Source organism: Bacillus sp. ES1-5 (assembly GCF_022487605.1).
Classification (GTDB): domain Bacteria; phylum Bacillota; class Bacilli; order Bacillales; family Bacillaceae_G; genus Bacillus_A; species Bacillus_A wiedmannii.
On the sequence record NZ_JAKVPU010000001.1, the window covers coordinates 887,107 to 1,117,792 of the forward strand.

Sequence of the window (230,686 nt, forward strand, 5' to 3'; positions counted from 1 at the left end):
AACGACCGTCCAACATAAATTACTACTACTAAGTATCTTATATGCAGCTAAATGATCTTCTGCTGCTGTTGTCATTTTCCTTTTTGATTCAGCTGATTGAAAACGATATAAATTTAGATTTGTTCTTGCTTGTAAAATACCAGCTGTTCCTATTGTAATGATTTTATGAACTCCTTCTTCTTCCATTTGCTTAATAATTTGTGGCATACTCTTCGCCAACGTCCCATTTTGATCCGTTCCAAGTGCACTAATTACTATATCGCTTCCTTCTATCGCTTTCTTTATATCATTTTCATTCCATACATTACCTTCTATAACTCGTAACCTTTCATGATTTATCTCTATTCTATTTAAATCACGCGCTAATGCAGTCACTTCAGCTGTATCCTTTAATGCTAATTTTATTATGTTTGAACCTACTCGCCCAGTTGCTCCCAATATACATACTTTCATTTGTTTTCCCCCTCTTTCGTTCTTTCTCTATTTTTCAATAATCTTAATCAATTTTCAACAAAAAAGCTTCCTCATATATAAGAGGAAGCTCTATTATTATTTTATTTCTTTTCTTTAGAATCTGTAGACTTCTCAGTTCCACTTGTTTCTTTATCCTTTTTGTCTTCTTGTTGTGTTGTCGTATCGTCTTCTTTCTTCTTGTCCTCACCTTTACTACAACCTACCATTAATAAAGAACTTGCAAGTGCCATAGCAGTTAATGATTTAACCCATTTGTTCATTTGCGTTTCCTCCTTTAGATAGAATATGTACAACCCCCATATTACTCTCTATTTTTAAAGGAAAGATTGAAAAATAGTAAATAAACGGTAAATATTTGTAAATTTTCTAATAATAGATATGTACACCTAGTCTTTTTTTCTCCATGAAAAATAAAAAACTAAGGCGCTTATCTTTCCGCCTTAGTTTCTTATGCAAACTTCTCATTTTCATATACATGTTTAATCTTATACTCTTTCTTCACAACATATTGCCATACACTATAGGCATAACGATTCATTTTCAGGAAGCAATTTTCTAAAAACGAGCGGAATTCTGGATTCGCAACTTCAACTGCCACTTGAGCGAACTTTAGTGCTAACCGTTTTAAATGCGAAATATAACAAGTTGCAATATGGATATCCCCTGTATATTTACTATCAGTTTCCTTTTCCATTTCATGAGAATGAGATGAAATTGGTTCACAAGTTATATGCTGTACATTCTCTCCTTCTTGAAAATTCACTTGTTCATTATACGCTTGCAACATATATGGTAAATGATGCTGTAATAGCTCTTTTAATTCTTCGTCTCTTACCTCTCCTGTATACTCCCCAACCTTATAAATAAGCATATAACTATACCTCATTAATTCTTTCATACAATCCATGAAAATGCCTCCCTTCTCTTTTGTCTATATGTTATAAATATGATGCTATAACATTTGCTATTCTTGCTAAAAACCAATCCCACTTACTAATTTTCTCAAAGTCTTCTTCTGAAAATCTTTTTGATTTATGAAAGTCTTCTTTTAATCGGTTCCATACGTCAGCAACAACTGTTGTATCATATATGATACAGTTAGATTCACAATTTAAATAAAAACTTCTATTATCAAAATTCGCTGTACCTATATCAACAATTTCTCCATCAATGATTGTTACTTTCCCGTGAAAAAAACCATTCCGATATTGATAAATCTCCGCTCCAGCATGGTTCATCTCTCTCAAATACGGATAGGCAGCTTGTTTTAACAATACTGCGTCGCTTTTAAATGGTACGAGAATTTTCACATTGACACCTCGGTTTAATGCACCTTTCAACTCTTTCATCATTTCTTTACTTGGTACAAAATATGGCGTAGCAATAATTAAAGACTTTTTAGCCTGCTTTAAAAGCGCTCCATATTTTTCCCATAACCCTTTTCCATTTGAAAATAAATATTGATATTTTACATGCCCAATTGCAGGTAGACTTTTATGTACAGGCATTTTTTCTCCCGTATCTTCTTTCCAGTCAGCAGCAAATTTTCTTTCCATATCCGTAGCACCATTCCCATTGACTCGCACATGATAATCACGCCACGGACCAAATTTCGGATCTTGTCCAAGGTACTCCTTTCCAATGTTAAAGCCGCCGATATATGATATTTTTCCATCTATCGTAACAATGCGTCTATGGTTCCGTTGATGCAACGAATAGAATATACGTTGTAATTTAAGCTTTTTACTAAACGTAAACTGGACACCATTGCTTTTTAGTTGGCGAATTATCTTTTTCTTCAGCTTATATCCACCTATTCGATCGACTGACAATTTCACTTCTACTCCACTCGATGCCTTGTTCTCGAGTAACTGCAAAAACTCTTGGCTTATTTCATCTTTACCTACAATGTAAAAATGGACATATATGTACTTTTCTGCATTATGTATATCCTCAAATAATTTCTTATATAACTCTTCACCGTTCGTATAAAGTTGAAATTCACCTAATCGAACTTGGCCTAATTCATATTCACTAGCCATTTTTTTCCCCATTTCCACATCGATATTCATCCATATGAATACACCTATAAAAAAAAGGATTACAACGAAAAAGTGTTTCATGGATATTTTCCTTTCTCCACTTACTGTTATTTCTATATCTTCCCTTTTTTAATACATTATCATTCAAGAAAATATGTCATTACATGATATATGTCCATATCAAACGATAGCTCATTTGCATATTGTATGTTGTATCTTAAAATAAAAGGAGGAAATAACAATGGGCTTCGCACATGGTAATGGATTCGCGCTATTAGTCGTATTATTTATCCTCTTAATCATCGTCGGTGCTGCTTGCTTCTGCTAAGTAGCTATCGTCATATGATTTGTGGATGAAAAAACTATAAAAGCGGACACCTATTTTTAGGTGTCCGCTTTTCATATGAAAAACATTTCCGTTTGTTATTGTACCTTTAAAGACTACATATTCAACTCAAAAAGTTAGTAATGTAGCTACTTTCTTACTCTCTTCCTTACGTATATGGCGTTGTTCTGCACGTAACACAGCAATGCGATGTAATTCTTTCTCTTCTTCTGTTTCAGGGATTACTCGCGGCACTGGAACTGGATTATTTTCCTTACTAAGCGCAACAAAAGTAACAAATGACGTTGCTGCTATACGCTTCTCACCTGAAATTAAATCTTCTGCTACTACCTTCACAAATACTTCCATCGAAGTTCTACCCGTCCAAATTACAAATGATTCATAACTAACACAATCTGAAGAGCGAACAGGATGTAAGAAATCTACCCAATCCATAGATGCTGTGACACATTCTTTTCTTGCATGCCTCGTTGCTGAGATAGAAGCAACCATATCCATCTCGGCTAATATTTTTCCACCAAATAGCGTATTATGATCATTTAAATCTGTTGGAAATACTCGGCTCGTTTTAAACACTCTGGATTCATTAGCTGTTTTTCCCTTTACTTCAGTCATTGTTATCACCTCTTTGATTATTTAATCCGCTATTTGCAGACATTAAAACTCCCACCACAAAATTCGGCTGGAGCAAAGAAGTTCGGTAAGAGTTCCATTTCCCATTAACATTAGAACAGTATGAACTTACTATCACTACTCGTTTAATATTAACAACATTCAGAACTCTTAGTCCACAAAAAAGAACCGATGTGATCAATCGGCTCCTCTAAATACATATTGTTCTTTCGGCTGTTCAACTTTATTCCATTTCGTTACTTCTAAAACCGGAATGTTCGCATGGAACGGTTGATAAAATTCCGTTGATATTTCTCCTTCAACTTGAATCCAATCATCATTGTTCCATTCTACTCCTTCTGGTTTTTTCACTAACATACCATATACACCAGAATCCGCTACACAATGTATAATACCGAAACGGAATAAGAAATATTGTTCTTTTTTAGAAGAATCATCTTTAAAAACAAACCCTTTAAAAGATAATTTTTTCCCAGTAAACTCGCCAGGATAATTATAAATTGTTTCCATCCCTTTTAGGAAATCTTCATCTTTTAAAGTAATACTATCTTTCGTAACGAACTCTTTTTTCCCTTTTTCCATTACACCACGGTATCCTTCTTTCCCGTAATAAATGCTCGTATCAGGTCTTAGAAATTGCCTTGTCATAAATGGATCTTTACTTTCTGCTTGTGCTACTGGAAAATGAAACCCTTTCGCCTTAACAATATCTGAATCTAACGTTGCAATCGGGAAAAACAATCCTGAGACTATCGGAAAACAAAACAATGTGTACGAAAATGTTTTTTTCCACCATGTATTCTCATCTTTTGAATGGTCATGCCCGCAATGGCTATGATCGCAACCACAATTGTGCTGTTCTTTTTCTCTTTCTTTTTCTTTTTGATGTTCTTTTTGGAAAACGATAATAATTTGAACGACCGTTAAAAAACCTAAAATAATAGCTGCTGTTTTTGATAAATAGGCATACTTCATATTGATATACTTCGTAATATTACCTGAAATATGAAGCTGCGCGATTAAGATTGTAAAACCTAATAATATATATGCTCGAAACATAACCTACCACCCCATCGCATAAATGAGTAGTGAGCTTGCATAAACAACAAGTGTAACTGTAACTGTAACGACAATTACAAATTTCGTTTTAAATGTTGCAAGCATCATAAACATATTTTTAATATCCACCATCGGTCCGTATACGAGGAACGCGACAAGTGATGCTGTTGAAAATGTACTTTGGAATGACGAAGCAATAAATGCATCCGCTTCTGAACAAAGCGATAAAATGTAAGCTAGTCCCATCATAACAGCTGGTGAAGAGAACGGACCTTGTCCTATAGCAAGAAGTGTTGAAGTTTGTACGAACGTTTGAACTGCCGCTGCAATTAACGCACCTAATACTAAATATTTTCCCATCGAGAAAAATTCCTCAACAGCATGCGTACATACATCCCACATTTTTTTACGTAATGGACGCTTATGATTCACTTCTGGGAAGTGATCATCTCGTAATTGATGTTCTTTAAACATAAATGATAATATAATTCCAACGATAATTGCTACGATAATCGCTACAATAGAACGATACCATACCATGTGCATACTACTTCCAAAGGCAACATAAGTTGCAAATAATACGACCGGATTAATAATTGGCCCAGTCAACATAAATGCAATCCCAGCATATGGCGGAACCCCTTTTCCGATTAATCGTCTTACGATCGGAACGATTCCACATTCACAACCTGGAAACATCATACCTAAAAAAGTAGCCATTAAAACAGACAGAAAACGGTTTTTCGGCATCCATTTTGCTACCATATCCTCTGTCACAAACATTTGAATGAATCCTGAAATAAATACACCAATGAGCACAAAAGGAAGTGCTTCGATCAATATGGAGATAAAGATTGTATTCATTTGCAGGAATGCTTTCGGTAATTGAAACAATTCCATGATGTATTTCCTCCAACTTTTCATTAACAATATGTAATTTTAACCCCATTTTATGAATTGGACAAGGCTTATACGGAATCCCGTCCGTTCATATACATTACATTTTATAAGTTATATTCTATTCAAAACTTTGGATTTCATAGCAAAAAAGCTGCTCTAGCGCAGTTACATAACTATGCTAGAGCAGCTTTCTTCTCGTTAAAAGTAACGTTTCTTCCAAAAAACAAATGCTAATGTGAAAGATAGTGTTACACATATTATAAGTACAATTACAAAACCATGTGCTTCCCCTTCAAACGGAACCTTTACGTTCATTCCAAAGAAACTAGAAACCATCGTTGGTAATGATAAAATGATTGTAATAGACGTTAACAGTTTCATAACACTATTTAAATTATTTGATATAACGGAGCTAAAAGTATTCATCATTCCACTTAAAATGTGACTATATATTTCCGCCATTTCAATAGCCTGTTTATTTTCAATTAATACATCTTCTAATAAATCTTGATCGTCTTCATACATTTTTAAAAATGTACTGTTACGCATTAATTTTTGAATTACAATTTTATTCGCCTTTAATGATGTTGTAAAGTAAACTAAACTTTTTTCAAGGCCTAGCAATGTGAAAATCTCTTTATTTTTCATCGACTTATTTAATTGATGCTCTAAATCGATTGTTTTTCTGTTAATTTGCTTTAAGTATCTTAAATAATAAGTAGAAATCGTATATAAGAGCTGAAGTGCAAAGCGTGTCTTTTTAAACGTATAAAATTCTTTAATTCGTTGATTAATAAAACGTTCAAAAATTGGGTTTTCTTCTAAACAAATTGTCACAAAGCAATCTGGCATTACAATCATACCTATTGGAATCGTGTCATAAATCGAATTTCCTTCTTCATCATGTCTAACTGTTGGAATATCCACGATTATTAAAGTATTATTGTCTTCCTTTTCAATACGAGAGCGTTCTTCATCATCTAAAGGGTCTTTAATGAAATCTAAGTCTACATTTAAAGTTTGTACTAGATATTGAATTTCTTCTTCCGTTGGATGAAGTACATTAATCCAGCAACCCTTTTGCATTTCCTCAACCTCTTGTAGTTTTCCGTTTCGGTCTGTTAAATAAATATTTAACATACTATCACCCCGATTCTTTTTACATGTAGGAATCTACCTCTCTTACATAACAGTTTTTGAACCGCCATTCTCAGCATATGAAACATACGTTTAAATTTCAATAGAAAAATTATTTTGAAAACGTTTTTATAAGAAAAATATTCTAAACAAAGAAAAAGACAGAGTGCTCTCTGCCTTAAAAAGCTTATGTTGCCTTTATAACATATTTAGAAAGCATCCACAAGTTAAAGCCAACTGAAATCGTATAACCAGCGTATGTTGAAATAATAAAACTTACATAATCGAAATACGGAAGCAATACGATATTTAAAACTATCTTAACAATAATACCAATTACTAATCCTAGCACTGTTTTCTGTTGTTGATTAATTCCTTGTAACATCGCAGCTGTTACTGTAAAAAGCGAAAATAGTATACAGGCAGGAGCATAATACTGTAAAATAACTCTCCCCATCTCCGGATCATTTCCGGCACCAAATAAAAGAGTATATACTGGTTTTGCTAACAACATCATTCCAATCGCCGCTGGTACCGTAATACCTACTACTAATACATTCGTCCTCGTAAAATGTTTGTACAGTAACTTCACATTCCCTGCTGTATAGGCTTTTGTCATCTCAGGTACGAGAGACATACTAAAAGCAGTCGCAACGGAAACCGGGATAAGTACAACCATCTGGACAAGACCAATTATTGCATTAATCTTCTCCGCTTCTCCTTGCATATACCCTATTTGTATAAGTAGTTTATTAATTGTAAATGTATCAATCGTTTGATACAACGGAATTGCTAAACCAACTACAACAAACGGTATTGAATATGTAAAGAGCTCCTTATACAGTGAGAAGAAAGATTTCGTTGTTTGCGGTATACTTGCCATCTCTTTTTTCTTTAAGTGCTTTCTCCTCCTTATGTAATACGCACTTAAAACTGTTAACCCACCTATCGCTCCCATAAAAGCACCGAACGTTGAAATACCAACAGCTAGCGAGACAGAAGCTTTTAAAATATATAAAACGACAAAGCTTCCTATTAATATGGTTAAGACCCGAAAAAATTGCTCGACAACTACACTTAGAGCAGAAGGTCCCATCGATTGAAATCCTTGAAAGAAGCCCCTTAATAAACTCATTACTGGCACAAGTATTAACGCAAAACTTACAATTTGAATATTATTAGTGACAGCTGTTATACTATTCCCCGTTTGATCATTTCCATCGATTACAAGTTTAGCTAAATGTGGAGCTAATATATATAGCGCAAAACATGAGATGACTCCCATTATTAACATAAAAAAGATACCACTCTTCAGTACTCTCTTAACTGTATGATAATCATTCAGTTGATCATATTTTGATACCATTTTTGAAACTGCAAGTGGTAGTCCCATCGTCGCAATGCTGAGCATAATCGTATATGGGCGGTAAGCATACGTGTATAAAACGTACCCACTCGTACCGACCATTGCTGTAAACGGTATAACATATATAAATCCTAACATTTTAGATATCATCGTTGCCATCGTTAAAAATATCGTTCCACGTATAAACGGTGACCCTTTCATCACATTCCTCCGCTACGCTTTATTATTATACGTTATGGACAACTCTTTTTTTTTAGAACCGAAACAAGTAAAAAAGCCAATGAACAATCATTGACTTTAACGCGCTGCTTTTTTCTTTTTGAAATACTTTAAACCGAAGTATAGAGCAACAAAGAGAACAGCTCCTATAATTATGTAATGTGTGTAATCAGATGCATACTCTTTAATATGTCTCCAATTTCCACCAAGCTTTTCACCTAAGTATATAAATAGTATTGACCATGGAATAATCGCAACTACAGTATACAGTGTAAATAATTTTAACGGCATTTTAGCTAATCCTGCTGGAATAGAGATTGCATGACGTACGACTGGGATAAAACGTGCAGAAAAGATTACTCCTGCTCCGTAACGCTTAAACCAACCTTCCGCTATGTCTAAATGGTGTTTATTAATAAGTAAATATTTCCCATATTTCTCTACAACTGGACGTCCTCCATAGTACCCAAGCCAATATAAAAAGATTTGAGCTAACGTACCACCGATTGTTCCAGCAATAACTGCACCGACAAAGCTAATTTTACCATCTGCAACTAAAAAGCCCGCATACGAAAGTACAATTTCACTCGGGATAATTTCAATCATTAAAGCTAGCGCTACTCCAAAGTAACCTAAGCTTGCAAAAAATTGCAATAACTGATCTATTATGCTTGCTAACATTTTATTTTCTATCTCCTTTTTTCTTCACATACCATCCCATTATTACATAAAGGTCGCATTCTGCCAATATCTTCATTTCAACATTATTATCGGCATAAGCATAATTAATCTATTAAAGTTTCTTTTTGAGGTTCTTTCATGTAGGCAAACATTTCTTTAATTTGCTCTTCTGTATTTCTAGCAATCGATAAATTAGGCAATTCATTCTCACCAAAAAACTCCACATCTTCTGTTTCAATACTAGTTTTCTTTTCGCCACCAATAATCTTACAGCTAATAAAAATTTTATATACGTGTGTTGCTGAAGGCGATGGTTGATGTTTTTCTTTATCAAATATAGCGAGTAGTTTAAAATCATCTACTTCATAACCCGTCTCCTCTATAACTTCTTTCGCTGCTACTTCTGTTGGCGTATAGCCGATATCAGCCCATCCACCTGGCAATGCCCATTTCCCATCACTTTTTTCTTTCACAAATAATAACTTTTCATTTTGAAAAACGACTGCTCTTATATCAACTTTTGGTGTTTGATAACCTGTCTCATTTGCAAATAACTTCTCTACTATTTCCCAATCTGTCTTTGTGTAATGTGACATCATCGAAATGGAAATATCCCGTAATTGTTGGAAACGCTCTATATCATACACATCTTTAGAATACGTTAAACCTGCTTGGGCTATAGCTTGTATTTGTTTTACCCAATCAATCCATTTTACCGTCATGTTTCCACATCCCCCATACTCTTTTAAGTGAATAGTAAGTCAGTTTTGTTGATACATCTTTATTATACAAAAAAAGAGATTGATAATGTTCCAATCTCTTTCAAAATTAATCTAATTCATGTAAGTGGTCTTGTATATACTTTCTTCTTTTATTTATATATTCATCGATCATATCAGCTTCTTGATCAAATGTTTCTAATTTTTCTTTCATATATGGATCTTGTAGTAAATATGGACGAATCGATTCACACAAACTTTCAACTTTCGGCATCATAAACGAAACGGTAAATTGTTCTTCTAGTATTTCTTCCAAAATACTTCGGTATTGCTTTCTAAATACAGGTATATCTAACAATCTTGCACTTAACGTGTTATAGCCTTGAATGCGAATATACTCATGATTAAGTGGTCTCCCTTGTACATCTCGACCCCAAGTTGCATCATAATCCCACGGTATCACTTCAAATAAATTTGTTTCATCGTTATGATATAGTGCATAGTTATGAACGAAACCATCAAAGTTTTGTGTGAAAATAACGCCAGCTAACCACCTTAAATATTTATCAACATTTAGAAACTTCCCAATTTCTTTTTCATAAGCTTCCCTCGACAAAGCGTTCGCTTGAAATACAAATTCACTCAGTTGTTCTTCACTATTTTTATTCGAATATTTAAATTCATAACCCGCAAAGAGCTCGGTCTTAACATCTTTATCTCTCTCACTCATTAAAGAAAAATTCGCATCATCATCTATTGCATAATAAATAGAACCACTTGGTAATCCTCTATTTTTCAAAAAGTTTTCATCAACTGATTCTAACTGTAAATATACACCTTGAATTTGACCATTAATTTTTATAAATACATGTTGTGATTTTGGCGAAAGTACACCAATATCATGAAAAAAGTCTAAAGATAATTTGTTTCGTATAAGAGACGGATCCATAAACTCAGAATTTAAATGAATTTCTTTCGCACCTTGAAATTTTTTCGGTTTATAAAACATAACATGATATGACTTTTTCTCAAATTCGCGAATATGAGCCCCTCGGTATACGATATCAATGTCATACTTCTTTTTTCCATAAGTTAATTTTGCTGGCACTGGACTATCTGACCAAATGTCCTTTTTCAATTCCACTAAGTACATTGGATGAACAAAAAAATCATATGAAGGTAGCATGTTTTCTCATCCCTTCTCAGTTCTCTTCATTCAATGTATGCACCTTGCCTTGTCCATACATCCGCTATCATCTATTTATATAAAATTACACTCTTGTCCTGTTCAGAAAGACTTCATCTCTCATATCATGTTAAGGAAAAAGAATACCTTTTCACTTTAATACATGATAAGGAGGATTTCTATGAAACGTGATATTAGAAAAGCGGTTGAAGAAATCAAAAGTGCTGGGATGGAGGATTTTTTACATCAAGATCCAAGTGCTTTTGAGTGCGATGATGATAAATTCTCTCATCATCGATGTACAACGGGATGTAAATGTACAACTGGGGGTAAATGTCCAAGAACAAGATGTACTCGTGTGAAACATTGTACGTTCGTTACAAAATGTACGCATGTAAAAAAATGGACATTTGTTACGAAATGCACTCGTGTACGCGTTCAAAAATGGACGTTTGTTACGAAAGTAACGCGTAGAAAAGAATGCGTTTTAGTTACGAAAGTGACGCGTAGGAAACATTGTACGTTCGTTACGAAATGCATACGCTTTGAAAAGAAATTTTTCTGGACAAAACGAAGCTTCTGTAAAAAGTGCGAATTCTTCCCGCATAGAGACGGTCACTCGTGCGATGATTCATGTGATCATGGTAGAGACTGTCACGATAATGGACACAAATGGAATGATTGCAAAGGTGGACATAAATTCCCATCTTGCAAAAACAAGAAATTCGATCACTTCTGGTATAAAAAACGTAATTGCTAGTTTTTATGCCTACAAAAAAAGGCCGTTTTGCGGCCTTTTTTACGTTCATTCCGCTTTAATGGGCAGTAAGACCCCCACCTCAAAATTCAGCGAAAGCAAAGAAGTTAGGTGGGGGATCAACTGCCCATAAAAGTCCGATTGGTTCAACTAATAATCAGTGGGGGATGAAGAACCCCCCCACTGATTAAAGTTTCACTTTATTGAAAATGACTTATATCTGCAAATTGCTTCACTTCACCTTTATCTTCTTCAAATTCTATTATACTTAGACTAGCACTATGCATAAATGGATCATCCCACACATTTTCTATTTCAATACCCGCAAAATGTCCTACAAGTAGTTTTGCCGCTGCCGCATGGGAAACAATTAATATACTTTCTCCTTTATGCTTTTCTAAAAGAAGCTGCATCCCATCCATTACCCTTTTATAAACAGACTCAAAATTTTCTCCTGATGTTGACTGAAAAAGATGTGGCTCATACCAAAACAATTGTATTTCATCTGGGTATTCCCTTTCTATATCAGCGATTGTCTGTCCTTCCCATATACCCATGTTAATTTCATAGAAATGCTCATCCGCTATTATCGGTATATCACGATCGCCCTTTATTAACTCTGCAGTATGAAGGGTTCTTTCACTCGGACTACTATAGATCGCATGGATAGATAAATCTTTCATTCGGTCTCCTAATTGCTTTGCTTGTAACATACCATTTTCAGTTAAAGCAGAATTTTTCCGCCCTTGCATTCGTTTCGCTACATTCCATTCCGTCTCACCGTGCCTTGTTACATATACAGTTGTCTTCATTTCTCATTCCCCCTTACCATGTTGGCCGCAATTCCCACGGTTCTACTCGTCCTACAATCCATTCATCACATTTACTCTCAATTCCTTTTATTACCCCATCCGATATTTCTTCATGAGTAAGCCATCTCCCGTATGTATCTTCTAATATAAAACCTAATATTATTCTATGGTAGCTACATCGCGTACCACCTATTTTTTGTGCGGGTATACGCGACGCTTTACTACCTAAAATATGAAAAACATTGTATGTTTCAGACGACAAATCCACTTCTCTACAAATGAATGACAACGTATCCTTCGCACTTGCGTGGACCCATGCGACAACTAATGTTATTGGGCCATTCTGCACAATTGTGCTTTTAATAGCTAGCTTTACATCGTCATCATTATGATAATCTAACGGAAGACATGTGATACTTTCTGGCGCAGCACTCTCTCGCTTAACATTTTCTAATTTCACTTCATCTCGGCCAATAATAGAAACATGAAATCCTTGCTCACAAAGCCACATAGAAACTCTCTTTAGCATTCCTGTTCCACCAATTACTAGCGCATGCAACTTCTTCCCCCTTAGTAAAATGTCATATGAGGTTTATCTTCCCTATAATAATTAAGTCGGTCTTGCAATGTCCCTGAATGAAACTCAAATTTGTGGCCGTCAGGATCAACAAAATATATAGACTTACAATCCCTTACATCCCGTTCTCTTCCTTGTAAAATATGAACATCGTTTCCTTCTAATCGTTGCAGTAGACGTTCAAAGTCTTTCTGTTCTACAGAAAACGCAATATGCGTATAAGATTGATGAATCTCATTTCTTGGAATATGTGTTTCTTCATTAAGTGCTATCCATACCCCACATATATTAAAATATGCAAGTTTTCTCCCTTTAACTAATAATTCTCCTTCTAGCACTTTTTCGTAAAATGTAATAGAGTGTTCTAAATTAGATACTGAAAAACAAAGATGATTGATTCCTTTTAACAAAAGTAGCTCCTCCTTAAACAAACGAAAAGATGAGCGAAAATTCACTCATCTTTTATTATACTATTTCTTTGTAATATATGCCCATTTATAACTGAAGTCCCCACCAAACGTATGATTCGCAATACCTTTTACGTATGGTTTCTCTAAGTAAGCCGTACTTTGTTGGTACGTAGGAGAAATGGCAGCATCTTGACCAATTAAGATTTTTTCAGCTTCTGCAAGAGCATTCCAGCGTGCTTTATCATCTTTTAATAGCTCTCCTTTTGATTTCGCTACTAAATCATCATACTTCGGGTTAGAATAATCCATTTCATTAAATGAACTTCCAGTAACAAACATATCAATATAAGTCATTGGATCTGGATAGTCCGGACTCCATGCTGATAATGAGAATTCATATTCAAATTTCTTTTCTAACTCTAACTTCTGCTTATATGGTTGTTGTTTCAAATTCACTTTAATACCAGGTAGATTCTTCTCTAACTCTTCTTTAATAAAGTCGCCCACTTTTTTACGGCTACCGTTATCATCATTTAGAAATTCTACTGTAATTGTATCTTGGCCAAGTTCTTTCTTCGCTTCTTCCCATAATTTTTTTGCTTTTTCTGCATTGTCTTTACTATCACGGAAATTTTTATTTACAGAACGGAAATCTTTCCCATCTGGTCCTGTCGTAAATTTTTCAGGTACTAAGAAATATGCTGGTAATGATCCGTCATTTAAAATAACATTTGCAATTCCTTTTTTATCATATGCCAGATCAATCGCTTCACGAACTTTTTGATTTTTAAACGTTGCATTTTTCTGGTTAAAGCGCAAGAAATACATACGTGGATCTAACTTCGTTTTAAATTCGTCTGGCTTATTCTTTTTATATTTATCAACAAATTCAGAACTTAAAATAACACGGTCCGCTTGATCACTATCATATAAATTTACTCCCGTGCTCGTTTCCTTCACAATATTTACATTAATTTCTTCTAACTTCACAGTATCTTTATCCCAATAATTAGGGTTTTTCTTTAACTGATAACTTCTTTCATGTTTCCATTCACTCATCGTAAATGGTCCATTGTATAATAGTTTATCTGCTTCTAATGCATATTTATCCCCTTGTTCTTTCACATATTTTTCGTTTAAAGGGAAAAATGTTGGGAATGAAGTAAGCTCAAGGAAATATGGTGCAGGTTGCTCTAATTCTACTACTAACGTTTTATCATCCTTCGCTTTCACTCCTAATTGATCTAACGGTAATTCTCCTTTATTTACTTTCTGTGCATTTTTTACATCAAATAAAATAAATGCATACTCAGCAGCCGTAGCTTTATCTAATGCACGTTGCCATGCATATACAAAATCTTGCGCTCGAACCGAATCACCATTAGACCACTTTGCGTCTCGTAATTCAAATGTATATGTCTTTTTATCCTCACTAACCTTCACATCTTTTGCCATACCTGGAGTTGGTTTATTATCCTTATCTAAACGATATAACCCTTCCATTGCATTTACAAAGGCACGGAATGATACAGAGTCTGTCGATTTTGATGTATCCATTGAAGGAATTTCTGCTGTTTCTAGTAAGTTTAATACTTGCTTCTCTGCTGCCCCCTTACCTGCTTCTTTCTTCGTTGTAGATGCCTTCTCCCCATTTCCGCAACCAGCAACTAATACACTAGTCGATAATGCAACTGCAGCAATCGTTATTACCTTTCTCTTCATTCTTCCTTCCCCCAATCTATATGTATAAATGAAAGCTAGTATAATATATATTATTATACAAAAGATTCAGATTATTTCAAATATTATTTTTGTACAGTAAAAAAAGAAGCTGATAGAAAACTCTTCTATCCACTTCTTTTTCTATTTCTTTTACTTGTAATCCATCCTCTATATCAAATGGGTTTTGAACTTTAAATATTTCGTCCATTATCTTTAAAAATTCTTCCTCATTTTTAGATTCGCCGTTAATCGTAAGTGAGTACGGCTCAATTTCACCCAATTTATAATCAACAACAAATTGGATTTCCACCTTCTTCCTTGGCATATCAGGACTAACCCCTTGGAATTCTACTAATTCTAATCCTTCCGTTCCACGATAATATACCCAACCTGGATTTCTAAAGTAACTTTCAAACGATTCACCAATAGAAAAGAACGGATATTCATAAAGCGAGCTTGTACGAACTTTTTGAATAATATCTCGATCAGTCGGGAAAAAGAAATGACTGAAAAAGATACTAGCAACCGCTAAAATCGTAACGATTGTTGCTCCCATTTTACTCGTTCCACCACTATCACGGATGAGATAATTTTCAACCGATTCATCTTGAATTTCTCGTGCTTTTATTCGATATATACGCCTTTCTGCAAATTGATAATATAATCCATTCGCAAAAATCGCCATTCCAAATAAAATAAAAACGAGTAATAGAAACGTAAGAGGCACCATATTAATGATTGGTAATGCTACGTTGAAGCCCATATAATAAGAAAACGCATCACATGCTACTAATAACAGTAAAAATAATGCTGCAGGTACATAATACTTACGATATCCAAGCCAACCCACATTGAAAATAGCAGCCCAACCATTCCAGCTCCACCTAGCAATCCGCTTATCCTCAAGTTCCCATTTCCTTTTGTAATACCGATATTGTCTACCTACATATACTTCTAATTCCTTGTCTATTAGCGAGCATCCTTCACCTTGTTCAGTATGCAAAGTCCGCTGGCAACTTTCACAATTCAACTGATCTCCCTCGCAAAGTTGCCCACAATTTATACATTTCAAAACAATCCCTCTTCCCATCCATACGTCATTTCAAAATACCTTCGTGTTTTAATAACCACTCTTTCCTCCATAAACCGCCCGCATACCCAACAAGCTTCCCGCTCTTTCCTATTACACGATGACACGGAACGATAATTGAAATTGGATTACGACTATTTGCTCCTCCTATCGCTCGTACAGCTTTCGTATTTCCGACCTTCTCTGCAACATCTAAATATGAAGCACTTACGCCATAAGGTATAGTATAGAGCGCATCCCATACATTTTTTTGAAATGCTGTTCCCTCAGCAGACAGCGGGACCGTAAACTCTTTTCTTTTCCCCTTAAAATATTCATCTAGCTCATTTATACATTGATCTATCATTTCATTTTTATGTTCTTCTTGTCTCTCATCAACAAATATAACAGACGTAATTCCTTTATCGTTCGCTGTAATTTCCAGCAAGCCTAATTCACTTTCATAATAAGCCTGGTACATATGTCATCCTCCAATTCACTTTATATTAATTATTGTAACACGAATAGACAAAATTTTTCGTATAAGCGTTTTATTAGGGAAACAAAAACAAGAATGATACAATGTAAGAAAATTCAATCTAGGAGGCTATTGGATGAATTCTGAACTTTTTTCACCTTATACAATTAAGGACGTTACATTAAAAAACCGGATCGTTATGTCACCTATGTGCATGTATTCATCAGAAAACGAGGATGGCCAAGTAACTAATTTCCATCACGTTCATTACGGAACAAGAGCTGCTGGTCAAGTTGGTTTAGTTATGATCGAAGCAACAGCCGTGTTACCTGAAGGAAGAATTTCTAATAAAGACCTAGGTATATGGGATGATAGCCTAATTGAAGGCTTACATAAAACGACAACTTTTATACATGATAACGGCGCAAAAGCCGCCATTCAACTTGCTCATGCCGGAAGAAAAGCTGAATTAGAAACGGATGCTCTCGCTCCATCCGCAATTTCGTTTAATGAAACTATGAAAATCCCAGTAGAAATGAGTATACAGCAAATAAAAAAGACCATATTAGCTTTTCAAGAGGCTGCAATTCGATCCAAACAAGCTGGATTTGACGTTATTGAAATACACGGCGCTCACGGGTATCTTATTAATGAATTTCTTTCTCCACTTTCTAATAAACGGACTGATGAATATGGAGGTTCACCTGAAAATCGCTATCGTTTCTTACGTGAAATCATTGACTCAATAAATGAAGTTTGGAACGGACCGTTATTTGTTCGTATTTCAGCAAACGATTATCATCCTGACGGTTTAACGGTTCAAGATTACGTTCCATATACAAACTGGATGAAAGAACAAGGAGTAGATTTAATTGATTGTAGTTCTGGAGCTGTTGTTCCGGCACACATCGATGTATATCCCGGGTATCAAGTGCAATATGCTAAACATATTAAAGAACATGCTAACATTGCAACTGGAGCTGTTGGTTTGATTACGACTGGAGTACAGGCAGAACAAATTTTAAATAATAACGAAGCAGATTTAATTTTTATCGGACGTGAGTTACTTCGCAATCCTTACTTCCCAAGAATAGCCGCCAATGAACTTAGCTTTGAGTTAGAAGAACCGTATCAATACAAACGAGCACCGGGGAAAATCCATACGAATAAATAAAACCGAGAATAATATGTACTACTGAATCTAGAAGAATAAAAAGTATACTATAAGATAACGTATGTTATTTCATAATATCGTTTTAAGGTGGATCAACATTTTGTTTGATACACCTATTTTTTTATGTATTTATCTCCCGTTCTGAATATGCGACAGGGTCAAAAATCGAATTCCACAATCGTGATTACGAAAAAAAACAATTTCTCAGATTACATGAGAAATTGTTTTTTGATATAGTAGTATTCTACATATTAATTCGTTTGTTTCGTTTATAACTCCAACAATTTTAAGTATCATTTACAAATAAGAACGATGCGCTGGCCATGAACCTTGAAGCTTGCGAAGTTGTACAATTTGTCCTGTATGATAAGCATCGTACAAAAGGATGTTCATATTTTGTTGCCAAATTTTGTAAAGGAGGAGTTAATTGATTTAGTTCTGCTTCTTGAAGGGATATTAATGCAGATTGTAAAGCATCATGCACTTGAATTGTTCGCAACACTGTTTGTTGCCAAGCCCCCTCATCATTATTTTGTGGTGCAACAAATGTTTCATCTTCGTGTAAGCGGGCAAGTAGGCGTTCTGTGAACTACCCACCACTTAGTATCTCTTACGAGCCTACCCCGAGTGGGGGCTTCTCGGTTCATCGCTACTTTTGACAGCTAACGAATTTGTCCTAGGACAGCCGAGCTAACTCCCTTGTTCCAAAGGTTATTTTGTTACTATTTATGCCAACACTAATAAGCGGATGGCTTCCTTTTTGATATTGATCGCTGCATTATAATCACGGCCAATTATGAGTCCACACAAACACGCATACGTGCGTTCACATAATGGCATTTCTTTTTTATTTCCACAATTACTACACATCTTTGTAGAAGGAAACCATTTATCTATTTTTACAATCTGTTTTCCTTGTTCTTGTAGCTTATATGCTAAAAATGTCGTAAACATCCTCCAACCGTTGTCCGCTACACTTTTACCAAAGCGAAGTGCTCGTGACATACCTTTCATATGTAAGTCTTCGATTGCTACAACGTCAAAACTCGTAGCTAATTCTTTAGACTTATGATGAAGGAAATTTTTACGTTGATTGGCGACCTTTTCATGCAACTTCGCTACACGAATGCGTTGTTTATTCCAGCGTCCTGAACCTTTCACACGTCTTGCTAACACTCGCTGTGCCCTTGCTAATCTATCTAACATCTGACGATAAAAGCGAGGATAATTGGCTTTCTCATCTTCGCTACTCACGTATAATTCAGCCATTGCGAAGTCTAATCCAACTACACGTTCTACTTCTTTTGGAATGATTTCTTTTTCATATTCGGTCAAAATAGACACGTAATACTTACCAGTTGGTGTCATCGAAATCGTACACGATTTGATGATATGGTTTGGTGGTATTTCTCTATGTTGCTTCAGTTTCACCATTTTTAATTTCGGTAATTTGATATAACCATGAAATAACATAATATTTCCATTTACTCGATTCGTTGTATAGGATTTTCTACTCTTTTTGCTTTTGAATGTTGGAAAATCATTTTGACCACTAAAAAAATTCTTATACGCAGTTTGCAAATTTAATTGCGCGTTGGCCAACGCTAAGGAATCGACTTCTTTCAACCATTCATACTCCATTTTGTATTTCGCAGGAGTAGGGAATTTTTATTTCTTCAGTTCTTCCTTATTCGCTTTGTGTTTTTCATATGCTTCTTTTCGTTCAGCCAGCATTTTATTATATACAAATCGTACGCAGCCGAATGTTTTACGTATGAGATGTGCTTGTTCTTCTGTTGGATACAGACGAAATTTGTAAGCCTTATTCTGCTTTCCCATATCCATTCACCCCATTTTCCGCTTCATTTCCCATAAGCTATGACGGTAATCACACAACCTGAACACTACAAAATTATTATCTACTTTCATTGTTATACCAAACTTTACCTCTTATAAGAATAATTATATCAAAGGCGAAATAAATAGGAAAACCAAATGTTTGGCTACGCCAAACCGAAATTCATCTCCCACCTGCCACTAGACTATCGTCTTTCACACGCCTGAGGAAGGAGACTTCTTTCGGATAATACGTTAAAAACAAGTAAATGGTTTACATTTTCCCAAATCGCATTACTAGCTTTTCCTTCCGGTTGCCAACACGCTTGTGTAGCGGTAAGATCCTTTAACGCGTCTGATATAGGTGGATACCATGCTTCTTCGTAAAAAACTTGCTTAATTCCATTTTGCAACATTTCTTTTTTACTCATTCGTATATCCTCCTTTTGCAAATCCCAAAAAAATACGGAGTAGTACATATAGGACTTTTATATCTTCGGAACCCAATTCACTTCAGATTTTACTCAAACAGATATAAAAACAGATTATTTCCAAATAGAAAGTATATTCTATTTGATTTATTTGCATTACAAACAATGGATATATGATAGTAGTATATTTTCAAATGAAGTGAAACATTCTTATAACACGAAATCATCCGTTAGTATAATACGACTCTAAAAATAGCATTGCAATAAACGAGGTCACTTGTCGTACAAGATCAAGAGTGTTGGAGACGTATAAAGTGAAACTTTAATCCGCGGGGGTTTTGCTATCCACAAATAGCGGGATAAAAATGCGATTTGCATAATAAATTATCGTAAAAAAGGAGTGGGCTCCCCACTCCTTTTTTACTTTCTTATAATTGCTAAACTACATGTATTTACTATTCATTCAAGATTCAAACTTGATTTTTAATACATGCCATTTTTCTCGTTTTTTATTCTATCGTTGTAATTTCATTTGAGTTATAAATATAAATACCCGTTTCTTCTCGCAATGCAGTGATATACATCCCTTTCGCCACATCTTTCGCTGAAATTGGTTTATACTTTTTGAAAGCCCCTTTAAATATAAAAGGAATGATACGAGATAACTTTTCAGCCATTCGTTCACCGAAACGAAATTCTTGTCGATTTCCTACTAATAAAGATGGCCTAAAAATGTGAATACCACCAATGACTAACTTTTGTAATTCCTCTTCCATTCTCCCTTTAACTTGCGAATAAAAGAAGAACGATTTAGGTTTTGCTCCCATTGAGGACACAACAAGGAAATTTTGTACCCCTTGTTTTTCAGCTAAACAAGCAGCTCGTAACGTATATTCATAATCTACCTTTTTGAAATTTGCCTTTGTTTTTGCTTTTTTGATTGTTGTTCCTAGACAACTAAATACGTCATCTACAGCAAAAAACTCTTTATATTCCTCTAACACCGAAAAGTCTATTTGTTTTTGCTGTAACTTTTCATGTTGCCATTGCATTGGTTCCCTTACAAAAATAGTAACCGAATCGTAGTAATCTGATTCAAGTAATAGACGCGTTATCTCTTGTCCAACTAAACCACTTGCACCAAGTACTAACGCTGTTCGCTTATTCATATATGCATATACCTCTTATTTTACTTTTCTCTCCTTCAGTAAAATACAACTTTTAGGAGTTTCCTTCTCTCATTTTACCACAAGTAAAGCACTATGCGTACGCATAGTGCTTTACTCACTCTTTTTTCTCATCTTTCTCTCGCAATTTTGTTACTGTTGATGCATCTCCTAAATTACTTATTAATCTTCTTAAAAAAATTAAGACTAATGCTAATGGGAATACTACCGCTAATATCAATAAAATAGCTTCCATTAAGTAACCCAAACACTCATCCCCCCTCTACACCCTCCTTTCAAATATATGAACGTAGCGTTGTCACATATGCATGCATTCCTAAAAATAACACATCCAAATTTGACAACTTTATAACAAAAACAAATCGGAATGATTATTATTTATTGCAACTTTATAAAAGATGTATTATACTAAGTTCGCAAACTAAAACGTAATTATTCCGTTTTATATCAAAATGATATTTTTCTTCTATAATTGGGGAAAATATATCCGTAAAAAAAGAAAAGAGGAGAACTTCATGCCTAAAAGATTGACTATATTTTCATTCTTACTTATTTTCACTTTAATTTTTACTGGCTGCTCAAATAAGAAAGAAGGTCAGGCTAAGAAAGATGGAAAATTAACTGTTTATACAACTATTTTTCCTCTTGCTGATTTCGCAAAAAAAATTGGTGGCGACTATGTAACTGTTGAAGCGATTTACCCGCCTGGTGCAGATTCTCATACATTTGAACCAAGTCAAAAACAAACCGTACAAGTTGCAAAAGCTGATTTATTCGTTTATAACGGTGCTGAATTAGAACCATTTGCTGAAAAAATGGAAAAAGCATTGCAAAAAGAGAATGTTAAAATTGTAAATGCATCAAAAGGTATTGAACTGCGTACTTCTACTGAAGAAGAGCATCATGATCACGGAGACGGTCATAAAGAGGATGAACATCATCACGATAAAGACCCGCACATTTGGTTAGACCCTACTTTAGCAATGAAACAGGCAGAAAAAATTAAAAATGCACTTGTAGAATTACAACCCGATCATAAACAAGAGTTCGAAAAAAACTTCGCAGCACTTCAAACAAAATTTACTGATTTAGATGATCAATTTAAAGCAGCTGTTGCGAACGCAAAAACGAAAGACATTTTAGTTTCTCATGCGGCTTATGGATACTGGGAACAACGCTATGGCCTGAAACAAATTGCTATCGCTGGTATTTCAGCTTCTGATGAACCATCTCAAAAACAGCTTGCTGACATTACAAAAACAGTAAAAGAACATAATCTACAATATATTTTATTTGAAACTTTTTCTACTCCAAAAGTAGCATCTGTAATTCAAAAAGAAACGGGTACAAAAATTTTACGCTTAAATCATCTTGCTACTATTTCTGAAGATGATGCGAAGAGCAATAAAGATTATTTCACTTTAATGGAAGAAAACGTAAACACATTGAAAGAAGCTACTAACTAATCAATTTTTTAAAAGAAGCTGAATATGTCATTCAGCTTCTTTTTTATTTGTTCTTACTTGACTTGACCAAAATAACAAGTAAAATTATCCATATTAGCTTTTAAGCTATATTAATTTAGAAGGTGAGTTGGAATTATGACTCTTCACATTTGTGAAGTAACAGCAAAAAATTGGCGTTCGGTAGCTGCTTTAAACGTCGCAAAAGACCAGCAGCAATTTATTGAAAGCAATGCGTTTTCTCTAGCAGAATCATTATTTGAAGGAAACGGAACGTCAATAGGTTTATACGATGGAGAAACACTTGTAGGATATGCAATGTACGGATGGTATTGGGAAAAACGTAAAAGTGTGTGGTTAGATCGCTTTATGATTGACCAGCAATATCAAGGAAAAGGATACGCAAAACGTTTCCTTCGTATACTCATTCAATTCTTACAAGATAAATTTGAATGTAAAATAATTTATTTAAGTTTACATCCAGACAACAAACTCGCAATGGGATTATACGAGTCATTTGGCTTCCGCTTAAATGGCGATATTGATGACGAAGGCCCAGTTGTAGGTGTTGTAATGGAGTTACTATTAGATGAACATACAAGCCTGTGAAAACAGGCTTTTTATTATTTATTTATCAATGTCACATTTTCTATATTTAATTTCTTCTCCCTATTTGCTTCGCTTTTACAATCTAGTATTACCTCTGTAAAATGCTCATTCGATTGAATTAAATGAATTACTTGATTGTTTAAATGGATTATTATTTCACCTCCCTCATTTGTAACATCTGAAAATAGACAACTAATTATTTCTCTATCTTCTTTTGTTATTTCTCCATATAGCTTTACCGCAATTATTCCTAAAATGCCCTGTTCCACACTATTGGGATACATATATTTCTCCATATATTCTCTGCTCTTTTGATCATCCATTTGTTGTAGAAAGAATTGAAACGGCATCCCCTTCATAGGCTGTATGTATGCATTTTTCCACGGCATAGTTTTCTTAAACAAATTAAAAAACCACTTATATTGTAATGGTTCTGGTTTTGTAATTTCAATTCCACCTTCTATCATTTTTTCATACACTTTATCTATATTTTCAACATCAATCGCTAGTCCGATTAACCCTCGATGGCCAGCATAATATTTCTGAACCCACTCTTGTACCCAGCCACCACCATCTTTTGTTTTTACTCTTACTAATTCTAAATATTCTTTTCCAATCCATACGTTAGATACTTTAAATCCTTTCGTTCCCTTTCCCCATTTCGGAGCATATGGAAGTCCGATAGAATGTACGTTTTTTATCATTCCCTTATTTTCTTGTATCTCTTTATTTACATTTACAACAAGATGATCAATTTTCATATTCTTCCCACCATATTTTTATTTTTTTAATAGCTTTTCTAACTTATGAATAAATCGAAGTTGCATCTCACATTGTTCATACATATTTTCGAAAATAAGTTTCACATACTCTGGTGCATGATCTTTCAGTCTTTCTCCTTCCCTCATTTCTTCATAAGTAGCTAATATTTCTCTTTTTTGTTCATCTAAAGCTTCTAAAATCTCTTCTCTCATACCCTTTTCTTCTGAAAGAAAAGTTAATGCTGTATATAAATGTTTCGGAAACACAACTGATGACTTTTGAAACGACTCCTTTAATAGTCTTTTAAATTCTTGACTTCCCTTTTCTGTAATACAATATATCGTTTTTGAACGTCTACCAGTCATTTCAATTGCTTTTACTTGAATTAATTCCTCATTTGTCATTTTTTTTAACGCGTGATAAATAGAAGCCGGGAACACCTCTGCCCATTTACTACTTTGCACCATATGTAGAGCCTGCTGTATTTCATAACCAGATAGCGACTCCCTTTTAGTAAGCAATCCAAGAATCATTAAACGCACTTTTTATCCCCCTACCCTAACAAAATACTAAATGTTTAGTATTTTTAGAATACTTTACTACAAATTCCAATTTTAGTAAACAAAAAAGCCTGCAATATACGCAGGCTTATTTCACACACTCTTCAAAATGTTCTTGGAACCATTCTTTATTAATATCTTTTCCGATAAACACAACTTCACTTACTCGTTCTTCGCCCTCTTGCCACTCTCTATCATATGATGCAGCAAACAGTGTATGCACACCTTGGAAAACGATACGTTTATCTACTCCATCAATCGATAAAATTCCTTTGTAGCGATATAAATACTCCCCTAGCTCTTGAACGACAGCTGACATCCACTCATTTAGTTTTTGTAAATCTAACGGTCGCTCTTCGCGTAGTACAAACGACTTTACGCCTTCTAGATGATTATGCTCTTTATGAGGATAAATTTGTAACGTATCTTTCGTTTTAAACGTTTGAATTTGTAGTAACGATGGAATATCTACATCACAGTTAGTCGCCTCGATTAACTTTGCAGTTGGGTTAATACCTTGCAGTTCCTGCAATAGATTTTCCTTTTCACTTTCATCAACTAAATCTAATTTATTTACTAAAACGACATCAGCAAATGCAATTTGTTCCTTTGCTTCTAGTCCTTTTTCAAAATGCTTATGTATATGGTAACTATCTACTACTGTTACAACACCGTTAATTTGGTATGCAGATTGAATCACAGGATCTAAAAAGAATGTTTGAATAATCGGACCTGGATTTGCAAGACCAGTCGTTTCAATTACTAATCCATCAAAATCCATTTTCCCTTCTGCTTTTACGTCCAATAATTGTTTTAAAGCAACAAGTAAATCTTCCCGTACAGTACAGCATAGACAACCGTTTGTCATTTCCATAATTTCTTCTTCCACATTCATAATCAACTGATTATCAATACCAATTTGCCCTATTTCATTTACAATTACCGCTAATTTCTTACCGTGATTCTCTGTTAAAATACGATTTAATAATGTTGTTTTCCCAGATCCAAGAAAACCAGTTAATATTGTTACTGGAATCATTTCCTACATCTCCTTATACCTATTATGTTTCTACATTATAGCATATAGAGAAAATCGTTTTTGTAGCAAAACATATTTATTGTATGTACGACACTGAAACTATATAATAATATGTAGCAAGAAAGCCTTTTCAAAACATTACTCATTCATCAAGGAGGCACTTATAATGGAACGAGTTCAAATGGCCAAAAAGCTAGAATTTTCTCGTATTATTCAAGGTTTTTGGCGTTTAGCAGAATGGAATATGACGAAACAAGAATTACTTTCTTTTATTGAAGAATGCATGGATATGGGGATTACTACTTTTGATCACGCTGATATTTATGGCGGTTATACGTGTGAAGGACTGTTCGGAGAGGCATTACAATTAAAGCCTTCCTTACGTGAAAACATGCAAATTATCACAAAATGTGGAATCGCTCCCCCATCACCAAAATTTCCAGAGCGATATGTTGCGCACTACAATACGAGTGCTGAACATATAATAAAAAGCGCGGAAGACTCATTACAAAACTTACATACAGATTATATTGATGTACTGCTCATTCATCGCCCTGATCCATTTATGGATCCAAATGAAGTAGCAGAAGCGTTCTCACGCTTAAAGCAAGAAGGAAAAGTCCGTCACTTCGGTGTATCTAACTTTTTACCTTCACAGTTTAATATGTTAAGTTCTTATTTAGATTTTCCGCTCATTACAAATCAAATTGAAGTATCTGCGATGCAGCTTGAACATTTCGAAAAAGGGACAATTGATTTATGCCAAGAAAAGCGAATCAATCCTATGATTTGGTCACCTCTTGCTGGCGGAGAAATCTTTACTGGTCAATCAGAACGTGCTGTACGTTTACGTGAAACTTTACAGAAGGTTGCTACTGAACTAGGTGTTACAAGCATCGATACAGTTATGTATGCATGGCTGCTTGCTCATCCAGCTAACATGATGCCAATCGTTGGATCTGGTAAATTAGATCGTGTTAAAACAGCCGCTCTTGCTATAAAAGTTAATTTAGATCGTCAACAATGGTTTACAATTTTCGAAAGCTCTAATGGACATCCTGTACCATAATACACAAAAAGAAGAGCCGTTTCTTTACAGCTCTTCTTTTTCATATGTATTTCTAGTCATGGCAAATACACACATATCCCTTAATCCATTTCCATCTACCGCTACACTCGCACTTTCCAATGTACCTTCTAACTTAAATCCTAATTTCTCAGGTATCGCTCTACTCTTCTTATTTAAAGAATCGCATCGAATTTCTACGCGGTTTGCTTTCAGCTCAGAAAAAGCAAACTCCATTATACCTTTTGCAGCCTCTAGCATATAACCCTTTCCACTAAACCTTGAATCAATCCAATACCCAATTTCAAATTGAGGTATATCCCAATTAATACGATGCAATCCAGCTGATGCAATAAATTCACCTGTTTCTTTCGAAAAAACTAGTAATCTTAAATCCTCACGCTGCAAAAATTGAATATGCGATTTTCTAATGCTCACTTCTACTTCTTCCTCTGTTTGCTCTTTTTGTGCAAAAACCATCCAAGGTTTTAATTCTTTCATAGAAGCTTGAATTGCATCGTACACAGATTTACCGTCACCCGGTTTCGGCATTCGAATAAATAGCCTATCAGTATAAAATTCAGAAGGAAAATCGAATAATAACGGATTCACTTTCAACACTCCTTTTAATTCTTTTATATATAATAATATCCATCTCAAACCATACAGTAAAGAAATTTCTGAATTTTACACATTTTACTCATTCACCTCTACCGCTACACGAACTCCAGATTCAATTGCACCTTGTATCCATCCGTGATATAACGTTGTATGATCACCTGCAAAGTATAATCTCCCCTCTGGTTTTATAATCGCTGGTTGTAGCTCAGATTCTTGCCCTGCCTGAAATAGTGCAAACCCTCCAAGTGCATATGGATCCAATGTCCAACTTTTTGATATGCCAGACATGAACTCATCATATACTTGATCGCCTAATATTGTCGCTAAATTTTGTAGTGTGTAATAAATACGATCTCCCTTTGATAACCCATCCCATAACAACGCATCATAAGACCATGTATAGCTGCCTAACATCATAGCGGATCCTTTCTCTCCAATTCCGTGACTTGGATAATAGGCATAACGAATTGGCAAATCCGTTATAATTCTGCCACCTAATTGTCCTTGTTCTTCCCAAAATCGACTTTTAAATTGAATTCCTATTTTCGTTGCTGGCATATAATGCAATTCACGAATTGCTTTCCATTTTTCATGAGATATAGAATCAAATGGATCTACTTCGACAAAGCGCATTGTCGAAAATGGAATTGTAATAATAACTAAATCCCCTGTAATACTACTATATTCAAAAGTTTCCTCGTTTCGATAAAAAGCTGTCACACCGTTATCATGCTGATGTAGCTTCATTAATTTTTGATTATATATAATATTTCCTTCTAATTGTGGTAAAAAGGACTTTGGTAATCTATCATTTCCTCCTACAATTTCACAAAATCCACTCTCCTCTTGCATAATATATAAAAAGCGTAACGTCTCAACAAATGACCTTTCTAAAAAACCTTCTAAATCTAATAGAACACCGATCATCTCAATCGTTACTGGTGAAAAGTAAGTATTATATTGATAAGGATGATACTTTAAAAATTGTCCTGTAGAGTACCTCCCAAAATCCTTTACTACAACATCCCAATTTTTCTCTGGGTTCTTTTTTATAAAATTTATAATGGGCTGTACCGCTAACAATAATAGCTCTTCAGACGTTTTCCCGACCTCATTCATTTCTACAGGATACTTTAATATACTTGAATCTTTTTCGTATTGTTTTAATGTCGTTTTTCGGCCATTTACGTAAATAATATCAGTCTCATTCCTATTAATAAACGGGCTCACCTGTAGCCCAAATTTTCTTATATATGCCATCGTTAATGTGTGCGAATACGGAATTCTCATTGCCCCAACATCTAAATATAATCCGGTATCTTCCATTCTAACCGTCTCTATGCGGCCACCTACCCGGTTGTTTGCTTCAAAAATTTTCACATCATGTCCTGCATCTTTTAATAAAGATGCCGAAACCAACCCAGCCATACCGGCCCCTACTACTATAATTTGTTTCGAACGTGTCGTCTTCTTTAACCCTTTATTTATAACTTTTAACGTTTCATCCATCTCAGTGTTATACATTATATCTTTCTGCACAATTCCACCCCTTACTTCATAAAATGGGCATTAGTGGTTTAGTGCATTTTATTCATAAATTTCTATAAACATAACAACATAGCAAGTGGAATATTCACTAAAAGTACATAAGAGTTAGCTTTCACACCTCATCACGCTACGTATAATATAGCAACGGTAAAGAAGGAGTGGTTGAAAATGAAACAAACTTACGACTACAACGCTACAAAGAAGTATTTAGAAGGCAAGAAACAACAACTATGCAACAAACTTAGTAGTAAACAACTATCTAAAAAAGAGCGTGAACAACTACAACTTGAGATTGATAACTACGAATATATATTAAATTTAGTCGAAATGAATCATTATGAACGAGGCTTTCCTCGTTAAAAGTGGATAGGTGGTTTATCCACTTTTTATTTTGAGCATTTTATTACGCATTTTTCGTAAGTAAATATATAATAGGATGTACATTAAGATTGCGAGGTATATTCTATGATCAAATTAAGTGTGTTAGACCAATCCCCTATTTCAGATGGTAGTACAGCAGCCCAAGCTTTTTCACATACAGTTACGCTTGCACAAGAAGTTGAAAAATTAGGATTCACACGCTTTTGGGTATCTGAGCATCATAATTCCATCAGCCTTGCTGGTTCAAGCCCTGAAATACTTATTTCTCATATTGCAGCAAAAACGGATCGTATGAGAGTTGGTTCAGGTGGTGTTATGTTACCGCACTATAGCCCTTATAAAGTTGCTGAGAATTTCCGCGTTTTAGAAGCGCTTTATCCAAATCGTATTGACCTTGGTGTCGGCAGAGCACCTGGTGGTATGCCCATTGCAACTCGCGCACTACAAGAAGGAAAAATGGTCTCACTTGATCAATATCCAGAACAAATTGCAGATGTTGCAATGTACTTACATGATCAAGTACCAGAAAACCATCATTACGCAAATTTAAAGGCTACTCCTGTCATTCCAACATCTCCCGAGATGTGGATGCTCGGTTCTAGCGGAGAGAGTGCAATGATTGCCGCAAAACAAGGTGCTTCTTTTGCATTCGCGCAGTTCATTAACGGATACGGTGGTCCTGAAGTAATGAATGCTTATCAGGAACAATTCCAACCTTCCTATTTAGGAGATAAACCAAAATCAATCGTCTCTATTTTTGTTATTTGCGGAGAAACAAATGAAGAGGCGGAAAAAATTGCTTCTAGTTTAGATTTATCAATCTTATTACTAGAACAAGGAAAGCGTACAACTGGTACTCCTTCTATCGAAACTGCACAAAATTATTCATACAGCGCTTATGATTTATTCCGTATAAAAGAAAATCGTCAACGTATGATCGTCGGTGATCCATCTTCTGTGAAAGAACAAATCGTAAACTTAAGCAAAGCGTACAATACTGATGAATTTATGATTGTTACAATTACTCATCGATTTGAAGATAAATTGAATTCTTATCGCTTACTAGCAAATGCTTTTCATTTATAATGATAAAGTAAAACTTTAATCCGTGGGGGTTTTACGGCCAGCCCGGTAAATAGCAAGATAAAAGGGAGACACATCAATTATGATGCATCTCCCTTTCTTACCACTTATTACTTTTACCGTCTATATATTCAATAGCTTCTTTTAATAACTCATCAAAATGATTAGGATAATCATGATTTAAGTTAGGTACAACTTTATACTTATGTTCAATGTTACGATCTTTTAATAACTGTACAAATTGCTCCGTACATTCAAAACAATCTTCATCTTGATCCCCGCACACTACATATCCCTTTATATTTTTATCTTGTAGCACTCCCAACAACTCATTGCATTCTTCAATCTCTGGAAGCCACGGCGCCACAAAAATAAAACCATCTACAGCTATATCTTTTTGTAAAATTGTATACAAAGCTACTCTTGCGCCAGCAGAAAAACCACCAATTATTACACTTTCTACTGTATGATTTTCTATAAACGTAACGTAATGCTCTTTTAATTCCTCTTTCCCTCTATGTATATCGTCCCAAACAAATCCATCTGAAAACTTAATTTGCGAAGATTGTGGTAAAGCTAACGTATAATCTTGTGTCAAAACAGATTTCCAATATGGTTCTATTATTTCTATATTTTCTTGATCCCCGTGCATTGCAATAAATAGTTTTTCTTCTTTATTGCTGTCTAAATATTTCACGTCTGCTCGTTCGGTTTTCTTTGCTAATTCTTCTCTTTCTTTACATAATTGAACCATTTTATGAAACTCTTCAAATTTATGTAGTGGTTTTAAATCATCGTCCGAAATTAAATACTCATTTCCGTACCAAAATCCATTGTCTATAATAGCTTCCTTCATTAACTGTAACGCTTCTTCTTCAAGCCCCGCTGCACTCGCTAGCGCATATTTAAAATTATATATTTGCGCTTTATTCCCCACTACACCTTTAGCATGCTTCATTATATAAGCGTACGCTTCTAAACTCCCTTTATTTGCGTAACGATGTAACGTTTCATTTAATAATTGAATGTAAGTCATACTATTTTTCATACACCCATTCCCCCGTAATCTTTTATTATATTTATTTCTCAAACCTTTATACCATTCTGTAATCACTGTATATAACTCACACTAACAATACTTAATCATTACTTCTCTTCGTCCAATAAGTTTATTATAAAGTTTAATAAACAGAAAAATCAATATTTTTAAAAACAAAAAAAGACAACAATATATTTATTGTTGTTCTCAATACATCTACCCACTCTTTTGTTTTTTTCTGTCCGGTTTACTTGAAACTAAATAATGTTTTTCTGAAATATATAAGTCTCTTTTTAATATACGCTTCAAATATGGTCCTAATTTTATCCCGCATATAAGACGCTCTTCACTACCTTCAACAAGTGGAAACATTTCTTTTTCTGTTACGTACTGATCTACTGCTTTTTGTACGATATCAATTTCTTTAACTAGGTTTAGATTTTCTTCTGTATGTTCAAATACCTCAAGCGTTTCCTTCGTAATAAGAAAACTATTTGTTGGAAATGCAAGTAAATACGGCTTTAACAAATCATAATTTACTGTATAATCATCATTTACTAATACTGTATAAACAATATTAGCATTCGTTTCTAGAAACTTAGCCATCGCTTGTTCTAATTCATCTTTCGTAATTTCACGCTCTTCTTTTCCAGTTCTGAAAAAGCGAAACATTGCATCGCCTCCTTTTTACTATATTATAGCATAAAAGAAAACTGAAAAATGACAAAAAAAGCCATTGAACGAATTTTTCAATGACTTTTTTCTTAATATACTTATATTTATTTTAAGAACGCACTTAGCATCCATACATGTTGTTCTAATGTTGTATGAATCGCTAACAACATGTCTGCTGATGTTTCATCGCCAGCTTCGCCAGCAACTTCCATACCTTCTTTTAATTCTTGAATAAGTGCAGAGTAATCATTCACTAATGTTTGCACCATTTCTTCTGCAGATTCCTTGCTTGTCCCTTCACTCACACTAGATGTTGCAAGATATTCTTTCATTGTCGCTAGCGGTTTACCTTCCAACGCTAAAATACGTTCTGCTAATTCATCAATATTTGTTCCAGCTTCATTGTAAAACTCTTCAAATTTCTCATGTAACGTAAAGAAGTGTGGTCCTGTCACATACCAGTGATAATTATGTAGTTTCACATATAACACATTCCAGTTTGCTACCTGCTTGTTTAATACTTCAACAACATTTGTTTTCGTACTCATACAATCCACTCCTCTTATCATTTCATAATGTTTATCTTTTAATAACCTAGTTACATGTTACCATACATTTCCTACCCTTTCGAACGATTGGCTCATATGTAACAAAGTTTTAACACCTTTAATGCTTCCCTAATATCTTTTAATTCATGTATGTTTTCAAACACTTCATACGTCTAATTGTCCAAGCTCATACATATGCATAATAGTAAATCAAGCTCATCGTAGTAGAAAGAGGGATAACATGGACAATCAACAATGGCAAGTAGCAAAGAAAGTTGCTGCTACTTATATTGGAACAGTCGTTGGAGCTGGATTTGCTACTGGACGAGAAATTGTTGAATTTTTTACAGTGAACGGATTATATGGAACAATTGGCATATGTGTAAGTGGATTTTTTTTTATTTGGCTTGGCACAAAGATGATGTTACTTTCATCACAAATTGGTGCATTTTCAGCGCAAGAATTCAACAAATATTTATTTGGGGATGTATTTGGCAATGTTGTAAACACACTATTATTACTCGTATTATTTGGTGTAACGAGCGTTATGTTATCAGGAGCTGGGGCGGTATTTGAAGAGCAACTTCGTTTACCAAGACAACTTGGTATTTTCATTATACTGATCGCCTGTCTCATTATAGGTAGTCGCGGGTTACAAGGGGTTTTTGAAGTTAATACACTTGTCGTACCTATTATGATGATTTTTATTATCGGACTTGCTATTACAACTTTTTTTCACGGTACAACTCCTATTAGTGACACTATTCCTGCAGAAAGCTGGAATATGAAGTGGATTACTAGTCCTATTACATATGTCGCCTTAAATCTTTCTCTCGCCCAAAGCGTTCTCGTCCCGTTAGCCAGTGAAGTAAAAGATCGAAAGGCCATTTTATGGGGCGGTATTTTAGGCGGCGCAGGACTTTCTTTAATTTTATTATGTAGCCATTTAGCTATTTTATCAGTCGATCAATTTTATCAATATAATATTCCAATGGCTGAAGTCATAAGAAAATTCAATGCAACTTTTCACTTTTTCTTTGTTCTTATCATTTTCGGTGAAGTGTTCACAACTTTAGTTGGTAATGTGTTCGGAATGACAAAACAAATGCAATCCATCACCGGATGGAAAAGTAACAATATTATTTTCTTCATTTTACTAATTAGTTATTGCTTTAGTTACATTGGTTACAGTGAATTACTCCACATTCTATATCCTATAATTGGATGGGTCAGCATCATTTTACTGCCAATTATTGCTTTTAAACAACTTCAAAAAACATAAAAGAAGCATCCATGTTATTGGATGCTTCTTTTATGTTCATTCACAATCATCGCATACTTCCCAGTACGGCCCCATTTCGATTGCTAAATATGGCTTTAATTGCAAGCGAATCATCCGACTAGGCATGCGTTCTAAAACGAATTGAATCCCTTCTTCATCTTCGTCTAATTCAACTTTTGCAATCGCAATTCTTTGCATAATAGAAATAGGCATTCCATCTTTATATAAAGTGATTTTCACCTCATCATATTCATTAAAATACAATTCAACACTCATTTGATTTTTCAACATTTCATCAACAATTTCATATTTATCATTTCGTTCCTGGATTATATATTTCCAGCCGCCTCTACCTTCTTCTTTCGGAGCTGCTTGAAATAATGTCATCAAATCCTCGTATAGCATAAGATAACCCCTCTCTTACTAAAAAACGATGAGTATTTTATATACCCTTTATCTCTATCACTATCCATATGTATTGTACCATATATCGCCGTTTTTACCGTATTCATTTGCTTCATAACTGCATATAAAACAACTGATTTTCTTCATTACTATATGAATTGTCTCTCATTGTATTTCTTAATATGCTTCTAACGCTTTCCAAACATATCAAACATAAGTAAATGCACTCTTTGTCCATCCTCCGCTTAGTATTTCCTTACACTAACAAAAAAAGAAGAGTGACTTTTATCACTCCCCTTAAAAGAATTTCCCCGTAGCTGTTAACGCTAATACAAGTATTAAAATTGTAAATAATAATGATACAATGAAACTAAAAATAGGTAATGCTTTCTTTTCATTCTTCTTAAAGAGTAACTTTAAACTAAGAAAGATGTTTACTGGTACAAGTATAAAATAAAAATATTTAACAATTTGCACCGAGCTATTCGAAAGTGTTTTTAAAATAAACACTTCAATTAAAAAGACAATAAAAAATGAAATACTTAACCAAAATGAGACATAACTAAGCCAAGAATGTCTTTTGGTACCCCAATAAACTCCCATAGTAATCTCCTTTATTTGCATTTTATACGATTATAATTATACATAAAGTAAACAAATACCTTTATTTTTCGACAAATATTATACAACATATACCTTTAAATATTATAAAGATACTCTCAATCTCATTTCATTTTACATAATAAAAACAGACTACTCCAATAGCATACTGCTATTTTGGAGATAGTCTGTCCTCTGTTACACTTTAAATCTTTCAATTAACCCTTGTAACTCTTCAGCCATTTGAGATAATGTACCCGCCGCCGAACTAATCTCCTCAATGGACGCTAGTTGTTCTTCTGCTGATGCTGCAACGTTTTGAGTACTCGTCGCATTGTTCTGTGCTGTCATTGCAATTTGACCTACTGAAATAGATACTTCATTTGCACCTTTTGACATCCCATTAGCCGTTTCAACCATCGTTTTAATTTGATCTGCAATTTCATTTGTAGATAGTAAAATCTCAGTAAAGTTTTGCTTCGTTTCATTCGCAATAACAAGTCCAGATTGAACTTCTTCATTTACATGCCCCATAGATTTTACCGTCTTACTCATGTCATCTTGTATTTCACATATTAATTTACTAATTTCACTAGAAGATACACTAGACTTCTCCGCCAATTTACGTACTTCATCTGCAACAATTGCAAATCCTCTTCCATGCTCTCCTGCTCTTGCAGCTTCAATTGCCGCATTCAAAGCTAGAAGATTCGTTTGATCTGCAATATTTTGAATGACTTCTAGTATGTCACCAATTTGTTTTGATTTATTATTTAACAACTGTATAACTTCATCTGATTGTGACACAGATTCTGCAATAGACTGCATTTGATTTACTGTTTTTCCGACTAGTTTTCCACCATCTTCTGCTTTTTCACGAGTATGAGCAGAAGCCGTACTAATTGATGATGAACTATTTGCTACATGCTGAATTCCTTCTGTTACATCAAATAATAACATTGCACCATTTTCTACGCTCGTTGTTTGCGTTGTTGCCCCGCTCGATATTTCATCCATTGCCATTGTAATTTGCTCAGTCGCTTCACTCGCTTGTCTTACACTTGCCGTTAGCTCTTCTGATGCTGCTGCAACATGTCCAGCCGAAGTATTAATTCTTCCAATTAACGTTCGCAATGCATCTGTCATCTCATTGAATCCTTTTGCAAGTTGACCAATTTCATCATTAGAATGAATCTCGATTGTTTGCGTTAAATCTCCCTCACTTATTTCTTTAGAAGTGGTAACTAATCTCTTTAATGGCTTCGTTATAGAAAGTGTCACAAAATAAATAAGTGCCCCTCCTATAACTAATGAAATACACATAACAATTAACATATTGTAAAATACAGGCTGCGCAGCTTCAATTATTTCATTTGAGTACATCGTTCCACCGATTTTCCAACCTGTTTTTACATTTGTAGCAAATACCATTTGTTTTTCGCTGCCATCATACATATATGAAAAAGCACCATGGTTATCTTCATACATTTTCTTCGCCCAAGAATCAGCTGCCTTATCTCCTGATTTTTCTTGTGGATGAGCAATTATTTTTTGTTTCCCATCTAAAATGAAAGCATATCCTTTTTTACCAATATTGATTAACTTTGTTGTTTTTAATAAATTATCTAAACTTAAATCTATTGCTATAACACCGTTTTTATCTTCTGTTTGTTTTGCAATCGTTACGACAATATGTCCATTTCCTTTCGCCTTATACGGCTCAGTAATGACAATACCACCTTGTTTTGCCACTGCATCTTTATACCAAGAACGATCTGTTGGATTATAGTCTGCTGCCATTTGTATATTTGGTTCTTGCACAAATTTCTTATCATTCCCAGCAACATATACTTGTTCAACATCTTTATTCAAATTGATATATTGAGATAGCATTTTTCTTAATTCATCTTGATTATCCCCTTGATACATATTACCTTGAATCACCCGTGCAAAATTATTCACGTCATTAAATTTCGCATCAATCATTTGATTGATTAAATTATCCAGTATTTTTATATTGTCGTGAGCACTGCTCGTAATTTGTGATTCAAAATTCTTTTTAGCTGTTTGATAAGACATGCCTCCGATAATAGAGCCAGCCGCAATTAAAATGACAAAAAACGAAATTAGTAGTTTCTTTGCTACTCTCATATCACGAAACCAATTCAATAGTCTACCCATTACAAACCTCCTGCTTTTCAATTTCAAAAGTTAAATCTAGCGAGTTGTAAACATTTCCCATCCCTAAATTATTATTTTTATAATCTATTACGATGAATACTTTGTAAAGTTTAAACAATTAAATTCCCTTTGTCTATATATTTGAATAATATTATTATAAAATTTACAAATGCAAAAAAAGCCAAAGGGAACCACCCTTTGGCTTTTCATATTTTTTTATGCTGTTTAGAAATCTTTTTCCACTTATCACGCTCTGCTCTCGCAAGAATAGCATCTTGTTTTCTCATAAAATACGCCAGTTCTCTTTGTAATTTTTTATAGCTTTGCAAACGATTTATCGTAATAATTCCGTTATCAATTGCATTATGCACTGCGCACCCTGGCTCATTTTCATGTTTACAATCCCTAAAACGGCACGTTTTTGCTAATTCTTCAACATCTGAAAATGTTGTTTGAATTGCATCGCTTCCTTCCCAAAGCTGCAGCTCCCTCATACCCGGAGTATCAATAACTAAACCACCACTCGGTAATCGGAACAATTCACGATGAGTTGTCGTATGCCTTCCTTTACTATCTTCCTCACGAATATCTCCCGTTTTTGCTACTTCAAGTCCTATGAGTGCATTTAACAAAGTTGATTTTCCAACCCCCGATGACCCGACTAAAGCGATTGTTTTTCCTGAAGAAACAAATTGCTGCAAAGATTCAACACCAGTATGCTCTAAACTATCAACGACGAAGATCGGAACACCAATTGCCACAGCTTCCGTTTCTACAATTTTCTGTTCCACGTCTTCACATAAGCTACTCTTTGTTAAAACAATAACTGGCATTGCACCGCTTTCATACGCTAATAGTAAATAACGTTCTATTCTTCTTACGTTAAAATCATGGTTAAGTGCATTTACTAAAAATAGATAATCTACATTTGCTGCTATTACTTGTTCTTCCGTTCGATTACCAGCCTCTTGTCTAGAAAAAGAGCTTCTTCTTTGAAAAATACGATGAATAATTGCTTTCTTTTCATTCTCTATTTTCTTTATATACACCCAATCACCAACCGCTGGATAATCTCCCTTCGTTACTGCTTCATGCCGAAACTTTCCAGACAGCTCTGCCATATATTCACCATCATTACAAATAATTCGATATATATGTTTATGCTCAAGTAAAATACGCCCTACTTCAAAGTTCTCTACAGCTTGTTCTTCAAAAAAAGAATCCCAGCCGAATGATTTTAAAATATTTTGATTCAAATTGATATCCTCCCTAGTTTAAGCTAAGCGGAAGGATCGTGCGCTCACTTATAAAGTCTCGCCCTTTCCATCCACCTTTGTATTTGGTTTATTATTCATATACGTTATTTTCGCCATAATACATCACTCCGTTCTCATTTTAATTACTCTCATTATATGGAATATTTATTTAAAAAGCTACCTTATTTAACGCAATTTTCAAATATTTTATTTTTCATCATTCTAATTTGTCCACGGTGACTAACCTCATCTTCTAGCACATGAAACCACAGATAGTGCTGGTTATACGCTACACCGTTAGGCCACTTTCTTTCTGACATAAGCCATTCATCATCTTGTTCATTCAAATACTTCAGAGATTCTTCTCGAACACTTTGTAGAAGTTGTACATAATACTGTATTTCATGACCACGAATTGTTCTCCCCGCTTTCCCTAAATACAGTGCGTCTTCCCATATTTCTAATTCTTCTTTTGTAAAGTCGCGCTCTTGAAATGAAATAAGTTGATGGGCTTTTTCTATAGCTGCTATATGCTTTAGTAACGCTCCGATGGAATTCCCCCCACTCGTCATAATGAAATCTAATTGCTCAACAGATAGATCGTTTATTTCCTGTAATGTTACAGCCCTCGTATGCTCCAGCATGCTTACTAATTCCCCTATATTTTTTGTATAACCATCTACACTTCTTATTCGATAATCTATATTCATATCACGCACCCCTTTCTACATTCATATTAAGGACTAACCGCTTCATATAATAGACTAAAAGATATCAGATTTTTCTGTTATAATTATATTGAATACGTAATAAACCTAAACAAACTTTCTCAATATGCTTCTATGAAATATTAAAAGGAATCAATATAAAAGAATCGAATCTTATTCACTAAAAGGAGTGGATTCGATGGAAATGTATCAATGGCTAACTGCTGTTCTCGTTGGTGGCATTACTGGTTTCGTTTCCCATCTTATCAATAACCAAGGCAAGTTATTGCTTCCACGCCGTTTGAAAACTTTTTTTCACTTTGGGTTTTTGACTGATATTTTCACTGGTAGCTTAGCTGCACTTCTTGGACTCGTTCTATTCGATGTCACCTTAATAAAAGAAATTATAAAAGTATCCATTGTGACAGCTATTTCCGGTCAGACTTTCTTACTGCACCAAGCGCTTGGTGGTGAGCAGGCTAAAAATACACAAATTGGGAAAGCTGATGAGAAGATTCAAGAAATTGACAAATTATTACGACGTTAGTCTATACTTTCTTTAAAAATTATTGCTATAATAAACAATAAATATTTTCTATTGCGTCGTTTGTCAGAAGAAAGGGTGTTTCGTATGACAAAAAAGAAAATAGAAGATTTCTTAACAAACACTGAAAAAGAGGAACTGCTAGAAAACTATAAATGTTTACGAGAAGCCCGCACAAAAAGCGAAGCTAATTATTTTGGTGAAGCAGTAGACCATCTATTAAATAAAGCAAAACAACGAATTATTAAAGATGCAGGCATACATGATGAAAATGCAGCAACAGTTCAATCAAAGAGAAAAGCACTGTTTTAGTTACATTAGCTAAAACAGTGCTTTTCATTTAGAATTTTTTCTTCTTGCCATGCTATATTCTCTCTGTCTTTATTCTTCCCATTTTCACAGTTTCAAAAGTCATATAGGCCTAGAAATCCACCTAATAATAGGTAAAATAATTGAACTTGTAATGCAATAATCTAAATAAGTTTATTAAATCGCTTCTTTTAAATCTGAATGCGGATTTGGTCCGTATTGATTGTCATTTTCTTCACTTTCAATGATAAAAAATACAAGTAAAACAACGCTACCAAACGGTACAAAATTTAATAGTTGCCACCATCCTGTTTTCCCAATATCATGCAATCGTCGTGCACCAACCGAAAAACTTGGTATAATCATTACTAACATAAATAGCAACTAACACCTCTGAAAATGATGATAAAAATAACAGTAACCAAAAAATTACGATATTCGATAAACTAAAAGTCCAGTACTCTTTTCACGTAGCTCTACCACTAAAATTCCCATAATTCTTTAGAGCTTTCAAATACCATTGCATTTAAATCTCTCCCTTTTATCCCCAATAAAATTAAAACATGTAATTATTAACAGATAAGTAGAAATATAACACAGCATTTATGTGAAATCCATATCCTAATCTAAATTATCCTCTATTTAAATAGTTTTCTCTTTCAACATTTTTCACATTACTTTCACATCTATTTCACAAATATAAGTAGTCCTATATGGTAAACTACATATATCCTTTTCCAAGGAACTATATGCCGATATATAAATCCCTATCTTTGTAGGGATTTTTTATTTTTGAAGTCCTCATAACTTTGTTACAATACATTTCTTCTACTATTTCTATACTTTTAGTAACCACTGTAATTAATAGCGCATTCATGTATTCATACTCTTATTAATTCTGATTTGCGAAATATTTATACAGGCTTTATGATGCAATTCCTGTTTCACTATCTTCATTAAGCTTTTCACTTTTTCTAAACAAAAATAAAGCTCCTATATATAGTAACGCAGTAAAACTACCTATAAGTATAAAATTGTGAGATGCTGCAAATAGCAGTCCTGCTATTGCCGCTCCAATCATTTGACCAATATACATAGAAGCATTAGCAAGCGCGGCTCCTGTTCCTCTTGCTACACTAGACATGTTTTGTAAGTGCCCCATCATTAATACAAACAAAATTCCTGTCACAAAAAACAAAACAAAGAACAATAACTCCACCAATATAATGTTCTTTACATGAGGAAGTAATACATATAGCACTGCTGTAAATATAATTCCACCATAGAAAGAAAGTTTATAACCAATTTTATTTACGATTCTAGGGCCAAAAATATTACCAGTTAAATTCCCTAATCCTAATATAAGCATGGCTGTACCTACTTCATGAACTTGTAAGCCAAATTGAATGGAAAGCCATACACCAAAAAATGAAAATGCAGCAAAATTACCAGTTTGAAAAACAAAATATGCAAAATAAGAAATTGAAACCTTTGAATCTGTAAGTAATTGTTTATAGCGCTTTAAGATGTTTGTTTTACTTCCACCTATATGAACCGGTTGTATTTCTGGTAATACTACATAGATAAGAATTACAAGTAGTGTTGATAATATACCAATGACGAAAAATGGTGTTGTATAGTGTATCATTGCCAAATACGATCCAACTGGCAACCCTAAAATTTGAGAGATTGCTAACCCTGCTGTTGCAATTCCAATTGCCTTTACAATTTGCTTCTTCTCTATAAGGAGCGGAATAGATGCCCACACTTGTGGAGATACAAAGGCTGCACTTACACCTGCTAAAAATCTAAATGCTAGCATCCATAGAAAACTCGGTGCCATTCCACATAAAAACGTACTTAACGCAAAAAAACTCATTCCTATTACCATCACTTTTTTTCTGTTTAAGCCATCTGATATAGGACCAGCAATAAGCGCAAATCCAGCGTACCCTAAAGCATATGAACTCACCATCCACCCTGACAGCTCAGTTGAAACATGATACACCTTTTGTAATGTCGGTAAAAGTGGTGAAATTAAGAAAGTGTCTGTACCTATCATAAACATTATCGTAAAGAATACAGCTAGTACTCTTTTCATTTAAACCTTCTCCTTTTATATAAAAAGAGGGAAGTACCCCTCTTCTCAACTAATCTTCTAAAATAGATTCAATCTCTTTCATCACCTTCTGATTCAATGAAACTTCCACCGCTCTTACACTTTCTCTTATTTGCTCCGCTCGTTTCCCACCAGGAATAACAGTATCAATTCCTTTTTTATTTAATAGCCATGCTAAAGCTAAATGTGATACTTCAAGATTCATTTCTTTAGCTAAACCTTTTAACTTCTCAACTTTTTTAAAGTTACTCTTATATGTATTTTCTTCAAATAGATTTACACTTTGACGCCAATCGCCTTCGTTCAATTTAAAATCTTCTGTATATTTCCCACCTAGTATCCCAAAGGCAAGAGGTCCGTACGGAATAAATGAAATACCTGATTCTATACAATACGGCAAAAGTTCTTCCCCAGCAGCACGATCTAACATATTATACGGTGATTGTACAACATCTATTTGTCCGTGCTGATTCGCTTCTTGTAATTGCTCTACGTTTACGTTAGATATTCCAATTGCACGAATTTTACCTTCTTCTTTTAGGCGATTAAGCTCACCAATTGAATCTATGTAACTTGTTTCTGGATTTGTAAAATGTAAATAATATAAATCAATATAATCAGTTTGTAGTCTTCTTAAGCTATTTTCCACAGCATTTCTTAAATAGCTTGGCTCATTATTAATATAAACCTCTCCATTTAATAACGGCTGTATTCCACCTTTTGTAGCAAGTACAACTTCGTGGCGTTTTTCTTTTAATACTTCTCCTACTAATTCCTCTGATCTACCGAAACCGTATGAATCTGCTGTATCAAAAAATGTAATCCCTTGCTGGATAGCTTCTTCTATTACTCGTTTTCCCTCCTCCTCATTCACATCAGCATATAAATTATGTCCCCCTACAGCGTTTGTTCCTAACCCCAACTTCGAAATATGTAGTCCTGCCTTTTGCAATTTGGTATATTTCATTTTTTCTCCCCCCTATATTTCTATTGTTCGATTATATTCGAACAATAGAAATATACCACTTTATATGTTATAGTGCAAACTATATTAACTTATACAAGCAGGTGAAAAAATGCGTACTCTCTATCATCCAAATCGAGAAGAAATTCAATTCTCTTCTGTTTTATACGCACTTAGCGATCAAATTCGTTTACAAATTGTAACGATGCTATTAGTGAAAAATGAACAATCTTGTGGTGCGTTAAACATTCCAATTGCGAAATCAACTTTATCTCACCATTTCAAAGTTTTACGTGAATCCGGTGTTATGTATACACGCCTTGAAGGAACACAGCGTTTCATTTCAATTCGTGAAGATGACTTACATGCTAGATTCCCCGGTTTATTAGACGTCGTATTACATGCGACAGAACCATACTAAAAAACATCTCATATTCATATGAGATGTTTTTTAGTTTTTTCTATTCTTTTAATAAAATGCAACTTTAATCAGAAGGAACTTTGTTCATCACACACTAGAAATACATGCGCTTAATTCTTTTTTACTACAATAATTTGATTACATTTTATACACATCATTAATATTGGACCACCTACCTGTTTCAATTCCTGTAGTTGCTTATGCTCGCACTTCCCCATATTATTACCTCCCTCATATAATTAGGTCATTCTGTAATCACTATAACTACTAAGTCCATTCCTAATTTAAGGTCTGAATAAAACGTTTAAACGCCGATATCCCTTCTTCATCTCGCTTAAAAACACCAGCATCTTCAAGCGCCTGTATAAATTTCCTTCCCACTTCTTCTCTTATAATCTCCTGTATATTTTGTTCATGTATCCGATTGTCATATTTGATTTTTAATTTTTCTGCCCATCGTATATGAGGCGTTGAAATATCACTTGGAATGTTAAGTAAGAATTTTTCCACTTCCTGAAGTTCTGTTTTTAAACGCGCAGGTAGTACAGCTAACCCCATTACTTCAATTAGACCGATATTTTCTTTTTTAATATGTTGTATTTCCGCATGAGGGTGAAAAATACCTAGCGGATGTTCTTCACTTGTACGATTGTTTCGCAAAACAAGATCCAATTCGTACATATTATTCCGGTAGCGGGCAATCGGCGTAATCGTATGATGTGGAACATCATTCGTAAATGCAAATATATTAACGGATGGATCACTATATCCCTTCCACCTCTCTAATATGTACTCACCTGCATTTACTATTTGTTCTATGTCGTTACTTCTTAAGCGAATAACTGACATAGGCCATTTAATAATAGAACATTGCATTTCTGGAAAGTTAGTGAGTTCAAAAATAAAGTCATTTGATGCATTTGCCATAGCAAATTCATAATTTCCACCTTGATAATGGTCATGTGTTAAAATAGATCCTCCTACAATTGGCAAATCTGCATTCGAACCAAGGAAATAATGCGGGAATTTTTCTACAAATTTTAACAAACGTAAAAATGTTTGACGGTCAATTTTCATATCACGGTGTTCTGAAGACAATACAATGCAGTGTTCATTGAAGTAAATATACGGAGAATACTGTAGAAACCAGCTTTCATCTGTAAGATTCATACGAATCATACGATGATTCGAGCGTGCTGGATGTCCAATTCTGCCTCTATATCCTTCATTCTCAATACAGAGTAAACATTTTGGATAATTTGTACTTTCCAATACTCTCTCTCTAGCAATTTGTTTCGGGTCTTTTTCCGGTTTTGATAAATTAATTGTAATATCAATGGGGCCATATTCCGTATGTACTTTATAATTTATATTTTTGGCAATTTGCTTCATTTGGATATAGTTGCTGTTTTTACTTAATTCATAGAAGTAATTTGTTGCAGCCTTCGGATTTTGTTCGTATTTTTCATAAAATAGAGAATTGATAATGGACGGTTTGGACATAAAAACATCCATAATTGCACTTGCTAAAATCTCCTTCTCGTCCATTACTGCCTCAATGACTTTATGCATACAAGCATATTCAATTAACTCTTCCAATAACTCCGAAATTGCTTTCTTTGCGGGTGCTGACGCTTCCACTACAAAGTCATCTAAACGAAGTAAAGAAAGAATTTTATTCCTTGTATATATTTCATCTTCTTGTTCAATCAATTGAACTTCAATAGCCCGATCAATTAACTGCTGGATAGCTTGATATATCATCAGTATATACCTCCTCTAACCTTTTAGCGGTTTATGTTGTTACGATGCTAGTTCTATGTACCTTTTATAATTTTATGAACAGACGTATGGGATAACCACCATTCTAATATACGTTTTGCTGTCTCCAAAGAAGCTATTAGCATACTTGAATCGCCCGTTTAGTAAGCTATTTTGTTACATTATACGTACGTAAAAACACTTCTACAATCAACATCTTGTCGTATTTTTTAGACATCTTGCTTTTCACTTTTAACAATTCACTAAAAACATACAAAGGAACATTTTTTAAAAATCAGTTTCCCATGATTCAATGAACACAATGAGGCCTATCTCCTCTGAGATAGGCCTCTAATTTCTGATATTACACGAACTATAAAACTATCTTTATCTTAATTCAAGATTTTCACCTCTGTGTCTCTCCCCTGTAGTCACCTTTTTTCAATACGTAAATTATCTAAAATAAACGTACCTGCTCCGGTATCCCCGTTTAAATTCGTTCCATCACTGAAAATTCCAACATAAGTTTGACCGTTCTCAGAACCTGTCACAGTAAACTCTGCTGTTTTTGTGTCAGTAGATGCAGTAAGAGTGTTATTCACACTCAATCCCTTTGCATTCGCAATGTCTCGAACATCAATTTCTTGATCCCCTGAAATAAAGCGATATGCATTTGCTGTTGTTTGGTAGTCAAATGATACTTTATAAGTTACGCCTGGTTCGAAACGATAATTTTGAGGAATAGTACGGTACAGCAAACCTTTGTTTCCAGTGTTCACTTTAACGGACCAATTCCCACCTAATACATCATCGACTAATTTTTTGCCTGCCCATCCTTTTTGCGTATATGGAGCATGCAATTCAGACAAATGAATTCTGTTGTCTTCTACCCCTTCTGTGTTACCAATAACGAATGGGTAAATTCCCTGTACCACCGTTTCAAAATCTTGTTTAAATTCCGTCGGTGAGACATGATTTTTTAAGGACTTTTGAACGATCCGAATATCATCAAATTTTGTGTTTCCTTTTCCAGAATCACGGCTGAGAGTTAATTTAGCTTTATTAGTTACAGCTGTAAAGCTTACTTGCATGATTTGCATTTTGCTATTGTATCCATCATTTGAGGCATGTGAATCTGCCTTAATATAGTTCTTTTGCAGGCTTCGAAGTGTGTAATTGTTAACGTCTTCTTTCCCACCTGTTACTGTAATTCCGGCCTTTACATCACTATTGTTTTCAACATATACCTCTGCTACATATTCTTTACCTGGTTCTAAACCAGTAAGAACACGGGAAACAGTTGTATCTTTTGACGGACTATCAATATTCAAGTAGTAATCTCCACTACTTACATTACGGTTGCTTCCAGTTTGATTTGTTCTGACGGCACTTACAGCTTTGTTATCCCCCTCAATAGTTGTATATGCACTTACTTTTCCTGTATTGAATCCCGCGTCATATATATGAGCACCCTTGCTCCAATCATAATCAAGAATTTCCAAACCTTTATCTCTTTTTGGTACAACAACATAAGGAGTTGCCGCACTAGCTGTCAAAGTTACCTTATTATTTACGACCTTGACTTCTTTCACATCTGCTCTACCACGATCTGTCAGTTTGTATATATATACACTAGATGCATCTTTATATTCATCTGGAAGTGTCCAAGTAGTTGTACCACCTTCCAAATTCCAATGATATAGTTTTTCAGAATTAGAAGTTGGATTTTTAAAATCTTGTTTCACCCAAGGAATTAAATAAGTGTGTCCATCAAGTACAACGTTTCCATTCAGTGTAATAACACGTTCCCTAGAATTGTCTTTTCTAGTTACATCGACAACATCCCCATTACTTGGGTCTTTCAATTTTATTTCCTTTTCTAAGTTTGTCTTGCTTTTATCCCCTTCTACAGCTGTCCAATTCGTTACATAATATTTTTGTAAGAATTTAGTAGGTAGATTTGTATCAAATGTCATACGAATAAAATTATCAAAATTCTTATCAGATTGCCACCCTTCGAAACCAGCTAATTCAAATCCACCAAGCAATGGATGATCAGCAGTTCCTCCTACTTCAGGCCAATTCAACACCCAAGAATCTCTTTGGTGATTGCTAATAAAGCGTAGTACTTCTGAGTTGATACCTTTGCTTTCCGGTCCACCGTAGTTTTTATCGGTAGCCCAGTGTTGCCACGTTGAATAATTGGCCATAGAACCACCAAATTCCGTTGTTAGTCTCCAGCCCCTATCTTTAAATTGATCGGCTATTCTATTTGATTCCCATTGATTTTGATACCATACATCTAAATAAATAAAGTCAAGATCTGAAACAGCAGCTTTCAATTCATCTAGTCTTTTCGCACGCGCTCCAGTATACAAATCTTTTAATTTATTAATTGTATAAGATTGATCTAGCCAGCCCCATCCTAAAGAATTTGGACGATCAATAAAATCATTGTTGAAAGCTTTCGCTTCAGGATAAACTTCCTGCGCATTGATATGGACACCAAATTGGGTATTATACTTATGCCCCTCTTTAATAAGCGTATCCAAATCTTTCACGCCACCCATACGCTCACCTACATTACCGTAATCCGGATGACCACTGTCATGTCCTTCGTTTGCATATCCTTTTAATAAAACAGCCTGCCCCAATTCATCAGTAGCAAGAGCAACCTTTTTAATATTATCTGCTGTTTTTAAGAATGGTTGTTGTGCTTGTGATCCGAAATTCATTGCAATACGCATTCCAACATTATTGTTTACATCTTGATATCCTTTAATGTCTTGCATAATATCACGGTATGCAATCGCCGCATCTTGCCAATCTGTCTTATTATCAGTATTTAAATCTTTAGCGATAGCTATTTTAATAGTTGGTTTATTTTTTTGTGGTTCTGACATAAAATCTCTTTGGTAATAGAGTGCACTAGAACCTATCCCCATTGCCTTAGAACCATTTTTATTTACATATCGATTTGCAACTAAGTTTTTATAGCCATCCACTTCTGAACTGGACCATACACCCGCACTCAATTCGTCAGTTGACAAAAATGCAGTATAATTTTTAGTAGATGTACCTATTTCTCCCATGGAAGAATCTACGCTTACATCCACATCTCCTGATTTCCTAACGTCAGTACTAATATTCGTTAATTTAGCTTTTGCACTTTTTTGCTCCGAATTTACTGAGATAACGTTCATATCAGCAAACTCAACTGTTTCAATTTTTGCACTACCATCATTTTTAATTTCATCGAAACTATAAATAACTTTATTATCATTTACTTTCAAAGATACTTTAAATACAGCATCAAGATTTTTAATTTCATCTACAACTTTTAATGTATATAGCACTTCACTATCGCTTAACTTTTCAAAGCTTACTTTAGGATAGTATAGTGCACCATTTACTTTCAATCCGTAAACAGGCGATTCTTGTCCATTCATTATTTTATCGCCAACTTTGTATTTCACAACCCGCGGGAATACTTGGTCAATAGTGACATCCATATACTTTGACTTTAATGTATCTTCTACTGGCGTGGTATCTGGAGGTTTTGGCGCACTATATTCCTTGATTTTGACATTAGAAATCGTAATATCGGCAGCTCCTCGGCTTTTTTCAAACCCAAGTCCCCCCGCTTGATCTACACCACCTGTTAAAGTCCAAGAATCTACCTTTTTACCATCAATGTATAACGTTGCAACATCGTCCATGAATACTAAACGTAAATGGTATGTTTGTTTTGCTTTTAACGGTACATTTGAAGTCATCGACGTCCAATTGTTTATACGCCCAAATGTTTCACCAAAATACTGGTCGTTCGTATCCCCTGTTCCCACATAAGTGTATGTAGATGCATTTTGAACACGATAGATTAATCCAAAGCGATTCATCTTATCAGTATTAGTAGTAACATCCGCTTCAAAAACACCATTTTTAATCGCTTTCATTTGGTTATAGACAATTCGATTCTTTTGGGTAGATGTAACACCGAAAGTTGCTGAACCATCTTCATTATAAGTAACTTTTCCATCGCCTGAGATAATTTTAAAGTCGCCTTCTTCTAGTTTATTATCCGTAATGTCGACAAGTTTTTCATCTCCTGGATCCGTGCCTCCATCTCCAGGTGCAGCTCCTAATTCAATGAGAACTTGACTTTTTTTATCTCCAAAAGCACCAAGTTTAACTGCTTCCTTACCTGTAAGGAGGTTATTTACATCATTAGGTAAAGTAACCGGTCCAAATAAATCTTTTCCATCTAATGTAATATTCAAAGTGGTTGCGTTATAATCAATTTTTATGGAATGTGAGATCCCAGCCTCTGGAAGTGAAACATTCGGTCTCGTTTTTATCCAATCACCTTTTCCTTGATATTTGTATTCATAGAACCATCCAAGTGAGTCGTAGCCTACAAAAACGAAGTTATTATTGTCAATATAGTGAGGATAGAAACCAAATCTAGTATCTTCTCCACTGGTTTCTGGAGTAAAGGTATACGCCATCGTTCCCGATTCTTTAGCGATTTTATTTTGTTCTTGAAAAATTGCAGCTTTAGCCCCATTATCATTTCCGGCACCTGCTCCAAGCCTTACATAGGACTTCCCATTTTGTTCTATTATTGCATTGATTTCGTTTCCTCCAGATGAAATTGTAACCCATGGATTAGACACATTTGCTCCTACATGTAATGGCACCATCATGCTAACTAAAAATGTCGGCACAATTAGCACAAGTGCAAGAAGGGTATTAAAAGCTCTCTTGAAATGCTTACTCTCCAATTCTTCTCCCCCTTTGAAATTTAAGTTTTAGTTAAAAACAATACCTGCACATTCATTTTTAAAATATACCAAAACCTGAAAGGTACCGCTTTCACCTATGTTTAGAATAGTTTTTTTCAAGTGCGGACTCAATAAAGATATTGTTTCTTTTTTTAGTTATATTGTCTTTTTAAAACGCTTACAAAATAAGGGTATTGTTACCTTTTTAAGTATGTTTTTTATTGAATTTTACTACATTCAATCGATTGGATATTATACGATAATTAATATTCTTCGGTTTATTTATATGTAAAGGTTGTTCCCCTCCCCTTAGTCATGATGACTTCTCCCTTAACTGTTCTGAGCTTTCACCCTAAAATTTGTGACCAAACTGGACGTAAATAAAAAATGAGCAGACGAATGTCTACTCATTTTTCTTCATTCCATTTAAAAATGGAAAAAAAGATATTGTACTAACTTTGAAGCTCAGCTGTTACTTTTACTTTAGCAAACCATGAATTAGCTGTCTCTTTCAATACGAGATTCAGTTCTTCAGTATTCCTTTTACCAATATCTTTTAACCAATCACGACCTGCTTGTTCACCGCCTATAGCAAACGGTATAACACCGTCTTTCCAAGTTGCCCGACCACATAACACTCCGTTAAAGGTAGAACCGGAGTCTTTAGCAAATTTTAATGTTTCTTGAAATAATTTTGTGCTTACTCCTGCACTAAGGAAAATAAATGGTAGCTTAGTTGCTTCACTTTGTTCTTTGAAATAGGAAGCTGCTTTTTCTTTACTGTAAACAAATTCATCTTCTGTATATCCTTCCACATAGTTCATATCTACTGGAACTTCTACTTTTAATACATCTACTTTATATTGTGGTTTCGAGAACTCCTTCATGGCCTCAATCACTTTATACGGCTTTATTTTTGCGTATGCTTTATTTTTCACATTATCACTTTCAGCATCATAAGTAACAATCTCTAAGAAAAATGGTATGTCTTCAGCTGCACACTCAGATCCGATACGTTCCATATAGACATGTTTATAGTTATTAATTCTTTCATCTTCATTGACATCATAGTAGAGTAAGAATTTAATAGCGTCGGCACCTGCTTCTCTTAATCGTTTCACTGACCATTCCGGTAATAAATCCGGCAACCGTCCTGCTTCTGACGCATCGTATCCAGTTTTTTCATACGCTACGATTAAGCCCGATTCTTTATTACGGACCTTAGCCGCTGGCAGACCGTATTCCGGGTCCAAAAGAATCGCTGTTGCAAATGGTGTTAATTCCTCAGAAACTAATTCTTTGAAACGGATAATCCCTTCATCTCCAACATGACTTGCACCGCCAGACGCAATCATTTTTTTCAATGAACCGCGTTGATCAATAGCCAATGCCCCAATTATGCCATTTTCAGCAGATAACCGTTTTAGAGCTTCCAATTTATTTTTGGTTAGTTCTAGCATCAACATTCTCCTCTATCAATCTATTTTTTCAACTTTAACGAGATCAAAGTATTGTTTAAACTTATTCACATTAATATAACCAGTTCCAGCTTCCATCGTATTTAACATTCCTGTAGTCATCGCCGTTTTAAGAACAGTCTCGACTGTTTGATGTTGATGTAGTGCCACAGCTAACCCTGCAACTGTTGCATCACCTGACCCTACAGGATTGACCACTTCTACTTTCGGAATCGTAACTCTGTAATAGTCCTCACCGTGCTTAACAAATGCACCTTCACTACTCATTGACACGATAATCCACTCAATTCCAGTAAATAGTTCATGGTTTAACGCTTTCTTCAGATCTATGTTCCCCGCTTGCATGTTTATGCCCAACAGCTGAGATAATTCCGCTGTATTTGGTTTAATGACAAACGGTTTTTCTTTATGCACCATCGCTTGTTTTAAAGATTCCCCTGACGAATCCATAATTACTGGAATTTTATTTTCATGACAGATTTCTAGCATTTGATAATAAAAGTTAGTTGGTAACCCTTTCGGCAAACTACCCGAAATTGTCACAAGTGAAGCTGTTGTAAGTAGATATTCGAATTTTTCTAAAAAATCATTTCCCTCTTCTTTAGATAATGTTGGCCCAGATTCTAAAATCTCTGTTTGCATCCCTTCATGAAGAATAGCAATACAATTTCTTGATTCTTTTTTGATTTTTAAAAATTCATTTGGAATATTGACTTTATTTAATTCTTGAATAATGTATTCACCAATCGTACCACCAAGCACACCTGTCGCTAGGACAACCTCATCCATTTGAGCAATTACTCGTGCAACATTCAAACCTTTTCCACCAGCAGTTTTATGAACCGTTTCCACACGGTTAACTACATCTAACTTTAATTCATGAATCGGATAGGAAATATCGACCGATGGATTCATGGTGACAGATAAAATCATTGGTACTCCCTCTTTCAGAAAATTGTTTAATCTTGAAAACGGCATACTCCATCAAGATAGGTAGCAGTTACATCCATCGCTGGCGTCATCACAATAAAGTCAGCAGCATATCCCTCGGCAATCTTCCCGCATTCACCATCAAGCTGAACACTTTTTGCTGGTGCAGTACTCGCCATGTAAATTGCTTCCTCGGGCGCGGCAATTCCCCACTCGACGACATTTTTGACAGCATCTTTTAATTGCAAAATACTCCCGGCTAAACTTCCGCTTTCCAAACGAGCCATCTCATCTTTTACTTTCACCGGAAACTCACCTAGTTGATAAGTTCCTTCCGGCATACCTCCAGCCATCATACAATCAGAAACCATTACAACCTTTTCTCTGCCGCGGACATTCATTAAAATATTTGAGGCAACAGGATGAACATGATGTCCATCACATATGATTTCGGCATAAACATCTTTTAGATTCATGGCCGCACCGACCATCCCCGGCTCACGATGGTGTAGTGGGCTCATTCCATTGAAAGTATGAATAAAAATGGAAGCTCCTTTTTCAACCGCTTGCTTTGCTTCTTCATAAGTTGCGTCACTATGGGCCAACGCCACGGCAATCCCTTCTCCTACAGCATATTCAATAAATTCTGCTGCCCCTTTCCTTTCAGGTGCAATCGCGATTTTTTTAATAGCATTATTTGATAATTTCTGCCAAACTTTCAACATATGAATTGATGGGTCACAAAAATATTTCGTGTTTTGTGCTCCTTTATGCTTTTCAGTAAAAAACGGTCCTTCTAAAAAGATTCCTTTAATTTTTGCACCTTGCACTTTCGTATAATTGGCACCAATCATTTCAACGACGTTATTTAACGATTCTATTGAGGATGTTAAAGTTGTCGGTAAAAAGGATGTAACGCCGCAAGAAAGGAGTCCTACCGAAATTTGGTCCAGTCCTCCAAAACTATTGTCCATAATGTCGTGATTTCTAAATCCATGAATATGTGTGTCTACTAGGCCAGGAGCGATCCAATGTCCTCTATACTCAATAATGTCTGTCGTTTCCTCTGGTTTGTTTTTTGAAAAAACACCGAATTTTCCGTCTTTTATTTCTAAAAATCCAGGCCCTGTGACCATCTCATCAAGAAAAAACTTATCTGCAAAAATAAAAATAGACATGTATGTTTCTCCTATCCTAGTTACTCATATTCGTAGATGGTAACACCTTTAACGACACGGTTCACTGTTCCTGTCGGTGAAGGTGTATCCGGTGTATTGCCTACTTTCACGGAAGCTAACAGTGAGACTGTTTGCCCAATCATGACAAAAGGTAATGCTAAGTAAGCATCCGGTACAGAGTGAGCCTCGCTGCCGAATGCAAATCTGTTCCCAGCATAAATAATTTCTCCATCAACCTCGATGGCACAAATATAACTGGCAATGTCGTCTTGCTGCATTTCTTTTAACATATCTAAATCATATTGACGTGTATAAGGATGGTTAGAAACAAACACGAAAACTAATGATTTTTCGTTTACAAATGATTTTGGACCGTGTCGGAATCCGAGTGGTGAATCAAATGCGGTAACAATTTTTCCAGCTGTCAGTTCTAATATTTTTAATTGTGATTCTTTCGCTAAACCTTCTAAACTACCAGAACCTAAGTAAATAATTCGGTCAAAATCAAAATCTACTATCTCTTTGATGACGTCTTCGCTTTGAATGACACTTTCACCCATTTTATGAATTTTTTTCACTATCTTTGATTTTTCTTCATTCGATATAGAATCAAAAACAAGTAATGCCGTTAACGCCATGCAAGTATAACTTCCTGTCATGGCAAATCCTTGGTCATTCGATTTTTCAGGCATCAATAGCAATAAATTTTTTTCATTATTCACGGACCGTTTGGCTAATTTACCGTCTTTCGCACAAGTAATCGTTATTTGATACAAATCCGTTACTATTTGCTCAGCTAATTGTACGGCAGCAACACTTTCCGGACTGTTCCCGCTTCTAGCAAATGAAACGAGTAAAGTTGGATAATCCTTTTTGAAGAATTGATAAGGATTTGAAACTAACGTGGTTGTCGGAATACTTATTACTTCCCACTGTTGTTCATCGACTTTTTCTATTAAATAAGGGGTGACTGTATCACCGACATAGGCAGACGTTCCAGCGCCCGTAAAAATAACTCGAACCCGATTGTGTTTCATTACTATTTTTTGTAAAAACTCTTCAATCCCCTCGCTTTTCTCCATATACAAAGCAAAGGTTTCAGCCCATAAATCAGGCTGCCGTTTTATTTCCGCTGTTGTTATCGATGCACCTAACGAAACTAAGTTTTCTTGACTTAATGTAAACATATTCGTCCACTCCTCTACCTATTTGCCATCATTCTCTTCATAAAAGAAGATCGGCGCCACCTCATTACATACCTTCAAACACCCGTAATCCTGCACCAGTAACTCCATTATTTTGTGCCAATGTACTAATACTCATCTGCTCCAAAAGATGTTGTTGCTCAGGAAGCTGATACATTTTCAGCTTCGTTTTAATCAACTCCAGTAGAAATGGATTTTTCACAATGACACTACCGCCAAAAACTATTTTGTGCGGATCTAATAAGGAGGAAATCGTATAAAGTCCTTGAGTTAAGTAGTCGGTTACTTCGTTGATGATGAACTGATATTCCGATACCTCGTTTATATAACCAGCAAAAACATCCTTTGTTGAAATAGTATCTACCTGTAAGTCCCTTTTGGCTATTTTTTGGATCCCTGGCCCAGCAGCGATTTTTTCTAATCGTTCATTGATCCCCTTTGAGAGGACAGGGATCAAGCCTAGTTCTCCAGCAAATCCTGCTCCCCTAAAAAATGAGCCGTTATGAATGATAGAACAAGATATTCCCGTACTTATAGTCACGTAGACAAAGGTTTCATTCCTTTTTACATGCGCTGCTTTCCATTCGGCATAAGCCGCCATATAGACATCATTGTCAATCATGATTCGCTGGATACCAAATTGTTCCTGCAAACGGACTGAAATAGGAAACTGTCTCCAAGGTAAATTATTTTGAAAAACGGCAATTCCTTTCTCGTAATCCACTTTTCCCGGTACCCCAACGCCAATACCCTCGATATTAGCGATGGAAATCGATGATTTTCTGAGAACTTGTTCCACAGCTTCTACAACTCTACCAAACATTTTTTCCCGGTCTGAAGGATCACTTTTTATTTCCGAACGTTCAAGCAGTTCGCCTGTATCCGAAATGATTCCCGCTGCAATCTTCGTTCCCCCAATATCAATGCCGACTGCCTTTTTCATTTGTCCGCACCCCTAGGTTTGTATTTGAAGTATTGAGTAATGTTTTATAATTGTTATCGTTAAACATATATATACGATTCCTTGATCAATCCACTTGCCCTGGTTGATTTATAGGTATTTCCGATTGTAGTCATAAAGTAGCCCTAAGAGACCAGCTAATCCAATCAACATCATACCTAGTTCGAATTTTCCAGCTGTCTTTTGGTAGATGATAATCAAAGACAGACATACGATAAACACAACAATTTTAATAATGAATAAAGCGCTAGCCTTCATTTGAAACATCCTCCCACCTGATTTCACTAGGTGCCAACGTCACTTCTTTTCTGTTTCCTTGTCCATCATATACAACTGTCATTTGTTCGATCATCGAGTTGTTAACAATCGCCATTTTTTGAATAGATGGATATGCATGTACTTCACAATAAATGTTGCTCGCATGATACTTTTGAAACTCTCCTTCTTTATGGGCAGCATAGTATAAAGCGCGCATCAGCAGACGAGTATTTTCTTCGCTGTATGGTAGCCCTGCTATATAGACAGCTCTGCCTTCTCCAAACGGATGACTAGAAAGATGAACTTCTTCATTCGAATATTCAATTATTTCGGTTTTATCTGATAACGCATAAATGTTTTTCATTCCTTCACCAAAATCAAATTGGGTGCTGTCAGCAGAAATAAAATGATTTTCGACAGGATTAATAAAATATTTATCTGTGGATAAGCTAAATCCTAGTTCTTTGTCAACACCTAAGACGTTCGCCAATTGAAAATAATGTCCTTCATGCTGATAGGCTGTCGGTTCGCCAATACCTATGAAGCCTCCGCCATTATACATCCAGGCCCTGATTGTAGTGACTAACTTTTCATTAATCCAATTAGCACCTCCTGAAAAAGCTGTGCCTACATCGCCAGCATTAATGATAACGTCAATATCCTCAGGTATCCCATCGTTAATAACATCATCAAAACTAATGAACGAAACTTCCACGGCAGCCCCGCTCAAGGATTCTAAAACACCTAAATAAGAATAAATTTGTTTATACCATAGAGCATGAGCAACCATATGTGTTTGCCAAGTTCTCAACTTGCCCCAAGAGTTCAAAATTGCAACTTTAAGACCGCTATATGGTTGAACGCCTTTGATCGTGTCATGAATTTCACGAAACTCCTCCGTAACTTTTTCAATATAAGAGATAAATTCTGGGAATTGATAAGCTAGACTTAAATAACCGCCATAGCCGATACGATCAACAGGGTTCCGTAGTAAAGCTCTTCGCGCCGTTAACCAGTTTTCATTCGCTTCAATCGTCGGGTTATTACCTTCGTAAAAAGTATCTGGGAAGAAATAAGGTAAGAATCGCCCTTCTGTGTAACGAACATGTGGTATATCTGCAATCATACGTAATGTGGCTCCACCGCCCACACTGCCTACAACTGCGTCCAATCCGATATTTTCAAAGTATTTCCCATATGGTTCTGTACCGATCCAGTTATCACCAAGGAACATCATTGCTTCTTTTCCACTTTCATGGACAATATCCACAAGTTTCTTTGCTTCTTCAGCAACGAACTTATGAACAAAATCTATATAATCTAAAAAAGCAGGAGTTGGAATTCGAAATGCAGTATTATAATAGCCTTGATCAACAATGTCCTCTGGCCTTAAGCGATAGCCCTTTTCTTTTTGAAAAGCATCCAAAGCAGCAACTGAAACACTAGCACCATAACCGAACCAATCAACAAATTTCTCTTTGCCAAGATTATTAAACACAAGGGTAAAATGATAGAAAAACGTTGTAAACCTAACAACATCTGTATCTGGATTTTCTGTCAGCCATTGTTTTAAATAGGTTTTCATAAATTCATTGGAATGTGGTTGCCTCACATCAAAAGGAATATCATGCGGCTTATCTCCCCAGTTATTAGTAATATGATTGTACATTTGGGTTGGATCCCAAATCGCATAGACTAGGAATGAAACCGTATATTCATGCCAAGGAATCGCCTTCGTAATCAAAACACGATTTTGCTCTTCATTTACTTCCCAATCATTATCGTCAACAACTTCTCCGGTTGTCCGGTCAATAACCTCCCAGTATTTTTTAGGATTGTGAACGTAATCCGGCTTTAATTGTTCCTCAAAGTAGCCTTTCATAAAATCAATTTCAAGAGTGTTTGTAAGCGCAGTATTGAATAAGCTCATTAAATAAAGTTGCTGGCATTCATCCATGTGCTTCTCTGCGAACTCATTGTGAGCCCGAGCAACAAAATAAGTCGTATAAATTTTTGCATCCAATTGTTTAATATCATCATCTAGTTTCGTTCCATCACTATCGCGAATCGCATCCGCACCCCATCGTTCCATCAATTCTTTTGTTTCCTTAAGAAAATTTTCTTCACTCGGTAAAGTAACACGGCCTTTTTTCTTTCTCATGTAAATCCTCCTTTAATCCTTTAAACCACCAAGGGACATTCCTTGTGTTAATTTTTTTTGAACAATAATGTATAAAATCAAAGTTGGCAGCATGACAAGAACCATTCCTGCATACATTTGACCATAGTTCGCAGCAGATTTTTGAGCTGCCATCAAGTTCATTAACCCAACAGGTAACGTTTTATTCGGTCCTGGGATTAACGTTAAGGCAATAATGTATTCGTTCCAAAAGGCAAGAAAATTAAATAAAATGACGGCAATAATACTTGGACGAGCTATCGGAATCATGACTGAAATCATTGTTTTAAAATATCCGGCACCATCGACCAATGCCGCTTCCTCATATGTAGATGGAAGCGATTGAAAAAAACTAGACAGCAAGTAAATGGTAAATGGTAACGCCGTCGCCGCATATACCAATGCTAAAACAAATAAATTGTCTAGTAGAAATCCATCACCAATTTGGCCTCGTAAAAAGGTATCTCCGTCCAATAACATCAAGAAAATCGGAACAACAATGTAGTTCACATTGATGAATAATCCAGCTTTAAAAAAAGTATTTATTAATTTGCTTCCTCTAAAGGTATATCTTGCCAACACATAGGCTGCTGGTAAGGCCACAATCAATAAAATGAGCAGAGCCAACGCGGTTACCATGACTGAATTCAACATGTAGGTACCCATGTTTGCTTTTTGAAAAGCATCGATAAAGTTTTGAAAATAGAAACTTTTCGGTATGGTCCAAGGACTTCCGTAAAATTCTGAATTTTGCTTCACTGATGCTAAGAAAACCCATGCAACAGGAATAATAATAGAAATTGCTAACGTAATCAGTGCTACATATATAAAACAACGATATATTACTTCTGTAGTCATACCTTTTTGGGGCTTAACTATTTTTGGGGCTTTATAAGCTGCTTCTACAATCATTTCTTTTTCGGTTTCCACCGTTTTTGGATCTCGATAAGCTGTTTCTGTAGTCATTCTTTTTTGTGTTTCCATCGTTTTGGACCTCCTTAATACTCCAACACTTCCCTTTTAGTGACACCGCTTATAATTGCAGATAATGCGAATGAGAATAGGAAAATGACCACCCCAATAGCCATACCGTAACCGTAAGAAGAATTAGTGTAAGCCTGCTTATACATGTAGCTTAAAAATACTTCCGTCGATCCGTCAGGTCCCCCGCCAGTCATCGCTTGAACGAGTAGAAAACTTAAATTAATCGTACTAATAACGAAGAAAGTTAACGTCGTCCGCATGTTATTCCAAATTAACGGTAACGTAATACTGAAAAATTGTCTGACCCGTCCAGCACCTTCCAAAGCAGATGCTTCATAAAAACTTTCCGGAATACTTGCCATTGCCGCCATATACATGACCATATAATAACCAATCGCTTGCCAAGTGAGTGCCCCGCCAATGCTGTAAATGGCAATCTTTTGATTACCGAGCCACATCTTTTGAAGGTTTTCAAGGTTAAATAAAGCAAGTATATTATTTAACAATCCTGTAGTCGGATCATAAACTGCAGAAAATATTCCCGCGATAACTACAACGGATAAGATATTAGGGAGATAAAAAACAATTTGAAAGAAACTTTTACCTTTTATTTTTTCTCTCGTTAACAAAGTGGCAAATAAGATCGCCATCACCATCGTGATAAGTGTAACAATAACAATTAATACGATACTGTTTTGGAGAGATCGAAAGAAATTCATATCATTCCATAAAATCTTGAAGTTTTCTAATCCAACAAATACTTTATTATTAGAAAACCCTCCCCATTTATATAAGGACATCCTGAATACCTCAATCGTAGGAACAATCATAAAAATGGCTAACAGGATTAGTGCGGGTGCAGTACAAACAAAAATAAAAATTCTTTTTTCTTTTGTCTTATTCATGCCATCACCTCAGTTAATAAGTACAATGGTGAAACTAGCGACTCACCATTGTACGTAGTGAAAACTAAAAAACTATTTTATTTTAATGCAGACCGTAATTGATCACTCGTTTTTTCAACAGATTTCTGCCAATCTTCCACTTTTTTATCACCAGAAATAACACTGTCTATCGTTCTGAATAATGTATCTGCCATGCTAACACCTTCAACGGCTTTCGTTGCGGCAAATCCACCTGTCCCTACTTTCGCTCCATTATCATAAATACCATAGAATAATTTATTGCTATCTGTCAGTTTACTAGAAATACCTTTGACAGGCTGTATCGCACTAGATTCTGCAAATTTTTCAACGGCTTTATCCGAATAAACAAACGTCAAGAAATCTTTAGCAGCTTGTTTATTTTTAGCCGCAGAAGGAATCCACATTTGTTCAAAATAAGTAAATGCATAACGGCCGTTGCTAGCATCAAAACTTGGTAAAGTCATCATGCCCCATTCAAAACCTTTAGATCGAGGCGCATCTTTCATTTCACCAGCTACCCACGTACCATTTGGCATAAACAATGCTTTGTTATCGAGAATCAATTGTTGATTTTTCTTATAGTCTTTGTCATTGGCATTCGCAACAGTTGTTGGTTCTATGTATTTTGCCAACTTTCCGAAAATTTCGAATATTTTTGTTGCTTCAGGAGTTTCCCAAATACCATTTTCATATTTCATAGCTTTATTGTAAAACTCCGGCCCCCCCATCCCTAATAGTAAAGTATAGAAAAATGTATCAAAATAACCAGTAGTAGGATAAGTAAATAAAGAAATTCCCTCTGCTTTCGCTTTATCTCCCAAAATCCACATTTCATCCCAAGTTTTTGGTACTTCCCAACCTTTTTCCTTTAATAAACTAGCATTATAAAATAATCCAGTTGGACTATAGAACATCGGCGCCATGTAAGTTTTGTCATCGTTATAAGGATTAGTGGCCAATGTACCCGTAAGCCCCGGTATCAACTTATCTTTCACTTTAACCTCTTCACCATAAACGTTCTTATCTAAAACATCTGTAATGTCCTCTAAAGCTTTATCTTTAATCAATGTTTCTGTAAGCGCCTGTTTTCTCCCAGTTGCCAACAACACAACATCTGGATAGTTTCCTGCTTTCATATTCGAGCCTATGACATCCTCGAGATTTTTGTCCACCGTCAATTTAACATCAACTTTTGGATTAGCAGCTTCATATGCGTCAATCACTTTGGTCCACATCTCTTTACCATAAGCCGATTCAAGTGCTGCCACATGAAGGGTTTGTTTTTCACTGGAGCCTTTACCATCCTTAGAGTTATCAACTTTTGTAGTATTACCTTGGCAAGCTATTAAATTAAAAGATAACAAAGCTGTCATTCCAGACAACAATAACTTTTTTTTCATCTTTATTTACCCCCATCTCCTAATCTTCCTTTCATAATTAAAGAATACAAAATAGATAACGCTTTCACAATAAACATCTTGTTCTGTTTTTTAGATATCTTGCTTTTTACTGCATATCCCACTAAAATCTTTATAACGTAGATAAAAAGTCTACGAAGGAGGGATTCATTTGTCCAATGAAGTATATGAGATTCCACAAATTCAACGAAGCCATCTTCCAGTAAAACTTCTTTATATAACAAAATCAAAATACGATAAAGATTGGCATAGTACCATTCATGCGCATCACTTTACAGAGCTATTGTATATTACCAAGGGCAAAGGAACTTTTATCTTTTACAAAGAAGAAATCCCTGTTCAAGAACACAATTTGATTATCATCAATCCAAATATCGAGCACACGGAAAAGTCTGATACGAATCACCCACTCGAATACATCGCACTTGGTATTCAAGGTTTGTCCTTTTCATCCTTAGAAGATCCTAGTCCAGTCACTATTCATAATTATAGCCAGGATCAAAAAAACTTTCTCTTCTATCTTCAGCAATTGATCGAGGAAGTGGAAAATCATCAAGAAGATTACGATTTAATTATACAAAATATTCTGGAAATTTTACTACTTAAAATGATGAGAAAAAAATCTTTTAATGTAGAAAAAACATCTACTCAAAAAATCAATAAAGATATTGAATTTATTAAAAACTATATTAAGCAGCATTTTCACGAAAATATAAGTCTGGATACATTAGCAAGAATCAGTCATATTAATAAATATTATTTATCTCATTCCTTCAGGAAATTCGTTGGTGTTTCGCCTATTGAATACTTAATTCAAACTCGTATTAGAGAAAGCAAAATTTTATTAGAAACTACCAACTATTCGATTTCTAATATTTCAACCATTACCGGTTTTTCTTCCCAATCATTCTTTGCACAATCATTTAAACGAGAAACGAATCTATCTCCTTCACAATACAGAAACACTATCAATTCTAGCAAAAATAAACCAGATTCTAGCGCGAAATTTTAAAGATAATCGCAATGAATCTATACTTCTTTACTATATTGGTACTATTATTTTAGAAAGGAGAATGTTCCTATGATTCAACAATTAAAAACATACTATGGTGAGGATATCAAAATCAATGCAGCTGTGTTGTCTGAAGATTATAGCTGGTTTTTAGTTGAAGGAAACAAAGTCGGGATTCGAAAAATCCGATTACATCAAAGAGAGCATCAATTGCTTTCATCCATCTTAACGCCCATTTATACTGATACATTTTATAAAACAGAAAAAGAAAAATCATGGCATGAAGCATTATACAAAAATAATAACATTTCTATACTATCAGTTCGTTTTTTACACTTTTTCACAACACAACCCATAATAGAGAGAGAAGAATTTCAAGATGCTTTACAGTCCATGTTTTCTTTTACTACTACAATGATATGGGAAACTTCGCAAGCCGGTGTCCTCATATTAGAAGAAAATGTACCTGATTCTATATTGCGAGCAGCCCTTGATACACTAGAAACAGATTTTTTTATATCCCTATCCTTCTTTATTGGCAGACGCTATACGCAAACAACTGAATTTGCTTATCTGTATCAATGGGAGCGAAAATTTTTTTCTGTTCTTTCTCCCTATTTATCCAAAAAAATTACACACATTGAACAACTGCTCCCTTATCAATTAATGATCTCATTATCAAAAGAAGAAAGAAAAAAGTACACGAGTCAATTATTGGCACACATTTCGAATGATAAAGAACTAATAGATAGCGTTAAATTATTCTTCCAATGTAACTTAAATGTATCTCTTGCAGCGAAACAATTATATTTACATCGTAATACTTTGCAGTATCGAATTGATAAATTCATTGAAAAAACAGGAATTAATATAAAAACTTTTGAAGGTGCAGTAGCAGTTTATATGGCGTTTCTTTCTTTAGATATCTCGTGAAACTCTCATGAAAGATGATAAAATATTCATTTTCTCATACCATCATTGTTTTATGACTTGGAAACTCTTTTTACATATTTTTCTACGAAAAAGTAATACTTTCATCCCATATCTATAGATGAAAGTACATCCTACAGGTGCTTTCTCGTTTCTTACATCTGTAAACTTGCATAAAAGCCTCTCATTCTTTTGTGCACAATGCCGATTTACTTACGGTTATAAAAATCTTATAATTCAATCAATTACGAAAAGGAGTGAATATTTATGACCGAACTAGTATTAGATCATATTTTTAAAGTTTACGATAATAAAACCACTGCTGTTTCTGACTTTAATTTACATATTGAAGATAAAGAGTTTATCGTATTTGTCGGTCCTTCTGGATGCGGGAAATCAACAACTTTACGTATGATTGCAGGTCTAGAAGACATTTCTGATGGTTCGTTTTATATTGATGGAGAGCGTATGAATGATGTCGCTCCAAAAGATCGCAACATTGCGATGGTATTTCAAAATTACGCACTATACCCGCATATGACTGTTTATGATAATATCGCGTTTGGCTTAAAACTACGCAAACTTCCAAAAGATGAAATTAATCACCGAGTAACGGAGGCATCGAAAATATTAGGGCTTGAAGATTACTTACAACGAAAACCGAAGGCATTATCAGGTGGGCAACGCCAACGGGTTGCGCTAGGAAGAGCTATCGTCCGTGACGCAAAAGTATTTTTAATGGACGAGCCTCTATCGAATTTAGACGCAAAATTACGCGTCAGTATGCGTTCAGAAATCTCCAAACTGCATCGTCGTTTAAATACGACCACTATATATGTAACGCATGATCAAACAGAAGCTATGACAATGGCATCACGCCTTGTTGTTATGAAAGATGGGCTCATCCAGCAAGTTGGTACTCCAAAAGAAGTATATGATACTCCTGAAAACATATTTGTCGGTGGATTCATTGGTTCTCCCGCTATGAATTTCTTTACCGGGACATTACAAGAGAACTATTTCTATATAGAAAATATTCGCTTCAAAGTACCAGATGGCCAACTAAAAACGTTAAAGCAAAAAGGATATAATGGACAAAAAATCATACTCGGCATTCGTCCTGAAGACATTCATGATGAACCAATTGTTCTTCAATCTTCGCCTGAATCCACAGTCGAAATTACAGTAGAAGTTGCTGAATTATTAGGTGCTGAAACGATGATTCATGGAAAACTTTCGAATCAAAACTTTGTTGCGCGAATTAATGCTCGTTCCGAGATTAAAGCTAACGATACACTTCCATTAGCTTTTAGTTTAGCGAAAGCACATTTTTTCGATATTGCTACCGAACAACGTATTCGTAATATTTAATGTATGCATAGCTTCTATTTCAAAAAAAATAGATATAGTTGTGTCAACCATTTCGTAAAAAAGAATTAAATACTAGATTCCCCTGTATTGCGACAGAACCATACGAAAAAACATCTCATATTCATATGAGATGTTTTTTCGTATTTGCTATTCTTTTAATAAATCTATTAATCCATTCCCTTCAGATGTACGTTCATACCCTAAAGGTACAGTTCTTTTAATAAGTTGTGCATATATTTCTGGCTCTGATAACTTTCTACCATATTCTCTCTCACACTGCTTAATGAGCAATGCCAGCGCTCCAGCAACATGCGGTGTTGCCATAGAAGTACCACTTAATACCGCATATTTTCCTTCGGGATACGTAGATAATATTTCATCACCTGGCGCCACTAAATCAATTTCTTGATTCGAATTACTAAAACATGCGATTTTCCGTTCTAAATTGACAGCACCGACTTCAATTACTTCTGAGTACGCACCTGGGAAGTCCAGTTCCTCCGTGTTATCATTACAATCTCCATTATTCCCGGCAGCACATACGACGAGAACATCTTGTCTTACCGCATTTTGAATTGCTTCATGTAATTCTAGAACGTCTTGCGGGCCACCAAGTGACATTGAAATGACCCTAACTCTTTCTTTATTAGGTCCTCTCCAATTTACAGCATAATGAATCGCCTCAATAATTTGCTCATAACTTCCAGAACCATCTCCCGCTAAAACCTTTAACACTAACATTTTAGCAAGTGGTGCGACTCCTAAAACACCGACACCATTTTCAGTCGCTGCAATTGTCCCCGCTACATGAGTACCGTGTCCGTTATTATCAAGATAAATATTTGGATCCCCTTCGTAATCTTTCGTGAAATTTCTTCCACCGATAATGCGATCCTTTAAATCTATATGATTCACATCACAACCTGTATCTAATACGGCAACAACAATATCTTTTCCTTTCGCACTCTTCTCCCATACTTGTGGAGCATGAATGAGTTGTACACCTGGTGGAATTTCATTTACTTGTTCAACCACCTTATTTACTGTAAAAGGAATCAATTGTATACCTTTTTGTTTATTCGCTGTACTACTATTCATCGTAATCCCTCCTGAAAATATATTATTTTCATTTCAGACCACTTTTGAAAAGGTTTAAATGTAACATTCGTTTTATTCGTTTCGTTTTCCTTCCTTAAAAATATTTCTCAATATAGCTTACTAATTTTATACTACTCTTTTTATTTATCTCATAATTTTTATTCACCAAAAATCCAATTGGTACAACCAATAACAAAAATAAAAGGACCAATTTAATGGTCCTTTCATAGTTTTTAAAGAATGATATGAAATTTTAAAAATAAAATAAATTAAGACTAAGCCTCACTCTTATTTAAAAACTTCTCTATTTCTTTTATTAAATATTTCGCTCCATCTATACTAACAGTAATGTTTCCATTTGCTAATGATATGTTTTGATTTGAAACATCACCTGTTATTTGACAAGCATTGTAAGGTTGATATTTTTGTAAAATGACTTTATCTTCTTCTACGAAAATTTCAAGTGGTGATTTGATTTGTATTCCTAATACTTCTCGTAACTCTTTAGGAATAACAATTCGTCCTAATTCGTCTACTTTTCGAATAATTCCTGTTGCTTTCATATTACTCCCCCCTTACTTTCTATTAATTTTTCCACCTCGCCCTTTCCATTTTATCACTTTTTGGTAATACTTGTATCTTTTTAGAAAATTTTGTACTCAAGTTAAAAATACACATTTAACGAATACGTAATCTCTCTTTCAATTGTTTTAAATAACGAGATCGTATCAATAAGAAATATACAACTTGAATTCCTACGAAAACACTTAATACAATCGCATTTTCTTTAAATAATGAGTACTCAAACATCTGTCCCAGTGCAGTTAACGCTACTGCCCCGTGTAATGTTGCAACACCTATTGGAACGAAGAATAATAGTGCTAATCGAATTGTAACTACTTTCGATAATTCTCCGCTCGTTAAACCTACTTTTCTAATCATTTCAAACAAACGAGTATCATCCTCTAAATCAGAAAACAAACGGAAGTAAAGGAAGCTTCCTGCACATACGAAAAATACTATACCAATAAAGAAACCTACAAATAAAATTGGTCCTGCTATTTGTAAACTTTGGTTTTGTTCGTACTCTTCTGCACTAAACGTTGCATGTTCTTCATAAGTCTTTATCTGATGCGTAAGTTCTTTACCAACTTCAATTTCATCTTTCGTTCCCTCTGTTTTGTACACATAATCTTTTTCCTCTTTAAATCCATCTTGTAATGCATCATATTGATTTTTAGAGATTACATAAACGTTACCTCTTAGTATTTTACTTAATGAAGAAGTATTAACTTTTTTCACTTTTAAAGATTCATTCAAATGTGGTAAAGTAATTTCTTTTCTTTCTTTCATCGGTGGGCCTGGTATATCGACTGATAAAAATAAAGCTTCTTTATTTGCTACAGTTTGAAATGGTTCTCCTGTTAACTTCGCATACTCCTTATAATCTGATTCTTTTATGAAAATAGCACTTCTTAAAGACTGCTCCTCTGCCTTTTTCGTTGAAATAGTAGCTTTAGACGCTGTTATACTATGCTTCTTTAATCCTTCATCAATCATCTTCAAATGCTGTGATTCATTACTATTTCCTTGCTTGGAGTGGTAATGAAACGCAATTGGTCTTTCCATAATTTCTTTCGTCATTGATGCGAAACCAACTAATGTACCTATTGCTGAAAATGCTACAGTTGAAATAATAGTTACAATAAAGAACATTCTGGCGTTGTCTCTCATACGGTAAGCTAAATCTGATAACGTAACAATATTTGTCTGTGTCCAATAGAAACGTTTACTTTTTTTACATAGTCTAATAATAAAGACACTCAACTGCTTGTACAGCAAGTACGTACCAATAATGACTACCGTTGTAACAGGAATCATCATGACAAATACCATTGCGCCGTGTGACAGAAGCGCTCCTGCATATCCCGCACTAAGCAATATGACTGCTAATATAGAAGAAATAATGGAAGCTTTCGGTTCCGGCTTCGCTTCTGCTGATCCTCTAAACAATTTCATAATTTTATTTTTCCGAATCATTCCTGCACTAAACAATGAAATGATCATAAATAATACGAAAAACATAATACTCGTTACAACAATGGCTTTCATTGGTATGTAATAAGCTAAGGAAATATCTAATTTTAATATCATCGGAGCTACAAATATTAACATTCCGGAAAATAGCATTCCTGCAAGTATTCCAAAAATAATTGCCCCTATCCCAATCATAATATTTTCAAAGAAGATAAGACGCTTTAATTGATATTTCGTCATACCTAACATCATTAAAATTCCTAATTCACGCTTTCTCGTTTTTAAAAACATTCCCATCGAATATAAAATAAAGAAAAATGTAAATAAGTAAATAATGGACTGTGCAAAAGACATACTTACGAACACGTATTGCCCCAGTTCTCCAGCACTTAATGCCGGATGAAACGCAAAAAATGAATACACAAAAAAGGCCATAATAGCAAATGCACTACTTAAAAAATATGCTGAGTATGTTCGTCTATTTCGCGTTACATTCCGGTATGCGAGTTCTCTAATATTCATATTACTTCTCCGCCCTTCTACTAACTATGTTTTTATATTAGTAAAATACGGAAATACCTTCCATCGATTCAAATGACAAAAACCTTACATTATTGAAAGGTTTCAAAAAAATTGCTTAAACGAAGCAGTTTCATTATAATGACTACATTCATATTCATACACGCATCCTATTGTATATTCGCTAGTTTTGCGAAATAATAAAGGATAGAAGTATGTACCAATATACATATAAACTTAATTACTGCTTTAATATGAATAGGAGGAAACATAATGACATTACAAGAACAAATTATGAAAGCATTACATGTTCAGCCTGTAATTGATCCGAAAGCAGAAATCCGTAAACGTGTTGATTTCTTAAAAGATTATGTAAAAAAAACAGGTGCGAAAGGATTTGTACTTGGAATTAGTGGCGGACAAGACTCTACATTAGCTGGACGTTTAGCTCAGCTTGCAGTGGAGGAAATTCGTAATGAAGGTGGTAACGCAACGTTTATCGCCGTGCGCCTTCCTTATAAAGTGCAAAAAGACGAAGATGATGCGCAATTAGCATTACAATTTATTCAAGCTGATCAATCTGTTGCATTTGATATCGCTTCAACAGTTGATGCTTTCTCAAGCCAATACGAAAACTTATTAGGTGAATCATTAACAGATTTCAATAAAGGTAACGTGAAAGCACGTATCCGTATGGTTACACAATATGCAATTGGTGGACAAAAAGGTCTACTTGTTATCGGAACAGATCACGCGGCAGAAGCTGTTACAGGATTCTTTACAAAATTCGGAGATGGTGGTGCAGACCTATTACCATTAACGGGATTAACAAAACGCCAAGGACGCGCTCTATTACAAGAATTAGGTGCAGACGAGCGACTTTACTTAAAAATGCCAACAGCTGATTTATTAGATGAAAAACCAGGTCAAGCTGATGAAACGGAGTTAGGTATTTCGTATGATCAACTAGATGATTATTTAGAAGGTAAAGCAGTTCCAACTGACGTTGCAGAAAAAATTGAAAAACGTTACACAGTGAGCGAACATAAAAGACAAGTTCCAGCATCAATGTTTGATGATTGGTGGAAATAAATTATATAAAAAAGAAGCTAACCTCATTAGCTTCTTTTTTATGTTAACGATACACCCCTACTCTTTTCTCTAGTAAGTCCTGTAAACAATCCTCATGTTGTTGATTAAACAATGGTGGCATTTTGTTTAGCGGGAAAAACTTCAATTCCAACGTTTCATCACCGTCTACTTTTTGCTCTCCACCGGCAATTGAGCATGAAAAGAATATTAAAATTGACTGGGCATTATCTCCATTTGGATATGCTTGAAAATATTTTGTATACACCCCGATAAGCTCATTTATTTCCACGTCATAACCTGTTTCTTCTTTTATTTCTCGAATCGCGGTTTCTGCGGCAGATTCTCCAATTTCCATTGCACCGCCAGGAAATCCCCAAGCGTTAAAATCACCTCTTTTTTGCAGTAATACTTCTCCATGTTCATTCAACACACAACCACCCGCAAAGTTTATGAGAACACAGTCGTGACCTACTTTTTCACGTAATTCTTTTATATAATTAGCCATCTTCTTCCCCTTTTCATACATCTTCTATCATTATTTCTTATCTTTTTCAAGCAATTCAATCATTCGATCTAGCTTCTTATTCATATTAATTACATGTTGTTTTTTTGCAGCGCTGTTTTGCAATAATCTTCTAAGGAACAAAGTAAATGATAGGAAAAACAAAACGATAAGTCCGATTACTAAACAAGTATATATCAATGTAAAAATATTACTTTCGAACAAATTCATTCAAATCCCACATCCTTCCTTTTTATATTTTATCACACAATTCTGTTTTTTGAAGTGATACATAATAAAAAGAGCACCTTTCCAAGATGCTCTTCTTAATTAATAAGTAAATGTAATTGTCGCTAATGAATAATCTGCCATTGCACTATATGGTGCTACTTCATAAGATACACGTTTCGCACCTTTTGGCCAATTTATTTCATTTAACACTTTCTTTATATCTTGCATTGTTCCATCCATAGATTGCTTATATCGTACTTCTACCTTTTCTGGCTTAGAAGCGAATTGTTGCTGTAATTTCCCCTTAAATTCACTATAATTATCTGCCCCGTATTGTGCAGACAAATATTTTAAATTTGTTTCTTTTAACATTTGTTTATACGCAGCAGTCTTTGAACTACCCATTTTTATTTTGTTTGTTAATTCATTAAAGTAACTTGCAGTTGCCGCCGGATATTTACTACGATCCCATTCATGATCTTTACTTAATTGCTCGTCAGACATATTAAAATATGAATATGTTACACGCCCAGCTTTATCTGGTACTGGATCATCGAATGTCGTATCAATGTGGTACCATTTGTTTTCAATGTTTACTAAATTCCATGCATGAGCTTGTCCATTCCCTGTGCCTGTTACAATATGATTTTGAATACCTGCTTCTTTTAACAACTCATACGTTAATAACGTATAGCCTTGGCAAACGGCAGAACGATTCGCTAATGCTTCATATGCTGTATACGCTTTATAAGACGTATCATAAGATACATGTTTCACAACATAATCGTGAATAGCTTTTACTTTCTCATGCTCATCCATCCCTGGTTTTACAATTGAACCGATAATTGCTTTTGCCTGGGATTTTACATATTGTGTTTGCTCTTTTGATTCACGGTATTTCACTTGCAGTGTAAACGTATAGTTTCCTGGTAACCCTTTAATAGAATATTTAGTAGACGCTACATTATATTTTACATACTCATCTGCATCTACAATTTTATTAAACTCGCCATACAATTGGTCCATAACATTTCTAGCATTTCTATCTTTCGTTTTATATGTGATTGTAATATTTTCTTCTCGATTATCAACCTGTTTTTTTAATTCTTTTCGGAAATCATCTAATAGCTTTGCATCTGATTGTGTTGTCGCTACAGACGGATTCGTAGCTGCATAAGATACCGTTGACGCGTGTAAGCCTCCCATTACTATAGTTGAACAAAGTAGGGTAGCTGTCACATACTTACTTGTCTTTCTCATCTCGTCACTCCTTACATTCTATAACTATACGAAAAAGTATCGTATAGTTTCAGAGTATACAATACTTTTTCGTATAGGTCATATGAGATTATGCATATTTAACATTGTAAAAAGGTTGTTCTTTTTACAAGAACAACCTTTTTCATTAACAAGTTTGTAATACACAACACGTATTTTCAAAACGTCGATTTTTTAAGTCTTCATTTCCAATACAGAAATAAAGCATTCCTAAATCTCCCCACATCATATTACAATTTTTAGTATCTGAATCGATTTGGAATAAAAGCGTCATTTGCTGCGGGTCTATCCCCATATATTCTCCTGTCTCATATAATACTTCCTCTTGTACAGAGAATGGCTCACCAAACATTTGATGGTTATCGTAGTTGTCTGGGATTAGTTCTTCAAGTAATTGTAAGAAACGGTCTGAATCAGCCTCATCTTCAATGAAAAGCTCTGGCAATTTATATGTCAGTTCAAAAGTAGTTGCACACTGGTTATAATTTGTTTGCAATTCATCTGCCCTTCGTAATTGCTCTACAGGAACTTCATAATAAAGTACACGCCCCGCTTCAGTTGGATTCACATCTTCTTCAAAGTAATTTTCAATGCTGAAAAAATATAACATCCCTGTCTTAGGAAGATTGTGATCCATACCAACATTTTGTAAATCATTTAAATTAAATTGAGCGATAAACTGTAATGGATTTCCTTTGTGCATCGGGTATTCAAATGTAGCTGGCAAGTCAGGAACTCCTCCCATTTTCGAACTACCTACCGCAACTGTTTCCTCCTGCTTTGGCACAACTTTTACACAAGGAAATACAGTATTAATAAGTTCTTCTTTTAAATGTGTCAGCCCATATTTATCAATTAATACTTCAATTTGTTTATTCATAAATTCTCCTTATATTTACATACTTATTTGTATCATCGCACAAAAATTATACTCCATTCTTTGTAAAAACAACAAGCCTCCAAAAAAACGGGCTCTTCCTCCATACGCGAACAAGTTAAAAAAAGCATAGTATACATTGTTCCTACAAACACGATAGTTCATTATTTCTTCCAGTACATTTTCCCCTCGTTCATTTTTATTTTTAATTTAAGGAGGAATTCCACATGGGTTACGGATATAGTTGCAGCGGTTACGGTTACGGCGGTAGTTGTGGTGGATGTGGTTATGGAGGTTTCGCTTTATTAATCGTTTTATTTATCCTTCTAATCATCATCGGAGCTAGCTGTTGGGGCGGCTTTGTAGGCTGCTAGTAAATTTAAAAACTATTGTAAAGAAGCACGTACAATACGTGCTTTTTTGCCATTTTCAAATCTTTTATTCGAAAGGAAGTATGAGATTGATGAAGATTGATGGTGTTTTTGAAGGAGGCGGTGTACGTGGGATTGCACATGTAGGGGCAATTTGCGCGTTAGCTGAAAAAGGCTATGAATGGGAACGTGTAGCTGGAACATCAGCTGGTTCCATTATCGCTGCGCTCCTAGCAGCAGGATATTCTTGTTCAGAGTTAAAAACGATTATAACTGATATCGATTATAATAAATTTACGAAGAGAACCTTTATTGACAGAATCCCCTTAATCGGAAAAGGATTAAGCGCATGGACTACTCTTGGTATTTACTCTAATATATTTATAGAAGAATGGATTGAAGAATTACTTCGCAAAAAAGGAGTTCACTTATTTACAGATTTACCTGATTTAAATAAGCTTAAAATTATCGCTTCTGATATAAGTAATGGTAAAATGGTTATCTTTCCTGATGACTTACCAAACTACGGATTTTTAAATTATCGCTTCTCTATTGCTAAAGCTGTAAGAATGAGTAGTACAATCCCCTTCTTCTTTGAACCGGTAAAATGGAGAACCCCTAAATGGAAGCAACCTTGTTATATGGTTGATGGAGGGATTTTAAGCAATTACCCTATTTGGATTTTCGACTCACCTTCCTCTCCTCGCTGGCCAACATTTGGATTTCATTTCGTAAAAGATGAGATTCAAGCTGACCCTGCCCATTATAACGAGCCTATCTCCATGTTCAAAGGACTTTTTAAAACGATGATGCAAGCCCATGATTTACGTCATTTAGATAAGGAATCAAAAGCAAGAACGATTACAATTCCAACAGGATCCATTACAAGTACAAACTTTGAGTTAACAAAGGAAGAAAAAGAGTGGCTTTACAATTCTGGTTATAACGCCGCAAATAAGTTTTTACAATCTTGGAACTTCAGACAATATATTGATGACTATAGAAACGGAAATCAGGACCGAAAAACAAATCGGTATTTCCGTCAACTTGACTCATAATACTATTATTTTTCATACGAGAACACGTAACGCTTTCAAAAAAAATAAGCCTAGTAATATCATAGATTACTAGGCTTATTTACTTCCTGCTGCATCATTATTATTCGTTGCTTAAGGATACGTTAACCCTTCAGCTTCTTCCGCAGTAATAACTGTGTATCGATTTCCCGTTCGTAATCCTAACAATTCTGCTTTTTCAATTGCATCCTGCTTCGACTCAGCATAAGCAGCTAAATATTTTTCTCCATTGATAATTTGGCAAATTACGTATTGTTTCATTATTTTCTCCTCTTACTTTTTCATTAGTTGTGCAAGTTTTTTGATACCTATTTCAATTTCTTCTAACGTTGCGTATGAATAAGATAGACGCAAAAATTGGTTTGCACTTCTATCATACAAAGTACCTGGATTTAATAAAATCTTTTCTTTCAAAGCTTTGTCGAATAAGCTACGGTTCGAAACGGGTACATTCATATGTAACCAAATATAAAAACCACCTGTCGGTTCATACCATGTTGCTATATCACGACAATATTTCTCTAACATTTGCAACATAAAATCTCTACGTTTTTTCAACTTAGTTCTTACAAACTGTAAATGTTCATCATACAATCCATCTGCAAACCATTCCGCTGCAATTTGCTGGGATATAGAACTTGAACCATAATCTGTTTGCATTTTTATGTCTGCCAATCTTTGAATGACTGGCTCAGATCCAACAATCCATCCAATTCTTAATCCTGGACTAATGACTTTAGACATACTCCCAATATGTAGTACAATTCCGTTTTTATCATATGCTTTTAAAGGCTTTGAAACAGGCTCATCAAACCATAAGTCTTGGTACACCGCGTCTTCTATAATTGGCAAACCAATTTCGTTACATATTTCCATCACTTCTATTCTTTTCTTCGCATTCATACTAAAGTTCGTCGGATTATGAAAAGACGGGATTGTATATAAAATAGATGCATTAAATTGCTTCTTATATTTTGTAATATATGATGCATGTAAACCGTTCTCATTCATTGGTATACCAATTAAACGCATTCCTGCTGATTGAAAAACATTAAGAGAATATAAATAAGATGGTTTTTCTAATAAGATGGATGCCCCTTTTGGAAGAAGCCCCATAGAAATAAGTTGCAACGCTTGAATAGCTCCTGAAACAATTAGTATAGAATCAGGAGTTACATCTATACCATGTCCATTTAAATAGTCCGCAATCTTTTCCCTTAAAGAGAGACTTCCTTTCGGCTCTTCATAGCCAAGTGTCACCTTTGATGCTAAAAGCTTATTCATAATCCCTTTCATCTTTTTTTCAGGTAAAAGACTTGGCGCGAGCTCCCCGGTTCCTAAACGAATTACATGCGGATAAAATTCAGCTTGATTAATCTCTTGAATAGCAGGCAAATTCGGATAATGAAGTCCTGTTTCTACATAAGACTGCCAATTAGGCGGGGGCGCGTACGTTGAAGCATTCTCATTATTATTTACAACAATTGTTCCTTTCCTGCCATTCCCTTCAATGTATCCCTTTGCCACTAGTTCATCGAAAGCCATTACAATTGTACTCCGGTTCACACCGAATGTATGTGCCAAATCTCTTTGTGAAGGTAATTTCGTTCCAACAGTCCATTCTCCATTAACGATTCTTTCTTTTATATACGTTTCTATTTGTTTATACAGAGGAGTCGCTAGAGACATATTTGGTTTCCAAACGAATCTTTCCATCATATCACCTTATATTCTTTTTGGTTGGTAACCTCTCCAACCATATGGATGGATACAAATTTTCATTTCTTCTATACAATATACACTATCATACTGAATTAAAATAGGAGGTAATATGATGAGTGAAGCAATTATTCATGGTATCATTCTTGCATTTGGTCTTATCATTCCATTAGGTGTCCAAAATGTTTTCGTCTTTAACCAAGGTGCGAGCCAACCAAACATTTGGAGGGCAGCCCCTGTAGTATTAACTGCCTCTATATGTGATACGTTACTCATATTGATTGCAGTGCAGGGTGTCTCCCTTGTACTCCTTACTTTTTCTTGGCTAACTAACACGTTATATATAATTGGATTTTTCTTTCTCCTATATATGGGCTTTGTTATTTGGAGAAGTAACCCTTCCAACGATATAAAAAAAGAAAACAGTATGCCATTAAAAAAGCAAATCCTTTTCGCTACATCGGTTTCGTTATTAAATCCACATGCAATTTTAGATACAATCGGTGTAATCGGAACAAATTCTATTCAATACATAGGAAGTGAAAAATGGGCTTTCACACTTGCAACTATTATCGTTTCTTGGATTTGGTTTATAAGCTTAGCCTTAGCGGGGAAATTTCTAAAAAGAATAGACTCAACTGGAAAGACAATCGTATTATTAAATAAGTTTTCGGGTCTCATCATTTGGGGCGTCGCGCTTTATATGTTAAAACAAGTTATGTATTCTTAATGAACGAAAGAGAATTGCATGTTCCTTAAAACACCATGCAATTCTCTTACAGATTATGAAGTAGGTTCCGTTTTCTGTTTTACCGTCTTTGCATCTTTTGCTGGTTTAATCCAAATCATTGCTATAACAGCACCGATACCAGCGAAAATACTTGTTACATAAAACACTTCATGGTCAGCACCTTTCATGAAAAAAGAGTATAGAGGTGGTCCAGCTGCTACACCAATAAATCGCATGGAACTATAAAATGACGTAACTGTCCCCCTTTGCTCCTTTTCAATTCCTTGTGTAATTAGGGCGTCTAAACATGGGAGTGCCATACCAATTCCTATCCCCATAATAACGAGACAAAGAAGTAGTAAATAAATCCCTTTTATAAATAAAGGAATGATGACTGATGCAGCTGCCATTAAAAAACCAATATAAATACACTTCTTCATTACATTTTGATTATCTCCAATTTTTTTACCCGCCATATATGAACTAAGTGACAATACAAGTAACGGGATAGCAAGTACACAACCTTTCCATATACCATGTATGTCATACTTTGATTCCAGTATCGTCGACAAATAAAAGAGAATTCCGAATAAAATAAGCATAATAATTGCACCTAATACAAAAATGGCAATTAACCATCTTCCCTTTTCTCGAAACGTAGAGATAATAGACTTTATAAACTCTTTAAGTGGTGGCACTTCTCCTTCTTGTTTCTTTGCCTTTACTAGAACAAGTAATAAAACAATTGATACTATGCATAAAACTGGAATTGCCCAAAATGGTAAGAACCATACAATGGCAGCAAGAGCAGATCCTAAAATAGGGCTCAGCACTTTTCCAAATGTATTGGATGTTTCAATGATTCCTAAACCTGTACTAACTTGTTTTTCATCTTTGTATAAATCACCAACACACGGTATAACAACTGGCATTGCACCAGCAGCACCAATACCTTGAATCGCTCTACCGATCAATATCCAAGTGTAGGGATTATCAACTTTCCATGATACCCAACCAGTTATCGCTCCTCCTATAGCCGCAATCAGCAAACTCGGAACCATTATCATCTTTCGTCCCCATCTATCTGATAAATAACCAGCAATCGGTATAAGTAAAATGGCTACAATAGAGTAAATTGTAATAATCATGGATACTTGAAACGATGAAATATGTAATTTCTTTTCGATAGTCGGTAGGATTGGAATGAGCATTGAATTCCCTAATGTCATAACAAGTGGAACTGATGCAAGCGCAATTAAACAACAGTTTTCTTTTTTTAACATGTTGGCTTCGGAACCCTTTCATCGTATATTTCTGACCATATAATAGCCCTGCTGGAACGTAATTTTTCATTCCACCAGGGCTATTACATCTTTACTACTTCCCATTTACAACAAAAGAAATTGGGGAAAATATAGTATTATTCCTATTCTTTGAATCCAGTTCGCAATATATTCATACCAATTAATTGAAAAAAAAAGAAAGGAAGAATCCTTCCTTTCTCCTATAACTTTCTACAATTAGCGAGTATATCCGCCACCAAGTTGTTGTTCTGCCATCGCTACTAGACGTTTTGTAATTTCACCGCCTACAGAACCGTTTGCACGTGAAGAAGTGTCAGCTCCAAGTTGTACACCAAATTCTTGTGCAATTTCATATTTCATTTGATCTAAAGCTGCTTGTGCTCCATGTGATGCTAATTGATTAGAATTACGATTTCTAGCCATTACCAATCACCTCCTTATTTATATATAAATTGTGTTAAATTTTAATTTAAATACATGGTAATTTTTGGTTATTTATATTTTTTAAAAAAGAGTCTCTACAATGAGAGACTCTTACATCATTTTATATTAAGAAGTTACTACTTCTAAATTTCTATTTGTTAATACTTTCATTTCTTCTTTTAATATATCTTTCGCATGATGTCCAAACCATTCGAGTGAAGCAAAATGGTCAGTATCTCTCACTTCCTGAATAATCTCATCATAATTTACCACCCCTTCAAATAATGGAACCATACCAATTCGACTTCCCGCTGCTGCATATACATTATTTGGTTCAAACACATGCAAATAATCTGCTGACGATATATTCTTAAAATGGTAATGTTGTATCCACGGCTTTAGTCGATGGAAGCTGTCTATTGGATCTGCACCAGACTCCCATATATGAAGAAAATCAAGGTTTATTTTCAAATTCGGATGATTTACTTCTCCTAATAATTCCAAAGTAGAAGGCAGCGTATCCGTTAACGTATTTGGATGTGTTTCTAAAAGTACATACATATTATGCTGAGCAAATACTTCACAAATCATGCGAATACGATTCACATACTCTTTTCTCTCCTGTTCCGAGAAATCTTCGCTACCTTTTTGTCCAGCAAACGTACGAATTTTGTTTGTTTTAAACCAATTAGCTAATATTGCAAGTTGTTCACATTTCTCTATCGTTTTTTCAAAATCTGCCGATAATGATATATCTAAGTAATCACTTATCATCGTAATTTCCAAGTTTTTATCCTTTAAACAATTCAATTCTCGTTCTGTCGTTTCATACTCTTGCATATACAAATTTTGTGCATGAGTCCCCCACAATTCAATTCCTTCAAAACCGTTTTCATATGCAAATTGAACAATATCAGTAAATGAAATTAATTGATGACGAAAGGAAATAGTACATAATGAATATTTCATAGGTTTGAACTCCCTTATCTTAAATTCAGTTAGGTTTTTAAAACGCTAAGACAGACTGGTTTGTTTTCATTTCTTTCCATGATAAAAACTGTCTCTCTAATTCAGCCTTAATTTGCAGTTCAATTGCATTCATTTCATCCAACTTTTCAACAATTGATAATAACATGCCTTTATTATTCGTCATTGCCATTTTAATTGCTCGATACTGTACATTTGTAAATCCTTGTACAATATCCTCTACCCGATCACACCAATAATCAAACTCTTGCTCCGAATATTGCAACGTTTCACGGAAGTATGCAAAGGCATGTTCATAACTATATTTACGAATTGCAAGTACTGGTATTTGCTTCACTGCCGCTACAAGACCCGAAAGCGAATAACCTTCTTCTTCATTTGCCATTTTTATAATTAAATTTTTCAATTCCATAGTCAGTTCATTGTCATTTCTTTTGAAAGTTTCTATGAAATAACTCGCTACCATTTCTACCGTTGGCTCCTGAACTTCTTCTACATCAATGAAATACCCTCCACCAAATGGGTTATCTTGAACAGAGTGAAGCACTTTTTCTCTTTCCATATTCCCTTCCCAGCGAAAATCAGGATCTAGCATGAACCATTCTTCTTCTTTCTCTGTCTTCGATATCATTAAATAATGCGGAAACGGTTTTTGATGGAATTTATTTTCCCTCTCTGGCAATAGAGACATATCAACCATTACAATGACATAACGATTTTCTAGCTTGTTTTCTACTAATTGTAAAAACGTTTCTACATTGCTATCTTTATCTTTTGCATGATCATACCATTCGTTCACTTTCATACCGTACAATTTTTCATACCATAATAAATAATTATCATGGTTAATATTTTCGGAGTGATACGAGATAATGCCGCCTTCTGTTATATCAAAATCTCCGTCCCATAATCCAAAATAAAATGGACGGAAATCTATATCGCTACGCCTTTTTATAATTTCACAAAAGCAACTCACTAAACAATGAACTTTAATTGAAGTCATATTCTCATCCACTTTCCTAAAGGTTAATTATTCACATTTACTTCTTATACCGGCTGTAACTCCTCCATAAAATCAAGCAAAGATCCTACAGTAAGAAATGCTTTTGGGTCTACCTCATCCTCCGGAACGCATAACTTTACATCCATTTCTATGTAGACTATGAGTTGTAACATCATTACCGAATCTATATATAAATCTTGGTTTAAGCGCATCGTTTCTTCTAAATGCGTTACATTTTTTAGTTCCATTTTTCCTGTCATAATTTTCAATACTTCATTTTTTAATGTTTCACGTCTCATGTTGTAACCTCTCCCATCTCTAGTAATTTTCTACTTACTTTTCCAGTTTTATTTTTCGGAATTTCAGTTACACTTTCAATCTCATGCGGAACTTTATAAGATGGTAAATGCTGCATACACCATTCTCTTATTCGCACTGGATCAATATGAGAGATTACTTTCGCTTTAACAACTTCGCCCATCACAGGATGTTTTCCCCGATATACAATTGCCTCTTGAACGCCTTCTAGTCGAAGCATTGTTTCTTCTACCTCTATCGGAAAGACTTTTAATCCTGAAACGTTAATCACATCATCCATGCGCCCCATAAAATGAAGACCATGCTCAGATTTATACCCCAAATCTTTCGTGAAAATTTCCTTACCGTTCATTTTCACTACGATTTCTTCAGGCATATTTTCATCTAAGCCTATGCTTATACTCGCATGAGGTAGTGGATTTCCTAAATCTAAATGGCTTTTCATATCATGACATATACTAATACAACCCGCTTCAGAACAACCGTATTGCTGCATCATATATGTTGTCGTTTCTTTTAGTTTATAAAACAATGCTTCTGGCAAAGGCGCTCCGGATGTCATAATTTTATGAAACTGAAACGTTCCTTGCGGGAAACTCCCCATAATATGTAACATAAGTGGTACTGCATATATGATATGTTTTTCTGTATTGCGAACGATATTTAATGCGAATTTAGGATTTTTATTCGTAATGATGATAGGTTTGCTTCCCCGCGTAATTGCAGATAACGTACCACATATTAATCCGTATGAATGTGAAACAGGAGCCATAACGATTGGCACTTCATCCTCTTCACAGTTTAAAGTTTCATTATAAGCAGTAATTTCTGTATCCACTTCCGTCCATGCTCTACGAATCAGTTTTGGTTCTCCCGTAGTTCCAGAACTATATTGCAATAAAGAAGGCTCTTCTAGTAAAGCGTTCACTACTTCTAATTTCGTAAAATCGCCATATTCTCCATATAATATCCCGATACAATTTGCACGCTTTGCCATTTCAATAGCCGTTTCTTTTGGCGTATCTTCATGTATAAGCAATACTGATGATTTCTTTTCTTTTAAGAAAAACACAAGCGTAATAATATCGAATGGATCTTTCAGACAAAGCGCGAATCTATTTCCTGCTGCTTTTTGAAATTGTTCCATTTCCTCATAAACTTGTAATCTCAAATCAAAATCACTTTTGCTATACTCTTGTTTATTAACAATTAGCATAATTTCCTCCTGTAACAACTGATTTTTGTTTCATAAGTTGGCTTGCTCTATACAATGGATTTGGAACTTCATGAACAAGCGATTCCACATCCATATATAATCGTCGCTTCGTTAATTGCTCAGCATAGAATGTAGGAGTGTATAGCTGAATACTTTCAAATCTATCTTTCAAGTGTGGATATTTTCTAAAATGATTTTCAATTTCTTCGACAACTATCACCCAAAAAATTTCTTCTTTCCAATCATATTCGTCTGCAAGTACGAAAGCTAATTCTCCTACATTAAATAAGAACAGTGCATCTAATACCATCTCTTGTAAACATTCAATACGATTCATTTCAAAGAAATCATTCATTTTTCCATTCACATACGTTTTATGCATTTTAGTAAAGTCTGGACATTTATTCATTTCTTTTAAGAATGGACGATAAAACTCAAGTCCTTCATGGAAATCCTTTAATGCAATACGGACAGGTAGCCCTTCTTTATGAACTAAAATCATATTTTGTCCGTGTGATTCTAATGCGATTCCATGCTCTACAACAAGATGTATAACTGGTATGATCGCTTTTTGAATCAGTAATCGTAGCCAATTTTCTATCCCATATTTGTTTAACCATGCATCAATAACTGGTGTCCCGTCTTTCTCTTTTGCATATAAGCCGTTAAAGGGAACCGCACCCTCTTGCTCATCTAAATATTTATGAACGCTTTCACGCCAAATGCATCCTAATGAACCATATGTGGCTTTCTTATTCGTATCATACGTTACACTCGAAAATTCCTTTAACAAAATAATGCGCGATTCATCCCTTAAATAAGAATCCTGACTTACGACATCACTTAACCAATTCGATATAGCTGGTGCACTCACAACTGAATATGGTTTCAGCGTACGGAGTGTTGAAGTGTTAAGTATGTTCAGCGATAACTTTACATATGGTCTCTTTGGATTCGTAACATTTCTTAACGTCCTCATCGATTGTTGCGCGCAATAATCATCCGCCGATTGTCCTAAATAAATTATATTTTTATCCTGTATATGGTCAACGTAATTTGGAATGATGAAATTCTCCCACTGCCAAGGATGAACAGGTATAAACACGTACTGTTTTGGATTACATCCCGCACTGTGAATTCGTTTCATATACGTTTCTAATGTATGCGCGCCTATCTCACCTTTTAAAATATTGTCATAGATCATTTCATTTTCATAACCTACAATCGCATATTTCTTATGAGCTGCAATCCATATGAGTTTTATTGGCCTCATAAATTCATATCCATATTGAAAATTGTCACGATATTGAAATCCAATGCGTGCTTTATAGCTAGGATGATATGGATGACCGTCTATTAAATGGCTTTCAAAGTCATCGTACGATTTTTGGGTATATTTCACCTTATTATGTCTTTCATATTGTGCAATCGTGTCTTTAAATATCGTTTGTTCTAATTCATGAATAAAAGAATCTAATTTCGTTTTTTCCACGTTAACAATCCGAAAAACTTCTTCCAAAAATTGCGAAACTGATTGTATTTCTTGTTTTTCCTCTTGAACTCTTATTACTAATGAATCTATAGAGATACGTCCAAATGTCATTCGTTCTCTTCCGTAACATTCATACGTGACACTTTTGTTGTCCTCATCAAGTCCTTGTATAAGAAAAAGAATTTGTTCTTCGTTTTCTATGCGAATTGGTGTAATAATCCCCTCATAAATTAACGACTCTACTAATTGACGTAACACTCTTCTTCGTACTGAAATGTAATCTTCTGATTCAAGCGCTTTCAATATCCTCGTATGATACATGTCCACTCTCATAACTCCTCCACCTTATAAAAACTACCATTATTTGTATTACGTGAAATTTTAACGTTATTTATGAACGGACAGCCACTTCTCTAACGAGCGGATTCTGTACCTGTACGTAAATTGCTTGTTCTAAAGGATTACTTAACTCATCGACATCGAAAAATCTCGTTAATAAATTTGCTTTACATGCCAACTTATCCTCTTCTAACAATTCTCTTAAAAAGGTAGAAGGTTCACGGTTATACGGAAGGAACGATTCAAGTACAGATCTTAATTCCGAGAGAATAATTTCCTCCTTAATTAATCCTGCTGTGCCAAATCCATTAATGAGTCCAAACATATGATTGAAAATTAAGTAGTAACGAAATCTCTCATCTACAATATAATCGTCATATAAATTTCCAGTACGTTCTCCAATGCCAGCCAACTCATTATTAAGCATCTCTTTCATTGAATTACAGAAATAAAACCCTTGATTATCACGGAAATAATATTTGACCGGATAACCATCCTTTAGCTGAACAACGCTATTTTGCTGATGAGCTTCTAATCCAACACCATAACGTAAGTACATCCATACCATCGGCTTTAAAGAAATATTCATATATCGTCTAAACCAATCTAAACTTACTTCTTCACAGCTTCTACCTTCTAAATCTGCTAGTCGATGAATAATATTCGATAAACGAGTACGTTCCCCAGGTATAGCATCTTGCACTAATCCAGCAATTAAAGTAGCGTCATTTGCATGTTCACCATAAAAAGGATTCTCTCGTATAATTACTTCAAATCCAGATTCTTTTGCCCCGTAATTTAATGTAATAAATGCTGGATCACAAATAAAATCAAAACCTGGAAACTTCTCTAACACTTCACCAATTGCTGTATTTAGCATTTCCTTTCCTTCAAGACCACTCTCTAGTTCCTTCAATTTATTAATACGCATTGAATTTGTTACTTTTACTGGAAATGAAAACTTAAGCATATATTTTGATTTGGGATGATATAACGTCCTAAGTGATGATGTTGCCATATAATACTTACCAACAGGACCAATATATTCAAGTACTCCTTGATCTATCCAATCCTGTACGTAAGATTGGTGTAATAGCCATTCTGCCTGAAGCGGATGAATTGGAAGTAAAGAATATTCATCTTCATTACAATACTTCGATATAAATTCTTTACAAACCATCTCATCATTACGTAACTCTTCTTTTAGAATTACTGTTGTAGAATCTAACAATAATGATTTTTCATTTACTATACTTTTATGTGCCCTAAAATAATGAAGCTGACATTCTCCTTTTAATTCTGGAGAATACATCGTGCTTTTCCATTCCAAAATACCTTGTCTACTCTTTGGGGTTGGATGAGTTAAATGTCCAAATAATAAAGATTGCTCCGCTTCTATAAAGGATGTATGGAAACCGTATAATGCAGATGTATCTTCTATTCTCTCCTTCGTAAATTCTTCAATATTTTGACAACTACGAATAACTCGAAGCATAAGTTCAGCAGGATTCGTCCCTTCTCCGTAGTTGATAGACATCTCTTTTATTAAGAATGTAATAACTGTAACGTAATCTGCTTTTATAACATTCTTATTTTCTCCCATTTGATAATAAAATTGTTCTCCAAACAAATGGCGATCTGTTGCTGATTTATATATAACTTCTCCATACAAAGTAATGTTCTGCGCCGATAGCCGACAATATAAATATGTGGGGACTTTATCTCTATTCAACGTATTACTGAAGATACTTTTCATTTTTTCATCCTCTGTAATCCATTCTCCACTCCCTGTTTCCCTTAAATAACAGTTTAAAAAACTTTGTAATGTTGCATGTTCTGCGATTTGTTTCGCATGCTGCATATTGGTCCTCCTCTTTATATTAAAGCTATCGAAATTTTATATAATAAACAACAATTGAATATCGTTATCAATTATGATTCTAATTGATAACGATATTCAATTCAATAGTATATTTCAGAATTTTTTTATCTAATTTAATTTTTCTTGTTTTCTCTCTTTTCTTTAATCTAGTTAAAAATACACGAAAAAAATACTCAATTTCAAACTACATACTTACTATTTTTCATTAGAAATCCAGCCAAAATAGTTAAACAAAAGAGGTATACCTTAATTGGCATACCTCTTTCAAAGAATAAGTTTACATAATAATATTATTTATAATTAGTTGTATGGCTATATAAAAAATTCAAATCTCTCCAACAATACGCTATCTCTTCTACCTGTACTCGCTCTAAAAATTTTGTATCAATTTTTTCTGGATTAAATTTTTCATAAAAGTTTTTCGAAGGGCTATTCGCAACAACCCATACTAAAAGTGATTGCATATCATTATTTATACATTCTGATAATAGAGCTTGAAATAACTTTTGTCCTATTTTCATTCCTTGATACTCTTGTAAAAGGTAGATTGCATATAATTCCCCATCACAATTATATGCACCACTTCTTTCCACTCCCCCGTCAATGAATCCGATTATTGTTTCATCTGACGTCTCTGCTACAAATCTATATTGGTATTTATCTTCTTGTTGAAAAATGTTTTCCCATTGTTTTTCTCGTTGCTCATATGTTATATTTTCTAAAAATTCGTCAATAAATATCCCTTTATACGTTGTTTTCCAGCTATCAACATGCACCTTTGCTATACCTCGTATATCATCTTTTATCGCTCTTCTAATATGTATTTCTATCATTTCCCCCCCTTGTTATTCATCATTATATCAATTTATTCCCTTAAAAATCCAAATAAAAAAGAGTGAAGTAAATTCACTCTTTTTTATCACAATTATCTACTTTCCACTTCAACTGAAACAACACGATCAATCTCTTTCAGGGAACTATACAACTCTGTTGTATATAAATCTTCTGGAGCTAAAATAACCATTTCCAGTTGCTGAAATGCTCCACTATCTATATCTTTAATTTTCACTCGTTTCACATGCATACCTAAATTTTTAATTTGCTTAAATATACCATCTAACTCATGATGCTCTTTTACAGTAATTTTTATAGATAAATCCTTTTGTCTTAATGAATACGGACCTGCAATTTTCACAAGTTGTGGAAGTACGTTAATTGCTAAAATAATTAAAATCATAGCAACCGTCGCTTGTAAATAAAAGCCCGCCCCAATTGCTATACCTAAAGCTGAAGCAGCCCACACCATAGAAGCTGTCGTTAATCCAGAAATAACATCATTACTTCTTCGTAAAATAACACCTGCCCCAAGAAAACCAATCCCACTCACAATTTGAGCAGCTAGACGCATTGGATCCATATTTGTATGCCCTGGAACAGAATATACATGTACGGCTTCAATTGAAACCATCGTAATTAAACAACTTGCTACAGAAATAACCATACTTGTTTTCACACCAAGCGGTTTATTCTTTAGCTGCCTATCTATCCCGATGAATAATCCTAAAAAGAGTGCTAAACCTAATTTGAGTAAAAATTCATATGACATATTTCCATTCTCCTTACTTTACAATGTTTCCCTTGGAATAATTCACTATAACTCTTTTATGATATCAATTCCAGTCTTTTCTATTCATTTAACGTAAAAAGCCGAAAAAACATTTGTAACGATGTTTCTCCGGCTTTTTATTACGCTTAAGATTTTTCTTTATTTCTGATCTTTAATCTTAATCTCTGCATCTTTGTAGAATGCTAATTTACTGTCATTATACTCTTTTGTAAAATTGTTAAATTGCTCTTTTGATTTTTGTGCTTCCACAGTTAATTCATTAACAGCCTTAACTTTTTCACCAATCTCTTTTAATTTCGTTTCTTTTACTTTTAATTTTTCATACAGTTCTTTTTCAGTCGCTAACGCCTTCGTATAATTTTCATTCATTTTTTGGAATGCATCATAACGTTTTTTATATGACTCTTCTACTGCTTTTGCTTGTTTTTGTAACTTCTTATCTTCAAGCTTCTCTATATTTCCTTGAACAGATTTTGTTTCTTTCTGAGCTTTTTCTAGCATCTCTTTCTCAGTTTTTAATACTTTTTCACGGTCATCTACATTTGCAGTAGCTTGCTCTATCTTCTTCATAACAGCGTCATTATGATCTTTACCTTCTTGTAAAATTTGAGAATATAGTTCTTGACCTTCATTCTCTAATTTCTCTAACTTCTTCGCTTCATCAACTAATGATTTTTCTTGTGTCGCTGCTGTTTCAAAAGCTGTATATAGATTTTCTTCTGGTTTTTCACCGAAACAACCTGTTAATAGTCCTACTGATAGTGCTCCAACTACTGCTACTTTTCCATACTTCAACGTTCATTCCTCCATTACATACGGTTATCATGCCAGAAATTCACTGGGAAGTGACTCTCTTCATGATAAGCTTCAAACTCATAACCCTTTTCTTTTAACCCTTTTAAAATTGCTGGTACAGCAGCAACTGATTGTGGGTGAATGTCATGCATTAAAATAACTTCCTGTGGTTTTGTTGCATGTGTTATTACGTTTTGAGCAATTTGTGCTGCCGCTGCATCAACTTGCATTTTGTTATATTTCCAATCTAATGAATCAATTGTCCAATCCCATACTTTAAAACCGCCCTCTACCACTTTATTTCGAAGACCTTCATTTAATCCAGGCATCGAACCGTATGGTGGACGTGTTAATTTAGGTGATTTTCCAATAATATTTGCGATTAAGCTTTGATCTTCTTTCATTTCATTTACATACTCGCCATTTTTATATAACTTCGCAAAATTATGTGTCATACTATGCATACCTACATAATGACCCTCTGCATTTTCACGTTTCACTAAATCCGGAAATTCTTTTACATTCGCTCCAATTAAAAAGAACGTCGCCTTCGCATCATGCTGTTTTAACATATTTAACAATTCAGCCGTATATTTCCCTGGGCCATCATCAAATGTAAGATAAGCAACTTTTCTTTCTTTTCCATTAAAACGACTTGGTGCCGTTTTATTCATTTCTACTTTCGGTTGTTCACTTGCAAGCTGTACTACGTTTTCTTGTTTTGCAACAGCCTTTGCTGGTGAAGTAATGGATTGAAACATGAAATACCCAATAGCTACTGCTGCAATCGCTATTAAAACGACTACTACTCGTTTAATTTTAAAAGCTTTTTCCATTCTATCGAATTCCTCTCCCTATTAATCTTATATATAAATCACCCAATATAATTATACATCTATTTACTTTATTACACTATATAAACAGACCTATATATGTATTATAATGGGAGTTTTATCAAAATGGTTGTTCCTATTCCTTCTTTACTTATAAAACTAAGTGTGCCTCCATGAAGCTCTACCATTTTTTTAACTATGGCTAAACCAAGACCTGCACCTGTAGCATTGTTATTAATCTGGTAAAATGGCTGTTCTATATATGATAAATGCTCTTTAGCAATTCCAATCCCTTCGTCTTTCACCTTTATCACTGCTTGTCCTTCATTTTTAGTCACTTCAATGTGAATTGTACCTTTTTCATGTGAATATTTAATAGCATTTTGAACGATATTCAAGAAAATTTGCTTTAGCCTATTTCGATCTCCCATCAATTCAATTCTTTCTATCGTATTAATAAATTGAATTTGTTTCTCTTCAGCGTTAGGAGTTAATTGCCAAATCGTCTCCTCTAGTATATCGTACATTTGCACATTTTGTTTATATAAATTAAAATGATTTGATTGTAATCTTGAAAAATCTAGCAATTCTTCTACTAAATGAATCAATCGGTCTGTCTCACCTGAAATAATTCCCATGCCTTGCTTTATCTCTTCTTCTGTTAAATGATCTACCGTTTTTAACGTCTCACTCCAACCTTTAATTCCAGTTAAAGGCGTTCGTATTTCATGAGAAATAGAAGCAATGAATTCATTTTTCATCTGTTCCGCTTTTTCTATTTTATTAGACATATGATTTAAACTATATGCTAACTCACCTAATTCACCTGGATAATCCTCTTTAATTTTCTTCTTTAATGTACCTTCTGCAATTTGTGAAGAAGCATGAATAATAGATTCGATAGGTTTAACAAACGAATTCGCTAATCGTCTACTGATTAAGAATACGATACCAGAAATGACAATTCCAACTGAAATAGTAAACATAATAATTTCAATAATCTTTGCATTTACATTCGTTAAAACAGTTGTATATTTCAAAACACCGATCGTTTGTCCTTGATGAATAAGTGGACTAATCACTTCCAATTGTTTCACATCGTCTTTCGTAGTAGTCACTTGATGGTACATCTCTCCTTCTAGTAACGAATACGGAATAACTACTTTACCTTCTACCTTTTGTCCACTTGACGACTGTATAATCGTACCATGTCGATCAATTAATTGTAATTCAGTTCCTTCTAACTGAAAGCTCTCAATTATATCCCCGCTGTATTCTTGCAAACGAATAAAGTATAGGGAATTGTATTCAGAGAAAAATCGTGTACTTGTCTTCGCATGAGATTCTATATATTGCACAATACCATTATAATAATATCGATAAATGGAGGCTGAAAATACGACTTCAAATAATACAAGCATAAGTATAATGACCGTCATAAAATATAAAGTCACTTTTCTTTTCATCTTATACTTTCCTTCCACACATATCCTTTTCCCCACACAGTAAGAATAAATTCAGGTTCTGATGGATTACATTCTATCTTTTGACGTAACCGCCTCATATTTACATCTACTACTTTCGTCTCACCTACGTAATTCGTTCCCCAAATCATATTTAAAATTTCATCACGTGAAACCGGCTTTGAAGCCTGATTCATTAAATACTGTAATATCATATACTCTGTAGGGGTTAAATCAACTAATTTTCCACTTTTATATAATCTTTCTTCTATAACATGTAACGAAAACGGGCCAGATATGATCGTATTCGCTTTTTCATCATGTACTTCTATTCTTCTTAGTAACGATTGTATACGTGCCGTTAATTCCACTGGACTAAACGGCTTTGCGATATAATCATCTGCACCAATTCCTAGTCCTTGTACTTTATCTTCATTTTGTACGCGTGCGGTCAACATAATAATACCTATTTTTTTATTTTCTTCCCGTATGGATTTACAAACTTGAAAACCATCAATTCCTGGTAACATTACATCAAGCAATGCTACATCAACAGTATGTTCACATAAAATCTGTAACGCCTCTTCTCCCGTACTAGCTTCTAACACATAAAATCCAGCACGTTTCAAATTCAAGACGATAAAACTACGAATAGGCATTTCATCTTCTAAAACTAAAATTGTTGGCATAATTTCCACCTCCCTACTCTTGTTGATAATCCGCTAGCGGTTTTACATATGCTTTCACTTTTTCAAAATGCGGCTGTTTCGGTACAGCATATACGTGAGAAGCTGTTTTAACCGCTGCCTCGTATCCTTTTATTTTGAACCATTCTTTCCGTTTAAATATATGAACTTCAAGCCATAGTTCATTTGTCGTAGTATCTATAAATTTTTGAACATCTGATGCTTCTTGCTGAACTGGAACAGTTATTTTTCCAATTAACGGTTGTGGGATTTTGACAAAATAACCTTTCTCTATATTTATATATCTTTCTTCTATCGGTTTAATTCCATCTTCACTCCACTGAATATAACGTTCAAACATCGTACTCTCTCCGTATGATACTTCTTCCCAACCTTTTGGACGCACTGTACGAACAAATTCAATAATGCCGTCTTCATTTATATCTTTGCTTTCGACTACATAATCATTGAATAAATCTTCTTTCCCATCTATAGGTAGTGGCTCATAATGACCCTTATCAAATTTTGCTACATACGTTATCCCTGAATGAGCGCCAACTCCTGCATCAATTACAACAGCCTTTAGTGATTTAGAAATACGCCCCATTTGTATTCTTTGAATGCTATTTATAAATGGATCGAATGATGCTTCAGATAAAGTTTTAAATTGTTCCATAAACTCAACTGTCAACTTCTCATCTTTTTCATACGTAACAAGGCTTATATCTTTCAGTCCATTTTTATTTAGATCCTCTATGAATAACTTCGTATAACTTCGATTATATATTTCCTTCATATCTTCATTTTCTTCCGAAAAAACATACATAACATGCTCTAACGATTCACGACTTACAGATATTCCGATTAATAACTCTCGCTTCCCGTTCCCTGTAAAATCACCGACTTCAACGATATCTACATCTCCACCATCAAATCTATGCGTGGACTTTACTTTCCAGCCATTTCCGACTTCTTCATAGACAGCTAAATATACGCTATGATCTTCATTCGGTAATTTATAAAATAAGATGGCTTCTTTCTTATTATCTTGTTTAAAATCCATTGACCAAATCATCTGTTTATCTTTATTAGACATTGGAGTAAGCAATCGATAATTAACAGGCAAATCTTTATCTATTTGCTCTTTTAGTTCATTAATCCATTTTTCATTGGCAGGAGCACCCATTAAACTTGTTGGGGCTTCAGACATTTTACATCCAGTCAACATAAAAATGATTCCCATAATGCCTATCCATTTCTGCATATGATATCTTTCCTTATTACAGATTTTCATTATTTCTCTTTACTTTTTGCTTCTCCAATATTCTCATACATATGAGTATAATTTTTCTAAAATAAAAAATCGTTACAGAAAAGTTACAAATCCATTCCCATAAAAAAAGATTGGCAAAGGCCAATCTTTTTTTATTATTCATTTCGAACTGGTTTTGGTGTTACACCTAAATGCTCATTTAATTTTTTCGAAATATCTTTTACATTTTTTTCGTTTGGAATGTAATAATAAATACCTCCAATACGTTTATCCGTACCTTCTATTTGCATTTTTTCCATTTCCAAATTAGATCCTGCCATATTTTTTGTAATCGCAAGCATATCATCGAAAGTTAAGTTCGTTTTCATATTTTTATCAACCGCATCAAGTAAAGAGCCCATTTTGCTAATTGATTGCACAGACATCGCTTTTTTTGCAATTGCTTCTATTACAAGTTGTTGTCTTTGTCCACGCATTGCGTCACTATCAATTTTACGCGTTCTTGCAAGTGCAAGTGCTTGTTCTCCATTTAAATGTTGGAAGCCTTTTTCTAAATGAATCATACCCGCTTGGTCTTTACTATCTTGCTCTGTGAAAGTAACAGGTACATCAATATCAATACCACCAAGTGAATCGACAATTTGTACGAATGATTCAAAGTTAAACTTCACATAATAATCAACAGGAACATTTAAAAATCTTTCCACTGTATCTCGTGTACTTTCAACACCACCAAATACATGTGCGTGTGTAATTTTATCTAATTTCTTTCTAGATGGAATATATACACGTGAATCACGCGGAATACTTACTAATTTAACTGATTTATCATCTTTATTAATTGTTGCTAATAAAAGTGCATCTGTGCGAACAGCTTCACCATATTGACTTTTTCGCATTTCACTACCATCTACACCCATAATTAAAATAGAGATGTTATCCTTTAAAGGCTCAACTTCTTTATCACGTTTTGATGATTTATCAATTTGTGCATACGCATCACTTACAACAGCTTTTGCCTTATTATATATTAATGATCCATATCCTACTCCTCCAAAAATAAGTAGGAAAAATGGAATTAAAATGAACCATTTTATTGACCTTCTTTTAGAACGTTTTTTATTGCTTCTCGTATTTTGTTCTAATTCAGAGCTCATCTTCATTCGCCTCTCTTTCTCTTTCCCTAGTATAATGTATGTCTAGTATTCTTCATATTGAATTTTCTTTCAAACACCTTACATTTTTGTAAGGTTACATGATGAATCCAATATGTATTCCATTTCACATTATACTCTCGTGCTTATTTTTGGCAAGTCACTATTTTCCAACTTCAAATATTTAGCACTTCGTAACATTCGAAAATATAGTTTTATAAATTTATTTATTTCAAATCGTTCGAGTTCTACATGGAAAATAGTCGAGAATAAAGAGAAAAATTAGTAATGTAATCTGTATGAATATAATAATGTATAGTTCATATTATTTTTTTTCAAGCGGTGTATACATTGTTTTCTTCCCATGATTATTAATGAAAGCGGATTTTGCTTTTAGTTTCGTCTTTTCTATTTCTATCTCTTCATTCGAGAAATTCACAATAATTTTAATATCTTTTCCATAAGAAGCAGATTGAACTAATTTATCTTCTGACAAATATGCAAAGTTCGTCATTTCTTCTTTTACTGCCTTTTCATGAACTTCATTCCAAACTTTCAGATGCTGTGTAATTTCTTGTTTATGCTTATTCCACTCTACTTCATCTAAATGGTACAACGGAGGAACATTATACAATAATTCGTATAACATACGGTTTCCTACCTCATCTTTTACTTTCAAACTTCCCCATTCCCAGTGATGCGTTGTAATTACAGAATCGTTGTATACTAATTTATATAACGGTACCGAATATACTGGATTTAAATATACTTGTTTATATTCTTCTTTTAACGGTACTTGTTTTGCATATTTTTCTGGAACATTTTGATTCGGTGACCAATATCCCCCTACATAATACGGACTTGTTTTATTTTTCCTCATATCTTCATCGTCCCATTTAATAACCGGTGTTTCAATACCGTGAGCAAATGCAATCGTGCTACTTGCAAAGTCATTTCCGCCTTCTGAGCCAACTACCATACCTTTTTCTTGCGCAATATAGTCCATTCGTTGCAACCTTGCTTTTAAATCTTGTTCTTGTGTCGTTATATGTTTGGCCGAATAATCATCATAAATTTCACCTGTTGCATCACAATCAATAAACCATGAATTATATTTAGGTCCATTTTGTAATATATCGTTCATTCGCTCTTTTACACTAGGAAGAGATAAAGTTGGATTTAACTTTCGCCCTCTACCTAAAAATCCTTGCACTTTTTCTCCATTTTTCTTCGTCACAGTTGCCTCTTCATATAGCGATGGATCCTGAAAAGAAGCTGTATTCCAATTTTTATCTGCTTTTTCATGAATAGAATGATAAGAATCATACGGACCAACTAAATATCCTATTTTCTTAGCTTCTGTCACGAAATCAGGCTGCATATACCCTTGTTCCCAATTCGGTAGCCCAATCCATGCATTGTCTATTCCTGCTGCTTTCATTTCCTTTATAATATCCGTTCCATCTGCGTTACCCCATTTACTTACTTCTTCAACCGCATCACCGAGCGCCGACTTTAATACATGCTTATTTAAGTTATATAACTCCATCTTCGATAAGTGATCTACCCCTTTGTTTAATAACTCACTAGCGTTCTGATCAACATTTCGGAAAATATCCTTTTTATACAATTCCTTCATTGATAATACTTCATTTATATAACGCAAAATAACATTTTTTTGGTACTTATCAATGAAATCTTGTTTACTTACTTGCTCAAACACACTCAGTTCTCCAGGCTCCGAACTATTCTTTTGAATAAGCCCTTTTATATGACTAAACACAGGACTATTTATTTGCTCTCTTATTTTAGGCCAATTTATGTTACTGTCAGACAAACCATTTTGATTCCAAAAATAAAAATGAGCCGCACCATAAAGTTTTTCAATCTCTTTATTTTTTCTAGCCTTTTCTTGTAATGTTTTAAATTCACCTTTTCCAGCAATATTATCCTTATACAGTTTAGCAATACTCACTGCATCATTATTTGTCACATATAATTGAAATCCATATGTTTTATTTTTATTTATGCTCGGGAATTCATGTATAAAATCAAATCCTATTTTCGGATCCGAATGAAATTTCAATTCATTATTAAACATATTGTTCGCAATATATACAATGGAATATTTCGAACCATTTAACGCAAAAAACTTCATAGAAAATGATTCAGCAAATGAATATGCATCATCCTTTAAAAACTTCTTCCAATTTTCATCATTACTCGGAATTTGCTTACCTTCCCATAACGGAAGTGTATAGTTTTCAGCTTGTACTTTCGGCCACGTAAAGCTTTCTGCACCAGTCGATTCCACTTCAATATTTAAGTAATCTTTTTTCTTTTCTAGATTCACTTTTACTTTTTGATCTGGATATTCCCAAGATGTGCGATCCGTGTCTTTTTTTACATTCGACACCTTCATTTTCGGTAACGGCTGTGACGCCTGTTCCTTTACACCATCATGTTCTACAGTTAACATGAAAGTCTCTGGATTTACATCGTAAGTAAACTCTTTATACGTAGCTTTCTTTACTTTAGACTCTTGTACAGCCTTGTTACCTTTTACATCACACCCGACTAAAGTCGAAAATGACATCGTTGTAAGAAGACATATTGCTATCATTTTTTTCATCTTCTGCACCTCCACCACTGAATATACAGGGGCTTTGTTACAGGAATGTGGCAAAAAAATAGAACTAGCATAACGCTAGCTCTATTTTGAGTATTATAAATAAGTGTGTATGGACAACTTTAACCTTCTTAAAATATATGTAGTACAATAACCGTGTTTTTTCATCCTCACTACTTATAAAAGCAAATAATTCATAACTTTAACGTGCATTTCTTAACTAAAAAAAGAAGTGTATATAATATAGCCTAAAACTAGCACTAAAATTACGAGCGCTGTACCTTTCCAATTCATACCACCTGTCATATCAACTGGACTACCTGATTCAGCTCTGTTTAATCGATCATGTAAAGAACCGGTAGGATTATTTTTCAATTCACTTTGCCTTATACGTTCTCTTTTTTCTTCTGGTGACTCTTTCCTCATACGATCGCCTCCAAATGAATACACGCTTTACTAAATTATACATTATTACTTTTCTTTTATATGCCCACTGAAAAGATATTTACAACAAAAAAAGCTAGCAATGCTAGCTTTTTTTTATCCCTATATGTTCTTCTTTATTTACAATAATGCCTCTATGATCGATTTCTAGCTCACACACTTTCATAGACGTAAATACTCTCGCTAATTGCTCAGCAATTTCTTGACGTTTATCATATGGCGTCAATATAAAAATGGATGGACCTGCACCACTAAGCGCTGTGCCGTATGCTCCAAACTCTTTTGCACATTTACGAATTGATGGTAATAGCGGTACGAGTTCTAAACGATACGGCTCGTGAAAATGATCTCTTTCCATCATTTCACCTACAACTTCCCACTTCTTTTGACAAAACGCAGCTACTAATACGTTGCTGATTGCACTAGCCTTAACTGCTTCATGAAACGGAAACACATCTGGTAATACAGATCGGCTTTCCTCTGTATTTAACTCTTCATTTGGAATAAGAGAAATTACACCTAATTCCTTACTTTCAATTCTTACAACCGAAACATTCTTTCCATCAAGTGCTCCGATTACAGTTCCTCCTAATATAGAAGCCGCAACATTATCTGGATGCCCTTCAAAATTTGTTGCAATTTGAACTTTTTGATCAGTCGTTAAGTTTAAATTGCCAAGTTGATTCGCAAGCTCTATCCCTGCTACAATTGCTGATGCACTACTTCCTAATCCTCTTGTAAGCGGGATATTACTAGTAACTTCTATTATATGAGGTGATAAAGAAGGACATACTTTACATGCCGTGCTAACGATTAAATTTTTATCATCTGTCGGAATTGATTCTTCAAAGGAATGGATTACTTGCCATCTATCAGCTTTTTCCCTTACCACCACATCTAAATATAATGATAAAGCTATTCCTACTGAATCAAATCCAGGTCCAACATTCGCTGTACTAGCAGGAACACGAATACTTAATGGTATCACGACATAATCACCCCTTTAATATGTTCTTTAATTTGTTCTATATTATTTGAAACACTTGCAATGTCTAATGTATTAGAAGAAATTGCGATATCAGGATCTTTCAAGCCGTTTCCAGTTAAAACTGCAACAACTGTCTCTCCTTTTTTGATTTTTCCAGATTGAACATGTTTAATTACACCTGCTAATGAAGCATTTGATCCCGGCTCAGCGAAAACCCCTTCCGTTTTTGCTAATAATCTATACGCATGTAAAATTTCTTCATCTGATACCATATCTATTTCACCGTGAGACTGTTCAGCAGCCTCTACTGCATATGACCAACTTGCGGGGTTACCGATACGAATCGCTGTTGCAATTGTTTCAGGTTCTTCAATGACATGTCCTTTTACAATTGCTGCCGCTCCTTCTGCTTCAAATCCGTGAATTCTTGGCTTCTTATAGCCTTTTTCTTTCTCATATTCACAGAAACCTTTCCAGTATGCTGTAATATTTCCGGCATTCCCAACAGGAATCGCTAAAACATCTGGTGCACTTTGCAACTGGTCACAAATTTCAAATGCTGCTGTCTTTTGCCCTTCAATTCGATAAGGATTCACTGAGTTTACTAATGTAATCGGCTCTTCCGCAGCAATATTTCTTACAGCCTTAAGTGCATCATCAAAATTTCCTTCTATTGAAATGATTTCAGCTCCATAGGCGACTGCTTGCGCTAATTTTCCATGTGCAATCTTTCCTTCAGGGATTACGATTATACATTTCATTCCAAGGCGTGCCGCGTATGCTGCGGCCGATGCCGAAGTATTACCTGTTGATGCACAAATAATTGCCTCCGAACCTTCTTCTTTCGCCTTCGCAACAGCCATTACCATACCACGATCTTTAAAAGAACCTGTCGGATTCGCTCCTTCATACTTACCGTATAACTGAATTCCTAATTGTTTTGATATATTTAATAACGGAATAAGCGGTGTATTTCCTTCCATTAAGCTCACATCAGGTGTATTTTCATTCACCGGTAAATAAGAAGCATACTGTTTTAATAATCCTTTATACATATTGTTTTTCCTCCTCAATAATGTAATAACTGTTTATTTCACTTGCGACATTTTCTATCGCTCCTAGTACTCGTTCGAATTGATACTTTGAAGTTTGATGTGTCACAACAACGACTTCTGCAAGTTCACGATTTAAAGGTAATTGAATAACTTCTTTTAAACTTACGGAATAATTAACGAAACATTCTGTTATTTTTTGTAACATCCCAGGTTCATCTCGTAATGAAATACGTAAGAAATATTTCGAAACGACTTCTTCATCTCCTTGTAATTCATACGGTTCTGGTTCTTTTAACGCACTTTTATTTTTCGGAACTTGATTCATACTTTTAACGATTGAAATAATATCACTTACTACAGCAGAACCAGTCGGTAACTTCCCAGCTCCAGGGCCGTAAAACATTACTTCTCCTACCGCTTGACCGTGAACATATACTGCATTAAATTCATTATTTACATTCGATAATGGATGATGGCTTGGTAAAAGTGTCGGTTCTACACTTAAATGAATGGCTGATCCTTGTTTCTCTGCTTTCCCAATTAATTTCATAGTAAACCCTAACTTTTCAGCCATTTGTAGATCTTCTTTTTCGATCTTTCGAATCCCTCTTACTTGTACATCATCTAAAGAAACATTCATCGAAAAACCTAAGTTTGCAAGAATGGCTACCTTTCTCGCCGCATCTAGCCCATCTACATCCGCTGTTGGATCCGATTCTGCAAAACCTAATTTTTGGGCTTCTTGTAAAGCCTCTTCATACGACCATCCCTTTTGACTCATCTTTGTTAACATATAATTTGTTGTGCCATTTACAATTCCCATTATTTTTTCAATTTGATCTGAAGCTAATCCATCTGTTAATCCCCTTAACACCGGAATACCGCCCGCTACACTTGCTTCATAACATAGATCACAATCATTTTCGTTCGCCAGGTGGAGAAGTTCCGCACCGTATACAGCCATTAAATCTTTATTTGCTGTTACGACATGTTTTTTATTTCGTAAAGCCTTAACAATATGTTGCTTTGCTTCTTCAATTCCGCCCATTACCTCTACTACAATATCAATATTTGGATCATTTAGAACTTCATCGACATGACTTGTTACTACGATTCCATCAATGCAAACATCACGTTCTTTTTTCAAGTCACGTACAACGACTGTCTTTACCTTCACTTCATACCCTGTATCAAGTGCAATTTTTTTATAATGTTCTTTCAAAATATGGACAACACCACTACCGACCGTACCTAAGCCTAACACCCCAACATTAATAACGTTATTCATTTTCTAATCTCCTCCTACAATTTTATTTTTTATCTCTATCAATCACCTTGCTCTGTTTTTTAATCATGCAGGTGGTGGTTATTTCCGTACGTACAAATCGTTTCATGTTACTGCACCTCCTTTCAAAGTAATAAAAAAACACACCCATCCCTAGGAAAGGGACGAATGTGTTTTCGTGGTTCCACCCTTGTTCCAATCTAGACGTATTTCTCCCTAGATTGCTCAAGTTCAGATAACGGCTGATTCCGTCAATAATTACTAGATTACTCGTTCACTATTGAAGTTCAAAGGTGGTAAAATCATTTCTCGTGTTAGGAAGCTCACACCCTTGGCTTCCCTCTCTGTAAACCGTAAAAATGATTCCGTGTCCTTATCGTTACTTTTTCGCTCATGTTTATTTGTTAATTCATTATACTCGCATAAACAACAAAATCAATACTATTTTTTAATTATTTTTAATTTTCAATCTCTAATTCTATAAAAAAACACACTCATCCCTAGGAAAGGGACGAATGTGTTTTCGTGGTTCCACCCTTGTTCCAATCTAGACGTATTTCTCCCTAGATTGCTCAAGTTCAGATAACGGCTGATTCCGTCAATAATTACTAGATTACTCGTTCACTATTGAAGTTCAAAGGTGGTAAAATCATTTCTCGTGTTAGGAAGCTCACACCCTTGGCTTCCCTCTCTGTAAACCGTAAAAATGATTTCATGTCCTTATCGTTACTTTTCGTTCATGTCTATTTGTTAACTTATTATAGTTATCAACTTTTTAAAAAGCAAGCCTATTTTTACTAACTATTTTCAAGATACTATTTTATTATATTTCACAATAACATTATGCAACTGCCTCTCGATTTACCTATTTTATTATTTCTCCATTTTGTAAATCAACAGTTCATATATAAATATCCCATTCCAAAACGATTAGAAATCCGCCTTTAAAAATATATTACTAAAGTTTTTCAATACAATCTTTTCGTATAACTTTCTTCTAAAGAACGTGCAACATCTTCTTCTGAAGCATTCACTTTCGCATGCTCCAGCAACATTTTTGCTGCTGAAGGTAACTCTTTTTTATGTAACCAAGATTCTGGATCCCACATCTTAGATCGGATAAAAGCTTTTGCACAATGAATATAACACTCTTCTATTTCAACGACAATTCCAAGTAACGGATTGCGTCCATTCGCCTGCATTTCTTGCAATATCTCTTCGTCGTTTGTAATATACGCTCGGCCGTTTATCCGGAGCGTCTCCCCAAGGCCTGGAATAAAAAAGAGTAACCCTACGTATGGATTTGAAATAATGTTCAAAATGGAATCTATACGACGGTTACCTGGTCTGTCTGGAATAATAATTTTATTATTATTTAATACGAATACAAATCCAGGTGCGTCTCCTCTCGGCGAAACATCACACGCTCCTAATTTATTTGCAGTAGACAATACTAGAAAAGGAGATTTAGACAGAAAATCTACGCAATGGTGGTCTAATGATGAAATAACTTTCTTTAACGCTCGCTCACTTGGTTGCCCTAATATTTTCCGTAATTCTTCCTCTGTTGAAATAATCGATTTTATTTCTTTACTCTCTATCCCCACTATTAACCACTCCATTTTTCTTTATTTCCCCAAAATTCAATACAAATATTGTATAATATAATTGGAAGAAAGGGGAATTTAAATGACAGAGTGGCTAACAATATTTGATCCTGAAAGAAATACACTTGGGAAGAAATTGCGTGATGAAGTGCATCGTGACGGTGATTGGCACGAAACATTTCATTGTTGGTTTGTAGAAAAAGATGATGAAGATATGTTCTTATATTTCCAATTACGCTCTAAAAATAAAAAAGAAGCTCCGGGTATATGGGATATTACTTCAGCCGGACATATTATGCATGATGAAGATGTACAAATTGGTGGCCTTCGTGAAATTGAAGAAGAATTAGGGCTTTCTTTCCAAACGATTGATTTAGCATATAAAGGAATCTTTCAAATAGATTATGAAATTTCAAATCTTACAGATCGCGAGTTTTGTCATATGTATTTTCACAATGTCATCAATTCACTTCCATTCGCACCAGGTGAAGAAGTAGACGATGTGATGAAAATACATGCAACTTCTTTTCTACAACTATTAAAAAGAGAGATTTCATCTTTTACGGCTATTTCTGTTTTAAACAATAAACCAATAACGATAACATTTGAAGATATTTATCCATATGATCTTGCATACTATGAATTTGTTGTAGAACAAGGAAAAGAATTACTAAAAAATAATAGTTTATGAATAAAATAGGACTCCCATTTTAAAGCACTTGGGAGTCCTATTCTTTATAGTGGATGATTGACAATACCCGACTGATTTAAAATTCCAGTTTATTTTCTCTCTTTCGATGTTTGGAACATACTTGGCAGCGTTACAAAGCGTGCCCCTTTCGTTTTTAACTGCGGAATAATTTTGTCTAGCGCCTCTACTGATCCTTGCAAATACCCACCTGGTGTTGAATGCTGAAGTATAACACTGCCAGGAAATGAATTCCCTAACACATTATTGGTAATCGTATCAGCGCTTACTCCTTTCCAATCAACCGTATCAACACTCCATTGTACAATCATAAAATTTTGCTCTGTTGCCCACTTCAATTGATTTTCAAGTATTTCACCGTATGGCGGACGAATAAATTTCGGTGCATAACCAGCTAAACGATTTAATATTTCTTCCGTTTTCATAATTTGATTACGGTACTCAGCATCATTTACTTTCGCTAAATTTGGATGGCTATACGTATGATTACCAATTACATGCCCTTCATTCGCAATACGTTTTACTACATTCGGATACTTTTCTGCGTTTTCACCAAGCAAGAAGAAAGTCGCCTTCACATTATATTGTTTTAACTTATCTAAAATTTTCGGCGTAAATTCTAAATCTGGTCCATCATCAAATGTAAGAGCTACTTCCGCTTTATTGTACGGTCCTGAAAATGCGTACGCATATTTTTCGACCCACGAAAATGGTGTCCACGATCCACGCTCATATGCTTTCATTTGTACTGTATAGTTTTGAGGGATATATGCGTATGGCAATGAGCTTATATAGTCTCCATAATAAAATGAGTGATATGGCATATAGGCGTACGAAACATCTCGTTCTAGTCCCCATTGATATGGGGCAAACATTTCTGGTGAATAAAAATAATACATGATAAAAACCTCCCTAAAATTTCATATGTGATTCATCTGCACTTTGTTAGAGAAATTATTATTCATGAACAAAAATAAGACTGTCCATAAATAGGACAGTCTTACTGCTTTATACAATTAATAAATCGATGCACTATCTTTCGGCAAAGCTTTTACATGTTTTAAATAGCTTGTCACTCTGTCATCATCACCTTGCGGGTATTGATACCCATATGTGTTAGCAATTTCATTCGCTACTTCCCTAAATAAATTACCCATGACAAAGAATGACTCCCATATGTTTTCATATTCTGCATTAGAAAAAGTTCTTTTAAATTGCTCCCACATATCTTTTTCAATATATTGCTCGAAATGCTTCCCAAACTTTCCTGCATTACCTGTAAAGTCTGTTTTCATACCAATATGCCATTCTAGCATTACGATGAACATATCTCGTACTGGACCATCAAACATCCCTTTCGCATAAGAAAGTTCTTCTCTCCATAGTCCTTTTGCCACATTCGTACTACACCACCAAAATTCATTACAGCAATCTAAAAACTCTTTTTCTGTAGGCTTTTTTATTAAGTAATCTTTATCGCTTGCTGGTGGAAATTCAACAATACAATTATCTTTATCCAGAAGCAGTTTACTTAAACTATCTTGTCCAACGAACTTATTTATCAAATCAAATGGAACGAGCGTTAAATCAATTCGATTTCCATCCATAAACTGCATTAAATACGGAAATTTCCCGTCTTCGTCCGCTGGAATTAATGACATTTCTTCCGGCATTTGTACAATCATTATTTCTCCAAATCTCTGAATCCAATTATGATTAGACGTAAAAGATTGTATATCATTTACAACATATATAATATCATAGTCTTGAAAACAATCTTTCTTCACATGTGGATTTACACGTGACCCATTCATGATGACAGCTCGAATTCTTCCATCCTCTTTTGCTGTATTCATAATTAAGTTTAGCATGTCTTTTTCAGTTCTCATCTATTCCTAACCTCCAATTTTTATATAAGCTTATATTTTTATGCGTGTTGGAGGTCCACGAGCTAGCTGTGTTGCACACGATACATGTTATAATTTTTGAAACATCTTTTTCATTTTCTCTCCTCCTATTTTTTTATATCTATTCTTCTAAATCGTTCACATACAAGCAATATATCATCAGAAAAACCATGACCCACTTCATTCAATTTACTTCTGAAATATCTTTCATGGATCTCCTTCCAATTTTTATAGCTTTCATCCCCTTCAGCAATTGCAAATTCTTCTGTAATTTCATTCATAGGTACTATTGTTACTTCAATCGTTTTTACAATTGCTACCGGATTTTCATCGTGATCCAAAATAACAGAGTAGTCATCTGTAGTTGGTAACGGTATATTCTTTAATTCATAGAAGAGATATGCAGAACAAGTTGCGGTTTTCGTTCCGTCAACTACTTGCTGAGCAAGACTATTTGGGGTATCACCTAATTGCCATGCACTCACCGATTTTGGTATCTCAGCATCTTTCCAATACTCCGTCCAGTATTGTTGCGCTGCTTCATTCATTATCTCTCACTCCCCTAAAATCTACTATAAGTGTAATAGACTTTCGAACCGTATCACTCTTTTACGACTGCCATTACAAACCCATCGTACCCTTTACTTCCGACCGTTTGAAGCACAGTAGCACTTACACGTGGCTCTGCAGCTATTAATTCATAGAAGCGACGTATCCCTTGTATGCGAGGATCGTTACTCGTATTGTCAATAACTTCTCCTTCACGTACTACGTTATCCCCAATGATTACAGTACCAGGGCGTGATAGTTTCAGTGCCCCTTCAAAATAAGCAGGGTTATTTTGTTTATCAGCATCTATGAAAATAAAATCAAATGGTTCATACTTCTCATTTTCTATTTGTTTTAAAGAATCTAACGCTAATCCTAATCATATTTCAACTCTATCTTTCAAATTAGCACGCTCAATATTGCTACGTGCAATTTCAGCATGCTTTTCACTTGCCTCCAATGTAACAACTCTGCCTCCCAATGGCAATCCCCTTGCAAGCCATATCGTGCTATATCCGCCTAGAGTACCAATTTCCAAAATGTTTCGAGCTCCTTGTATTTGTACTAATAGTTGCAAAAACTTCCCTTGCGTTGGCGATACATCATGTGCTGGTAAATTAGCTGCAGCGTTTGCTTGAAGTACTTCTTCTAATGTAGAATCTTTTGGTATTAATACATCACTCACATATTGATCAACAGCCGTCCATTTCTCAATCGTACTCATGTAAATACCATCCCTTTCAATACTTTTCTACTATTCACATATTATTATACAGAAAGTTCTGTCTCGTAAACAAAAATAAAGAAGGGACATCTACTCCATTACAGAATAAATATCCCTTCTTTTATTTATAAATTTATCCCTTACGGATTAGTAGACCAAAGTCCTGCTGATTTAATAAATGTACGTTTATTTAATTTCAGCTGCGCTACGATAAACTCTGCAATATCTTCTGCTTGCATTACTTTATCTGGGTTTCCGTCAGTTAATCCTAAATCTACAGCCATATCCGTTGCTACTGTACTTGGAGTTAAAGCTGTTACACGAATGTTATGTTTGCGAACTTCCATCGCTAACGATTCTGTTAAGCCAAGAACACCAAATTTAGAAGCACTGTATGCACTTGTCATAGGTGCACCTTTTTGTCCTGCTGTAGATGAAATGTTAATAATATCACCAGATTGTTGTTCAATCATACTTGGTAAAGCTGCACGAGTTGCATAATATACACCCATTAAGTTTACTTGAATGATTTTTTCCCAATCAGCAACGTCTAATTCTAAAAACTTACCGAACTTAGAAATACCAGCGTTATTAATTAAAATATCGATAGATCCTAAACCGTTTTTTAACGTTTCAATTGCAGTCGTTACCTCTTCATATGAAGATACATCAGCAGTCGCAATAACAGCTTTTACGCCTTCTGCTTCTACTTCTTTCGCAACAGCTTTTAAGTTCTCTTCTGAACGAGCTAAAAGACCTACATTTACGCCCTCTTTTGCTAATGCGATTGCTACAGCGCGACCAATTCCTCTACCTGCTCCTGTAATTAAAGCATTTTTACCTTGTAATAATTCTGCCAAGTATAACACTCCTTAATCATCTCAGTTATGTATTATATTAAAATTGTATCTGTGTTTATGTAAAAAGGCAATGATGCACTTTCATGTGCGTAGGTTACTTATAGGTAACTATAGAAAGTTTCACTTTATAAGTCTCATGTTTTTGCCATAATTCATGTAAAATAAAAATAAATCCAGCATAGGAGAGTGTATGTGTATGAAAAGAAAAAAATGGTTCTTGTCACTAACTGCAGTCGGACTATGTATCATATTTTTGGCTATGTACTTTATATTTGGTAATCCACTACATTATAAAGTAATAGAAAAAGATACTAGCGACTATCTCTATACTATAAAAGGCTATAAGCAAAAAGAAATACAAAGCATAACCGGAAAATATACTCCCATTTATAATATCGGCTATTATGCAGAAGTAGTATATAAAGACGAACCTTATTTTACATACTCTTATACATACGATAATAATAAGAAAATAATACAAGACAACGGCATTTTAGGAAGACATACTGAATCATTTGAAAATCTTAATTTAAACTGGTCATTGTTTGACGGGTTAGTAGACGGTATTCATACAAACCTGCAAGAAAGAGGTTTAAGTGAAAAGAAAGATTATTCTATACGCTACGTTCAATTCATTGATATCGATGATGATAAAAACGGTGCAGAAGCATATGTTGACTTTAAGAAAGATAAAGAATCACATTATTCATACCGTATGAATAACGAAGGGAAAGCTTATCAATATAGTTGCAGTAACGGGGAATGTATTTTTAAAGAAAAATAGTGTTAGAAGATTTTCCTCCTAACACTACTTTTCTTCATATTTAGGAATACAAACAATAAATTCTGTTCCATTCCCCTCTTCACTCTCGACTTTTATTTTTCCTTGATGAAGGTCGAGTACCTTTTTTACGATAGCTAAACCTAATCCACTTCCTCCATAAGTACGATTTCGTGAAGAGTCCGCTTTATAAAAACGCTCAAAAATATGTTGTTTCTGTTCTTCAGATATACCAATTCCAGTGTCACGAATACGTATTTCTACGTATTTCTCATATTCTTGTAACTGAATTGTAATTGTGCCACGACTTGGCGTAAATTTAATACTATTATGAATTAAATTAATCCACACTTGACTCATACTTTCTTGATCCGCAGTTATATGCACTTTTTCTAAATCAAGGTCTAATTCAATTTCTTTTTCAGCCCAGAGCGGTTCACTATTTAACACAGTTTGCTTTAACTGTTGATCTAATCGATAAGTCACTCTTTCTGGTGTATACTCTTCCGACTCTAAAAGAGTTAGTTTCAGTAAATTTTGGCTTAGTTTAGATAATCTCGTCGTTTCCGTTTCAATAATGGTAAGATAATGCTTTCGTTTTTCCTCGGAAAGATTGTTATCTTGTAGTGCTCTAGCAAATCCTTTTATAGAAGTTAAAGGTGACTGTATTTCATGAGAAACATTCGATACAAATTCCTGGCGCATTTTCTCCATCGCATTCAGTTCATCTGTCATATCATTTATACTTTTTACGAGTACACCAATTTCTCCATCATACTTTTCTTCATTTCGTATTTTTACGGAGAAGTCTCCTTTTGCAATTTTTTGTATCGGTTCAATAATAGTCCAAATCATTGCCTCTCGTTTTGGTCTCATTAATATCCCAATCAATGTCCAGATAAGAACAATAAATATAAAACCGACCATATCACTAATTAAAAAGGCTACAAACGACGATACGTTTACTTCAAAAGCATTCAATATACTAGTTGCTACATAAAATGCGATAGACCAAATTATAGTGAGAAAAGAAAAAAGCGCTAATACCGCTCCCGTTACTTTCAACATCTTCAGCTTACTCATTCGTTTTCTTTTCCTCATTTACTTACCTCTAAGCGATACCCTAATCCTCTTATCGTTTTAATACTAAACTTCGACTTCTCTTCTTGAAACTTCTCACGTAGTCGATTAATATGAACGTCTAGTGTACGTTCATTCCCTTCAAAATCATATCCCCATACATCTTCAATTAACTGCTCTCTCGAACAAGTTCTTCCTGCTTTAGAACCTAAAGTAAAGAGCAATTCAAATTCTTTTAGCGGTAATGTGACTGTTTGTTCTCCAGCTGTAACTTCAAATGTTTTACGATTTAACAGTACATTCCCAATTTGAATCGATTGCGACACTGTAATTTGGTAACGTTTCAATAACGCCTTAACTCTCACTACTAGTTCTATAGGATCAAATGGTTTTACAAGATAATCATCCGTGCCAAGGTGAAATCCTTTTACTTTTTGAGACGTTTCCCCTTTAGCAGTTAGCATCAAAATCGGAATATCATAGTATTTCCTTAATTCAAAACATACATCAAATCCATCCATATTTGGCATCATGATATCAAGAACAACCATATCAACTTTTACTTCGTCTATTTTCTGAAGTGCATCTAGTCCATCAATTGCCTCATATGTTTGAAAACCTTCTCGTTCTAAAAATACAGAAACAAGTTCTCTAATATGCGGATCGTCGTCCACTATTAAAATGTTAGGTATCAAAGAAACCAATTCCTTTCTAATTCGCATCCTTTATAAAACTTTTAAAAATGAATCATTAGTGGAGTAAAAACCCCACTGATGATTCATTTTATAATGCGCCCTCTTTAATTTTCAATTGTTGCGTTGCAAATTCACGATACATATCATGTGTCTGTAATAATTCATCATGTGTACCGCTTCCTGTAAGATTCCCTTTTTCTATAAAGATAATTTTATCTGCATCTACAACAGTAGAAAGCCTATGTGCAATAACTAACGTTGTTCTGCCTTTCATTAAGTTATTTAATGCTTTTTGAACGACAGACTCTGATTTACTATCTAGACTTGAAGTTGCTTCATCTAACATAAGAATTTGTGGATTTCGAAGTAACGCTCGAGCAATCGCAATTCGTTGTCTTTGCCCTCCAGAAAGCTTCACACCACGTTCTCCAACTTCTGTTGCGTATCCGTTTGGCAAATCATGAATAAATGCATCAACATATGCCATCGCTGCTACTTTTTCAATTTCTTCATCTGTCACTTCCCCCTCAACACCGTAGCAAATATTATCGCGAATTGTCCCATCAATTAACGGACTATCTTGTGAAACGTAACCAATTTGGCGTCGCCATGATTGCAATGAATAACTCGTAATTGAGTCTTTTCCTAATTTAATGGCACCGCTAGTTGGCTCGTAAAAACGTTCTAATAGTGAGAATAACGTCGTTTTCCCGCTACCACTTGGTCCTACAATCGCTGTTACTTTTCCTGATTCAATTGTGAAATCAATATTCTTTAAAACTTTCTCTTCTTCGTTATACTCGAAATGTACATTTTCAAGAACGATTGGTTGCTTAGCATTTGTGACTTTCACACCAGTTTCATGATCTTCTACTTCATATTCTAAAATTGTATTAATTCTTTCCGTTGCACCAATTGCCTTTTGGAATTGTGTAAAGAACATAGATAATTGACTCATCGGCATTATAATTTGAACTAAATATAAAATAAATGCTACTAGTTCTCCTGTTGTTAATGCACCGCTAGAAACTCGCATTCCACCATACCCTACGATAATAACAAGTAATGCCATTAAAACAAACGACATAACTGGTGAAATTAACGCTTGCACTTTTCCCTCTTTCAAGCCAAATTGTAATAGCTTTTCAATACCTTTATTTCCAGTTTCATATTCCTTTTTTTCTGTGTTCGAAGATTTCACTAAACGAATTTCTGATAACACTTGTGTTAATACACTAGTAAAAGATGCTGTTTCATCTTGAAGTGCTTTTGAAATCTTATACATTTTTCGTCCAAGTGGAACTAAAATGAGTACTGATAATGGAATAACCGTTAAAAGTAAAAGTGTCATTTTCCAATCTAAAACAAATAATACAATTAATGATCCAACAATCGAAATACCGCCTGTTAATAAATTTGACAAATGCTCAGAAATTAATGTTTTCACAACTCCTGTATCATTTGTCATACGGCTAATTGTATCGCCTGTTCTATTTTGATCATAATAAGTTACCGGTAAAATAAGTACCTTTTTCCACAAACGTTCTCTCAGTCCAGCTACAATCTTCTGTCCTATATAATTTAGTAAATATATAGATAATCCCGCGGCTATAGTTTGCATAATAAAGAATGCAATTAGCCCAACAATTTGTCCTGTACTAATTGACGAAAGTGAAAAATTATCTACTAATCCCTTCGTTAACATCGGTATAAATAAACTTGCTCCAGTAGAAAGCAAACTCATTAATAACGCAAAAGCAAGAATCCCCTTTGGAGGATTTGTATCTTGAATAAGGCGTAAAAACTGCCTCCAGCTCCCTTTTTTCTCCATCTCATTTCTAACTTCCATTTTTGTTCATCTCCTCGTGTTAAACCAAACTGTTCTTTCTAAAAATAGAATACAATACAAATGTAAACTGAATGTAAACACACTTTTTCTATTTTTACAAAATATACATACAAACGCATCTTTACAACAGATATAAACATCTGATATTATTACCTGGTGCTTAATATTATTCTATGTTAATTTTAGATAACCAATTTACAATACTATATAAATCTCCCGTTATTGAAAGGAGTATCCTTTTTGCAAACAAATATACATTCTGAAAAGGAAACAATCATTTTTATTCATGGCTTAGTCGGCAATCGTCGTGCCTTCAAAAAAGAGCATAAGCGATTTTCCGCCTCTTACAACATTATTACTTATGACTTATTAGGTCACGGCGACGATAAAGGAGAAGCTATCGAATTTTCATTACAGCGCCTCGTAGATCAACTATTGAAATTATATGAAAACGAAGGTATTACAAAGGCTCATATTTGCGCTCTAAGTTATGGCTGTTATATCTCTACAATTTTTGCACAAATGCATCCAGAAAAAGTATTAAGCATTTGTCATATTGGTGGACATTATAATAATCCATCCCTTTTATATAACGTATTTCAAAAATTTTGGGAGAAGCGCGGAGACGAATACTCTAAATGGCTCTCTCAATACGCAAATACCATTTTTCCAAGTGGCATACTAAAGGCAAATCCGTTCGCAGTCATTTCAAGAAATATTTATTACCGTTTCGGATTGCAATTACATTCATCAATTATTTCACAGTCATTACGGCATCGTTTAGAATTCGATTTAAAATCTAAATTAAAATCACTTCCCCACCCTATATTATGGGTAATGGGTGAACATGATCATCTCTATAAATCTTGTCTTTTTGATTTAAAGTCCATTCTTCCTAACGTTTTATATAAAGAAATACCGTTAGCAGGACATGCAGCAAACTTATTTCGCCCGAACTACTTCCATGACCTATACGCTCGATTTTTAAATGGGAAGTTACAGTAAACACTACTACATTCCCAATTTATTCAACTATAAAAAGGCTTCCCAAGTTTCCCTGGAAAGCCTTTTCTCTATACGAAAAGTATATAAACTACTTTTTCTTAGTATGCTTTTGTGTAACCTAACATGTGCTTGCTCCAGTAAGAGTTACTTACAGAACTAATACGTACACCAGTTGCATCAGTTTCTGCACTAATGAACTGACCGTTTCCTAAGTAAACGCCCATGTGAGAAGGACCTGATTTATAAGTATTTTGGAAGTATACTAAATCACCTGGTTGTGGATTGCTAGTTTTTGTTTTAGAGCTCCAGTATCCAGCAACTGTTTGACGAGCGCCTTTATTACCAGTTTGATTTAATACGTAGTGAATGAATCCACTGCAGTCAAAACCAGCAGGTGTTGTACCAGCAGTTCTGTATGGTGAACCATTTAAAGATCTAGCGAATCCAGCGATTGAAGATGTATCTCCACCTGTTGTTGGTTTTTGTACGTCTTTACCTGGTTGTTGAACGTTATTTGTAACGTTATTGTTATTGTTATTTGTAACGTTGTTTACTCCGCCTTTTACAAACTTAACGAAGTCTGCACTTACGTAACCTGTACGGCCGTTATGGTTAATTTTGTACCAACCATTTTCAGCGCCAGTAACGTTTAATACTTTACCGTTTGTTACGCCACCGATTACAGCGTTGTATGTAGCTGGGCCTGTACGTACTTTTAAAGCACCAGTGTTAACAACATAAGAACCACCAGTTTGAACTGTAGTAGTATTGTTGTTTGTAGTTGGTTGTTGTGTTTCGTTAGATACAGCAGAACCACCTTTTGTTACGAAGTCTTTGCTTACGTATCCAGTTCCACCATTGAAGTTGATTTTAAACCAATCTTGTACTTCTCCAACAACTTGTACTGTTTTACCTTTATTTACAGAGCCTAATACTGTATGAGATGTACTTGGGCCTGTACGTACGTTAAGTGAAGAAACGTTTACTGTGTAAGTACCAGTTCCTTGTTGAACAGTAGTTCCTGTTTTACCACCAGTCGTTACGAAGTCACCACTTACATAACCAGTTTGACCGTTTACAGTTACTTTGAACCAACCGTTTTCTTGTCCAATTACTTGTAGTGCTTGACCTGATTTCACTTTAGAAATAACGTTATGTCCTGTACCAGCACCTGAACGTACATTTAATACATCAGCTGTTACCGTGTATTTTAATTCAGAAGTTGTTTCTACCTTTTTTGTTTCAGTTACAGTCGTTTGAGTTTGAGTTTGTCCATTAATTTCTTTTAGCGCCTCATTTGAAACTTGAGCCTGAGCAGAATCCATACCTGGAACTGCAACACCCACTACAGAAGCTGCTGCTAAACCTGCAATTACTTTTTTCATAAGTTGTCTTTACTTCCTTTCCCTACTATCCTCTTTAAAAAACTTATAAACTTAATACTTTACAATATTATTAAAGTAAAATATTCATTAAGTTCCATTTTTTAACAAGAGTTTTATTTTTCACACAGAGTTCATTTTAAATGAATGAAGTGAATTCCGTGTGAACTTCATGTGAACTTTACCATTAAACTTATTGTTTTTGCAATGCTTTTTTCAATTCTCTTATGTATTTCATTGAAAATTCGACATTTCATTCATTATCTTAATATACATTTTCTATCCACTTTGAAAAACTCTATTCATCTAATCCAATGCAAAGAATGTATTTTCTAGTAAAGTCCCTTACATAAAGCATACTCTTATCATGACAAAAAATGCTTTTTTTATCAATAGTATAATATTTTCAGAAAACTTTTTTGATACTATCTATCACTTATAAAAGATTTGACGATTTGTAAGATTTAACTTCAAAAATTCTGTTCTAATTTGGCGAAAACACACACACCACTACCCACTTTTCACTAACTATGGTATTTATAGGATATTTATATTATCATATATATAGTGGTATTTTAACCAATACAAATTTTATTTACCCTACACTGAAACCTATCGAACTTTTACAGGGCGGTACATTGAATTTTGAGATGGAAGTCGTATTGCCCGCAAATAATGGGATTAAAAAAGGAGGTATATTTATGAAAAACATAATAGATGATCCTATAAATAAAAATATAGAATTGTACTATGCTTTTTTTCAATTCGTTTCAATTATTACCGTACAAAAAATATCAACCATTGAAACACGTAAAAACGAATTAAAAGATCAGATGAAAAATTCCTATCAAAAAAATCCTTATTACTTATAAAAGGTGAACAGGTTGTATCCCTGTTCACCTTTTATCTCGCATTATTTATAAATTTTCACACGATTTTCTAAAGGTTGGTATTCTTTTTCACCTGCAGTTACCACCGGTTTACCAAACGGCATTTGCGCAGTAAGTTTCCAGTTTTCTGGAACTTCCCATTCTTTTCTCACTTCTTCATCAATTAATGGATTGTAATGCTGCAATGTAGCACCAAATCCTTCAATTTCTAAAGCTGTCCAAATTGCAAATTGTAACATTCCTGAGGATTGCTGAGACCAAATTGGAAAGTTCTCTTTGTATAATGCAAAGTTTTCTTGCAATTCTTCCACTACTTGACTATCTTCGAAGTATAAAACCGTTCCATAACCACTTTTAAATGCATTCATTTTTTCTTCAGTAGATGCAAAATTATTTTCAGGTACAATTTTTCGTAACGTTTCTTTCGTAATATCCCATAACTTATCATGTTGTGCTCCTAGCAAGACGACAACGCGGGCGCTCTGAGAGTTAAAAGCTGAAGGTGTATGTTTTACAGCATGATAAATCACTTCTTGAATTTTTTCATCAGAAACTACTTGCTCTTTACTAATCGCGTAAATAGATCTTCTGTCTTCAATTGCTGAGTAAAAATCTTTTGCCATCATAATTCCCTCCAATTTTCATTTGAGGCTTTTTCATATGTATACATCATGTTCTGCCTCTTAAAACTTATCATTAATAAGTTTCTAACTTTATACTATCAACAATCAATAATAAACTCAAATAATAACACTCCCATTTTTCACCTTTTTACTTCCTAATATTAACAATAAAAAGGCAATTTATTGTTACCTATAATGAGTAACAACAAATTGCCTTTTTTATATGATGATCTAACTCAGTATTTTACTTAATTAACTAAACCAAATGCATAAGACATTAACTTATTCGTCTCTGTAAAACGCTTCGTTTTACCTTTCGTTCCCATTACAACTGTAATAATACGAGTATCACCTTGTTTTGCTGTACCCGTAAAACAATACCCTGCGCTATCTGTGAATCCTGTTTTTAATCCGTCTATTCCTTCTATATATAAAGCTTTATTATTTTTGTTTAACATATCATTTGTACTTACAACATTAATATTATTAAATGCTAACTGACTTTGACGTAAGTGAGTCACTTCTAATATTTCTGGATAGTCTTTTATTAGATGATACGCCAAGTTTGCTACATCAGCAGCTGTCATCTTCGTCTCACTTCCATCAGGTTCTTGTAGTCCTGATGCATTTGCGAATTTAGCATAATCCGACATTTTTAACTGCTTTGCTTTTTCATTCATAAGTTGAACGAAATCTTTCTCTGTTTTTGCCATATGTTCTGCTAAAGCTACAGCCGAATTATTTGCCGATTCAATCATTAATGCATGGTACAAATCTTTAACAGTTAATGTGTCATTCACTTGGACTGGGATTCTCGCACCCTCTGTTTGTGCCGCTTTCGCACTCATTTTCACCGGATCTTCCCAGCGAACTTTCCCATTATGTACATTTTCTAATAGAAGGTACGCTGTCATCATCTTAGACATACTTGCTGGCGCAAAAGCTTCATTTTCATTATGTTGATAAATAATATCTCCATTACTCGCATCGATAATCATAGCTGCTTTTGCATCAATTTCCGGTGGTATGTACTTTGGTGGCACTACTTTTTCAGCTAATTCTGTTTTAGGTAGTTCTGCCACCTGTAAAGGTTGTCCCTCTATATTTGTTGCACTCTTTTGAGTTCCTTGGAATAAGAACCAACATATCCCTAAAATAATGACTACTAGGATCGTCAGCCTCCCCCATTTTAACCGCTTCATTTCAAAACTCCTTTAGCAAACCTTTTATACACTCACGTTTAACCATAACAATAATTACTTTATATCGTCAAGGAAAAAAGCATATTTATTCATCTAATACATTTATGTTACAATTAAAATATCGAAATATAAGAATATTTAATTTTATATTGTCGTAATTTAACTACTTAATAGAAAGGATTCTTACGATGCTACTTCCAAAAACATTAAAATACGGAGACACAATCGGCATTTATTCGCCCTCTTCACCAGCAACCTACACTTCTCCTAAAAGATTTGAACGAGCGAAATCTTATTTACAACAGAAAGGATTTCACATATTAGAAGGTTCACTAACAGGTCGATATGATTATTATCGCTCTGGCAGTATACAAGAGCGTGCCGAGGAACTGAATGCTTTAATAAGGAATCCTAATGTATCTTGTATTATGTCAACAATTGGCGGTATGAATTCTAATTCATTATTACCTTATATTGATTATGAAGCTTTTCAAAATAACCCTAAAATAATGATTGGCTATTCAGATGCAACAGCTTTATTGCTAGGGATTTATGCTAAAACAGGAATCCCTACATTCTATGGTCCGGCACTCGTCCCCTCCTTTGGAGAATTTGAGCCTTTTGTAGATTATACATACAAATATTTTGTAGAAACATTACTACATGATCAATCGCTTCCTTACAACATAAAACAGCCTTTATTTTGGTCAGATGAATTTATTAATTGGGAAGTGAAAACGAAAGAAAAAGAACTTAGACCAAACAATTGGATTTCCGTAACAAATGGACAAGCTACTGGACGTATTATTGGAGGGAACTTAAATACAATAGAAGGAATTTGGGGTAGTCCTTATATGCCATGTATTCAAGATGGGGATATTTTATTTATTGAGGATAGTTCAAAAGATGCAGCTACTATTGAAAGAAGCTTTTCATTACTTAAAGTTAACGGCGTATTTGATAAAGTTTCAGGTATTATTCTTGGAAAACATGAGCAGTTTGATGATTGTGGTACAAATCGCAAACCGTACGAAATATTATTAGAAGTACTGCAAAACCAAAGCATTCCTTTATTAGCTGACTTTGATTGTTGTCATACCCACCCGATGATCACTATGCCGATAGGTGTTCAAGTGAACATGGATGTAACCAATAAAACAATACATATTTTAGAAAAATGGAAGATATAAAAAACGCCTATATTATAGGAAGAAAATATTATAAACTTTCCATTAGAAAACATAAAAAAGCTCCGTTCATCACAAACGGAGCTTTTTTATTATTGTCCTAAATTTTGAACCTTCTCTTTCAAATCACGAACTTGATCTATCGTCTGCATAAGCTCAGAGTTTTTAAATTGCTCTACATCCACTTTTCCTTCTTCTATCTTCGTCATTGCCGTATCAATTAATGTATTTAACTTTTCGTTATATCCGACGATTTGCTGATGAAGATCCTTCGCTACATCAGGTGGTGTTAATTCATTGAAAGCAGGTATATCTTGTTTAATTTCACTAAGCTTCGTTTCTAACTCTTTTCGAGCTTCGCTATCATTAACAGCCTTTTCAGCTAATCCTGGTGCATCATTTGCAAATGCACTTATTTCATTTACATAGTCTGTCGCTTTTTGAGCATAATCTATGGAGTTCTTTCCTTGCTCTACTAGTGAACACCCCATTAAACCAATTGAAACTATACATACTAATAAAATTGATTTGATTTTCATTTTAGACTCCCTTCTTCATTATACTTGTCTGTAATCTTCTTTATCATAACTTCTAGCTAAATCACCTACAACCTTTTTCAAATATCTATTTAACCTCTCACATGCCCTATTATCGTTACAACATCTATTTCTATATGTACGCTAATAATATCTTCAATTATATCCATATATCCTTGTCCGATAGCTGCTCCATAGTGTAATGTAAGCCCCTTCTTTTCATACACTGACTTTGGTACTGAAAAAATAAATCTCCTCAAGTTTCTTTCATCAGCAGGCTCCATAATTAAAACAATTCCATCCTCTTCAAACATATACACTCGCCCTCCAACTTTACATTCACTATGGCTCAGTATTGCCTTGGTCAGCAAAATTTAAAACATAATAAATTAAGATACATTCTGCTTTATCATAAAGTGAAACTTTAATCAGCCCTCACCAATCGGTTTTTTACTGGCAGCGAGGCCCCAACCTAGCTTTTTTGCTTTCGCTGAATTTTGAGGTGAGGTTTTACTGCCCGGCAAATAGCGGGATAAAAATAAAAAGCATTCATTCTTTTTTTAAGAATGAATGCTTTTTAAAAAATCAATTTCTAACTCTAGCATCTTTTTTTGACGAGGTTTTACTTTTCTTACGGGAACTCCCGCATAAATATACCAATCATCTAAACTCTCTTTTACCATACTCATCGCACCGACTGCCGTGCCTTCTCCAATAGTTACATTTGGAAAAATAATAGAATTAGCACCAATAATCGCATGTTTTTTTAAAACAACTTTTTCTGTTTTCACATTCCTATATTGACTCGGGACAGTTGGCCCCATTAAAGTATTTCCACTGAAATCATCAATTACTGCATATACTATTGTTTTAGCTGAGATATTTGCAAAGTCATGCATTTCAATCCCAACTTCCCCTCCATATAACGCTGTATACGCTGATATATGCGAATAACTTCCAATTGTGATTTTACCACTTAAAATGCAAAAATCATCAATTCTTACATTATTACCAACTGATATAACACCCGGATTATATATACTTGCTTTTTTACTAATCAATACATTTTTCCCAACAGACAAAAACCCAATTTTCTTTAGTTCTTCTAGACTATAAAAACTATTCATCTGCCCAAACCACCTTCTGCCCTAAACAGCTTACAATTTGTTCTACTATTTCTTTCGTCATTCCTTCCCATAAAGGTAAACTTACTATTCGTTTTGCTATTTTATTCGTTTTTGTTAAATCTGTAGACTTATAGTTTCTAAAAAGTACTTGTTGGTGGCAAGATGGTGAAAAGTATAATCTAGCTTCTATTTTCTGTTTTTTCAGTTCTTCTATTACTTGTATGTTGTGAACTTCTTCTGGACAAAGAATAGGCATAAATTGTTGAATAACTACTTCTGCCTTTTGGACTTGCCACCCTTTTTTCATTAACCCAGTATTTTGTAACAACTGTTTATACCATTCAGAAATACGGGTGCGTTCTTTTAATTTTTGATCCCATTTTTTCATAGTTGCAATCCCAATAGCGGCTGCATATTCAGACATTTTACAATTAAACCCCATCATCGTACATTCACGATTTTTATCAAATCCGAAATTCCCCATTCTTTTAATACGTTGTATATCTTCTTCGTTTTTACTATATATAAGCCCTCCTTCACCAATTCCGAAAGGCTTTGTTGCATGAAAACTATATACAATCATTCCACTAAAATCCTGACCGTAATGCATACTTTCATTTATTAATCCGAATCCCGGTGCCGCATCTACGACAACCGGAACACCCTTCTTCTCTAATTCTTCATATTCTTCTAAGTTCATCCATGATCCAAAAGTGGCGTACGGGACAACAATCGCAACCTCTTCTTTTAATTCTTCAATTTTATCCAAAAGTACTGTTTTATCCATATACCAATCCTCTATTGAAATATCAATAAAATAAGGTTCCAATCCACACCAAATAGCCGCTAATGGAGTCGCAGGGAATGTAAAACTAGGCATGAGGGCATACTTTCCTTTTCTTCTTTTCTTAAGTTGAATAGCCGCCATTAACCCTAACGTTGCGTTTGCTACTGTTGTAACAGCTCCCCTGTTCTGAAAAAATTCCGACATAATTGTTTCCTCAAAACGTTGATTTATAGGCCCATAATTCGTATATATGTGAGATGTATCAATTTCCTTCAATTCTTCCAAATACTCAATTACAGGTACAGTTGAAGCACGTAAAAAAGGAATATTCTCCATATCCATTTATTCCTTCCTATCATTTTCGGACAATATAGAGCATATCTGTTTCAGATAGTCCAAATTTCCTAGCACTTTTCATTCCTTGTTTTTCAGCTACATTATATAATTCCACCTTAAATCCCGCATTTATTAATCGTTGAATGAATCCGGATTGATTATAAATTCTCACATGATCTTCTTGACCAAAAGCTAATTTCCGCAATTGTGGTGTTACAATTAATTCATTCTCTATAACAGAATCTACATTCATTACGATAGGTACTTGAATAATCCCCCATCCATTTGGCTTCAAAACTCTATATAACTCTCGCATTGCTTTATCATCATCAGGAACATGTTCTAATACATGGCTACATAAAATTACATCAAAAGTATTACTATCATATGTAATTCTTGTAACATCAATTTCCTTCATTAGTGGATCCTTTGGTTCTAAATCCCCACATACATACGTAATATTTTCATACTCGTTAAACCAATCTCTTAACTTCGCTTCAGGTGCAATATGAAGCATAGTATACTTTCTACTTAACAAGTCCGTTTCTGTTTCAATGTATGCACGATACAATCTTTCACGATCCATCGAACTACAAACTGGACATATCCCTGTATCTTTATTCCACATCTCAAATTTATATTTCGGAAAATCATAATGTGCTGGCCATGGGGAAAATTTCCCAAATTGTTGATTGCAATATTGACAATAACAACATTCTTTCTCAAACATATGAGCAACTAGCTTGTTTAACCCTTTTTCTATCTTTTCATTATAAATTTGATCTAGTTCACCATTTCTTACTGCATCCTTAACTATAAATCCCGCATTTTCTAAACAATAAGATAAACTCTCTTTATAATCTCTTTCAGAACTTAAAAATCCACTATTATACGCATCTATAATTAATTCAATCCATTCTTCAATTGTCATTAATATAAAGTGCATTTGTTTTTGATTTTGTCCACTATGTTGTCTAAAATAACTGAGAGGTTCTTGTATATAAACTACTTTTCCTTTCCTCATCATATCTAGCCATGTTGCAATATCGTTAATAGCAGAATACGCCTTCCCTTTAAAATACCCAAACTTCCCTTCAAACAAATCTCGATTAAACAGAACAGTTGTCGGTTCACCAACTATATTTTTTAAGTTTTTTAATATGTAATTCCCTAATTCTTTGCCTTCAAAAAGTGTAGTTTCTTTCGCAATTTTCATATTCAATGTTGAGGATGGTAATATCTCTCCATTCTCATCAATCAGTTCACGATATGACGTCACAAATGAAATATTTTCTAACTTCAAAAAGTATTCCATCATTTTCTCGATCTTTTCATGATGAAATAAATCATCATCTAATAAAAAGTTTATATACTCTCCGTTCGCAAGTTCTATACACTTATTAAAGTTTTCAGCAACTAGCGGCGTTTCATTTTGAACATATGTAATACACTCATATTCACGTAAATACGGTTGAATCATAGCATTGACTTCATTATTTGTACTGTCGTCAGAAATAACAATTTCAATATTTTCATATGTTTGATTCAGAGCGCTATTGAGTGCCAATTCCAAGTAATAAGGTCTATTGTACGCAGGAATCAGTATACTTACTTTCGGTAAAAGAGAATTATTATTTATATGTTGTTTTTTCTTTTCTATGTTTATTTTCTTTTCTTTAATTTTTTGATAATAGTCTAATGTATATAATATCGATGATGGAACTATCCTTCTTGCATAATCTAGAAAATTTGTTATCGCTTTGTCTAATTCTTTTTCGGTGGATAAGAAACCATATTTTTCTCCTGCTATAATACTATGTGAAAAATCTTCTAATCCATCCATCATTTTATTAGATTCATTTAACTGTTGATCTTGATGTAATCGAAAGTAACTAAGTGTCTCTGCTATATATACTGCTTTTCCTTTACTTAATAAAGATAACCATGAAGCTATATCTACGTTACATAGATACCTCCTCTTATCAAAAATCCCATACGGTTCTTGTAAATCATTTTTACGAAATAAAACTGTTGTCGGTTCTCCAATATAATTTTTTTGATCGACAATTACCCTATTCCCTAATTCTGTTCCCTCTATAATCATATCCTCTTCAAATAAACGAACAGTTGAATAAATATGGCGTAATTCTTCTCCTTTATCATCAATTACTTGACGATGAGATGTTACAAGCTTAATTTCATTATCTAGATCATTGAAAAAATACTTCATCATTTTTTCAATTTTATTCACATGAAATAAATCATCATCCATTAAAAAATTTACATACTCACCGTTCGCTTCATTAAATAACATTAGAGCATTTTCAAATTGTCCGAGAGTTGACCTGTTTTTTATATAAATAATATTTGAATGATCACATAAGTATTTTTGTAACACCTTTTCTGTTTCGTCATTCGTGCTATCATCTCCAACTATAATTTCTATATTAGGGTACGTTTGTTCTAACACACTACATAATGCCTCTTCAAAGTAGCGAGGACGATTATACGTAGGAATTAAAACACTTACCAATGGAAGTTGATCTACCACCTCTTCAGTTCTTTCAATACGAGTTCTCATTTTACTCTCTCACCTCTTCGCATATTATTTATATACGCGACACGAAAATCACATTATTTTAACTGTATGGAGCCTATATACTTTTATGCAAACATGAAAAAAAATATCATACTTTTCGTTCCTAAATAAACATATTTAATAACGCGGACATTTTATTTGCACCTTTTTTATTCATATGATCACTATCATAAAAATCATCATCACAAAATAATGGTGAATCAAATAGATCTATAATCCGAAAAGAATATTGACTTTGAAAATCATTTATAACTTTATAAAAATCTTCTTTTAATTTCTTACTACTACAATTGAAATAATGTGAAGTAACAGGGAATACAACAATTAGTGGTTTTATATCATGTTTTAACAGTAGTTCTAAATATTTTTTGAAAATCGTTTTATTTTCAACTAAAGTATGAGGATATGACAATTTAGCATGCGAAGCTGCTCTCATTTTCCCATGTTCTTCAAAAGGAATATGAAGGGGAGTAGTATTCCATTCAGCATTTATCCAAGGTAGTATCAATGATTCATCTTTTAGTTCGTCTAATAAAATATATTCAAAATGCAAATTAAAAATAGAAAAAAGTGGTTTCGGAGTATCTAGATGTGAGAATCCATCAGTGGGTAGAGGAGAATGAACTACAGTATGATGACCGTCTTGAAACAATGGATAATATACTTTGTGAATTCTATATGCTTCAGATGATAACGACATGTCAAAGTAAAAAGAGAAATAGGCTATTCCTATCAAACAATATTGAAATGAATGATCGTTTGATAGAAGTTGTGACGCTATTAAATAATCATAGTATAGATCTTGCGATGGAAGTGTTAATTTTATTGACTTTTTTGAGAGGAGCTCCGTACTTATGCCACAATACGGATAAGACAAACCGGTAGCAAACAATTCATACGTGGGATCACTCTTTACTTTTTTCATAGACATGTATAAAAACATAAGATCCGGATTTATTTGATATATAGAAATTAATTTATGCCTCCATTCATACATGTATTTTGTTAAATTAATAATTTTTTTACTTTGCACGCCCTTGTTTATCAATTCATTTGTAAGTTTTTCTGCGTCCACTCTCCAAATGACTATATATTGAAAAGAATTTTCTATACGAATAATAGTTGAAACGTCTACAACATGAACTATTATTTTACATTTATTTTTGTCTAATGCATTTTGAATCCTTTCCCCTGATACTTCATCACTTAAAACAATAATTTTATACTGCTCCTTCATGTATATCCCCCTCCATTATATGTATAATATGAAATTCATTTTTCATTCGTAACGATCATATACATCTGCAATCCATCATTAAAAAAGAATAGAATATTCATTTCAAAACAAAAATAGCTGCACCATTAGGCGTAGCTATTTTACAATTATTACTTATTCAAACTATATTCCTTTATCTAACTCATATAGCATACGATACTTCTCGTTTTCTTTCAGAAGTTGTTCATGACTACCTTGCATCACAATTTGACCACGATCAAGGAATATAACTTCATCTACATGTTCAATTCCAACAAGATGGTGCGTAATCCAAATTACTGTCTTTTCTTCCGTTGCAGAAAACATTGTTTCTATTAAAGATAATTCTGTCTTTGGATCTAAGCCGATCGTAGGTTCATCAAGGACAATAATTGGAGCTTCTTGCATGAGCGTTCTAGCAAAAGCAACCCGTTGTCTTTCCCCGCCAGAAAACCTTTTCCCCATTTCATGCATTTTTGTTTGCAATCCATCTGGAAGAGAAGCTATATGCGAAGCTAATTGTGCTTTCTCTAAAGCTGTCCATATCTCTTCATCCGTAGCCTCTGGTTTACCGATTCGCACATTATTTCCAATTGTCGTATCGAATAAATGCGGCTTTTGATTCAATACAGAAATATATTTTGATAAAAGATTCGTATGAGCATGTTCACTATTCAATAAAACTTCACCATGTAACGGGCTTAGCGCACCTGCTAACAATTTTAACAAAGTAGATTTTCCTGTTCCACTTCTTCCTAAAATGGCGATTTTCTTTCCTGCCTTTATTTGCAGTGATACTTCTTTCAATACAAAGTCATTACTATCTGGGTAACTATATGATACATTATTTAATTCAATGTCTATATGTTTTGATGCAACATAATCTTTATCCTCATGTAATTCCTTTTCATCCTGTAAAACATCATTAGCTTCTACTTTATTTAGACGATGAGCAGATTCTACATATGATGGAATTCGATCGATAGCATCTGAAAGAGGAATAAGCGCGTTTGTGACTGATAACGTCATTAAGACGAAAGCCGCAATAACGGTAGGTGCAATCTGTTCACTTGCCGCCTCATTTCCAGTCCATATGATCATTGAAATAACTACAATCCCCACTACTAATTGAATGATACTGTCTCGAATATGATTCCAGCGCTTCATTCTTTTTTCCGTTTTTAACAACTGAGCATTTTGCTCTACATACTTATCAATGAATTCATCTTTTCTACCACTTGCTTGCCAATCAGATAACCCAAAAACAGCGTCTGTTAATTGTTGATACAAACGGCTTCTTCCTTGTTTTAAAGTGACATGATGTTGCTTCATTAAAAGTAATGATACAAACGGAAGCAGAAAGACGATAATAGCCAACATACATGCTGCAATAAGTGCAAATACTACGTCAAATGCACCGATAACAAGTACGAATATGCTATATACAACTAATGCTAATAGACTAGGAAATATTGTACGTAAATATAGGTTTTGCAAATGCTCTATATCTTCGGATAATATGCCTAACATATCGCCCGTTTGAAATCGTGAACGGAAAAATAAAGCCTGCGGTTCTACTATTCTGTATAGTTTCGTTCTCATCTTTTCTAATATGCGTAGTACGACATCGTGTCCAACTAAACGCTCTAAATAATGAAATACCGCTTGTCCTATACTAAACGCACGTGTTGCAACGATAGGAACATATACAGCCATTACATTTTCTGGTCTAAGAGCAGATTTAGAGATTAAATAACCTGAAATGAAAAGTAACATCGCACCTGAACTAACTCCAAGAAGACCAAGGAAAATAGTTAAAGTCATTCTACCTTTATTTTGCTGTATATAAGGTTTAATCCAGTTACTCATCTCTATCCCCTCTCTTTCCTGTGAAAATGTAATGCCTCATTCTTTAAAAGTTCTTCATACGTTCCGCTTTCTATCATTTCCCCTTTATTTAAAATAAGAATATGATCCATCTGTTTCATCCAGTGAAGACGATGTGTTGCAAGAAATACTAACTTACCTTCAAACAGACGTAACATCGCTTGCTTTATTTCAAATTCAGTTTCAATATCAAGATGTGCTGTAGGCTCGTCTAATAGAATAATTGGCTTTTTACTTAAAAGAGCACGCGCCATAGCGACACGTTGTTCTTGCCCGCCACTAAGCATACGTCCACCTTCTCCAATTCTTTCATACATCCCGTTCGGAAGCGATGTAATGAGTGAACGAAGACCAACTTCATTAATAACTCTTTCCACTTCTGCATCAGTTGTATTTGTTTCATAGAAACAAATGTTATCTTTTAATGAAAGCGGGAAAATGTAAGGTTGCTGCGGAATGTAAGCAATATTCTTTTGCCAATCTTCTCGAGTAGACCCGTCAATTTTCACACCATTTACTATCAGCTTTCCACCCGAAGGAGTTAAAAATCCTGCTAATACGTCAATTAACGTCGATTTCCCTGCCCCACTTTCACCAATTACACCTATAGCACCGGTACCTTTCCAAGTAAAATCAATTCCCTCTAATATAGATTTTTCCGATTCATCATTCTTTACTTTTACATCTTGTAATTTCAAGTTACTAGAGGAATTCCATATTAGATCTACATTTGATTCTTTCGTTCCTATTGCTTTTTGTTGCTGTAAAATCTCTTCTATTTGCTCCATTGCAAGTTGTCCATCTAACGTAGCATGATAATTCGCTCCAACTTGTTTAATCGGCAAGAAATATTCCGGAGCTAAAATTAAAATCGTAAGGGCTGGCAATAGTACAATTGTCCCATCTATTAAACGTATCCCTAATCCGACCGCCACAAATGCGATTGATAAACTCGTAAAGAAATCTAATGCAAAAGAAGAAAGAAAAGCAACTCGCAAAGTACGCATCGTTGCTTTTCTATATCTTTTACTTACTTTTTCAATCTTTCCTTCGTGCTGTTTACTTTTACCTAAATACTTTAATGTTTCTAATCCTTTTAACGTATCTACAAAATGATTAGAAAGTACACGATACGACTCATACTGACTATCCGCCATCTTTTGCGCTGCTAATCCTAGTAGGATCATAAATATAATCACGATAGGAATCGTTACAACTAAAATGATTCCAGACTCAATATCTAGCGTAAAAACATATAGTACAATTAGTCCCGGTACGATACTACTTCTAATCATTTTAGGAATTGTTAATTCTATATATGTTTTAAACTTCTCAATACCTTCTATCGATAAGGTAACCAGATGACCAGTTCCAGCAGTTTGAACATAACGTGGACCTAATGTGAAATACGCCTCTATCAATTGTTTTCTCAGTAGCGATCCTGTTTTTTCAGCGAAACGTTCCACTAATATTTGCGATATTCGCACTAGCATATGACGTACTGCAAACGTGATCCCAAAATAAACCGTTTCATTTAACACAGATTGCACAGTTTCTCCTTGAAATAAAAACGTAATAGCCCGTGCTAAAAACACTGTTTGCGCAATAATACTTATAGCTTCTAAAATGCTAATGATTGTTAACACTACATATAAAACTCGGCTACCAGGATACGACGGAAGTCCTCTTTTTCTTTTCATTAGTACTCCAAATCTTTATCTGACTTAACAGGTTGTCTAAACACATAGAAACTCCATATTTGACTTCCCAAAACAAATGGCAATATAGCAATTGAAAAATACGTCATCAGTTTTAGTGCATAATCTCCTGATGCTGCATTATAAATTGTTAAATCGTATATTGACCCTAACGAGCTAATTAAGACACGTGGGAACATGCCGGCAAACACACTCGCACTTAGTAAAATGATTGTTAAACTCGTCATAACGAAAGCCCAACCATCTCTTCTTCTTTTATTTAATAATGTTGACGCACATAATGCTACAAAAGCTCCAATCGGAACCATAATCCACTCTGTACCATGACCAGTGAAAATATCTGTTTTCCATAACCCTACACCGGCAAAAATAAGGAGTGCTATAATTGCAAGTGGTGCAATTTTCATTGCAGCAATACGTGCACGTTCTCTTAACTTACCAGTTGTACGGATAGTAAGGAATTGCAAACCGTGAACAATACATAAAAGAAGGAACATAACTCCTCCAAGTAATGCAAATGGATGAAGTAATGGTAAGAATCCACCTACAGCATTTTTCGTTTCATCAATTGGAATACCTACCATAAAGTTAGCAATTGCAACTCCCCAAAGGATAGGTGGTAGTAAACTTCCTAAAAACATACCCCAATCCCAAAAACCTTTCCATTTATGATTATCTATTTTCGCACGGAATTTAAAGGAAACCCCTCTTATAATTAAAGCAAGAAGCATAAATACAAACGGAATGTAAAACCCGCTAAATAAAGTTGCATACCAGTGCGGGAATGCTGCGAACATAGCTCCACCAGCACAAACAAGCCATACTTCATTCGCGTGCCAAAATGGACCAATTGTATTTAAATATATTCTTTTCTCTAAATCGTTTTCCCCTAAAAACCTTGAAACTATACCTACACCGAAATCGAAACCTTCAAGTACAAAGAAGCCTACGAATAAAATTGCAATAATGATAAACCACAACTCATTAAGAGATAACATACTCTTCCTCCTTATCAAATGGATCATGGCTTTGAGAATCCTGTTTCGTTTTCTTATTTTCATGTCCTTTAATGACACGAACGAATAAGTAAACAGTAATTCCTCCTATAATTAAATATAGTGATGTGAATGAAACTAAAGAGAATAATACTTCTCCGAACGTAACATTTGGAGATACAGCATCTTCCGTTTTCATAACACCGAAAACTACCCAAGGCTGACGTCCCATTTCAGTCATAATCCATCCTACTGTATTACCGATAAACGGTAGTGCAATTGCATACACCATTAATTTTAAATACCAAGTTTTTTCAGCTAAACGATCTTTTCTTGATAAGAACCATCCGTACGCTCCTAGAAGAAGCATAAATGTTCCACTCATTACCATCGCTCTAAAACTCCAGAACATAGTGTGTACTGGCGGTATATAATCTCCAGGCCCATATTTTTCTTCATATTGTTTTTGAATTTGATTCATCCCTTCTACTTGACCGCTAAATTTATCAAATGATAAAAGACTTAGCATATAAGGGATTTGAATTTCAAACGAATTTTCTTGCTTCTCTGCATCAATTTTCGCAAATACTGTAAATGGCGCTGGATCCTCACTCGTATTCCATAACGCTTCAGCTGCTGCCATTTTCATTGGATGTGTCTTAATTAATTGTTGTGCTTGCGCATGACCAAAGAATAATACTAGCGCAGTTGTAAGTGTTCCAACAATGATAGAAATGCGGAACGATTTTTTAAACACTTCAGTTTCTTGAGCTTTCGTTATTTTCCATGCACTCACACCTGCAATAAAGAAGGCACCAGTTGCAATCGCCGCTGTAATTGTATGCGGGAATTGTACCCATAATTGTGGGTTTTGAATAATCGCTAAGAAATCATTCATTTGTGCACGTCCATCTGCTGCCATTTCATATCCTACTGGCGATTGCATAAATGCACTTGCAGTTAAAATCCAAAACGCTGATAACATTGTTCCAATTGAAAGGAGCCAAATACATAACAAGTGAATTCGCTTCGGTAATTTATCCTCACCGAATACCCATAAACCTAGGAATGTAGACTCTATGAAAAATGCTAATAAGCCTTCAATTGCAAGTGATGGACCAAACACATCACCTACGAAACGTGAATATGTTGACCAGTTCATGCCAAACTGGAATTCTTGTAAAATACCAGTTACTACCCCTACCGCAAAGTTAACTAGGAATATTTGTGTCCAAAACTTCGTCATCTTCTTATAAATTTCTTGTCCCTTTACCACATATAACGTTTGCATTAACGCAATGATAAAAGCTAAACCAATAGACAGCGGAACAAAAAAGTAATGGAAAATCGTTGTTGATGCGAATTGTATTCGTGCCAATTCGAGCGTTTCCATACTACAATCACTTCCTTCATAATTTTTTATATCGTAATTTCAATTGAGTTGTATGTATAAAACAACTCAAATCTTAGAAATATAGAAAGATAAATTTGTTTATGTACTTTTAGAAAATATAAATTTTCAGTTTTCAAGATCATTACAAAAGAACTTTCTCATAAAATTTACCTTTTCACTATTTCAGTAGTGTTTTATCCGTTAATCGAATTGTATAATATACCTGCATAGTAAATTCAGCTGATTTTTGACGTATTATTGACATCATTTTGTCTGAAATATGTCTTTTGTCATTTTTTTGAATTAGATTTTTCTCATTAATAAAATGTATTTTTTTAATATAAGACTTACTTTCGTATCAATAAAAAAATCATTTTCCTCTACATACGCTTGACTTTTTCACGAAAAAATGTCCTCTTTACCAATGAAGAAATCAGTTATTTTTTTGTCAAGAGAAAAATACATTTCTAAAATTCAAACACAAAATAATGTTATTCAAAAATAGAAAATACCCTCCCTTTTTCTAGACTAAAAATTCATTTTTTTGTCATTTTTTCAAACAAAATTCATACATAAAAAAAATACCGAGAATCGATTAGACTCTCGGTATTTTTCAAATTATTTTGCTGTATGTTTTCTAACAGCCGGTAATATTTCAGTCGCAATTAATTCGATGTTTTTCTCAATTTTATTAAGTGGTACACCACCAAAATCAATTTGTGCCATAAAACGTTGTTGTCCAAACAACTCATATTGGTAAAGCATTTTTTCAATAATTTGTTGCGGGCTACCAACCATTAATGCGTCACGGTAATCTACTGCATTTGTAAATTGTTGCTTCGGATACCCACCACCACGCAGTGTAAGCATACCAGCATTAATATGAGGATAGTATTCACTAAACGCATCTTGTGAATTTTTTGCTGTATAAAATAAACTCGTTGTTGCAACTGGCAAACTTGCTGGATTAAATCCACTTTGCGCCGCTGCCTCACGGTAAGCATCTACTGATCCTTTAAAGTTAATAGCTGGACCACCTAGTGTTGTTATCATCATTGGTACACCCGCACGTCCTGCTTTAATCGCACTAGCTGGCGGGCCACCAACAGCACGCCAAATTGGTAAGTTATTATTTTTAGCTCTCGGAATAACCGATGCATGTGCAAGCGGCGCTCTGAACTGTCCGTTCCATGTTACATGTTCCTCTTTATTAATTTTTAATAAAAGATCCATCTTCTCTTCAAATAACTCTTCATAATCATTCACGTCATAACCAAGTAAACTATATCCCCCAATACGAGATCCACGACCAGCCACGATTTCTGCACGTCCATTAGAAATCAAGTCAATTGTAGCAAAATCCTCATACACTCGTACCGGATCAGATGTACTTACTATCGTTGCTGAACTTGCAATTTTTATATTTTTCGTAGCTTGTGCAATAGCTCCTAAAATAACTGTATGAGCTTGCGTTGTAAAATGCGTTTGATGACTTTCACCGACAGCAAATACATCAAGTCCAGATTCATCCGCTAACTTTGCTGTTTCAATTAATTCATGAATTCTTTGTTCTGCACTAATTTTCTCTCCGTTATGTGGATTTAAAACATGATCCCCAATTGAATATAATCCAAACTCTATTCCTTTACTTGTATCCATACGGTATTTTTTCATAGTTGCTCTCTCCTTTAATTCAGTCGTATTCATATTCTTCAATTATTTTTCACTTGATTAGTCAATTGATAGTGTAAAAAAAATTACTCTTGCGGCAATTCTTTTTTTTCGCTATGCTTATGAACTTTCGTCATTAGCTCGTATAATATTTTCTGCTCTTCTTCATTTAATACATCATCAAAAAACGATGATTGAAATGCAAGTTGCTCTGGCAATGCTCTCTCTAAAGCTGCTTCCCCTTGCTCTGTAAGACTAATTGTTTTCGTTTTCCAGTCTTGTTTTCGCACAATATATCCTTCTTTTTCAAGACGAGTTAACATTCGAGAAATGCCACCTTGTGTAACAGTAACCTTCTCAGCTAACTCCATTTGTGTTAGTGGCTGATACGTACGTATTTGCAAAAGCACATCAAATTGAGCTGTCGTTAAATCAAAACGTTTTAAAAACTCATTTGACATCTGATTACTTTGGTTCGTAAATCGTATTAAACGTAACCATATTAATGATCCTATCGTATTATCACGCATATTTGATCACTTCCTATCGTGAATCTTACTATCACTTTACTACGCAAGTGATAAAAAAGCAAGAGAAAAAGTGAAAAATATCTCATTAGAGTATTGCATAAATAACGATAAGAAAGAATTCATATTTAAATGAATTCTTTCTTATCGTTATTCTTAACTTTCCATTTCATTCATTGCTATATTTAAAGCTCCCACTGCTTTGGGCCAACCAACATAAAAAGCCATATGTGTTATTAGTGCAATCATCTCATTTTCTGCAATTCCATTTTGTTTGGCCAACCGCAAATGAAATGGTAATTGTTCTGTCTGATTAAGACTAATTAGTGCCGCCACTGTACATAAACTTCTTTCTCTTAATGTTAAAGTGGCATCCCGCCACACTTCCTCGAACAATATCTCTTCACTATAATGAGCAAATGCAGGTGCCATTTCTCTCATTTTCTTTTGAATACAATATTCAATGGATTCATTCATCATTTCACTCCCCTTTCATTTTACCAATTGCGCCAATCCTTGACCAAACGACCAATTTTCAGCAACTGTCTCATTTAGCGTAATAAAAATGTCTGCACTTTTTATACTAGAACATTCAGAAACCTTCAAGGATATCGACTGATACAGATCCCTTTTCTGTTTTATCGTTCTTCCCGGTCCACATGTAATAGAAACATAAATCATATTGTCTGTTCTCTTTTCTCCTCTTTCTAATAAATAATATGGATTATATAAAAAGTGATTTTGTTGATAAGGTAAAAACATTTGAAAAAAATCATTTTCAGGGATGTTAAAATGTTCAATTAATGAAAAATGAATACATTCACCTATCTTTTTCAATTCTTCTTTATTTAATATATTTTCATGATAATAAACGTTCACAAAAGGCATACATTTTCATTCCTTTTTCTTAATTTAACTTCAACAAGTATTCATCGTGAAATGTGCAAAATCTCATATACTGTAACATCTTTATTAGTTACCGTATCAGGCTTTTCTTCATAAAAATTAAACTGACTATATCTCCATTTATCCGGATTATATACTATTACATTTCCTAAACACTCTTCTACAGTCTGATTCATAATGGTAGATTGAGTCCCCAACAATGATTCCCTGTGACAAATAATACCTGCATATTCAACAACATATCTACATTTCTTAAAATCATCACTTAAATTAACAACTAATGGAACACCTATATTTATTTGTTGCCATCCAAAAGATTGTAAAATATTATCGTAATACCCTTCAAATATAAATTTATTCATTCCTTCATGGCCATTCCAAATATATAAAGGGGCATAACAGTTATAGAAATTCCCGTCCTTACCTGCCTCATTTATTAAATACGCTTTAAAATTCAACTCTTGAAAACCATCCGTTTTATGCCCATTATCCTTTACCCTTTCCCTAATAATCTCCATGTCATAATCCTTTGGCAAAATGACCTTATATTGCATTCCAATCATGTTTATCACTCACTTTCTATCTTATATACACAATGATAAACCGGTGATTGCCTAACGTAAAATAGGTATAAATTATGTTTGATATCATTTATAATGATACCGTATAAGGAGCTGAGATACATGGAAATTAATGATCTTATTATATTCAAAACTGTAGCCATCGAAGGTTCTATTAGTAAAGCTGCGAAAGAGTTAGGATATGTTCAACCGAACGTAACTGAGCGAATCAAAAAATTAGAACAAGAATTAGAAACTCCTTTACTACATAGAGATAACAAAGGCGTTTCCTTGTTACCTTCTGGTGACATTTTATTAGACTACACGAATCAAATATTAACTCTAGTAGAAGAAGCAAAAGATAAAATTAAAACGAATGGTTCTTCTTATATAATTGCGACGTCACAATCTATTTTGACTAATTATGTAAGTAAGCGCATTAAAGAAAATTTCAGGAATTATCAAATATATGTAGAAAATAGTAGTCATTTGCAAAAATTACTGCAGCAACAAAAAGTTGATATGGTCATTACTTATGAGGATTACCCGGACACAGCGTTTAAAAAAGTATTTTCCACTTCAATTTCTGTAGGCTTATTAAAAGCGAAAGAAAAGTGTACCATTGACTTTTCAAAGGAACTCTTCTTCGTTAGCAATGACAAAAAGTGCCCTTTTAGAAATAGGACGATACAATTTCTAAAAGAAAATAATCTATCTCAGCATCAACTTCAACAATTAGATTCTTATTCACTCATTGAAGATTTTATAAACGATGGCAACGGAATAGCCTTTTTACCGATTAGAAATGATAAATTGGTACCAATTGAAAATGTTCCAATTGAGAAATTAGCTGTTCATTTTTTTACAAATCAACACTCTTTAAAACAAATCCCTGATGAACTATTTGATTAATAGAATAGCTATAAACTAATTACATTCACCAATAAAAATCCCTCCTTTACGAATCTAAAAGAGGGATTTTTATATTCTATGCAATTGATTTTTCACACATTTTGCTCCACTTCTGCACTTTTCTCCTTCTTACTCTGTTTCACATTCTTCAGTCTCTTAATCGTGCCAACTAATCCTTTCGGAAAAACTAGCAAGACGATAATGTATAATAAACCAAGAATAATTGTCCATCGTTCAAAAATTGGATACACTGTAGCTATTTCTGATAAATAATATTTTAGTGATTCAATAATTCCAGCTCCAGCAATTGCTCCAATTAATGTTCCAACGCCTCCAATCATCGTCATCAATAATGCATTTAATGTCATTTCAATTGAAAATACAGTCGTATTAACAAAGCGTAGTGTGATAACAAATAAACCACCGCTAATTGTAGCAACTACTCCTGCAACAATACTAGCAATAATTTTATAATGAAGAACTTTATATCCTAATGCTTCAACACGTTGCTCATTTTGTGAAATTGCCTTTAATACTTTTCCAATAGAAGATTTTGTGAAAAGACGTAACAGAATAAAAATGACAATTAAACATATAAGTGTTACATAATAAAACGTAAAACGATCACGGAATATATCTGGTACACCAAATGTAAAACCGTCCCCTCCGTGAGTGAGTCCACGCCATTTTTCAGCAAGTACGAAAAACAACTGTGAAATTGCAAGTGTTAACATTGCATAAAAATGACTTTTCAGCCGTAACGAAAGCAAACCAATTATATAACTAACAATTGCTGAAATGATAATTGCAGCTATTATCCCTATTAAAAAATTCGTTATGGATACTCCTTGCCGATCAAATAAAAGCGCTACGCCATACGCTCCTATTCCAAAAAACATACAATGGCCGAACGATACAATTCCTGTATACCCAAGCAATACATCAAAACTCATTGCAAAAATAGCAAAGATGAAAATTTGAGTGAACAAAATTAATAAGCTCCGTGAATCATTTACGAATGGAAATACACTTAAACAAATGAGCATACATACTCCGAAGTATACTTTAATTCGATTTGATGTCCTGTTCACTATTTCACCCCTTTTCACTAACAAGTCCATTTGGCTTCACTATTAAGAAAAATAGTAACATTAACATATTGATTGCAAGTGATAAATCCGGTATAAAATACGCTGTAAAAGCACCCGCTAATCCGACAATTAAAGATGCGATTGCTGAACCTTGTACGCTTCCTAATCCTCCAATGATTACTACTATGAAAGCTAAAATCGCATACTGCATACCCATCTCGGCGAAAATAACTCCTGAATACGGTGCTAATAAGAAGCCTCCCAACGCTGCCATCCCTGCTCCTAATAAAAAGACGAAAGAAAATATCGCTTTTACGTTAATACCGAGCGCTTGAACCATTTCTTTATCCGTTACACCTGCGCGGATCATTAGACCTATCCTTGTTTTTTTGAGCAATAATAGTAAGGTAATGTAAATGATGATCCCAATTAAAATAACGAATAGACGATATTTAATTAATATAACGCCTTCAAATGTATAACTACCTTGTAACCATAACGGTAATTTAGCACCAATTGGATTTGGCCCCCAAAATACTTTAATACATTCACTAAGTACAAGCATTCCTCCAAGCGTCACAAGTAGCTGGCGAACATGATTTCCATATACGGGTCTAATAAGGAATCTTTCTAAAATGAATCCAAGAAACATCCCCATAGCAATTGCGCCAATTAAAGCTAATGCATAACTACCTGTCATATTAAATAACCAAACACCTGTAAACGCTCCCCAGGCAAATAAACCACCATGTGCGAAGTTTAGAACGCTCATTAAACCGAAAATAAGTGAAAGACCTGATGCTAATAAAAAAATGAGCATCCCTGTTGAAATCCCATTTACAAATAAATTGATTAACACATCCATCCTTCTCACCCCGGATTCATGTTAAGAGATTCCTAAATATTTGTGACACATTTCCTTATCCTCTTTTAATTCATGCATAAAACCGTTATGAACAATTCTTCCGTTATCCATAATATAAAAGTAATCGCCAATTTGACTAGCCATCATAAAGTTTTGTTCAACGAGTAAAACTGTTGTTTTCTCCTTCATTTTTAAAATGGCTATCATTAATTTTTCTATCATAATAGGGGACAAGCCTTTACTCGGCTCATCAATAAGTAATAAACCATCACTATTAATAAATGCTCTTGAAATTGCTAGCATTTGTTTTTGTCCTCCGCTTAATAGTCCGCTTTTTTTGTGCCAAAACTGCTTTAAATCCGGAAATAATTCAAGCATCCACTCCATTTTCTCTTCCACTTCTTCGCCCTTCCCCCTAGCAAGAGCGAATGTTTCTTCTACTGTCAGATCGTGAAAAATACCTTGATTTTCTGGTACATACCCTATTCCTTTCCTTGAAATTAAATGTGTAGATAATCCATTTACTTGTGTACGATCATAATAAATTTCACCATGTGCGATATGGTGAAACCCCATAACCGAACGTAATGTCGTAGTCTTCCCTGCCCCATTTCTTCCAAACAGTACAGTAATCGTTCCTTTCTCAACAGCAAGAGATACCCCTTGTAAAATATGAAACTGATCTAAATACGTCTCTATATTATTCACTTGTAGTAGTGCCACTATATAATCCCCCTAAATAAGCACTTTGTACACGCTCATCTTTCATCATTTCTTCGGGCAAACCTTCAGCTAATAACTCTCCATGGAATAAAACGATAAGATGGTCTGACAAACCTAGTACCATATCCATTTTGTGTTCAATTAGTACAATTGTACTCTCTGGATGTTTCTTAATATTTTCAATTACTTGTAAGATTGCCGGTACCTCCTCAACTGATATACCTGCCGTCGGCTCATCAAGTAGTAACACATCTGTTTTTAAAGCTAATAACATCGCAAGCTCTAACTTTCGTTTTTCTCCATGCGCTAAATCTTTCGCTAATACATGTTCTTTCTCCTGAAGTAATACTGTTTTTAAGAAACGTCTTGCCTCTCCCACTTGTTGCTTAAATTTTGCCGAACTCGGAAAAAAACTATAGTAATCTTGAACAAATGATTGAACACTTAAACGAACATTTTCAAGTACCGTTAACTCTGGGAATATATTGGTAAGTTGAAAAGAACGACCAATTCCTAATCGAGTTCGATCCGAAATTGATAACTTTGTAATCTCTTGTCCTTTAAAATATACTTCACCCTTTGTTGGAGAAATTTGTCCACTAAGTAAATTAAATAACGTTGTTTTTCCTGCACCATTTGGTCCAATAATGGAAATGAGCTTTCCTTTTTGTACTGTTAAATTCACATCCTTAATAACATGATGTTCACCAAAAGATACGCTAAGATTTTTCGTTTCAAGCAAATGTGTCACGAAATCCCTCCCTTTAAAGCTTTGAGTATGAAAGAAATACGTATAAAGAGGGTATCCCCTCTTTATACAAAAACAACAGAAAATTCAGTCTATTTATTTTGAACTGGTGGTTCTGTCTCTTTCATCGTTAATTCTCGCTCTAATACTGGCACCGGATAGTCAACACCATCTTGCTTTTTCAATGTGATAGAATACAGTGTCTGCATCGCTTGGTGATCCTTTTCTCTAAACTTCATCTTTCCTTTCGGTGTATCAAATTCCATTCCTTCCATTTTCTTAATCAACGTATCTACATCCGTATCACCTTTTGATTTCTTTAAAGCTTCTACAATAGAAATTGCCGCTGACATTCCACCCGCTGTAAATAAATCTGGCACCGCACCATTAAATCGTTTTTTATGTTCTTCAACTAACCAATCATTCACCTTATTTTTCGGGAGTGTATGATAATAAACAGAAAAACCTTGCATTCCTACTAACGCATCCATCGTTTTTAATGCCGGTATATCTGGTGCACCTGTAGAAATTTTAATACCTTGTGCTTCCACATTCATATCTTTTAACTGTTTCCAAGGTGAGTTTGCCCCTGCCCAAACGATAAATAAATAATCTGGTTTTGAGCTAATGATATTTTGAATATTTGCAGTAAAGTCAGTCGAATTTGTATCAGCATATTGCTCGTTTACAATATTCGCACCTAATTTCTTCGCTCCAGCTTTAAATGCCGCAATTCCTTCACGGCCGTAAGCATTATCTTGTGCTAACGTTGCTATTTTCACATCTTTTTTAGCAATTGCCGCAGCACCAGCGACTGCATCTTGGGATGAATTTCTACCTGTTCTAAAAATATATTTATTCCAGTTCTTCCCAGTGATACTATCAGCTACTGCCGGTTCAACAACCATAATTTTTTCATATTCTTCAGCTAGTGGTAAAACCGCTAATGTATCACTTGAACTAGACGATCCGACTAAAAAATCAACTTTCTCTTCTTCTAATAACTTCGTAGCTTTCTTCACTGCTACATCTGCTTTCGTTTCCGTATCTTCTACAACAAACTTAATCTTCTTCCCTTCCACTTTCCCAGTTCCACCCGTTGCATAGTCTAACCCTAATTCAAATCCGTTCACTGTTTGTTTTCCATATGATTCTAATGGACCTGTTAATGAAGCAAGAACCCCTACCTTAATCGTCTTTTCATCCTCTGTACTTGTTTTCTTTCCTGAACAAGCTGCCGTTATTAATAACGAGCCTAACACACAACCAGTAGCCACCATTCTTAGCCATTTACGTTTTTTCATCGACATTGTGATCCTCCCCATACTTTACTTTCTGATAGAGTCAAACACGCCAAAGTTACCCATCCGTAATTATGACTTTTCCTTTGAATCATACAAACAAATCTGTTAAAAAAAATGTAATGAAGTACCTTTACATTCGCCGCCTCTTTCCAAATACCTCCATTTACCATATACTCATCTAGTATTTTTCACCACCTAATTACAGTCGCTGCCCACGTATACCCAGTCCCGGCACTTACTACTACTGCAATATCTCCAGCCTGTAATTTTCCTTGTTCATTTGCAAAGTGAAGACCAATGCAAGGATCAAGCGCTGACATATGTCCATAATGATCTAAATATACAACTTGTTCTTCTGCTAGCCCTAGTCCCTGTATCAATTTTATTAACATAGAACGTTTTGTATGCAGTGGTAACAATACTTTAATATCTTTAGGAGTAAATCCACTTTTTCTTAACGCCTCCCGAATAACCTTGTCAAAATTAGAGATTGAAACCCGGTCTAGACGTTCTTTCATACTTTTAGGATCTATTACATCAATATAATGTTGTCGATTCTCAACTGTATCATAGCTCGCAACCTGCTTCGATCCACCAGCTGGAATACGAACATCGTCATGAAATGAACCATCTGTTATAATCGCACTGCCTAATATTTCACCGTTTTTAGCGTCCTTTTTCACTAAAGCTGCACTTCCCCCATCAGCGAAATTAAACATAAAACGTGATCGTGGATTATCATAATCTACAATTTGAGATTCTTTACATCCACCTACTAATAATATATTTTCAATTGAGTTATCGGAGTAGAGCATATCTTTTGCGACTTTGAGAGCAATAGGAAAGCAAGAACTAACATTCATAATTTCAAAAGCATAAGCATTTTTCAATCCAAGTTCATACTGAATTTTGGGGGCACTTGACCATACGTGGTAATCTTTATGTGGACTGCCAAAATAAATGACTACATCAATAGATTGAGGATCTACTTGTAATAATATTGGCTTTGCAGCAGCAATAGCTAAATCTGATACATGCATCGTTTCGTCTGCGACATGTTTTTCATATAATCCAAACTTTTCTATAATAATATGCTCAGGGATACCTGTTTTTTGAGATAGGTCTGCGGCCGTCTCTACGTCTTTTGGGAAGAAAACACCAGTCGCTTCAATCCCAATATTCATTAGACTACTCCTCCTTCTTTTGGTACCATCATAGTCGCTACACCTGTTAACACTAAATCTCCTTTTTGGTTATGACACTCCGTTAACAATTTCAAAACTCTCTTTTCTATCATAAATTCTTGCACTGTAGCCGTAGCTGTAACCGTATCTCCTATAAAGACTGGTGCTGTAAATTTAATAGTTTGTTCCATATAAACAGATCCTTTTCCAGGTAAATGAATCCCAAGCAATTGTGATAATAGACTAGAAGTTAGTAAACCATGTGCGATTCTTTGATTAAATCTAGTTTGTTTCGCATACTCATGATCAATATGAATTGGATTGAAATCCCCGCTCAAACCTGCAAATAATACAAAATCCGTTTCTGTTATTGTTTTACTACATGATGCCTGTTGACCTGTGCTATACATCGTCATCTCTTCACCTGCTTTTCAATGGATTTGCTAACTGTGCTTTTTGAATTTTACCAGTTGCATTTTTAGGCAATTTCTCTAGAAATACAATTTCTTTTGGAATTTTATATTTTGCTAGAAATAAACGACAATGTTCAATGACTTCCTTTTCAGTTAATTCACTGCTACTCTTTTTCACAATAAAGGCGATTGGAATCTCTCCCCACTTTACATGTCGCCTACCAACGACTGCTACCTCATATACCGCCGAAATCTTATTAATGACCTGCTCTACTTCAAGTGGATAAATATTTTCACCACCGGAAATTATCATTTCTTTTTTTCTACCGACAATGTATACAAAACCATCTTCATCAACTTTAGCTAAATCTCCCGTATATAACCAACCGTCTTGAATCGTTTCTTCTGTTTCATCTGGCCGATTCCAATACTCTTTCATTACATTCGGGCCTCTTATAAGTAACTCTCCAACTTCACCAACCTCAACTTTATTTTTGTTTTCATCAATAAGGACATAATCACAAAACAGAACTGGTTTCCCAATTGAGCCTATTTTACGTCTTGCATCTTCTTCTGAAAGCATAAATACGGTTGGTGATGTTTCAGTCATGCCAAAGCCTTGCCCAAATAAAAATCCTCTATCTATAAATTCTCTCATCAACTCTTCTGGACATGGAGCACCGCCATTATAAAACCAGCGAACTGATTGTAAATTTGTAGTTTCAAACTTCGCGCAATTAATTAATGCTTGATGAATTGTAGGTACTCCCATCACTACAGTCACTTTATGTTTTTCTATCATGGAAAGAGCTGTAGTTGGTTCAAATTTTCTTGGAATAATGATTACGCCACCTGCAAATAAAGTTGGAAATGCGAATAAACCAATCCCACCAATATGAAATAAAGGTAATAATACAATGGAGCGGTCGTGAATAGTTAAATCAATCGCAAATGTATTGTTAAGCGCATTCCAAAACATATTTTCTTGTGTAAGTACAGCTCCTTTCGGTTTTCCTGTTGTACCTGATGTATAACATATAATAAAGGATGCGCTTTCATTTATCTCTTCAAAGTTGTAACTTTTTCTATCTTCTATTTCTTTTAAACTTTTAATCGAAATAACTCTTTGTACGCACGATACCTTATGCATTGACAGCGCCATATTTTGAAATGTTTCCTCTACAAATAAAACTGTAGCTCCACTATCTTTTAACTGAAATATAAGTTCATTTTCTGTTAACCGTATATTCAGTGGAACAGCAACACATTCTACCTTTGCTATAGCAAACAAAAGCACAATATATTCCAAGCTATTTTGTGATAAAATAGCTATCCTTTCTCCTTTTTGCACATGTAAGTCATAAATTAAATATGCCGCTACGTTACTTACATACTCATGTAACTGTTTATATGTCATTTCCTCCTCTTCTGTAATAATGGCAATGCGATCTGGATGTAAATAGGACCGTTTTTCAATCCAATAAGCAATGCCTTGCATATTTTCCCCACTCCCTTATCTCTTTCTCAATCCTTCAAATATTAATGACATCGCTGCTTCAAATACATCTTCCGGAACATCTTTCTCTTCCCAATAGCCCCATCGCATTCCTAAAAATTGCCCAATTGACATAAGACAATACGCAATTGTTTCTTTATCAAGTTGTTTAAACTCTCCCGCTTCCATACCAGCCGATAAACTTTTTAAAAATCCATTTGCGAGCTTTGCATAATACCATCTATATAAGTTATCATCAACAACTACTGCCTGTTGTACAATGTTATATAGATTAGGTCGATCTTTCACCCACCGAAAAAAAGCCTGAAAACCTCTTCTTTGTGCCTCTTCATAACTTGATATTCCCTTCATTTCTTCTTTAATAATTAAGCGTAACTCACGGTTCAATCTGCGAATCAATTCATCAAATATATCTTTTTTAGATGGAAAGTAATTATAGAAAGTTCCGTGCGCTACCTTTGCTTCTTGTGTAATATTCACGATAGAAGCCTCGTAATATCCTTTACTACCAAACACCTCTTCTGCAGCACACAATAATTTCTCTCTCGTTTCTAATCCTTTTGTTGTTAAGTTTTTTACATCCATTATTATTTTTTCTGACACCTGAATCACCTCTTAGATTTGATTATAAATATATTTCTGAATTTTACAATTATTTTTATTAGACAAAATCCGCAGACGTTTTTCTATCTCACAACAAAAGTTGTCTACTTTTGACCAACTATTAATTAGTTAGAATTTTATATCACATCCCAAATCAAAATGAATAAACGCCCCCGTCGGTTAACTTTTTTGCACTTCCCTCCTTCTTATAACACCATATATATTTAAGCAACATTACGAAGATAAATCCATATTTTACAAAATCAAAATATACTAATATAATAGATAAGTGATTATCACTTAAAAGTAACGGATATAAGTGAGAAGATATTGTTTTATATACTTAGGAGGAATCATAATGAATTTTAAACATGTACTTGCAACAGGCTTAATTACCGCGACACTATTCGGCGCAACGAATGCTCATGCACAAACTGAACGTTTCATTGATGTACCAAAGGAGCATTGGTCTAAAGATTCGATTAACTACTTAACTGAACAAAAGGTCATTAGTGGTTATGGCAACGGAAAATTTGGATTTGGGGACAATGTAACTCGTGGGCAAGTAGCTGCGATTATTTCAAGATACTTAAAACTAGAAAATACCGGATCTACAAGTAAACATTTCTCTGATATTCATGGGCATATGTTTGAAAACAATATTAAAGCAGTTGCTCAAAAAGGACTCATGACAGGGGACAATAGCACTGACAAATTTAGACCAGATGACACATTAACTCGATACGAAATGGCTGTTATCTTACAAAAATCTTTTCATTTACCTGTAAAAACAAACGACCTTTTCTATGATGTTCCAAATAATCATTGGGCAACAAACTCTGTTCGTTCATTGTATAGTAATGGCATTACAAACGGAATTGGAAACTATAAATATGGCGGAGAAATGAATGTAACAAGGGAACAATTTGCAAAGTTTATGTATAATGCAATTACTGTAAACCCTTATTTTGTTCCTGATTCTATTCCTGCGAAAGATGAGGATGCATATAAAGAAATTCATAATATATTGATTGATTCCGGATTTATAAAGCGCGAGTATGACTATTTATATAATAGAGATGGTAAAGCATATGATAACATTATGTCTTTTGATTTTTCTTCCCAAGATGACCGCGCATATAGAATGATTATTAGTAGCGATGACCCTGTATTAAACGAACCGGTGAAAAAAATTCTAAACACACTACTACCAACTAAAGCAGATTATCTTTACAGTCTAATAAAAAACCCTACTGCAAGTTCTCGAACAATAGAATTAGATGGTCGCAAAGTTGAAATTAGTAGAGGTTATAGTGTAAGTGTTTCTCTTGGAAAACGAAAATACTAAAAGAATGACTATTTAACATGAATACAAGTAGCTAAATAGTTACTCATAAAAAATAAAAGAGCTGCCCATAAGTCGGTTTTACCGACTTATGGGCAGCTCCCTTTCAACTTAATTAGAATTAAGTTCTACTTTCTCTAATCCTTCAGCCAATTGTTTCTTATCTAGCCCTTCTCCTATTACAACCAAGTTCGTCGGGAAACCGAAATCTTGTTCCAGTAAAGTTGGTACCCCAAATGAATATTGGAATAAGTGCGGGTATTTATCTCCATGGAATTTCACAAATCCTTTTACACGATAAATACTATCTGGTACATTCGAAAGCCATTCGTATAATTTATCTTGGTCAATCGATTTCGTAAATTGATATGTCATCGTTTGTATATGTAAATGCTGTTTGACATGTAGTGTCTCATGTTCCCCATCATTCGTAAATTCAGCTTCTTCTATGTCTTCTAAAGATATATTACAATATTTTGTTTCAAACAATTTCGCATGATTATTTATTGCTTTCACTTCTTCAATTACTTTGTTCTTATCCGCATCTGTTAGTAAATCTGATTTATTAATTAAAATGTGGCTACCAAACTTCAGTTGCTCATGCAATAATTGCTGAACGTTTGCACTTAATACTCTTCGATTTAACCACCTTACTGCATCTAACACGACGACAATTGATTTCACTTCTAGAAAAGGTGCTAAAATTGGTGATACACACGCATCTAACACTTCAATTGGATGTGCAACACCTGTCGTTTCTATATAAATGACATCTGGTCTTTCTTGCTGATATAACGAGTGTAATTGTATTTCAAGCTCTTCTTTTAGCGTACAACAAATACATCCTTTCAGAAGTTCTCTTAAAACATTCTCTTTTCCAATAATATCTGTATCTACCGAGTATTCACCAATTTCATTCATTAATACTGCAACTTTTCTATTCTTCTTTTTCTCCGCTAACAATAAATTTTGTAATAATGTTGATTTACCACTTCCTAAAAAGCCACCTAATATATGAATTTCTACTTTTTTCATTTGATCGACCATCCATTTCTTTATTTCAAACGTATTCAAAGCGTAATAATTACGATTTATATTAATCATTTTATTAAAAGAATAGTGATTTGTAAATATATCTTCACTGTTCGTTTACTTCATAAGCAACTCGAATTCCAGACTCTATTGCTCCTTGCATCCATCCATGTGTTAATGTCGTATGCTCTCCTGCAAAGTGTACTTTGCCAGCTGGCGGCGTAATATACGGAAATAACTCTAACTCTTGACCTGGTTCGAAAGCCGTAAATGCACCGCAAGAATACGGATTTTGGCTCCAGCTAAAAGATGTTCCAGTAACAAACTCACTATAGACAATGTCGCCGTATATTTCCGCTAAATTTTTTAATGCGTAACGTATACGATCTCTTTGCGGGAGACTATCCCACGTTAACGCCTCATCTGCCCACGTATAACTCGCTAAAACGATAGCCGCCCCTGGTGTATGAATGCCATAACTCGGATAATATGTAAATCGTATAGGTAAATCTGTAATAGATTTACCGCCACGCTGCCCCACTCTTTCCCAAAATCTACTTTTAAACTCTATCGCAATTTTAGTCGAAGCTATATAGTTTAATTCACGAATTGCCCGTCTTTTAAAATAAGAGAATAAATGATATGGCTGAACTTCTACAAATCGTAACGCTGAAAATGGAATTGTGATAATAGCAATGTCGCCTGTTACCATAAATGGATGTAACGTTTGTTCATTTGTTACTTGCATCATCACTTTACTATCTTCCTGTATAATTTTTTCTACTTTATACGACATAAAAATATTATCTTTTAACTCCGGTAAAAATGAATTTGGTAATGTATCCATTCCGCCCGTTATCTCATAATATTTTGTCGTTGAAGTAAAAAAGATCATTTCACGTAATACTTCAATTAAAGACATTCCCATATATGCTTCCATATCTAGAAGTACCCCAATCATATCTATTGCTCCATCTGAATAATACTCGCTTAAAAATGATCCGAGCGAATATGTTTTATACTTTTTTTCAACGATGATCCAGTTTTTATTAGGATCTTTTTTTATAAAATTAAGTATTGGTTCTAATACTACTAACATTAACTCTTCTGCCGTTTTTCCTTTTTCGTTCTCTACAATGGGATATCCAAGTATACTTGGATTTTTTTCAAACACGCTCAATCTCGTTTTAATATTATTCGTATAAATAATATCTGAAGCGGTTTTATTTACAAAAAGATTTAACGGCAATTTAAATTTACGAATGTAAGCTAAAGTTAACCCGTGTGTTTCAGGAATTCTCATTGGTCCTGCATTAAAATATAAACCAGAACTAAATGGTTCACGAATTGTATATATCCTTCCGCCTATTCGGTTATTCGCTTCTAAAATTGTTATGTTATGCCCTGCTTCTTTCAATAACGATGCTGCAACTAATCCTGAAATTCCTGCGCCAGCGATAATAATCTGCTTTGGATTATTCATTTTAACGAGCCCCACATTAATAATATGGAGCATTCTTTCCATCGTTAATGGCTGCATCATGCCCTTTTCCCCTTCGATAAAGGATTTTATTGCATTATATTCGGTTCACTCACTTCCTATGTTTCGTGCAAAGAATTGCACGGATACATTTTCAATTACTTGAATATCTTTTATAAAATGTAATAAACTAGATATGACTCTATAGAAGTAAGACGTATTATCTTACATAATAAAATTAATGAAATTGCGAGGAATTTTGAAATGAAAAAAGGTATTAACCGTGTTGTATTAGTAGGGACAGGCGCAGTTGGATGTAGTTATGCTTACTGCATGATTAACCAAGCTGTAGCTGAAGAATTTGTTTTAGTTGATGTAAACGAGGCAAAAGCTGAAGGAGAAGCGATGGATTTAAGTCATGCTGTTCCTTTTGCACCAGCTCCAACTAGAGTATGGAAAGGTAGCTACGAAGATTGTAAAGACGCTGATCTTGTAGTCATTACGGCTGGGTTACCACAAAAACCAGGCGAAACACGTTTAGACTTAGTTGAGAAAAACGCGAAAATCTTTAAACAAATCGTTCGTAGTATTATGGATAGTGGATTTGATGGTATCTTCTTAATCGCAACTAACCCTGTCGATATTTTAACTTACGTAACTTGGAAAGAATCTGGTTTACCAAAAGAACGCGTAATCGGTTCTGGTACAACTCTTGATTCTGCTCGTTTCCGCTATATGTTAGGTGAGTATTTCGATATTGGTCCACACAACATTCATGCTTATATTATCGGAGAACATGGTGATACGGAACTTCCTGTTTGGAGTCACGTATCAGTCGGTATTCAAAAACTACAAACGCTTCTTGATAGAGACAACACATACACACAAGAAGATTTAGACAAAATCTTCATAAACGTTCGTGATGCAGCTTACCATATTATTGAGCGAAAAGGTGCAACTTACTATGGTATCGGTATGTCACTTCTACGTGTTACAAAGGCGATTTTAAACGACGAAAATAGCGTATTAACAGTATCAGCTTACTTAGAAGGTCAATACGGTCAAAAGGATGTTTATATCGGCGTACCTGCTGTTTTAAATCGCGGCGGTGTTCGTGAAATTTTAGAAGTGGAATTAAGTGAAGAAGAAGAATTAAAATTCGATCACTCTGTTCAAGTATTGAAAGAAACAATGGCTCCAGTTCTTTAATCGTTTATTCAAAAAAGCAATCCAATTTATTTTGGATTGCTTTTTTTGATTGTTCCTTGAAAACATGAGTTATTTTCTATCATTTCCTACTTTTTAAACTGTTCCTCATTGTTTACATCAAGTACATCTAATAAAAAGATAAAGATTGGTATCCCGATAATAAGCCCCCATATTCCAAGGAAATGCTCTGAAAAGATGAGAATCATAAATGTATAAAAGATTGGCAAATTCGTTTTCGCAGACATAAACTTCGGATTTAAAAAGTAGCTTTCAAGAGCATGGATTACTGTAATGAACACAAGTATGTATACAACGTACATTACTCCGCCTACGTTATAAGCAATAATACAAAGTGGAAACAAGGAAATGATAACACCAGCAACTGGAATCAAACCGAGTAGAAAGACCATGACGGCCAATACAAGAAGCTGTGGAAATCCTAAAATCACAAGTGCAATTACAGTGAGTACGCAATTGACAACCGCAATTAAAAACTGTGCTTCAATTACTTTACCGAACGATCTTGCAAACCTTTCACCAAAATAAGCAATCTCATCATAAAAAACCTTCAGACTACTATCTTTAAATTTGGAAGTAAATGATATGATGCGTTCTTTTTCTAACAAGAAAAATAAACTTAAAATAAGAGAAAGTAGTATTTGCAAACTGACTTTTCCTATATTTGCAATCGATTGATATATGACATCTACACCTTGTTCTATATATTTTGATACTTCCATCCCATTAATTGTTGAAAGCGCATATTTAATGATCTCATTATCAGGTGGATTTTGAAAAAACAACCTAAACTGATAAATCAATTGGGAAATTTGTATCGTTAGCACAGGTAAATATTTATATAATGTTGTGCCGATAAAAGTAACTAATATTATATACAAACATGCGATAACAATTTTCCGATTCACTTTCAATTTCTTCGAAATAAAACGTTGAAACCGATCCATTAAAAATGTCAGTATGAACGTAATTAATATTAAATTGATCATACTTTTTAATCCATATAATACAAGCGCTACTATTATTAAAACGAGAAACCGTTGGAACCCTCTACTTCGAAAGAAATTTTTCACTTCATTCATTAAGATTTAACCTCCCCCTTCAATGGATGGAAATTGAATATATTACATTTTATGAACTTCTATAGACAATCTTTCTTACTAATTGAGAAGAATCCTTTTTTTCTTTTTATATTGTTAGATTCTTTTCATATTAGCCCACCAACATATTTCAGTGGAGCTCTATTTTTCGTTTACCTTTTTACAGTTTTGGTGATTTTCTATTTTTAGACTGCTGCTCATACGCATATCCAATATTGAACAGTTCCTTTTCACCGAATTGCTTCCCGACAAATACTGCACCTATTGGCTCTCCATTGTTATCATATCCTGCTGGCACCGCTAATTCTGGATAGCCAGCTACAGCTGATAGAAGAACTTCTTCGTTGTTAATCATAACTAAAGCATCCAAACCTTTTTCTACTAAATATCTATCTAGCTCTTTTCTTGCATTTTCTTGACTCGATCGCACTATTTTTTCAAACTCATCTTTCGTTATAGTAGATTTTTCAGATCCCTCGATTAATGTTTGTCCATACTTTATTGGTCTATTACCATCATTTTTATTAAACGCTATAATCTCTTCTAACGATTTTACCGGTACATTTTTTTGCTGTGCAAGATAATCGTTAACATTATGTTTGAACTCATATTCTAATGTTTGTAGGTTGTCTACTCCCCCATCGTTTAACTGAATATCATCAGTCAATATCGCACCTGCGTCTTGAAGGTCTTTTCTAATCTTTTCTGCTACTTCTTTTCTATTATCATCTTGTCGATCTATTGAAAAAAGAACCCCTACTTTTTTCCCTTTCAATCCGTCTATTGATAAATCCTTCGTATAATCAATTCTTTCTTTATCTTTCATTTTTTCTGTCATAGTATCTTTTTCATCATAACTTACCATTATGTTAAATAACGTTGCCGCATCCCTCACTGTTCTTGCCATCGGCCCTGCTGTATCAAGTGTTTCAGCTAATGGAATAATGCCTGATCTACTCACCATACCTAGTGATGGACGTAATCCAACTACTGATTGCTGCGTCGCGGGTGCTACAATTGATCCAGTCGTTTCCGTCCCGATTGCAAGTGGTGCAAAATCTGCCGCAACTACTGTCGCAGATCCTGAACTTGATCCCGATGTATCAAAAGTAATTGGACCGTATGGATTCAAATTTTGTCCTTTTTTCCCGCTATATCCGCTAGGCATTGTAAAGGATAAATAATTTGCCCACTCAGACATATTCGCTTTTCCTAAAACGAAAGCACCTTCTTCTTTCAACTTCTTCACGATCGTCGCATCTTCATCTGCAATCCAATCTTTTAACACATACGTGCCCGCACTTGTCGGCATCACCTTTTCCGTTTGTACATTATCTTTTACGATAACTGGCATGCCGTATAAGTTCGACTTCTTATTGAAAGATCTTTCTTTATCTAACTTTCGCGCTTCTTCCATTGCATTTGGATTAATCTCTGTAACAGCATTTAATGATATTCCATTTTGGTCATGTTCTTGTATTCTAAAAAGATAAATACTCGTTATTTCTTCATATGATAATTTCCCATCATCAATCATTTTTTGAAGCTCATCTACAGTCGCATTTACGACTTCTTTTTCTTTTATCTTTACATTTTCTATATTAATGCCTTTCAACTGATTATGTATCGGTTTTAATACTCTATCTTTATCATATACGATACGCTCCGGTTCCTTTGGAAAATAATTTTTATACAAGTAATACCCTCCGGCACATGACAATAGGACAATACCTCCAGCGATCGACAACGTTATCTTTACCCACTTTTTCATGTTGTTACCTCCACTCTAAAAGTTGCTAAATTGTATTGAAAAAGAGAGTTATCCTTGTAACTCTCTCTAATTGAAATGCTACATGAAAAAATGAAGAATTTCAATTTCATTACTTCTTTTTTTGCATTTGCTTCGCTAATAATTCTTTCACCTGATTATATGTTAATCCTGAATTTGTATTTAGACGTTTTACTTCATCAACATCAGTACCTACTACTGTATATTTTTTATCATCATTCATTGTTCCACTTCCCTTTCTATTGCATTATTTCTTATATTTTTCCCCTAAACTCTTTTAAATTAATACAAATAAGGAAACTGTACGAAATTCAATAGCCAAAAGGGATTCAGTTACATAAGAGGAAAAGATAAAAAAATGTCGAATGTATATACTTGTTGTATTTAAGAACTTGGAGGTTACATTTTGAAAACATATGAGTTTAAACATAACATTCCAACATTAGAAGAGTACAAATACTTGTGTGATTCTGTTGGATGGACTAATTATATGAATTTTGAAGTAGCGGATACTTCACTGAAGAATTCTATTCACTGCATCATAGTGAAAGATAATGAACAAATGATTGGCATGGGGAGAATTGTTGGTGATGGAGCTATCTATTTCTATATTCAAGATATAGTGGTTCATCCGGATTATCAGAAACATGGTATTGGGAAAGAAATCATGCATCGTTTAGTTGCATATTTACATGAAAATGCTCCTGATAAGGCGTTTGTCGGTTTATTTGCATCACAAGGTAAAGAATCATTCTATGAAAAATTTGACTTTAAAGATTACTCACCAAATATGACAGGGATGTTTACTGTCATTTCAAAAACATAAAAATAATAGATTTTTAATTGTAAGGGAAAACTTCAATCCATATGAAGAAAATCGTTCTTGCAATAAGAGTTTAACATGACATACGAAAGGAGAGTACATATGTAGCTAATATGTACTCTCCTTTTATTTAACTCTTTATATATTAAATTTCTTAATAAAATTTCACTACATCTTCAGTAGGTAAGAATGTTCTTTCTCCTGGTTGTTCATTTGGCTCACCAAATGGCATTTGTCCTACTAAGCTCCATTCTGCTGGAATGTTCCAAGTTTCTTTCACTTCAGCATCTACGATTGGATTGTAATGTTGTAATGATGCGCCAATTCCTTCAGCTGATAATAACATCCATACTGTATGTTGTAACATTGCATTTCCTTGATGAGACCAGAATGGGAACTGATCTTTATATAATGGTGCATTTTCTTGCATTTTTTCTACTGTCGCTTGATCTTCAAAGAATAACACAGTCCCAACACCTGTATGGAAACCTTTTAATCTTTCTACAGTCGCTTCAAAGTTTTCTGCTGGTACACGGGCTCTTAGTGTTTCTTTAACAATATCCCAAAACTTTTCATGCTCTCCATCCATTAATACAACCATACGGCCACTTTGCATATTGAAAGATGTTGGTGCGTGTAAAGCTGTTTGTAATACTTCTTCAATTCTTTCTTTCGTAATTGCATCGTTTTTTGTTACTTTACGGATAGAACGACGGTTCACGATTGCTTCTTTTAAGTTTGTTGTAGTTGCTGACATTTTAATTCCTCCAAATATTTGTTTTATAATTTATTTTGTTATTTCATAACAAGCGATTTAGCAATATCCATCTGTATTACATTGCATACCTTCAAATGAATTTGTTTTATCCTTTTCAATTTCTTTATCAATGACTCTTTGTAGCGTTTCTTTACTAGCAAGCCCTTGAATGACTTCATCTCCAATCATGACAGTTGGAACAGCCATAATATTCGCTTCATCATATGCATGCTGAATTGCTTCTTGATGCTTTTCTTTATATTTACGAGTTACTAACGCATCTTTAAATTCAGCTTCAGGAAGACCTACTTCTACCGCTAATTTTGTTAAAACATCAATATCTTCAATGTTTTGCTCTTCTTGGAAAAATGCTGTGAATACGCGGTGATGATACTCATTTCCTAGTCCACGTTCTTTCGCAAATTGACACCCTTCGAAAGCTAAATGTGTATATGGATGCGGAGAAACACGTGGCAAACGCATATCGATTCCTAACTTCTTCGCAGTTGGAAGAATAAAAGCATCCCATGAGCCTAATTTTTCTGGCTCATTCCATGGATCTATTTTTGAATATGGACTTGGACGTAATTCAAATGGCATCCATTCAATTTCTACATCTTTCTCTTTCGCTACTTCATCTAATGGACCTTTTGCTAAAAAACAAAATGGACATATAAAATCTGAGTATACTTTCATTTTTACAGTCATACTTTTACACCTTACCTTTATAGTTGTAATCAAATCAGTTACATTAATAATAAAAAAATATAAAATATGATTTAAGCATTCATTTTTTCTTGCAAAGTTTCAAACAAATGCCCCATCGTAATATTTCTCAAAACTTCTTCCATCGCGGATTGCGCTTGTATTAATATAACTTCTAACACCGCTTGAATATTTGCTCCGATTGGACAATCTGGATTTGGTTGCTCGTGAATATGAAATAGTTTGTCTTCTTCGACTACATTTACTGCATGGTATACATCTAACAATGTGATTTCATGTAAATCCTTTAATAATCCCGCACCACCTGGACCGCGATTTACATATACAAAACCAGCCTGTTTCAAGTACGACATAATTTTACGAATGACTACTGGATTTGTGTTTACACTTTCAGCTATATAGTCTGAAGTACAAAGTGAAGATGGATTGTTTTTCAAAATAGATAAAATATGAACAGCTATAGAAAAGCGGCTACTAATTTTCATCGTGATCACCACCTCGATGTAATCATTATAGTTACAACAAAAAGATAAGTCAATCCTTTTCATAGATTTTTTATAAACAAATAAAAAAAGTGTCCCATTATGATATATGAGACACCTCTTTTTATTCTGCAAATAGCGCTTGAAATTCTTCAATAAATAGCTGCACAGCGATTGAGGAATCCTTTAATGAAGGAACAGCTAAAGCAATTTCTCTCCATACTTGTGGTTCCAATTCTCTCGTTTTCACATTCTGTGGTAAATTCGTTAAAGATAATTCGGCTAATATTGCAATACCTAGCCCTTCTTGAATCATGTTTAAAGCTGTAGTAACGGTTGATATTACATACTCAGCCCGAAGTGGTACGTTTGCTTGTTTAAACATATCAATAATGGGTGGTTCGTATCCACCCTTACATAATATGATCGGCTCATTCTCTAAATCACTAATTGCAATAGAATCCTTCTTACAAAGAGGATGATCCTCTCTTAAGATAGCAACCATTTTCCCCTTCGTTAATGGGACAATCTCCATCTCTTTATTAGGCAAAATAACAATTCCTATATCAACAACCCTCGATACTAACCAATCTTCAACTTCTTTAATCGTTCCTTCACAAAGAACGACTTCTAAGTTCGGATACTTCTCCTTAAAAAGGTTTATCATTTTGGGTAAGAAATGTGCAGAGGCACTCGGAAAACTCCCAATTCGAATCGTCCCAACTTCGTGTCCTTTCTCCATCGCAACTTCTTGTTCAATCTTCTCTACACCGTTCAAAATCTCTCTAATATGCACAAGAATTCTGTTTCCTACATCCGTAACGATTAGCCCTTTTCGTTTATCACGTATAAGAATCGTAACTCCTAACTCTGACTCAATACTTGAAATCGCATGACTTACAGCTGGCTGCGTCATATTTAACACCCGAGCAGCCTTCGTAAAACTACCTAACTCAACAGTTTTTATTAATACTTGCAGTTGTGTAATGGTCATAACTAATCACTTATACTCCTTATAAAAAAGATTCATTTTATTTATTACAGTCGATATCATATCATAGTGAAATGATATACAACAAGGAGGTCTTACCGTGACACAGCTTTCTCGAACTAAGACGGCCATAATCCTTACCTTTCTCGTTTTCATGTGGGGAATCAATTGGCCTTTATCTAAGTTTGCCTTGCATTATACACCACCCGTTTTATTTGCAGGCGTTCGAACTTTAATTGGAGGATTCATTTTACTCCTTTTCGCATTACCGAAATACAAAGAGTTACACTTAAAAGAAACTTGGCATTTATACGTTATTTCTTCTTTACTTAACATCATTATATTTTACGGATTACAAACTGTGGGCCTTCAATATATGCCCGCTGGGTTATTTTCCGCCATTGTATTTCTACAACCTGTTTTACTCGGCATTTTCTCATGGATTTGGCTTGAAGAATCTATGTACGGTTTAAAAATTTTTGGGCTTGTTCTTGGATTTATTGGCGTAGGTGTCATTAGCTCTAGTAGTTTAACTGGACATATTTCTATTATCGGAATCCTTCTCGCGATAGGATGCGCTATTGGCTGGGCACTTGGAACAGTATTTATTAAGAAAACTGGGCACCGCGTTAATTCCATTTGGATGGTAACACTGCAGCTTATTATTGGCGGGCTTTGCTTAATTGGATTTGGATCAGAGTTTGAAAGCTGGTCTAGTATTGCTTGGAGTATACCGTTTGTTAGTGTACTACTCTTTATTTCATTCTTTGTTATTGCAATGGGATGGCTTGCATACTTCACTCTTGTTGGAGCTGGTGAAGCAAGTAAAGTTGGGGCTTATACATTCCTCATTCCACTAATCGCTATTATTGTAAGTTCAATTTTCTTACATGAGGCCATTACTATTAGCTTATTCATCGGACTATTATTTATTGTTGTGAGTATTTGCTTCGTAAATATAAAGCCGAAAACACTTACTGTAAGGCAGCAGGTTGAAGTGAAATAAAAATGAAAAAGAGCCTGCTGTTTGTAGGCTCTTTCTTATATCTTACTTTTTACGACGTACTACAAAAACACACGCACCTGCCGACGATACAATCGCCAAAATAGATAAGATAATCGCTATTACTTGCATACTACTAGCACCTTCATTCTTTTCTACACTAGACACTTCACCATGTTCTCCTGTTAATGACGTACCTTTTGCAATTGTAGTAAGTGAATGTGGTTTTTCAGCTTTTTCATCGCCTGTCCATTCCACAATTTCTCCGTCTTTATATTGTTGATATGCATCCCAAGCTATTTTTTGTTCTTTATCCGGATTTTTAGCGACGAAAGTAAATCGCTGGAACTGACCGGGTAAAATCCCTTCTCCTGTTGCTTCCCATACTACAGTTTTCACTTTTCCGGCATTATCTTTCTGCTCTTCCACTTTCCATCCTGGCACTGGTTCATACTGTTGGAACTCTACTCCAGACGGTATTTTCAATGTAACTTTTGTCGTTGCTACATTCTTCTCAACTGGTACTTTTATCGTGTAAGTCTCCCAAGAATTAACGTCCGAAGCTTCTGGTTTCACAGTGACGTGCGCACTAACAGGTAACGAAAAAATCCCCATTGCAATTATTGTTGCGATCATTGTTGTGCCAAATTTTTTTATACGTTTCATTTTCTATTAGCTCCTTTTTATCTATACCTTCTCTTTATCCCGCTATTCGCCGGATAACCCGATTGATGAGGGCTGATTAAAGTTTCACTTTATCTGCCGCCTACAATAAATTTATAATCCGTATCAAAACTATCAAGAGATTTTGTTAATCCGTGCACTTGTATATTCCAGTTTCCTGTCATGTTAATATACATACCTTCCGCTTCATATTCTCCTGGTGACACGGCCGAAACTTTAAATGAACCCTTCCCCATATTCATATCCAATGATTGCGTGGTTAAAATAATTTGCTCCATATCAGTAACAGGTTGTCCGTTCTCATCCTTTAAAGTAATATGGAATGTATTTTGTCCTACTTTATTAGGACTTACATGTAAAGTAAGTTCATATCCATTATCTAATTGCTTACTCTCTGTAAAAGGTCCAGTTGGAGGCATCGGCGGTGTTTGTACGTTTGTCATAAAAGCTACGATTACGAAAATGATAATTCCAATGATAAACTCTACTTTCACCGTAGCGCCTAAACCTTGCTCCGCTCTCATTTTCCCTTTCACATAATGAACAATTCCCAATATCCCCATGAAAATGAATAAAAGTATCTTTGCTAATAAAGCTAATCCATACTTCGTATCAAATAACGAGTTTATTGTTGGTATAAAGAATGTACTGTTAAAAAGACCTGTTATTAAAATTACGATGACAGCACCTGTTGCCCACGGTGAAAAGCGCTTAATCATATCCCAATACATACTCCACTTATCATCCTCTTTACGTAAAAGAAGAACAATACATGATAGACCACCAATCCATAACGAAGCTGCGAATAAATGTAGAAAGTCCATAACGACCGCAATCTCTTTAAACTTTAAACCAAACGCGTGACTATTAAAAGCTTTCATAACAAGTATCCCAATAAACAATACTATTGGAATGCTCCATACTTTAAACGATGACAGCTTCTCACACTTCATCGCAAAATACGTAACGATTATAAGCGAACTAATAAGAACCATTTGAGTAATCCACACATATCCAAAAACAGAAAGCTGTAATGTTTCTTTTAATAGTAACGGATCGAATGCTTCTAACCATGAAACATCAGCATTTATTTTCGTTTGCAATGGTAGATTGAATAATAAGCTAATCAATATACCCAATAATGAGATCCATATTATGTTCTTACTCCTTGATCGAACCGAGGTTGCATTCCCTTTATACATAATAAGATTAAAGAATAGCACGCCTATAAATAGTGAGAAACTTGTATATAAAACTCCACGTTCCATAATCATATCTATTTGCGGGACATACCCCATCTCTTCTACTTGTATATCGTCTGCTCCCGCTTCCTCTGACCCAATTCGGAACGGAATAACTCCTTGAATAGGATGCCCGTCAGCAGAAATCACTTTCCACTGAATAGAGTAAAGCCCGTTTTTTAAGTTTTCTTTTAAGCCTACTTCTAATATTTTTTTGTTTTTCTTATCGATATGAGCATCTTTTAAATCTACTCTTGTACCTGAGGTATCTCTTACAAACAAGGTATTAAAATGCGAAACTTGTATATCCTCATCAAATTCAATTTTCACTACAGATGGTGCATTCTTCAACGTTTCATTTTCAGCAGGGTTTGATTTCACAATGTACGCATGAGCAGATGCACTTTTTGGTATCAATATGATAAGTACACATGCAATTAATAGCCATGCCCCTAACCTTCTCATTACTTTCACACTCATTTCACTTCTTTCTTCCTCATCGCTCTATTTTCATTACATCTACTTCCCAAGTCGATTACTTGGAGAAATATTAACCTGATTAAATATAGACTTCTATACAGTAGAACTCTTTATTTTTCTTTCACCTTTAAACTTCTAATATAATAGTAACTACCTTCACAGATACAACTTACATTTTTAAAGTAGATTGTTATTATATCATAAAATATATTTATGTAAGTTCCTGAAGAAGAAAAGTTATCGTGAATCATTTGTGAAAAAAGTGTGAAATACATAAATGAAAAAGGTATTACGTTATTACGCAATACCCTTCTTCCATCATTAAATTTCTTTACTTCTCTTCTGGATAATCACAATACTCAATGATTGTTCCCTCTGTATCCGCTGGGTTAAGATATATTAATCTTCTACCGTGCTTATTAATTCGAAGTGTATGCTCTAATGTCCGAATACCTTGTTCTTTTAACTCTTCTAGAGCTACATCTAAATCATCGACACGATACGCAACGTGATGAACACCTTTACCTTTTTGTTTAATAAAACGGGCAATTGGAGATGTCGTATTATTCGTAGGCGCAAGTAATTCAATTCTATCTCCATCCACTTCAAGAATGGCTACTTCGCTTTCCACACCAGGAGCTTCACTTACGTAACGATCTATTAACGTTCCTAACAACACATTTTCATAAAAACGTATCGTACTATCTATATCTCGAACTGCGATGCCGATATGATCAATTGTTTTTTTCATTTTATTTCCCCTACTACTTTATTTTTTCTATCCTTATCAATAGTAACAAAAAAAGTTATAGAAACAAGTTCTATAACTTTTTTATTTAACCTATTTTCTTATTCGCACTAGCTGGTTGAACCTGATTTTTTGCTTTTAAAACGCTAATGCCATATCCGATAAATCCACCGATAATCGCTGGGAAGATCCATCCTAATCCTACTTCTTGCATCGGAAGGAATTTAGTGAACACTCGGCTTACTACTTCAATGTTAACTCCAGCTGCACTTAATCCATCGAATAAGCTGATGATAAATGTTACGATTAAGCTCACTTGATAAACTTCAGCTCTTCCTTTGAATAATGAATGGAAGAATGTTAAGAAAATCAATACGATTGCTAGTGGATAAATTGCTGTTAGTACTGGAACAGAAACTGCGATTAATTGTGTTAATCCTACGTTTGCAACAATTGCACTAAATACACATAGCGTGATGGCAATCGCTTTGTAAGGAATATTTGGGAATAACTTATGGAAGAATGAAGAACATGCTGATACAAGTCCCACACTAGTTGTTAAACACGCTACTGTAATCATTAATCCTAATAATACTCCGCCATATGATCCAAAATAATAGTTAGAAACTTTCGCTAATACTTCTCCACCATTCTCTAAATGTCCAAGCTTTGCAACACTTGAAGCACCCATATAAGAAAGAGCTGTATAGATAATTGCTAAAATAGATGCTGCAATGATTGTCGCTTTTGCACAAACGATCATAATCTGTGTTTTCGTTTTCGCACCTTTTTCTTTAATTGCATTAATGATGATGATTCCAAATACGAATGATGCAAGCGTGTCCATTGTTAAGTATCCTTCTTGGAACCCTTTAAAGAATGCATGTGATGTATAAGCTTCCACTGGTGCTTGCATATCTCCAATCGGATGAACAAAAGCAACGATTACTAAAATACCGATGAATGTCAATTTAATTGGCGTTAATATTTTTCCAACAATATCGACAATTTTCGCAGGATTTAGCGAAAAAAAACAAGTGATGCTAAAGAATATAATTGTGAAAAGAATTAAAGGTGTAGAACCTAATCCTTCTGGCATAAAAGGCTTAAGACCAATTTCATAAGAAACATTACCCGTTCTTGGTATTGCAAATAACGGACCGATCGCTAAGTATAAAACTGTTGTAAACACAATCCCGAATACTGGGTGAGCACGACTTGCTAATGACTGTAAATCATCTTTACCCGAAAAACCAAATGCTAGTACACCTAGTAATGGTAATCCAACACCTGTTACTAAAAATCCAGCGTTAGCAATCCATACATTCTCTCCTGCCGATTGACCTAGCATAGCTGGGAAAATTAAATTTCCTGCTCCAAAAAATAGTGCAAATAACATTAATCCAATAACTACTATGAACGAAAACGGTACTTTATTCGCCATAATATAACCCCCATTCAAATTTCCTTATCTCATTTTCCAATTTTAACTAATTGAATTTTCTGAATATTTAATTCAAGTATCAACTATTCTTGAACTCATTATAGTTTGATATATAATATTTTGCAATACTATTTTCAAACTTTTCATTTATTTTATAAATATACATTTTTTAACATAGAAATAGACTAAAAAACCAACATGGTCATCCATGTTGGTTTTTTACATTTACTATCAATTAAAATTTTGCCGCTACTTTCTTAACGTTCTCTAAACCTTCTTCAACAATTTGTTGTGAACGATCTGGATATTGATTGTGCCCTTCAATTACAACAGTCTCTGGATTTACAATTCCCCAGAACCCAAGCACATTCGTTACATAATTAACCGCCATTTCCATAGGAGCCATTTGTTCTGAAGAATAATCCGAACCACGCGCACTTAATACAACGACTTTCTTATCACCAGCTAAACCTACTGGGCCATTTGCTGTATATTTAAATGTTTTTCCAGCTTGAGATAAGTATGAAATATATGTGATTAATGGTGCTGGCACTGTGAAGTTCCATAGTGGGAACGCAAATACAACTTTATCAGCTTCTAAAAACTGATTTAAATATTGATCTACCTTAGCTACAGCCTTCTCTTCTTCTGCTGTTAACTCCATTCCTTGACTACGTTTATATCCACCTGAAATAGCGATATTTCCGTAATACGGCAGATCTAATGCAAATAAATCTAACTCCGTAATTTCTGTATTTTGGTTCGCTTCTTTATAAGCACTTACAAATGTTTCATACATTCTTGAACTAACTGCTTGCTCTGCCGGACGATCGTTTGCTTTTACAAATAATACTTTTGACATTGTTTTATTCCCCTCTACTTTTGTATTTTCTTCTTTTTTACCAAATAATGAGCTAAATAATCCCACTTTCTTCACCTAAACTTTCTTATCATATTCATTATTCATCATCATAAAAATTCTTATTCTAGTAAAAAGTTCCAATAGATACCTTAAGTAAAAACACAAAAAACTTTTTGTTATTTAATTACCTTATGTAAGTGATTGTAATACAGTAACTTACTTTAGTCAAGTAACTTTAAATAAAAAATAATATCTCGAATTAAAAATACTGACCACAATACAATTCGTACACCCATTGTAACTTTATTGTTTGTATAATGGATGTAGAGAGGGCAATTCATATTTAGAAAGGATTTACTCATGAGCACTATAGAAAAGATTCAAACTTTTATTATTCTTTTTGCTGTTACATGCGGCATCGTACTCGGACAATTTCATTTGATACATATGTATTCAGAGCAATTTATTGTCCCCTTCTTATTTTTCATGCTGTATGGATTATTCCTCAGCATTCCATTGAAAGAAATAAAAAATGGATTCCGTAATTTAAAATTTGCTGGAACGAGCCTTACTATTAATTTTGTATGGACACCTATACTCGCTTGGGGATTAGGTGCACTATTTCTTTCAGATCATCCAGCACTTTGGGTTGGATTTATTATGTTAATGGTTACTCCATGTACAGACTGGTACTTAATCTTTACTGAAATAGCGAAAGGAAATGTAGCACTTTCTACTGCAATTTTGCCTGTAAATTTAATTTTGCAAGTACTACTCCTTCCCATTTATTTATTTTTATTCGCTGGTGTTATGAAGACTGTAGCGGTTTCTGTTTTAGTAGAAAGTATTGTTATCGTAATCGTCTTACCATTTGTACTTGCACACGCTACAAAATTCATTATGTATAAAATGAAACAAGCTGCAACACTCGAGAATAAACTCATTCCTTTTTTCAGCTCTGCCCAAATTGTATTTTTAAGTTTAGCAATAGTAGCGATGTTTGCATCACAAGGTAAATATTTACTACAAAATATGAATGTCGTTTTATTATTACTCATTCCTGTTCTATTGTTCTTCATCATTAATTTTGTACTCGGACAATTTATCGGGCGTATTATGCATTTATCTTATAAAGATACAGTAAGTCTAAACTTAACAACATTAGCAAGAAACTCACCTGTTGCACTTGCTATTGCTGTGACCGCTTTTCCAGACGAACCTCTTATCGCTCTCGCGTTAGTTATTGGGCCGTTGATTGAACTGCCAGTACTTGCTTGTGTTTCACAAGTGTTGTTGCTTATTAAGAGAAAACAGCGATATACATAAAAAAACGTCCTACTTTAGGACGTTTTTTTATTGTCGAGAAATTATAGAAGTAACGATAATTATCGGCTCTAAGGATTTTATACGTTATAGAAAATTAGCTTGTCGTTACATTAACAAAGCCTTTCTAATTAAACATTATAGGAAAAGTAAATATAACGAAAGCTGCCCAAAATCCGTAGATTGGCAAATACTTCGTAACGGCATCTTGGATAGCTGTTGGTCCTGATTTGTTTTGTAGAAAACGCATATAGGAAAACATAATCCAAATGAGATTTGCCCAAATCAGTATGTTTACGCCTAAAACAGCAAGTCTATTAGGTGTAATCCCGTAAGAAGAAAGTCTGAATACGATGGCTGACAAAGCGACAGTGTCTATAATAAGTGCCAGAACAATTAAGGCAAAATTTATATAATCTGAAATGCTCTTTTTCTCGTCTGAGTCACTCTCAACGATAGAAAATATAGTAACAGCCAATACACCAAGGAGTATTCCATTGAAGGCCATTAGAAAATTACGGTCCAAGAATGGATTTTTTCCACTCCATATAACTGTTATAAGATAGATCAGCAATGTAATCAGGACAAGCGGACTAAAAATTTTAGCTATATATGGTGTAATATTTTTAGCCAGTTTAAGGTTCATTGATACTAAGTATGTAGCCACAATAGCGAGAGCCGCAGCTCCAAATAAAACAACATTACTAAAATAGAATTCTCCTATATCCAAATCAACGAAGCTAAATAACTTCATGGTAAATACTGCTAGTATCATTCCGCTCACTGCCATGCTCGCGTAGAGAATACCATATTCTAAATTAAATTTAATATACGCTAATCTTGTACTTCCTTTTGAATATTCATTTCCTGTAAACGCAAGTCCCAATAAGACCCATAACAATATAGGAAGATGTAAATACGCAAGGATACTGCTGTCTTTATAATTTAATGGCAACGTATTAAGATACAACCCGGCAATTAGGAACAACGCTGCAAGAAAATAAATAATACTTTTTTTCGGAGTATTATTGTAAATAAAATAAGCAGCAATAAAGGGAATTACACCAAAAGCCAAGTTTATTGGAGCAATTGCTTCCTGCTCAACAAAGTGGAAAATGATTCTAGTGCTTAGCCCAGCTAGAATAGCTAACATGCCCATGAATAAGAAACCTTTTTGAAACAACGATACTTTTTCTTTATTTGCCGTCTCCTTGAAATGTAATCTTTCATCCCAAGCAGCTAGTATCTGAGAATCAGGGTTTTCATCCCATGCTTGTGAGAATAATTTTTTAAAAGCTTTTGGCTCTTTTCTATACATTCTCTCCAACTCATGAGGATTATCCATATTTTCAATAATCAAATTGTGATTGTTCATAGTTTTACCTCCTCTAATAAAAAACAGCGTTGTTACCTTTCTATAAAAAGCACCTCACTGATTTATCATGATATTGATTTTAATACAAAATTTATTGTTTTACAATAAATAATTATCAATTATTGAGATTTTTTTATTGTATATTTTATTTTAAATAAAAATAAATAGTACTACTTATTCAAAAAAATATCCTATAGAATAGACTTTTTTAAGTGTCTATTCTATAGGATACAGTTTAATTATCATGTTTTTTTATTTGTTGAAAACACTTAATTCTCAAACACAAAATTCATCTTATTATCTTTCCACTCTAACTTCGCATCAAACGTTTTCTCACCTTTTTTAAAGCCTTTAATTAAATCGGTCGTTTCACCTTTTAAGAGCTTTGTCATGTTCTTTTGCGAAATTGTTTTACTTAATATCTTCTTTGAAATGGTAAAATCACATTGTGTCGTGTTGTAATTAGAGCAACCGTAAAACGTTGACTTATCAATCACATCGCCATCACATTTTTTACAGCTTCCAACTTTTTTACCCGTTGTAAATTTCGATCCTTTTCGTTCAATCGATTCAACATGTAATCCAGTGAAATCCCACTTCTCAGACATTTCAACCGCATCTTCAATAATTTTAGCTGATAACTTTTTCGTCTGTTCCATAAATGTAGCTGGTGATGCTGTACCTTCACCAATTTCTGCAAGGCGCTGCTCCCATTTCGCTGTCATTTCTGGTGAAGCTAATATTTTATCACCGATTGCGGTAATTAATACTTTCCCTTTATCAGTTGCATATACTTGGTTCTTCTGCACATCTATATATTTACGGTCTTTCAGCATCGTAATAATACCTGCACGCGTTGCCTCTGTACCTAAACCTTCTGTTTTCTTTAATACTTTCTCCAGCTCTTCATTCTCTAAATACTTACCGGCCGTTTTCATTAACGTAATAAGTTGTCCTTCTGTATAACGCTTCGGCGGCTGTGTTTTTCCTTCTTTCACTTTCACCTTTACAACTTTTCCTTGTTCACCTTCTGCGACAATTGGAAGAATTGTTTCGTCATCTTTATCATCTTGGAAAATAACTTTACGCCAACCTTCTTGAATTTGCTGTTTTCCTTTTGAAATGAATTCAGCACGTTCGTCTACAAGAGTTGTAATCGTTGTGTAGTCAAAGATTGCTACTTCATAATGCGCCGCAATCAGTCTTCTTACGATCATATCGTAAATTTTCTTTTCATCACCTGATAGTTTACTTGGATTTGTAACTTGCTCTGTCGGTATAATTGCGTAGTGATCTGTAACTTTTTTTTCATTCACATAACGCTTATTATTCATAATTGATTCAATTGGTGCTGGCAATAAACCTTTATATTCATCAAATTGACTTAACTTCTGTAAAATATCAGGGAACGTCGCTGCTTCTCCTTGTGTAACATAGTTAGAATCCGAACGCGGATAAGAAACTATCCCTTTTTGATATAGTGCTTGTGTTATATCAAGCGTCTTTTTCGGTGAAAATTTAAAAGCTTTATTAGCTGTCGCTTGCAGTGCTGATAAATTAAATAAAAACGGCGGCTGAAACTCTTTACGCTCCGTTTTCATTTCTTTTACTACAGCCGGTTTACCTTGGCAAAATGCTGCAATTTTATTTGCCATATCAGGGTCTTTTAAGCGGGATTCACTATCCTTCTCCCATTTCCCCTCATACTTCTTTCCTTCTATATTAAAGGTTGCGAACACTTCCCAAAACGGCTCAGACTTAAAGTTCTCTATTTCTTTTTCACGCTTTACAATTAATGCGAGTGTCGGTGTTTGTACTCGGCCAGCGGAAAATACATCGTTCATTCCTTTTTTCTTTAGCAAAATACTAAAGACACGCGATGCATTCATACCAACGACCCAGTCCGCACATGACCTTGTATACGCCTCATAGTACGTATTAATTGTATCTGCTTCATCTAGTAAATTTTTAAACCCTTGATAAATAGCTTGTTTCGTTAAAGATGAAATCCAAAGACGCTTCATCGGCTTTTGTACGTTACAAAGATTAATAATGTTTCGTACGATTAATTCCCCTTCACGCCCAGCATCGCCCGCGTGAATAATTTCTGTTACCCCCGGATTATGTAACAGCTGTTTCACAACGTTAAACTGTTTATACTTCGACTTTGTTACTTCAAATTGAAAACGCTCTGGAATCATCGGTAACGTATTAAGTGACCATTTTTTCCACTCTGCGTGATAGTGCTCTGGATTACATAACTGCGTCAAATGACCAATTGCCCATGTACAGTACGCTCCATTTGGAAATAACTCATTCGCTTCTACTTCTAAATATCCATCTTTCCGGCGATATTTAAATTGTGAAACAAGAGCCAAACCTTGATCTGGTTTCTCGGCAATAATTAATTTCATTTTATAACTCCCTATCCGTATTCCAGTGTTACTTTCATTGTCTATCTGTTTAGAGGCGATGATAAAACAACAATCTTATTTATCATTCGCGGTTTGTCTCGCAAATGGGAGACCTATAATATTATACGCTTATTCTTTATGGCTTCACAATAGAAACTCTTCATTTAACTCTTACATTCGCATGCTCATAATTAAAAAGACGTCCCAAAAAATCAGAAGCCTTCTTGCTTACATTTATGAAATTGTGCAGATAATATGCAGATATAAATAAGCATAAGTACTCTCCATATGAACATATGATGAAATGAATAATAGGACAGGGAGGTATCATAATGTTCGCTTACACATTAACCGCCTTAACACTTTGTTGTATCTCGATTCTTATTACATCATATATATCTAAATGCAAGGGTACCCTAATGGAGTATATGGTATTTATTATGTCTTTTAGTATGAGTACGGGTTTAAGTATCGGTTTTTATTTAGGTATTCTTTTTAAAGGTGAATTACTATATTCTACTTTGCTTGCGATTTTGATTAGTAGTTGTATCGGTTTTTTAGTAGGTCTACGGTTTCACCTATTTACTGCTTTAGAAGGAATGTTCTCTGGATTAATGGCAAGTATGATGGGAGCAATGATTACAGAAATGTTAAACGCTCAACAAGCTCATAGTATACTGTTTATTAGTCTTTTACTTACGATAACAATAACTATGTCATGTATGATTCAACTTTTATCAGAAACTTTTTCTACTTTTATTCAACGGCGTTTTTTGTTATTACTATTAATTAGTGTGGTAATTATCGTTGCCATATTCGTGACATTCCCAGATCATACTCCCCCACCTTCGTCCGGACATGATCAACATATACATTGACTCTTGCACCGAAAATGAATAAGCAGCTATCCATAGGATAACTGCTTCATTTTATTCTGGCTTATTAGGAATGTTTGGGTTGGGAGTATAGTCAGATTTATAATCCGTATATTTCAATTCTGTTACCATCCCCGCGGAAGCATGGTGTAAATCATGACAGTGGAACATCCAATCACCCGGATTGTCTGCTACAAAGGCTACTTCATATTCTTCTCCTGGTTTTAAGTTCAATGTATCTTTCACAATTAGAGAACCTTCTATCGGTTTTCCATCTTTACTCAACACCTGGAAGAAGTGACCATGTAAATGCATTGGATGATCGTCCATTTTAGAACGATTTACTAATTTTACTTTTACTAAATCACCCTTTTTTACTGGAATCGGGTCAATGTCCGGAAATACCTTTCCGTTAATTGTATATACCATTTCATTTCCATTCATTTGCGTATTCAAGTCCATATTATATGTGGCAGTATACTGATGCTCTAACGTGAAACTACCTAATTTTTTAGCACCATATTTCGTCATATCTAATTTCGGTAATTTTTCTTTTTCGTTTGCTTTATCTTTCATCTCTTTGCTGCCATCATATTCAATAACAGCTTTCATTCCTTTTGCACCTTTATTTGCTGAGTGGTCTTCAACATACCATTTTCCAGTATTATTAGCAGTAAATTCAATATCATAACGTTCACCCGGTGCGATTGAAATTACTTTATCCTTTATAAATTTTGGATCGTTAATTGGTTGACCATCTGTCGCAATTACTTTTATATCATGACCGTGAACATGTATATCATGTGATAGATAACCAGCATTAACGAGTCGAAGACGAACTTTATCTCCTTTATTCACTTTTAATGGTTCTACTAAATCCCCGCTTTTACCATTGATTGTGAATAAGTCATACATACTCATATCATGACCTTCCATCTTCATATTTCCATGGTCCATTCCTGCCATATTACTAGAATCTTTTTTATCACTGCCCATGTCCATACCGGAATGATCCATACCGTTCTTATCATCATTCTTTTTCTTATTTTCATTTTCCTTAGATTTATTACCTTTTTGCCCTTTTGTCATTTCTTTTAACTGATTATTAATCTCTTCTTTATCTGTTATCCATTCATCTAACATTAAAGTGTAATCTTTATCATATTTTTCCTTTGTATCTTCTACAATGAGCGCTCCATATAAACCTCTATCTAATTGATTTACAGAATCTTGATGTGAATGATACCAATACGTTCCTGGTACGTTCGCCTCAAATTCATAGGTGAAACTTTTTCCAGATTCAACCGCATCTTGCGTAACGCCTGGAATTCCATCCATATTATTTGGGACAGGATATCCATGCCAATGAATAGATAATGGTGCAGATAATTCATTTTTCAATGTTACTTTCACCTTTTCGCCTTTTTTCACCCGAATTTCTGGACCAGGAGATGAGCCATTAAATGTCCAGACTGGAACAATAACACCGTTACTTAATTTTTGCTTTTCTTCTTTCGCTATTAAAGTCACTTCTGATCCTTTTTCAACTTTCAATGGTCTTGTAGCCGTTTCAGTCTGTAGTGTTTTTTTATCATTCATATTTTTATGATTGTTTGTTGTATTTGTGGTCGCGGAACATGCAGCAATTAAGGATATGACAGAGACTGTAACTGCTGTTAATACAAATCGCTTCATGGAAAATCCCTCCTTTTTCTTTTTCAAAATCATTATAAAAAATGATTTTCAAGAAAATATGGAGATGTGCAATGGATCAAATAAAAAGACGCCCAAAATTGAGCGCCTCTTCTAATGATTATTTCGTAACAACTTCATCTTCTTTTACATTCACATTATTTTCTCTCATAAACGCTTCAATCTCTTCAACTTCTCTAAGAATATCTTTTGACAAGTTTTCATGTCCGTCTTTCGTTACAAGAATATCATCTTCAATACGAATTCCAATTGATTCTTCTTCAATATAAAGACCAGGTTCAATTGTTATTACCATACCTTCTTCTAACACTCTATCTTTATATGTTCCTACATCATGCGTATCTAAACCAAGGAAATGGCTAACACCATGATAATAGTATTTTGATAACTCTTCGTCTTCTTGAATTAAGCCAATTTCTTTACACTCTTCTGCTAGTACCTTTTTTGTATGCTCATTTAATGCAGCAAACTTTACTCCTGGCTTAATGAGTTCCGTTGTTTCTTTCAATGCTTTTAATACAATATTATACATTTGTTTTTGGCGACTAGAGAATGTTCCATTTGCCGGGAATGTATAACTAATATCAGCGTTATAGTAGTCTTTTTGAGCGCCTAAATCTAGCAGTACTAAATCACCATTTTGAATTTGTGCATCATTGTCTTCATAATGAAGAACTGTAGCATTTTTTCCACTTGCCAAAATTGTATTGAACGCATGATGCTTAATGCCAGATGATCTCAGTGTGAAATCAAACTGAGCTTCTAATTCATACTCCATCATGTCAGCTTTTGCATGCTTAAGTACGTTGTAAATGCCCTCTTTCGTTACAGCAATCGCTTCTTTAATAATTTCAACTTCTTCTTCTGTTTTAAACACTCGTAATTCACAAATATTCGGATATACATTACCAATTAAAACGTGTGGATACTGTTCTCTTACATGTTTAGCAAATGCTAACGTTTTTGTTTTTGTCTCCGTTCCATTCCACTCACGACGCTCTAAATCTAAATATAGATGCTTCACATTTTCTGTAAAAAGTATATTTGACATTGTCTTTTCAAAGCTATCTAAATATACAACTTTCTTTATACCTGAAATTTGCTCTGCTTCTTCGTTAGACACTGTTTTGCCGACCCATTTTTCCATTACTGGATCCGATTTTTCAATGAACAGAGTTTCTTCTACACTATCTCCAAACTTCTTCAACATGAAAATAACATTTGGTTCATCGATTCCTGTTACATAGTAAAAATTTCGATTCGGCACAAATTTATAATGTGCATCCGCTGACATATGAGGTGCTTGTCCAGCAAATAAAATAGTAATAGATTCGTCTGGTAATGTGTTTACTAATCGTTCTCTATTTTGAGCAAAAAATGTTGATTTCATAATAATCCCCCTAGCGTTCTATGTATACTGGTAAATCTAATTACCCAATACAATTCATTCTATTATTGTTATAATTTTTCGTCAATTAATAGTACTCATAGAGAAAGGAAATTTTTCATTACTAGGGCCCCTTACATTCGAAATTATGCATACCACTCCACAATTTCTTGACATTTACTCCATATACTTAAAACCTGATATATAGGAAAGGAGCCTACAAATTTGAAACAGTATGTAGCAACAGGGTTAGCAATTACTTCTTTATTATTAATTTCAGGATGTTCTAGCAACGCCGAATCAGCACAAGTGAAGAAAGACACGGTGCAATCTCAACCAAAACATATAGAAACAGCAAATACAATTCCGCAAAACTTCTATAAGGAAACTACATCTGGAAAAATCGAGCACATTCACGGAATTGGCTATGCAGGAAATATGCCTGGGGTTTCTATCGCCACTCATAGCGGGATAAAAGTTTATCAAAATGGAAAATGGCTTGAAACTAAGACTGAGCTACATGATTATATGGGATTTCAGGCAACGAAGAACGGATTCTTTGCCAGCGGTCATCCTGCACCAGGCGCAAATTTAAAAAATCCTTTAGGGTTAATGAAAAGTTCTGATGGCGGTAATATCCTTGAAAAGCTAGCTTTTTATGGAGAATCTGATTTTCATAACCTTGCTGTCGGATATAATACAGAAGCAATTTATTTATACAATGAGCGTCCAAATTCTAAATTACAACAAGGTTTTTATTTCAGTACGAACAACGGACAAGATTGGAAAAATAGTAAGTTAAAAGGGCTTTCAAGTACGATTCATTCCTTTTCCGTACATCCGGACCAACCTAGTGTAGTCGCGGTAAGTGCTAAAGACGGTGTTTATTTATCTACAGATTACGGAAATACATTTGAACTATTCTCTACATCTCTTGAATCGACAGCCATTACATTAAGTAAAGAAGATGTTATTTACGCCCCTATCAATAAGCAAATCTTAACGAAAAAATCAATTGCTACAAATGAAGAAACAAACATACAAACTCCATCTTTAGATTCTAAAGATGCAATTATGTACATATCACAAAACCCTCAAAATTCAGCTGAAATAGTATTTGCTACAACGAAAGCTAATGTGTTCCTTTCTACAGATGAGGGTAAAACGTGGAAACAGATTACGAAAGAGGGAACATTCCAATTTAATTAGAAAGGTGAATATAACTTGTTTTCAACAATTAGTGAATGGAGCTATCAACTCATGTCTCCTTTAATGAATGTCGCGAATGCTACGAAATCAATTCCTCTTTTATTTGCGTTTTTATTAGGCATTGTAGGTACCCTTTCTCCTTGCCAATTAACAGGAAACATTAGCGCTACTACACTTTATGGCAATCAATCTTTACAAAAGGGACATGCATGGAAACATATATTGTTATTCATTTTAGGAAAAATAATAGCTTTTACAACGCTTGGACTATTCGTATGGTTTTTAGGAAAAGAGATTCAGCAAATATTAACTTTGTATTTCCCATGGTTACGAAAAATAATTGGACCTTTATTAATTTTAATGGGGCTAATGTTGGCAGGTATTATAAAGAGCAGAAATTTCTTCTCGATCAAATTTATAAGAAAACAAAATGAAGTTGGCTCATTTTTACTTGGATTCTTCTTTTCCTTAGCTTTCTGTCCGACTATGTTCGTTCTATTTTTCGGAACGTTAATCCCTTTATCTTTCTCATATAATTATGGTTACTTGTTTCCGACATTCTTTTCGATAGGAACCGCTCTCCCTATCGTTATATTACTGTTCATCATCTCCTACCTTGGATTGAATGGGGCACTACTTAAAAAGAGTCGAAAAATAGGAAAAAACATTCAAAGTATAACTGGTGTTCTCCTTATTTTAATCGGAATTTATGATACTGCTCTATATTGGTAATACATACAAAAGGTAAGCTTCAGTGAAATGAGCTTACCTTTTGTATCATTTTTTCTTTTGTTGTAGTTGATTTAGTAAATTTTTAATAAATGCTAGAAACAGCGGATCATTCTCTTTTTTAGGTGACCATTGCATAATTAGTTGCCTTGGAATTTTAATTTCTATCGGTTGCACGATGAAGTCATGAATAATTTGCTTATGTAGTCCTGATACTGGAACAATTGTTATACCGTTAACTTGTAAAGCAAGTGCTAATGCTGAACTAATTGTTTCTGATTCCATCACTTTATTAACTACTATTTCATTTTTCATCAAATATGGTTCAAGCACTTCTTTGCAACCAGAAAGCGGCATAATAAAAGGATAATTTTTCAATTCTTTACTAGTAAGGTTAGGTGGAACAGACTTTGAAGAAACTATAACATACGGATCTTCACCAATGACATCATAATGAAATCCTGGAATTAAGTTTTCTTTTATAGAAATAGAAAAATCTGCACTTCCAGAAGACAACCAATCTAACACTTCTTGATAACTTCCCTCTCGAACTGCAAGTACATACTGACTTTGATCAAAATTACCTAATTCGATACACTCTGCCAAACAATATACAGTAACGGAAGGATATGTAGCTAGTACAATCTTATACAAGCTTTTATTTTTCAATTGTAAAGCTGTTTCTTCAAGATTTTCATACTCCATTAGAAGTCGATCTACACAAACTAAAAATTCTTTTCCATTTTCAGTTAAAACTGTTCCTTGTCTAGATCGATCGAATAAAGTTAACGCATATCTCTTCTCTAATTTGTTAATGATATGCGTTATAGCAGGCTGTGTCATATGTAATTCTTTCGCCGTTAAACTAATACTGTTCAAACGCGCCACATATTTAAAAACTTCAAAATCAAAAACGTTCATGCTGTTCTCCTTATATAAAAGATATTTATATCATCTATAAATAACCTTCATTATATTTATCAAACTACTTCATATACACTAATTATACATCATCAATATTACGAAAAAATAAAGCATATAAACATTAGAGGAGTGTTGATTAAATGAGTACTTACGTTTTAGTACATGGAGCATGGCAAGGTGAATGGGCCTGGGAATTAGTAAAACCTCAACTAGAGGCTTTCGGACATACAGTTGTTACACTAGACTTACCTGGAAGTGGTAAAGATATGACTCCCTCCCAAAATGTAACGTTAGATTCCTATGTTACTGCAGTATCTGATGCTATAAAACAACAAAATGAAAAGGTCATTCTTGTTGGACATAGTATGGGTGGAATTGTAATTACTCAAACTGCTGAACTTATACCAAATAAAATCGATAAATTAGTATATCTTTGTGCATTCTTACCTCAAAACGGAGAAAGCCTTGGCAGTAAGTTAGATGGTGAATCTGGTCCACAATTTTCAATAAATGAGAACGACATGACAGCTGAACTTATACCAAATCTAATTGAACAAACATTTTTAAATGTTACCGAAAATGAAGAAATTAAAGAAGCTTCTTTCAAAAAAATGCGCCCTCAGCCACTAGGACCGTTTCAACAAGAGCTAAAAATTTCTGAAGAAAACTTCGGAACTATAGATCGCATTTATATTGAAACAACTCTAGATAGAGCGATTCCAATTGATTTTCAGCACCGAATGAATACAGAAACTCCATGCTCGAAGATCATTACTTTAGAAGCAGATCATTCACCATTCTTTTCTAAAACAACAGAACTTGTTGATTGCTTAAATGAATTAAAAAACTAAATGTCATACAATATAAATAGACACCCTCAGGGTGTCTATTTATATTGACTTTTCTTCCACTACATTTGCATTCCCTTTTGCTTCAACTCCCACTTTTTATACAGTAATACTGCGCCAAATAAGAATAGCCCTGCAATGAACGAAGCTACTGGTAACATCTTTATCATTTCATCAGGAAATACGAGCGGAAGTAATGGGAATGCATACGCTGCTGGAATACGTACTCCAACGATTTTTAATAAAATTAGCATTAATATCATATTGAATAAAGTGACTACAATCCATGAATCAATTGCAAAATACAATAAAGTTCCAACAGTTGCTGATGTAGTTAATACTAATATTTGTTTAAATGCCATTTTTTCATTGTACATCGGTTTTTGAAGTGATTCATACACAACGACTAGAATTGGCGGAATAACCGCTAATTGTTCATAACCAGTTATCCAACATAAACTGATCCACACGAAATTTAGTATTAGAAATACAGTCATATATTTATACTGTATATTCACTTTTCGCTCAATACCGTTGTTCAATTTAAATATAAGAACACCAACCATTAAAATAAATGTTAAAGCGCAAACTGCGATAACAAAGGACCATTCCGTCGCATTTGTTACTAATGGTAATAAACCTGTCGCAATAGATGGTGCTAAATTGGATTGAATAACACGTAAAAACAGCATCATGAATACAAGCGTTAAGCTTACTTTCCCTAAATAGGCTATATCCATTTGATTCACCATAAAGCCAATCACTGCTGTTATTGACGGTGCAATAAAGATTTTTTCTGGTTGTCTTAACCATCCTGGCTCACGATACGCCCATAAAGCAACTGCCATTGCTGCTATTTCCGGCAAAATGACTTCTGGATCATTTAATAACACACCTGCTGTTACCATAGCTAAAATAAATAAAATAGCAATCGTATATGAGATGATTGTTTCTTTCTTTGAAATTACTGCATTCATTATTACATACTCCTTTTTGCTTATTACTTTCATAATGAAAAACAACATCTTTATATACCCTACTAAGGTATTGTATATTAACATCTTTTCTATTTCAAGTATTTGTAGTTTTTTTCATTTTTTATCACCCCATACACTTACAAAACAAGGAATATTTATAAGCATTGACACTTATTAAAAGATACGTTACAATAACTATACATTAGTAAGTAACTAATGTAATTAAACTTAACTAGAGGTGAAACAAATGAAAAATATTTTATTCCGTATTAACGAATTATCAAAAAAAGAAAAAACATCTGGATTAACAGTTGATGAAAAACAAGAGCAACAAATGCTGCGTCAAAACTATACAAAAACATTTCGTGGAAGCCTAGATTCCATTTTATTAAACACAAAAATTGTTGATCAGCATGGTCTTAACGTTACACCAGCCGCATTACAAGATGCTCAAATACGTTTAAAATTAAGCAAATGAAATCAAAGCTAAAAAAACAATCGTATAAAACATAAAAAGAGCCGGAATTCCTATTTAGAAATTCCAGCTCTTTTTATTGTCTTTTCTAATTTAGTAAACGAGCGATACATCGCAATTCTCCACGATACAATCATTGCAAATGCAAGTAAGAAAAACATTCCGCTTAACTCTGCTAAATCAATTGATTGACTTAAATACGATTTTAACGCTACTCGTACAGCCAATAAGCCTACTAAAATAACTATGAATGCTTTTGACGGTTTCATATATATATGTTCGTTTCTTATTTCAAACTTAGTTGTTTTAATAAGAAATATAGAGAAAATAAGTCCTATACTAATCGCCTCTACTATTTCTAACGATGTTAATCGAAACTCCGGTAAGAAGTACATCATTGCACCAGTACTCATAAAAATTGGCGGTAATATAATTTTCTTTTTCGTTACCGGTTTTTTCGCTGCTTTAAAGCGAAGAAACATGATACCAACAGCCATACAAACTGCTACAATACTTGATAAAAGTGCTATCATACTATCCACTCCTATCTATTTAAAAGACTTTTTAAGCAAAATCATAAACCAAACGATCCCGATACTTATAATAACATGACCTAATCCAGCCATATGGCTTAAACCATTAAAGTCAGTTCCATTTACTTGTAGAAGCCCTCTCCATAGCATTGTAGCGACAGTAAAAATTACTCCTACATTATAAACAACAAACCATGCATGAAAACTCTTTGTTTCATGGACATGAAATACTTTACATAAAGCTAAAGCAATTAAAAAGAAGACGAAGCCGAGCACTAATACGTGTGTATGCACTAATTGCAACATTGTGGATCCTTTAATTCCTTGTGCTTTCGAATACTCTCTTGCAAATACTCCTGATAATAAACCGATAATTAAGTAAATGAATGCTGCATTATATAATTTCTTCATTTTATTCCCCCTGTTGTAAACTTTCCATATTCGCTGAAATCATTTTACGGAAAGTTTATGAACGGAATATGAACAAAATATTACATTCTATTATTGAAAATAAAAAAGGCCATTCCACAACTATTAATTGTGGAATGACCTTTTAATTTATTTTAAGTCTTCAATTGAAAAGGCACCAGGCAGTAACTGCTCTACAGTCACTTCTTTTTCATCACCTTTTACATTCGTTAGTAAAACTGGCATTTTCGGTTCACAGAATTCAGCAATTACTTGTCTACAAGCACCACATGGTGAAATTGGTCCGTCCGTTTCGCCTGTAATAACTAAGTAACTAAAATCGCGCTCCCCTTCTGATACAGCTTTAAAGATCGCTGTTCTTTCTGCACAGTTACATAAACCGTAAGAAGCATTTTCTATATTACAACCAGTATAGATTTTACCTTCTTTCGTAACTAATGCTGCACCAACAGGAAATTTCGAATACGGAATATATGCTTTTGCTAACATCTTATTTGCTTCTTCGATATATTTTTTCTTATCCATATTATTTCCTCCTTAAAGTAAGTGTAATTATGATTAGTCAGTAATAACTGTATGAACTAATTTAGGAGCCACTGCTGTTTCAGCGATCGAAATGTTTTCATAAATTTTAGCTTTTACATCTTCTACATTTTCGCGATTTGCATAAATCGTTACGAACGGCTCGCCTTCTTTTACTGTATCGCCCACTTTTTTACGTAACATTAATCCTACCGCTAAATCGATTTCATCTTCTTTTGTTGCACGACCAGCACCAAGGAGCATAGCTGCGATACCAATTTCATCTGCAACAATGTTAGAAATAACACCTGAAGTTTTTGCAGGTACATCAATTACATACTTCGCCTGTGGCATTTTTTCTGGATTGTCTACAATTGAACTATCTCCGCCTTGATTGCTTAAGAACTCTTTAAACTTCTCAGTTGCTTTTCCATTTTTCATAACTTCAATTAGCATTTCACGAGCTTCTTCTAACGTATTTGCTTTTTTCGCAAGTACGACCATTTGGCTTCCTAATACAAGTACTAATTCTGTTAAATCTTCTGGACCTTCGCCTTTTAACGTATCAATCGCTTCTTTCACTTCTAGAGCGTTACCAATCGCAAAACCAAGCGGTTGTGACATATCTGAAATAACAGCCATTGTTTGACGTCCTACATTATTTCCGATACGTACCATTGCATGTGCTAATTCTTTTGCATCTTCTTCTGTTTTCATAAATGCGCCAGCACCTGTTTTTACATCAAGTACGATTGCGTCAGCACCAGCTGCAATTTTTTTACTCATAATTGAACTTGCGATTAAAGGAATTGAGTTTACTGTTCCTGTTACATCGCGTAATGCATAAATCTTTTTATCGGCAGGTGTTAAGTTTCCTGTTTGTCCAATAACAGCAACTTTGTCACGGTTTACAATATCAATGAACTGCTCTTTCGTAATTTCAACGTGGAATCCTTCTACCGCTTCTAATTTATCAATTGTTCCGCCTGTATGTCCTAATCCACGACCAGACATTTTTGCTACTGGTACATCTAAAGCAGCGACTAATGGTCCTAATACTAATGTTGTTGTATCACCAACACCGCCAGTTGAATGTTTGTCTACTTTAATTCCTTCAATTGCTGATAAGTCGATCGTTTCTCCAGACTCCACCATTGCCATCGTTAAATCTGCACGTTCGCGATCTGTCATATCTTTAAAGAAGATTGCCATTGCAAGTGCACTCACTTGATAATCAGGAATACTTCCGTCTGTATATCCATTAATAAAGAATTTGATTTCTTCAGTCGTTAATTCTTTGCCGTCACGTTTTTTCGCAATAATATCTACCATTCTCATTACAGTCACCATTCCTTTTTATATGATATGAATCTATTAAAATAATAAGCCTACAATTGTTGCTGATAAGAAACTTACTAATGTTGCACCGAAAAGTAATTTCAAACCAAACCTTGCGACTACATTCCCTTGCTTTTCATTTAAGCTCTTAACTGCCCCTGCAATAATTCCAATTGAAGAGAAGTTTGCAAATGAAACTAAGAATACAGATATAATCGCTGTCGTTCTATCTGAGAAATTAAAGTTTCCTTGTGCTAAATCTGTCATAGCGACAAATTCATTTGATACTAATTTTGTTGCCATAATATTTCCGGCATTAACTGCTTCATGCCAAGGTACACCCATAATAAATGCAAATGGCGCAAATACATAGCCAAGAATTTCTTGGAATGAAATACCGATTACACCTTTAAATACTGCATTAATGAATGCGATTAAAGCAACGAAACCGACTAACATAGCTGCTACTGTAATTGCAACTTTAAATCCATCTATAATGTATTCCCCTAATACTTCAAAGAAAGTCTTTTTCTCTTCTTCTTGTACTTCTAACATATCTTCTTCTTCAGTAACTTCATAAGGGTTAATAATAGAAGCGATAATAAAACCACCGAATAAGTTAAGCACTAAAGCGGTTACAACATATTGTGGTTTTAATAACACCATATACGATCCAACGATAGACATTGAAACGGTAGACATTGCAGATGCACATAGTGTATACATTCTTTTCTCTGGCAATAATCCTAGTTGTTTCTTAACTGAAATAAACACTTCAGATTGTCCTAAAATCGCAGAAGCAACAGCATTATATGATTCTAGTTTCCCCATTCCATTTACTTTACTTAATGCTAGACCGATAGATTTCACAATAATAGGTAATACTTTAATGTGTTGCAAAATACCTATTAAAGCTGAGATAAATACGATTGGCATTAATACACTTAAAAAGAACGAAAACTCTTTTTGATTTACTAATCCACCAAATACGAAATTCACACCATCAGCGGCATATTTTAATAACTCTCCAAAACCATCTGCTATTCCGCTAATTAATATATTCCCTACACTTGTATTTAATAATAAAAACCCCAAAATGAATTGTAATATAACCATCGTTATGATTGGGCGATATTTGACTTTCTTTCGATTATTACTAGCAAGCCAAGCGATACCTAAAATCAATACGAGGCCAAAAATACCGATTAAGTATTTCATAAGCCGTCTCCTCCCATTCGTATCCGCTTACATTTTTTTCAATTATTAGAGCAATAGATACACTTTAATTTGTGTATCTATTGCTTTTGACTTCATTAATGATTAGTAGTTATCTGTAGCACCTTTTGCATCATTTAATACGATTGCAACACTAGCACTTGCTCCAACGCGAGAAGCTCCAGCAGCTACCATTTTGTCTGCATCTTCACGTGTACGAACGCCACCAGATGCTTTTACACCAACGTTTGGTCCTACTGTTTTACGCATTAATGCGATATCTTCAGCAGTTGCTCCGCCAGTTGAGAATCCAGTTGAAGTTTTTACGAAATCAGCACCAGCTTTTACTGATAATTCACAAGCGCGTACTTTCTCTTCATCTGTTAATAGGCAAGTTTCAATGATTACTTTTACAAGAGCTTTTCCTTTTGCTGCTTGTACTACTTCATAAATATCTTTTTCAACGAACTCGTTATCGCCATCTTTTAAAGCGCCTACGTTGATTACCATATCAACTTCAGTTGCACCTTTTGCAATAGCATCTTTTGTTTCGAAAGCTTTTGTTTCAGTAGTGCTTGCTCCTAATGGGAAACCGATTACAGTACAAACGTCTACACCATGTCCAGCTAATTCTTCAGCAGCTAGCTTTACCCATGTAGGATTAATACAAACAGAAGCGAATTTATATTCCTTTGCTTCTTCGATTACTTTCATAACATCTTCTTTTGTAGTATTAGCTTTTAAAATTGTATGGTCAATTAACTTTGCAATATTCATTATCTTCACTCCTCATATCTTTTAACAACTTCATTCTAACCCTAAGTTGAACAAATGTAAATACACTTTTGAAATTTTGTTCATTCTTTTCGAAAAGGAATTTTCTTGTAGTAAATAAAGCGCATTCTAACTAAAAAACAATTCATATTTAAAATCAAAACTTTTATATTAACAATGGTAGTATGTATCTCAATATCCATAATTATTTTTAAAAAGGCAATTTGTATTCAAAAAACACTCCCATAATTCATGCATAGTAAAATAAAAGGCTTTCTCAAAATTAACATCTTGAGAAAGCCTTTTATTTTTAATCTTTTTGATAATGTAACAATTCCTTCGCCGTATGCTGATCAATAATTAATACATTTGCATACCCGCCACGTAACGCACCATCAATTGCTTTTATTTTTCTATTTCCACCTGCAACTAATATAGAACGTTTCTTTAATTTCAGTTCTTCTAACTCAATTCCAATTGTACGCTTATTAATTTCTTCGCTACTAATCTTTCCGTCTCCATCAAAGAATCGTGAACAAATGTCACCGACCGATTGTTTTTTGAGCAAATTCGTTTCATCCTTATCGAAATAACCTAATCGGAATAATAGCGCTTCGTCTCTCACTGTTCCTACAGTGAAAATTGCAACATTCGCTTGTTTCCCCATTTCGATAATGTGATGAATGTGTCGATCCTGCTCTACTAATTCTTTTGTCACTGCATTATCAAATATAACTGGAAGGGGTAGATTTCTTGGCGTCGTTTGAAAAGCATCTGCAAATAAAGCAATCGTTTCATTCGCATATGTATTTACACTCGAATGACTAATACCACCTTTTAACTGAACAACTTCTACACCTTTTACATGTTGTGGTACAATTTTTCTAGCGATTTCATACATCGTCATTCCCCAGCTTACACCAACGATATCACCAGTTTTAACCGTCTTTTCCATATACTCAGCTGCATATTTACTAATATACTCTGTAATTGTTGCATATTCTGGCACTGGAGAAAATACGACATGTGCCTCTAACAAGTTGTACTTTTCTTTCAGCAAATTCCCAACGTTATCTAAATCAGCAAATGGATCAGCTATACTAATTTGAACAAATCCTTTTTCTTTCGCGTACTTTAATAGTCTAGAGATAGTCGGCCTTGAAATATTTAATTTGTTGGCAATTTCTTGCTGACTATAATCTGACTGATAATATAGTCTTGCAACTTCAACGCTTAATTGTTGTTTATCTTTATCCATAGTAACTCATTACATATCCTTTCCTGTTTTTCCTTTTCGTTACAAGCATTATACAGCTTTATGCAAGAAATTTCGACTACTGAATTTTATCTAACTGAACTTCTATTACACTTAGTATTTAAAATGAAACTTTAATCAATGCTTTTTTATCCCTCTCCTACTGGCTATCTGCCCGCCCCCATAATGTAAGATTTTTTCTTATAAAGCAAACCGGTCAGGTTATTGAAGAAGTCAGTTTTAAAGTTCAAATTAGATATATATAATCAGTATGAAGGTGTGAAATAGTAGTTTTGGAATAAGTAAATAAGAGAAATAATCAATAGTGATTATTTCTCTTTTCATATACATATTTATTTTTGGAAAAACAATCTAACTCCAAATACTAATAATACCGCGCCTGTAATCCCCTCTATTGTACGGTTCACTCTTTCTTTTCTTAGAAAAGTTCTTAATTGGCGTATGAGTGAAATATAAAGCAAATACCATATTGCTGTCAAAGTCGTAAATGTGACTCCTAATACAAGAAATTGGAGGAAATGATTTTGATTACTTACAATAAATTGGGGTAAAAAACTAAGGAAAAACACAGCAGTTTTTGGATTTAAAATTGCCGTAGTAAATCCTTGTCTAAAGCTTTTAAGCGCTCCAATATCCTTAGAGTCCATTTCTACTGAACCTGACATATCTTCTTTTTTATATATGGCACTTTTAATTGACTTTACAGCTAAGTAAATTAAATAAAAAGCCCCAGCATATTTTATAAATGTAAATAACATAGCAAATTTCATTAGGATGGCAGAGAGTCCTAGCGTAGCCATTATTGTATGAATCATCATTCCAGATATCGTTCCTAAGACAGTCTTTATCCCACCATTTTTACCATGCGAGATAGTGTTTTTTGTAACTAGTGCAAAACCAGGACCAGGCATTATTATGATTAACATTGCCGTAAGGATAAATAACAAATAATTTTCCATGTTCTAGTATTTCCTTTCCAATTTTTAATTTTGCTTACATTATAGCTTTTTTCATTAAAACATTAAATATAAAAAGCTTGATCAGAAGTTTATCTAGGTTATTAGTATCGATTTGATTAAACATGACCCCAAAGCTACATTAATAAAACACATGGCAAATTTATATATCAAATTACAAGTCCCACTCTCACAAAAAACAGGATAAAAAAATAAACAGCAGAACTAGTCCACTGTTTACTTCGCCACGCCTTCATGTAATTTTTCTGTATAATCTTTTACATCTTTCCAGCTATCTTTTGCTGTATTTAAATCTTCTTTTATGAAGGTAAATTCTTCAGGACTGATTCCTTTTACGTTTTGTAGTAAATTATTGTATTTTGCCCCTACCGTATACCATTGATTTGATATATTTTGCAGTGCTGTAATTGCTGCATCAATTGTTTCTGTCATGTTTGTTGTTTTATTTTTCACATCAGTCAAAATTGCAACTTCTGCTTGTGCTCCTGAAATTCTATCTTTTAAATTGGCTATTTCTCTTTCTGCATTTGCGATATCTTTTTTCGCAATGGCAATCATCGGTCCACCAGCAAGACATGTTATTAATGCTACGCAAAGTACGCCACCAGCAATGACCATATCATTACTCTTTTTTATTGAATCGTTATATGTATTGATTTGTTGCTCTAGAGCTGGAATGCCAGCATTCGTACTTGCCAATATCGCTGTTAATTGATTTGTATCCTCTTTAAAACTATTTGTGTCTTTCGCCATTCTATCGCGAAAAGCTTTCAAATCCCCTAATAATACATCTACCTCATTTTGATTCTTTACAATATCCGCATACAACTTTTCTAAATCCACTTTTAACTTTCCGCTATCCTTTTGATCAATCGCTATTAACATGCTATTATAATACGCTTGAAAAGTATTATTGTAATTAATAATATTTTGATCTGTTTTCATAATTTGAGGCTTCATATAATTTAACCAATACGCTGCATTAGTTTTTGCATCTCTTTGGTGCTGAATCATATTTCCTTTAAACTCACTATTAATGGAACTTATTTTACTCAAATCAGTCTCTTGCTGATTTTGAATTAATTTTGCATATGAATCCATTGCAAATATGCTCGATGTCGTTTGCGCCATAACATCTTGGAATCCAGCTGGCCCTAGAGAATAATTTTTCACACTTTCTTGCAATGTTTTTACGTTTTGTTCTGCTGCAAAAGGATGTAAAGGAAATGCGTTACTCGTTGCCACCCCAGCAATCATTAACGTTAATAGACATTTTTTATAAAATCGTTTCTGCATTCTTTTCACCTATTTTCTTTATAAGGGTATAAAAAGCTCCTGCTCACAACTGAACAGGAGCTTCAAATCTTTCATCAATACGTAACGCTCTAACGATTTGTATTTGATTAAGCTTTTTTCGTATCTACTACTTTAATATCTTCAGCATAAATCTTTTCTGCATAGTCTTTAATGTTTTTCCAGCTATCTTTCGCAATGTTTAAATCTTCTTTAATGAAAACAAGGTCATTCGGACTAATTGAATCTACATTTTGAAGTAAAGAATTGTATTTTGATCCCATTGTGTACCATTGGTTTGAAATGTTTTGCAACGCTGTAATTGCAGTATCAATTGTATTTGTTAAATACTCCGTTTGTGTTTTAATGTTCGTTAACCCAGCTACTTCTAATTGAGCAGTTGTAACTTGTCCTGTTATTTTTTGAATTTCAGCTTGTGCATTGTCAAGTTCTTTCTTCGCTAATACGATACCAGCTGTACCACCGCCTACAGCTGCTGCACCACCTGCAATTAATGCGACTCCTAGCGGCGTTCCTGCACCTGTAGCAATAACTACTGCACCACCAATAATTGCAATTGGCCCTAGAGCTGTCGCAACTGATGAACCGATAATAATTGCATTATATTTACTAATCGCTTCATTGTACGTTGTAATTTGATTTTGCAGAAGCGGGATTCCTGCATCTTGACTAGCTAATATAGATGTAATTTGATTTGCATCACCCTTGAAGTTTTGCGTATCGGACGTCATTTTGTTTCGGAATTTCTTCAAGTCTTCTACTAACTGATCTACTTGCGCTTTATTTTCATTAATACTACTTGATAATCTAGTTAAACCTTTCGTAAGAGTCGCTTTATCTTTTGCATCTACCGCAGCAACTAAAGTATCATAATAGTTTTGGAATTTCGTATTGTAATTAATAATATTTTGATTCGTTGAAATAAGCTGTGGTTTTAATACATCTAACCATTGCTTCGCATTTCCTCTAGCTGTATCCTGGTGCTGAATTACTTTCCCTTTTAAAGCCGCATCAACAGACGATACATTACCAAAGTTAACATTACCTTGTTTAATAATTGTTAAAGCGTACAGATCCATTACTAAAGCGTTTGAACCTGTTCTTTCCATTGCATCTTTTAGGCCTTCTGGTCCTAATGAGTATTCCTCATAGTCATTATAAGCTTTTGCTACCGCATGAACTGGAGCCTGTTTCACTGCACTTTCAGCTGCATACGTATGGGCTGGCATGATGTTTCCTGCTGCAAATACTGCCATCAGTGCTGATAGAGCCATTACTTTATAAGGTTTTTTTGTCATTTTTCTTCTCTCCCTATATCGTTACTTATTTTTAATGTACTTCAACGTTTGTAACGTAATCTTCAAATTGGTTCGTTTGTTTATTCATTTCATCACTTACTTTTTTAATTTGATTGAAATGTTTTTGAAGTAAACTACTGTCTGTATACGTGCCTTCTTCAACATTCTTTTGAATTTGGATCATATTACTATTTAAAACTTTCCAATCCGTTAATAACGTTTCTAAAGTTGAGATTTGGCGATCAATTAGTTCTGTAAAGCTACTTACTTGATCTTCAACGAATGTAATTTGTGTTGCCTCTGCTTCAGTTTGTGATAACTTTTGAATAAGTGGTAATAGCTCTTTTTGTTTTTGCTGAATGCGAAGAGCTGCTTCTCTCGTTTGGCTATCTGCAGCATTTACAATTTCATTACTTAAAGTACTGATAGAAACGAAATCAATTGTTTTCGTTTGTGCAGTTTGATTTGTAATTGTAAATACTTGTTTACCGATATTAATAGAACCTTTAATAATTTCTTGAGGTCTATTCAAAATAGTCGTTAATTCCGCTTGAATTTCCCCTTGAATTCTTTTAATATCTTCTCGTAATTTCACAATATCTCCACTTGATCCTTGCAGTGTTTTTATTGCTTCATCAGCTTTAATTGATAAGTTGCTACTATCTTTGTCTAATACCGTTTTAAATCGATTTAACTCTAATAAATCTTGCTCCATACTCTCTTGGATACTTTGTACTTGCAATTGTAATTTTCCATATGCGCCTGTAAAATCTGCTTTTGCCTGTTCATCTTCATTTACGTTTCCTGCTAATTCATAGAGCTTACTATAATAACTATTAAATCTAGTACTATATCTCATCATCTCTTGATTTAAGTCGATCAGCTTCGGATTATATTCATCAATCCACTCTCTTACATTTGCCTTTGCAAACTTTTGATGATTCGTTAAACTACTCATTGCATTCACCTTAATGTCTGGCTGTTGTAAAATCACTAGTCCATATGCTTGTATAAGCGGTGACTGTGATCCTAACATTCTAATTGAATTGGATAATGTATTTGGAGCAATTACATTTTGTGCATATACTGTTTTCACTTCTGTTTGCCCCTCCTTGGCGTAAGCGCTTACAGGAATAAAACAACTCGTAGATACCGCTGTAACCAATAACCCTGTAATTAAAGTCTTTTTCACTTTAACTCCTCCTATGTATTAGCAACTATTACTATCGCATTTTATTATTCTATTTTCTTGCATATAGTTTGAGATGGTTAAAATAGAGAACGTTCTCATCATGACCCACGTATGAACCATCTCTCCCAACTTTTATTGCTACAGTACTTACTTATTGTTATAAAACGTTTCATATGTGATTAGTATGAATAATTTTGTATAAAATTTCTATTTCATAGACATTCCCACATTCATACAGTGAATATATTACATAAAAATATTATTCATTTTAAACTAAATAACGTACGTAAATATGAATTCCCGTTTTGTTTTCATGTAAGTTTTGTACTGTAAGGTCATTTAAACACAGCTATTTATCTATCGTAAAGGAGTATTTTCATTCCCTTTATTTTCAAGCTTTCTTGTCCTTATTCCAAAATATAATCCACTTCACTTTTTCAATTGAAATATCCATATATCACAACAAAAACCTCTACTTATTCATAGACATAAAAATTATATCGATATAATTTTAAGAGCCATATGCAATTATGCATAGTGCATACACAAAAAGGATAGCTTCACTTTCGTAAAGCTATCCTTAAAAAACCTTCTTATTTTTTCAAATGATATGGAACTGTCGTAATAACAACATTTCTTTTATAGAGTAAATACGCACGAATGAGTAAACTAGACTGATTATGAAGAATGTTATGCCAACCTTTTTTCGGAATGAACTGTGGTATAACGACAGTAACTCGGTAATTTGACTCACTCGCTTTATATTGTACTGTATCAATAAATTTTGTTAACGGCTGAATAATACTTCTATAATGAGAATGTAACGTAACAAGCCTTACTTCAGGTTGCCACTTCTTCCATTTCTCTTCAAATTTCTTTTCCTCTTCTCTGTCAAAAGCAACATATACAGCGATAACTTGATCTGCAGAAAGAGCCTTCGCATAGTTCAATGAATTTTCCACCACATGAGTCATGCCCGCTACAGGAACGACAATTACATTTCCCTCAATTGGAACAAGTGGTTCACAAGTTTTTAAACTTAATTGATCGCCCACTGCATCGTAATGCTTCTTAATTCTATGGAACAAGAAGATGATGGCAGGTAAGAAAATAAGGATTGACCAAACTTGTGCAAATTTAGTTAAAAAGAACATGCTCATTACGATAAAACTAATAACTGCACCAATTAAATTAACCGTTAATCTCAAAGCCCATCCTTCAGGTTTTTCACGAAGCCATTTTAATACCATACCCGTTTGAGAAAGTGTAAATGGAATAAATACACCTACTGCATATAACGGGATTAAATGTTCTGTTTGCCCTTGGAAAGCTACAATTAAAATAATCGAAGCTATCCCAAGTATAATAATACCGTTTGAGTAACCTAGGCGGTCTCCTCTAATCGTAAACATTCTCGGTATAAATTTGTCTTTTGCAAGGTTAACTGCTAATAGTGGAAATGCAGAATAACCTGTATTAGCAGCAAGAATTAATATTAAAGCAGTTGTACCCTGTATGAAATAGTACATGAAATTACGTCCAAAAGTTTGTTCAGCAATTTGTGAAACAACTGTTACTTCCTTACTTGGATTAATTCCGTAATAATAAGCTAAAAAGACAATTCCTGAAAATAAAACGGCAAGTAATGCACCCATTGCAAGCAATGTTTTCGCTGCATTGTTAGGTGCAGGATCCTTAAAGTTTGGAATTGCGTTAGAGATTGCCTCAACACCTGTTAAAGCCGAACTACCCGATGCAAATGCTCGTAGCAGTAAGAACAAACTAATTCCCGCAACCGGCGTTCCAATCGGCGTGTGTAAAGTCGGTGAAACGTGACCAGTTAAAATATTGTATATCCCTACCCCAATTAATATAAATAGTGCTAGAACGAATAAATAAACCGGATATGCTAAAACGGAAGCTGATTCCGTTACCCCTCTTAAATTTAAAATAGTAATCAATATAACAAATATAATCGCAATGATTACATTATGTGCATGTAAACTTGGAAAAGCTGATGTGAGCGCATCTGTACCTGCGGACACACTTACTGCAACAGTTAAAATATAATCGACTAATAAAGATCCTCCAGCTATTAACCCTGGATTCATCCCTAAATTTTCTTTTGATACAACATACGCTCCTCCGCCATGCGGGTAAGCGAAAATAATTTGTCGATAAGATAAAATAAGAGCAGTTAATAACACTAATACCCCAACAGCTATCGGAATGGAGTACCAATAAGCTATTGCCCCAAGACCTGCTAATGCAATTAATATTTGCTCTGGTCCGTATGCAACCGATGACAATGCGTCAGAAGATAAAATGGCTAACGCCTTCGTTTTATTAAGCTTTTGCTCTCCTAACTCAGTTGATTTTAACGGTCTTCCAATTAAAAACCTTTTAATAGATGAAACCAATGCTGTCCACTCTCCAATAATTTTGTACGAACGATTCTGCTAGTTACAGCGGATAAACAATTTCTTCAGAAAACAAAAATGTCTACAAGCCATAACGAAATAGACTTGTAGACATTATATTTTTTGTCGCACAAGCTCCACCTTCCTTCTCAATATAACGCTTACGAGGTTAGCTGTCGGATTCGGGCCTATGAGTAGCCCTACCTTTTTCAAGGATTCACCCCATTGGATTAAGTACTAATCCATAAGAACGGGTCCCCCGCACCATGCGGTTTCAGCGATTTAGAAAATTGAAACTGTGGATTATAATACTCCTTTATTTTCAAAATGTAAACAAAAATTTTGAAAAAGAAAAAATTTAAAATGATTGCGCATAATCCGCTGATAAGTATACATAATGAATACTAAAAAATCGATAAAGGAGACCCACATGTCTAAAGAAAAGAAGCCTATTTTTTCCGATTCCTATTTAGATGCATTAGCAAATGAAATTAATCAATTGTATGGGAAACGTGAACAGGAAATAAATTTGACAGATAGAACGAAAAGAAACAAATAAGTTGTCATAAAAAAAGAAAGCAATACACTTATATATTGCTTTCTTTTTTATTTTTTCATACATCCAATTGTATTGCTGATTTGTTAAAGGTCATTTCTTCATACACTTTTAAATTTTGATATACCGCACCCAATAATGGTGCTTCTATAGAAAATTGTTCTGCTACATCTAGTAAGTATCCTTGTAAGTGCTTCCCTTCAATGGACGAACCTTTTTCCATATCACGCTGCATCGATGACTTCATATCATACGAAATTTTATCTATTGTTTTCATATGTTCCTGGGCAATATTATCCTTAACTGGCGCTTCCATAGATCTCATAATTTGCACACATTCTTCAAATAAGTTTTGGATAAAATCGTGTCCACCTTCGCTTTCACGAATCGGTCCTATTGGTGCACGCATTAATGTTGTCACACCTGACATTACAGTAATAAATAAATATTTATGCCACATATCTTGCGTAATGTTTTCACTTAAAACAAAACTAGATTTCGTACCTGCAAATGCTTTAGAAATATGCTTTATTCTCTCTGAATCTTGAAGCTTTATTTCTCCAAATACGAGTCTGTTGGCGGCACTCGTTTGTACAATTTCTCCTTGATTGTTTAACGTCGTCTCGATAAAGCATAAACCGCCAATTACTTTTTCCACGCCGAATTCTTTTTGTAATAGTGATACATGAGCAATACCATTTAACAATGGAATTATGACAGTATTTTCACCTACAAACGGCTTCAAATCTTGAATCGCCTCGTTTAAGTGATACGCTTTTGTTGAAAATAAAATAACGTCAAATGGAGAAGTTCGATCTTCTTTCGTTATTAATTTCGGTTGGAAGGAAAAATCCCCATTGACACTACGAATAACAAGTCCCTTTTCCTCTAATTGCTGTTTTCTTTTACTGCGGACAAGAAACGTAACATCTTCTCCTTTTTCGACTAATCGCCCTCCAAAAAATCCTCCGACGCCACCCGCTCCTAATACTAAAATACGCATACAACATCCCCCTTTTCAAAATAAAATTTTATAATATTTAGTATACATAACATTATACATGTCCCCTACTAAATAAGCTGAATTTTCATTCTTATCCAAGTGTAAAACAGTGGTTATTTTCAAATAAATTTGGGCATGTTGTTTTTATAGCATATATGAAAGGAAACAATGTAAATGGAGGCAATACAAACAATCGAGGAAAAAGATGTAGCAACAGCTATATTTCAATTTATATTCCCGTTTTCTTTTAAAACTGGATATGAACAAGATATGTTCCCTTTCTTACAGAAAAATGATTTTCTCCCTTTTCGACTTGATCATCTTGAAAATGAAAATACATATTACGGAAAGTTTCAAGTTTCACATCAAAATATGGAAGCATACTATCTTTCATTTACAAATAAAATTCTATTTCCTCACTCAGAGCATCAAAAAGGATTACAGCGCTATTCTAAAGACCTTAACTTAACTGGACATTTAACAACAAATTTGATTTCCGTTCCCTTCAATATTCATTCTATTGACGTAACACTTTGTCCTTATGAGCTTGGCTTCTTAACAATTCGGACAGAAGTAGAAACCGCTCCAAACATAACATTATCAGAAGCAATTGAATTCGCCGCCCGCTTCCGTGTACTTGAAACTAAAAATGATACAAACGAGACTATCTGTATTGAATGTAATGGAAAAAAATATTCACAAGTAGAGAAGCTCATATTCGGCAATTTATTTCATGGCTTAACAGACTTCTTTGAGAACAAAAGATTGCGGAGTTCTTACTTTCAAACATTCCCCTTCTTTGAAGATCAACGAATGTATGTACAAACTTTATTATCCATAAACAAAGAGTCAGACCTTCATATAATCGATGTATACCGAGCTTCCAGTCTTTCCGGATTAACAGACGATCGTGAGCCTTATATTAGCGCAAATAATGTTCCTTATATTCAAGATTATTTAACAAAACATTCTTATCAAAGATGGGCCCCTAATCGCTACTTTATTATGGAAGAACATATTTTCACATGTATAACAAACGAGGATGAACACGAATTCGCTAAACTTGCTAGTCAAATGTACGGGGAGTTTTATTACGCTTTGTTATTAAATCTATTTCATAAAGTTGTTTTATTAAAAATGGCAAACGCTTATGCTGAACTTAATATTGAACAAGATACAAATGAAATAGAAAAATTAATTTATTCAATCAATTCATTTACAGCAAATTACTTTTCTTTAGAGCTAGTATCCCAATCACAGAGTGAAGATATTTTCTTCCGCTTAAGAAATCTATTTAACATTGAAATACTATACTCGAATGCAAAACAAAATCTTGATAGTTTGTTTAAATATCAAGAAAATGTCGCTTCTAAAAAAGATAGCCTTTTACTATTAATTTTAACGCTCTACTCTGTAGTAGGCCAAATGTTAGGGTTTACTATGATTGATCTTTTAAGAAACACCGATTCAAACAAAATTTCGTCGCCACTTGAATTTTTCGCACTTTTAATAGCAATTAGCGGCATAGTCATTTCACTTATTTTAGGTGCGCAAAGTTTATACCAATGGAGTCTACAACATAAACGAAGAAAATCATGGGTAAAACAAACTGTACTTTCTGCTGTGAAAGAGAAAGATGATAAACATTAAAAAGGGTGATTTTCAAATTACAAATACGTAGAGCATTTCAGTGAATGAAATTTTTAACAGCGATTTTTAAAATATATCGACTTACCGACAAAAACTGAAAAAAAATAGAACCACATAATAAAAAAAGTACTCCAAAATAAAATTTGGAGTACTTTTTTATTACAAAAATTCCGCTTACTTCCCTGCTTCGATTTTCTCTAATGCAGCAGCTACTTGCTCTTCAGTTAATTCGTGTTGCACTACATAGCGGTTACGTGGGCTTACACGACATTCATGAGAACATGCACGTAAATGTTTCGCTTCGTTTTCTTCAGAACATAAAATTTTCTTATTACATTCTGGATTTGAACAGTTTACATAGCGCTCACAAGGTTCACCTGTAAAGTGGTCTTTACCAACGATAACATGCTCTTTTTGGTTTACTGGTACAGAGATACGCTCATCGAACACGTAACATTGTCCATCCCAAAGCTCACCTTGTACTTCCGGGTCTTTGCCGTACGTTACAATACCGCCGTGAAGCTGACTTACATCTTCATAGCCTTCTCGAACTAACCAACCAGAGAATTTCTCACAGCGAATTCCGCCTGTACAGTACGTTAAAATCTTTTTACCTTCAAGTGTTTCTTTATTTTCTCTAATCCAGTCTGGTAATTCACGGAATGATTCAATATCTGGTTTAATCGCACCTTTAAAGTGACCTAAATCAAACTCATAATCATTTCTTGCATCAATGATAACTGTGTCTTCTTGTTTCATTGCTTCATAAAAATCTTTTGGCTCTAAATACTTCCCAGTTACTTCGTGTGGGTTGATGTCATCTTCTAGACGAAGTGTAACTAACTCTGGACGAGGACGTACGTGCATTTTCTTGAATGCGTGTCCTTCTTCTTCATCTATTTTAAATACGATACCGTCAAAGCGTGGATCGTTGTTCATTGCTTCCATGTATTTCTCTGTTTGTTCTACAGTACCAGAACAAGTTCCATTAATACCTTCTTTAGCTACAAGGATTCTTCCTTTTAACTCAAGTGAATTACAAAATGCTAAATGCTCTGCCGCGAATTCTTCTGGGTTTTCAATTGTTGTGTACATGTAATATAGTAATACTCTATATGGTTTTGTAGTTGCCAATGTATTTCTACCACCTATCTAATTTTTAAAATCATGTATAAGTTAACGTTCATATCAAAACATATATAATAAGAAAATGAATTCACATTTTCTTCTCTTTATACTATTTTCTATAAGTTAACAAAAATAAAAAACAAGATTACACATCAAAACACTATGGTTAAGTTGTAATCCCAATATATTATATATCATACAAATGCAATTCCATCAATTAATATGCTGTGTTATCGGCTTTATGTTCACATAAATTTCAAAAATAGCCCTTTAATTCATTATGTTTCCCCACGTCATCACACCATAAACTCCCAATTTTTTATAACACCACACCATCCATTGCATAAAGGCATATAATTTGCACTAAGGAAACATTTATGTTCAAATAAAAATATCATCTCATACATTTAAATGTATTGAAATAATGTGTAAGAATAAATACAATAATTTCATCAAGTTAACATTTCAAAGGGGAAAACTACTATGAATAAAGATATAACAAAAGATGAACAAGTCCCTTCTCAAAGTACAACTGTTCAATCAGCACACTTAGCTTTAAGTGGCGAAACGAAAGGCTGGAAACGACTGTTACCGTTTTTAGGACCCGCTTTTATCGCATCCGTAGCTTATATTGACCCTGGTAACTTTGCTACAAATATCGCAGCTGGTTCACAATACGGATATTTACTATTATGGGTTATATTCGCTTCTAACTTAATGGCAGTATTAATTCAAACTTTATCAGCTAAATTAGGAATTGCTACGGGAAATAATTTACCTGAAATAGCTCGAGAAAACTTCCCAAAACCTGTTTCCATCGGTTTATGGATACAAGGTGAACTCGTTATTATGGCGACTGATTTAGCTGAATTTATTGGAGCTGCATTGGGACTTTACTTACTATTTGGAATTCCGATGTTACCAGCTGCTTTAATTACGGCAGTCGGATCATTTATTATTCTTGAGTTTCAACGCAGAGGATTTCGCCCACTAGAAGCTATTATTACAGGGATGATTTTTATTGTAGTAATAGCATTTGGGATTCAAGTTTTTTATGCAAAGCCGGAATTAAGCCCTCTACTTTCAGGACTTTTCCTTCCAAAATTCCAAGGTGTAGACAGTATATTACTTGCAGCAGGGATATTAGGCGCGACAGTTATGCCACATGCAATCTATTTACATTCTGCATTGACACAACGCCGCGTGGTTGGAACAACTGACGAACAAAAGAAAAAGATTTTCCGTTTCGAATTTATTGATATTATTATTGCAATGGTTATCGCTGGAGCAATTAATGCGAGTATGTTAATTGTTGCTGCTGCACTATTCTTTAAAAATGGCTTGCATGTTGAAGATCTTGATGTTGCTTTTAATCAGTTCAGTACTTTAGTCGGTCCAGTATCAGCTGCTTTATTTGGAATTGGGCTCTTATCAGCAGGACTATCTAGCTCTTCTGTCGGTACAATGTCAGGTGATATTATTATGCAAGGTTTCATTCGAATGCATATTCCATTATATTTACGCCGCTTTATTACAATGATTCCACCCTTAGTTATTATCGCTTTAGGTGTTAATCCAACTTACGCACTAGTCATGAGCCAAGTCGTCTTATCATTCGGTATCGCTTTTGCATTAGTACCACTTATTATGTTTACAAGCAGTAAAAAAATTATGGGTGCACTCGTTAACCACCGCATAACAACCTTTATCGCTTGGATCATTGCTGCACTTGTTATCATTTTAAATATTTTCTTACTGTATCAAACATTTATAGGATAATGAGAAAAGGTATTCCAATAAAACTGGAATACCTTTTTTAGTGAAGTAATTCTCTTTTACTTACCACTTATGTATGTACCTCTTTTTGAAATATATTCCACAATCAATTTTATCACAAATCAAAACCATACTTCCCTCTTGAATAATCTTTATTTTCAGATTAAATTATATAATAACAACACATTCTAGTTTCAGAAGAAATGGAGTGAAAATATGTTTCCTATATTGAAAACCGATCGACTCATTTTAAGAGAACTTACCGAAGAAGATGCACCGAGTATACTACAATGCTTTTCTAATACTGATGTACTGCGCTATTATGGCCAAAAACCATTACAAGATGTTGATCAAGTAAAACAAGTCATTCATAACTTTAAGTTGAGTTACAATGCAAGAGGCGGTATAAAATGGGGAATCGAATTAAAAGACAAGAAAGAACTCATTGGAACAATCGGGTTTCATGATTGGTCTTCTGAGCATAAACGGGCCAATATAAGTTATGCCTTTCTTCCTGAACACTGGGGAAATGGATATGCTACTGAAGCTGTTTCTGAGGTTATATCATACGGTTTCCATACCATTCATTTAAAGCGTATCGGGGCAATTGTATTTCTTGAAAATGAGGCTTCCAATAAAGTTCTATTAAAATTAGGTTTTGAAAAAGAAGGAGTTCTAAAAAATTATATGTATCAAGATGATATTCCATATGATACGAATTTTTATTCTTTATTAAAATCGGTTTAATAGACTCTATTATGAAGTAAAGGCCTTCCTATAGCTAGGAAGGCCTTTACTTCATAGGGATAAATAACATTATATTTTTTAAGTTTTTACCAACCTGTACCATGTTCGGAGTATTGAATAATTTCAGTTTGAGATGTAATACTTGATTTAACTTGCTGTGTATCTTTAAATACATTCACATTTAATATCGTAAGAACTGCTAACAAACTTAATACCCCAATTTTTTTCATTTTAATGCCCTTCTTTCATTTAGTGTTTTCTCTGCTTGATACGCTATGTGATAATACTCTCCAGCTTTTTTTTCATTTCTTTTCTCATAAAACTGAGAAGCTAATTGCTGTGAGTAATCTTTTACATATCCAATTAAGCCTTCTTGTTCAAATGCAGAAATTCCTTCTTTAATTATTTTTTCTAAAGTATCTATTGAATAATCATTATTCATAGCCTCTAAAATTTTAAAATGATACTCATACTCTTTGCTACCTATATTCTCCAACATAACAAAACTCTCTTGAATAATATCTTTTACTATTTCTTTTTGACCCAATTTAAAGTTTTCTCTAGCTAATAGATATTTTGCTTTTATTAGTGGTAAACCTATAAGACCATGCGAATCGCATTTTATCACTTCAGATAAATGCCTTATAGCTAATTCAGACATATCTTGATCGGCATACAGCAATCCTAAATTCTGACGTGTTTTTAAAATCAAGTTTTTATGTTCTGTTTTATTCAGTTTGTCCAACGCCAAAAGAAAATGTTCTTCTGCTTTTTCATACTGCTTCATTGTATTATAAGAAAGGCCTAAAATATTTTCACAACCAGCAATACTAATTTCATATCCTAAATGTCTTTCAAATAATTTTATAGCTTGTAGTGCATTATCAATCGATTGTAATGGATTACGAACTTGCCAATAAAAAATTGCTTTCTTATATAAAAATTCTGCTATTTCAATTTCATCTTGTACAAATTCTAAATATTTTTCTGCATTATAATAAGATGTTTTCGCAGCACTATAATCTCCAATTGCTGAATCATGTAATGCTTTAAAACAATAATAGTAATAAGTTAGCAAATTATCATTAGGAATCGAAAAAGATTGTACTAACTTAAAACTTTCTTTAACTCCACTTATTTCATCAAAAAGCAAACTATATCTTAAATTAATAAGTGCATAATGTAACTTTATATTTAGATCCTTAATCGTATCAATTTGGTACTCAATAGTTTCCTTATGTTGTTTTGCTTTTGCTATATTTCTCAAACGAATTTCACAATTCCACCCATGAAGCAATTTTTTCATTTCTTCCATTGTAACCACGTCTATACCCATGGAATTTATTCTCCCCTTTACTTAAAATTAATATAAGTATAACAAATTACAAAAGAATAAAAATAGAATATTAAGAATTTTAAACTTTCTCAATATAAATCATACTTTAGTATAAATAAACACAGTAACCATATTATACTGAAAATATAAAAAAACTAAGCACTTATATAAAGCACTTAGCTTTTCTCTTTTACTCCTTAATTTTATAAGCATTCTTATAAGTATAAACACCACCAAATTGATGCTTTTCAATTCCCTTTACGTAATCCTTTTGTACGTAAGCTGAGCCCATTTGATAAAGCGGTGCGACCGCAGCATCCTCTAGTAAAATACGTTCGGCCTCTTGCAATACTTCCCATCTTTTCTTCTGATCTAGTACTAGATCGCTTTTCGCTTTCTTTATTAATTCATCGTAGTGACGGTTCGAATAATTCATTTTGTTATTCTGATTATCCGTCGTAAAGAGTTCTAAATAACTAATTGGGTCTTTATAATCAGGTCCCCAATTTGCCATAGATATATCATAATCTCCTGTTTGCTCTAACTGTAATTTTTGCTTAAATGGCTGTTGTTTAATTTGTATCGTTAATCCTTGCAAATACTTTTCTAGGTCACCTTTTATATATTCTGCCATACGTTTTGCATTATCTTGTTCATATGTTAAAAATTCAAGGTTTATTTCGTCTACTCCCAGTTCTTTTTTCGCTTCTTCCCAAATCTTTTTCGCATTTTGTAGATCATATGGAGAAAAATCTCCGTTTTCTTTTCTAAAATCTTTACCAGTCTCTTCATTTATATGACCAGTTGGTACAAGTCCGCTTGCAGACTTTGCCCCGTTATTAATAAAGTGAGCAACGAAATCTTCTTTATTTAACGCTAATGAAATAGATTGACGCACCTTTTTATTTGCTAACGCATTATTTTTCTCATTAAAACGTAGCATAGCAATTCCAGGTTCGCTCGACATATGTAATTCCTTATTCCCTTTATACTTGTCTACAAATTGAGAATTAATAGGCACCCGGTCTAAATTACCAGCTTCGTATAAATTAACAGCCGTCATTGTATCCTTTACAATTTGAAAGTTTATCTCGTCTAATTTCACTTTCTTTTCATCCCAATATGTAGCATTCTTCTTTAATTGAAACTCTTGTTCATGCTTCCATTTCTCTAATACAAATGGCCCGTTATATATGAGATTACTAGGTTCCAATGCATAATTCTTTCCTTGTTCTTTCAAAAATGATTCATGCTGTGGCAAGTAAATTGGCAGTGCTAACAGCTGTAAAAAATACGGGATTGGCTGTTCGAGTTCCACTTCTAACTTATAATCATTTATAACTTTAACCCCAAGTTCATCAAGAGGCATTGTTCCTTTATTTATCTCTTTCGCATTTTTCACGTAAAAGAGCATGTACGCATATTGAGACGCTGTTTCACGGTTAATTGCACGTTTCCATGCAAACATAAAATCATTTGCTGTCACACTGTCTCCATTTGACCATTTTGCATCTTTACGCAAATCAAATGTATATTTTTTACCATCTTCACTTCTTTTAAACGATTTTGCTACTGCTGGAATAGGCTGATCTTGATCATCTAATACATACAAACCTTCAAATATGTTTTGCATAACGTGTGCTGATGTACCATCCATCGTTTTCGCAGTATCAAGAGAAGGAATTTCTTCTGATACTGTTACATTTAATACTTGTTCTTTTGCCTCTGTTTCACTTTTATTCGCTTTATTATTACAAGCTGTTAATAATAAAGTTGTAACAAGTGCCATTACCATTAAATGGCTCTTTTTTCGCTTCATGAGTTGTTCTCCTTAAGTATAAAATATTATAAAGCGTTATATATTATAGCAGAAATATGAACAGAAAGATGCGACATTTTTTTGAATATTTATTCGTTCAAGAAAAAAGCTATCCTTTTAAAAAAGGATAGCTTTTTCAACTACATATAATTACCTATCTTTGTAAACCTCGTTTATAACGACTTGCTTCAAATATAATACGCTCTTCATCTAACGTTTTACATTCGCCATTCCAAACGACACGTTTTCCGTTAATAATTACATCACTTACATCTTTTCCACTAGCAGCATATACAAGGTGCGATAACACTTCATCTGCTGGTTGTAAATGCGGCTTATTAGACGGATCAATCGTAATAAAATCAGCACACTTTCCGACCTCAAGTGATCCTGTTTGTTTCATGCCGATTACTTCAGCAGCTCCTTTAGTCGCAAGTGTAAGAGCTGTTTCAACTGGTAATGCTGTTGCATCTTGATGAATACCTTTTTGTAATAATGTTGCTATACGCATTTCTTCAAACATATCTAAATTGTTGTTAGATGCCACACTATCTGTTGCAATTCCTACTTTCATTCCTGCTTCTAGCATCGCTTTTACATTCGCTATACCAGAACCTAGTTTTAAATTACTATTTGGGTTATGTGCTACTCGAACATCATGTTCTGCTAAAAATGCACGCTCATTTTCATTTAATACTACACCGTGTGCAATAACTGTTGGGCGTTTAAACAACCCACAGCTTGCCGCATATTCTACTGGACGTTTTCCGTACTGTGCTTCAATATCACGTACTTCACGCTCTGTTTCCGAAAGGTGAATATGAACCATCGTTTGGTTTTCTACTGCAATACGTGCACACTCTTCTAACAGTTCAGTAGAACATGTATATGGACTATGCGGTGCAACCATCGTAGTTAACATACCACTTTCGCTATAGTAACGCTTCACATATTTCTCAGCTTCTTCGATTGCTTTCTTTTCATCCTCTTTCGTTCCGAAGCTAAATAAAGTTCTTGAAACAGCAGCTCGCATCCCACTCTTTGATACCGTTTCCATAATTACATCTTGATCTACTCCAATTGGATTAAACATGTCAGAGAATGATGTTGTACCACTTTTCACCATTTCAAGTAATCCTAATTCCGTACTAGCAACCGCAAGCTCTGGCGTAAACTGACTTTCAAGTGGCCAAATTCTTGTCTCAAGCCATGGTTGTAATAACATATCATCGCCAATCCCTCTTAAGAGACTCATTACAACGTGTGTATGTGTATTTACAAGCCCTGGTAATATCCACTTTCCTTTCATGTCAATTACTTCATCTACTGCAAAATCATTGGCGAATTCTCCGCTCTTTACATCTATAATTTGATCATTTTCTACAATGATATATCCATTTTCTATCACTTCGTTTTGTTCATTCATCGTTACGATTGTAGCGTTTACATAAGTTGTTTTCAAAAGTATTTCCCCTTTCAACTCTATGAAGTTCCCTTTAATAAGTTACCACCATTATAGTAACTTATTAAAGATTAAGAGTCAAAAGATAATTTCAATTCTTTCATTATCTTTTCCTTCAAAATGCTATATTGTTTTTCATTTGTATCTGCAAACGCTTCTTCCCGATTTGATTCCACATCCAAATAATTCAGGTTTTCATTGAATTGAGTCTCTGTAAAATCAAACCTCTGTCCATCTATACAGTTATAAAAGTGCCACACCTCTCCTATTTTTGTCTTCTTAATTTTTCCTCCGCATATATCTTGAACGACTAAAGCCGTTACACCACACTGTCCCTTTGCTGGATTTTCACTTGTCCACTTTGAACTCGTTTCAATCGACCACGATTTTATTAGTTCTTCATATATTCTTTTTGCCTTTACATTATCCATTTTCAGCTTCTCCTACTATTAATTGTTTTACACATCATATTTCAAAAGAGGCAGTAAACGATCCTTACAAACTGTTGATGGTGTCTCTCCAATTAACTTTGCTCCCATCTTCAAGTAATACCCTTTTGCATTCGGATCACTATCAACCGTAAAACTTTTTATTCCTAGTTCATTTGCTTGTTCTATTACATACTCCCAAAGTATTTTCCCGTACCCTTTCCCTTTGTAGCGAGGATGAATATATAAGAAATCGAGAGCATTATCGTCACGTAAAAATGAGAAAAATCCAATCTTTGTATTATCATTTTCTAAAACATATACAAAATTATTTTTTATGTACTCTTCTGTAACTGTTAAATCTCCCTTACAAGCAAGAATAAATTCTTCGCTATAATTCCACGTTGCTTTTGAATGTAGCGCGAGTTCACTTAATTCATTTGCTTCACTTAATAACGCTTTTCTTATCTTCATGATTCTTTCTCCTCACCTTCGATATATACACTTTTAAAATGATTCGAAAAGTAATTTAAAAAACCTCTTATTTCCGTAAATAAGAGATTACTTTTATAAATCTTTATTATAGGTAACAATTTTTTAAAAGAAAAAGAACGCCATTCCTGAAAATTGGCGTTCTTTTTCTTTTAACCTTTATAGCATATTATATTAAGAATCATTTTTACACTTCTAAACAGTTTCTACTACCTCTTCAAGCATTGTTCCATTTTCAGCATAATTCGTATGCCAAGAAAAAGCTTTTTCTAAAACATGAGGAGTTTGTCCACCTCTTGTTTGTGCTTCTTCGAAATAAGCTCTTAGTTGGTCACGATACATTGGATGTACGCAATTCTCAATAATTAGTTCCACTCTTTCTCTTGGTGCTAGTCCTCTTAAGTCCGCATACCCTTGTTCAGTGACGATAACATCTACATCGTGTTCCGTATGGTCTACATGCGAAACGAAAGGAACGATACTTGAAATGTTACCACCTTTTGCAATCGATTTAGTAACAAATATAGCTAGTCGGGCATTTCTCGCAAAATCACCTGAACCACCAATACCGTTCATCATTTTTGTACCTAAAACGTGAGTAGAGTTAACATTTCCGTATATATCTAATTCTAAAGCGGTATTAATCGAGATCAATCCAAGGCGGCGAATGATTTCAGGGTGATTAGAAATCTCTTGCGGGCGCATCATTAATTTGTCACGATATTTTTCAAAGTTAGAAAATACTTGTTGCATTTTCTCTTCAGAAAGCGTGATCGAGCAGCAGGAAGCAAAATTAACTTTCCCAGCGTCCATTAGATCAAAGACCGCATCTTGTAAAACTTCAGAATACACTTCTAAATCTTCAAACTCCGAATCTAGCATGCCGTGCAATACTGCATTAGCAACTGAACCAATTCCCGATTGTAACGGTGCTAAACTCTTTGTTAATCGGCCTACTTTAACTTCTTCTCGAAGGAACTCTATTAAATGTTGTGCCATAATGACAGTTTCTTCATCTGGAGGAACAATTGTCGATGGTGAATCCAGTTGATTCGTAAACACAACCCCCTTCACTTTTTCAGCATCAATTTGGATACCAATTGTTCCAATTCTATCATCCGTTTTTACAAGCGGAATTGGAAGTCTTTCCCCTTGTTTACCTGGTTCATATAAATCATGCAGCCCCTCTAGTTGCGTAGATTGAGCCATATTCATTTCAATAATAATGGACTTAGCATTTAAGGAAAATGCTAAGGAATTTCCAATTGAAGTGGTTGGAATAATCATACCATCTTCAGTAATCGCAACCGCTTCCAAAATAGCGACATCTATATCCATAACGTCAGCACGGAGTAACTCTGCTGTATGAGATAAGTGCTGATCCACAAATAAAAAGTCTCCGTTATTAATTCCTTTTCGCATAGTCGCATCAGCTTGGAAAGGCAATCTTTTCCCTAAAATTCCTGCCTCAGCAAATAATTTATCTACATCCGAGCCTAGGGAAGCCCCTGTATAAACATTTACTTTAAAAGATTTATCATTCTTAACTCGATTTACAAGTGCAAACGGGACTGCTTTTACATCCCCAGCACGTGTAAATCCACTTAAACCTAAAGTCATTCCACTTTCAATCCATGAAGCTGCCTCTTCAGGTGTAACTACTCGATCTTTGAAACGTTGATCCCTAATTCTATCTAAATTATTCTCCATATGTAATCCCTCTCTCAATGAATATTCATAATTATTTTACACATTAACACTATCAAAATAGGGATTTTTGTACACGATACCGAAAATTCAGACAAAACAGAAAATCTAGGTTCTAAAGCAGAAAAATTTAGAATCCTAGAAGCTTACGAAAATAGCTAGCATATGACTGACTCACTGGTACCCTCTCTCCGTTATCCATAGAAAGTACAAAAGTAGAATGCGTATCAGGGTAAATCGCTTTAATATGATTAACATTTACAATAAAGGAACGGTGGCATCTAATAAAGGAATCTTTCGGCAACAAGTATTCGAATTCTTGTAGAGAGTACTTATGTGTTCCAGTTAACTCTTCTGAATTCACATACGTCTTTTTATCTTTAGCCTCTAAATACATCACCTTTGAGAAAGGAACCGGAACCCATCCGTCTGTTGTTTTTAAAGTAACGACCGACTTACCATCCGTTAAAGCGGGATAAATTGCCGTCACGCACCCTTCAATCTTGCCATTATTTGAAAAAGGTACCGCCATTCCATGATAAGGAATACCGAAAACGTCCCGGTTAATAAACTCAGAGGCTTTTTGCTTCGTTACCATTGCTTTATGTGCAATCGTCCCTTCCTTAATAGGGTCCCCGGCGCTAATCTTTAAATCAATTCGTTTACTTGGCCGATAGTAAATATATTCTTTCGTATTCGAAACGGCAATTGATATTTCATCTGAAAATAATTCCCCAACTACATCTAGTAGTATACCTAATGTTTTATCTTCCATAGTATGAACACCTCATTTACTATTATACTACTATTATGATTTGAAAAACCGTTCAGCACTTTGAACGGTTTTTCAAACTATTTAGTTCACCTTAGCCCCATAACATCTTGCTACTGCAACTGCCTGCGCTATATCTAGTTTCACATTTTTTAAATCAAAACTTGTAAAATCAATTCTATCAACTATCGCTCCTTTTAAATTTGCACCGCTAAGTTTCGCCTTACCTAGTTGTACACCTGTTAAATCTGCTTCACGTAAATCTGCTTTTTCTAAATTACATTCATATAGGTCAGCTTCCATTAAACGTATACCCTTTAACATTTGTTTACTTAAGTTCGCGAACCTTAAATTCGTATATGACCAATCGCCCGATATTATAGTTATTCCGTCTAAATTCGCTTCTTCAAAATCAGAGCCAGTCATTTTACATTCTTCAAACTTCGATACGAATAAATTCACACCAACAAACTTACAATTCGCAAATGTAGTTCCTTGATGGATAGAAGCATTAAAAAGAGCACCAGTAAAATCACATTCTATAAAATTACAATTTTCAGTAGAAACTTCCGATGCATCTATCCCTCTAAAACGGCATTTTATGAATGTACAATTTTTCAATTCCTCTTCTTTAATCGAAACATCTTGAAAATCTATTTCTACATATTCTTTATTTATAAATTCACTCATAACTATTCCTCCATCTCCTTAAAGAAACCTCACTTCAAAAAAGTGAGGTTTCTTCTCATACAATATGTCCATCTAACCAAGAAATCAAATCTTGAAATACTTCATCTCTATTTACTTCATGGAACATTTCATGTCTTCCATTTTCATATAGACGCAGTGTTACATCTTTCACGCCACATTTTTTATAATTTTCATATACTTCTTTTACACCTTTCCCCATATCCCCAACAGGATCACGATCTCCTGAAAAAATATGTATTGGAAGGTTTTTCGGTGTTTTCTTAAACTCTTCTAGTTTATTTACTTCTAATACCCCAGAAAATAATTCACGATAAAAGCTTGTTGTACAAATAAATCCACATAAAGGATCCGCAATATATTTATCAACTTGATTATTATCTGAAGATAACCAATCAAATTTCGTACGATTTGGTTTAAAGTGCGAATTGAAATTTCCGAAAGATAAAAAGTTTAGCATCGGACTTTTCGTTCTTGCCCCGCGTAGTTTCATCTCGATTGTCGCTACTTTATGACCAATGACTCCTAAGAATCCCGGGTTCCCACCAGTTCCTGAAATAAGGAATCCATCATATAATCCACCTTTAAGTTGTACAGCGCGTCTTGATAAAAAAGAACCCATACTATGTCCAAGTAAAAACAACGGGCATGTCTGCTCCTTTTTTATCGTTTCTGATACAAAAATAACATCAGAAACAGCCTCATTCCAACCTACATTTGGTTCAAAATGACCATAATCTTCTTCTCTTTTCACTGTTTTCCCATGACCTTTATGATCATGCGCATAAACACCATACCCTGCTTTTAATAACGCAGCAATAAAGTCTGTATAAACACCTGCATGTTCTGTCATACCATGTGCAATTTGAATAATCCCTCGCGGATCTCTTTCTGGTAGCCACTTACGTAAATAAATTTCCGATCCATCCAATGCCGTAACGAAACTTTCCTGTACGTTCATTTCGTCAGCCCCCAACTCTATTATGTATATCAAAAAATGAATATCCATTCATTATTCTTATTATGTATTATATGCAATTGCCTTCATTATGACAAATGCCCCACTTTTCCAATTAGCTCTTAAACTAATATATTGACGAACAGAAAATAAAATTATATAGTTACTTACATAAAGTAATTATTATATTTTTGGGAGGTTTCTATTATGATGCCATCATTATTTTTAGCACACGGATCACCGATGCTTGCTATTCAAGATACAGACTATACAAGGTTTTTAAAAAAACTTGGCGAAACATACAAACCGAAAGCAATTGTTATTTTCACCGCTCACTGGGAAAGCGAAGTATTAACGATTTCTTCATCAGATAACGAATATGAAACAATTTATGATTTTGGAGGTTTTCCTCCTGAGTTATACGAAATCAAATATCGTGCGAAAGGCTCTTCTAACATTGCATCTATGTTAGAAACAAAATTAAAAAACAAAGGTATTCCAGTCCATCATAATATGACGAGAGGTTTAGATCATGGCTCATGGACACTCTTGCACCGTATGTATCCAGAAGCAACTATTCCTGTCGTCCAAATATCAGTCAATCCATTCCTTCCTGCAAAAGAACAATTTGAAATTGGTGAAGCACTAAAAGGACTTGGACAAGAAGATATTTTAGTAATCGGTAGCGGTGTTACCGTTCATAACTTACGAGCTTTGAAATGGAATCAAACGACACCCGAACAATGGGCAATTGAATTTGATGATTGGATTATTAAACATATGCAGACTACTGATAAAGATGCATTATTTAACTGGGAGAACAATGCCCCTCATGCACAATTAGCAGTACCAAGAGCAGAACATTTTGTTCCTTTATTTATCGCTATGGGAAGCGGTGAAAATAACGGTGAAGTCATTCACCGCAGTTACGAGCTTGGTACATTAAGCTATCTTTGTCTTCAATTTTAAAGAAAAGGATGAAGCAATCGTTGCTTCATCCTTTTTATTTTTCATTCACTTAGTTAACTAACTTCCAAATGTCGTTTCTCTGAAACCTCTTCGTTCTTATTGTGAAAATAAACCCAAATGCACGCAATAAATAATAGTGATGAAGTAGAAAAGAAAACATATTGGAAGCCCGCATGTGCTGCAATTTGTCCACCAAGTACTGGTCCAATCATATTTCCTAAAAACTGAAACGATTGATTATACCCAAATATTCTTCCCGTTACATGGGTTGGTGTATGTTGTTTTAGTAGAGTTTGTACGGAAGGTAATAGTCCTGCTTGTGCAATACCTAATAAAAAGCGAAGAATTAATAGTTGCCAAGCTGAGGTTACAAATGCTTGCGGAATAAAAATAATTCCTGCCGCAAATAATGCCACAACTAACGTTTTTTGAGGTCCAATACGATCTGATAATCTCCCTAACTTAGGAGCTGCCATAATAATAGCTAAACCTGTCGCAGACATGACTGCGCCTGCAATCATTTCAATATGAGCTGTTCCTGGGCCTTCTAAATTCTTTACATACAATGTAATAATAGGTTGAATTGACATGTTCGCAAGTTGAATAATAAATGTTGTTACAAATAAACTAATAATTAAATGCTTTGCTGGAACCATCGTCCATACTTTTTTCGGTTGTACTTTTTTTGCTTGAGCGGAGTGATTCTCTTCATGTAGGAAGAAAAAAACGATGAGAAAAGAAAGGAATAAAAAAGCTCCTGTAACAAGAAAAACATGGCGCATTCCAATTAACTCAGACAAATATCCCCCAAGTAACGGGCCAAGTAAAGAACCGCTCACGCCCCCAGTTGAAATTGTAGAAATTGCCCAACCTGAATGCTCTTTCGGAGTTTCTGCTGCAATAAATGTCATCGCCGTTGAAAGGAAACCAGATACTGCTCCCATCAAAAATCTTAGTGCGACTAGTTGATACACGTCCGTTACAAACCCCATAAGCGTCATAATAATCGCCATACCAAGGCTCGCACGAATAAGCATCAATTTCCGTCCATGTATATCACCAAGCTTTCCCCATATTGGTGATACGATCGCACCCATTAAAAATGTTACACCAAATGCAAGTCCCGACCACTGTGCAATACTTGAAGTGCCAGTTACTCCTAATTCCTCAATATAAAAAGATAAAAAAGGAATTACTAAACTCATACCGGCTGCAGTGGTAAAACAACCTAGCCAACAAATCATTAAATTTCGTTTCCAGCTGGCCATTTTCACACCTTCTTTCTTTAGATACCCATTCTACACCCTTTCTTGTAAAAAGTTTAATAATCTGCTTTATCCTTTTCGGCAAGAAGGTAGGCTGAACTCTTTTGTTTCGTTCATAACAATGTTCCCGGGGCAAATATTTGTTTCTTTTGTCTTACGATACAATCTGCCCTTAGGTAAGGAGGGAATATATCTTAAGATAACGAAATTGGATAATAATCATCATTCGGTTACTTGCACCAAAAGTAATGAATAAGTTTAATGAACTCTCTAAGAAAGGTGGTGAAAACAATGGCTAGAAAGAAAGCAGTGAAAGTATTACGTAAACAAAAGAAAAGAGAAACTATGCAACGATTCACGCAGAAACAGAATATCGGGCGGGCTTGCTTGACTGCAAAAGAATTTCGTTTACTTCAGCGCATGTCACATAGTTCAAAAGCACTGCGAAATGTGGGATTATACACGATTAAACAAAGTTACTTGAATAATAATAAAATGGCTACTGTAAAAGAAGTGGACACTGCTATGCAAGCCGATATGAATTACTGGGGCATGCAATCAAACTCTGTTCAAGCCATTCGTGGAGCTTTATTTACAGAAGTGAAAAGCTTTTTTAAAGCGTTGGAACAGTGGAAGAAAAAACCTGAAACCTTCACAGGTCGTCCTAAGTTTCCGAATTATTCTCGTTCAACTGACAAACGAATCATTGAAATCTATCAAGTTCCAAAAGTGGATGATAACGGGTATTGGATGATTCCGATGAGTGTTGCGTTCAGGAAAAAATTCGGTTCCATTAAAATACGTATGCCGAAAAATGTAAGAAATAAAAAAATCTCCTACATTGAGATTGTACCGAAGCAAAAAGGTCGGTTCTTTGAGGTGCATTACACATATGAGATGTACATTTCTCAAATGAAGCAACAATCCACGACCACAAGTAACGCTTTGAGTTGCGATTTAGGTGTAGATAGATTAGTAAGTTGCGTGACAAATACAGGTGATGCATTTTTAATTGATGGAAAAAAACTAAAATCTATTAACCAGCACTTCAACAAAATGATACGTAATCTCCAACTGAAAAATGTGAAAAATGGACTTTCTAAACGAGTTGTAACGAACAAAATGGCTGCACTTTGGCATAAACGGGAACGACAAATAAATGGTTACATTTCACAAACGATAGGCTTGTTGTTTAAAAAAGTAAAAGCATTTGGAATAGATACGGTTGTCGTAGGGTATAACGCTGGCTGGAAACAAAAATCTGATATGGGGAAAAAGAATAATCAAAAGTTTGTTCAAATCCCGTTTCATAAACTGATTGCGGCAATTGAGAATAAATGTATAAAAGAAGGTATACGATTTTTAAAACAAGAAGAAAGCTATACTTCTAAAGCTAGTTTTCTTGATAAAGATCCGGTTCCAGTTTGGTCTAAGGATGATAGAACGCATTATCGCTTTAGTGGCAAACGAATGACTCGTGGTCTGTACCAAAGTAAAGCAGGAACATGTATCCATGCTGATATTAATGGTGCGCTGAATACATTACAAAAATCAAGAGTTTTAGAATTGGATGAAAATCTTAAAGTGAAAACTCCGATTCTATTAGAAGTGCAAAAACGTAAAGCTGTTGCCTCGCGCATAGCTTAGTGGGTGTGTCAACCATCCATGTGTACTCGACTTGTCGGGGCTTGTAGCACACGCCAGAGTTATCTGAGTAGTGGCTTCTTCCACAAGGGAGAACTGCGTTTTTTCGAAAGGGTGGTGCAAGTGGGGAAACGATTGTTCGTTTCAAGTACCAACCAAAAACTTACTTGGGGTGTTACCATAAGGTGGCATGAATGCTAGAGCGTCAACTGTCTAGCAATAGACGAAAAGACCTAGCGTTCGAACTCAAGCCCCCACTAAAACGTTTCATCTCAGTGGGGGTAGTTGACTTGTAAGATTTACTACAAAACCCGCTATTTTCTAGTAAAAATCACTACATCTCTACATCTTTTCCATAAAAAAACCAACTCCCCTATTTGGAGTTGGTTACTTATTCTCTATCGGTATTAAACGAGCATTACAATTTCTTTCATAAAACTCAATCGGACCTGCTTGTCCAATAATTGCGTATTCATATCCTTCTTGCTTCATACTATGTAAACAACGATGTAACAATTGCTTCCCTACACCTTTCACGCGATTTTGCTTCGCTGTGCCCATTGGACCAAACAATCCTTTCTTCCCTCTCACTACATCGTAACAAGCGAAACCTACTATCACTTCTTCTTGTTCTGCTATATAAATAGGTACATTTTCTTTATATGTACGAAATCCATACTCTATTGAATGTAACCAACGTTCACCAAATTCCTCATTAACAAAACTTGCTAATTTTTCAAAATCAGAAGGGTTAGCCTTTCTAACAGTACAAATTAAATGATTATAAGTAGGATCAAAACATTTTAGATCGACCGCTAAATCTCTTGGATTAGCTAGAATACGTAATATATCTTTTTGTATTTGTGCATTTCCAATAAACGTATCCGCGCGAAATAGTGCATCTATAACATGTCCTTCATTTATTATTACTTGCTGGAAACGTTCCATACGTTTCTTCGCTATTTGTAAAATTTCTAGCACCTTATAAGATACCTTATATTGTCCTATTTTTTTATACTCTTGATCCGGTGAATCATATTGTTTTCGTATCGAAAGTTTTTCTAAAAAATCCGTACCCACGTTACGAAACAAATACATATACAACTCGTTGCAAACTCCAGTGCCTTCTTTACACATGCCGATAAACAAATGCACTGGTTGAATAATATTATTTTCCGCCTCTTCTGCTGCAATCTGCAATATGTTATGAACACGTTTTGTAAATTTATATTCCTCCATATGTATCTACATCCCCTACTACTTTACTAGTAAACCGTAACCATAGATAAGTGAAACAATTATACCAACTACCAATATACCTGGTAGCAAATTTGCCACCTTAATTTTAATAACACCAAGTAAGTTCAAGCCAATAGCGGCTATCATAATACCACCTGTAGCTGTCATTTCCACTATAAATTGATTCATTAATGCTTTCGGGACTAAACTATTAATTTGTGTTGCAAAAACCGCAATACCGCCTTCGTATAAAATAACTGGAATTGCTGAAAACACTACACCAATTCCTAAAGTTGTCGTTAATATAATAGAAATAAATCCATCGATAATCGCCTTTGTAAATAAAATATCATGATTTCCGCGAATCCCGCTGTCGAGTGCACCAAGTATCCCCATCGCACCAATGGCAAAAATTAAAGTTGCTGTTACAAAGCCTTCTGATATGCTTCCTTTTCCTTTCGATCCAACTTTATTTTCTAGCCAATCTCCTAACAGTTTTAACTTTCCCTCTAATTGTAGCCATTCCCCGATGACGGTGCCAATTACAAGACTTAGTATGACAACAAGGAAATTTTCACTTTTCAATGCCATTTGAAGTCCAAGCACAGTAACCGCTAAACCGATTGCATGCATAATTGTTCCCTTCATACTTTCTGGAATTCTACTAAATAATTTACCTAGTAAAGTTCCAAATATAATACAAACCCCATTTACAACTGCTCCTAATATAACCATTTCTCATTCTTCACCCTTCGAATTCTTTATTTCTATATTTTGGTTTATACATTGATTTACAGGTTATCTATATGTTAACTTAATATTGAGAATATTAACAAATGTTTTTCACAACATAAACCGCAATTTTTTGTAGTTATACATAAAGTGAAACTTTAACTAGCGCGAGTTTTACTGCCCACAAATTGCGGGATAAACTCAAAAGGGAAGGTATTTATGAAAACTTTACTAAAACGATTTCTGTTAATAGCCTTTTGCATTACACCAATTGTTTTATTAGTTAACTACTCTTTTACTTCAAAAGCGAAAGACAAACCCGATTTGCAAAACAAATCTAGTAAAAAAGCTTCAACAAGTGAAAAAAAAATAGAAGATCCGGAAATTACACTCACCTTCTCTGGTGATACAATGTTGGATTGGCAATTACGTCCTGTAATCGAAAAAAACGGGGCTGATTATCCATTCCAACATGTAAAAGAAGAAATAACAAAAGCTGATATTTCTTTCGTTAATTTAGAGTCAGCATTTACAATGAGAGAAAAAAAAGCACCTGGGCAACTATTTTGGATTAAAAGTGATCCATCTACACTAAAGGCTATTAAAAACACTGGATATGACATCATAAATATTGGAAATAACCATACACTTGATTATGGGCAAGATGGATTATTAGACACGATTTCTCACGTAGAAAAATTAAAGTTCCCTTACATTGGAGCCGGAAAAAATGAAAAGGATGCCTATACTGCACGAGAAATGACTGTAAAAGGGAAAAAGTTCAAATTTCTTTCCTTCGTTCGATTTATGCCTGATACGAATTGGGTAGCTGGTGACAATAAACCTGGCGTTGCGAACGGATATGATTTAAATCTTGTAACAAAAACAATTAAAGAGCAAAAGAAAGATGCAGACTATTTAATCGTCTATATGCATTGGGGCGTTGAAAAATCAAATCGTCCGGTAGAATACCAAAAACAATATGTACCTAAAATGGTTGAAGCAGGAGCTGACGCGATTGTCGGAAGTCACCCACATTGGCTACAAGGATTTGAGTATTATAATAAAGTTCCTATCGCTTACTCATTAGGAAACTTTTTATTCCCAAGTTATGTGAGCGGGAAAAGCGCCGAAACTGGCGTATTAACTTTAACTTTTAAAGGAAAGGATGTCCAAATGTCATTCAATCCTTACATCATTCGCAACAACCAAATCTCCCCTGTAAATGAGGAAGAAAAGAAAAAAGCTCTACAATATTTACAAACAATTTCAAATGATGTAGAAATTGATGATACAGGGAACATAAAAAACAAACGAAACTAGACAACGCAAGATTTATTTCTCTGTAACATACTTTACAAAATAGGTGATGAACATGCTGAAAGACTTATTAGAAAATGTAAGTTTGTTAGAGAATATTTATAAAATATCTATAGCCGTTCTACTTTTATGTTCATTTTTTTCTGTTAGACTTCTAAAAAAAATAAAACGTGAACGAAAGCTTACTACCTTTGAATTTACAATGTATGCATTTATTCGCATTGCAATATTTTTTTGGTTAGCTAGCTTTATTCTTCTTGAATTTAATGAGTATTTAGTTTAACTATAAAAAAGATAGAACAAGCATTATATTTCCCTTGCTTGTATCTATCTTTTTTATTTGGATACTAACTCTTTCCTTTTATTAAATAAGTAAATCAAACAAAATAGGATTTTTATTAAGCTCCATAAATTGAATATTATTTTCTTTAAAACGAATAATTAATTGCTCATAATCCTCTTTATGTTTTAACTCTACTCCGACTAGTGCTGGGCCATTTTCTTTATTATGTTTCTTAATATACTCAAAGCGTGTAATATCATCTTCTGGCCCTAATCCTTTATCAAGAAATTCTCTTAGCGCACCTGAACGCTGCGGGAATTCAATGATAAAATAATGCTTTAACCCTTCGTAAATGAGCGAACGTTCTTTCATTTCTTGCATTCTATCAATATCATTATTTCCACCACTTAGCGTACATACAACTGTTTTACCTTTTATTTCATCTCTATATAAATCAAGCGCTGCAATAGATAGTGCACCAGCCGGTTCAGCTACAATTGCATTTTTCTTATACAGTTCTAAAATCGTCGTACAAACCTTTCCTTCTGGTACTAAAACAATATCATCAATTACATCTTTACAAGTTTCAAATGTTAACTTCCCTACCTTTTTAACAGCTGCCCCATCAACAAAACTATCTATTTTCTCCAATGCGACATTTTCATTTTGAAGAAAAGCCTCTTTCATAGATGCAGCTCCCATTGGCTCTACACCAATGATCTTTGTAGCAGGACTAACACCTTTAACATATGTACCAACACCTGATGCTAATCCACCACCGCCGATTGCTGTAAAGATATAATCAACTGGTTTCTCCATATCATGCATAATTTCAACTGCCACTGTTCCTTGACCAGCAATAACATACGGATCATCGAACGGATGAACGAACGTCATTCTATTATCCTCACAATAGCACTGCGCTTCTTGGAACGAGCTATCAAATGTATCACCAACTAATACAATTTCCGCAAAATCACCACCGAAAAATTGTACTTGCGATACTTTTTGTTTAGGTGTCGTTGTTGGCATGAAGATTTTTGACGGAATCTTCAATAAATTACACGTATAAGCAACTCCTTGTGCATGATTACCAGCACTTGCACAAACAACACCGTTTTGTAATTGTTCTTTCGATAAACTTTGAATTAAATTGTACGCACCACGAATTTTGAAAGAGCGAATTAATTGTAAGTCTTCTCTTTTTACATAAACGTCACAATCATATTTCTCAGATAAAACTGTATCACGTTGTAACGGTGTTTTAATAACGATATCTTTCATGCAATTATGAGCCATTAAGATATCTTCAATTTTCACTCTCTCCTTTACCTTCTGCACCATTTCATATCATCCTTATCTCTTTTAAATTGGCTCAATCGAAATTCGGGATTTTTAGAACTGCACCTGTATTCGCCGATGTTACCATCTGTGCATAACGTCCAAGCCAGCCAGTTTTCACTTTCGGTTCTGGTCGTTTCCATTCTTTTTTACGCTTATCTAATTCTTCATCACTAACTCTTACTTCTAACAATCTTTCCTCAACATCGATACAAACGATATCCCCTTGCTTGAGAAGTGCAATCGTTCCGCCAGCAGCTGCTTCTGGTGAAATATGCCCTACCGAAATACCACGTGAAGCTCCAGAAAAACGACCATCCGTTAATAGCGCAACATCTGCACCTAATCCCATACCAGCAATCGCTGATGTTGGTGCTAACATTTCCGGCATACCAGGGCCGCCTCTTGGTCCTTCATAGCGAATAACAACTACATCGCCTTTCTTAACTTTCCCAAGCATAATGCCCGCAAGTGCCTCATCTTGTGAATTAAAAATAACGCAAGGTCCTTCAAATCGTTTTACTTCTGTTGCCCCACTTTTAATAACTGCCCCATCTTTCGCAAGGTTTCCTTTTAATATACGTAATCCCCCTTCTTCACTATGAGGGTTTTCGAGAGAATGAATAACTTCCTTATCTTTAATCTCTGCATGAGCAATGTTTTCTCTTAATGTTTGCCCAGTAGCAGTAATACGGTCTAAATGAAGCACCCCTTCTTTTCGACTCATCTCTTTCAAAATTGCACTAATCCCGCCTGCTCGATCAATATCTTCCATATGCCAATTGGAAGCAGGGCTTACTTTACATAAATGTGGTACACGTCTTGAAACGGCATCAATGCGGTTCATATCGTAATCTAAACCCGCTTCTTGTGCGAGAGCTAATGTGTGCAATACTGTATTCGTTGATCCACCCATTGCCATATCAAGCGCGAACGCATCATCAATCGCTTCTTCCGTTACGATGTCTCGCGGTTTAATATCTCTTTCAATTAAAATCTTTAATTTCTCTGCTGCTTGTTTAATTAATTCTTCGCGTCTTGGATCGATGGCTAAAATACTTCCGTTACCCGGAAGAGCTAAACCTAACACTTCACATAAACAGTTCATAGAGTTTGCTGTAAACATACCGGAACAAGAACCACAAGATGGACAGCCATGATCTTCAATATCCTTTAATTCTTCTTCTGAAATTTTACCAGATTGATAAGCTCCTACTCCTTCAAAAACAGAACTTAAATCGACAACTTCTCCTTTAGATGTTTTTCCAGCCGCCATCGGACCACCTGAAACAAAAACAGTTGGAATGTTAATACGAAGTGCAGCCATCATCATACCAGGTGTGATTTTGTCACAGTTTGGAATACAAATCATGCCATCAAACCAATGTGCATTTACAACCGTTTCTACTGAATCTGCAATGATTTCACGACTCGGAAGTGAATAACGCATACCGATATGCCCCATCGCAATACCGTCATCTACTCCAATTGTATTAAATTCAAATGGAACCATACCTGCTGCACGCACTGCTTCTTTAACAAGTTTCCCAAACTCATTTAAGTGCTTATGACCTGGAATAATTTCAATAAAAGAATTACAGATAGCTATAAACGGTTTATCAAAATCTTCATCTTTCAAACCAGTTGCTTTTAATAAACTACGGTGCGGCGCTTTATCAAAACCTTTTTTAATCATGTCACTTCTCATCTTGTCAAATCCCTTCTTACGTATTTTTCACTTACAATCGCTTACTCTATTTCTTTACTAATTCTTTCGGTGCATGAATCCAGCTCATCATTTCACGAAGCTCTGCCCCTACTTTTTCTAACTGATGATTTTGCTCTGCTTTTTTCATCGCATTATATGTTGGACGCCCAGCTTGATTTTCTAAAATCCATTTCTTCGCGAATTCACCTTGCTGAATTTCTGTAAGTACTCGTTTCATTTCTTTCTTCGTTTCATCTGTAACAATTCTCGATCCTGTTACATAATCTCCGAACTCAGCCGTATCTGAAATAGAATGGCGCATGTTCGTTAAACCACCTTCGTACATTAAATCAACAATTAACTTTAATTCATGTAAACATTCAAAGTACGCAATTTCAGGACGATATCCACCTTCTGTTAATGTTTCAAAACCAGCTTTTACAAGTGCAGTTACCCCGCCGCAAAGCACTGCTTGCTCTCCGAATAAATCTGTCTCCGTTTCTTCTTGGAATGTCGTTTCAATTACACCTGCACGTGTACAACCTACACCTTTTGCATACGCAAGCGCTACACTTAATGCCGTGCCAGTTGCATCTTGATGTACTGCGACTAATGCCGGAACACCATTTCCTTCTTGGAATACACGGCGAACGAGATGACCTGGACTTTTTGGTGCAACCATCGCTACATCTACGTAACTTGGCGGATTAATTTGTCCGAAGTGAATATTAAATCCATGTGAGAAAAGTAACATTTGTCCTTCACGGAGATTCTCTTCTACTTCTGCTTTATATACATGTGCTTGCTGTTCATCTGGCAATAACATTTGTACAACTTGCGCGGTTCGAACCGCTTCTGAAACAGACATTACTTCAAATCCATCTGCTTTTGCTACTTCAAAAGACTTACCAGGTCGAACACCAACTACAACTTCCACACCAGAATCACGTAAATTTTGTGCCTGCGCATGACCTTGAGATCCATAACCAATTACCGCAATTGTTTTCCCTTGTAATAACTCTAAATTTGTATCTTTCTCATAACACGTTTTCATATTCCATACACTCCCTATAATTTATTTACTTGCAGTACATCAATTAATTTTTTCAACTGACCAACAAGTAATGTCGCTTCATTTTCAGTACAAACTGCTGTGAGTTTCATTTCAGAAACACCACTAGTATCTCTTTCGTTTAAATGTAAAGAAGAAATATAATAACCACGCCGAGCAAAAATCCCACTTATACGTAATAAGACGCTTGGCTCGTTATGAATAACGAGTGAAAAAGTATGACTCATTCTTCCCACCTCTTCATAATCATTTCGTTATTCCCTTTGTTTGGCGGAACCATTGGAAATACGTTTTCACCTTCTTCTACACAAAAATCAACGACGACAGGACCTTCATGAGCAAATGCTTCTAACATCACTTGTTTCGCCTCGGCTGAATTTGTCGCTCTTAATCCTTTCACTCCATAAGCTTCTGCCACTTTCACAAAATCTGGTGATCCAATTTTTGATTCTGACAAACGATTTTCATAAAACATTTCTTGCCATTGCCTTACCATCCCTAAAAATTTGTTATTTATAATAAATACTTTTACAGGAATATTATTTTCAGCAATTGTTTGTAATTCTTGAATGTTCATTTGAAAAGAAGCATCGCCTGCAATACAAATGACGAGTTCTTCTTCTTTCGCAAGCTGAGCACCAACTGCCGCTGGGAAACCAAACCCCATCGTTCCTAGTCCGCCAGATGTTAGAAAAGTCCGTGGGTTTTTCGCTTTATAAAAATGCGCAGCCCACATTTGATGTTGTCCTACTTCTGTCGTAACAATCGCTTCACCATTCGTTAATTCACTTACTAGACTAATAACATGCTGTGGTTTTAACTCACCTTCTTTTTGATTGTAGGAAAGAGGATATTCCTCCTTCCATTCCTCTATTTTCGTAAGCCATTCATTTGTTTGTGTACGAATTGGCATATGTAACAACATGTGTAACGCTTTTTTCACATCTCCAACAATCGGATATTCCACAGGTACATTTTTATGGAACTCCGAAGGATCTATATCAATATGTACCTTTTTCGAATGCGGAGAAAAGAGTTCTAATTTTCCTGTTACACGATCATCAAAGCGAACACCCAAAGCAAGTAGTAGATCACATTCTGTTACTGCCATATTTGCAGCATACGTTCCATGCATGCCGAGCATTCCTAAAAATAACGAATCTCCCGGCGGATATGCACCAATTCCCATTAAAGTGGAAACGACAGGAATACGATTCTCCCTCGCAAACTGGATGAGTTCATCAGATCCACCTGCATGAATGACACCTCCGCCGATATAAAGAAGTGGGCGTTTTGCTTCGGAAATAGCTTTAGCTACCTCCCTAAGCTTCCTACTGTCTGGCATAGGCTCTAGTTTGTATCCTGGAATCTCAATTACTTTATTATAAAAACTTGTTACATTTTCATTTTGAACATCTTTTGGAATATCAATTAACACTGGTCCTGGGCGCCCGCTTTCGGCGATGTAAAAAGCTTCTTGTACAATACGTGATAAATGATTCACATCACGAACTTGGTAATTATGCTTCGTAACAGGTACTGTAATCCCAACAACATCTGCTTCTTGAAATCCGTCTTTTCCGATGAGCTTTTTTGCAACTTGCCCTGTAATAACAACTAAAGGAATCGAATCCATATAAGCATCTGCTAAACCCGTAACTAAATTTGTCGCCCCTGGTCCAGAGGTAGCAAAGACTACCCCGACCTTTCCAGAAGCTCTCGCATATCCTTCTGCCCCATGAATGGCAGCTTGTTCATGACGAGTTAAAACGTGCTTCAAACCACTTCCGTATAACGCATCGTATACTGGCAAAATCGCTCCGCCCGGATAACCGAAAACAGTCGTTACACCTAATTTTTTCAAACATTGAATAACGTGCCCCGCTCCTGTCACATCTTCACACTGTAATTTCTCACCTGTTGTATGCTGCTCCATTTTAATTAACTCCTCTCCCTATCTACAGTAAGCTCTCCGCCAGCCCTGGAACACGTACTCCTCTTTCTCTCGTTAACTTTTTAAATTCCTCTGTCAATTGTTTCGTTACACTTCCTGGTTTCCCATCTCCAATTTCTCTTGAATCAACTTTCACAACCGGAATTAATTCTGCTGCCGTTCCCGTTAAAAATACTTCATCAGCTACATATACGTCATGACGTGTAAACGGTCTTTCCTCACACCGAATATTAAGTCGCTCACATAGCTCGATAACACTATTTCTCGTAATACCTTCTAGCGCTCCTAAATAAGAAGGAGGTGTTAACACTTTTCCATCTTTCACAATGAAAACATTATCTCCAGATCCTTCACAAACATATCCTTGTTGATTTAACATAAGGGCCTCTAACACTCCTGCCTGTGCCGCTTCAATTTTCACAAGTACGTTATTTAAATAGTTCATTGACTTAATACGTGGATCTAATGCATCTGGCGTATTACGTCTCGATGCAACAGATACAACGCTTAGTCCATTATCGTAAAATTCCTGTGGGAATAACTTTAATTGTTCTGCAATGATAATAACGCTCGGTTTCACACAACTTCTAGGGTCGAGCCCTAAGTCACCTTTTCCTCGTGAAACAATTAAACGAATGTAGGCATCCGCATACTCATTTTTTTGCAACGTTTGTAAAACCGCTTCTTCCATTTCTTCAACCGTCAATGGGATTGTAAGTAAAATAGATTTTGCCGATTCATATAATCGTTTTACATGTTCTTTTAAACAAAATACATTTCCACCGTAACTACGAATTCCTTCAAATACACCGTCTCCGTATAAAAAACCGTGATCATATACTGAAACAACTGCCTTTTCCTTTTCTACAAATTCCCCATTCATATAAATGTACTGGTTTCCCATCTCACATCGCTCCTCTTTTTTTCTCTCTATTTTTGCAATCTATTTCTATATCGATTGCTGAGATGAGTATTTTTAACAGAATATTCAGTATATAAACCTTAAAAATATACTCGTCTCAACAATCGATTACATACATACTTGTAGCAATCCATTGCTGAGACGAGGGAATCGTGGTACCACTCAGCTTCCTTATACTTCTCACGAAATATAAACTCTGCAAGTCCAATTAGACTTTTGGTTTTTCTATCGGAAACAACTCCGCTACTTTTTACTAGTTTTCAAAAGTAGTACTCCGAGGTGATCTTCAATGATGAAATTGTTACCACCCTCACAGCTTCTGGGCAGCTCTCTGAAACAATTTTTATCATTTACTCTCCTCTTCTACGCATTATCGTATTCTATTTTTAAAATAAAAACTCTCGCCTCAGCAATCAACTACTACAATTTAGTAGCTTTGATTGCTGAGGCGAGAGTTTCGCGTTACCACTCAGCTTCCTTATACTTCTCGCGAAATATAAGCTTTGTAGGTCCAATTAGACCCCCGTCCTTTTACCGGAGACGATGCCGTCGCTCTCTACTCAGTTTCCCTTTCGCAAGCGATGCTCCGAGGTGATCTTCAATGATTCGATTGTTACTACTCTCACAGCCTAGGAGCAGCTCTCTGAAACGATCATAACCATCTACTTTCCTCTTCTTTGCATATACAACATATAAAGTTAGAAAATTCTTAATTAACTTTTATTTGTTAAACGTATTATAGGACGTTGTTCTTTTCATTGTCAACATGTTTTCCAAAAAAAAATTTAAAATTCAATCCATTTTACTAGAAGTCTATTTATTTTTTCTCAAAACAAGATCGGAATGAATTCCTTACACATCCTCATATATTACTTAAGTATGTTCGCATTACTACATAAAAAAAACAACTTAATAACATATAAAATTTTATGAGGAGATGAGAAAACTATGTTAAAAGGAAAAGTGGCATTAGTTACAGGAGCAAGCCGAGGAATTGGACGTGCTATTGCAAAACGTTTAGCAAACGACGGTGCATTAGTTGCTATTCATTATGGAAATCGAAAAGAAGATGCTGAAGAAACTGTGTATGAAATTCAATCAAATGGCGGATCTGCTTTTTCTATCGGTGCAAACCTTGAATCTTTACATGGTGTAGAAACCCTTTTTAGTTCTTTAGATAGCGAATTACAAAAAAGAACTGGTAGTACTAAATTTGATATTTTAATAAACAACGCTGGAATTGGTCCTGGTGCTTTTATTGAAGAAACGACTGAACAATTTTTTGATAGAATGGTTTCAGTTAATGCAAAAGCACCATTCTTTATCATCCAACAAGCTCTATCTCGTTTACGTGACAATAGCCGAATTATTAATATTTCATCCGCTGCCACTCGTATTTCTTTACCTGATTTCGTTGCATATAGTATGACGAAAGGCTCTATTAATACAATGACTTTCACACTAGCAAAACAGCTCGGAGCACGAGGAATAACAGTGAATGCAATACTTCCTGGATTTATTAAAACAGATATGAATGCGGAACTCTTGAGCGACCCAATGATGAAACAGTACGCTACTACCATTTCCGCTTTTAATCGCTTAGGTGAAGTAGAAGACATTGCCGATACCGCGGCATTTCTTGCTTCTCCAGACAGCCGGTGGGTTACTGGACAATTAATTGATGTGAGCGGAGGATCTTGTTTGTAATTTCTTAATCTACTTACGCAAAAAAAGCCAGCATTTTTGCTGGCCTTTTTCACTGTGTAAAACGATACCCTACTCCCCAAATTGTCTCGATGTATGATTTATCGAATGGATCGAGTTCAATTTTGTGACGAATATTTTTCACATGTACAGCAACCGTTGCTGCATCACCAATTACATCCATCCCCCATACAGTTTCAAAGAGACGATCTTTACTAAATACTTGATTTGGATGTTCTGCCATACAAGTTAATAAATCAAATTCTTTTCCTGTTAGCATGACCTCAGTTCCATTTACAAATACACGTCGTGCTGATTTATCAATAAACAACCCTCGAATACGAATTTCATCTTTTATTAGTTCTCGTTTTCCTGTTAAACGATCATAACGAGCTAGATGAGCGTTTACACGTGCCACCATTTCACTCGGGCTAAACGGTTTTATAATATAATCATCTGCTCCAAAACCTAACCCTTTAATTTTATCGATTTCCTCTTGTTTTGCGGACACCATAAGTATTGGGATGTCCTTTTTCAATCGAACTTGTTTACAAATTTCATATCCATCTATTCCCGGTAACATTATGTCTAAAATTAACAAGTCATAATCCTCCAGAAGAACTCTTTGTAAACCTTTTTCACCAGAGTAATCAATATCTACTGTATATCCAGCAACCTCTAAATAATCCTTTTCTAACTCTGCTATAATAGCTTCATCTTCAATAATTAAAATTCTTTTCAAGATGCTCTCCTTTTTCTAATTGATTTTTTGTAATGTAAATGCCAGCGTCGTTCCTTTACCTTTTTTGCTTTCTACCCAAATATCACCACCATGTTGTGTGATAATCTGATGTGCAATTGACAAACCAAGTCCGCTTCCACCTGTTTTAGAATTTCTAGAATGATCTGCACGATAAAACCTTTCAAATATATGAGGCAACGCCTTCTCTTCTATTCCTACCCCATTATCTTTTATGTAAATCGTTACATAATCAATAGATTCGGTCATGCGAATTCCTATATATCCCTCTTCTTTATCCATATACTTCACACTATTCCAAATGATATTTGTAATAACACGACGTAATTTTTCACGATCACCTTTTACCAAAATAGAAGTATCCTTTTGAGCATCCCATCTCACTGCAATTCCCTTATCTTGTAATTCAAGCTGTAGTTCTTCTATGCAATCAGATAAGTATTGATTAATTTCAACCTCTTCAAATTGAAACGGTTCCTCTTTTAAATCAAGTTTTGAAAAGAGAAAAAGCTCGTCAATTAATTGATCCATATCAAACACTTTATGATAAATAATCGTTAAATATTTATCTAATTGTTCTGGAGTTCGAGCGATACCCTCTTTAATTCCTTGTACATAACCTTTAATAGCCGTTATTGGCGTCCGTAAATCATGAGAAATATTTGAAAGCAACTCTTTACGATTTTTTTCATATTGCATTTGCAACTCGACCGATTCCTTCAACCTGCCACGCATCTCTTCAAACGATAAACTTAATTCACCTATTTCATCTTTCGCAAGTGGCTTTACTTGAAAATCTAAATCACCCTTTTGAATTCTTTCAGTTGCCTGCTTTAATGAATGCAATGGTTTAATAATACTCCGTGATATAAAATATGTTAATATTCCATTCGTAATAATTAACCCAAGTATTAAAGAGAATACGAAATACGGGAAAAATTCTCTAATCATTTCTTCTAAAGGATTTACATACTCAAATACAAAAATACTTACCTTATCCTTCTCTTCATCGTAGTAATCAAATTGCTTATAGTAAAAAGAATTACCCTCTATTTTCACATCCATTCCCTTTCTTTGTCCTTCCGTTTCAAATGCGGGTAGGTATTTATCAAACGAAGAGATTTTAAAATATGGGGATGAATATGTAAGCTCATCATTTTTTCGAATTAGTAATCCTGCTTGATTATCGTTTAATTCTTTATCAGTTTCCTTTAAAAAATTTATATCCTCCAATTTATCTGGAGCATACGATGAAAGAATTTTCAACCTACTAAAAATATCATCTTCATCTTCTTTTGTACGAATAGCTCCCTCCTGCTCTTTATCAATGAGAGAATGACTATTTTGATTAAGACCAATGATTGCTTTTGCAATACGAATATCACCAAATAAAGTAACACTAATTAACATAACTGCTATACCGCAAAAAACGATTGGAATAATTACCATCGCAACATACGACAACAGCAATCTAATACGGATTGACATTACAGAACTCCTATGAACATTATAATTTTAGCTTGTTACAGAATTCACCGGAAACGAAACTTGACTCATCCAAATACCCGCTAATAATACGAGTATAGCTAGAACAATTTCTAAGAGCAATAAACGGCGATTAACTGTTCCAATATCGATACCCCATGTTTTCGTTTGTCTCCATGCTACAATTGTAATTATACATACAGTAAGAATCTTTATATTTAAAAGGTTCGTCCATATTGAATTAAAATTAAAAAGCACCCAATTCCTTGTCTGTAAAAACACAATTAATTCTCCAGAAAGAAATGCTAGAATAAATGAAATACCAGCAATAATGCTAAAATGCTTACGGAAACTCTTTTGATCAAATGTAATTTTGTATAATGTTGTCCACGCTATAACAAGAGCTAAATAAATAAGTGCTCCTAGCCACACTGCTATACTCATAACGTGGACCATTCTAATTATAACTGCTGCCCAATTTGGATTAGTAATCCATACATGGCCTGTGAAAGAAAAACTCGCAACAAGAAATCCCCAAATTAGCGCATACCATTCGTTCCCCATATGCTGCAAAGACATAAGAACCAATAATAGCAGTTGAATCATAATAATAACTGAAAATGGCGAATGAATAAGTAAACTCTCCTTCGGAATAATTGACTTATACACTATTAATTCGGCTATTAATCCTACTACAAGTATAGAGAAAAAAATCTTTTTCATATTCTTCATTCTTTGCAATATGGAAGGTAATCTATAACGTTTTACAAGCATATCGAGCCACTTTACTCCTGCTCCAATTAAAATCATTCCCTCTACAATATAGCGTAGTGTTACTATCATAACATCTGAAAATACTGAGCCACTCCTACTCGCATTTCCCTCTACCACTACATTAGTTTGTACTTCTTCTCCAATTGAAAAGGGATAGCCTCCCTCACTCGGATGTCCGTCTGCAGAAATCATAGACCACCTTACTGTGTAAGTACCATTATTTAAGTTTGGTAATTTCACTTTTATTTTTGTTGGATTATCTAATATTTCAACCTTTGATACTTGCACTCTCTTTGCACTTGGATCTAGCAGTTCAATATTGACTACATTTCCTGTAACTGGTTCACTAAATTCAAGAATAATCTGTTCCGGTTGTACTGTAAGAACCTCACCCTCTTTAGGGGTGGCTCCTACAACACTTGTATGAGCAAATACACTACTATGAGAAAATAAAAATATACTTACACTTGTTAAAATAAATACTATCATTCTATAAAGCATGAAAACCTCCGTATTATTATTCTGGATGATTACCTGAGTGATCTCCGGTAGAAAATGGAGTAGTTACCCCCTCATAATTCATCATCGTATGCATTCCTTTTTCCGCATGAACGAGATGATGACAATGAACCATCCATAGTCCACTATTATTTGCCTCTAAAGCAATTTCATATTCTTCTCCCGGAAAAACATTAACTGTATCTAAGTAAATCGGACTTCCCTCCATTGATTTACCATTTTTAGAAATAACCTGGAATGTATGTCCATGCAAATGCATTGGATGAATTTCTTCCCCCTTATTTTTAAAGCGAATCTTAACTTTATCTCCTTTCTCTACTTTAATGGGTGGAATATCAGGTGATGTCTTTCCATTAATTGTATACACCCATTTTTCTTGTCCATTTACATCTTTCACACCTTCTGCCAAATCCATATCATAGACCTTTGTAAATTTTGAATCTATCGTAAACTTGCCAACTTCTTTTTCTCCATATTTCGTAAAATCAAACCATGGATAACTCTTTATATCAATAGGTTTTTTCGGCAAAGAACCGTTCCCAATATTCGTCGTTAACATTCGATTCATTTTCTTAGATGGATCCACATTAATAAGTTTTACACTCGTTGTTTCTGGCATTTTAAAAACAAGGTCATAACGTTGTGCAGCTCCCATCGGAAGAATTGCTTTATCTAGCTCGTCCCCACCTTTTATATCACGACCATCTAATGCGATAATTTGAAATGGCGCTCCAACTAATGTCATTAAATGCGTATTATTCCCAGCATTAATTAAGCGAAGGCGTACTGTTTCACCTGGTTTTGCATCCAATCGTAGTCCCTCACTTGTATCATTTAATGTAAATACATCGTAATCATCTCCATCAGATAAATCTTTGAGTTGATCATTACTTGGCATCATTAACGGTCCTTCTAAAGTTTGTGCCTTTTCATTTCGAATATAATTACTAGGATAGCTATCCCAATCTTTATCTTGTTCGCCATTATGCTTACCGGTTTTTATGGCTCCTGTTTTCCATTCATGGATCGCCACTGTATAATCCTTTTCATATTTTACAGCTGGTTTATTCGGTTCAATAACAATGGTTCCAAATAGTCCCCGCTCCGTTTGTTTTGCACTTTTTTGATGTGAATGATACCAATATGTCCCCACCTGATCAGCATTAAATGCGTATGTATATGTTTCACCTGGTTTTATAGCATTTTGCGTAACACCTGGAACACCGTCTACCGCCGCAGGAACATCTAATCCATGCCAATGGATTGTAACGGGTTCTGGCAATTCATTTTTCAAATTTACAACAATATGTTCACCTTGTTTAACTCGAATTTGAGTACCCGGTGATGTTCCATCAAAGGTCCATGCATCTACCTTTTTCCCATTTCCCAAATCTACACTTGCTACTTTCGCCGTAATATTAAAAGTTTTTGTAACCCTTTTTTTGGCCTCTGAATTAGCAATAGATGTAATTGATTCTGAAGTAGATGTTGCATCTGTTAACTTCTTTTTTTCATTTGTACCTGGGTAATTATTTATTAAAAAATATCCAAAAATAACTAACCCTAATAGTAAGCATGCCGCAATCAATATATTTCTTAAATCGCTTTGTATAAATTCCTTTTTCATATTAGTCTCTCTTTCATTTTTTGTTGTAAACTATTAATTTTCATACGTGGATTCATTGCCTATCACCTCACATATTCACTTCGATTTACATCATAACACTCAGAAAAAAAGAAACTTTGAAGGAATTTTAAAGACTTTATAAAGAAATATATTTCAATTTTTCTTTACTTCTAAATCTTTTTTATTGCGCAATAAAAAAGATTGTATAATACTATATAAAACATATATATTTAGGAGGATTACAACAATGTCCGAAAAAACATACGAACTCGCAACCTTCGCAGGCGGTTGCTTTTGGTGCATGGTAAAGCCATTTGATGAACTTCCTGGTATTCATAAAGTGTTTTCTGGCTATGCAGGTGGTCATGTAGAAAGCCCAACATATGAACAAGTAAAAGCTGGTACATCTGGTCATTTAGAAGTTGTACAAATTACATTCGATCCTTCTATTTTTCCATATGAAAAATTACTAGATTTATATTGGCCACAAATCGATCCAACTGATGATGGCGGACAATTCTTTGACCGCGGTCCATCTTATCGCACTGCTATTTTTTATCATAATGAAACGCAAAAAGAGCTTGCTGAAAAATCAAAACAAGCTCTTGCAGAAAGCGGTATGTTTAAAGAACCAATCGTAACTGAAATTCGCCTGGCTGCACCTTTTTATGAGGCTGAAGAATACCATCAACATTTTTATAAAAAAAATCCGGAGAAATATGCTACTGAGCAAAAAGAATCTGGCCGTGAAGACTTTATAAAAGAAAATTGGCAAAAAAAATAATAAAAATGCATCGTACCTTTTAAGTACGATGCATTTTTATCTTTGAAAAAAGTACCATGCAATGATGAGAACAACCGCTGTCAATGTCCAAAGTGCGATTTCATTTTTCACTCTACTCTTCTTCTTAGTCATTTCATTCCCTCCTAATAGCAATACAACATATTCAAGATTTCCTCTGTTTAATTGTCCATCTTATATACGTGAATACATCCGTACAAATTCTTATAACAAGACCACCAATGATTCCGATTGCAATTGAAATTACTAACATCTGTCCAAAACTAAGAGTAGTTGTGTATGTTATGTAGATAACAACGCATACAAGTAAAACATCCGGTAAAGAAAGCAAAAACTTTTTAAGCATTTCTTCAGCTCTCCTATGCTTTATTTATCTCTTCTACTGTAGCTTTGAAATAAAGCTTGTTTAAAAATTCTATTTAGACACTCATTTTACGCAAAAAGAATAAGAACCCCTTTTGAAAAGAGATTCTTATTCATCAAATGCAAATCTGATTATTTTCTACATATCCTTTACTATAATTACTCCTAAAATAGAATAATATTACTAGTGATTTGTTGTGAATTAACTATTTGCTAGGCAATCGGATGTTACGCCAGCTACTTACGTCGCATTGACCATATGTATTGTCACCTACCGCTACCACGGTGCCATCTAATTTAAGACCGACCGTATGCACACAACCAGCTGCTACCGCTACAATATCGCGCCAATCACTTACATTACATTGTCCATACTCATTCCTGCCCACTGCCACCACGGTACCGTCTGATTTAAGTCCGATTGTATGATTACTCCCTGCCGCTATTGCCATAATATCTTTCCAGCTGCTTACATCGCATTGACCAAGTTTATTATTCCCCACTGCCATCACTTTGCCATCCGATTTCAGACCAACAGTATGAAGATAACCTGCCGCCAATGCCACCATACCACTCCAGTCACTTACATCGCATTGTCCATATCGATTATTCCCCACTGTGGTCACTGTGCCGTCCAATTTAAGACCGACTGTATGCCAGTCACCCGCCGTGACCGCCACAATATCACGCCAGCTGCTTACATTGCATTCTCCTTCTTTATTTCGGCCCACCGCTATTACCGTACCATCCGGTTTAAGGCCAAGGGTACGACGCCACCCTGTCGCAACCGATACGATATTATGCCATTCGTTTACATCACATTGATCATGCTTATTCCACCCCACCGCTTCCACAGTATTATCACTTTTCAGAGCGATTGTATGAGCATTACCCGTGTTCGTCGCCATATGAACATTGCCCGCTGCGACTGCTTCAATATCACACCAACGGCTTACATTGCACTCTCCTTCTTTATTTCGCCCCACTGCCACAACTGTTCCATCCGATTTAAGAGCAACTGTATGACCACGACCTGCCGCTATCGTACCTTTAGGCCACCGTTTCACTTTTAATATCTCTTCGTAATTCATGTTTTACCTCCTTGCATATAAGCAACTGTATCCAAATAGATATTTTTATCTAATTTCATTATAAATGACCCGACTTTTTTTATAAATTTACAGCTACAAAAGAAGCCTATTATTACTTCTTCAAAAAATAAAAACCTCCAGTTTAAATACTAGAGGTTTTTTCTTTACTTCTTCAATCGTTCAATAAAATCGTTCAATTTATCAAGTGATTTCATATTCTGATTACAAGCTACACCATCTTTGCAAATATAGTTTCCCTTTCTAACGAATGTTCCTTGTACATCACCTTTAATTTCAACTAAAAACATTCCTACTTCTTCATGTCCATGACATAATGAACAAATGCTCTTTTTATTTAAACTTTGGAACGTACCTTGCAGACCAACAAACTTATTTTTATCATTTTTCGCTATAATAAATTTCCTGCTTGACCCTTTATCAATCCAGCTTAAATAAGATAATTCTTTCATGTTCAGTTCTTCCATATCAGGAAGTTTTAATTTTTTCGCTTTAGGAAATAATTTTTTTAATGTTTGCGCTGTAACTTCCTGAAACGGAATGACATACGGATTTATTTTCAGTAAAAACGATTCTGCATCTTCTCTATTTTGAACTGTTAATACCGTATCAATTAACTCTTTCTGTTCATCCGTTAAATTCTCAAATACATGTATTATCTTTTCAATCGCTAGTGATTTTAACGCTTGAATTACACCTCTATCATTTGCCGTTGCATGCCCATTTGCTAAAATATAAGCTTGTGACTTTATAAAATTGTATTGATCACTTCTAATAAAAACTTCCATCTTTATCACTCCATACAAATTGTTGATCTAGTCTTATTGTATACAATGATTCAGCATTTTGATATGTAAAAGATAACTTAGAAATGAACATTACATACTCTGACTATGTTCTACCGAGGCATTTCCTGACAAAAGAAACCATCATCTGTTTTCCATTCTGCATATAATACATCTTCAAATTTAGTAATCCCTTTTTGCTTTATTTGTTTATAAAGCCATCCTTCATCAAAACCTGCTTCTCTCAAATTATCTTTCACTACTTTCCCATCACTAATTAATGAAATTGGTAAGTATACAGGCTTATGTTTTAAGCTTAAATCATTTATAGTGGGAGATTCATATTTGCTCTTTTTCAGAACACTTATGTTTCCATTAGGTTCCAAAATCATATATTCAACTTCTCGGATTGAAAATATATCTTTTTGTTGTCTTAGCATTTGTTGTAATTGATTAATATCCAAATGATTTGAACTTAATTGTTCTCGGTCAATCTTTCCATTACGGATAATAATGGAAGGATATCCTTCAAAAAACCTTCTTGTTCCTCTTATTTTTTGTGTTATCACTTCTATTGTATAAATTAAAACCACCCATACAAATACTGAATATAAAATAGACCACACTTTAATTTTAGGGTCATATATTGAATTACCAACAAGCTCACCAAGAACGATAGCAGAAATAAAATCAAATGGCGTCAGCTGAGATATTTGTGTTTTCCCTAATATTTTCGTAGCAATTAACAGAACAAAAAATCCAACTAAAAGCTCTATCGTTATTTGTCCAATATGATTCATATATGTTCACCTTTCTGCTTTTCACTCAAATACTATGTATACTATTTAGTAAAAAAACGGCACAATATTGCTATTATCATGCCCATTCATATCCAGTAGATACAAAGCAAAAAGAGTCTAGTTCAATTTAATAATTGAACTAGACTCTTTTATCTTCATTTAGAGTACACAATCTTTTTAATCGTTTCTCCGGAAAGAAAATACTCCTCTGCAAGTTGATGAATGGAAATTCCGCTTTTAAACGCTTCTTTAATTGCTTTGTTTCTTTCATCTAGTTGTTTTCTTCCTCCAGATCGTGTACCCCATTTATAATGTTTCGTTTCTTGTTTTGGAATGTAAATTGTTTCACCTTGTATATACTTTTGAATTTCAGCAATTAAACTCTCCGGTAAAACGGTCTTAGCCTTTACGTATTTCATTTCTGCTCGCCCCTTATTTTTTATGGTTCATTTCAATAAGGTGCAAAGCCAAATATAAAAAATGATACGAGCTCATTTTGGCGATGAATTGTATATTACTTGTCTACCTCACGCAAAGTATCGCCATTTCCATACTTGGCTTTGCATGAGACGCTGCAGTGTCTGGCAATTGAATTATAATCGCCATATAAACACCTCCTAATATACCTTTTGTATTTTATTATATGATAAATTCCTTCCCCTTGCATCCACATCCTTTTTTAAGCATGAAATTACTTAGTTTGATATAATAACTTTTTAGTCCAATCCAAAAGTATAGTGAGGTTGCGTTATGAAGAAGAAAATAATCATTACAATCGTTACATTATTCATTATTACTGTAGCATTATTTGGAACGTACAAATTGATGAACGCAAGAAGTTTGCAATTGTTTGGAGATTTAACAAACCGAGTAGAAACAAATGAAAAAGTGATTGCTTTAACTTTTGATGACGGTCCTACTAACAATGTAAAACAAATATTACCACTACTAGATACATACAATGCAAAAGCTACTTTCTTTTTAATCGGAAATGAATTAGAGAAAAACTTAT

General features: G+C 34.5%; 220 protein-coding genes, 7 pseudogenes, 1 riboswitch and 4 other annotated features (2 of these 232 running past the window's edge). Of the genes and pseudogenes, 46 read left to right on the forward strand and 181 right to left on the reverse strand.

Features of this window, described 5'->3' with window-relative positions:
- The 4 genes from MKO96_RS04575 to cls all read right to left on the reverse strand — a co-directional run.
- Positions 1-453: the 5' portion of an NAD(P)-dependent oxidoreductase gene (locus MKO96_RS04575; RefSeq protein ID WP_098274994.1), read on the reverse strand. 168 nt of this gene lie to the left of the window's left edge; 453 of the gene's 621 nt are visible here — the first part of the coding sequence; it begins with the start codon at positions 451-453; its stop codon lies off the left edge, out of view.
- Between the two features lie 101 nt (positions 454-554).
- Positions 555-734: a hypothetical protein gene (locus MKO96_RS04580; protein WP_001045960.1), complete on the reverse strand. Its 180-nt coding sequence runs from the start codon at positions 732-734 to the stop codon at positions 555-557.
- A gap of 188 nt (positions 735-922) precedes the next feature.
- Positions 923-1,381 (reverse strand): spore coat protein, encoded by a 459-nt coding sequence (locus tag MKO96_RS04585; protein WP_087980890.1) that lies wholly within the window; start codon positions 1,379-1,381, stop codon positions 923-925.
- Positions 1,382-1,412: 31 nt separating this feature from the next.
- Positions 1,413-2,597, reverse strand: coding sequence for a cardiolipin synthase (gene cls, locus MKO96_RS04590; protein WP_240586825.1), 1,185 nt, complete (start codon positions 2,595-2,597; stop codon positions 1,413-1,415).
- Positions 2,598-2,757: 160 nt separating this feature from the next.
- On the opposite strand from cls, the gene MKO96_RS04595 reads away from it, so the two are divergent.
- Positions 2,758-2,844 carry a YjcZ family sporulation protein gene (locus tag MKO96_RS04595; protein WP_000505094.1) on the forward strand — a complete coding sequence of 29 codons (87 nt, stop codon included), beginning with the start codon at positions 2,758-2,760 and terminating at the stop codon, positions 2,842-2,844.
- Between the two features lie 126 nt (positions 2,845-2,970).
- Here the strand turns inward: MKO96_RS04595 and MKO96_RS04600 are convergent, their stop codons facing one another.
- The 8 genes from MKO96_RS04600 to cotH form a co-directional block, all read right to left on the reverse strand.
- Positions 2,971-3,477, reverse strand: a complete 507-nt coding sequence (locus MKO96_RS04600) for an acyl-CoA thioesterase (RefSeq protein ID WP_140386802.1) — start codon at positions 3,475-3,477, stop codon at positions 2,971-2,973.
- 195 nt (positions 3,478-3,672) lie between these two features.
- A complete protein-coding gene (locus MKO96_RS04605) occupies positions 3,673-4,554 on the reverse strand; it encodes a TIGR03943 family putative permease subunit (protein ID WP_240586826.1) in 882 nt (293 codons plus the stop codon).
- A 3-nt stretch (positions 4,555-4,557) separates the two neighbouring features.
- On the reverse strand, positions 4,558-5,454 hold the full coding sequence (locus MKO96_RS04610; protein ID WP_000418724.1) for a permease: 897 nt from the start codon (positions 5,452-5,454) through the stop codon (positions 4,558-4,560).
- Positions 5,455-5,652: 198 nt separating this feature from the next.
- The gene (locus MKO96_RS04615) at positions 5,653-6,594 is read right to left on the reverse strand and encodes a magnesium transporter CorA family protein (RefSeq protein ID WP_000932392.1); all 942 of its coding nucleotides are present in this window, start codon (positions 6,592-6,594) and stop codon (positions 5,653-5,655) included.
- A 184-nt stretch (positions 6,595-6,778) separates the two neighbouring features.
- Positions 6,779-8,158, reverse strand: a complete 1,380-nt coding sequence (locus MKO96_RS04620; protein ID WP_087980887.1) for a putative polysaccharide biosynthesis protein — start codon at positions 8,156-8,158, stop codon at positions 6,779-6,781.
- A gap of 96 nt (positions 8,159-8,254) precedes the next feature.
- Positions 8,255-8,857 (reverse strand): undecaprenyl phosphate transporter UptA, encoded by a 603-nt coding sequence (gene uptA / locus MKO96_RS04625; protein WP_000881202.1) that lies wholly within the window; start codon positions 8,855-8,857, stop codon positions 8,255-8,257.
- 104 nt (positions 8,858-8,961) lie between these two features.
- On the reverse strand, positions 8,962-9,579 hold the full coding sequence (locus tag MKO96_RS04630) for an NUDIX hydrolase N-terminal domain-containing protein (RefSeq protein WP_240586827.1): 618 nt from the start codon (positions 9,577-9,579) through the stop codon (positions 8,962-8,964).
- A 106-nt stretch (positions 9,580-9,685) separates the two neighbouring features.
- Complete coding sequence (gene cotH / locus MKO96_RS04635) at positions 9,686-10,762, reverse strand: spore coat protein CotH (RefSeq protein WP_240586828.1); 1,077 nt, start codon at positions 10,760-10,762, stop codon at positions 9,686-9,688.
- 181 nt (positions 10,763-10,943) lie between these two features.
- On the opposite strand from cotH, the gene exsB reads away from it, so the two are divergent.
- Complete coding sequence (exsB, locus tag MKO96_RS04640; protein WP_016088231.1) at positions 10,944-11,522, forward strand: exosporium protein ExsB; 579 nt, start codon at positions 10,944-10,946, stop codon at positions 11,520-11,522.
- Positions 11,523-11,719: 197 nt separating this feature from the next.
- Here the strand turns inward: exsB and MKO96_RS04645 are convergent, their stop codons facing one another.
- The 6 genes from MKO96_RS04645 to MKO96_RS04670 form a co-directional block, all read right to left on the reverse strand.
- Positions 11,720-12,331 carry a phosphoserine phosphatase 1 gene (locus MKO96_RS04645; RefSeq protein WP_240586829.1) on the reverse strand — a complete coding sequence of 204 codons (612 nt, stop codon included), beginning with the start codon at positions 12,329-12,331 and terminating at the stop codon, positions 11,720-11,722.
- Between the two features lie 13 nt (positions 12,332-12,344).
- A complete protein-coding gene (locus MKO96_RS04650; RefSeq protein ID WP_087980883.1) occupies positions 12,345-12,890 on the reverse strand; it encodes a short-chain dehydrogenase in 546 nt (181 codons plus the stop codon).
- 11 nt (positions 12,891-12,901) lie between these two features.
- A complete protein-coding gene (fosB, locus tag MKO96_RS04655; RefSeq protein WP_240586830.1) occupies positions 12,902-13,318 on the reverse strand; it encodes a FosBx1 family fosfomycin resistance bacillithiol transferase in 417 nt (138 codons plus the stop codon).
- A gap of 60 nt (positions 13,319-13,378) precedes the next feature.
- Complete coding sequence (locus MKO96_RS04660) at positions 13,379-15,040, reverse strand: peptide ABC transporter substrate-binding protein (RefSeq protein WP_087980881.1); 1,662 nt, start codon at positions 15,038-15,040, stop codon at positions 13,379-13,381.
- A gap of 76 nt (positions 15,041-15,116) precedes the next feature.
- Entirely contained in the window at positions 15,117-16,130 is a 1,014-nt protein-coding gene (locus MKO96_RS04665) for a DUF2628 domain-containing protein (RefSeq protein ID WP_087980880.1), read from the reverse strand.
- Positions 16,131-16,137: 7 nt separating this feature from the next.
- Positions 16,138-16,590 carry a methylated-DNA--[protein]-cysteine S-methyltransferase gene (locus MKO96_RS04670; protein ID WP_240586831.1) on the reverse strand — a complete coding sequence of 151 codons (453 nt, stop codon included), beginning with the start codon at positions 16,588-16,590 and terminating at the stop codon, positions 16,138-16,140.
- Positions 16,591-16,723: 133 nt separating this feature from the next.
- On the opposite strand from MKO96_RS04670, the gene namA reads away from it, so the two are divergent.
- Entirely contained in the window at positions 16,724-17,761 is a 1,038-nt protein-coding gene (gene namA / locus MKO96_RS04675; protein ID WP_240586832.1) for an NADPH dehydrogenase NamA, read from the forward strand.
- 297 nt (positions 17,762-18,058) lie between these two features.
- On the opposite strand, the pseudogene MKO96_RS04680 reads toward namA, so the two are convergent.
- From MKO96_RS04680 to MKO96_RS04700, 5 genes and pseudogenes are all read right to left on the reverse strand, one after another.
- Positions 18,059-18,350, reverse strand: a pseudogene (locus tag MKO96_RS04680) (DinB family protein); the annotation flags it as partial.
- Between the two features lie 137 nt (positions 18,351-18,487).
- A pseudogene (locus MKO96_RS04685) lies at positions 18,488-19,600 on the reverse strand (RNA-guided endonuclease TnpB family protein).
- A gap of 254 nt (positions 19,601-19,854) precedes the next feature.
- A pseudogene (locus tag MKO96_RS04690) lies at positions 19,855-20,028 on the reverse strand (DinB family protein); the annotation flags it as partial.
- A gap of 509 nt (positions 20,029-20,537) precedes the next feature.
- Complete coding sequence (locus tag MKO96_RS04695; RefSeq protein WP_001042750.1) at positions 20,538-21,197, reverse strand: oxidoreductase; 660 nt, start codon at positions 21,195-21,197, stop codon at positions 20,538-20,540.
- A gap of 115 nt (positions 21,198-21,312) precedes the next feature.
- Entirely contained in the window at positions 21,313-21,462 is a 150-nt protein-coding gene (locus MKO96_RS04700) for a hypothetical protein (protein WP_000540924.1), read from the reverse strand.
- A 268-nt stretch (positions 21,463-21,730) separates the two neighbouring features.
- On the opposite strand from MKO96_RS04700, the gene MKO96_RS04705 reads away from it, so the two are divergent.
- Both MKO96_RS04705 and MKO96_RS04710 read left to right on the forward strand, forming a co-directional pair.
- Positions 21,731-22,681, forward strand: coding sequence for a metal ABC transporter substrate-binding protein (locus tag MKO96_RS04705; protein ID WP_240586833.1), 951 nt, complete (start codon positions 21,731-21,733; stop codon positions 22,679-22,681).
- 135 nt (positions 22,682-22,816) lie between these two features.
- The gene (locus tag MKO96_RS04710) at positions 22,817-23,287 is read left to right on the forward strand and encodes a GNAT family N-acetyltransferase (protein ID WP_240586834.1); all 471 of its coding nucleotides are present in this window, start codon (positions 22,817-22,819) and stop codon (positions 23,285-23,287) included.
- A gap of 14 nt (positions 23,288-23,301) precedes the next feature.
- On the opposite strand, the gene MKO96_RS04715 is transcribed toward MKO96_RS04710, so the two are convergent.
- The 3 genes from MKO96_RS04715 to MKO96_RS04725 form a co-directional block, all read right to left on the reverse strand.
- Positions 23,302-24,048, reverse strand: a complete 747-nt coding sequence (locus MKO96_RS04715; RefSeq protein WP_240586835.1) for a VOC family protein — start codon at positions 24,046-24,048, stop codon at positions 23,302-23,304.
- An 18-nt stretch (positions 24,049-24,066) separates the two neighbouring features.
- On the reverse strand, positions 24,067-24,591 hold the full coding sequence (locus MKO96_RS04720) for a PadR family transcriptional regulator (protein WP_016088244.1): 525 nt from the start codon (positions 24,589-24,591) through the stop codon (positions 24,067-24,069).
- Positions 24,592-24,697: 106 nt separating this feature from the next.
- On the reverse strand, positions 24,698-25,648 hold the full coding sequence (locus tag MKO96_RS04725) for a CobW family GTP-binding protein (protein ID WP_098588846.1): 951 nt from the start codon (positions 25,646-25,648) through the stop codon (positions 24,698-24,700).
- Between the two features lie 166 nt (positions 25,649-25,814).
- Between MKO96_RS04725 and MKO96_RS04730 the strand changes: the two genes are divergently transcribed.
- Entirely contained in the window at positions 25,815-26,717 is a 903-nt protein-coding gene (locus MKO96_RS04730) for an aldo/keto reductase (protein ID WP_240586836.1), read from the forward strand.
- Between the two features lie 24 nt (positions 26,718-26,741).
- Here the strand turns inward: MKO96_RS04730 and MKO96_RS04735 are convergent, their stop codons facing one another.
- Positions 26,742-27,326, reverse strand: coding sequence for a GNAT family N-acetyltransferase (locus MKO96_RS04735; protein ID WP_087980858.1), 585 nt, complete (start codon positions 27,324-27,326; stop codon positions 26,742-26,744).
- An 84-nt stretch (positions 27,327-27,410) separates the two neighbouring features.
- The gene (locus tag MKO96_RS04740; RefSeq protein ID WP_240586837.1) at positions 27,411-28,874 is read right to left on the reverse strand and encodes a flavin monoamine oxidase family protein; all 1,464 of its coding nucleotides are present in this window, start codon (positions 28,872-28,874) and stop codon (positions 27,411-27,413) included.
- A 177-nt stretch (positions 28,875-29,051) separates the two neighbouring features.
- On the opposite strand from MKO96_RS04740, the gene MKO96_RS04745 reads away from it, so the two are divergent.
- Both MKO96_RS04745 and MKO96_RS04750 read left to right on the forward strand, forming a co-directional pair.
- The gene (locus MKO96_RS04745) at positions 29,052-29,243 is read left to right on the forward strand and encodes a DUF3896 family protein (RefSeq protein ID WP_240586838.1); all 192 of its coding nucleotides are present in this window, start codon (positions 29,052-29,054) and stop codon (positions 29,241-29,243) included.
- A 105-nt stretch (positions 29,244-29,348) separates the two neighbouring features.
- Positions 29,349-30,350 (forward strand): LLM class flavin-dependent oxidoreductase, encoded by a 1,002-nt coding sequence (locus MKO96_RS04750; RefSeq protein WP_000594033.1) that lies wholly within the window; start codon positions 29,349-29,351, stop codon positions 30,348-30,350.
- A gap of 97 nt (positions 30,351-30,447) precedes the next feature.
- Here MKO96_RS04750 and MKO96_RS04755 read toward each other — a convergent pair whose 3' ends face one another.
- The 3 genes from MKO96_RS04755 to MKO96_RS04765 all read right to left on the reverse strand — a co-directional run bounded on the left by MKO96_RS04755 (position 30,448) and on the right by MKO96_RS04765 (position 32,609).
- Entirely contained in the window at positions 30,448-31,395 is a 948-nt protein-coding gene (locus tag MKO96_RS04755; protein WP_240586839.1) for an alpha/beta hydrolase, read from the reverse strand.
- A 207-nt stretch (positions 31,396-31,602) separates the two neighbouring features.
- On the reverse strand, positions 31,603-32,058 hold the full coding sequence (locus MKO96_RS04760) for a DUF3939 domain-containing protein (RefSeq protein WP_000488201.1): 456 nt from the start codon (positions 32,056-32,058) through the stop codon (positions 31,603-31,605).
- Between the two features lie 107 nt (positions 32,059-32,165).
- Positions 32,166-32,609 carry a Dps family protein gene (locus tag MKO96_RS04765; protein ID WP_000105195.1) on the reverse strand — a complete coding sequence of 148 codons (444 nt, stop codon included), beginning with the start codon at positions 32,607-32,609 and terminating at the stop codon, positions 32,166-32,168.
- Positions 32,610-32,850: 241 nt separating this feature from the next.
- On the opposite strand from MKO96_RS04765, the gene MKO96_RS04770 reads away from it, so the two are divergent.
- Entirely contained in the window at positions 32,851-33,891 is a 1,041-nt protein-coding gene (locus MKO96_RS04770; protein WP_000370199.1) for a YkvI family membrane protein, read from the forward strand.
- Positions 33,892-33,927: 36 nt separating this feature from the next.
- On the opposite strand, the gene MKO96_RS04775 is transcribed toward MKO96_RS04770, so the two are convergent.
- From MKO96_RS04775 to MKO96_RS04795, 6 genes and pseudogenes are all read right to left on the reverse strand, one after another.
- Positions 33,928-34,296: a DUF3979 family protein gene (locus MKO96_RS04775; protein WP_087980853.1), complete on the reverse strand. Its 369-nt coding sequence runs from the start codon at positions 34,294-34,296 to the stop codon at positions 33,928-33,930.
- A 297-nt stretch (positions 34,297-34,593) separates the two neighbouring features.
- The gene (locus MKO96_RS04780; protein ID WP_098275013.1) at positions 34,594-34,899 is read right to left on the reverse strand and encodes a hypothetical protein; all 306 of its coding nucleotides are present in this window, start codon (positions 34,897-34,899) and stop codon (positions 34,594-34,596) included.
- 195 nt (positions 34,900-35,094) lie between these two features.
- The gene (locus tag MKO96_RS29570; protein WP_432206306.1) at positions 35,095-36,042 is read right to left on the reverse strand and encodes a methyl-accepting chemotaxis protein; all 948 of its coding nucleotides are present in this window, start codon (positions 36,040-36,042) and stop codon (positions 35,095-35,097) included.
- Positions 36,037-37,077, reverse strand: a pseudogene (locus tag MKO96_RS29575) (cache domain-containing protein); the annotation flags it as partial. The gene MKO96_RS29570 and the pseudogene MKO96_RS29575, both read right to left, overlap by 6 nt.
- A gap of 206 nt (positions 37,078-37,283) precedes the next feature.
- Positions 37,284-38,333, reverse strand: coding sequence for a ribosome small subunit-dependent GTPase A (gene rsgA, locus MKO96_RS04790; protein WP_240586841.1), 1,050 nt, complete (start codon positions 38,331-38,333; stop codon positions 37,284-37,286).
- A gap of 182 nt (positions 38,334-38,515) precedes the next feature.
- Positions 38,516-39,043 carry a DinB family protein gene (locus MKO96_RS04795; protein ID WP_048559666.1) on the reverse strand — a complete coding sequence of 176 codons (528 nt, stop codon included), beginning with the start codon at positions 39,041-39,043 and terminating at the stop codon, positions 38,516-38,518.
- A 196-nt stretch (positions 39,044-39,239) separates the two neighbouring features.
- On the opposite strand from MKO96_RS04795, the gene MKO96_RS04800 reads away from it, so the two are divergent.
- Both MKO96_RS04800 and MKO96_RS04805 read left to right on the forward strand, forming a co-directional pair.
- Positions 39,240-39,587 (forward strand): DUF4257 domain-containing protein, encoded by a 348-nt coding sequence (locus MKO96_RS04800; protein WP_000426320.1) that lies wholly within the window; start codon positions 39,240-39,242, stop codon positions 39,585-39,587.
- A gap of 84 nt (positions 39,588-39,671) precedes the next feature.
- Positions 39,672-39,896: a hypothetical protein gene (locus tag MKO96_RS04805; protein ID WP_000162604.1), complete on the forward strand. Its 225-nt coding sequence runs from the start codon at positions 39,672-39,674 to the stop codon at positions 39,894-39,896.
- A gap of 174 nt (positions 39,897-40,070) precedes the next feature.
- Here the strand turns inward: MKO96_RS04805 and MKO96_RS04810 are convergent.
- The 4 genes and pseudogenes from MKO96_RS04810 to MKO96_RS04820 all read right to left on the reverse strand — a co-directional run bounded on the left by MKO96_RS04810 (position 40,071) and on the right by MKO96_RS04820 (position 42,979).
- Positions 40,071-40,419: pseudogene (locus MKO96_RS04810) on the reverse strand (DUF805 domain-containing protein).
- A gap of 143 nt (positions 40,420-40,562) precedes the next feature.
- Positions 40,563-40,770: pseudogene (locus MKO96_RS29465) on the reverse strand (hypothetical protein).
- Positions 40,771-40,818: 48 nt separating this feature from the next.
- Positions 40,819-41,994: an MFS transporter gene (locus MKO96_RS04815; RefSeq protein WP_240586842.1), complete on the reverse strand. Its 1,176-nt coding sequence runs from the start codon at positions 41,992-41,994 to the stop codon at positions 40,819-40,821.
- A gap of 49 nt (positions 41,995-42,043) precedes the next feature.
- Positions 42,044-42,979: an aldo/keto reductase gene (locus MKO96_RS04820; protein ID WP_240586843.1), complete on the reverse strand. Its 936-nt coding sequence runs from the start codon at positions 42,977-42,979 to the stop codon at positions 42,044-42,046.
- Positions 42,980-43,088: 109 nt separating this feature from the next.
- On the opposite strand from MKO96_RS04820, the gene MKO96_RS04825 reads away from it, so the two are divergent.
- Positions 43,089-43,397, forward strand: coding sequence for an ArsR/SmtB family transcription factor (locus MKO96_RS04825; RefSeq protein WP_240586844.1), 309 nt, complete (start codon positions 43,089-43,091; stop codon positions 43,395-43,397).
- 279 nt (positions 43,398-43,676) lie between these two features.
- Here MKO96_RS04825 and galT read toward each other — a convergent pair whose 3' ends face one another.
- The 12 genes from galT to MKO96_RS04885 all read right to left on the reverse strand — a co-directional run bounded on the left by galT (position 43,677) and on the right by MKO96_RS04885 (position 61,441).
- A complete protein-coding gene (galT, locus tag MKO96_RS04830; protein ID WP_240586845.1) occupies positions 43,677-45,161 on the reverse strand; it encodes a UDP-glucose--hexose-1-phosphate uridylyltransferase in 1,485 nt (494 codons plus the stop codon).
- Positions 45,162-45,589: 428 nt separating this feature from the next.
- On the reverse strand, positions 45,590-49,942 hold the full coding sequence (locus MKO96_RS04835; RefSeq protein ID WP_240586846.1) for an endo-alpha-N-acetylgalactosaminidase family protein: 4,353 nt from the start codon (positions 49,940-49,942) through the stop codon (positions 45,590-45,592).
- A 452-nt stretch (positions 49,943-50,394) separates the two neighbouring features.
- On the reverse strand, positions 50,395-51,402 hold the full coding sequence (gene lacD, locus MKO96_RS04840) for a tagatose-bisphosphate aldolase (RefSeq protein ID WP_240586847.1): 1,008 nt from the start codon (positions 51,400-51,402) through the stop codon (positions 50,395-50,397).
- Between the two features lie 15 nt (positions 51,403-51,417).
- A complete protein-coding gene (gene lacC, locus MKO96_RS04845; protein ID WP_240586848.1) occupies positions 51,418-52,353 on the reverse strand; it encodes a tagatose-6-phosphate kinase in 936 nt (311 codons plus the stop codon).
- Positions 52,354-52,379: 26 nt separating this feature from the next.
- Entirely contained in the window at positions 52,380-53,528 is a 1,149-nt protein-coding gene (gene nagA, locus MKO96_RS04850; RefSeq protein WP_240586849.1) for an N-acetylglucosamine-6-phosphate deacetylase, read from the reverse strand.
- A gap of 20 nt (positions 53,529-53,548) precedes the next feature.
- Positions 53,549-54,715 (reverse strand): SIS domain-containing protein, encoded by a 1,167-nt coding sequence (locus MKO96_RS04855; protein ID WP_240586850.1) that lies wholly within the window; start codon positions 54,713-54,715, stop codon positions 53,549-53,551.
- 64 nt (positions 54,716-54,779) lie between these two features.
- Positions 54,780-55,676: an ROK family protein gene (locus MKO96_RS04860; RefSeq protein ID WP_240586851.1), complete on the reverse strand. Its 897-nt coding sequence runs from the start codon at positions 55,674-55,676 to the stop codon at positions 54,780-54,782.
- A gap of 108 nt (positions 55,677-55,784) precedes the next feature.
- The gene (locus MKO96_RS04865) at positions 55,785-55,952 is read right to left on the reverse strand and encodes a DUF6903 family protein (protein WP_240586852.1); all 168 of its coding nucleotides are present in this window, start codon (positions 55,950-55,952) and stop codon (positions 55,785-55,787) included.
- Complete coding sequence (gnpA, locus tag MKO96_RS04870; RefSeq protein WP_240586853.1) at positions 55,942-58,113, reverse strand: 1,3-beta-galactosyl-N-acetylhexosamine phosphorylase; 2,172 nt, start codon at positions 58,111-58,113, stop codon at positions 55,942-55,944. The genes MKO96_RS04865 and gnpA overlap by 11 nt, the downstream gene beginning before the upstream one ends.
- Positions 58,114-58,125: 12 nt before the next feature.
- The gene (locus MKO96_RS04875; RefSeq protein ID WP_240586854.1) at positions 58,126-59,115 is read right to left on the reverse strand and encodes a carbohydrate ABC transporter permease; all 990 of its coding nucleotides are present in this window, start codon (positions 59,113-59,115) and stop codon (positions 58,126-58,128) included.
- Positions 59,116-59,129: 14 nt separating this feature from the next.
- Positions 59,130-60,020, reverse strand: coding sequence for a carbohydrate ABC transporter permease (locus MKO96_RS04880; protein WP_276314074.1), 891 nt, complete (start codon positions 60,018-60,020; stop codon positions 59,130-59,132).
- Between the two features lie 77 nt (positions 60,021-60,097).
- Positions 60,098-61,441 (reverse strand): carbohydrate ABC transporter substrate-binding protein, encoded by a 1,344-nt coding sequence (locus MKO96_RS04885; RefSeq protein WP_240586856.1) that lies wholly within the window; start codon positions 61,439-61,441, stop codon positions 60,098-60,100.
- 169 nt (positions 61,442-61,610) lie between these two features.
- Between MKO96_RS04885 and MKO96_RS04890 the strand changes: the two genes are divergently transcribed.
- From MKO96_RS04890 to MKO96_RS04900, 3 genes are all read left to right on the forward strand, one after another.
- Entirely contained in the window at positions 61,611-62,471 is an 861-nt protein-coding gene (locus tag MKO96_RS04890; RefSeq protein WP_240586857.1) for a helix-turn-helix domain-containing protein, read from the forward strand.
- A 69-nt stretch (positions 62,472-62,540) separates the two neighbouring features.
- On the forward strand, positions 62,541-63,404 hold the full coding sequence (locus MKO96_RS04895; protein ID WP_240586858.1) for a PucR family transcriptional regulator: 864 nt from the start codon (positions 62,541-62,543) through the stop codon (positions 63,402-63,404).
- Positions 63,405-63,668: 264 nt separating this feature from the next.
- Positions 63,669-64,772 carry an ABC transporter ATP-binding protein gene (locus tag MKO96_RS04900; protein WP_240586859.1) on the forward strand — a complete coding sequence of 368 codons (1,104 nt, stop codon included), beginning with the start codon at positions 63,669-63,671 and terminating at the stop codon, positions 64,770-64,772.
- 147 nt (positions 64,773-64,919) lie between these two features.
- Here the strand turns inward: MKO96_RS04900 and MKO96_RS04905 are convergent, their stop codons facing one another.
- From MKO96_RS04905 to MKO96_RS04915, 3 genes are all read right to left on the reverse strand, one after another.
- Positions 64,920-65,870: a serine protease gene (locus MKO96_RS04905; RefSeq protein ID WP_240586860.1), complete on the reverse strand. Its 951-nt coding sequence runs from the start codon at positions 65,868-65,870 to the stop codon at positions 64,920-64,922.
- A 275-nt stretch (positions 65,871-66,145) separates the two neighbouring features.
- Positions 66,146-66,433: an AbrB/MazE/SpoVT family DNA-binding domain-containing protein gene (locus MKO96_RS04910; RefSeq protein ID WP_061671834.1), complete on the reverse strand. Its 288-nt coding sequence runs from the start codon at positions 66,431-66,433 to the stop codon at positions 66,146-66,148.
- 115 nt (positions 66,434-66,548) lie between these two features.
- Positions 66,549-68,429, reverse strand: coding sequence for an ABC transporter permease (locus tag MKO96_RS04915; protein WP_240586861.1), 1,881 nt, complete (start codon positions 68,427-68,429; stop codon positions 66,549-66,551).
- A gap of 270 nt (positions 68,430-68,699) precedes the next feature.
- Here MKO96_RS04915 and nadE point away from each other — a divergent pair, with 270 nt between their 5' ends.
- Entirely contained in the window at positions 68,700-69,518 is an 819-nt protein-coding gene (nadE, locus tag MKO96_RS04920; protein WP_098058022.1) for an ammonia-dependent NAD(+) synthetase, read from the forward strand.
- Positions 69,519-69,561: 43 nt separating this feature from the next.
- Here the strand turns inward: nadE and MKO96_RS04925 are convergent, their stop codons facing one another.
- From MKO96_RS04925 to MKO96_RS04940, 4 genes are all read right to left on the reverse strand, one after another.
- Positions 69,562-70,023 carry an NUDIX hydrolase gene (locus MKO96_RS04925; RefSeq protein ID WP_046954986.1) on the reverse strand — a complete coding sequence of 154 codons (462 nt, stop codon included), beginning with the start codon at positions 70,021-70,023 and terminating at the stop codon, positions 69,562-69,564.
- Positions 70,024-70,053: 30 nt separating this feature from the next.
- The gene (locus tag MKO96_RS04930; protein WP_002203457.1) at positions 70,054-70,251 is read right to left on the reverse strand and encodes a DUF4083 domain-containing protein; all 198 of its coding nucleotides are present in this window, start codon (positions 70,249-70,251) and stop codon (positions 70,054-70,056) included.
- 99 nt (positions 70,252-70,350) lie between these two features.
- On the reverse strand, positions 70,351-71,511 hold the full coding sequence (locus MKO96_RS04935; protein WP_240586862.1) for a transglutaminase domain-containing protein: 1,161 nt from the start codon (positions 71,509-71,511) through the stop codon (positions 70,351-70,353).
- 145 nt (positions 71,512-71,656) lie between these two features.
- Entirely contained in the window at positions 71,657-72,409 is a 753-nt protein-coding gene (locus tag MKO96_RS04940) for a YwqG family protein (protein WP_240586863.1), read from the reverse strand.
- 224 nt (positions 72,410-72,633) lie between these two features.
- Between MKO96_RS04940 and MKO96_RS04945 the strand changes: the two genes are divergently transcribed.
- Positions 72,634-72,780 (forward strand): YjcZ family sporulation protein, encoded by a 147-nt coding sequence (locus MKO96_RS04945; protein WP_000540427.1) that lies wholly within the window; start codon positions 72,634-72,636, stop codon positions 72,778-72,780.
- Positions 72,781-72,869: 89 nt separating this feature from the next.
- Positions 72,870-73,835 carry a patatin-like phospholipase family protein gene (locus MKO96_RS04950; RefSeq protein WP_000686811.1) on the forward strand — a complete coding sequence of 322 codons (966 nt, stop codon included), beginning with the start codon at positions 72,870-72,872 and terminating at the stop codon, positions 73,833-73,835.
- Between the two features lie 111 nt (positions 73,836-73,946).
- On the opposite strand, the gene MKO96_RS04955 is transcribed toward MKO96_RS04950, so the two are convergent.
- Positions 73,947-74,114 carry a DUF3933 family protein gene (locus MKO96_RS04955; protein ID WP_000816376.1) on the reverse strand — a complete coding sequence of 56 codons (168 nt, stop codon included), beginning with the start codon at positions 74,112-74,114 and terminating at the stop codon, positions 73,947-73,949.
- Between the two features lie 12 nt (positions 74,115-74,126).
- Entirely contained in the window at positions 74,127-75,569 is a 1,443-nt protein-coding gene (locus MKO96_RS04960) for an aminotransferase-like domain-containing protein (protein WP_240586864.1), read from the reverse strand.
- Between the two features lie 118 nt (positions 75,570-75,687).
- Here MKO96_RS04960 and MKO96_RS04965 point away from each other — a divergent pair, with 118 nt between their 5' ends.
- Positions 75,688-76,302, forward strand: a complete 615-nt coding sequence (locus MKO96_RS04965; RefSeq protein WP_240586865.1) for a LysE/ArgO family amino acid transporter — start codon at positions 75,688-75,690, stop codon at positions 76,300-76,302.
- Positions 76,303-76,355: 53 nt separating this feature from the next.
- On the opposite strand, the gene bcbE is transcribed toward MKO96_RS04965, so the two are convergent.
- The 22 genes from bcbE to MKO96_RS05075 form a co-directional block, all read right to left on the reverse strand.
- On the reverse strand, positions 76,356-77,585 hold the full coding sequence (gene bcbE / locus MKO96_RS04970; RefSeq protein ID WP_000913346.1) for a bacillibactin exporter BcbE: 1,230 nt from the start codon (positions 77,583-77,585) through the stop codon (positions 76,356-76,358).
- 237 nt (positions 77,586-77,822) lie between these two features.
- The gene (locus tag MKO96_RS04975; RefSeq protein WP_000113545.1) at positions 77,823-78,029 is read right to left on the reverse strand and encodes an alpha/beta-type small acid-soluble spore protein; all 207 of its coding nucleotides are present in this window, start codon (positions 78,027-78,029) and stop codon (positions 77,823-77,825) included.
- A gap of 126 nt (positions 78,030-78,155) precedes the next feature.
- Complete coding sequence (asbF, locus tag MKO96_RS04980) at positions 78,156-78,998, reverse strand: petrobactin biosynthesis 3-dehydroshikimate dehydratase AsbF (protein WP_240586866.1); 843 nt, start codon at positions 78,996-78,998, stop codon at positions 78,156-78,158.
- A gap of 37 nt (positions 78,999-79,035) precedes the next feature.
- Complete coding sequence (gene asbE / locus MKO96_RS04985; RefSeq protein ID WP_240586867.1) at positions 79,036-80,019, reverse strand: petrobactin biosynthesis protein AsbE; 984 nt, start codon at positions 80,017-80,019, stop codon at positions 79,036-79,038.
- 44 nt (positions 80,020-80,063) lie between these two features.
- On the reverse strand, positions 80,064-80,318 hold the full coding sequence (asbD, locus tag MKO96_RS04990) for a petrobactin biosynthesis protein AsbD (protein WP_240586868.1): 255 nt from the start codon (positions 80,316-80,318) through the stop codon (positions 80,064-80,066).
- The gene (asbC, locus tag MKO96_RS04995) at positions 80,315-81,553 is read right to left on the reverse strand and encodes a 3,4-dihydroxybenzoic acid-AMP ligase AsbC (protein ID WP_240586869.1); all 1,239 of its coding nucleotides are present in this window, start codon (positions 81,551-81,553) and stop codon (positions 80,315-80,317) included. The genes asbD and asbC overlap by 4 nt, the downstream gene beginning before the upstream one ends.
- Positions 81,540-83,378, reverse strand: a complete 1,839-nt coding sequence (locus MKO96_RS05000; RefSeq protein WP_240586870.1) for an IucA/IucC family protein — start codon at positions 83,376-83,378, stop codon at positions 81,540-81,542. Before MKO96_RS05000 ends, asbC begins: the two co-directional genes overlap by 14 nt.
- Positions 83,379-83,436: 58 nt before the next feature.
- On the reverse strand, positions 83,437-85,245 hold the full coding sequence (locus tag MKO96_RS05005; protein WP_240586871.1) for an IucA/IucC family protein: 1,809 nt from the start codon (positions 85,243-85,245) through the stop codon (positions 83,437-83,439).
- Positions 85,246-85,556: 311 nt separating this feature from the next.
- Positions 85,557-86,096, reverse strand: a complete 540-nt coding sequence (locus MKO96_RS05010) for a GNAT family N-acetyltransferase (protein ID WP_240587384.1) — start codon at positions 86,094-86,096, stop codon at positions 85,557-85,559.
- A gap of 95 nt (positions 86,097-86,191) precedes the next feature.
- Complete coding sequence (locus MKO96_RS05015) at positions 86,192-86,872, reverse strand: MgtC/SapB family protein (RefSeq protein WP_000119503.1); 681 nt, start codon at positions 86,870-86,872, stop codon at positions 86,192-86,194.
- Between the two features lie 159 nt (positions 86,873-87,031).
- Positions 87,032-87,688 carry a YkyA family protein gene (locus MKO96_RS05020; RefSeq protein WP_087980260.1) on the reverse strand — a complete coding sequence of 219 codons (657 nt, stop codon included), beginning with the start codon at positions 87,686-87,688 and terminating at the stop codon, positions 87,032-87,034.
- Positions 87,689-87,702: 14 nt separating this feature from the next.
- Positions 87,703-88,524 (reverse strand): peptidoglycan-N-acetylglucosamine deacetylase, encoded by an 822-nt coding sequence (locus MKO96_RS05025; RefSeq protein WP_000409390.1) that lies wholly within the window; start codon positions 88,522-88,524, stop codon positions 87,703-87,705.
- A 101-nt stretch (positions 88,525-88,625) separates the two neighbouring features.
- A complete protein-coding gene (locus tag MKO96_RS05030; RefSeq protein ID WP_240586872.1) occupies positions 88,626-89,987 on the reverse strand; it encodes a sensor histidine kinase in 1,362 nt (453 codons plus the stop codon).
- Positions 89,984-90,673, reverse strand: a complete 690-nt coding sequence (locus tag MKO96_RS05035; RefSeq protein WP_240586873.1) for a response regulator transcription factor — start codon at positions 90,671-90,673, stop codon at positions 89,984-89,986. The genes MKO96_RS05030 and MKO96_RS05035 overlap by 4 nt, the downstream gene beginning before the upstream one ends.
- A gap of 13 nt (positions 90,674-90,686) precedes the next feature.
- Positions 90,687-91,934 (reverse strand): hypothetical protein, encoded by a 1,248-nt coding sequence (locus MKO96_RS05040; RefSeq protein WP_240586874.1) that lies wholly within the window; start codon positions 91,932-91,934, stop codon positions 90,687-90,689.
- 164 nt (positions 91,935-92,098) lie between these two features.
- A complete protein-coding gene (locus MKO96_RS05045; protein ID WP_000093639.1) occupies positions 92,099-93,100 on the reverse strand; it encodes an LCP family protein in 1,002 nt (333 codons plus the stop codon).
- 322 nt (positions 93,101-93,422) lie between these two features.
- Positions 93,423-95,729, reverse strand: coding sequence for a glycoside hydrolase (locus tag MKO96_RS05050; RefSeq protein ID WP_240586875.1), 2,307 nt, complete (start codon positions 95,727-95,729; stop codon positions 93,423-93,425).
- A gap of 213 nt (positions 95,730-95,942) precedes the next feature.
- Complete coding sequence (locus MKO96_RS05055) at positions 95,943-96,152, reverse strand: DUF6366 family protein (RefSeq protein ID WP_240586876.1); 210 nt, start codon at positions 96,150-96,152, stop codon at positions 95,943-95,945.
- A gap of 103 nt (positions 96,153-96,255) precedes the next feature.
- On the reverse strand, positions 96,256-97,158 hold the full coding sequence (gene thrB / locus MKO96_RS05060) for a homoserine kinase (RefSeq protein ID WP_240586877.1): 903 nt from the start codon (positions 97,156-97,158) through the stop codon (positions 96,256-96,258).
- A complete protein-coding gene (gene thrC / locus MKO96_RS05065) occupies positions 97,155-98,213 on the reverse strand; it encodes a threonine synthase (RefSeq protein ID WP_000276442.1) in 1,059 nt (352 codons plus the stop codon). The genes thrB and thrC overlap by 4 nt, the downstream gene beginning before the upstream one ends.
- On the reverse strand, positions 98,206-99,501 hold the full coding sequence (locus tag MKO96_RS05070; protein ID WP_087980253.1) for a homoserine dehydrogenase: 1,296 nt from the start codon (positions 99,499-99,501) through the stop codon (positions 98,206-98,208). The genes thrC and MKO96_RS05070 overlap by 8 nt, the downstream gene beginning before the upstream one ends.
- Before the next feature lie 154 nt (positions 99,502-99,655).
- Positions 99,656-99,887 (reverse strand) — a binding site (T-box leader).
- 115 nt (positions 99,888-100,002) lie between these two features.
- Positions 100,003-100,234 (reverse strand) — a binding site (T-box leader).
- Between the two features lie 232 nt (positions 100,235-100,466).
- Complete coding sequence (locus MKO96_RS05075) at positions 100,467-101,105, reverse strand: pyridoxamine 5'-phosphate oxidase family protein (protein ID WP_240587385.1); 639 nt, start codon at positions 101,103-101,105, stop codon at positions 100,467-100,469.
- Positions 101,106-101,187: 82 nt separating this feature from the next.
- Here MKO96_RS05075 and MKO96_RS05080 point away from each other — a divergent pair, with 82 nt between their 5' ends.
- Entirely contained in the window at positions 101,188-101,796 is a 609-nt protein-coding gene (locus MKO96_RS05080) for an NUDIX hydrolase (protein ID WP_240586878.1), read from the forward strand.
- A gap of 89 nt (positions 101,797-101,885) precedes the next feature.
- Here the strand turns inward: MKO96_RS05080 and MKO96_RS05085 are convergent, their stop codons facing one another.
- The 5 genes and pseudogenes from MKO96_RS05085 to MKO96_RS05105 form a co-directional block, all read right to left on the reverse strand.
- On the reverse strand, positions 101,886-102,713 hold the full coding sequence (locus tag MKO96_RS05085; protein ID WP_240586879.1) for a peptidoglycan-N-acetylglucosamine deacetylase: 828 nt from the start codon (positions 102,711-102,713) through the stop codon (positions 101,886-101,888).
- Positions 102,714-102,830: 117 nt separating this feature from the next.
- Positions 102,831-103,703, reverse strand: a complete 873-nt coding sequence (locus tag MKO96_RS05090; RefSeq protein ID WP_240586880.1) for an aminoglycoside 6-adenylyltransferase — start codon at positions 103,701-103,703, stop codon at positions 102,831-102,833.
- A 125-nt stretch (positions 103,704-103,828) separates the two neighbouring features.
- Positions 103,829-104,269, reverse strand: coding sequence for an ASCH domain-containing protein (locus MKO96_RS05095; protein ID WP_240586881.1), 441 nt, complete (start codon positions 104,267-104,269; stop codon positions 103,829-103,831).
- Between the two features lie 53 nt (positions 104,270-104,322).
- A pseudogene (locus tag MKO96_RS05100) lies at positions 104,323-104,994 on the reverse strand (O-methyltransferase).
- A 140-nt stretch (positions 104,995-105,134) separates the two neighbouring features.
- Entirely contained in the window at positions 105,135-105,854 is a 720-nt protein-coding gene (locus MKO96_RS05105; protein ID WP_240586882.1) for a 3-ketoacyl-ACP reductase, read from the reverse strand.
- A gap of 190 nt (positions 105,855-106,044) precedes the next feature.
- Here MKO96_RS05105 and MKO96_RS05110 point away from each other — a divergent pair, with 190 nt between their 5' ends.
- Positions 106,045-106,638 carry a DUF3139 domain-containing protein gene (locus tag MKO96_RS05110; RefSeq protein ID WP_240586883.1) on the forward strand — a complete coding sequence of 198 codons (594 nt, stop codon included), beginning with the start codon at positions 106,045-106,047 and terminating at the stop codon, positions 106,636-106,638.
- A 24-nt stretch (positions 106,639-106,662) separates the two neighbouring features.
- Here MKO96_RS05110 and hitS read toward each other — a convergent pair whose 3' ends face one another.
- The 3 genes from hitS to MKO96_RS05125 form a co-directional block, all read right to left on the reverse strand.
- Complete coding sequence (hitS, locus tag MKO96_RS05115) at positions 106,663-107,736, reverse strand: envelope stress sensor histidine kinase HitS (protein WP_240586884.1); 1,074 nt, start codon at positions 107,734-107,736, stop codon at positions 106,663-106,665.
- Positions 107,733-108,410: an envelope stress response regulator transcription factor HitR gene (gene hitR, locus MKO96_RS05120; RefSeq protein ID WP_000612742.1), complete on the reverse strand. Its 678-nt coding sequence runs from the start codon at positions 108,408-108,410 to the stop codon at positions 107,733-107,735. The genes hitS and hitR overlap by 4 nt, the downstream gene beginning before the upstream one ends.
- Before the next feature lie 88 nt (positions 108,411-108,498).
- A complete protein-coding gene (locus tag MKO96_RS05125) occupies positions 108,499-110,259 on the reverse strand; it encodes an ABC transporter ATP-binding protein (RefSeq protein ID WP_240586885.1) in 1,761 nt (586 codons plus the stop codon).
- Between the two features lie 240 nt (positions 110,260-110,499).
- On the opposite strand from MKO96_RS05125, the gene MKO96_RS05130 reads away from it, so the two are divergent.
- Entirely contained in the window at positions 110,500-111,264 is a 765-nt protein-coding gene (locus MKO96_RS05130) for an alpha/beta fold hydrolase (RefSeq protein ID WP_240586886.1), read from the forward strand.
- 98 nt (positions 111,265-111,362) lie between these two features.
- Here the strand turns inward: MKO96_RS05130 and entFM are convergent, their stop codons facing one another.
- Entirely contained in the window at positions 111,363-112,649 is a 1,287-nt protein-coding gene (gene entFM / locus MKO96_RS05135) for an enterotoxin EntFM (RefSeq protein ID WP_240586887.1), read from the reverse strand.
- Between the two features lie 698 nt (positions 112,650-113,347).
- On the opposite strand from entFM, the gene MKO96_RS05140 reads away from it, so the two are divergent.
- On the forward strand, positions 113,348-113,518 hold the full coding sequence (locus MKO96_RS05140) for a DNA mismatch repair protein MutT (protein WP_140386736.1): 171 nt from the start codon (positions 113,348-113,350) through the stop codon (positions 113,516-113,518).
- 41 nt (positions 113,519-113,559) lie between these two features.
- Here MKO96_RS05140 and MKO96_RS05145 read toward each other — a convergent pair whose 3' ends face one another.
- Positions 113,560-114,162 (reverse strand): nitroreductase family protein, encoded by a 603-nt coding sequence (locus tag MKO96_RS05145; RefSeq protein ID WP_240586888.1) that lies wholly within the window; start codon positions 114,160-114,162, stop codon positions 113,560-113,562.
- Between the two features lie 245 nt (positions 114,163-114,407).
- Complete coding sequence (locus tag MKO96_RS05150; protein WP_098275059.1) at positions 114,408-115,361, reverse strand: D-alanyl-D-alanine carboxypeptidase family protein; 954 nt, start codon at positions 115,359-115,361, stop codon at positions 114,408-114,410.
- Between the two features lie 188 nt (positions 115,362-115,549).
- Here MKO96_RS05150 and MKO96_RS05155 point away from each other — a divergent pair, with 188 nt between their 5' ends.
- Positions 115,550-116,551 carry a S66 family peptidase gene (locus MKO96_RS05155; RefSeq protein ID WP_240586889.1) on the forward strand — a complete coding sequence of 334 codons (1,002 nt, stop codon included), beginning with the start codon at positions 115,550-115,552 and terminating at the stop codon, positions 116,549-116,551.
- Between the two features lie 89 nt (positions 116,552-116,640).
- On the opposite strand, the gene MKO96_RS05160 is transcribed toward MKO96_RS05155, so the two are convergent.
- The 15 genes from MKO96_RS05160 to MKO96_RS05230 form a co-directional block, all read right to left on the reverse strand.
- Positions 116,641-117,087 carry a DUF6376 family protein gene (locus MKO96_RS05160; RefSeq protein WP_240586890.1) on the reverse strand — a complete coding sequence of 149 codons (447 nt, stop codon included), beginning with the start codon at positions 117,085-117,087 and terminating at the stop codon, positions 116,641-116,643.
- A gap of 89 nt (positions 117,088-117,176) precedes the next feature.
- The gene (locus MKO96_RS05165) at positions 117,177-117,398 is read right to left on the reverse strand and encodes a hypothetical protein (RefSeq protein ID WP_140386735.1); all 222 of its coding nucleotides are present in this window, start codon (positions 117,396-117,398) and stop codon (positions 117,177-117,179) included.
- 246 nt (positions 117,399-117,644) lie between these two features.
- On the reverse strand, positions 117,645-118,211 hold the full coding sequence (locus tag MKO96_RS05170) for an acyltransferase (RefSeq protein ID WP_087980237.1): 567 nt from the start codon (positions 118,209-118,211) through the stop codon (positions 117,645-117,647).
- Positions 118,204-119,334 carry an aminotransferase class I/II-fold pyridoxal phosphate-dependent enzyme gene (locus MKO96_RS05175; protein WP_240587386.1) on the reverse strand — a complete coding sequence of 377 codons (1,131 nt, stop codon included), beginning with the start codon at positions 119,332-119,334 and terminating at the stop codon, positions 118,204-118,206. The genes MKO96_RS05170 and MKO96_RS05175 overlap by 8 nt, the downstream gene beginning before the upstream one ends.
- 19 nt (positions 119,335-119,353) lie before the next feature.
- Positions 119,354-121,915 carry a glycosyltransferase gene (locus MKO96_RS05180; RefSeq protein ID WP_240586891.1) on the reverse strand — a complete coding sequence of 854 codons (2,562 nt, stop codon included), beginning with the start codon at positions 121,913-121,915 and terminating at the stop codon, positions 119,354-119,356.
- 121 nt (positions 121,916-122,036) lie between these two features.
- Positions 122,037-123,170, reverse strand: coding sequence for a hypothetical protein (locus MKO96_RS05185; RefSeq protein ID WP_087980235.1), 1,134 nt, complete (start codon positions 123,168-123,170; stop codon positions 122,037-122,039).
- A gap of 162 nt (positions 123,171-123,332) precedes the next feature.
- Entirely contained in the window at positions 123,333-125,057 is a 1,725-nt protein-coding gene (gene cydC / locus MKO96_RS05190) for a thiol reductant ABC exporter subunit CydC (protein ID WP_240586892.1), read from the reverse strand.
- A 2-nt stretch (positions 125,058-125,059) separates the two neighbouring features.
- Positions 125,060-126,775: a thiol reductant ABC exporter subunit CydD gene (cydD, locus tag MKO96_RS05195; protein WP_240586893.1), complete on the reverse strand. Its 1,716-nt coding sequence runs from the start codon at positions 126,773-126,775 to the stop codon at positions 125,060-125,062.
- Positions 126,775-127,791 carry a cytochrome d ubiquinol oxidase subunit II gene (gene cydB / locus MKO96_RS05200; protein WP_087980232.1) on the reverse strand — a complete coding sequence of 339 codons (1,017 nt, stop codon included), beginning with the start codon at positions 127,789-127,791 and terminating at the stop codon, positions 126,775-126,777. The genes cydD and cydB overlap by 1 nt, the downstream gene beginning before the upstream one ends.
- Positions 127,778-129,181, reverse strand: a complete 1,404-nt coding sequence (gene cydA, locus MKO96_RS05205) for a cytochrome ubiquinol oxidase subunit I (protein ID WP_073518040.1) — start codon at positions 129,179-129,181, stop codon at positions 127,778-127,780. Before cydA ends, cydB begins: the two co-directional genes overlap by 14 nt.
- Positions 129,182-129,799: 618 nt before the next feature.
- Complete coding sequence (locus MKO96_RS05210) at positions 129,800-130,855, reverse strand: LLM class flavin-dependent oxidoreductase (protein ID WP_087980230.1); 1,056 nt, start codon at positions 130,853-130,855, stop codon at positions 129,800-129,802.
- An 83-nt stretch (positions 130,856-130,938) separates the two neighbouring features.
- Positions 130,939-131,382, reverse strand: a complete 444-nt coding sequence (locus tag MKO96_RS05215) for a MarR family winged helix-turn-helix transcriptional regulator (RefSeq protein ID WP_001205523.1) — start codon at positions 131,380-131,382, stop codon at positions 130,939-130,941.
- Positions 131,383-131,535: 153 nt separating this feature from the next.
- Entirely contained in the window at positions 131,536-131,859 is a 324-nt protein-coding gene (locus MKO96_RS05220; protein WP_240586894.1) for a carboxymuconolactone decarboxylase family protein, read from the reverse strand.
- Positions 131,860-131,871: 12 nt separating this feature from the next.
- The gene (locus MKO96_RS05225) at positions 131,872-132,267 is read right to left on the reverse strand and encodes a tautomerase family protein (RefSeq protein WP_240586895.1); all 396 of its coding nucleotides are present in this window, start codon (positions 132,265-132,267) and stop codon (positions 131,872-131,874) included.
- A gap of 41 nt (positions 132,268-132,308) precedes the next feature.
- Positions 132,309-132,848, reverse strand: a complete 540-nt coding sequence (locus MKO96_RS05230) for a DUF4865 family protein (RefSeq protein WP_240586896.1) — start codon at positions 132,846-132,848, stop codon at positions 132,309-132,311.
- 120 nt (positions 132,849-132,968) lie between these two features.
- Here MKO96_RS05230 and MKO96_RS05235 point away from each other — a divergent pair, with 120 nt between their 5' ends.
- A complete protein-coding gene (locus MKO96_RS05235; protein ID WP_240586897.1) occupies positions 132,969-133,757 on the forward strand; it encodes a LysR family transcriptional regulator in 789 nt (262 codons plus the stop codon).
- A gap of 92 nt (positions 133,758-133,849) precedes the next feature.
- Here the strand turns inward: MKO96_RS05235 and MKO96_RS05240 are convergent, their stop codons facing one another.
- From MKO96_RS05240 to MKO96_RS05280, 9 genes are all read right to left on the reverse strand, one after another.
- On the reverse strand, positions 133,850-134,803 hold the full coding sequence (locus MKO96_RS05240) for a branched-chain amino acid ABC transporter permease (RefSeq protein ID WP_240587387.1): 954 nt from the start codon (positions 134,801-134,803) through the stop codon (positions 133,850-133,852).
- A gap of 49 nt (positions 134,804-134,852) precedes the next feature.
- Complete coding sequence (locus tag MKO96_RS05245; RefSeq protein WP_240586898.1) at positions 134,853-135,713, reverse strand: branched-chain amino acid ABC transporter permease; 861 nt, start codon at positions 135,711-135,713, stop codon at positions 134,853-134,855.
- Between the two features lie 21 nt (positions 135,714-135,734).
- A complete protein-coding gene (locus tag MKO96_RS05250) occupies positions 135,735-136,436 on the reverse strand; it encodes a branched-chain amino acid ABC transporter ATP-binding protein (RefSeq protein ID WP_240586899.1) in 702 nt (233 codons plus the stop codon).
- Positions 136,414-137,187: an ABC transporter ATP-binding protein gene (locus tag MKO96_RS05255; protein WP_240586900.1), complete on the reverse strand. Its 774-nt coding sequence runs from the start codon at positions 137,185-137,187 to the stop codon at positions 136,414-136,416. Before MKO96_RS05255 ends, MKO96_RS05250 begins: the two co-directional genes overlap by 23 nt.
- A gap of 89 nt (positions 137,188-137,276) precedes the next feature.
- A complete protein-coding gene (locus MKO96_RS05260; protein WP_240586901.1) occupies positions 137,277-138,494 on the reverse strand; it encodes a substrate-binding domain-containing protein in 1,218 nt (405 codons plus the stop codon).
- A 182-nt stretch (positions 138,495-138,676) separates the two neighbouring features.
- On the reverse strand, positions 138,677-139,672 hold the full coding sequence (locus MKO96_RS05265; protein WP_240586902.1) for a 3-oxoacyl-ACP synthase: 996 nt from the start codon (positions 139,670-139,672) through the stop codon (positions 138,677-138,679).
- Positions 139,672-140,088, reverse strand: a complete 417-nt coding sequence (locus MKO96_RS05270) for a MaoC family dehydratase (RefSeq protein ID WP_098057991.1) — start codon at positions 140,086-140,088, stop codon at positions 139,672-139,674. Before MKO96_RS05270 ends, MKO96_RS05265 begins: the two co-directional genes overlap by 1 nt.
- A 4-nt stretch (positions 140,089-140,092) precedes the next feature.
- Positions 140,093-141,583, reverse strand: a complete 1,491-nt coding sequence (locus MKO96_RS05275) for an o-succinylbenzoate--CoA ligase (protein WP_240586903.1) — start codon at positions 141,581-141,583, stop codon at positions 140,093-140,095.
- A gap of 15 nt (positions 141,584-141,598) precedes the next feature.
- Positions 141,599-142,204: a TetR/AcrR family transcriptional regulator gene (locus MKO96_RS05280; RefSeq protein ID WP_001290799.1), complete on the reverse strand. Its 606-nt coding sequence runs from the start codon at positions 142,202-142,204 to the stop codon at positions 141,599-141,601.
- A gap of 358 nt (positions 142,205-142,562) precedes the next feature.
- On the opposite strand from MKO96_RS05280, the gene MKO96_RS05285 reads away from it, so the two are divergent.
- Positions 142,563-143,552: an S-layer homology domain-containing protein gene (locus MKO96_RS05285; RefSeq protein WP_240586904.1), complete on the forward strand. Its 990-nt coding sequence runs from the start codon at positions 142,563-142,565 to the stop codon at positions 143,550-143,552.
- Between the two features lie 108 nt (positions 143,553-143,660).
- Here MKO96_RS05285 and MKO96_RS05290 read toward each other — a convergent pair whose 3' ends face one another.
- Both MKO96_RS05290 and MKO96_RS05295 read right to left on the reverse strand, forming a co-directional pair.
- On the reverse strand, positions 143,661-144,584 hold the full coding sequence (locus tag MKO96_RS05290) for a CobW family GTP-binding protein (RefSeq protein ID WP_240586905.1): 924 nt from the start codon (positions 144,582-144,584) through the stop codon (positions 143,661-143,663).
- A 103-nt stretch (positions 144,585-144,687) separates the two neighbouring features.
- Positions 144,688-146,124 carry a flavin monoamine oxidase family protein gene (locus MKO96_RS05295; protein WP_240586906.1) on the reverse strand — a complete coding sequence of 479 codons (1,437 nt, stop codon included), beginning with the start codon at positions 146,122-146,124 and terminating at the stop codon, positions 144,688-144,690.
- Positions 146,125-146,325: 201 nt separating this feature from the next.
- Here MKO96_RS05295 and MKO96_RS05300 point away from each other — a divergent pair, with 201 nt between their 5' ends.
- Positions 146,326-147,270 carry an L-lactate dehydrogenase gene (locus tag MKO96_RS05300; RefSeq protein WP_087980218.1) on the forward strand — a complete coding sequence of 315 codons (945 nt, stop codon included), beginning with the start codon at positions 146,326-146,328 and terminating at the stop codon, positions 147,268-147,270.
- Between the two features lie 86 nt (positions 147,271-147,356).
- Here the strand turns inward: MKO96_RS05300 and MKO96_RS05305 are convergent, their stop codons facing one another.
- From MKO96_RS05305 to MKO96_RS29360, 3 genes are all read right to left on the reverse strand, one after another.
- Positions 147,357-148,370: an AI-2E family transporter gene (locus tag MKO96_RS05305; RefSeq protein ID WP_240586907.1), complete on the reverse strand. Its 1,014-nt coding sequence runs from the start codon at positions 148,368-148,370 to the stop codon at positions 147,357-147,359.
- A 178-nt stretch (positions 148,371-148,548) separates the two neighbouring features.
- The gene (locus MKO96_RS05310; RefSeq protein WP_240586908.1) at positions 148,549-150,159 is read right to left on the reverse strand and encodes an amidase family protein; all 1,611 of its coding nucleotides are present in this window, start codon (positions 150,157-150,159) and stop codon (positions 148,549-148,551) included.
- A gap of 109 nt (positions 150,160-150,268) precedes the next feature.
- The gene (locus MKO96_RS29360) at positions 150,269-150,400 is read right to left on the reverse strand and encodes a hypothetical protein (RefSeq protein ID WP_276314082.1); all 132 of its coding nucleotides are present in this window, start codon (positions 150,398-150,400) and stop codon (positions 150,269-150,271) included.
- Positions 150,401-150,583: 183 nt separating this feature from the next.
- Between MKO96_RS29360 and MKO96_RS05315 the strand changes: the two genes are divergently transcribed.
- On the forward strand, positions 150,584-151,003 hold the full coding sequence (locus MKO96_RS05315) for a GNAT family N-acetyltransferase (protein WP_087980214.1): 420 nt from the start codon (positions 150,584-150,586) through the stop codon (positions 151,001-151,003).
- Positions 151,004-151,154: 151 nt separating this feature from the next.
- On the opposite strand, the gene MKO96_RS05320 is transcribed toward MKO96_RS05315, so the two are convergent.
- From MKO96_RS05320 to MKO96_RS05335, 4 genes are all read right to left on the reverse strand, one after another.
- Positions 151,155-151,757 (reverse strand): nitroreductase family protein, encoded by a 603-nt coding sequence (locus MKO96_RS05320; protein ID WP_076536822.1) that lies wholly within the window; start codon positions 151,755-151,757, stop codon positions 151,155-151,157.
- 57 nt (positions 151,758-151,814) lie between these two features.
- Positions 151,815-152,465: a DsbA family oxidoreductase gene (locus MKO96_RS05325; RefSeq protein WP_000216675.1), complete on the reverse strand. Its 651-nt coding sequence runs from the start codon at positions 152,463-152,465 to the stop codon at positions 151,815-151,817.
- Between the two features lie 71 nt (positions 152,466-152,536).
- On the reverse strand, positions 152,537-152,968 hold the full coding sequence (locus MKO96_RS05330) for an Rrf2 family transcriptional regulator (RefSeq protein WP_048561108.1): 432 nt from the start codon (positions 152,966-152,968) through the stop codon (positions 152,537-152,539).
- Positions 152,969-153,089: 121 nt separating this feature from the next.
- Positions 153,090-153,959 (reverse strand): LysR family transcriptional regulator, encoded by an 870-nt coding sequence (locus MKO96_RS05335; protein ID WP_240586909.1) that lies wholly within the window; start codon positions 153,957-153,959, stop codon positions 153,090-153,092.
- A 97-nt stretch (positions 153,960-154,056) separates the two neighbouring features.
- Between MKO96_RS05335 and MKO96_RS05340 the strand changes: the two genes are divergently transcribed.
- The gene (locus tag MKO96_RS05340) at positions 154,057-154,962 is read left to right on the forward strand and encodes a DMT family transporter (protein ID WP_000192803.1); all 906 of its coding nucleotides are present in this window, start codon (positions 154,057-154,059) and stop codon (positions 154,960-154,962) included.
- 42 nt (positions 154,963-155,004) lie between these two features.
- Here the strand turns inward: MKO96_RS05340 and MKO96_RS05345 are convergent, their stop codons facing one another.
- The 5 genes from MKO96_RS05345 to MKO96_RS05365 form a co-directional block, all read right to left on the reverse strand.
- Positions 155,005-155,625, reverse strand: coding sequence for a YcnI family copper-binding membrane protein (locus tag MKO96_RS05345; protein WP_240586910.1), 621 nt, complete (start codon positions 155,623-155,625; stop codon positions 155,005-155,007).
- Between the two features lie 89 nt (positions 155,626-155,714).
- Positions 155,715-157,364, reverse strand: coding sequence for a copper resistance CopC/CopD family protein (locus tag MKO96_RS05350; protein WP_240586911.1), 1,650 nt, complete (start codon positions 157,362-157,364; stop codon positions 155,715-155,717).
- 331 nt (positions 157,365-157,695) lie between these two features.
- Positions 157,696-158,115: a VOC family protein gene (locus MKO96_RS05355; RefSeq protein WP_000750850.1), complete on the reverse strand. Its 420-nt coding sequence runs from the start codon at positions 158,113-158,115 to the stop codon at positions 157,696-157,698.
- 85 nt (positions 158,116-158,200) lie between these two features.
- Positions 158,201-159,556 (reverse strand): branched-chain amino acid transport system II carrier protein, encoded by a 1,356-nt coding sequence (gene brnQ, locus MKO96_RS05360; protein ID WP_088057945.1) that lies wholly within the window; start codon positions 159,554-159,556, stop codon positions 158,201-158,203.
- A gap of 235 nt (positions 159,557-159,791) precedes the next feature.
- The gene (locus tag MKO96_RS05365) at positions 159,792-160,484 is read right to left on the reverse strand and encodes an FMN-dependent NADH-azoreductase (RefSeq protein ID WP_240586912.1); all 693 of its coding nucleotides are present in this window, start codon (positions 160,482-160,484) and stop codon (positions 159,792-159,794) included.
- 294 nt (positions 160,485-160,778) lie between these two features.
- On the opposite strand from MKO96_RS05365, the gene MKO96_RS05370 reads away from it, so the two are divergent.
- Positions 160,779-161,744, forward strand: a complete 966-nt coding sequence (locus MKO96_RS05370) for an arsenic resistance protein (RefSeq protein WP_240586913.1) — start codon at positions 160,779-160,781, stop codon at positions 161,742-161,744.
- 124 nt (positions 161,745-161,868) lie between these two features.
- On the opposite strand, the gene MKO96_RS05375 is transcribed toward MKO96_RS05370, so the two are convergent.
- Complete coding sequence (locus MKO96_RS05375; protein ID WP_240586914.1) at positions 161,869-163,116, reverse strand: DUF4153 domain-containing protein; 1,248 nt, start codon at positions 163,114-163,116, stop codon at positions 161,869-161,871.
- A gap of 269 nt (positions 163,117-163,385) precedes the next feature.
- A complete protein-coding gene (topB, locus tag MKO96_RS05380; RefSeq protein WP_240586915.1) occupies positions 163,386-165,530 on the reverse strand; it encodes a DNA topoisomerase III in 2,145 nt (714 codons plus the stop codon).
- A 332-nt stretch (positions 165,531-165,862) separates the two neighbouring features.
- Here topB and MKO96_RS05385 point away from each other — a divergent pair, with 332 nt between their 5' ends.
- Positions 165,863-166,408, forward strand: a complete 546-nt coding sequence (locus MKO96_RS05385; protein WP_240586916.1) for a hypothetical protein — start codon at positions 165,863-165,865, stop codon at positions 166,406-166,408.
- 51 nt (positions 166,409-166,459) lie between these two features.
- Here MKO96_RS05385 and MKO96_RS05390 read toward each other — a convergent pair whose 3' ends face one another.
- Positions 166,460-168,100, reverse strand: coding sequence for a multicopper oxidase family protein (locus tag MKO96_RS05390; RefSeq protein ID WP_240586917.1), 1,641 nt, complete (start codon positions 168,098-168,100; stop codon positions 166,460-166,462).
- A 118-nt stretch (positions 168,101-168,218) separates the two neighbouring features.
- On the reverse strand, positions 168,219-169,508 hold the full coding sequence (locus tag MKO96_RS05395) for an aminopeptidase P family protein (RefSeq protein WP_240586918.1): 1,290 nt from the start codon (positions 169,506-169,508) through the stop codon (positions 168,219-168,221).
- A gap of 222 nt (positions 169,509-169,730) precedes the next feature.
- Between MKO96_RS05395 and MKO96_RS05400 the strand changes: the two genes are divergently transcribed.
- Positions 169,731-170,714: a F510_1955 family glycosylhydrolase gene (locus MKO96_RS05400; protein WP_240586919.1), complete on the forward strand. Its 984-nt coding sequence runs from the start codon at positions 169,731-169,733 to the stop codon at positions 170,712-170,714.
- Between the two features lie 15 nt (positions 170,715-170,729).
- Entirely contained in the window at positions 170,730-171,446 is a 717-nt protein-coding gene (locus tag MKO96_RS05405) for an urease accessory protein UreH domain-containing protein (protein ID WP_240586920.1), read from the forward strand.
- 45 nt (positions 171,447-171,491) lie between these two features.
- On the opposite strand, the gene MKO96_RS05410 is transcribed toward MKO96_RS05405, so the two are convergent.
- The gene (locus MKO96_RS05410; RefSeq protein ID WP_016088357.1) at positions 171,492-172,364 is read right to left on the reverse strand and encodes a LysR family transcriptional regulator; all 873 of its coding nucleotides are present in this window, start codon (positions 172,362-172,364) and stop codon (positions 171,492-171,494) included.
- A 143-nt stretch (positions 172,365-172,507) separates the two neighbouring features.
- On the opposite strand from MKO96_RS05410, the gene MKO96_RS05415 reads away from it, so the two are divergent.
- On the forward strand, positions 172,508-173,218 hold the full coding sequence (locus MKO96_RS05415) for an alpha/beta fold hydrolase (RefSeq protein WP_097916019.1): 711 nt from the start codon (positions 172,508-172,510) through the stop codon (positions 173,216-173,218).
- Between the two features lie 59 nt (positions 173,219-173,277).
- On the opposite strand, the gene MKO96_RS05420 is transcribed toward MKO96_RS05415, so the two are convergent.
- Positions 173,278-174,192 (reverse strand): hypothetical protein, encoded by a 915-nt coding sequence (locus tag MKO96_RS05420; protein ID WP_240586921.1) that lies wholly within the window; start codon positions 174,190-174,192, stop codon positions 173,278-173,280.
- A 247-nt stretch (positions 174,193-174,439) separates the two neighbouring features.
- On the opposite strand from MKO96_RS05420, the gene MKO96_RS05425 reads away from it, so the two are divergent.
- Entirely contained in the window at positions 174,440-174,670 is a 231-nt protein-coding gene (locus tag MKO96_RS05425) for a DUF896 domain-containing protein (protein ID WP_046955048.1), read from the forward strand.
- A 50-nt stretch (positions 174,671-174,720) separates the two neighbouring features.
- Here the strand turns inward: MKO96_RS05425 and MKO96_RS05430 are convergent, their stop codons facing one another.
- The 12 genes from MKO96_RS05430 to MKO96_RS05485 form a co-directional block, all read right to left on the reverse strand.
- Positions 174,721-175,200, reverse strand: a complete 480-nt coding sequence (locus MKO96_RS05430; RefSeq protein WP_016088359.1) for a CcdC family protein — start codon at positions 175,198-175,200, stop codon at positions 174,721-174,723.
- Between the two features lie 15 nt (positions 175,201-175,215).
- Positions 175,216-175,611, reverse strand: coding sequence for a DUF2871 domain-containing protein (locus MKO96_RS05435; protein ID WP_240586922.1), 396 nt, complete (start codon positions 175,609-175,611; stop codon positions 175,216-175,218).
- Between the two features lie 147 nt (positions 175,612-175,758).
- Positions 175,759-176,154 carry a cytidine deaminase gene (locus MKO96_RS05440; RefSeq protein WP_000358522.1) on the reverse strand — a complete coding sequence of 132 codons (396 nt, stop codon included), beginning with the start codon at positions 176,152-176,154 and terminating at the stop codon, positions 175,759-175,761.
- A 33-nt stretch (positions 176,155-176,187) separates the two neighbouring features.
- Positions 176,188-177,489, reverse strand: a complete 1,302-nt coding sequence (locus MKO96_RS05445; RefSeq protein WP_087980192.1) for a pyrimidine-nucleoside phosphorylase — start codon at positions 177,487-177,489, stop codon at positions 176,188-176,190.
- A gap of 36 nt (positions 177,490-177,525) precedes the next feature.
- Positions 177,526-178,707 (reverse strand): NupC/NupG family nucleoside CNT transporter, encoded by a 1,182-nt coding sequence (locus MKO96_RS05450; protein ID WP_000876173.1) that lies wholly within the window; start codon positions 178,705-178,707, stop codon positions 177,526-177,528.
- Between the two features lie 102 nt (positions 178,708-178,809).
- The gene (gene deoC / locus MKO96_RS05455) at positions 178,810-179,481 is read right to left on the reverse strand and encodes a deoxyribose-phosphate aldolase (protein WP_064476406.1); all 672 of its coding nucleotides are present in this window, start codon (positions 179,479-179,481) and stop codon (positions 178,810-178,812) included.
- A 307-nt stretch (positions 179,482-179,788) separates the two neighbouring features.
- A complete protein-coding gene (locus MKO96_RS05460) occupies positions 179,789-180,736 on the reverse strand; it encodes a DNA-binding transcriptional repressor DeoR (RefSeq protein ID WP_240586923.1) in 948 nt (315 codons plus the stop codon).
- 350 nt (positions 180,737-181,086) lie between these two features.
- Positions 181,087-181,713 carry a LysE family translocator gene (locus MKO96_RS05465; protein WP_240586924.1) on the reverse strand — a complete coding sequence of 209 codons (627 nt, stop codon included), beginning with the start codon at positions 181,711-181,713 and terminating at the stop codon, positions 181,087-181,089.
- A gap of 234 nt (positions 181,714-181,947) precedes the next feature.
- On the reverse strand, positions 181,948-183,027 hold the full coding sequence (nheC, locus tag MKO96_RS05470) for a non-hemolytic enterotoxin NHE subunit C (protein WP_240586925.1): 1,080 nt from the start codon (positions 183,025-183,027) through the stop codon (positions 181,948-181,950).
- A 107-nt stretch (positions 183,028-183,134) separates the two neighbouring features.
- Positions 183,135-184,343 (reverse strand): non-hemolytic enterotoxin NHE subunit B, encoded by a 1,209-nt coding sequence (nheB, locus tag MKO96_RS05475; RefSeq protein ID WP_000162959.1) that lies wholly within the window; start codon positions 184,341-184,343, stop codon positions 183,135-183,137.
- Positions 184,344-184,374: 31 nt separating this feature from the next.
- Positions 184,375-185,535 carry a non-hemolytic enterotoxin NHE subunit A gene (gene nheA / locus MKO96_RS05480; RefSeq protein WP_240586926.1) on the reverse strand — a complete coding sequence of 387 codons (1,161 nt, stop codon included), beginning with the start codon at positions 185,533-185,535 and terminating at the stop codon, positions 184,375-184,377.
- Positions 185,536-186,128: 593 nt separating this feature from the next.
- Positions 186,129-187,955, reverse strand: a complete 1,827-nt coding sequence (locus tag MKO96_RS05485) for an APC family permease (RefSeq protein ID WP_000254869.1) — start codon at positions 187,953-187,955, stop codon at positions 186,129-186,131.
- Positions 187,956-188,098: 143 nt separating this feature from the next.
- A riboswitch (cyclic di-AMP (ydaO/yuaA leader) is annotated at positions 188,099-188,245 on the reverse strand.
- A gap of 140 nt (positions 188,246-188,385) precedes the next feature.
- On the opposite strand from MKO96_RS05485, the gene MKO96_RS29365 reads away from it, so the two are divergent.
- Positions 188,386-188,514, forward strand: coding sequence for a hypothetical protein (locus MKO96_RS29365; protein WP_000031869.1), 129 nt, complete (start codon positions 188,386-188,388; stop codon positions 188,512-188,514).
- A gap of 55 nt (positions 188,515-188,569) precedes the next feature.
- Here MKO96_RS29365 and panE read toward each other — a convergent pair whose 3' ends face one another.
- The gene (gene panE / locus MKO96_RS05490; RefSeq protein ID WP_240586927.1) at positions 188,570-189,514 is read right to left on the reverse strand and encodes a 2-dehydropantoate 2-reductase; all 945 of its coding nucleotides are present in this window, start codon (positions 189,512-189,514) and stop codon (positions 188,570-188,572) included.
- Between the two features lie 174 nt (positions 189,515-189,688).
- Here panE and MKO96_RS05495 point away from each other — a divergent pair, with 174 nt between their 5' ends.
- The gene (locus MKO96_RS05495; RefSeq protein WP_240586928.1) at positions 189,689-191,164 is read left to right on the forward strand and encodes a hypothetical protein; all 1,476 of its coding nucleotides are present in this window, start codon (positions 189,689-189,691) and stop codon (positions 191,162-191,164) included.
- Positions 191,165-191,338: 174 nt separating this feature from the next.
- Here the strand turns inward: MKO96_RS05495 and trhO are convergent, their stop codons facing one another.
- On the reverse strand, positions 191,339-192,298 hold the full coding sequence (gene trhO, locus MKO96_RS05500; RefSeq protein WP_240586929.1) for an oxygen-dependent tRNA uridine(34) hydroxylase TrhO: 960 nt from the start codon (positions 192,296-192,298) through the stop codon (positions 191,339-191,341).
- A 477-nt stretch (positions 192,299-192,775) separates the two neighbouring features.
- Here trhO and MKO96_RS05505 point away from each other — a divergent pair, with 477 nt between their 5' ends.
- Together MKO96_RS05505 and MKO96_RS05510 are read left to right on the forward strand one after the other, a co-directional pair.
- On the forward strand, positions 192,776-194,071 hold the full coding sequence (locus MKO96_RS05505) for an Nramp family divalent metal transporter (RefSeq protein WP_240586930.1): 1,296 nt from the start codon (positions 192,776-192,778) through the stop codon (positions 194,069-194,071).
- A gap of 213 nt (positions 194,072-194,284) precedes the next feature.
- On the forward strand, positions 194,285-194,815 hold the full coding sequence (locus MKO96_RS05510; RefSeq protein ID WP_240586931.1) for a GNAT family N-acetyltransferase: 531 nt from the start codon (positions 194,285-194,287) through the stop codon (positions 194,813-194,815).
- Positions 194,816-194,901: 86 nt separating this feature from the next.
- On the opposite strand, the gene MKO96_RS05515 is transcribed toward MKO96_RS05510, so the two are convergent.
- From MKO96_RS05515 to MKO96_RS05560, 10 genes are all read right to left on the reverse strand, one after another.
- Positions 194,902-195,045 (reverse strand): hypothetical protein, encoded by a 144-nt coding sequence (locus tag MKO96_RS05515; RefSeq protein ID WP_176547575.1) that lies wholly within the window; start codon positions 195,043-195,045, stop codon positions 194,902-194,904.
- Positions 195,042-196,151, reverse strand: coding sequence for a response regulator aspartate phosphatase (locus MKO96_RS05520; protein ID WP_240586932.1), 1,110 nt, complete (start codon positions 196,149-196,151; stop codon positions 195,042-195,044). The genes MKO96_RS05515 and MKO96_RS05520 overlap by 4 nt, the downstream gene beginning before the upstream one ends.
- Positions 196,152-196,341: 190 nt before the next feature.
- Entirely contained in the window at positions 196,342-197,970 is a 1,629-nt protein-coding gene (locus MKO96_RS05525; RefSeq protein WP_240586933.1) for a peptide ABC transporter substrate-binding protein, read from the reverse strand.
- A 154-nt stretch (positions 197,971-198,124) separates the two neighbouring features.
- On the reverse strand, positions 198,125-199,450 hold the full coding sequence (locus tag MKO96_RS05530; protein WP_240586934.1) for a bifunctional S-methyl-5'-thioadenosine deaminase/S-adenosylhomocysteine deaminase: 1,326 nt from the start codon (positions 199,448-199,450) through the stop codon (positions 198,125-198,127).
- Between the two features lie 53 nt (positions 199,451-199,503).
- On the reverse strand, positions 199,504-199,863 hold the full coding sequence (locus MKO96_RS05535; RefSeq protein WP_087980178.1) for a YunG family protein: 360 nt from the start codon (positions 199,861-199,863) through the stop codon (positions 199,504-199,506).
- Between the two features lie 27 nt (positions 199,864-199,890).
- Complete coding sequence (locus MKO96_RS05540) at positions 199,891-200,334, reverse strand: GNAT family N-acetyltransferase (protein WP_240586935.1); 444 nt, start codon at positions 200,332-200,334, stop codon at positions 199,891-199,893.
- A gap of 213 nt (positions 200,335-200,547) precedes the next feature.
- Positions 200,548-202,062, reverse strand: coding sequence for a succinyl-CoA:acetate CoA-transferase ScpC (locus tag MKO96_RS05545; RefSeq protein WP_240586936.1), 1,515 nt, complete (start codon positions 202,060-202,062; stop codon positions 200,548-200,550).
- A 127-nt stretch (positions 202,063-202,189) separates the two neighbouring features.
- On the reverse strand, positions 202,190-202,834 hold the full coding sequence (locus MKO96_RS05550; protein WP_000389701.1) for a LytTR family DNA-binding domain-containing protein: 645 nt from the start codon (positions 202,832-202,834) through the stop codon (positions 202,190-202,192).
- Between the two features lie 81 nt (positions 202,835-202,915).
- On the reverse strand, positions 202,916-203,521 hold the full coding sequence (locus tag MKO96_RS05555; protein WP_240586937.1) for a pentapeptide repeat-containing protein: 606 nt from the start codon (positions 203,519-203,521) through the stop codon (positions 202,916-202,918).
- 55 nt (positions 203,522-203,576) lie between these two features.
- The gene (locus MKO96_RS05560) at positions 203,577-204,500 is read right to left on the reverse strand and encodes an alpha/beta hydrolase (protein ID WP_087980173.1); all 924 of its coding nucleotides are present in this window, start codon (positions 204,498-204,500) and stop codon (positions 203,577-203,579) included.
- A 204-nt stretch (positions 204,501-204,704) separates the two neighbouring features.
- Here MKO96_RS05560 and MKO96_RS05565 point away from each other — a divergent pair, with 204 nt between their 5' ends.
- The gene (locus MKO96_RS05565) at positions 204,705-205,466 is read left to right on the forward strand and encodes a DODA-type extradiol aromatic ring-opening family dioxygenase (protein WP_240586938.1); all 762 of its coding nucleotides are present in this window, start codon (positions 204,705-204,707) and stop codon (positions 205,464-205,466) included.
- Positions 205,467-205,519: 53 nt separating this feature from the next.
- Here the strand turns inward: MKO96_RS05565 and MKO96_RS05570 are convergent, their stop codons facing one another.
- Entirely contained in the window at positions 205,520-206,734 is a 1,215-nt protein-coding gene (locus tag MKO96_RS05570) for a multidrug efflux MFS transporter (RefSeq protein WP_240586939.1), read from the reverse strand.
- Positions 206,735-207,022: 288 nt separating this feature from the next.
- Between MKO96_RS05570 and MKO96_RS05575 the strand changes: the two genes are divergently transcribed.
- Positions 207,023-208,378, forward strand: coding sequence for an RNA-guided endonuclease TnpB family protein (locus MKO96_RS05575; protein WP_240586940.1), 1,356 nt, complete (start codon positions 207,023-207,025; stop codon positions 208,376-208,378).
- Positions 208,379-208,762: 384 nt separating this feature from the next.
- Here MKO96_RS05575 and MKO96_RS05580 read toward each other — a convergent pair whose 3' ends face one another.
- Together MKO96_RS05580 and MKO96_RS05585 are read right to left on the reverse strand one after the other, a co-directional pair.
- Positions 208,763-209,614, reverse strand: a complete 852-nt coding sequence (locus MKO96_RS05580; protein WP_240586941.1) for a GNAT family N-acetyltransferase — start codon at positions 209,612-209,614, stop codon at positions 208,763-208,765.
- An 18-nt stretch (positions 209,615-209,632) separates the two neighbouring features.
- The gene (locus MKO96_RS05585) at positions 209,633-210,349 is read right to left on the reverse strand and encodes a DUF554 domain-containing protein (RefSeq protein ID WP_087980169.1); all 717 of its coding nucleotides are present in this window, start codon (positions 210,347-210,349) and stop codon (positions 209,633-209,635) included.
- Between the two features lie 216 nt (positions 210,350-210,565).
- Here MKO96_RS05585 and MKO96_RS05590 point away from each other — a divergent pair, with 216 nt between their 5' ends.
- Both MKO96_RS05590 and MKO96_RS05595 read left to right on the forward strand, forming a co-directional pair.
- Entirely contained in the window at positions 210,566-211,669 is a 1,104-nt protein-coding gene (locus MKO96_RS05590) for a CapA family protein (protein WP_240586942.1), read from the forward strand.
- A 52-nt stretch (positions 211,670-211,721) separates the two neighbouring features.
- Positions 211,722-211,949 (forward strand): hypothetical protein, encoded by a 228-nt coding sequence (locus MKO96_RS05595; protein WP_240586943.1) that lies wholly within the window; start codon positions 211,722-211,724, stop codon positions 211,947-211,949.
- An 81-nt stretch (positions 211,950-212,030) separates the two neighbouring features.
- Here the strand turns inward: MKO96_RS05595 and ilvA are convergent, their stop codons facing one another.
- From ilvA to ilvE, 6 genes are read right to left on the reverse strand one after another with little or no spacing between them, the layout of a single operon-like run.
- Entirely contained in the window at positions 212,031-213,293 is a 1,263-nt protein-coding gene (gene ilvA, locus MKO96_RS05600) for a threonine ammonia-lyase IlvA (protein ID WP_240586944.1), read from the reverse strand.
- A gap of 31 nt (positions 213,294-213,324) precedes the next feature.
- On the reverse strand, positions 213,325-214,998 hold the full coding sequence (ilvD, locus tag MKO96_RS05605) for a dihydroxy-acid dehydratase (protein ID WP_064476429.1): 1,674 nt from the start codon (positions 214,996-214,998) through the stop codon (positions 213,325-213,327).
- A gap of 46 nt (positions 214,999-215,044) precedes the next feature.
- Entirely contained in the window at positions 215,045-216,052 is a 1,008-nt protein-coding gene (gene ilvC / locus MKO96_RS05610; RefSeq protein ID WP_240586945.1) for a ketol-acid reductoisomerase, read from the reverse strand.
- A gap of 14 nt (positions 216,053-216,066) precedes the next feature.
- Positions 216,067-216,297, reverse strand: a complete 231-nt coding sequence (locus MKO96_RS05615; protein ID WP_000019914.1) for an ACT domain-containing protein — start codon at positions 216,295-216,297, stop codon at positions 216,067-216,069.
- Positions 216,294-218,006, reverse strand: a complete 1,713-nt coding sequence (ilvB, locus tag MKO96_RS05620; protein ID WP_240586946.1) for an acetolactate synthase large subunit — start codon at positions 218,004-218,006, stop codon at positions 216,294-216,296. Before ilvB ends, MKO96_RS05615 begins: the two co-directional genes overlap by 4 nt.
- A 22-nt stretch (positions 218,007-218,028) precedes the next feature.
- Positions 218,029-218,928: a branched-chain-amino-acid transaminase gene (gene ilvE / locus MKO96_RS05625; protein ID WP_076536720.1), complete on the reverse strand. Its 900-nt coding sequence runs from the start codon at positions 218,926-218,928 to the stop codon at positions 218,029-218,031.
- 152 nt (positions 218,929-219,080) lie between these two features.
- Positions 219,081-219,321: a binding site (T-box leader), on the reverse strand.
- A gap of 66 nt (positions 219,322-219,387) precedes the next feature.
- Positions 219,388-219,633 (reverse strand) — a binding site (T-box leader).
- 261 nt (positions 219,634-219,894) lie between these two features.
- Here ilvE and MKO96_RS05630 point away from each other — a divergent pair.
- On the forward strand, positions 219,895-220,653 hold the full coding sequence (locus MKO96_RS05630; protein WP_240586947.1) for an SDR family oxidoreductase: 759 nt from the start codon (positions 219,895-219,897) through the stop codon (positions 220,651-220,653).
- Positions 220,654-220,702: 49 nt separating this feature from the next.
- Here MKO96_RS05630 and MKO96_RS05635 read toward each other — a convergent pair whose 3' ends face one another.
- Genes MKO96_RS05635 through MKO96_RS05650 form a run of 4 tightly spaced genes read right to left on the reverse strand, consistent with a single transcriptional unit; the run spans position 220,703 to position 225,815 of the window.
- Complete coding sequence (locus tag MKO96_RS05635; RefSeq protein ID WP_087980162.1) at positions 220,703-221,392, reverse strand: response regulator transcription factor; 690 nt, start codon at positions 221,390-221,392, stop codon at positions 220,703-220,705.
- A 15-nt stretch (positions 221,393-221,407) separates the two neighbouring features.
- On the reverse strand, positions 221,408-222,898 hold the full coding sequence (locus tag MKO96_RS05640; RefSeq protein WP_000027745.1) for a sensor histidine kinase: 1,491 nt from the start codon (positions 222,896-222,898) through the stop codon (positions 221,408-221,410).
- A gap of 27 nt (positions 222,899-222,925) precedes the next feature.
- Positions 222,926-224,170: a copper resistance CopC/CopD family protein gene (locus MKO96_RS05645; RefSeq protein ID WP_240586948.1), complete on the reverse strand. Its 1,245-nt coding sequence runs from the start codon at positions 224,168-224,170 to the stop codon at positions 222,926-222,928.
- Positions 224,171-224,186: 16 nt separating this feature from the next.
- Positions 224,187-225,815, reverse strand: a complete 1,629-nt coding sequence (locus tag MKO96_RS05650; protein ID WP_240586949.1) for a multicopper oxidase family protein — start codon at positions 225,813-225,815, stop codon at positions 224,187-224,189.
- A gap of 247 nt (positions 225,816-226,062) precedes the next feature.
- On the opposite strand from MKO96_RS05650, the gene msrA reads away from it, so the two are divergent.
- Positions 226,063-226,599 (forward strand): peptide-methionine (S)-S-oxide reductase MsrA, encoded by a 537-nt coding sequence (gene msrA, locus MKO96_RS05655; protein ID WP_240586950.1) that lies wholly within the window; start codon positions 226,063-226,065, stop codon positions 226,597-226,599.
- Positions 226,600-226,762: 163 nt separating this feature from the next.
- On the opposite strand, the gene MKO96_RS05660 is transcribed toward msrA, so the two are convergent.
- The 5 genes from MKO96_RS05660 to MKO96_RS05680 form a co-directional block, all read right to left on the reverse strand.
- Positions 226,763-226,963, reverse strand: a complete 201-nt coding sequence (locus MKO96_RS05660) for a hypothetical protein (protein ID WP_098109876.1) — start codon at positions 226,961-226,963, stop codon at positions 226,763-226,765.
- A 223-nt stretch (positions 226,964-227,186) separates the two neighbouring features.
- On the reverse strand, positions 227,187-228,071 hold the full coding sequence (locus MKO96_RS05665) for an RCC1 domain-containing protein (RefSeq protein ID WP_240586951.1): 885 nt from the start codon (positions 228,069-228,071) through the stop codon (positions 227,187-227,189).
- 164 nt (positions 228,072-228,235) lie between these two features.
- Positions 228,236-228,877: a FusB/FusC family EF-G-binding protein gene (locus MKO96_RS05670; RefSeq protein ID WP_240586952.1), complete on the reverse strand. Its 642-nt coding sequence runs from the start codon at positions 228,875-228,877 to the stop codon at positions 228,236-228,238.
- Between the two features lie 110 nt (positions 228,878-228,987).
- Positions 228,988-229,674 (reverse strand): DUF421 domain-containing protein, encoded by a 687-nt coding sequence (locus MKO96_RS05675; protein ID WP_240586953.1) that lies wholly within the window; start codon positions 229,672-229,674, stop codon positions 228,988-228,990.
- A gap of 155 nt (positions 229,675-229,829) precedes the next feature.
- On the reverse strand, positions 229,830-230,093 hold the full coding sequence (locus MKO96_RS05680) for a CD3324 family protein (RefSeq protein ID WP_240586954.1): 264 nt from the start codon (positions 230,091-230,093) through the stop codon (positions 229,830-229,832).
- 331 nt (positions 230,094-230,424) lie between these two features.
- Between MKO96_RS05680 and MKO96_RS05685 the strand changes: the two genes are divergently transcribed.
- A protein-coding gene (locus MKO96_RS05685) for a polysaccharide deacetylase family protein (protein ID WP_240586955.1) crosses the window boundary here: on the forward strand, positions 230,425-230,686 show its start. It continues 443 nt past the right edge of the window; only the first 262 of its 705 coding nucleotides appear in the window; the start codon lies at positions 230,425-230,427; its stop codon lies off the right edge, out of view.

Excerpts from the sequence above, each read along its gene's own strand:
- MKO96_RS04580 (WP_001045960.1), bottom strand. The coding sequence starts at position 734 with ATGAACAAATGGGTTAAATCATTAACTGCTATGGCACTTGCAAGTTCT.
- MKO96_RS04585 (WP_087980890.1), bottom strand. The coding sequence starts at position 1,381 with ATGGATTGTATGAAAGAATTAATGAGGTATAGTTATATGCTTATTTAT.
- cls (WP_240586825.1), bottom strand. The coding sequence starts at position 2,597 with ATGAAACACTTTTTCGTTGTAATCCTTTTTTTTATAGGTGTATTCATA.
- MKO96_RS04595 (WP_000505094.1), top strand. The coding sequence starts at position 2,758 with ATGGGCTTCGCACATGGTAATGGATTCGCGCTATTAGTCGTATTATTT.
- MKO96_RS04600 (WP_140386802.1), bottom strand. The coding sequence starts at position 3,477 with ATGACTGAAGTAAAGGGAAAAACAGCTAATGAATCCAGAGTGTTTAAA.
- MKO96_RS04605 (WP_240586826.1), bottom strand. The coding sequence starts at position 4,554 with ATGTTTCGAGCATATATATTATTAGGTTTTACAATCTTAATCGCGCAG.
- MKO96_RS04610 (WP_000418724.1), bottom strand. The coding sequence starts at position 5,454 with ATGGAATTGTTTCAATTACCGAAAGCATTCCTGCAAATGAATACAATC.
- MKO96_RS04615 (WP_000932392.1), bottom strand. The coding sequence starts at position 6,594 with ATGTTAAATATTTATTTAACAGACCGAAACGGAAAACTACAAGAGGTT.
- MKO96_RS04620 (WP_087980887.1), bottom strand. The coding sequence starts at position 8,158 with ATGAAAGGGTCACCGTTTATACGTGGAACGATATTTTTAACGATGGCA.
- uptA (WP_000881202.1), bottom strand. The coding sequence starts at position 8,857 with ATGTTAGCAAGCATAATAGATCAGTTATTGCAATTTTTTGCAAGCTTA.
- MKO96_RS04630 (WP_240586827.1), bottom strand. The coding sequence starts at position 9,579 with ATGACGGTAAAATGGATTGATTGGGTAAAACAAATACAAGCTATAGCC.
- cotH (WP_240586828.1), bottom strand. The coding sequence starts at position 10,762 with ATGCTACCTTCATATGATTTTTTTGTTCATCCAATGTACTTAGTGGAA.
- exsB (WP_016088231.1), top strand. The coding sequence starts at position 10,944 with ATGAAACGTGATATTAGAAAAGCGGTTGAAGAAATCAAAAGTGCTGGG.
- MKO96_RS04645 (WP_240586829.1), bottom strand. The coding sequence starts at position 12,331 with ATGAAGACAACTGTATATGTAACAAGGCACGGTGAGACGGAATGGAAT.
- MKO96_RS04660 (WP_087980881.1), bottom strand. The coding sequence starts at position 15,040 with ATGAAGAGAAAGGTAATAACGATTGCTGCAGTTGCATTATCGACTAGT.
- MKO96_RS04665 (WP_087980880.1), bottom strand. The coding sequence starts at position 16,130 with ATGGGAAGAGGGATTGTTTTGAAATGTATAAATTGTGGGCAACTTTGC.
- MKO96_RS04670 (WP_240586831.1), bottom strand. The coding sequence starts at position 16,590 with ATGTACCAGGCTTATTATGAAAGTGAATTAGGCTTGCTGGAAATTACA.
- namA (WP_240586832.1), top strand. The coding sequence starts at position 16,724 with ATGAATTCTGAACTTTTTTCACCTTATACAATTAAGGACGTTACATTA.
- MKO96_RS04695 (WP_001042750.1), bottom strand. The coding sequence starts at position 21,197 with ATGAATAAGCGAACAGCGTTAGTACTTGGTGCAAGTGGTTTAGTTGGA.
- MKO96_RS04705 (WP_240586833.1), top strand. The coding sequence starts at position 21,731 with ATGCCTAAAAGATTGACTATATTTTCATTCTTACTTATTTTCACTTTA.
- MKO96_RS04710 (WP_240586834.1), top strand. The coding sequence starts at position 22,817 with ATGACTCTTCACATTTGTGAAGTAACAGCAAAAAATTGGCGTTCGGTA.
- MKO96_RS04715 (WP_240586835.1), bottom strand. The coding sequence starts at position 24,048 with ATGAAAATTGATCATCTTGTTGTAAATGTAAATAAAGAGATACAAGAA.
- MKO96_RS04725 (WP_098588846.1), bottom strand. The coding sequence starts at position 25,648 with ATGATTCCAGTAACAATATTAACTGGTTTTCTTGGATCTGGGAAAACA.
- MKO96_RS04730 (WP_240586836.1), top strand. The coding sequence starts at position 25,815 with ATGGAACGAGTTCAAATGGCCAAAAAGCTAGAATTTTCTCGTATTATT.
- MKO96_RS04745 (WP_240586838.1), top strand. The coding sequence starts at position 29,052 with ATGAAACAAACTTACGACTACAACGCTACAAAGAAGTATTTAGAAGGC.
- MKO96_RS04750 (WP_000594033.1), top strand. The coding sequence starts at position 29,349 with ATGATCAAATTAAGTGTGTTAGACCAATCCCCTATTTCAGATGGTAGT.
- MKO96_RS04755 (WP_240586839.1), bottom strand. The coding sequence starts at position 31,395 with ATGAAAAATAGTATGACTTACATTCAATTATTAAATGAAACGTTACAT.
- MKO96_RS04760 (WP_000488201.1), bottom strand. The coding sequence starts at position 32,058 with ATGTTTCGCTTTTTCAGAACTGGAAAAGAAGAGCGTGAAATTACGAAA.
- MKO96_RS04765 (WP_000105195.1), bottom strand. The coding sequence starts at position 32,609 with ATGAGTACGAAAACAAATGTTGTTGAAGTATTAAACAAGCAGGTAGCA.
- MKO96_RS04770 (WP_000370199.1), top strand. The coding sequence starts at position 32,851 with ATGGACAATCAACAATGGCAAGTAGCAAAGAAAGTTGCTGCTACTTAT.
- MKO96_RS04775 (WP_087980853.1), bottom strand. The coding sequence starts at position 34,296 with ATGCTATACGAGGATTTGATGACATTATTTCAAGCAGCTCCGAAAGAA.
- MKO96_RS04780 (WP_098275013.1), bottom strand. The coding sequence starts at position 34,899 with ATGGGAGTTTATTGGGGTACCAAAAGACATTCTTGGCTTAGTTATGTC.
- MKO96_RS29570 (WP_432206306.1), bottom strand. The coding sequence starts at position 36,042 with ATGACAGATGCATTGCGAACGTTAATTGGAAGAATTAATACTTCGGCT.
- MKO96_RS04795 (WP_048559666.1), bottom strand. The coding sequence starts at position 39,043 with ATGAATATAGATTATCGAATAAGAAGTGTAGATGGTTATACAAAAAAT.
- MKO96_RS04800 (WP_000426320.1), top strand. The coding sequence starts at position 39,240 with ATGGAAATGTATCAATGGCTAACTGCTGTTCTCGTTGGTGGCATTACT.
- MKO96_RS04805 (WP_000162604.1), top strand. The coding sequence starts at position 39,672 with ATGACAAAAAAGAAAATAGAAGATTTCTTAACAAACACTGAAAAAGAG.
- MKO96_RS04815 (WP_240586842.1), bottom strand. The coding sequence starts at position 41,994 with ATGAAAAGAGTACTAGCTGTATTCTTTACGATAATGTTTATGATAGGT.
- MKO96_RS04820 (WP_240586843.1), bottom strand. The coding sequence starts at position 42,979 with ATGAAATATACCAAATTGCAAAAGGCAGGACTACATATTTCGAAGTTG.
- MKO96_RS04825 (WP_240586844.1), top strand. The coding sequence starts at position 43,089 with ATGCGTACTCTCTATCATCCAAATCGAGAAGAAATTCAATTCTCTTCT.
- galT (WP_240586845.1), bottom strand. The coding sequence starts at position 45,161 with ATGATATATCAAGCTATCCAGCAGTTAATTGATCGGGCTATTGAAGTT.
- lacD (WP_240586847.1), bottom strand. The coding sequence starts at position 51,402 with ATGCTAGAACTAACCAAAAATAAATTGGAAGCTCTAAAACGGTTATCT.
- lacC (WP_240586848.1), bottom strand. The coding sequence starts at position 52,353 with ATGATTTTATCTGTCACCATGAATCCATCGGTCGATATTTCCTATCCG.
- nagA (WP_240586849.1), bottom strand. The coding sequence starts at position 53,528 with ATGTCTATTTTTATTTTTGCAGATAAGTTTTTTCTTGATGAGATGGTC.
- MKO96_RS04855 (WP_240586850.1), bottom strand. The coding sequence starts at position 54,715 with ATGTTTACATTAAGTCAAGAAAACTTAGTTTCGTTAGGTGCATCGATA.
- MKO96_RS04860 (WP_240586851.1), bottom strand. The coding sequence starts at position 55,676 with ATGAAAAAGGCAGTCGGCATTGATATTGGGGGAACGAAGATTGCAGCG.
- MKO96_RS04865 (WP_240586852.1), bottom strand. The coding sequence starts at position 55,952 with ATGAAGGCTAGCGCTTTATTCATTATTAAAATTGTTGTGTTTATCGTA.
- gnpA (WP_240586853.1), bottom strand. The coding sequence starts at position 58,113 with ATGAGAAAGAAAAAAGGCCGTGTTACTTTACCGAGTGAAGAAAATTTT.
- MKO96_RS04875 (WP_240586854.1), bottom strand. The coding sequence starts at position 59,115 with ATGGAAACACAAAAAAGAATGACTACAGAAACAGCTTATCGAGATCCA.
- MKO96_RS04880 (WP_276314074.1), bottom strand. The coding sequence starts at position 60,020 with ATGAATAAGACAAAAGAAAAAAGAATTTTTATTTTTGTTTGTACTGCA.
- MKO96_RS04885 (WP_240586856.1), bottom strand. The coding sequence starts at position 61,441 with ATGAAAAAAAAGTTATTGTTGTCTGGAATGACAGCTTTGTTATCTTTT.
- MKO96_RS04895 (WP_240586858.1), top strand. The coding sequence starts at position 62,541 with ATGATTCAACAATTAAAAACATACTATGGTGAGGATATCAAAATCAAT.
- MKO96_RS04900 (WP_240586859.1), top strand. The coding sequence starts at position 63,669 with ATGACCGAACTAGTATTAGATCATATTTTTAAAGTTTACGATAATAAA.
- MKO96_RS04905 (WP_240586860.1), bottom strand. The coding sequence starts at position 65,870 with ATGAATAGTAGTACAGCGAATAAACAAAAAGGTATACAATTGATTCCT.
- MKO96_RS04910 (WP_061671834.1), bottom strand. The coding sequence starts at position 66,433 with ATGAAAGCAACAGGAATTATTCGAAAAGTAGACGAATTAGGACGAATT.
- MKO96_RS04915 (WP_240586861.1), bottom strand. The coding sequence starts at position 68,429 with ATGAATATTAGAGAACTCGCATACCGGAATGTAACGCGAAATAGACGA.
- nadE (WP_098058022.1), top strand. The coding sequence starts at position 68,700 with ATGACATTACAAGAACAAATTATGAAAGCATTACATGTTCAGCCTGTA.
- MKO96_RS04925 (WP_046954986.1), bottom strand. The coding sequence starts at position 70,023 with ATGGCTAATTATATAAAAGAATTACGTGAAAAAGTAGGTCACGACTGT.
- MKO96_RS04930 (WP_002203457.1), bottom strand. The coding sequence starts at position 70,251 with ATGAATTTGTTCGAAAGTAATATTTTTACATTGATATATACTTGTTTA.
- MKO96_RS04935 (WP_240586862.1), bottom strand. The coding sequence starts at position 71,511 with ATGAGAAAGACAAGTAAGTATGTGACAGCTACCCTACTTTGTTCAACT.
- MKO96_RS04940 (WP_240586863.1), bottom strand. The coding sequence starts at position 72,409 with ATGAATAAACAAATTGAAGTATTAATTGATAAATATGGGCTGACACAT.
- MKO96_RS04945 (WP_000540427.1), top strand. The coding sequence starts at position 72,634 with ATGGGTTACGGATATAGTTGCAGCGGTTACGGTTACGGCGGTAGTTGT.
- MKO96_RS04950 (WP_000686811.1), top strand. The coding sequence starts at position 72,870 with ATGAAGATTGATGGTGTTTTTGAAGGAGGCGGTGTACGTGGGATTGCA.
- MKO96_RS04955 (WP_000816376.1), bottom strand. The coding sequence starts at position 74,114 with ATGAAACAATACGTAATTTGCCAAATTATCAATGGAGAAAAATATTTA.
- MKO96_RS04960 (WP_240586864.1), bottom strand. The coding sequence starts at position 75,569 with ATGGAAAGATTCGTTTGGAAACCAAATATGTCTCTAGCGACTCCTCTG.
- MKO96_RS04965 (WP_240586865.1), top strand. The coding sequence starts at position 75,688 with ATGAGTGAAGCAATTATTCATGGTATCATTCTTGCATTTGGTCTTATC.
- bcbE (WP_000913346.1), bottom strand. The coding sequence starts at position 77,585 with ATGTTAAAAAAAGAAAACTGTTGTTTAATTGCGCTTGCATCAGTTCCA.
- MKO96_RS04975 (WP_000113545.1), bottom strand. The coding sequence starts at position 78,029 with ATGGCTAGAAATCGTAATTCTAATCAATTAGCATCACATGGAGCACAA.
- asbF (WP_240586866.1), bottom strand. The coding sequence starts at position 78,998 with ATGAAATATTCATTATGTACTATTTCCTTTCGTCATCAATTAATTTCA.
- asbE (WP_240586867.1), bottom strand. The coding sequence starts at position 80,019 with ATGACTTCAATTAAAGTTCATTGTTTAGTGAGTTGCTTTTGTGAAATT.
- asbD (WP_240586868.1), bottom strand. The coding sequence starts at position 80,318 with ATGAGACGTGAAACATTAAAAAATGAAGTATTGAAAATTATGACAGGA.
- asbC (WP_240586869.1), bottom strand. The coding sequence starts at position 81,553 with ATGCTAATTGTTAATAAACAAGAGTATAGCAAAAGTGATTTTGATTTG.
- MKO96_RS05000 (WP_240586870.1), bottom strand. The coding sequence starts at position 83,378 with ATGAGAGTGGACATGTATCATACGAGGATATTGAAAGCGCTTGAATCA.
- MKO96_RS05005 (WP_240586871.1), bottom strand. The coding sequence starts at position 85,245 with ATGCAGCATGCGAAACAAATCGCAGAACATGCAACATTACAAAGTTTT.
- MKO96_RS05015 (WP_000119503.1), bottom strand. The coding sequence starts at position 86,872 with ATGTCATATGAATTTTTACTCAAATTAGGTTTAGCACTCTTTTTAGGA.
- MKO96_RS05025 (WP_000409390.1), bottom strand. The coding sequence starts at position 88,524 with ATGGAAAAAGCTTTTAAAATTAAACGAGTAGTAGTCGTTTTAATAGCG.
- MKO96_RS05030 (WP_240586872.1), bottom strand. The coding sequence starts at position 89,987 with ATGAAAAGAAAAGTGACTTTATATTTTATGACGGTCATTATACTTATG.
- MKO96_RS05035 (WP_240586873.1), bottom strand. The coding sequence starts at position 90,673 with ATGCCAACAATTTTAGTTTTAGAAGATGAAATGCCTATTCGTAGTTTT.
- MKO96_RS05040 (WP_240586874.1), bottom strand. The coding sequence starts at position 91,934 with ATGCAGAAATGGATAGGCATTATGGGAATCATTTTTATGTTGACTGGA.
- MKO96_RS05045 (WP_000093639.1), bottom strand. The coding sequence starts at position 93,100 with ATGAGCTCTGAATTAGAACAAAATACGAGAAGCAATAAAAAACGTTCT.
- MKO96_RS05050 (WP_240586875.1), bottom strand. The coding sequence starts at position 95,729 with ATGAAAAAAATGATAGCAATATGTCTTCTTACAACGATGTCATTTTCG.
- MKO96_RS05055 (WP_240586876.1), bottom strand. The coding sequence starts at position 96,152 with ATGAGGAAAGAGTCACCAGAAGAAAAAAGAGAACGTATAAGGCAAAGT.
- thrC (WP_000276442.1), bottom strand. The coding sequence starts at position 98,213 with ATGTATAAAGGATTATTAAAACAGTATGCTTCTTATTTACCGGTGAAT.
- MKO96_RS05070 (WP_087980253.1), bottom strand. The coding sequence starts at position 99,501 with ATGAATAACGTTATTAATGTTGGGGTGTTAGGCTTAGGTACGGTCGGT.
- MKO96_RS05080 (WP_240586878.1), top strand. The coding sequence starts at position 101,188 with ATGACAGAGTGGCTAACAATATTTGATCCTGAAAGAAATACACTTGGG.
- MKO96_RS05085 (WP_240586879.1), bottom strand. The coding sequence starts at position 102,713 with ATGTATTATTTTTATTCACCAGAAATGTTTGCCCCATATCAATGGGGA.
- MKO96_RS05090 (WP_240586880.1), bottom strand. The coding sequence starts at position 103,703 with ATGAGAACTGAAAAAGACATGCTAAACTTAATTATGAATACAGCAAAA.
- MKO96_RS05095 (WP_240586881.1), bottom strand. The coding sequence starts at position 104,269 with ATGAATGAAGCAGCGCAACAATACTGGACGGAGTATTGGAAAGATGCT.
- MKO96_RS05110 (WP_240586883.1), top strand. The coding sequence starts at position 106,045 with ATGTGTATGAAAAGAAAAAAATGGTTCTTGTCACTAACTGCAGTCGGA.
- hitS (WP_240586884.1), bottom strand. The coding sequence starts at position 107,736 with ATGAGGAAAAGAAAACGAATGAGTAAGCTGAAGATGTTGAAAGTAACG.
- MKO96_RS05125 (WP_240586885.1), bottom strand. The coding sequence starts at position 110,259 with ATGGAAGTTAGAAATGAGATGGAGAAAAAAGGGAGCTGGAGGCAGTTT.
- entFM (WP_240586887.1), bottom strand. The coding sequence starts at position 112,649 with ATGAAAAAAGTAATTGCAGGTTTAGCAGCAGCTTCTGTAGTGGGTGTT.
- MKO96_RS05140 (WP_140386736.1), top strand. The coding sequence starts at position 113,348 with ATGAAAAACATAATAGATGATCCTATAAATAAAAATATAGAATTGTAC.
- MKO96_RS05145 (WP_240586888.1), bottom strand. The coding sequence starts at position 114,162 with ATGATGGCAAAAGATTTTTACTCAGCAATTGAAGACAGAAGATCTATT.
- MKO96_RS05150 (WP_098275059.1), bottom strand. The coding sequence starts at position 115,361 with ATGAAGCGGTTAAAATGGGGGAGGCTGACGATCCTAGTAGTCATTATT.
- MKO96_RS05155 (WP_240586889.1), top strand. The coding sequence starts at position 115,550 with ATGCTACTTCCAAAAACATTAAAATACGGAGACACAATCGGCATTTAT.
- MKO96_RS05160 (WP_240586890.1), bottom strand. The coding sequence starts at position 117,087 with ATGAAAATCAAATCAATTTTATTAGTATGTATAGTTTCAATTGGTTTA.
- MKO96_RS05165 (WP_140386735.1), bottom strand. The coding sequence starts at position 117,398 with ATGTTTGAAGAGGATGGAATTGTTTTAATTATGGAGCCTGCTGATGAA.
- MKO96_RS05170 (WP_087980237.1), bottom strand. The coding sequence starts at position 118,211 with ATGAATAGTTTTTATAGTCTAGAAGAACTAAAGAAAATTGGGTTTTTG.
- MKO96_RS05175 (WP_240587386.1), bottom strand. The coding sequence starts at position 119,334 with ATGGAGAATATTCCTTTTTTACGTGCTTCAACTGTACCTGTAATTGAG.
- MKO96_RS05180 (WP_240586891.1), bottom strand. The coding sequence starts at position 121,915 with ATGAGAACTCGTATTGAAAGAACTGAAGAGGTGGTAGATCAACTTCCA.
- MKO96_RS05185 (WP_087980235.1), bottom strand. The coding sequence starts at position 123,170 with ATGAAGGAGCAGTATAAAATTATTGTTTTAAGTGATGAAGTATCAGGG.
- cydC (WP_240586892.1), bottom strand. The coding sequence starts at position 125,057 with ATGAGTAACTGGATTAAACCTTATATACAGCAAAATAAAGGTAGAATG.
- cydD (WP_240586893.1), bottom strand. The coding sequence starts at position 126,775 with ATGAAAAGAAAAAGAGGACTTCCGTCGTATCCTGGTAGCCGAGTTTTA.
- cydB (WP_087980232.1), bottom strand. The coding sequence starts at position 127,791 with ATGTTATCTCTTAATGAGTTGTGGTTTATCATTATTGCAATTTTATTC.
- cydA (WP_073518040.1), bottom strand. The coding sequence starts at position 129,181 with ATGGAAACGCTCGAATTGGCACGAATACAATTCGCATCAACAACGATT.
- MKO96_RS05210 (WP_087980230.1), bottom strand. The coding sequence starts at position 130,855 with ATGAAAAAATACCGTATGGATACAAGTAAAGGAATAGAGTTTGGATTA.
- MKO96_RS05215 (WP_001205523.1), bottom strand. The coding sequence starts at position 131,382 with ATGCGTGATAATACGATAGGATCATTAATATGGTTACGTTTAATACGA.
- MKO96_RS05220 (WP_240586894.1), bottom strand. The coding sequence starts at position 131,859 with ATGATGAATGAATCCATTGAATATTGTATTCAAAAGAAAATGAGAGAA.
- MKO96_RS05225 (WP_240586895.1), bottom strand. The coding sequence starts at position 132,267 with ATGCCTTTTGTGAACGTTTATTATCATGAAAATATATTAAATAAAGAA.
- MKO96_RS05230 (WP_240586896.1), bottom strand. The coding sequence starts at position 132,848 with ATGATTGGAATGCAATATAAGGTCATTTTGCCAAAGGATTATGACATG.
- MKO96_RS05235 (WP_240586897.1), top strand. The coding sequence starts at position 132,969 with ATGGAAATTAATGATCTTATTATATTCAAAACTGTAGCCATCGAAGGT.
- MKO96_RS05240 (WP_240587387.1), bottom strand. The coding sequence starts at position 134,803 with ATGCTCATTTGTTTAAGTGTATTTCCATTCGTAAATGATTCACGGAGC.
- MKO96_RS05245 (WP_240586898.1), bottom strand. The coding sequence starts at position 135,713 with ATGGATGTGTTAATCAATTTATTTGTAAATGGGATTTCAACAGGGATG.
- MKO96_RS05260 (WP_240586901.1), bottom strand. The coding sequence starts at position 138,494 with ATGTCGATGAAAAAACGTAAATGGCTAAGAATGGTGGCTACTGGTTGT.
- MKO96_RS05265 (WP_240586902.1), bottom strand. The coding sequence starts at position 139,672 with ATGAATATTGGGATTGAAGCGACTGGTGTTTTCTTCCCAAAAGACGTA.
- MKO96_RS05270 (WP_098057991.1), bottom strand. The coding sequence starts at position 140,088 with ATGACGATGTATAGCACAGGTCAACAGGCATCATGTAGTAAAACAATA.
- MKO96_RS05275 (WP_240586903.1), bottom strand. The coding sequence starts at position 141,583 with ATGCAAGGCATTGCTTATTGGATTGAAAAACGGTCCTATTTACATCCA.
- MKO96_RS05285 (WP_240586904.1), top strand. The coding sequence starts at position 142,563 with ATGAATTTTAAACATGTACTTGCAACAGGCTTAATTACCGCGACACTA.
- MKO96_RS05290 (WP_240586905.1), bottom strand. The coding sequence starts at position 144,584 with ATGAAAAAAGTAGAAATTCATATATTAGGTGGCTTTTTAGGAAGTGGT.
- MKO96_RS05295 (WP_240586906.1), bottom strand. The coding sequence starts at position 146,124 with ATGATGCAGCCATTAACGATGGAAAGAATGCTCCATATTATTAATGTG.
- MKO96_RS05300 (WP_087980218.1), top strand. The coding sequence starts at position 146,326 with ATGAAAAAAGGTATTAACCGTGTTGTATTAGTAGGGACAGGCGCAGTT.
- MKO96_RS05305 (WP_240586907.1), bottom strand. The coding sequence starts at position 148,370 with ATGAATGAAGTGAAAAATTTCTTTCGAAGTAGAGGGTTCCAACGGTTT.
- MKO96_RS05310 (WP_240586908.1), bottom strand. The coding sequence starts at position 150,159 with ATGAAAAAGTGGGTAAAGATAACGTTGTCGATCGCTGGAGGTATTGTC.
- MKO96_RS29360 (WP_276314082.1), bottom strand. The coding sequence starts at position 150,400 with ATGAATGATGATAAAAAATATACAGTAGTAGGTACTGATGTTGATGAA.
- MKO96_RS05320 (WP_076536822.1), bottom strand. The coding sequence starts at position 151,757 with ATGTCAGCAACTACAACAAACTTAAAAGAAGCAATCGTGAACCGTCGT.
- MKO96_RS05325 (WP_000216675.1), bottom strand. The coding sequence starts at position 152,465 with ATGACTGTAAAAATGAAAGTATACTCAGATTTTATATGTCCATTTTGT.
- MKO96_RS05330 (WP_048561108.1), bottom strand. The coding sequence starts at position 152,968 with ATGAAAATTAGTAGCCGCTTTTCTATAGCTGTTCATATTTTATCTATT.
- MKO96_RS05335 (WP_240586909.1), bottom strand. The coding sequence starts at position 153,959 with ATGACCATTACACAACTGCAAGTATTAATAAAAACTGTTGAGTTAGGT.
- MKO96_RS05345 (WP_240586910.1), bottom strand. The coding sequence starts at position 155,625 with ATGAAACGTATAAAAAAATTTGGCACAACAATGATCGCAACAATAATT.
- MKO96_RS05350 (WP_240586911.1), bottom strand. The coding sequence starts at position 157,364 with ATGAGTGTGAAAGTAATGAGAAGGTTAGGGGCATGGCTATTAATTGCA.
- MKO96_RS05355 (WP_000750850.1), bottom strand. The coding sequence starts at position 158,115 with ATGAAAAAAACAATTGATCATATCGGCATCGCAGTTCGAGATATAGAT.
- brnQ (WP_088057945.1), bottom strand. The coding sequence starts at position 159,556 with ATGGCGAATAAAGTACCGTTTTCGTTCATAGTAGTTATTGGATTAATG.
- MKO96_RS05370 (WP_240586913.1), top strand. The coding sequence starts at position 160,779 with ATGAGCACTATAGAAAAGATTCAAACTTTTATTATTCTTTTTGCTGTT.
- MKO96_RS05375 (WP_240586914.1), bottom strand. The coding sequence starts at position 163,116 with ATGAACAATCACAATTTGATTATTGAAAATATGGATAATCCTCATGAG.
- topB (WP_240586915.1), bottom strand. The coding sequence starts at position 165,530 with ATGAAATTAATTATTGCCGAGAAACCAGATCAAGGTTTGGCTCTTGTT.
- MKO96_RS05385 (WP_240586916.1), top strand. The coding sequence starts at position 165,863 with ATGTTCGCTTACACATTAACCGCCTTAACACTTTGTTGTATCTCGATT.
- MKO96_RS05390 (WP_240586917.1), bottom strand. The coding sequence starts at position 168,100 with ATGAAGCGATTTGTATTAACAGCAGTTACAGTCTCTGTCATATCCTTA.
- MKO96_RS05395 (WP_240586918.1), bottom strand. The coding sequence starts at position 169,508 with ATGAAATCAACATTTTTTGCTCAAAATAGAGAACGATTAGTAAACACA.
- MKO96_RS05410 (WP_016088357.1), bottom strand. The coding sequence starts at position 172,364 with ATGAACGTTTTTGATTTTGAAGTTTTTAAATATGTGGCGCGTTTGAAC.
- MKO96_RS05415 (WP_097916019.1), top strand. The coding sequence starts at position 172,508 with ATGAGTACTTACGTTTTAGTACATGGAGCATGGCAAGGTGAATGGGCC.
- MKO96_RS05420 (WP_240586921.1), bottom strand. The coding sequence starts at position 174,192 with ATGAATGCAGTAATTTCAAAGAAAGAAACAATCATCTCATATACGATT.
- MKO96_RS05425 (WP_046955048.1), top strand. The coding sequence starts at position 174,440 with ATGAAAAATATTTTATTCCGTATTAACGAATTATCAAAAAAAGAAAAA.
- MKO96_RS05430 (WP_016088359.1), bottom strand. The coding sequence starts at position 175,200 with ATGATAGCACTTTTATCAAGTATTGTAGCAGTTTGTATGGCTGTTGGT.
- MKO96_RS05435 (WP_240586922.1), bottom strand. The coding sequence starts at position 175,611 with ATGAAGAAATTATATAATGCAGCATTCATTTACTTAATTATCGGTTTA.
- MKO96_RS05440 (WP_000358522.1), bottom strand. The coding sequence starts at position 176,154 with ATGGATAAGAAAAAATATATCGAAGAAGCAAATAAGATGTTAGCAAAA.
- MKO96_RS05445 (WP_087980192.1), bottom strand. The coding sequence starts at position 177,489 with ATGAGAATGGTAGATATTATTGCGAAAAAACGTGACGGCAAAGAATTA.
- MKO96_RS05450 (WP_000876173.1), bottom strand. The coding sequence starts at position 178,707 with ATGAAATACTTAATCGGTATTTTTGGCCTCGTATTGATTTTAGGTATC.
- deoC (WP_064476406.1), bottom strand. The coding sequence starts at position 179,481 with ATGAATATTGCAAAGTTAATTGACCATACAATTTTAAAAGCTAATACT.
- MKO96_RS05460 (WP_240586923.1), bottom strand. The coding sequence starts at position 180,736 with ATGGATAAAGATAAACAACAATTAAGCGTTGAAGTTGCAAGACTATAT.
- MKO96_RS05465 (WP_240586924.1), bottom strand. The coding sequence starts at position 181,713 with ATGGAAAATTATTTGTTATTTATCCTTACGGCAATGTTAATCATAATA.
- nheC (WP_240586925.1), bottom strand. The coding sequence starts at position 183,027 with ATGCAGAAACGATTTTATAAAAAATGTCTATTAACGTTAATGATTGCT.
- nheB (WP_000162959.1), bottom strand. The coding sequence starts at position 184,343 with ATGACAAAAAAACCTTATAAAGTAATGGCTCTATCAGCACTGATGGCA.
- MKO96_RS29365 (WP_000031869.1), top strand. The coding sequence starts at position 188,386 with ATGTCTAAAGAAAAGAAGCCTATTTTTTCCGATTCCTATTTAGATGCA.
- panE (WP_240586927.1), bottom strand. The coding sequence starts at position 189,514 with ATGCGTATTTTAGTATTAGGAGCGGGTGGCGTCGGAGGATTTTTTGGA.
- MKO96_RS05495 (WP_240586928.1), top strand. The coding sequence starts at position 189,689 with ATGGAGGCAATACAAACAATCGAGGAAAAAGATGTAGCAACAGCTATA.
- MKO96_RS05505 (WP_240586930.1), top strand. The coding sequence starts at position 192,776 with ATGAATAAAGATATAACAAAAGATGAACAAGTCCCTTCTCAAAGTACA.
- MKO96_RS05510 (WP_240586931.1), top strand. The coding sequence starts at position 194,285 with ATGTTTCCTATATTGAAAACCGATCGACTCATTTTAAGAGAACTTACC.
- MKO96_RS05515 (WP_176547575.1), bottom strand. The coding sequence starts at position 195,045 with ATGAAAAAAATTGGGGTATTAAGTTTGTTAGCAGTTCTTACGATATTA.
- MKO96_RS05520 (WP_240586932.1), bottom strand. The coding sequence starts at position 196,151 with ATGGGTATAGACGTGGTTACAATGGAAGAAATGAAAAAATTGCTTCAT.
- MKO96_RS05525 (WP_240586933.1), bottom strand. The coding sequence starts at position 197,970 with ATGAAGCGAAAAAAGAGCCATTTAATGGTAATGGCACTTGTTACAACT.
- MKO96_RS05535 (WP_087980178.1), bottom strand. The coding sequence starts at position 199,863 with ATGGATAATGTAAAGGCAAAAAGAATATATGAAGAACTAATAAAATCG.
- MKO96_RS05540 (WP_240586935.1), bottom strand. The coding sequence starts at position 200,334 with ATGAAGATAAGAAAAGCGTTATTAAGTGAAGCAAATGAATTAAGTGAA.
- MKO96_RS05545 (WP_240586936.1), bottom strand. The coding sequence starts at position 202,062 with ATGGAGAATAATTTAGATAGAATTAGGGATCAACGTTTCAAAGATCGA.
- MKO96_RS05550 (WP_000389701.1), bottom strand. The coding sequence starts at position 202,834 with ATGGAAGATAAAACATTAGGTATACTACTAGATGTAGTTGGGGAATTA.
- MKO96_RS05555 (WP_240586937.1), bottom strand. The coding sequence starts at position 203,521 with ATGAGTGAATTTATAAATAAAGAATATGTAGAAATAGATTTTCAAGAT.
- MKO96_RS05560 (WP_087980173.1), bottom strand. The coding sequence starts at position 204,500 with ATGAACGTACAGGAAAGTTTCGTTACGGCATTGGATGGATCGGAAATT.
- MKO96_RS05565 (WP_240586938.1), top strand. The coding sequence starts at position 204,705 with ATGATGCCATCATTATTTTTAGCACACGGATCACCGATGCTTGCTATT.
- MKO96_RS05570 (WP_240586939.1), bottom strand. The coding sequence starts at position 206,734 with ATGGCCAGCTGGAAACGAAATTTAATGATTTGTTGGCTAGGTTGTTTT.
- MKO96_RS05575 (WP_240586940.1), top strand. The coding sequence starts at position 207,023 with ATGGCTAGAAAGAAAGCAGTGAAAGTATTACGTAAACAAAAGAAAAGA.
- MKO96_RS05580 (WP_240586941.1), bottom strand. The coding sequence starts at position 209,614 with ATGGAGGAATATAAATTTACAAAACGTGTTCATAACATATTGCAGATT.
- MKO96_RS05585 (WP_087980169.1), bottom strand. The coding sequence starts at position 210,349 with ATGGTTATATTAGGAGCAGTTGTAAATGGGGTTTGTATTATATTTGGA.
- MKO96_RS05590 (WP_240586942.1), top strand. The coding sequence starts at position 210,566 with ATGAAAACTTTACTAAAACGATTTCTGTTAATAGCCTTTTGCATTACA.
- MKO96_RS05595 (WP_240586943.1), top strand. The coding sequence starts at position 211,722 with ATGCTGAAAGACTTATTAGAAAATGTAAGTTTGTTAGAGAATATTTAT.
- ilvA (WP_240586944.1), bottom strand. The coding sequence starts at position 213,293 with ATGGTGCAGAAGGTAAAGGAGAGAGTGAAAATTGAAGATATCTTAATG.
- ilvD (WP_064476429.1), bottom strand. The coding sequence starts at position 214,998 with ATGAGAAGTGACATGATTAAAAAAGGTTTTGATAAAGCGCCGCACCGT.
- ilvC (WP_240586945.1), bottom strand. The coding sequence starts at position 216,052 with ATGAAAACGTGTTATGAGAAAGATACAAATTTAGAGTTATTACAAGGG.
- MKO96_RS05615 (WP_000019914.1), bottom strand. The coding sequence starts at position 216,297 with ATGAGTCATACTTTTTCACTCGTTATTCATAACGAGCCAAGCGTCTTA.
- ilvB (WP_240586946.1), bottom strand. The coding sequence starts at position 218,006 with ATGGAGCAGCATACAACAGGTGAGAAATTACAGTGTGAAGATGTGACA.
- ilvE (WP_076536720.1), bottom strand. The coding sequence starts at position 218,928 with ATGGGAAACCAGTACATTTATATGAATGGGGAATTTGTAGAAAAGGAA.
- MKO96_RS05630 (WP_240586947.1), top strand. The coding sequence starts at position 219,895 with ATGTTAAAAGGAAAAGTGGCATTAGTTACAGGAGCAAGCCGAGGAATT.
- MKO96_RS05640 (WP_000027745.1), bottom strand. The coding sequence starts at position 222,898 with ATGTCAATCCGTATTAGATTGCTGTTGTCGTATGTTGCGATGGTAATT.
- MKO96_RS05645 (WP_240586948.1), bottom strand. The coding sequence starts at position 224,170 with ATGCTTTATAGAATGATAGTATTTATTTTAACAAGTGTAAGTATATTT.
- MKO96_RS05650 (WP_240586949.1), bottom strand. The coding sequence starts at position 225,815 with ATGAAAAAGGAATTTATACAAAGCGATTTAAGAAATATATTGATTGCG.
- msrA (WP_240586950.1), top strand. The coding sequence starts at position 226,063 with ATGTCCGAAAAAACATACGAACTCGCAACCTTCGCAGGCGGTTGCTTT.
- MKO96_RS05660 (WP_098109876.1), bottom strand. The coding sequence starts at position 226,963 with ATGCTTAAAAAGTTTTTGCTTTCTTTACCGGATGTTTTACTTGTATGC.
- MKO96_RS05665 (WP_240586951.1), bottom strand. The coding sequence starts at position 228,071 with ATGAATTACGAAGAGATATTAAAAGTGAAACGGTGGCCTAAAGGTACG.
- MKO96_RS05670 (WP_240586952.1), bottom strand. The coding sequence starts at position 228,877 with ATGGAAGTTTTTATTAGAAGTGATCAATACAATTTTATAAAGTCACAA.
- MKO96_RS05675 (WP_240586953.1), bottom strand. The coding sequence starts at position 229,674 with ATGAATCATATTGGACAAATAACGATAGAGCTTTTAGTTGGATTTTTT.
- MKO96_RS05680 (WP_240586954.1), bottom strand. The coding sequence starts at position 230,093 with ATGAAATACGTAAAGGCTAAGACCGTTTTACCGGAGAGTTTAATTGCT.